Below are 224,742 nucleotides of genomic sequence, written 5' to 3' on the forward strand. Positions count from 1 at the left end.
GATGAACAGCCCGTCCAGCACCAGGCCTTCGATGAAGGACCACAGCGCCACGCTGTCGGGACGCTGCAAGCGCCGGCCGGAATGGGCCAGTGGATGAGGCCTGCCAGGCAGGCCGAAGGCCAGCAGCATGGCGAGCAGCGAGGTCAGGGCCATGAGCCCGAAGATCACCCGCGGGCCGTATTCGACGCTGACCAGTGCACCGATGGGCAAGGCCAGCATCGGCCCGGTGGCGATCAGCGCGCGGGAGCGGCCGGTGCGGCGGGCGGCGCCCGTGGGCTCGGCAGTGGCCATGACCTGGGTCGAGAGGTTGAGGGCGGCGTAACTCAGGCCCCAACCCAGGCGCAGCAGCAACAACCACCAGAAGCCCGATAGCGTGGCGTAGCCCAGGGCGCACAACGCGGCGGTCGCAGCGGCCAGCACGCACACCGGGCGGTCGCCGTGCCGGGCATAGAAGCGCATCACCTGGCCGTAGCCGAAGATCCGCACCAGGCGGTTGGCGGCCAGCAGCAAGCCGGCCTCGGCCAGGGTCACGCCGAAGGCTTCGTGCTGCATGGGCAGCAACAGGTACAGCAGGACATCACCAGGTAAGCACAGGCCGAGGATGCTGGCGCAACGGGCAGAGTCTTGATCGGTACGGCGAAGCGAAGTATCGGGCATGTCAGGCAAACCGGCAGATCGTGAACCCGATGCAGCGTGCCGCCCGTGGCCCGCGCTGACAAACGCTTTATTTGCGCCGTATAGGTAACTAAATTAGACACATGATCAGCGACCTGCCCCCTCTGAACGCGGTCCGCGCCTTTGCCGCGGCCGCCCGCCACGAAAGCTTCAGCCGCGCGGCGGATGAGTTGCACGTGAGCCACAGCGCCATCAGCCGGCATATCAAATTGCTGGAGGAACACCTGGGCGTGCTGCTGTTCGAGCGTCGCATCCGCCAGTCGGTCCTCACCCCGGCCGGACAGGCTTTCTATGAGCAGGTCAGCGTGGCCCTGACCCAGATCGCCCAGGCCGCCACCGCCCTGCGCCAGGGTGCGGCGCTGCGCAAGGTGACCATCAATGTGCGACCGTCCTTCGCCGTGCGTTGGCTGATTCCGCGCCTGCCGCAGTTCATGGCGCAGTACCCGCAGATCCATCCGGAAGTGGTGACCAGCACCCTGCCCCCCGACCCGGCCCGGGAAACCTTCGACCTGGTAATCCGCCGTGGGCGCTCGGGGTGGGCGGCAGCGCTGCAACCGCAACGCCTGCTGGACGACGAAATCCTGGTGGTGGCCGCCCCCGCGCTCTTGCACGACACCCCCTTGCACAGCCCCAAGGACCTGGCACGCCATACCCTGCTGGTCAGCCGCACCCGGCTCAGCGATTGGTCGAAATGGCTCGAGCACTGCCGGCTCAAGCCGCTGCGCAACCCGCCAACCCTGCATTTTGACCATATGCACTTCGTGCTCCAGGCCTGCGTCGACGGCCTCGGCTTGAGCCTGTGCCCCGCCTCGCTGCTGGCCAAGGACCTGGCCAGCGGCCGGCTGGTCTGCCCGCTGCCACAATTACGCCAGCCCCTGACCCACTATTACTACGCCTTGGCCTGCGACGCCGCACCCGAGGCCCAGGTGTTCATCAACTGGATGCAGGCCCAGATCCAGCAGGACGCCGCGCTCAACCTGTCACAGCTGCCGGCGCGCCAGGACGACCACGGAAGCGGCCAGGCCAATCACCCATGTGCCTGATCCCGGCTCAGCGGCGCTATTTCATCGTCCAAGCCCGGAGTGCCCCATGGCGAGTTACGGAATGTTCCTGCTGCTGGCGACCCTGTCCATCCTCAGCTTCGGGCCCGGGGTCGTGCTGGCCCTGTCCAACTCCCTGGGTCATGACTGGGCCGGCACTAGGCACGGATCGCCGCCAGGCTGTCGGGGATCACCTTCTTGGGCTGCGGGGTGATGATGGCCACGGCCATTAAATAACTGGATACAAATGCCTGGGGACGGCGGCGCCAGGCAACGTTTCTGTGACATTGGCTACGCTACCATGGCGCCCCTTTTCTGGCCCCGAGCACCCGCGCGCATGCCCTTGCCCCACACCCTCGACACCCTGCCTCCCGTACTCGCCGGCCCGCTGTTGCGCCGCCTGGAACCGGGCCGGCTGGTGTTGTGGCTGGTGGGCTCGCAGCCTTTGTCCCTGACCCTGCAACTGCAGGCCGAAGGTGCGGCCATGCAGGAACTGGCCCTGGATGAATACCAGTGCCAGGTCATCGCCGTGGGCCAAGAAGCCTATATCCACCTGATCGACGTGAGCCTGGACGCGACCCTGCCCGAGGATCTGCCGATCGCCTATGACCTGCTGATCAGCGATGTACAGCACGGCCTCCAGGGCATGGCCGATTGGGCGCCCCACTTGCTCTATGGTAATGCGCAGCGGGCCGAGTTCGTGCTCCACAGCCGCATCGACAACCTGCTCCACGGCTCCTGCCGCAAACCCCATCACCCGGCCCCCGACGGCCTGCTATGCGCCGACCGCCTGTTGGCGCAAAAACCGGCGACCCAAGACCGCCCCGCATTGCTGCTGATGACCGGCGACCAGATCTACGCCGACGATGTGGCCGGCCCCATGCTGCGGGCCATCCATGCCCTGATCGAACGCCTGGGCCTGTTCGACGAACAGCTCGAAGGCGCCGTGGTGGAAGACAGCCAGGCGCTCTACTGCCACCACGCCAGCTACTACCAGCGAGCCGAGTTGCTCCCCGCGCTCAAGAGCAACGAGACCCTGCGCGAGCGGTTCTTCGGCGGAGTGAAGAAGCCGATCTTCACCAGCAGCAGCGCCGACAATCACCTGGTGACCTTCGCCGAGGTGCTGGCCATGTACTTGCTGGCCTGGTCGCCGGTGCCCTGGAGCCTGATCGCGCCCCAGATGCCGCAACTGAGCCCGCAGCACCAGGCGCGCTATGCCAGGGAGCAGCGGCATATCGAGACCTTCGTCGCCGGCCTGGACGGCGCGGCGCGAGTCTTCGCCCACCTGTCGTGCCTGATGATCTTCGACGACCACGACATCACCGACGACTGGAACCTCAGCGCCCAATGGGAAGAAACCGCCTACGGCCATCCCTTCTCCAAACGCATCATCGGCAATGCCCTGCTGGCCTACATGCTGTGCCAGGGCTGGGGCAATAACCCCGACGCCTTCCCGGCATTGCTGGAGCAGACCCAGGCCCTGAGCGCCAGCGCGCAAGGTAATCGGCAACTGGACCGGCGACTGCACGACCCGTTGCTCGAGCAACTGCTGCGCTTTGCCCAGTGGCAGTACGTACTGCCCAGCACCCCGGCCCTGGTGGTGCTGGACACCCGTACCCGGCGCTGGCGCAGCGAGTTCAGCCTGGGCCAGCCTTCCGGCCTACTGGACTGGGAAGCCTTGAGCGAACTGCAACACGAACTGCTGGACCACCCTTCGGCGATCATCGTTTCGCCGGCGCCGATCTTCGGCGTCAAGCTGATCGAAACCGTGCAGAAGGTCTTCAGCTGGTGTGGCTACCCGCTGCTGGTGGACGCGGAAAACTGGATGGCCCATCGCGGTTCGGCCCAAGTGATCCTCAATATCTTCCGCCACTCACGCACCCCGGGCAGCTACGTGATCCTCTCCGGCGACGTGCACTACTCCTTCGTCTACGAAGTGCTGATCCGCCATCGCCAGGGCGGCCCGCGGATCTGGCAGGTCACCAGCAGCGGCATCAAGAATGAATTCCCCGCAACCCTGCTGGACTGGTTCGACCGCCTCAACCGCTGGCTCTACTCGCCACGCTCGCCGTTGAACTGGTTCACCAGGCGCCGGCGCATGAAGGTCATCCCCCATGTGCCCGAGCATGCCAAGGCCGGTGAACGGTTGTGGAACTCTTCCGGGCTGGGCCAGGTGTTCTTCGACGACCAGGGCCAGCCCACGGCCATCTACCAGCACAATGCCAACGGCCGCGAGCCGACACGGATGATCGCACCAAGATAGAATCGCCATTCGCCGGCAACCAGGAAGGACCCGCCCGATGGAAAAACAACCGCTGTATCGCAAGGTCAACACGCGGACCCACGGCGTGCACCACAAGATCCATCCGGCCTATGCCCAGCAGCGCCACAGCAAGGCCCTGGCCGCCAAGGAGCAGCAGCGCGGCAGCATGCATTCCGGGCTGCGCCTGGGGCTGGACTACACGCCGCTGTTCCGCTTCTTGCTCAGCCGAGTGGGCGACCCCTGGGATGCGGTGTTCAGTGAGGCCAAGAGCCGCCTGGACCGCGAAGACCCGGTGTTCTGGCTGGTGGCCCGGCATGAACACGAACGCGAGGACTACGTGCGCATCGGCCACTTCAGTTTCTTCAGCGGCTTGTACGTCGACGCCCAGGGGTTGCTGCAAATGGTCGATCCGCAACTGCGCGCAGCGCACATGAGCCCCGACTGCCCCTGCTGTACCCACACCCTGAACGGGGTCCCCTTCGGCTTGCCCTACCAGCGCTCCTGAGTCCATTCGACCATGCCTAGCAACCCCATCACCCAGGAACAGTTGGACGAGATCCGCTATGTGCTGTCGGATGCCTTCGTCGACAACCAGGTGGACTATGCCTACATCGCCCGGCAGACCCAGGCCTACGAGCGGGCCGAGATCGAGCGCATCCTCTACTGCGAGGTGGCGCCAGTGTGCTACGTCAACCTGATGGCGGTGATCCCGGAAATCTGGATGGGCTTCGAGCGCACCTCGCTCCTGGCGGATATCGAAGAAAGCCTGCAGCGACGCCGCAACAGCCGCTGGCAAGCCTTTGTCGATCATCTGTATATCCGCTGGATCCGCTACAGCGGTGGCTATATCTGGAATGAAATCTGCCAGCACTACCCAGGCTGAAACCCCTATCAGCGATCTCTTATCCGAGCATCGGGGCTGCAGTAGTCGCTGGAGTGCAGCCCTACAGGCTCGGCCTGCATCCGCCCCTGCTCATCGATCTTGCGCAGCAGCGCGGTGCATTGCTGGTCCTGCAGGAACACCAGCTGGTAGGTCGCGCCAGCCTCAGGCACGAAGCTCACGCTCTGCTCACAGACGGCGCGGAAATTCTCCAGCTGCCCGGGTTCGCTGTTGTAGAACATCAGGGCGAAGGGACGATTGGCCGGGAGCTTGAGTTCATTGGCGCCAAACCCTTCCTGGCGCCGCATACGGTCGGTCTCGGCGCTCATGGGAATGCCCAGGCTGCGGAACTTGGGATTGGCAATGCCGCGATGCGGCTTGACCATCACGCCCGAGCCCGGTTTGCGCCAGTCGATGCAATCGCTGTATGGCACGCCACGGACCGAGCCCTGAGACACGATGCGGATCAATGCAGTGTCACCGGCATCCGCCGGAACGCGATAACTGACGGTAGTGGCCTTGAGGGTCGAGACGAAGGTGCAACCGCCCAGGCCCAGGGTCAGGCCGAGCAACACCACAGAGGGAAACCGCATGATTCATCCTTGGGGGGAGCGACCATCGGTGGCCGCAAAAGGATGGCGATCTTAACTCGGCGTGATCGGCCTGCCACAGGTTTTTCGCCGCTCGAAAACCGCGGCTACGGGCTGCTCAAACCAGTCATGGCGGCTACCGAAGTAGCCGCCATGGCTAGGGTCAGTAGCGAGCGTCCGCCGGCCGGCCACCGTTCGGCCAATCCTTGACCTTGTCCGGGAAGTCCGGACGCGGTTGATGGGAGAAGTACTCGGCCACATCCAGGGCTTCCTGGTCCGAGAGGCCACCCTGGCCCAGGGGGAACTTCTCGTGGAAGCCGATCGGCATGTTGCGCTTGACGAAGGCCGCGGCGGTGTAGGTACGGGCCATGCCGGCGCCGATGTTGAACGACTCGTCGCCCCACAGCGGCGGGAAGATCAGGCTGCCGTCGGCACGCTTCAGGCCTTCGCCATCAACGCCATGGCATACCGCGCACTGCTTGGCGTACACCTGCTTGCCATTCTCGGCGTTGGGCTTGAGGGCGGGATCGATCTTGCCCACGCCACGCCCGGCCACCTTGTCCTCGGGACGGGTGTTCATCTTCATCCACTCGAAGTAGGCCACCATGGCTTGCATGTCCGGGCCAGCCACCGGCAGCGGCTTGCCGTGCATGGAGCGGCGGAAGCAACCGTTGATGCGCTCTTCCAGGGTGATGGTCTTGCCCGCCCGTGGCGCGTAGCCGGGGAAGAATGCCGAGACACCGACAAAAGGCGAACCATCGGCCACGGTGCCAGCGTTGAGGTGGCAGCTGGTGCAGTTCAGCGAGTTGCCGACGTTGTCCGGCAGCAGGGCCTTGGTCTCCAGGTGCAGGCGCATGCCGCGCACCAGTTGCTCGGCGTTCGGCGCCGCCAGCAGGTTGGCCAGGCGTGGGGTTTCAAACGGCGTGCTCTCCACTTGCGGGCTCAGTTGGGCACGCATTTTCTTGACCTGGTTGGCGTCGATGGCAGAACCCTGGTTGCCCCAGCTGCTGCGGACGAAAGTCAGGATCTCGGCGATTTCCTCATCGGCCAGTTGGGCAAAGCCCGGCATGGTGTAGACCCGTGGATGGGCCGCGGTCTGGGCGGTCTTCCAGCCGGTCAGGGTGATGTGCAGCAAGGACGTCGGGTTGCTCGATGCCACGCTCGGGTTGCCCGCCAGGGACGGGAACATCTGCGGTACGCCGGCGCCATCCTGGCGGTGGCAGTCGGAGCAGAACTGCGCATAACCCAGGCCACCACGAGAGGTGAACAGGTTGCTCGGCGGTGCTGCCGGGGCCTGGACCTCGGACGGCATCGGCAGGTCATCCTTGCCCGCCGGCAGCGACTTGAGATAGGCCGCAATGGCGGTCAGGTCGGCATCGGTGAAGTGCTGGGTACTGTGGTGGATCACATCGGCCATGTTGCCCGAGACCGTGGCGAAGCGGTTCTGCCCGGTCTTGAGCAGTTGCACGGTGTCTTCCACGGTCCACAGGTTGCGCAGGCTCAGGGCACGCCACTCTTCTACCGTTTCCCCGGCCAGGTAATGCTGGCCACCGGATTCGGTGTCGCTCATGGCCTTCTCCTGGAAGGCGATGCCCCGTGGGGTGTGGCAGGAACCGCAATGGCCCAGGCCCTGGACCAGGTAAGCGCCACGGTTGAGCTGTTCGTCACGCTGGGGATCGGGCTTGAAGGGCTGTTTGTCGACGAAGGCGAAGTTCCAGAACCACAGGCCCCAGCGCTGGTTGAAGGGGAAGCCCATGTCGGCCTCCAGGTTGCCCTGGGCCACCGGCTCCACGCCATTCATCAGGTAGGCAAAGAGCGCTCGCATGTCCTCTTCGGTCATCTTCGCGTAGGACGGGTACGGCATGGCCGGGTACAAATGGCTGCCGTCAGGGGTCACGCCTTCGCGCATGGCGCGGTCGAACTGTTCGAAGCTGTAGGCGCCGATGCCAGTTGCCTTGTCCGGGGTGATGTTGCTGGAGTAGATGGTGCCCATGGGCGTCTTCAGCTCCAGGCCGCCGGCCATGACGGCGCCGCCACGGGCGGTATGGCAAGCGATACAGTCGCCGAGCTGGGCCACATACTGGCCACGCTGGATCGTTTCGGCATCGGGGGTGGGGGTAGCTGCCGGAGCAGGCTCGCTACCGTGGGCAGAATGTACGCAGAGCAACGCAGCGCCCAGGAGGCACAAGCGTGACAGAGAAAAAGCCATCAGGTTATTCCTTTAAAACCCGCCTGGGGTGATCCCCTCGGCCGATATCCGCAAAGGTTTTTATTGGTTATCTCGGGCCCTTGGGAGGTAGGCCCGGGGCCCGGTACCTTGTGGGTCCGAGCCTGAGTCCCTTGTAGCGGATTTCTCTGAAAACCCTGTTGATATGGATCATGCACCTGTAGGCAATGGCCTAAACGCCCCCTTGTACGACGTTTTTACTCAGTCGTTTCCACGCCCAGTCCAGCGGCCTGCCAGTCGGTGAACCCCTCGTCCAGGCGCCGCACCTTGAAGCCCCTGGCCCGCAACAACGCCGCTGCGTTGTGCGAGAGCACGCAATAAGGGCCGCGGCAGTAGGCCACCAATTCTTGTTCCGACGGTAGCTCCGCCAGGCGCAGTTCCAGCTCCTCCACCGGGATATTGATGGCCCCCGGCAGGTGCCCCTGGGCAAATTCCTCCGGCGAACGCACATCCAGCAAGGTCATGCCGCCCTCTTGCAGGCGCTGGCGCAACTCGTCCCGGGAGATCCCTTCCAAGCGCGCCGGTTGCTGGACGCTATCGCTGAGCAGCTCGCGGATCTGCCCATGGTTGTAGTCCACATACCGGCGCAAGGCATCGAGCAAGCCCGCCACCGGGCCCTGGGCCAGGCTGTAGAGCACGCGCTTGCCATCACGCCGGGTCTGCACGAAACCGCCGCGACGCAGCTGCTGCAGGTGCTGGGAAGTATTGGCTACCGAAAGGCCCGAGGCCTCCACCAGGCGCTCCACCGGCTGCTCGCCGCGAGCGATGTGCTCCAGCAGGATCAGGCGATGGTGATGCCCGAGGATGCGCGCCAGCTCGGCCATGTCGGCCAGTGGCTGCTGTGGGGAAAGCGAATCGATCATTGACAGTTCCTGCTGCTTTATTGATCATTCAATCATTAAATTGAATGAAATCTTACCACGGAATACCTGGCACTGTACTGCCAGGCTCCCGTATCTGAAGGAGTCCTTATGCATGCACTCATGGCGTTGATCTTACCGGCACTGGCGATCGGTGTCGGCGCAACCGTGGTCCTGGATCTCTGGAACCTGTTCCTGGCCCGGTTCCTGAACATGCCTGGCCCCAACTGGGCCATGGTCGGACGCTGGATCGGCCACTTCCCCAAGGGCCGGTTCGTGCACCAGAACATTGCCCAGGCCGCACCAGTCGCTGGTGAACAAGCGTTGGGCTGGTTGGCCCACTACCTGATCGGGATCGCTTTCGCGGTACTGTTGCTGCTGACCCAGGCCCCGCAATGGCCGTTGCAACCGACCCTGGCCCCGGCGCTGATCGTCGGCGTGCTGACGGTGGCCGCGCCGTTCTTCCTGATGCAGCCGTGCATGGGCGCCGGAGTCGCGGCCAGCAAGACGCCCAAGCCAAACGTGGCCCGGCTGCGCAGCCTGGTCGGCCACTCGGTGTTCGGCCTGGGCTTGTACGGTTCGGCCATGACCTGGGCCTGGGTGATGGGACAGTAAGGGATGCCGGACTTATCTAGGGTCTGTTGCCATTTCGCCGCGACCGCGCCGGAGCCAGTTTTAGCGCGGAGCTAGGCACGAGACGCGAAGTTTGGCCGTCCAAATGAGCCGTCGAGTAACGACGCGCCGCGCTAAAACCGGCCCGTCCCTTCGGGTTGCGCGACAAATGGCGCCATGCGTCGTTGCAGGACTTGACAAGGGAACGACCATTGCCTGCGTCCTACGCCTAGCCTGGCGCCATTTGACGCGGCAACGCGGTTTGCGCCGAAACGGCAACAGACCCTAGACCCAATCCTCGACGCGCAACCCGGGCACACGCTCGAACTCACGAAGATTGTTGGTGACCAGGGTCAGCCCCAATGACCTGGCATGTCCCGCTATGAGTTGATCGTAGGGACCTATCCGTCTGCCCTTCTGGGCGAGTTCGGCCTGTAGCTGGCCACTATGGATCGCGGCGTTATCGTCATAATCCAGCACTTGCAGGCGTGCCACGAAGCTTTCAACACGCCCCAGGTTTTTCTCCGGCACGGCAGATTTTTCCGCACCATAGATCAGTTCCATCAACGTGATGGAACTGATGCACAAACGTCCCTGATTACGGCTGAACGCTTCGCGAACCTGCTGGGGTTTGTTCTTGATGGTAAAGATGCAGATATTGGTATCGAGCATGTACTTGAACATCAGAACTCCTCACGTACCTGTTCGGCAGGCTGCTCCCGTTCAGTCATGAAGTCGGCGCTCACGCTGTCCTGCTCATCAAACCAACTGTCCCAGGACTCGCCCGCCGGAGTGATGATGCGGGTGCGGCCGATCGCGACGATGTCCACCCGTGTGACATCGTCCGGTAACGCCACGGCCTTGGGCATGCGAATAGCCTGGCTGCGATTGCTTTTGAATACGGAACCGGTTTCCATCGAATCACCTGCTGCATGAGCCAAAGGTGCCTCAAGTCTAGTGAAGCAAAGGGATATGTCAAAGGTATATCCCTTACGCCCAGCCATCGCCGACCGAACGCTTCAACCCGGTAGCACTCGAAGCAGGATGGCGGATCGAAGCCATGACCCACCTCGAACGTACACAAGGGATAGCCATGCTCGAACACCTGGACCTCAACGCCCTGATCGCCACCTACGGCTACTGGGTGATCTTCGTCGGTTGCCTGCTGGAGGGCGAGACGGTGTTGATCCTCGGTGGCATGGCGGCGCACCAGGGCAACCTGGAGTGGCCCCAGGTGCTCGGCGTGGCCACCCTCGGCGGCATCCTCGGCGACCAGTTGCTGTTCTGGACCGGTCGCTACTCCGGCGCCCGGGTACTGCCCAGGCTCAAGCGCCATCAGGCCGCCATCGAGCGGGTCAAGGGCCTGATCGAACGCTACCCCCTGACCTCGGTGTTCGCCGTGCGCTTTCTCTATGGCATGCGCCTGGTAGGCCCGATGGTCATCGGTGCCAGCGGCCTGGCTCCCTGGCGCTTTGCCTTGCTCAATGTGCTCGGGGCCGCGGTCTGGGCCATGTTGTTCGTCGGGGCTGGCTATTGGGCCGGCGAGGCCTTGCAGCATTTTTTCGGCGACTTGAAACCCTATCGCCTGCCGATCTTCCTCGGCGTGGTGGCCCTGCTGGGACTCGCCGCGCTGGTACGGCACCTGCGCAACCGACGCAAGACGAAAACCTCTTGAAGCGGGCGCAAACCCTGGATCGGGAATTTTCATACTGACCCGGCGACTTTATTTCGTTTGTCCCAGGCGGCCGAGGCCGGCTTAGATAACCGCTCGTTTCCGGCATGCAGAGCCCGTCCCATGAGCTACGAAAATATCAGCCGTTCGATCGCCACCGTCCACCCGATCCAGCTCAGCCACGGGCGCAACGCCGAAGTCTGGGACACCCAGGGCAAGCGCTACATCGACTTCGTCGGCGGCATTGGCGTGCTCAACCTCGGGCACTGTCATCCGCGCATCGTCGCGGCCATCCAGGCCCAGGCCAGCCGCCTCACCCACTACGCCTTCAACGCCGCGGCCCACACGCCCTACCTTGATTTCATGGAGCGCCTGGCCCGCTTCATCCCGGTGAGCTACCCGGTCAGCGGCATGCTCACCAACAGTGGTGCCGAAGCGGCGGAAAACGCCTTGAAGATCATCCGCGCCGCCACCGGGCGCAGCGCGGTGATTGCCTTCGACGGCGGCTTCCATGGCCGCACCCTGGCCACCCTCAACCTCAACGGCAAGGTCGCGCCCTACAAACAGAAGGTCGGCGTGTTACCAGGCCCGGTGTATCACCTGCCCTACCCCAGCGCCGACAACGGCGTGAGTGCCGAAGAAGCCTTGAAGGCCATGCAACGGTTGTTCAGCGTGGAGATCGATGTCGGCGAAGTGGCCTGCTTCATCCTCGAGCCAGTGCAGGGCGAAGGCGGCTTCCTCGCGCTGGACCCTGGGTTCGCCCAAGCCCTGCGCCGCTTGTGCGACGAACAGCGGATCCTCCTGGTGGCCGACGAAATCCAGTCCGGCTTCGGCCGCACCGGCCAGCGTTTCGGTTTTTCCCGGCTGGGCATCGAACCGGACCTGATCCTCCTGGGCAAGAGCATCGGCGGTGGGCTGCCCCTGGGCGCGGTAGTCGGCCGCAAGGACCTGCTGGACAGCCTGCCCCGGGGCGGTCTGGGCGGCACCTATTCGGGCAATCCGATCGCTTGTGCCGCAGCCCTGGCGACCCTGGACGAAATGACCGACGAGCATCTGCACACCTGGGGCACGCACCAGGAGCGAGCGATTGTCGAGCGTTACCAGCATTGGAAAGCCAGTGGCCTGTGCCGCTACCTGGGGCGCTTGACCGGCGTGGGCGCCATGTGCGGCATCGAGCTGCTGGATGAGCATGGCGCGCCAGCGTCGCAGCCGTTGAACAATCTGCTGGCCAGTGCCCGGGAAGCCGGCCTGCTGCTGATGCCCAGTGGCAAGTCACGGCATATCGTGCGCCTGCTGGCACCCTTGACCACGGAACCTTCGATCTTCGAAGAGGGGCTGGATATTCTCCAGCAGTGCCTGGCGCGCCTGTAAGTCCAGGCATGCCAGGCAGGCTGGGCTAGAACAGATAGCCCATGTAGACCGCAGCGCCACCGCCGGCCTGCAAGCCGGCGTTCATCCCGGCCATCACCACCGCGCCCTTGGCCGACTGCAGCAGTTGGCGGTTGATGGTGTTGGCCGCGAAAATCGAGGCGGCGGTGGAGTTCACCGCTACCGCCAACGCCAGCAGCTTGGGGTCCAGGCCGAACAGCAAGGCCGTGGCCGAGCCACCCACTCCCAACCCGGCACCGACTTCGGTGTACAGGCAAGGGCCGGTAATGTCGTCGCTGGTCAGGTCACGGCTGGCCAGGGCATCGGAAACGAACACCTTGCCGGTACTAGGGAAGGCTTCGGCCGCACCGGCGCCGCCGACGGTCTTGCCCTTGATCCGGATATTGACCTTGCCGAAACGCGGCAGGCGGGCGCCGAACCCTACCCCCACCCCAAGGCCGCCATAGTGGTAGTGCACATCCTCGCCCTGGGGCGAGCGCAGTACCAGGGACGCACCGCTGCCTGCCAGCAGGGCCACGGTCAGGCCGCCACCGCTGGCGGTCTGGTACTGCCAGCGACTTTCGTTGACCGGGATCGGGATGTTGTAGCTCATGGGTTCAAAGTCCTTTTAATGGATGCGCGGCGCGACGCCCGCGCTGACTGCTGATGCCGACAAGGCCGGCAATGACGAACACCAGGCCGATCAGGCCCAGCACGCCTGGAGTGGCCCAGAGGGCCGCCGGATCGTCGATGACCGCACTGTTGGCCGCGCGGTCGGGCTGGTAGTAGACCCGGACCGGCTGGTCTTTCTGGTAACCGAAGATGAAACCGCCCTGGGGGTAGGAAATCCTTTCTCCACTCGCGGTGGTGAAGGCGATCTCGGGGTGCGAGCCACCGGCATTCAAGTCGCTGACGATGCCGTCGGCGCTCTGGGCACTGGCGAGGAACTCGCGGCGTTCGAGGGTGAGATTGGCGGCGATGACCAGCAGGCCGACGCCGATCAGGGCAAACAGCAGGCCCTGGAAGATTTTACCGAGGCGTGACGGGGTGGAGTTAGCCATGGGCTGTCTCGATATTCGTCCGTGAATGGGGGTGGCCAAGATAGCAAGAAACCCCCAGCTAAAAAAACCGTTGCCGCAGTGCAAGCATCACACGGCATCGGCGTTCAGGCGCCCGGTTCGCGTCGGCGGGCGCCGGTTGCGCGGCACCTACAAGCGAAAAACCCGACGGGCATTGCCCTGGAGGAATTTGTCCGCGATTGGCGGCGGAAGTTCCAGGGCCTGGACCTGCTCCAGGCATTTTTTCAGCGACAGCTGGGGGAAGTTGCTGCCGAACAAGACCTTGTCCTGGCCGTAGGTGCGGATGAAATGCAGCAGTTGCGGCGGGTAGTAGGCCGGCAGGTAGGCCGAGGTATCGATGTGGATATTGTCGTGCTTCCAGGCCAGGCCGATCATCTCATCGGTCCAGGGATGGCCGATGTGCCCGCCGACGATCACCAGCTCGGGAAAGTCCAGGGCCACCTCGTCCAGGTAGGGCACCGGCCGCCCGGTCTCCGATGGCATCAGCGGTCCGGTATGGCCGACCTGGGTACAGAAGGGAATCCCCAGCTCGATGCACTTGGCGTACAGCGGGTAGTACAGGCGGTGGTTGGGCGGCAGCTTCCATAGCCAGGGCACGATGCGCAGGGCCTTGCAACCCAGCTCGCCCACCGCCCGATCGAGCTCGGCCAGGGCGGCCATGGGCCGACTCAAGTCTACCGTGGCCACGCCGACGAAACGCTCGGGAAAGGCCCGGGTATAGGCCGCCACTTCATCGTTGCTGAACACCCAGCCCTCGGGCCGGCACCAGGCGCTGAGCATGAGTTTTTCCACCCCGGCCTGATCCATCAGCGCCACGGTCTGCTCGATACTCACCGGCTGGTCAAGCAGGTGCGCCGAGCCGGACTTCTCGAACAGCCGGGCGACTTCCGGCAACAGCGCCCGCGCGCGGCCGTTGGCGGGCTGCGCCCAGGCATCGATGGCTCCCAGTTTCACGGTCATGCTTGTATCCTCCAGGCTGCTCAAGGTCGAACCGACACGCTACGCCCGGGCTCTGGCGGCAACAATGTTCACAGTGCTCGACCCGCTTGACCTAAGCGCCCAGCCTCGCTGGACGGCTGACAGGCCGATGGAACGCAACCTGCCCCCTGGAGATTTCCCCATGCTGATTCGAGACGCCTGCGCTGAAGACAGCGAAGCCCTGTGGCAATTTCTCGCGGACAACGGCTGGCGCCATCGCATTGGTACCCGCGAGTACTTCAGCCAATTGCTGGCCAACTCCCAGCGCACGGCGGTGGCCCTGCACGACAACAGCATCATCGGTTTTGCCCGCGGCCTCAGCGATGGGCTCTCCAACGGCTACCTGTCCATGGTGGTGGTTGCCCAGCACTATCGGCGGCAAGGTACAGGCCGGGCCCTGGTGCACTGGGTGATGGGCGACAACCCGCAGATCACCTGGGTCCTGCGCGCCGGTCGTCCCGGGGCAGCGGAATTTTTCAGCACACTGGGCTTCGAGCCCTCGGACATCACCATGGAGCGCAAGCGCCATAGCGCCTGATCGCCCTTCACCTGCTGCTCACCCAAGGAATCCTCATGTCAGAACAACACGACACCAATGCCGACTGGCCACCGGCCGGCTGCCCGCCCCTGGCCTGGCCGGACCTGCCCGATCAGGCCACGCGCCTGGCCTGGTACCGGGCGGCGATTGGCGCCTACGGCGCTTTATGGGAAGGACACATCAACGAACCCGAGCTGACGCCCGTCAGCGAAGACGCCTTGCAAGCCCTGGAACAGCGCCTGGGCTGCCCGCTGCCACCGGCGCTGCGTGACTATCACCGCCAGCTGGGGGTGCTGTCCCTGGCCGAGACCCTGTGCAGCGTCGAGCCCGGCGACATCTCGATCCAGCCTCTGCTGGAGGCCTACCCCGGCATCGTCGAGATCGACGAGCAATACCTGGACCTGGCACTGGCGCAAAGGCTGGTGGCCTTCGGCGACTACCTGGGCAACGGCAACCTGTTCTGCTTCGAGCGTGACACCGGCGCGGTCTACTACTTCGACCACGATAGCGGCATGGCCCTGACGCCTTTCTTCGATTCGCCGCAGGACTACCTGGATGCGCTGATGCTGCTGTGCCTGGCCGAGGTACATGACGACGATGACGGCGTCGAAGCGCTGATCAGCCAGCGCTATGGCGAGGATCTGCTACGCAAGTGGCGCTACTGACCTCCCCGCCCTCAAGGCCGGTCATCAGCCGCCAGTCTTCACCCGTATCGGCTGTTCCTGGTAACGCTCGGGAAACAGCTGCTTGAGGTGCGCCACCTTGGGCAGGTCATTGATCACGATGTAGGGATAGCCAGGGTGCTCGGCAAGAAAATCCTGGTGATAGGCCTCCGCCGGGTAAAAGGTCTGGTCCGGTTCCAGGCGGGTGGCAATGGGCTTGGCGAACGCCTGCCCTGCATCGAGCTGGGCGATGTAGGCCTGGGCCACCCGTTGTTGCTCGGGTGTCTGCGGGAACAGCGCCGAGCGGTACTGGGTGCCGCTGTCCGGCCCCTGGCGATTGAGTTCGGTAGGGTCGTGGGCCACCGAGAAGTAGATCTGCAGCAAGCTGCCGTAGCTGACCTGGGCCGGATCGAAGGTCACCTGCACCGACTCGGCATGCCCGGTGTCACCTTCGCTGACCCGCTGATAGTCCGCCGTCTGCGCCGCGCCCCCGGCATAACCGGACACCGCGCGCTGCACCCCTTTGACATGGGCGAACACGCCCTGCACACCCCAGAAGCAACCACCGGCAAATACCGCCGTCTCGCTAGGGGCCGGATTGCGTTCATCCAGCGCTGGCGGTGCGATCACCACCGCGTCACCGGTACCGCCAAGGGAAAAGGCCGAGCACTGCCCCGCCAGCCCCAGCACGGTCATTGCCAGCACTGCACACAGAATGTTCTTCATACCTGCCTCTCTTGCCATGAGTGAACCTGCAAGGCCCCGCGCGACCTTTCCACGATCCAGGCCAACCGACTGTCGTGCCCCCACCTCTCAACCAAAGGTGAAGGCATAGGCCCGCACCCCTGGTTCGAGAAACTCGATGCTGAAGGTGTGCTCCGCCACATCGCCGGCCTGACGCACCAACTGGTACAGGCGTTGGTCGGTCACCTGGCCGCTGCCGTCGGGCGCCACATCCACGCCGTGGTCCGCCCCCGGTGCCTGGCCGTCGATCAGCACCTTGAAGCGCACCGGCTTGCCATCCACCCCCGGACCCAGTACCAGGTGCAGGTCACGGGCGTGAAAGCGGTACACCAGCGCCCCGCCTGGCGCAGTGGATCGAGCACTTTCGGCCCCGACCTTCCACTGCCCGCGCAGGCCCCAGTCGTTCAGCGCCAACTGCGCTGGCACGTCATAGGCCGCGACGGTGTCCGGCGCCAGGCTGGCCTGGGGCACGAAATTCTCCGAGCGCTGGTAGCCGACGTAGGTTTCCGGCGAGCGCACCTCGTTCATGTCCGCCGCTTGCTGCACCCCCTGGGCCTCGGCCTGGATCAAGCCACCGGTGACCTGGGCATTGCCGGCCTCGCGCAGCAGTTGCTGGATCACTCGCTCCGACTCGGCGTACTCACCCTCGCCGAAGTGGTGGTAGCGAATGCGCCCCTGGGCATCGGCGAAGTAGTGCGCCGGCCAATACTGGTTGTCGAAGGCACGCCAGATCCGGTAGTCGTTATCGATGGCCACGGGGTAGTCGATGCCCAAGTCCTTCACGGCCTTGGTGACATTGCCCACGTCCCGTTCGAAGGCGAACTCCGGGGCGTGTACACCGATCACCACCAGCCCCTGGTCGCGGTACTTCTCGGCCCAGGCTTTGACATAGGGCAGGCTGCGCAGGCAGTTGATGCAGGAGTAGGTCCAGAAATCCACCAGTACCACCTTGCCCTTCAGCGCCTCGGCACTCAGGGGGGGCGAGTTGAGCCACTGCACGGCGCCACTCAGTGGCGGCAACTGGCCCTGCACCGGCAAGGCCGGCGCGGACATGGCGCCAGCGGCAGCCATCATTGCGCCGCCGGGGTGGTCCTGCGCCTGCATCGCCCCCTCCGGTGTGGCCGCCCCACCCGCCAGCCGTCCCACCAGGACCTGCTCCAGGCCGGCGGTGGAGGCCGTGGAAAGACGCGCCAGAATCCCGGTGTCCCAGCCCATGGCAATCGCCGCGACCCCGGCGAGCATCGCTGCCCCCAGGCCCTTGCGCAGCCATTCACCGGCGCCCAGGGAGCGCTTCATGGCGGCGAACACCTTGCCACCGAGCAACAGCGCCACGGCCAGCGAGGTCGCAGCACCGCCCGCGTAGGCCAGCAACAGCAGGCTGGTCGCGAGGTTGGCGCCCTGCAATGCCGCACCGGTCAGCAACAGCCCGAGAATCGGCCCGGCGCACGGCGCCCAGAGCAGGCCGGTGGCAACGCCGATCAACAATGAAGCGCCGGGCCGCGGCCGTGGGTCGTGGCCGGCAGCCTCCGACAGCCGCCCGCCCATCGCCACCAGCGGCCGGGTCAGGCGCTCGGCCAACCGCGGCAGCAGCAGCGTCAGCCCGAACAGTGCTACGCACAGCAACGCGAGCCAGCGACCGTACTGATTGGCTTGCACCACCCAGGCGCCGCCGACCGCCGCCAGGCTCGCGACCACGGCGAAGGTCAGGGCCATGCCCAGCAACAGCGGCAAGCCACTGCGCAAGAACGGCTGCCCGGTGCGAGCGAAGACAAAGGGCAATACCGGCAGAATGCAGGGGCTGACAATGGTCAGCACACCACCGAGATAAGCGAGAAGCAGTAGCCACATGAGGTCATCCTTCTATCGGTGAGAAACAGCATCAGGCCGCTTGCACGGTGAAGTTCATGGCCAGCCCGTTCATGCAGTAGCGCAGGCCGGTAGGGGCCGGGCCATCATCGAATACATGCCCCAGGTGGCCGCCACAGCGCCGGCAGTGCACTTCGGTGCGCTGCATGCCCAAAGAACGATCGCTGCGCTGCGCCACTGCCTGCTCCAGCGGGGCCCAGAAGCTTGGCCAGCCGGTATGACTGTCGAATTTGGTGGTCGAGGAAAACAGCGCCAGGGCGCAGCCGGCACAGGCGAAGGTGCCCGCGCGGTGCTCGTCGTTGAGCGCACTGCTGTAGGCCCGTTCGGTACCCTCCTGGCGCAGTACCCGGTACTGCTCGGGGCTGAGCAAGGTGCGCCACTGGTTGTCGGTGTGGCTGACCTCAAACGCCTCATCGGCTTGGGCCGCTCCCAACAGGCGGCCTTCACCGCCCTGCCAGGGCAGCACCTTCAGGGCCAGGGTGGCCACCCCAAGACCTGCACCTGCCGCCAGCAATTGTCGCCGTGTGAACATGGGTCTCTCCCGTAATCGGCCTCTGAACCTTGGGCAGAGCCTATGCTTGGGCTGATCGCCAAATCCTCACGCACAGTTAAACAATTCGTGATAACTGGCCGAGGCGAAACACCGCACAATGCGCCCATTGCCCCCGCGAGGCCCGAGTGTCGATGGAACAAGCCAAACGCGTGCTGGTGGTCGAGGATGACCAGCACATTGCCGAGCTGATTGCGCTGCATTTGCGCGACGAACACCTGCAAGTGGTGCACAGCGCCGACGGCACCGAGGGCCTGCGCCTGCTGGAACAGGGTGGCTGGGACGCGCTGATCCTGGACCTGATGCTGCCCGGGGTCGATGGCCTGGAGATCTGTCGCCGCGCCCGGGCCATGACCCGCTACACGCCGATCATCATCACCAGTGCCCGCTCCAGCGAGATGCATCGCATCCTTGGCCTGGAACTGGGCGCCGACGACTACCTGGCCAAGCCGTTCTCGGTGCTCGAGCTGGTGGCCCGGGTCAAGGCGCTGCTGCGCCGGGTCGATGCGCTGGCACGCAACCTCAAGCTGGACAGCGGCAGCCTCGCCCTCGACGGCCTGGCCATCGATCCGCTGACCCGCGACGCCAACCTGGACGGGCGGCGCCTGGACCTCACGCCGCGGGAGTTCGACCTCCTGTATTTCTTCGCCCGCCAGCCGGGCAAGGTGTTCTCGCGCATGGACCTGCTCAATGCCGTCTGGGGCTACAACCACGAAGGCTACGAGCACACCGTCAACACCCATATCAATCGCTTGCGGGCCAAGATCGAAAGCGACCCGGCACAGCCCGCGCGGATCCTCACGGTCTGGGGCCGCGGCTACAAGTTCGCCACCCAGGAGCCGACATGAGGCTGACCCTGACCCAGCGCCTGTCCGTGGTGTTCGCCCTGTTGCTGCTGGTGTGCTGCTCCACCTCGGCCTGGCTGCAGGTGCGCTCCAGCCGCATGCATGAACTGGAAGTGGTCCAGGGCCTGTCGCGGGACCTGGCCGGGCATATCGCCCAGGACACCCAGCTGATGGATGCCAACGGCCTGATGCCCAACGCCCTGCGTACGCTGTTCGGCCAGCTGATGCTGGTCAACCCCAGTGTCGAGGTGTACCTGCTGGACACCCAGGGACGCGTGATGGGCAACGCCGCCCCTGCCGGTCGCCTGCGCCGCGAACAGGTGGACCTGGCGCCAATCCGGCGCCTGCTGGCTGGCGACCCACTGCCGATCCTTGGCGACGACCCGCGCAGCCCGGACGGACGCAAGGTGTTCAGCGCAGCGCCGTTGATGGTTGCCGGCAAGCAGGCGGGTTATCTGTACGTGGTGCTGCTCAGCGAGGAACACGACCGCCTGGCCGAACGCGGCGCCACGGGTGCGGCCTTGAACATCGCCTTGTGGTCGATCGCCCTGGTGGCGCTGTTATGCCTGATCGCCGGCCTCACGGCCTTCGCCCTGATCACCCGGCCATTGCGCACCCTGACCGAACGGGTCGGCCACTTCGACATCGAGGGTGCTTCGCCGCCACTGGAGCCCACGCCACCAGCTCAACCCAAGAACGGTAGCCTGGATGAAATCGCCATACTCGATGCCACGTTCCGCCAGATGCAAACCCGGCTCAACGAACAGTGGCGCACCCTGACCCGCCAGGATCAGGAGCGTCGTGAGCTGGTGGCGAACATTTCCCACGACCTGCGCACGCCACTGTCGTCCCTGCATGGCTACCTGGAAACCCTGTCGCTCAAGGACGCCAGCCTGAGCCCCGAGGAACGTCGGCGCTACCTGGGCATCGCCCTGGATCAGAGCCGCAAGGTCGGCGGCCTGGCCCAGGCACTGCTGGAACTGGTGCGCCTGGAACACGGTTTCGTCCAGCCGGTGCTCGAGAGCTTTTCCCTGACCGACCTGCTGCAAGACATATTCCAGAAGTTCGAACTGGCCGCCGAGGCGCGCCAGGTGCAGCTCAAGGCCGACTTCGCCCCAGGCGCCTGGGGCGTCTGTGCCGACCTGGGGCTGATCGAGCGGGTGCTGACCAACCTGGTGGACAATGCCCTGCGCCACACCCCCGGCAGTGGCGAGATCGAGATCGGCCTGCGCGCCGACGGCCCAGAGGTGCAGGTACGAGTCAGCGACAGTGGTCCCGGCATTGCCGAGCACCTGCGCGAAGGCCTGTTCCTGCGTCCCTTCACCATTGGTGGCGCCCGCCGCGACGGCGGCCTGGGCTTGCGCATCGTGCATCGCATCCTGCAACTGCATGGCAGCAGCATCCGCCTGGAGGACCTGCCCGGGCGTGGCGCGACCTTCTGCTTCGCCCTGCCGGTCCAGGCAAGGACCGCCGAGGAATGGGCCAGGCAATCGCGGACAAGCCAATAGCACTGATTCCGAAACTCATCGCTTCGACCGGTTGCACAAGGCCAAGCCTCGCCCGCTGCCTGTCGCAAAGCAGCCGGGCTGCCCATCTTGTCCAGGGGCTCGCCCCCCGTTCAGGGCGAGGGCTTCAGCGCTGCTAAGGCGCGGCCCGATACAGGGTTTGCAGGTGGGAAAGGCGCAAGCCGCCGTGCTCCAGGTTGCGCCGGCTTTGCGAGTTCACCAACGCCGTGGCCGCCACACTCCGAGCGCCGAGGGCGACGGCCCTGTGCAACCTGTGGGCGATCAGGGCCCGGTGATAACCCTGGCCCCGCGCAGCCTTGGTGGTAAAGGCGGTGCCCAGGTAGGCCACGCCGTTGTCGGCGAGGAACAACGCCGCACCGGCCACCGCGACACCCTGTTCGCGTATCAGGTACAAGTGCCCGCGAGCATCGTCGAGCAAGGCGCCGAAAGCCGCTTGGGTAACCGGCCGGGCAGCCGCGGGTGTGTTGAATGCCTCGCGGTGCAGCACACAGAAGCTTTCCAGGGTGGACAGATCCACTGACTCGATATCCGAACACGCCGGCGAGGCCGGGATCGCCTCCACGGGCGCAAAGAATTGCCCATGGGTCCAGCCTTTCAGACGTTGCAGCAGTTGCCCTTGCAGCTCCAGGGTGGGTGCGATCCTGGCCGATGCGGCGATCAGTGCGATCGCCGGGTTACAGGTGTTGCAAGCCTGCAACAGGCTGGCCAGCTTCCCGGCATCTCGCTCCTGGTCACCGTGCACCCGATTCAGCATCGGGCTGGGGTTGCTGGCGACGACGAACGCCCCACACGTCGAGTCGCCCTGCAAGCTTGCCCGATAGGGGTTGCCCGGCAAGTTCGCCAGCCCCTCGACCCGGGTCCGCAGGTATTGGTTTTCTGCATATTCCAGCGCCAACGCGCGCGCGCGATCCATATCAGCGGCCGCCTGCCGGTGTTTCACTGACCCAGGGCACCCGTACTTCTTCAGCGATACGCGCAGCCTGTTCCTGCAGGCTCGCGAGGCTGGCCTTGCGCCCGAACAATCCCGTGAAGTGCAGCAGCAGGCGACCGGCGAACCCGAGGCCATCGCCGCTGCGCCGGGGGATCAGGTGCATGTGGGCATGGGGAATATGCTGGTTGGTGGCCCGGCCATCGTTGACCAACAGGTGCGTGCCCTCCACGCCGAAGCCGGCACGACGCTGCGCGGCCACCAGGCCATCGAACACCTGGTACAGGTGCTGGCGGACGAAACCGGGCAACTGGTCGAGCTTTTCCACATGGGACTGGGGAATCAGCAGCACATGGCCCTGCCCCAGGGGGTGCACGTCCATGAAGGCCAGGCAATGCTCATCGCGGTAGACCACGGCCGCGGGCAGGGTTGCAGCGACAATCTGGCAGAAAATGCAGTTCATCCATGAATCCTCAAGTGACAAGGGGCATCCCGGCGAAAGCCTGAATGTAACCCAGCTTGTCCCTGTCTGTGCATTTCTTGCGGCGCCTTGCCCTGGCGCCCAGGTTCAGTCCAGCGCCAGATAGGCCCCGGCGTCGACTTCGATCATCACCGGTTGGCGAGTGCCCGCAAGATTCGCCAACAGCTCTTGCAACTGCTCGGGGCTGTCGGCCTGGTAGTGAGCCACATGGCAACTGCGAGCCAGGGCCTGGAAATCCGGAGTGAGGATGTCCACCCCCAACGGTTGAATGTCGCGGGCATGCATGTAGTCACGGATCTCGCCATAGCACTGGTTGTTCCACACCAGCAGGATCACGCCGATCTGTGCTTCACAGGCCGCGATCAGTTCGCCGCTGGTGAATTGCAGGCCGCCATCGCCCACCAGGGCCACCACCGGTCGCTCGGGTTGAGCCAGCTTGGCGCCCATGGCCGCCGGCAGGCCATAGCCCAGGGTGCCGTAGCCGCTCCCGGCGTTGAACCAGCTGGCTGGAGCGGGGGCCTGGTAGCCGCACGCGCCCTGGTACACCGGCTGGGTCGAGTCGCCCACCAGGATGGGGGCGTCGAGGTTATCGCGCAGCAGGTCCAGCAAACCTTGCAGCCCTCGCTGCCTGGGGCTCCAGCTGGCGCGTTCGGCCTGGTTCACCCGTTGCACGCTGTCCACCGCCCAGCGCCGACGAGTGCTCTGCGGGGCGACCTGCTCCAGCAGCGCCTGCAAGCCCTGCCGGGCATCGCCCAACAGGCCGACATGGGCCCGTTGCACCCCCATGACCTGCAACGGGTCGATATCCAGGCGGATCAGCGAGCCCTTGAAGCGCAGCGGCCCCAGGCCAAAGAAGTCGTAGTCGGTCTCGCCCAGTTCGGTACCCACAGCCAACACCACGTCCGCCTCGTCGATCAGTGCCCGGCCATGGGCCGCCGACTGCACCCCATCGAGCAACAGCGGGTGGGCCTGGGGCAGCAAGCCCCGGGCGTTGGTGGTCAGTGCCACCGGGGCTTGCAGGCGCTCGGCCAGTTGCTGCAGCACCTGGGCACAACCCCGGGCCCCGCCACCGGCGAGGATCAGCGGCCGGTGGGCAGCATCGAGCAGGGCCAGCGCCGCGGCCAACGAGTCCCCGGCCGGAGCCGGCGCGCCGGGCAGGCTGCGCGGCATCAGGTTGAGGTCGGCGGCCGGCATCTCCAGCACGTCCAGGGGAATCTCGATATGCACCGGCCGTGGGCGCGCGCATTTGAACAGGGCAAAGGCCCGGGCCAGGATCTCCGGCAACTCCGCCGGCGACTGCAGGGTATGGCTGAAGGCGCAGACCCCGGCCACCATCGCCCGCTGGTCCGGCAGCTCGTGCAGGTGGCCGTGCCCCAGGCGCAGGTGCTCGCGCCGGTTGACCGTGGAGATCACCAGCATGGGCACCGAGTCGGCGTAGGCCTGGCCCATGGCGGTGAGAATGTTGGTCATGCCCGGGCCGGTGATGATGAAGCACACCCCGGGCTTGCCGCTGGCCCGGGCGTAGCCGTCGGCCATGAACCCCGCGCCCTGTTCGTGGCGCGGGCTGACATGGCGCAGGCGGCTGCCATGCAGGCCGCGATACAGCTCCACCGTGTGCACCCCGGGAATCCCGAACACCGTGTCCACGCCATAACCTTCCAGCAAACGAACCAGCGACTGCGCACAGGTGGTCATCGACTACTCCTCTTGTTCTTATGGCGGGCGACACCCTGCGCCCGGCTGATGTCGAGGGACATTAGTCGCAGCCACCGAGGAGCAACAATCGAAAAAAATCCTCACGATTGATCAATAAAATTCACGTTTTGCCAGCCCGTCGCGGTTCCGGGTGCAGGCGGGTGATGCCGTGCAACTGCGACTTGACCCACTCGCTGAAGGCCAGCACCACCGGGCGCTCGGCCTTGAGCTGGTCGGCCACCAGGTAGTAGCCGCGGTTGGATTCGATCTCGGTGTCGAACGGCTGCACCAGCAAACCCTTGGCCAGGGCCTCGCCGCTGATCAGGTTGTCACCCATGGCGATGCCCTGGCCGGCGATGCAGGCCGACTGCACGAAGTGCGCATCGGCGAACACGATGCCCCGGCGCACATCGACGTTCGGCGCCCCGGCCGCCGCCAGCCAGATCCGCCAGTCGGAGTAGTCGATCATGTGCAGCAACAGGGCGTGGTCCAGCGCATCCAGGCTCTTGAGCCCGCCCATGGCGTTCACCAGGCTCGGGCTGCACACCGGGAAATAGCGCAAAGAGACGATCTTCTGCACATGCTGGTTGGGCCAGTCGCCCATGCCGTAGGCGACGAACAGGTCGACGTTGCTGTCGCTGGTATCGCCCGGGGTACGCGGCGATACCAGGTGCAGTTCGACCTGGGGATACAGCGCCTGGAACTCGGCGATATGGGTGCACAGCCAGTAGGTGGCGAACCCCGGCGGGCTGCTGATGCACAGGCGCCCGCTGACCTGCTGGCCGTCCGAGCGCTGCCCGGCCTCCAGAATATTGGCCAGCAACAGGTGGATGTCCCGGGCGTAGCGCTCGCCCTGGTAGGTGATGCGGATGCTGCGGCCCTGGCGTTCGGTCAGGGCGAACCCCAGGGTCTGCTCCAGGCTCTTGATCTGGTGGCTGATGGCGCTGGGGGTCAGGTTCAGCTCGCTGGCGGCTTCGGCGACACTGCCCAGGCGGGCCACCGCATCCAGGGCCCGCAGCGCCGTCATGGAGGGATAACGCATACCGATCGTGCCTCGACTGCAAGAAAACGAGTGGCAGCACCATAGCGATAATCGGCGTGCGGCAATAGCCTTGTCCGTCGCCAAAAAAATCACCAATTACTGAAAAAAATTTCCGTGTCCGGCTAAAAAAGCTCGATTGACCCTATGCCGCCGATGGCTAATTCTCAGGTCCTACCCTGTGCCGGGGAATGCCCGGCCATCGCACAATAACAAGAGGGTCGACCCTTGCAATCGCAGCCCAACTCCACCCAGCCCGTGGTGGCGATCGACGATCTGCACAAGAGCTACGCCGATCACCACGTTCTCAAGGGCATCGCCCTGCGCGCCAACGAAGGCGAAGTGGTATCGCTGATCGGCTCCAGCGGTTCGGGCAAAAGCACCCTGCTGCGCTGCATCAACCTGCTGGAGATTCCCTGCAGCGGCAGCTTGCGCATCAATGGCGAACAGGTGCGCCTGAAGACCGACCGCGCCGGCAATCCCCAGGTCGCCGACCCGGCCCAGGTGGCACGCCTGCGCACCCAGCTGAGCATGGTGTTCCAGGGCTTCAACCTGTGGCCCCACCGCACCGTGCTGGAGAACGTCATCGAGGCACCGGTGTATGTCCTGGGCGAAGACCGCAAGGAGGCCATCGCCCACGCCGAGCACCTGCTGGAGAAAGTCGGCCTGGCCCACAAGCGCGACACCTTCCCGTCCTTTCTCTCCGGTGGCCAGCAACAACGGGTGGCCATCGCCCGGGCCCTGGCCATGCGCCCCAAGGTACTGCTGATGGACGAGCCGACCTCGGCCCTGGACCCGGAACTGGTGGGCGAGGTGCTCAAGGTCATCCAGGGCATCGCCGAGGAAGGCCGGACGATGATCCTGGTGACCCACGAGATGGCCTTCGCCCGCGATGTGTCGAGCAAGGTGATGTTCCTCCACCAGGGCCTGGTGGAGGAGGAAGGTGCGCCGCAGCAAATATTCTTCAACCCGGCCAGCGAGCGCTGCCGGCAATTCGTCATGGCCCAGGAAAACCGCGTCTGACGTCCCGCTGCAATCCTTGAAAACAACAACTTAGATAAAGGGTCAAGCCATGAAAAACCTGCTCAAGGTGCTCGCCACCGGTTGCCTGTTCAGTGCCCTGTCCAGCCATGCCCTGGCCGCCGACAAGATCGTCTTCGGCATCGCCCTGGAACCCTACCCGCCGTTCTCGATGAAAAGCGGCGCCGGCGACTGGAGCGGTTTCGAACCGGAGCTGATCAAGGCCCTGTGCGAACGCATGCAGGCCCAGTGCCCGCTCAAGGAAGTGGCCTGGGACGGGCTGATCCCGGCCCTGCAATCGAGCCAGATCGACGCCATCCTCAACTCCCTGAGCATCACCGAGGAACGCCAGCAAGTCATCGATTTCTCCGCGCCCTACTACCAGACTCCGGCCATGTGGGTCGCCGACCAGTCCCTGGAGCTCACCCCCACCCCCGAAGGGCTCAAGGGCAAGCTGATCGGCGTGCAGGGCTCGACCTCCAACGCCACCTTCGCCAAGGCCTACTACGGCAAGACCTCGACCCTGCGCTACTACACCACCCAGGACGACATGCTCTCCGACCTGCAGAGCGGGCGCATCGATGTGATGCTGGCCGACGCCCTGACCATCGAGCCGGTCCTGCAGTCGGCGGCTGGCGCGGGCCTGGCCAACAAGGGCCTGGCGCCCCGGGACCCGCTGTTCGGCTCCGGCATCGGCGTCGGCCTGCGCAAGGGCGACAGCGCCCTGCAGCAGCGGATCGACAAGGCCCTGGCGGCACTCAAGGCCGACGGCACCTACGACAAGATCCGCAGCCGCTACTTCAGCGTCGACATCTCTGCCAACTAAGCCGCCCGGCGGCCTGCTGCGGTAGGCCGCCGGCGTTGACTGGATACGTCATGATTTCTCTGTCCGACCTTTCCCAACTGTTCGTCGCCGACGGCTGGCTCGGCGCCCTGGCCCAGGGCGCGCTGGTGTCCCTGCAGATTTCCGCCGGGGCCTTCGTCCTCGGCCTGGGCATCGGCCTGCTGGTGGCGATGATCAAGCTGCGCGGGCCACGCTGGCTGGTGAAGCTGGCCAACCTCTACACCACCCTGTACCGGGCCATGCCCGAGCTGCTGCTGATCCTGCTGCTGTACTACGCCGGCACCGACCTGCTGAACATGGCCATGGCGGCCATGGACCGCCCAAGCGTCACGGTCAACGGCTTCATCGCCGCCGTGCTGGTGCTGGGTATCGTCCAGGGCGCTTATTCGGCGGAGATCATCCGCGGCGCGATCCTGGCCATTCCCCATGGCCAGATCGAGGCGGCGCGGGCCTACGGCATCGAACGCTGGCTGCTGGTACGGCGCATCCTGCTGCCGAGCATGCTGCCCTTCGCCATGGCCGGGTTGTCGAACCTGTGGCTGGTGCTGGTCAAGGACAGCGCGCTGATCAGCATCGTCGGCTACAGCGAACTGCTCTCGGTGGGCAAGCAGGCCGCCGGCTCCACCAAGCACTACCTGGTGTTCTACCTCGCCGTCGCGGCGTTCTACTTCGTCATCACCCTGGTGTCCGGCAGCGTGTTCCGCGTGCTCGAACGACGCACCCACCGCTGGCTGCCCCAGCACTAGGAGGCTGTGATGGATTTTTCCTGGATCAATGGTTTTTCCACCGAGCTGGTACGCGGCCTGGGCATCACCCTCAAGCTGCTGGCCCTGAGCGCAGCTTGCGGTTTCGTCCTGGCGGTGCTGGTGGGCCTGGGCCGAGTGTCACGCAACCCCCTGGTCAGCGCGCCCATGCGCTTCTACATCAGCGTGTTCCGCGGTACGCCGCTGCTGGTGCAGATCTACATCCTCTACTACGGCGTCGGCAGCCTGTTCGCCGCCTACCCGCCGATCCGCGGCAGCTTCCTCTGGCCCTACCTGCGCGAAGGCTTCTGGTACGTGGCCCTGGCGCTGACCCTGAGCGTCGGCGCCTATGTCGGCGAGGTCCTGCGCGGCGGCCTGCGGGCAGTGCCCCGGGGCGAACTGGAAGCGGCCCGGGCCTATGGCATGGGCTACTGGCTGACCTTGCGCCGGGTCTGGCTGCCCCGGGCCCTGGAGCTGGTACGCCCGACCCTGGTGGGCGAATGCGTGCTGCTGCTCAAGGCCACGGCCCTGGCCTCCACAGTAGCGGTCACCGACCTGCTGGGCGCCGCCAACCTGGTGCGGGCCCAGACCCTGAAGGTCTACGAGCCGCTGCTGGCGGTGGCGTTGATCTACATCGTGCTGGCCTTCGTCATCGAACACCTGTGCGGCCGCCTGGGCGCCACCCCCAACAAGCAGGCGCCCCAGCGCCAGGCCTGACCCCATTCATTACGCGGGCAACGCGCCCGTGAGGAGCACCACATGCGTTATTCCCCTTTCGTCCAGCGCATCAGCGGCGAATCCGTCAGTGCCTGGGACATCCACTACGCCGCCATCGAGGCCCGTGGCCGTGGCGAGGACGTGATCGTGCTCAGCGTCGGTGATCCGGACTTCGCCACCGACCCGCGCATCAGCGCCGCCGCCGGCGCCGCGCTGGAACAAGGCGATACCCACTACACCCATGTGCTTGGGCGCCCGGCCCTGCGCGAGGCGATTGCCGCCAAGCAGCGGCGCCTGCTGGGCATCGAGGTCGAGGCGGCCAACGTGGCCCTGGTGGCCGGGGCGCAGAACGGCCTGTTCGCCGCATCGCTGTGCCTGTTCGGCAGTGGCGATGAAGTGCTGGTGCCCGAACCCATGTACCTGACCTACGAGGCTTGCATCCATGCCTCGGGCGCCAGCCTGGTGGCGGTGGAGCAACCGGCGGCCAACGGTTTTCGCCTGACCGCCGCGGCCCTGGAAGCGGCCCTGACCGACAAGACCCGGGGCATCGCCCTGGCCACGCCGTGCAACCCCACCGGCAACGTCTACAGCCGCGAAGAGCTGGAAGCGGTGGCCGAGGTCGCACGCAAGCACGACCTGTGGGTGATTTCCGATGAGGTCTACGGGCAACTGACCTACGACCGCCAGCACCTGAGCATCGCGGCCCTGCCAGGCATGGCCGGACGCACGGTGATCCTCAACAGCCTGTCCAAGACCCACGCCATGACCGGCTGGCGCGTGGGCTGGGTGGTGGGCCCCGAGGAGCTGGTGGGGCACCTGGACAACCTGCTGCTGTGCATGCTCTACGGCCTGCCGGGGTTCATCCAGGAAGCTGCGCTCAAGGCCCTGGAGCTGGATGACGAGGTGGTCGACAGCGCTCGCGAGGTCTACCGCCGCCGTCGCGACCTGGTGATGGCAGGCCTGCGCCAGGTGCCCCTGCTGGACTGCCGCGAGCCAGAGGCCGGGATGTTCATGCTGGTGGACGTGCGCCGTACCGGCCTGTCGAGCATGGACTTCGCCTGGCAGCTGTTTCGCGCCACCGGGGTCTCGGTCCTCGATGCCCAGGCCTTTGGCGCCAGCGCCGAGGGTTTCGTGCGCATTTCCTTCACCGTGGCCGACGAGGTGCTCAAGGACGCATGCCAACGCATCGCCGGGTTCGTCGAGGCCCTGGGCGCACAACGCTGACCCAGGGATCGACGCTGGCGAGGCGGCTTGCTCCCTCGCCATAGCGGCGCCCATGAACCACTGCTTTGCCACTGCGCCTGTCGCCCATTTTTTTGCCCACTGTTGAAGGGCCCTGCTTGAGAGGTTGACCCGTGACCGCTTCCGACCAATTCAACTCCACCCATAGCGCCGTCGACCAGTACGCCGAACTGGTGCTGCACAACGGCCGGATCTACACCCTCGACCCGGCGCAGCCCTGGGCCGATGCCGTGGCCATTCGCCAAGGCAAGCTGATCGCAGTGGGCAGCCTCGCCTCCTTGAGCTCGCTGGTCGGCCCCAATACCCGCCAGCACGACCTGGACGGGGCGTTCTGCATGCCCGGCCTGCACGACATGCACACCCATCCGGACCTGGCCCTGGCACCCCGCTACGCCGACGACCTGGACGTGGGCATCGAGGATCCGACCCCGGAGCAACTGGCGGCGGCGATCCACGCCTATGCCGACAGCCATCCGGGCGACGGCTGGATCTACGGCCAATACTGGGTGCGCTACACCTTTCGCGAGGCCGGCCTGACGCCGGGCCGCGAGTGGCTGGACAGCATCATGCCGGACCGCCCGGTGGCCCTGCTGGACCGCATGTGGGGCACCATGATGGTCAACTCCAAGGCCCTGGAACTGGCCGGTATCGATCGCCATACCAGCGACCCGCGCAACGGCTACCTGGAGCGCGACTCGCTCACCGGCGAGCCCAACGGACTGCTGATCGACGGCGCCTACGCGCTGATCCACGCGGCCATGCCGGCGACGCCGGTCTCGGTACTGCGCCGGGCCTATCGCGATGGCGTGCACTTCCAGACCTCTCGCGGGGTCACCGCCACCAAGTACGTGCACGTCTGCGAGAACCGCTTGCAGGCACTCAAGGAGCTGGACGACGCCGGCGAGCTGACCCTGCGGGTGGAAGCCGCCATCAGCTGGCAGGACGATATCTTCCCGGTACGCCGGCGCTGGGAGCTGCTCAGCGGCGAGCGGCACTTCTATCGCAGCTCGCGGTTGAGCGCCAATGCGGTGAAGTTCCATTTCGACGGCACCGTGGAGCCGAAGTCCTCGTACCTGCTGACCCCCTGGCCCGAGGAGTCGAGCTGGCGCGGCAAGCTCAACCTGACCCCGGAACACATCACCGACATGGTGGTGGACATGGACCGCCGTGGCCTGCGGGTGATCGCCCACTGCACCGGCGACGGCGCCTCCGACGTGTTCCTCGATGCCGTGGCCGAGGCCCGGCGCCGCAACGGCCACAGCGGCGTACGCCACCAGTGTGCCCACAGCACCTTGCTGCACCCGGGCAACCTCAAGCGCTTCCAGAGCCTGGATGTGATCGCCGAGTTCTCCCCGGCGGCCTGGTACCCGACCCCGTTCGCCAGCGGCGCGCGCTCAGGCTATGGCCAGGAACGCCTCAAGCGCATCTACGATTTCAAGGGCGTGCTGGCCGCCGGTGGCATCGCGGTGTTCGGCACCGACTGGCCGGTGGCATCCATCGACCCGTGGCTGGCGCTGGAAACCATGGTCACCCGGCAGAACCCCTGGAACCAGGAGCCCGACACCTTCGGCGACCCCATCAGCCTGGAGCAGGCGCTGCAAGTGGCGACCCTCAACGGCGCCCATGCCATGGGCCTGGAACACCTCACCGGCAGCCTGCAGGTCGGCAAGTCGGCGGACCTGATCGTGCTCGACCGCGACCTGTTCGCCCAACCGGCCCGCAACTACATCCACCACACCCAGGTGCAGTTGACCTTCGTCGAGGGCCAGTTGGTCTACGACCGACTGGGCACCTTCAGCGACACGCCGCTGCAGGCAGTGTGGGAAGGCCTGCCACCGGTGATCGAGGGCCAGGAGCCATGAACAAGCTGCCGAGCATTCCGGTCACGGTGGTCTCGGGTTTTCTCGGGGCCGGCAAGACCACCCTGCTCAACCGCCTGGTGCAACGCGCCGACAGCGGCCGGCTGGCGGTGATCGTCAACGATTTCGGCGAGCTGAACATCGATGCGGCGATCATCGCCGAGGTCACCGACGCGGTGTACAGCCTGCAGAACGGCTGTATCTGCTGCACCGTACAGGAAGACCTGCTGGCGCAACTGGTGAGCCTGTCCAAGCTGCGCCCGGCCCTGGAGCGGATCGTCATCGAGTGCAGCGGCGTCTCCGACCCGCAACGCATCGTGCAGACCATCGGCTACCCGCAACTGCGCGACCGCCTGCACCTGGATGCGGTGGTGACCCTGGTGGATGCCAGCGGTTTCCAGGCCCTTGAGGGCGACATGGCGCGCCTGTCCCGGGCCCAGGTGGCCTGCGCCGACTGGGTGCTGCTGAACAAGGTCGACCTGGTCACGCCCGAGCAGTTGCAGGCGATCCGTAGCAGCCTCACCTGCCGCGCCCCGGTGTTCGAAACCGTACAGGCCGAACTGCCGGACGAACTGTTGCTGGCACCGCCGGTACGCTCCAGCGAGGTGCTGTTCAAAGCCTTGCCCCAGGCCCACGACCAGTTGTTCGAAAGCTGGGTATGGAACAGCCCCCGGCCCTTGCAGGCCAAGGCCCTGCGTGACTGGCTGGCGCAGTTGCCGGCCGACCTGCTGCGCCTCAAGGGGCTGGTACGCCTGGACGGCAACGAGCAGCCCTACTGGTTGCAGCATGTGGGCAGCCGCAGCCAGTTCACCCTGGCCACCGGGCAAGCCGCCGAACATGCCGCGCAACTGGTGTTCATCGCCCGCCGCGGCAGTGGCCTGCGCCAGGAGCTGGAAGCCGGGATCAGCGCCACTCAGGTGGCCTGATCCCGGGAGGCTTCACGGCCTGTTCGGCAAGGCGCAATATGGCCGCACCTCCCCGCCAAGAAGCAAGGACGCTGAAAATGATCAACATTCTCCAGGGCACGCCTCTCTGGGTGTATGCGGTCTTCGCCATGATCCTCTACTACGGCCTGCGCGCTCGCTCCGGCAGCCGTGAAAGCCTGGGCTCGCTATTGATTGCGCCCTTGATCCTGCTGGTCTGGTCGTTGTGGTCGATGAGCCTGGGCGAGCATCCCCTGTTGGCCCTGGGAGCCTGGACCGCTGGTGCGGTGCTGGGCGGCCTGATGGCCATGCTGCTGTTCTCCACGTTCGGCGCGGTACTGGATTCGGGCGGCGAGGCGCTCCTGGTTCCCGGAACCTTGAAGATCCTCGGGATCTCACTGCTGTTCTTCGTCGTGAAGTACTGGCTTGGGTATCAAAAGGCCGTTCATCCCGAACAGGCCGCCAGCGTGCAGATGCTCAGTATCGGTGGCGCGGCCGTCGGCTTCACCGTAGGGCTGTTCTGGGGCCGGGCACTCAAGTTGTACCGCCACTTGCGAATCCTGCAGGCCAGGCACTGAATCCAGCGGATGACAGGGGCCGGGGAATCTTCCCTGGCTAGACCGGTCTGTAGGGACGGCCAGCGCCTCCGGACGCTTGGTCCGTGACAACGGCCGTGCGCTCCAATAGATTAGGCGCCCCCGAAAATCCCCCCGGGGTTTTCGCGCCTCAAACCTGTCAAACCAAGTAGTGGATGTTCAATGCCTGATTCCAACACCGAAGAATCCGTGATCGCCTTGTCGAACAAGACCGAGTACGAAAACGCCATGCATCTTTCCCAGCATGTGTCCCAGGCCAAGACCATCAGCGAGATGGTGCTCGACGCCTTCCACACCTCGAAAGAAAGTGACCAGATTCGCGAGCTGCGCGCAGCCATCCGCCAGGCCCACGACCGTTTTGACGACGATACCGCCTATGAACTCATGGGCCAGCTCAAGCAACTCAAGGACGCCGAAGCGGCGGACCTCGCCGCCCTGGAGGACCTGAGCAAGAAATTCCCCATCAGCCGGATTCTCTCCAGCTACAAGGACGACCCGGACTTCCAGGAACTGGTCTATGGCCTGGCGCTCAAGGTGCTGAACCAGACCCACCAGGCCATCAGCAACCCAAGCGGCAAGAGCAAGGCATCGCGGCCCAAGAAGGAAATGGAAGTGTTCGTCATCAGCAAGGATGGCCTCAGCGTCACCCTGGCGATGCGCCCGCGCTCCAAGGCCAATGCCGACCGCGAAGCCTTCGAGTTCCTGGGCTTCAGCTTTGTCGGTGAAGGCGAAGAAGCCGAGCTGCAAAGCGAGGTATTCGTCGACAACAACGGTGCCGAGCAACCGGCGACCCGCAAGAACATCGTCACCGCGATCCAGCAGCAGACCGCGTTCCCCGGCTACAGCGCGCAACAGCAGCTCTGATCCCGCCAGGTCGATAGATAAAAAGACGCCCTGAATTCCGAGGAAGACAGGGCGTTCAAGGAGCACCAACTCACAACAGTGGACGAATTCGTTCCAGCGCCAGCTCTACCTGCGCCACGCTCACCCGACGCCCGACCGAAGCCCGGACGAAGTGGCTGGCGGGCAGGTCCGCCAGCAGCAATGGTGTGTGGGCAGCGGTTCCGGCCCACAGGTTGACCCCCGCCTCCCGGGCCCTGGCAACGAACTCCTGGGCCGTGCCACGCTCCGGCACGAACGAAACGATGCCGCTTTGCCGATACTCGGCACACAGCAGCCGCAATCCCGGTAACCGGGCCAATTCACTACTGAGCAAGGTGTAGGCCTCATTGGCCAGACGCTCGCGATCAGCCAGGTATTCGCCCAGCGCCTGGTGAAGCCCGACCAGGGCACTGAAACTCTTTTCTGCGATCTCCAGCACTCGTGCATCCAGCACATCGATACGGTTGACCTGCCCGTTGGTGCGGGCGGTATGCAAGTCGGCGAAGTTCAGCGTCAAGTCACCCAGCAGCCGGTTCGAGACATAGGCGATGCCACTGCCCCGCGGCCCACAGAGGAACTTACGGCCTGCCCCGGTCAACAGGTCGCAGTGCATGTCCCGGACATCCAGTGCCAGTTGGCCCATGGATTGGCAGGCATCGACCACGTAATAGGCCGGATGCTCGCGCAGGATCGCCCCCAGGGCCTCGACCGGATTGACCACGCCGCAGCACGAAGGAATGTGCGAGACACTGACCAGGAACACATCGCCACCCAGGTGGCGTCGTACCCAATCCAAATCCAGCGGGCTTTGTGCTGTACGCGGTATGACCTCGACCCGCACGCCCCGACTCTGCTTGAGGAAGTTGAAGAAGATCAGGTTGGCGGCGTATTCGGAACTCGACACCCAGACCCGGCACCCCAGGGGAAACTCCAGCTTGGAGAGGATGCCGGCCCAGGCCTCGGTGGCACTGCTGAACAGCCCGATGTTCGCGCGCGGGGCATTGAGCATCTGCGCCGCTCGCTCATACAGGCCGTGCCCGAGCAGGTCGGCGTATTGCAGCTCGGTTTCGTAGCTGCCCTGGCCGGCCTCGCCATCGATGAAGCCACGCATCGCCTCTACGGTGGCGGCAGACATCAGGCCTGCCCCGGCGGTATTCAAATGCACGAGACTCATGGCTCAGGCTTCCTTGTTCCAGAGAGTGGCCGAACGTTTCATCAATGACACACCGATGCCGAACAACAGCAACACGATCCCCGCGACCAGCCAGGGCGAAAGCAACGCCGGCTGGGTCACCAGCATGAAGGCCAGGGAGGGCGTGATCATCACCCCGATGTTCACGCCAGCCGAGTAGTAGCCCAGGTTGCGATCCACCGTGTGCTGGCTGGAGATGCTGCTGACGTAGTGCGTGATGCTGGGAAAGACGATCATCTCCCCCAGGCTCCACAGCACGGTCGCCAGCAACAGCAGCCAGCCGATCTCGCTGAAGCCCATGAGGAAGAAACCGATCCCGGCCAACACAAAGCCCGCAACCAGCGAGTAGCTGCTGGAGAGATGGGACATGCGCTGGTTGATCGGCACTTCGAACAGGATCACCAGCAGTGCATTGATGAAGAAGATGATCCCGACGAAGTAGGTCGGAAGATCGGTGTAGTTGATGATGTAGGCCGAGAGAAACGTCGGCGGCAGGGCATAGGCAATGTGCACCGGCAATGAGGTCAACAGGATCACCAGCAAGCGCGAGCGCTCGAACGGCACGCTGTCGGGCAAGCCGTTGCCACGCCCCTGGTTCGCCGCCATGCCCGCGGCCTGCGTGAAGGCATGGCCGGCAAAGCGCAGGCAGACGACGAACGACAACAGCGATAGCCCGGCATTGATGTAGAACACCGCGCTGGCCGAACTGAGGAACACCAGGCTGCCCAGCAGTGGACCGATGGCCATGCCGATATTGATCGCCAGGCGATTGCAGGAAAACGCCACCTTGCGGGTTTGCAGGTCGCTGTGCTTGACCGTCTCCGAGAAGGTCGCCGGAGTGAAGGCCTCGTAGCAGCCCCCCCAGAGGAACGACAGCACGAACAACGCCGCGATGCTGTCGATCGAGGGGATGATCAGCAACAGCAGGGCGTTGGTCAGCAGCGAACCCAGGATCACCCTCCCCGAGGAGAAGCGCTTGATCAGCGCCCCGACGATCAGGTCGACGAACAGCGCACCCACGCCATAAGTGCCCACCAGCAGCCCGGCGATACTCGCCGAGACTGCATGCTGGTGGATCAGGTAGGCGGCGTAGAACGGGAACGCCATGGTGCCCATGCGAAACACCAGGGTCACCACGAACAGTGCCTGCAAGCGCCGGTTGAGCCCGCGCAGGGCGTGATAGGTGCCCATCATCGTACGCAGTACACGCGATCTTTGTAGGCGCGGATCTGCTCGTAGTCCTGGTCGATCCGCTGCTGCTCGTCGGCGTACAGGAACACTCGCAACGGGCTGCTGAGCAGGTCCACGGTGGGTTTCATCTGCTTGCCCACCTTGTACTTGACGCTGAGCTTATGCACCGTCGCCAGGTTCTCGATGCTCTGGATGGCCTGTGGATCGAAACCGGTGACCTCGCCACTCAGGGTGGTATCGGTGTTGATCACGCAAGCCTCCTTGAGCTTCTTGTAGCGCTTGCCAGCGTACTGCGCCTTGAAGCGCTCGGGCTCGCAATAGGCCAGGTAGGTCAGTTGCGCCTGGTTGCCGTCCAGGCTGATGTCGTGGAAGCGCGGCTCCATGTTGCCGTTCAGCCGCGCCCCCACCTCCACCAGCGCCGGTCCCTGCTCGGTCATGATGACTTCCGAATGCGCAGGCCCGTTGTCGATACCCAAGGCCTTGAGGACCTGGAGGATGTAGTCCACCAGCGCATTGGCAACGTCGCTGTCCGGGGCGATCAGCACGTCGCGGTCGTAGATGTTCTTGCCATGGCCGATCTCGCGCTTGACGTAGCGCCAGATACCGCAGACATAGGTCTGGCCATCGCGACTGACGGTGTCGACGATGTACTCGTTGCCCTTGAGGTAGGACTGGCAAAGGATCTCGGTGTTGGCCAGGCCGAAGATGTCCTGGTTGGCCAGCACCTCCTGGCAGGCTCGTTCGACATCCGCCAGGTCATGGCAAATCGATACGCCATCGGTCGATGCCGAACTCAGCGGCTTGATCACGCAGGGCAGCACATTGCCGGCCTCGACCCACTCCAGCAGTTGCGCGGCACTGCTGGACTTGACCTGGCGTGCAGTGAGCAGGCCGGCGGCCGCCACCTTGTTGATCATCTCGAACTTGTTGCGCCGGGCCAGCGAACCGGCACTGCCATTGCTCGGCAACTGCAGTTGCTCGCTCAGGTAGTCGGCGAACGGCACGCCTGGCTCCTGGCCGGCGATGACCGCCACCAGCGGGAATTCGCGCAAGCGTGCGACGATATCCTGGGCATTGTCGTCGAACGCCAGGTTGTGCTCGAACTCGTCCAGGTTCGGGCCGAGCATGCTCGGCATCAGCTCCTTGGTGCTCTGCACATGCAGCAGGCCGATCCCGGCGTCCTTGAAGTATTGCGGCAGGAAGTTACCGCTGGAGTAGACATCGACCAACGCGACATATTTTTTCATGAGAAGGCCCAATCAGTAGGAGGCAGCGGTTGTCGACTGGCGCTTGCTCGCCACGTCATCCAGTGCCAGGAAAATGTTCTCGGGAAACTCGGCGATGCGATGCAGCAAGTGCAGGTACCAGTTGGTGCCGTAGACCGCCGAGACCCGGGTCTTGACCCGGCCCAGGTCCTTGACCGACTTGATCAGTTGCGGGCGCACACCATGGAGCATCTCCAGTTCCCCGCCATCGGCCAGCCCGCTGGCACAGATGGTTTGCACCAGGCTTGGGTCCTGGGTGGCGAAGGCATAGGCGATACCGGCACCACGGATGCGCTCCAACAAACCCAGATATCGCTGGTCCAGGGCTTCGCCCCGAGGCAGGGCGACGGCCGCAGGCTCGCTGTAGACCCCCTTGACCAGGCGCACCTTGCAACCGGTCTTGAGTACGTCTTCCAGGTCATCGGCGGTGCGGTTCAGCTGAGCCTGCAGGGTGATGCCCAGGTGCGAATGCTGGCGGCTCAATGCCAGGAAGATATCCAGGATCGAATCGGTCCATTGCGACCGTTCCATGCTGATGATCACTCCGACCGAGCGTTCGGCGGCCCGGGCCAGGATGCGGTTGCAGTTCTCCAGTGCCAGCTCACGGGAAATCAGGCTGCCCACGTTGGACAGGTCGAAGCCCAACTGGGTCGGCTCCTGCAATCCGTCATGGCTGGACATCGCGTCGATCAACCGCAGGTATTCCTCGGTGGCCTGCTGGACTTCGGCCAGGGTATTGGCCTCCTCACCCACATATTCCAACCCGGTGCGGTAGCCCTTGAGTTGCAGGGCTGCGAGTTTGTCCAACATCTGCGCACGGTCCTCGGAAATGATGTAGCGCAAGGCCGCAGGACGCAGGAAATCACGCAGGGCAGCGCAGGCCAGGAACATTTCGCGATAGGCCGGGGTGGCTGCGAGCCTTTTCAGGGCCAGGGTTGCGATGAGGCTGGATGGCATATCGGTCATGGTTCAAACCCCGGAAGCTTGAGTAAGGATCTGCTGGGCGAAACTGCTGGTGTCGTCACGATTGCTCAGGCGATGGGCGCGGTACTTGGCGGCGTAGCTGAGCATCGTCTCCTTGTGCCGGCCCTTGCGGTCGCGAGTGAAGATGCCGGCCCAAAGGTTGTCCCAACGGGCGTACTCGGGGTGAGTCATCAGCAGCGCATGGGCTTTCTTCATGTTCCAGTGGGGAATGGCTGGATGCAGGTGGTGCACCAGGTGGTAGTTGTCGTCATGCCGGCCGAAGAAGAAGTTTTCCAGGGCCGAACCCTTGCGGTTACGGGTCAGCAGGAGTTTTTCCTTTTCGGCCGCCGGCAATGGATAGTGCTCCGCCAGCTCGATGATCCAGCCCACCGCCACCGCCATGGTGAACAGCGGTACCAGCCAGAACAGCAGCAACTGGCCGATCACCCCGAAGTAGCCGGCCACCGCGAAAATGGCCAGCCAGTAGCCCCACAGCAACCAGCGTTCGATGGTGAACTTGCGATCCTGGCCCTGGGGCTTGACCCGGTCGTTGACGATGTACTTGATGTATTGCAGGGTGCGGAACCCGGAGAGTGCCATCAGCACGTTCTTCAGGAAGAACTCACGCTCGGATTGATTGACGTCATACAGGCCGCACTTGAGGTGGAAGGCATAGTCCGGGTCTTTTTCCGGGTGCCCCAGGTGCACATGGTGGTTCTTGATGTGCGACACCACATAGGACTGGTGCAGGTGAAAAATCAGGTAGCCGGAAAGAAAGGTCCCGGCAAACCAGTTGATCGCCCGGTTCTCGGCCAGCATCTTGTGGGCCGACTCATGAAGGATGTTGGCCAAGGCGCGTTGGGTGGTGCCAATCAGGAACAGCGACAGCGGATAGAACCAGTAGCTGATTCCAAGGGACAGATAAATGGCGAAGGCAATGATGGCGTAGTCTTTGCCGAGGGCAATCATCCAGTGGTAATTATCTTTCTTGCAAAGATGTTTCAACATCCCGAAAGTTTCACGTGTAATCCCCGCGGCCAATTCACCAGTAGGCTCTTTATTCTTATCGACCTGCATAATCACTCCATAATTAAGCGGTACGCAACAACGTTCACTTCCTTAGCAGAAGGGAATCAACTTCAATCACGCTCAATTTGATCACGCGCTGCTTGATTCCCGATTCGGAACACAAGGCTGGCGAACATTGCGGCTAATTTTTTATTGCCTGGACCAGGCTTTATCGCAGGAAAAAAACTAAAGCAGCGCCACCTTGGCAACAAGCTGCCCTTTTAGACAGGGTCGCTGCCAGGGCCTGTATTTCCTGGACCTGGCCCAGGAAAAGTTCATCCAAACAGGCTCAAGACGCGCACGGGAGAGCGCTGGGCGAGCCTGGTGAGGCACGGCGTCGGGGACATGGTCGGGAGTCATTTGAAGAACCGGCACAAGACTGCGCACGATCAGGCTCGTGCGCAGTCCAGTAAGGTGTAAGAGGTTTTTTAACCGGCGAACTCGAGGAGACGTTACTCAGGCTCTTTTATATATCCAAGTTGCAGCGCTTTGCGAATAGCCGACTTACCGTTATTCACCTCGAGTTTATTGAAGATATTCTTCATATGAAACTTCACGGTGCGCGGACTCATATTGGCCAACAACGAAATTTCGTTATACGTCTTGCCAATACTGGTCCATGACAGCACTTCGGTTTCCCGGGGAGTCAGGATACTTGTCGGCAGTTCGGGAATAGGGGCACTGCTCTCCAGGGACTCGTCGTAGACCGAGACCAAGAGCATCTGGATATCGCTCTTGTGCGCTTGCACCGTTTCCCGGAAGCGATGGCTCTCACCCAGGCTGCACAAGTTGAGGATCGAATAGAACCCCTGGTTACCATGGACGATAAAACTCGCACCTTCGGCTACCGGCGGTGCATGGCCTTCTTCGTCGGCGTTGACCAGCAGGTTTTCGTCGCTCCAGAAAAACGGCTTGATGCGCCGCTTGGACAGCGACAGCAGTTGCTCGCGCTGGTAGCCCTCGTCAACCTTGGGCGGTTGCAGGACTTCGGGGTGGTTGGTGATGGTTTCCGCTTCGTCCAGCGTCGGCCCGCATTGATAGACCTCGAACAGGCCCAACCCGAGGTTGGCCAGTTCGCTGTCCAATTGCTCGCGCCGATCCAGCGCGGCCAAAGACGTGGGGTTATTGGATAGATTGTCGCTTCGCATGTGCCTCATCCCTGGTCAACATAAAGACAACCGGATCTTTTGAACCCGCTGCCACGACGGCCTTCGATCCGAAGCGCCTGGAGTGAATCGCCACCGCCAGAAACCGGCTCGTCCAACCTCCTACTGTTGAACGAGCGCTGAATGAATCATGCCCGGGGGCTACTTGTCCAGACAATCGCCGCACTTACCGACAAGCACAAAAAAGCCCTGCGCAAGGCAGGGCTTTTTCGAACATCGTCAGGCTCAGTGGGCGTAGGTCAGCAAGAGCTCGGCCGGGGCCTTGAAATCCACCGACATCATCACGCTCAACGCGGTGATGGTGAAGATCGAGAACACGAAGAGCTTGCGGGCCCACACGGTGTCATCCACCGCCTTGTAGCCGGTCCAGGCCATGTACAGCCAGTACATGCCCATCGCCGCCGCTACCGCCATGTAGCTCATGCCGGCATACCCGCTGAAGGTCAGCATCAGGGTCGCCACCAGGAACGCCAGGATGTAGTACAGGATGTGCTTCTTGGCCACGCGAATACCGCGCTTGACCGGCAGCACCGGGATCGATGCGGCCAGGTAGTCGTTGAAGCGGAAGATCGCGATGGCATAGGAATGCGGCATCTGCCACAGGCTGAACATCACCAGCAGGGTCAACGCGGCCATGTCGAAGCTGTTGCTCACGGCCACGTAACCAATCACCGGCGGCATGGCCCCGGACAGGCTGCCCACCAGCGTGCCGTGAACCGACTTGCGCTTGAGGTACAGGCTGTAGAAGCCAACGTAGATGACAAAGCCGATTACCGCGAACAATGCGGCCAACGGGTTGGCCACGTAGTACAGCAAGGCGACGCCGGCGACACCGAGGAGGGAGGCATAGACCAGGGCCACTTCCAGGGAGATCAGGCCCTGGACCAGCACGCGGTTCTTGGTGCGCTCCATCTTCAGGTCGATGTCACGGTCGATGCAGTTGTTGAACACGCAACCGGACGCTACCACCAGCGAGGTGCCGATCATGGCGGCCAGGAAAATGGCTAGATCGACATGCCCCTTCGAGGCCAGGAAGAACCCGCCTGCCACCGAAAGCACGTTACCGAAAATGATCCCCGGTTTGGTGATTTGGATAAAGTGCTTGAGCGACATCGGGTCTACCTCACTTCGCCATCATGACGGTGTGGATGCTGAACATGATCCACAACGACAGACCAACCAGCAGGACAATGACCAACGCGGCGAAGATGAACGCCACCACGTTGTTGCGCTGTGCCGCGGAACGGTCCAGGTGCAGGAAGTACACCAGGTGCACCAGCACCTGGATCACCGCGAACGCCAGGACGATCCACAGGGTCACGTCTTTAGGCAGCGACGGGTACATCACCAGGCCGAACGGGATCAGTGTCAGGATGACCGACAGGATGAAGCCGATGGCGTAGGACTTGACGCTGCCGTGACCGGCTTCGTCGTGGGAGTGTGCGTTGGCCATTTACATAGTCCCCATCAGGTAAACAACGGTGAATACGCAGATCCACACCACGTCCAGGAAGTGCCAGAACAGGCTCAGGCAGCTCAGACGGGTCTTGTTGGTCGCCGTCAGGCCTTTTTTCTGCACCTGGTACATCATGATTGCCATCCAGATCAGACCGCTGGTCACGTGCAGACCGTGGGTACCGACCAGGGTGAAGAACCCGGACAGGAAGCCGGAACGGCTAGGGCCGTAGCCTTCGGAGATCAGCAGGTGGAACTCGTTGATCTCCATGCCGATGAAGCCCAGGCCGAACAGGAAGGTCATGGCCAGCCAGCCCAGAACCTGCTTCTTGTTGCCCCGGAAGAACGCCAGCATGGCGAAGCCGTAGGTGATCGAACTGAACAGCAGAAGAGCGGTTTCGCCCAGTACATAAGGCAGTTCGAAGATGTCGTGGCCCGACGGGCCACCCGCTACGTTGTTAACCAGTACCGCGTATACCGCGAAGATCGACGCAAACAGAATGCAGTCGGTCATCAAGTAGAGCCAGAAACCGAATACGGTCATCTCGCCCGAGTCGTGGTGATGGTCATCGTGCCCATGGTCATGACCATGGGCGTGTCCAGCATTGGTCACTAAGTTCGACATGGATTAAGCCTGTTCCAACGAGGTTTCAACACGGGTAGCCGGGATCTTCTTCTCCGATACCAGACGCTTGTGCTGCTCGGCTTCGATGCGCTCGATCGTCTCGACCGGCACCATGTAGCCTTGATCATCACGGGCAGCGTGGATCGCGAAATAGATCACGGTGCCGGCCAGGCTCGCGATGGCCATCCACCAGATGTGCCAGATCATGGCGAAACCGAACACGGTCAGCAGAGCCCCCATGACCAAACCGGTAGCGGTGTTGTTGGGCATGTGGATCGGCTGGTAGCGGCCAGGCTGCTCGTAGGCAGTGCCGTTTTCCTTGGCTTCGGTGAACGGATCGATACCTTCGGCTTTCGGCAGTACCGCGAAGTTGTAGAACGGAGGTGGCGACGAGGTCGACCATTCCAGGGTGTGGGCATTCCACGGGTCGCCCGATACACACATGTTCTGCTTGCGATCACGCACGCTGACGTACAGCTGGATCAACTGGCAGGCGATACCCACAGCGATCAAGACTGCACCCACCATGGCGACGTACAGGTACGGCACCCACTCTGGGTTGGTGGTGGCGTTCAGACGACGGGTCATACCCATGAAGCCCAGTGCATAGAGCGGCATGAACGCGACGAAGAAGCCCGAGATCCAGAACCAGAAGGCAGCCTTGCCCCAACCTTCATGCAGCTTGAAGCCGAAGGCTTTCGGGAAGTAGAAGCCGAAGCCGGCGATGTAACCGAATACCGCACCGCCGATGATCACGTTGTGGAAGTGCGCGATCACGAACAGGCTGTTGTGCAGAACGAAGTCGGCACCCGGGATGGCCAGCAGTACGCCGGTCATGCCGCCGATGGCGAAGGTCACCATGAAGCCCAGGGTCCACAGAACCTGGCTGGTGATGCGCAAGCGGCCGTGGTAGATGGTGAACAGCCAGTTGAACAGCTTCACCCCCGTCGGGATCGAAATCAGCATCGTCGCCAGGCCGAAGAAGGCGTTGACGCTGGCACCCGACCCCATGGTGAAGAAGTGGTGCAGCCAAACCATGAAGCCCAGGATCGAGATCGCGCCGGAAGCGTAGATCATCGAATGGTGGCCGAACAGGCGCTTGCCGGAGAAGGTCGAGATGACTTCAGAGAAGATACCGAACGCCGGCAGGATCAGGATGTACACCTCGGGGTGACCCCAGGCCCAGAACAGGTTCACGTACATCATTGGATTGCCACCAAGTTCATTGGTGAAAATGTGGAAATCCATGTAGCGGTCAAGCGTCAGCAGCGCCAGGGTAGCGGTCAGGATCGGGAACGAAGCCACGATCAGCACGTTGGCCCAGGTGCAGGTCCAGGTGAAGATCGGCATGTCCATGATCTTCATGCCCGGGGTACGCATCTTCAGTACGGTGGCCAGGAAGTTGACCCCCGTCAGCGTTGTCCCTAGACCTGAAAGCTGTAGCGCCCAGATGTAGTAGTCCATACCCACGCCAGGACTGTATTGCAGGCCCGACAGCGGCGGATAGGCAACCCAGCCGGTCTTGGCGAATTCGCCAACACCCAGGGACAGGTTGATCAGCACGACGCCGGAAACCAGCAGCCAGAAGCTCAGGGAGTTGAGGAATGGATAGGCCACGTCGCGAGCGCCGATCTGCAGCGGCACGACGAGGTTCATCAGGCCGGTGAAGAATGGCATCGCCATGAAGATGATCATGATCACACCGTGGGCGGTGAAGATCTGGTCATAGTGTTCAGGTGGCAGGTAACCAGGCGAACCCTCGGTGGCCAGGGCCAGCTGGGAACGCATCATGATGGCGTCGGCAAAACCACGCAGCAGCATGACCATGGCGACGATGATGTACATCACGCCGATTTTCTTGTGATCGACCGAAGTCAGCCACTCGGACCACAGGTAGGTCCATTTCTTGAAATAGGTGATACCCGCGACGACCGCCAGACCACCCAGCGCGATCATGGCAATGGTGACCATGACAATCGGCTCGTGGAACGGTATCGCGTCCAGACTTAATTTACCAAACATCGTTTACTCCTCTGCCCCGGCAGCTGAATGCGAGCTCATGTCCATTCCCTGCGAAGTGGCCACTTCTTTCTCTTTCTTCTCGTGCTTGAGCGGCTTGCCTGGAGTCATACCTTCATACTTGTCGACGATGGTCTGGAACAGGTTTGGCGCGTACGAGGAGTAGAGCTCCACAGGGTTGTTCTGGCTTGGCTTGGAAAGGGCCGCGTATTCAGCTGTGTCCAGCTGTTTAGGTGCCTTCTTGACTTCGTTTACCCAGGCGTCGAACTCTTCCTGGCTGGTTGCGATCGCTTTGAACTTCATGCCGGTGAAACCCGCGCCGCTGTAGTTGGCGGAGATACCTTCAAGTTCGGTGTTCTGGTTGGCAATCAGGTGCAGCTTGGTGGTCATGCCCGCCATCGCGTAGATCTGGCCGCCCAGGCCCGGGATGAAGAACGAGTTCATCACGGTGTCGGAGGTCACGCGGAAGTTGACCGGGGTATGGGCCGGGAACACGATCTTGTTGACGGTGGCGATCCCTTGATCGGGATAGATGAACAGCCACTTCCAGTCCATCGCGACCACTTCGATGGTCACCGGCTTGACGTCGGACTCCAGTGGACGATACGGATCCAGGGCGTGGGTCGACTTGTAGGTCACATAGCCCAGGGCAATGATGATCATGATCGGCACGGCCCATACGGCCACTTCGATCTTGGTGGAGTGGGACCACTTCGGTGCGTAGGTCGCGTCCTTGTTGGAAGCGCGATATTTCCAGGCGAAGGCGAAGGTCATGATAATGACCGGTACCACCACCAGCAGCATCAGAATGGTTGCAGTGATGATCAGGTTTCGTTCATCCAGACCAACCTGACCCTTGGGATCAAGCAAGGTCCATTTGCAGCCTCCCAGCATCAACATGCTGAGCAGCGGCAATAAGCCTAGTAATCTGGGGTACCTGTTTTTACTCATCTCACGACCTCTAAAGCAGCTTGCGCAATGCAGTTGGGTTTTGATCGCCAACACTTCACCCTGCCAAGGGTTGGCATTTTTCTTCAATTGAATAAGGGCCTGCCCGTTGCGTGAAACGCTCAACGACACATCCCGGGCTAGCAGTGGTTCTTATTCGATCTCGTGGTCAAAGGCCTTGTTACAGACCAATTCCATTTGGTGCGGAAGTTAGGAAGGCGCCGACACCTGCAGTCGCATGGAGCGCTCAATCCACTCCTCGACCATCCTCGTGTGCTCAGGGGTGAGCAGCGTCGGAAATTCAGTGCGGGCGATTGTAGATATGTCGCGTTTTATAAACCATGTCTTATCCCGAAATAATTTTTATCGCTGACCGCAACAATCCCACATGATTGTTACGAAGCCGCCGAATCATATCGATTTTCATTCGCAACAAAAACCCCAAAAAAGCCCCTCATGCCCCCCTACCCCGGGGGTCTTAAAAACCGCTGAAAGCCGCCATCCATATGCCTCAGCCCTTATAAAACGGGGTCTGTGAAGAATTGTATAGATAGCAGGCTATGGTTTTTTGCGGTCCTGTCGACGTGCACAAACTGACAGGCACAGATTGAACCAGTCAGGTAATTTGCAGTCTCTTGAAACCATTCCCCCGCCCCTCTGCGACAGCGGCAGTGTGACAACATGTCGCACTTTTGTTGCGCCCACGCTTGTCACAAATCACCACCTTGCCGGTCACCTCGTGTCCGACAAAAAAGCCCCGGCCCCTGTGGAGGGGCCGGGGCTTTTCGAAGGGATCAGTAGCTTTGCTTGCGGTTGCGCACCACGCCCAGCGGCACCAGGATCACCGTCAGCACGAACGCCAGCAACGCCCACTGGGCCAGGGACAAGCCCAGGATCGGCGGGTACGGCGTGGAGCAGAAACCGTCGACCTGGAAGCCCAGGGGAAAGATGCTCGCCAGCGGCAGGCTATCGACGATCGGCTGCAGCACATCGATGCCGCAACTCACCGCCGGGTAGAACTGGGTATACACATGGTGCCCGGCCACTCCGGCGCCGGCGATGGCGCAGATGACCACCAGGGTCTCCATGATGGTGACCCCCCGCCGCGAGCTGAGGGCCGCGCCGATGAAGGCGAAGATCGCGATCAGCAACAAGGCATAGCGTTGCAGGATACACAGCGGGCAAGGCGCCTCGCCCAATACCACCTGAATGTACAGGGCACCGCCGATCAGTGCCAGGCAGATAACCCCCAGCAGCACCAGGAAGCGCCGTTCACGTCCCAAACGCAGTCTGTCGTCACTCATCCCTATTCCTTTTTCTGTGTGTTGCAGCGGCCCGCCCGCCTCTAATCGCGGCGGCGCGCTGTGAAATTGCCAAATGGCCGGTTCGCCGTCGCAGTGCCCGGAAGTCTACACGCTGAACATGACCTTTGAATGCACGGCTTGCCCGCTGCAAGCCAAGGCCTGCCGGGCGAGCGACGGAATCGAACGGATCGCCCTGGCCATCGCGTCCCGGACGATATCGCAGGAAATTAACGACAGGCAGGTTAAGTCGGGATTAACGCGCCAGCCACCCTTTCAAGGTTGGCCAATGGCTGGGGAAATTGCCGATGCCCCAAGGCTCCTGGAGGACAGGAGCAGGTAGGCGGGTAATGCTGTAGGAGCGAGACTTGCCCGCGATGGACTTCAGAGCGCTGGGTTTATCCAGTGAACACGCGCTAGCGTTAACCACCATCGCGAGCAAGCCTCGCTCCTACAGGGAATCACCTTCCTTGACTGATCGGCATTACGGCAGGTGGGAGGGTTATTCCAGGGCCGCGGCCGGGCCGAAGAACTCGTAGCGGCTCTGCTGCTCAGGAATGCCCAGGGCCTTCAGGTGGCGCTTGATCGCGGCCATGAAGCCCTTGGGCCCGAGGAAGTAGGCATCCAGGTCGCGCTGCTCGGGCAGCCACTGTGCCAGCTGGTCCTGGGTCAACAGGCCCAGGGTGTCGGCCGCCGGGCTGACGCCATCATCCTCGGCATAGCAATAGAAGCGCTTGAGCTGTGGATAACGCGCGGCCAGGGTATCGACCCACTGGCGGAAGGCATGCACCTGGCCATTGCGCGCGCAGTGGATAAAGTGCACCGGGCGCTCGGTGGCCAGGGCTGCCTCCAGCATCGGCAGGGTCGGGGTGATGCCGACGCCCCCACTGATCAGCACCAACGGCTTGTCGCTGGCCTGGAGGGTGAACTCCCCGGCAGGCGGGAACAGCATGATGCTACTGCCCACCGGACATTGGTCATGCAGGTAGTTGGACGCCACGCCACCGGCCTCGCGCTTGACGCTGATGCGGTACTGGCCCTGGTCGGACAATGCCGACAGCGAGTAATTGCGGCGAATTTCCTGGCCATCGATGAACAGCTGCAGGCCGATGTACTGGCCCGGCTCGGCGGCGAGGATCGCCCCCTGGTCTGCCGGCTCGAAATACAAAGAGGTGATTTCCGCACTTTCTTGCACCTTGCGCACCAGCTTGAACTCCCGGGCCCCACGCCAGCCACCCGGCGCCTGGGCTTTCTGGTCATAGATGGCACCCTCGCCGCCAATCAGGATATCCGCCAGTTGGTTGTAGGCTGCTGCCCAGGCGTCGATCACCTCCTGGGTGGCGATCTCGCTGCCCAGCACTTCCGAGATCGCCCGCAACAGGCAGGTCCCGACGATCGGGTAGTGCTCGGGCAAGATCTGCAAGGCAACGTGCTTGTTGATGATCTTGGCGACCAGGTCTCCCAGTTGGTCGAGCTGGTCGATGTGCCGGGCGTACATCAGCACGCCATTGGCCAGGGCCCGGGGCTGGTCGCCGCTGGCCTGGTGGGCTTGGTTGAACAGCGGGCGGACTTCTGGATACTCCGAGAGCATCATCCGGTAGAAATGGGTGATCAGGGCCTCACCACCGCTTTCCAACAGCGGGACGGTGGATTTGATGATGGCGCGATCTTGGACGCTTAGCATGGGACAACTCCTGGACTTATGACTGCTTGCAGGTTCCCCTTGTCCAATCAGTATTCGTGCCAAGATAAAAATTATTTAAATTCAATATCTTATGAACATAGTAGTCATAAAGACTTCAATAGATTTATAGTCGCATCGACTACAAGGAGTCATTATGACTGCAAAAGCCCTGCTCACCACCCTGCTACCCCTGGTCACCGACCTGTCACGGGAATTGCCGGAAGGCGAACGCTATCGACGCCTGCTGGAGGCCCTGCGCGTGCTCTTGCCTTGCGATGCCGCCGCGCTGTTGCGCCTGGATGGCGAGTGGCTGGTACCGCTAGCCGTCGACGGCCTGAGCACCGACACCCTGGGCCGGCGCTTCAAGGTCAGCGAGCACCCACGTTTCGCCGCGTTGCTGGCCAGCCCGGGGCCAACCCGCTTCGCCAGCGACAGCCAGCTACCCGACCCTTACGACGGCTTGGTGGAAGGGCTCGATGAGCACCTGGAAATCCACGACTGCATGGGCTGCCCACTGTTCGTCGACGAACGCCCATGGGGCCTGCTGACCCTCGATGCACTGGACCCGCAACGCTTCGAACCCATCGAACTGGATGCCCTGCAGGCCTTCGCCAGCCTGGCTGCGGCCACGGTCAGCGCCGCCGAACGCATCGAGCGCCTGGCCCTGCGCGCCGAGAACGAGCACCAGCGCGCGGAGGTCTATCGCCAGGCCAGCGGCCAACACCGGGAAATGATCGGCCAGAGCAAGGCCCACAAGCACCTGATGGAAGAAATCGCCCTGGTGGGCAGCAGCGACCTAACGGTGCTGATCACCGGTGAAACCGGGGTTGGCAAGGAGTTGGTGGCCCAGGCTATCCATGCCGCCTCGCTGCGCGCCGAGCAGCCGCTGATCAGCCTCAATTGCGCGGCACTGCCCGACACCCTGGTGGAAAGCGAGCTGTTCGGCCATGTCCGGGGGGCGTTCACCGGGGCCACCCAGGATCGCCGGGGCAAGTTCGAACTGGCCAATGGCGGCACCCTGTTCCTCGATGAAGTGGGTGAGTTGTCACTGACCGTACAGGCCAAGCTGCTGCGCGTGCTGCAAAGCGGCCAGTTGCAGCGCCTGGGCTCGGACAAGGAGCATCGGGTGGATGTGCGCCTGATCGCCGCCACCAACCGCGACTTGGCACAAGAGGTACGCAACGGTCGCTATCGTGCCGACTTCTACCACCGCCTCAGCGTGTACCCGCTACGGGTACCATCCCTGCGCGAACGAGGACGCGACGTCTTGCTGCTCAGCGGCTACTTCCTGGAACAGAACCGCTCACGCATGGGCCTGGGCAGCCTGCGCCTCAACGCCGAGGCCCAGGCAGCCTTGCTGGCCTACAACTGGCCGGGCAACGTCCGCGAACTGGAGCACCTGATCGGCCGCAGCGCCCTCAAGGCCCTGGGCAACTGCCGTGAGAGACCGCGGATTCTCAGCCTGGATGCCCAGGACCTGGACCTGCCCCTGGCCAACGAAAGAGCGGCCATTTCCCCTGACCTCGTCTGCGAAGCATTGCCTGCGCCAGCCCCCCATGGCGACCTGCGCCTGGCTACCGAGCACTACCAGCGCCAACTGATCGAAACCTGCCTTGAACGACACCAGCACAACTGGGCCGCGGCCGCCCGTGAGCTAGGCTTGGACAGGGCCAATCTCAACCGCCTGGCCAAGCGCCTGGGCCTGAAATGACTCCCGGCCCAGGTCATCGCTGGGCCGGCAGCACAGGCACGTACAGGCCGTGACACTGACTCAAGTGAGCGGGTAATCCGACTAAAGCCTGCCCTGAAAGCGTCGATAACCCGTTATCAATGGTTGTCCGTGGTTCGAACCACGCGCCAATTTTTCAAGAAGAAGGTTTTTATGTCCTCCAACAAAGCCCGCGCAGATTCGCTTTCGCTTCTGCTGTTTACCTTGCGCAGCGGCAAGCTGATGGCAATCAACCTGCTTAAAGTCAGTGAAATCATTCCCTGCCCGCCGCTGACCAAGCTGCCGGAATCCCACCCCCATGTGAAAGGCATCGCCACCTTGCGCGGCAACTCGTTGTCGGTGATCGATCTCAGCCGGGCCATCGGCGAGCGTCCCCTGGCTGATCCGGATGCCGGTTGCCTGATCGTCACCGACGTCAGCCGTTCCAAGCAGGGCCTGCATGTGCAGGCCGTGAGCAAGATCGTGCATTGCCTGACTACCGATATTCGTCCGCCGCCCTACGGCTCGGGCGGCGTCAGGTCCTACATCACCGGCGTAACCCAGGTCGACGGGACCCTGGTCCAGGTGCTGGATATCGAGAAAGTGATCCACGGCATCGCCCCGACCCAGATCGAAATGGCCCCCACCGAGCTGAGCATGGAAGACGCCGAGGTCCTGGGCAACGCGCGCATCCTGGTGGTGGACGACAGCCAGGTGGCGCTGCAGCAGTCGGTGCACACACTGCGCAATCTCGGCCTGCAATGCCACACCGCCCGCAGCGCCAAGGAAGCCATCGACTGCCTGCTGGAACTGCAAGGCACAGCCAACGAGATCAACCTGATCGTCTCGGATATCGAAATGTCCGAGATGGACGGTTACGCCCTGACCCGGACCCTGCGCGAGACCCCGGATTTCGCCCACCTGTATGTGCTGCTGCACACCTCCCTGGACAGCGCGATGAACAGTGAGAAAGCGCGCCAGGCCGGGGCCAATGCGGTGCTGACCAAGTTCTCCTCGCCGGAGCTGACCCGTTGCCTGATCGATGCAGCCAAGGCGATCGCCGCCCAGGGAGGTTGAGTCTTGGAGGAACGCTACTGCCTGTTGATGCGCCGTGACCTGACCGGCCCGCAACTCGCTCCCCAATGGCCGGCCGGGGTCAGCCTGCAGTCCTACAGCCTGGAACTGGCGCCCCAGGTGCATCACTTGATGCAATTGGGCTACCTGGATGGTGGCGGTCGCGTCCCGGACCTCGATACCTGGCGCAAGGCCTTCGAGACCGATGCCGAATACGATCCCGATCTGTGCCTGGTGCTCCTGGAGGCCGGGCACGTGATAGGCGTTGCCCAGTGCTGGACCAGCGCCTACCTCAAGGACCTGGTGGTGCATGCCGACGCCCGTGGCCGAGGCCTGGGCCGGGCCCTGCTGCAACAGGTGTTCGTGATGTTCGCCGAACGCCGGGAAGAGCGGCTCGATCTCAAGGTGCTGGAAGACAACCTGCGCGCCCGCCGCCTGTACGACAGTGCCGGCATGCAAGTGGTCCGCCGCGAGCTGGTGCCATAGGCAAACTTACGCCGACACGCACGGCCTGTAGCCACTGCTGAGCCTGCGAGGCCGCGACCAGACCCGCAAGACCTTCGCCCTCCCCTCCTGTCGCCGAGCGCAGCCTGCGGCAGCAGCTATACAAAGCACAAACCTGCGGCGGCAGCGAACCACAGGCCGTCGCCGGGGTCCACCTGGGTATCACGCCTTGAGATCTCGCCCCATGAACCACAAGACCCTGGCCCTGCTTTGCCTCGGCGCCATTTGCGGCACAGCCCATGCTTCCAGCGACCAGGCCTGGGCCGAGCTGGAGCAGGCCATGCAGCGCGCCTGCATCCAGGCCAGCGGCTTGAAAAACCCCAAGCTGCTGGGCAACAGTGCGCAGTTCGACGACCAGGTCGGCTATAGCGCCCTCTTGCTCCAGGGCCAGTATCCACAGAAGCACATGCAGGGTCGCAGCGGCATCGAGCTATGCCTGTACCACCGGTCAAGCCGCAAGGCGGTGGTCAGTGAGTGGGACGCCATCCGCCCGGCGCTCAAGGCCCGCTGACTGGCGCATAACTTGCTTCGCCAGGGGTTTCCACGGCGTCGGGCAACAGAAAAACGACGCGCCCTATCGATCCACTCTGGTTGCTCGTGCCATGAACACTCGGTTTTCCTGCGTAGGCTGTGGCAAGTGCTGCCACGACCACCATGTCCCCCTGACTCTCACCGAAGCCCGCGCCTGGGCGGCCGATGGCGGCCAGGTGATCGTGCTAGTGGAGGCCTTCCTGGGCAATGGCCTGGGTTTGCCGGAGCAACAGCGAGAACATGCCCAGCGCCGTTCCTGTCGTGTGCCCAGCGGCACCACCGATGCCTATGTAGCGATCACCTTCGCGGCCTATAACGTCGGCCCCTGCCGGAATCTTGACGAAGACCAACTGTGCCGCATCTATGAACGTCGGCCGTTGGTGTGCCGCATCTACCCCATGGAGATCAACCCACACATTCCTCTGGCCCCCACGGCCAAGGATTGCCCGCCGGAATCCTGGGAACAGGGCCCGCAGTTGATCCTCGGCGGGCAACTGGTGGATGAGGAACTGGCCGGGCTGATCCAGCGCTCGCGCCAGGCCGACCGTGATGACATCCAGCTCAAGCAGGCCATTTGCGCCCGCCTGGGCATTCGTACCACGGCGCTCAAGGGCGATGGTTTTACCGCCTACCTGCCGGACATGGGCGCCCTGGCCAATGCCATCGACCAGATCCAGGCCGAACCTTCGGCGCAGGCGGAACAAACCTGGCGCTTCCACCTGTCCGGCGAGCAAGTGGCCACACAGGTGGCGGCCAGCGGTGCCCAGGTGGTCAGCGACACGCCCCTGGACTACGCCTTCATCCCGCTGCGGGCAGCCTGAAGCCTGCGACTTCGAGCACCGGCGCGGGCTTCAACCGCGCTTGTGCCAGAACTCCAGCGCCAGCTGCCGCAAATCTCCCGCCAACCCGGCCACATCCCCGGAATTGACGTGGCTGAGCTGGCCGGCGTTGACCGTGGCTTCGCAGGCACTGCGAATGCCGATGATGTTGCGGTTGATGTCCTCGCTCACCGCGCTCTGCTCTTCCACCGCCGCGGCAATCTGCAGGCTCATCTCGGTGATCTGGTTCACCCGCTGGCTGATGCCGTCCAGGGCCACCGCCGCGCGCTGGGCCTGATCGACGCTGCTCTCCACATGCTGGCTGCTGTGCTGCATGGCCTCCACAGCATTGCGCGCGCCGTTTTGCAGGGTGCTGATCATGCGCTGGATCTCGTTGGTGGAATCCTGGGTACGCTGGGCCAGACCGCGCACTTCGTCGGCCACCACGGCAAAACCACGGCCCTGCTCCCCGGCTCGCGCGGCCTCGATCGCCGCATTCAGGGCCAGCAGGTTGGTCTGCTCGGCGATGCTGCGGATGACCTCCAGCACCCCGGAGATATCCGTACTGTGGCTTTCCAACTGATGGATGACCTCGGTGGCTCGCTCCAGCTCGCTGGCCAGGCGCAACACCGCGCTGCGGCTTTCCCCCACCAACTGGTGGCCTTCACGGGTTTCGCTCTCAGCCTGGTCGGCAGCCACCGAAGCCTGCTGGGCATGGGTCGCCACCTCCGCCACGCTGGCCGCCATCTGGTGGATGGCCGCCGCCACCTGGTCGGTTTCCGCCTGCTGCTCCAGGGTGCTGTTGTGGCTGCTGTGCAGGTGTTCCACCAGTTCCGCCGCATGCCCGGCCAGGCGCTGGGAAGCATCGCCGATCCGCCCCACCACTGCGCCCACTTGGGCCTCGAGCATCTGCAGGGCGAACTCGATACGCCCGAACTCATCGGCGCGCCCGGTATAGATGCCCTGGCTCAAGGGGTTGTCGCCAATCTGCCGGGCCCGTTCGGTGAGCCGCTGCAGCGGCCGCAACTGCCAACCAATGCCGGTAGCCCCCAGGCAGCAGCCCAGGGCCACGGCCACTCCCTGGTACATCCACGATTGCGGCAATAACCACACCGAGACCCCGAAAGTGCCGATGAAGCTGGCGCTGATCCAGGCCCACAGACGCAGGCGCAGGCTCATCACCGGCAGCAGGTTCCACCAGGACGGGCCTGGGGTGTTCAGGCGCCGATAAGCCCGCTCCGCGGCCTCCACCTGCTGCGCACTGGGCTTGGTCCGTACCGATTGATACTCCACCGCCTGGCCATCGCGGGTGACCGGCGTTACGTAGGCGCTGACCCAATAATGATCACCGTTCTTGCAACGGTTCTTCACCATGCCCATCCAGGAGCGGCCACGCTTGAGGGTCCGCCACATATGGGCAAAGGCCGCCGACGGCATGTCCGGATGACGCAACAGGTGATGGGCAGAGCCCAACAATTCTTCACGGCTGTAACCACTGATCTTGATGAAATCAGGGTTGGCGTAGGTGATCGCGCTAGTCAGATCGGTGGTCGAGAGGATGTTCGCATCAGGGGCAAAGTCCACGTTTCGCCCAGTAACCGGAAGGTTGATCTTCATGGATAGTGCGCTCGTAATTGTTGGGTGGAGTCAGCAGGGCTGCTGACTCTAAGCGCACTGAAAGCACAAATACTGATCCAGCTCAGGTTTAAAGCAATTAGCCATCATCGTGCTTGAAAAGCATAAATCGCTGCTTTATCCGCGATTGTCGGCGATCTCAGCGTTTTCCCATGGAGCGTCGAGTGCCCGGAGGCGCTACACCGGGGGTCTTGGCGTGATAGTCGCCAGCACCCCCCTGATACCCGGTCTGGCGGGCATTCTTGGCTGCCATGAACTGCGATGGCTTGAAAGGAAACTTGAACGCCGGGATCGCAGTCTTGCCGTCGCTGTCGCTGGCGACCGGCTCAGCCGCAGGCTCGGTGTGCGAAGCCTCATGGGGATCGGGCTGTACGGGGGATGTCATGGAAACTCCGGGGAGATAGGGCAGGCCGGCCCAGGAACAGGCCAGGGGAGCGGCAGTATACCTGTGCAGCGCAGCACTTTGAGCGAGCCGCCAGCCCCCATGAAGGACTTTTCTGACAGCGCTGACAGCCAGCCGTCACCGTGCTGACCCGATCACCGGGCTATAACTGTGCACAGATCATGGCCATCCTTCCGACATCATCGCTCCCGGCGCCCTACTCCCATGCCCACTACCAAGAAATCCGTCGTCTGCGCCGTCCTGCTCGTGGCCCTGGCCGCGGGTGCTGCGTGGTTCCTGAACAAGCCGGTGACCACCAGGCTAGCCACTCCCACGGCGATTCCGGTGCGGGTGGTGCAGGTGACCCGCCAGGATGTACCGCGCTACAGCAGCGGTATCGGCTCGGTGTTGTCACTGCACAGCGTGGTCATCCGGCCACAGGTGGATGGCATTCTCACCAAGTTGCTGGCCAAGGAGGGGCAGCTGGTCAAGGCCGGCGACCTGCTGGCCAGCATCGACGACCGTTCGATCCGTGCTGCCCTGGACCAGGCGCGGGCGCAACTGGCGCAGAACCAGGCACAGTTGCAGGTGGCCCAGGTCAACCTCAAGCGCTACAAGCTGCTGTCGGTGGACGACGGTGTATCCAAGCAGACGTATGACCAGCAGGTCGCCCTGGTCAACCAGCTCAACGCCACGGTCCAGGGCAACCAGGCAGCCATCGATGCTGCCCAGGTCCAACTGTCCTATACGCAGATTCGCTCCCCCGTTTCCGGCCGGGTCGGCATTCGCACCGTGGATGAAGGCAACTTCCTGCGCATGACGGACAGCCAGGGCCTGTTCTCAGTGACCCAGATCGACCCCATCGCCGTGGAGTTCTCCCTGCCCCAGCAAATGCTGCCGACCTTGCAACGCCTGCTCCGGGCCCAGGACCCTGCGGCAGTCAGGGTCTACCAGGGCGCGGACAGCGACAGCCCCGGAGCATTACTGGGCAACGGCCACCTGACCCTGATCGACAACCAGGTCGACAGCGGCACCGGCACCATCCGCGCCAAGGCCGAGTTCGACAATGCCCAGCAGGTGCTCTGGCCCGGGCAACTGGTGACGGTGAAGATCCAGACGGCCCTGGACCAGGGCGCGCTGACCGTGCCACCGACGGTGGTCCAGCGCGGCCTGGAGCAACACTTCGTGTACCGGCTCAAGGGCCAGCAGGTAGAGGCCGTCCCCGTACAAGTGCTGTACCAGGACAGCGCCCTGAACATCATTTCCGGTGTCCAGGCCAGCGACCTGCTGGTCAGTGACGGCCAGTCGCGACTCAAGCCCGGCTCCCAGGTCCAGGTACTGAGCGATCCGCCCCAAGTAGCCCAGGCCGCGGAGTCCAAGCCATGAAGGGCCAAGGCTCGATCTCCGCCTGGTGCATCGATCATCCGGTCGCCACCGTCCTGCTGACCTTTGCCCTGGTATTGCTGGGCCTGATCGCCTTCCCACGGCTGCCGGTGGCGCCACTGCCGGAGGCCGAGTTCCCCACCCTCCAGGTTTCCGCCGCCCTGCCCGGGGCCAGCCCGGACACCATGGCCTCCTCGGTGGCCACGCCGCTGGAAGTGCAATTCAGCGCCATTCCCGGCATGACCCAGATGACCTCCAGCAGCGCCCTGGGCACGTCCCTGCTGACCTTGCAGTTCACCCTGGACAAAAGCATCGATACCGCGGCGCAAGAAGTGCAGGCGGCGATCAACACCGCGGCCGGCAAACTGCCCAAGGACATGCCCACCCTGCCGACCTGGAAGAAGGTCAATCCCGCCGACAGCCCGGTGCTTATCCTCAGCATCAGCTCCACGCAAATACCCGGGACCGAACTGAGCGACTACGCCGAGACCTTGCTGGCCCGGCAACTCAGCCAGATCGACGGGGTCGGCCAGATCAACATCACCGGCCAGCAACGTCCGGCCATCCGGGTCCAGGCCTCGGCGGACAAGCTGGCAGCCATCGGCCTGACCCTGGCCGACATCCGCCTGGCGATCCAGCAGACCAGCCTCAACCTGGCCAAGGGCGCGCTGTACGGCGAGTCGAACATTTCCACCCTGTCCACCAACGATCAGTTGTTCCATCCCGAGGAATACGGCCAGCTGATCGTTTCCTACAAGAATGGCGCACCGGTACGCCTGCAGGATGTGGCCCGGGTGGTCAACGGCCCGGAAGACGCCTATGTCCAGGCCTGGTCCGGCGACCAGCCCGGGGTCAACCTGGTGATCTCGCGCCAGCCAGGCGCCAATATCGTCGAGACCGTGGACCGCATCCAGGCGGCCCTGCCTGGCCTGGAGGCGATGCTGCCGGCCTCGGTGCAGGTCAAGGTGCTGGTGGACCGCACCCAGACCATCCGCGCCTCGCTGCATGAGGTGGAGGTCACCCTGCTGATCGCCGTGCTGCTGGTAGTGGCGGTGATGGCGCTGTTCCTGCGCCAGTGGTCGGCGACCCTGATCGTCTCGGCGGTGCTGGGTGTGTCCCTGACCGCCAGTTGCGCGCTGATGTACGTGATGGGCTTCAGCCTGAACAACCTGACCCTGGTGGCCATCGTCATCGCCGTGGGTTTCGTGGTGGACGACGCCATCGTGGTGGTGGAAAACATCCACCGCCACCTGGAAGCCGGCGACGGCATGCGCGAGGCGGCGATCAAGGGCACCGGGGAGATCGGCTTTACCGTGGTGTCCATCAGTTTCTCCCTGGTGGCGGCATTCATTCCGTTGCTGTTCATGGGCGGCGTGGTGGGGCGGCTGTTCAAGGAGTTCGCCCTGACCGCCACCTCGACCATCATGATCTCGGTGGTGGTCTCGCTGACCCTGGCTCCGACCCTGGCAGCGCTGTTCATGCGCGCTCCGGTACATCCGCCCCATAGCAAGCCGGGCTTCGACGAGCGCCTGCTGGCCCTGTACGAGCGTGGCCTGCGCAAGGCCCTGGCGCACCAGAAACTGATGCTGGGCATCTTCGGCCTGACCCTGGCCATGGCGATCGCGGGCTACGTCCTGATTCCCAAGGGGTTCTTCCCGGTGCAGGACACCGGTTTCGTCCTTGGTACCACCGAGGCTGCGGCGGATATTTCCTACCCGGACATGGTGAAAAAACACCAGGCCCTGGCCGAAATCGTCGCCGCCGATCCCGCGGTGCAGGCGTTCTCCCATTCGGTGGGGGTATCGGGCAGCAACCAGACCATCGCCAACGGCCGGTTCTGGATCTCGCTGAAAAAACGCGGCGAGCGAGACGTCTCCGCCAGCGCCTTCATCGATCGCATCCGCCCGCAATTGATGAAGGTGCCGGGAATCACCCTCTATCTGCGGGCCGGCCAAGACATCAACCTCAGCTCCGGTCCGAGCCGTGCCCAGTACCAGTACGTGCTCAAGAGCAACGACGGTGCGACCCTGAGCACCTGGACCCAGCGCCTGACCGAGAAACTGCGTGGCAACCCGGCCTTTCGCGATATTTCCAACGACCTGCAACTGGGCGGCAGCATCACCCACATAGAGATCGACCGGGTCGCTGCAAGCCGCTTCGGCCTGACGGCCAGCGATGTCGACGAGGCGTTGTACGACGCCTTCGGCCAGCGCCAGATCAACGAATTCCAGACCCAGGTCAACCAGTACAACGTGATCCTCGAACTCGACACCCGGCAACGGGGCAAGGCCGAGAGCCTCAGCTACTTCTATCTGCGCTCGCCGCTGACCGGGGAAATGGTCCCGCTCTCGGCCCTGGCGCGCTTCGATCCACCCACCGTGGGGCCGTTGTCGATCGCCCACGACGGCATGTTCCCGGCGGCCAACCTGTCGTTCAACCTGGCCCCCGGCGTGGCCCTGGGCGACGCGGTGATCCTGCTGGACCAGGCCAAGAGCCAGATCGGCATGCCAGCCTCCATCAGCGGCAACTTCCAGGGGGCAGCCCAGGCGTTCCAGAGCTCCCTGGCCAGCCAGCCCTACCTGATCCTCGCCGCGCTGGTGGCGGTCTACATCATCCTCGGGGTGCTGTACGAAAGCTTCGTGCATCCTTTGACCATCATTTCCACCCTGCCCTCGGCGGGCCTGGGCGCCTTGCTGATGCTCTGGCTGTGTGGCCAGGACTTCTCGATCATGGCGCTGATCGGCCTGGTACTGCTGATCGGCATCGTCAAGAAAAACGGCATCCTGATGATCGACTTCGCCCTTGAAGCCCAGCGCCAAGGCGGCCTGGCGCCTCAGGAAGCGATCTACCAGGCCTGCCTCACTCGCTTGCGCCCCATCATCATGACCACCCTGGCCGCCCTGCTCGGCGCCTTGCCCCTGATGCTCGGCTATGGCACTGGCGCCGAACTGCGCCAGCCCCTGGGCATCGCCGTGGTCGGTGGCCTGCTGGTGAGCCAGGCGCTGACGCTGTTCACCACGCCGGTCATATACTTGTGGCTCGAGCGGCTGTTCCACCGGCCCCGGCCGGCCCTGTTGCCGGCAACCAATACCTGAGGCGGGTCATGCGCGTTCTGATTATCGAAGACGAAGAAAAAACCGCGGACTACCTGCACCGCGGATTGACCGAGCAAGGTTATACCGTGGACCTGGCCCGGGATGGCATCGAGGGCCTGCACCTGGCCCTGGAAGCCGACTATGGCGTGATCGTGCTCGATGTCATGCTGCCGGGCCTGGACGGCTTCGGCGTGCTGCGGGCCCTGCGCGCGCGCAAGCAGACCCCGGTGATCATGCTCACCGCCCGAGAACGGGTGGAAGACCGGATCAGGGGCCTGCGCGATGGCGCCGACGACTACCTGGGCAAGCCGTTTTCCTTTCTCGAACTGGTGGCTCGATTGCAGGCCCTGACCCGGCGCAGTGGCGGCCACGAACCGGTGCAAATCAGCATCGCCGACCTGTGGATCGACCTGATCAGTCGCAAGGCCAGCCGCGCCGGTACTCGCCTGGACCTGACCGCCAAGGAGTTCTCACTGCTCAGCGTGCTGGCCCGGCGCCAGGGTGAGATCCTCTCCAAGACCGCCATTGCCGAGATGGTCTGGGACATCAATTTCGACAGCGACGCCAATGTGGTGGAGGTGGCGATCAAGCGCCTGCGGGCCAAGCTCGACGGGCCTTTCGAACACAAGTTGCTGCATACCATCCGCGGCATGGGCTACGTACTGGAGAACCGCAGTGCCGAGTAACTCCATCGCCCTGCGCCTGAGCGGCTTGTTCACCCTGGTGGCGCTGCTGATCTTCCTGCTGATCGGCGGGGCGCTCTATCAACAGGTGGACAAGGGCCTGGGCCTGTTGCCGGAGGCCGAGCTGGATGCGCGCTACAGCGTGCTGGAGTCAGCCTTGACCCGCTATGGCAACCCCGAACACTGGGGCAAGATCAGCGCCAAGCTCAAGCTGCTCAGCGAGGAGGACAAGCGCATCCGCTTCTGGGCCATCAGCGGCGACCCGGACTATGAATACGGCAATCCCGATGCGCGGCTCCGCGCCTTTGCCCAGGGCCCGTTGGGCATGCGCGACTTGAGCCTGGACGAGCATCCCTATCCGTTGCGGGTGCTGGTCAGCCAGTTGCCGGCCAAGGAACAGCGCCCGCCCCTGCGCTTTTTGATTGCCATCGACACCGAGGCCTTCCACCAGACCCAGCACCAGTTACTGATCGCCTTGATCGGCCTGGCCATCGTCGGCGTTCTGCTGGCCTCGGCCCTGGGCTATTGGGTGGCGCGGATCGGCCTCAAGCCGCTGATCAAGCTGTCCCAGGAAGCCCAGCGCCTGGCCCCGCCCAGGCTCTCCGGGCGCCTGCAGCTGTCACCGCTGCCACCGGAGCTGAGCCAGTTCGTCAACTCGTTCAACTCCACCCTGGAACGGGTCGAACTGGCTTACTCGCGCCTGGAGTCGTTCAACGCCGACGTGGCCCATGAGCTGCGCTCGCCACTGACCAACCTGATCGGCCAGACCCAGGTGGCCCTGACCCGGGGGCGCTCCGCGGAGCACTACTTCGAGGTGTTGCAATCGAATCTCGAAGAACTGGAACGGTTGCGCTCGATCGTCAACGACATGCTGTTCCTGGCCAGCGCCGACCAGGGCAGCAAGGCCACCAAGCTCACCAGCGCCTCCCTGGCCACGGAGGTGGCGACCACCCTGGACTACCTGGATTTCATCCTCGAAGACGCCCAGGTCAGGGTCGAGGTCCAGGGCGACGCCCAGGTCCGCATCGAGATCGCCCACCTGCGCCGGGCGCTGATCAACCTGCTGAGCAACGCCGTGCAGCACACCGCCGCTGGCGAAGTGATCCGGGTCCGGATCGAGGTTCAGGAACAACAAGTGGCGATCGCCGTCAGCAATCCGGGACAGGGCATCGCCAGCGAGCACCTGCCGCGCTTGTTCGAGCGTTTCTACCGGGTGGACGCCTCGCGCAGCAACAGCGGCGCCAACCATGGATTGGGCCTGGCCATCGTCAAGGCCATCGCCCTGATGCACGGCGGCGACGTCTTCGTGCGCAGCGATCGAGGCATCAATACCTTCGGTCTCTACCTGCCCCGCTGAAACCGCCGCCAACACCTGACCTGGGACAAGAGGCGGCAAAATCCTGCAACCATCACGCTCTTGACTGTTGTTTTTTTGGTAACAGTCCTTATCCTGTTCGGCTCTTTTTCCAGCCTCATCGTGGTTATATTTTTGTCGCACCGAATTGAACTTGCTCAGCAAGAAGGTCTTCAGAAATGTCCAACAGCATGGGTATTGCCAGCGCGTTCGTCTTGTCTTCCCTGTTCGTGGCGCCAGCCGCCATGGCCGAAGAGTCCCAGGCTTTCATCGCACGCAATGCCGCACGCGCCGCCGCGTTCGAACAAGCACAGATCGCCCAGGCGGCCCAGCAGCAGAACAGTCAGCAAGCCCAGAAGATCACTGCCGAGCACAGCAAGGCTGATGCCCAAAAGGACAGTTGATCCAAGCCGACGACTCGTTTCCCTCGACAACTTCTCTGTTTTCAATGCCGAGTAAGTTGTCTTAAAGCCGCTGAATCCAGCGGCTTTTTTTTGTCGTGGAGAAATCCCCGGCACGTTCGTCATGTACAGAACAAGAACACACCGAATTCAAAATAAAAAACTATCTTCACCCACCAAAGGAGCAACACGTTGTTTAGGACTTCGCTGAAGGTCAGCCCACTATTCATTGCAATCGCTGCAACTATCCCAAGCCTCGCACAAGCCGCCGAGGACAGCGCGACCGAGGGTTTCGTCGCCGGTTCGAGCCTCAAGCTCAACGCTCGCAACTACTACATGCACCGCAACCGCCAGCAGCACAACGATGACAACATCGAGTGGGGCCAAGGCTTCCTGGGGGTTTTCCAGTCCGGCTATACCGAGGGCACCGTTGGTTTCGGCGTGGATGCCAATGCCATGCTCGGCCTCAAGCTCGATGGCGGTGGCGGCACCGATGGCTCGAGCATCCTGCCGATCAGCCGCAGCGGCAAGGACGGCGGCAAGGCCCCGGGCTCCTTCTCCACCGCCGGCGCGACCCTGAAGATGCGCGCCTTCGACACCGAACTGAAAGCCGGTGACCTGTTTCTCAACAACCCGGTGATCGCCGGGGGCATGAGCCGCATGCTGCCGCAGACTTTCCGTGGCGTGAGCCTGACCAACCACAGCTTCGACGGCTGGTTGATCGAAGGCGGCCAAGCCAGCTTCACCAAGCTCTACAACCAGAGCGGTCACAAGCGCATCGGCACCGCCTACGGCACCTTGCCCAGCAATGATGAAAGCCGTCACCTGAACTGGGCCGGGGTGGCCTGGAGCGGCGTGCCGGGACTGACCAGCAGCCTCTATGCCTCCGAGCTCAAGGACATCTGGAACCAGTACTACTACGACCTGGACTACACCTACGCGGTCAATGACCTGGTCAGCCTCAACCCCGGCCTGCACTACTACCACACCCAGGACACCGGCAAGGCCCTGCTGGGCAACATCGACAACAACACCTACAGCCTGCACTTCACCGTCGGCGTAGGTAGCCACAGCGTCACCGCCGCCTACCAGCGGGTCAACGGCAATACACCGTTCGACTACATCACCCAGGGTGACAGCATCTACCTGGACAACGCCCAGCAGTACTCGGACTTCAACGGCCCCAACGAACGCTCGTGGAAGCTCAAGTACGCCTATGACTTCGCTGGCATCGGCCTGCCTGGCCTGACCTCGGCGCTGTCCTATTCGCGCGGCGAGCTGGACCTGACCAAGGTCAATCCGAACAGCCCTGGTTACTCCAACTGGTACAGCGCCGATGGCAAGAACGCCAAGCATTGGGAACGCGACCTGGATATCAAGTACGTGGTTCAGGGCGGCAAGGCCAAGGACCTGGCGGTGCGCCTGCAATGGGCAACCAACCGGGGTGGCAATGGTTACCGCGTCGTGGATAACGACACCGACGAATACCGTGTGATCGTCGACTACCCGATCAATGTCTTCTAAGACGCTATAAATAGAAGGCCAGCAGGTTTTGCTGGCCTTTTATTCAGGCGGGATTTATATAGCGCGCAGACGTGACCGATTTCTTTAGCCCACGTCCACACTAGACTTAAATCCGTCGACGTAGCAGAAGTCAAAATCATGAACGTGAGCAGTGCGACACCCCGCACAGGGAAAATCGCGTCAAATCCTGAACGTCTGCTGATCCTGATCAGTTCACTGACCGTTGTGGCCATTCTCGGTATCGTCACCTCCCTTTTGATCCGTGAGCACGGTGCTGCCGAACAGGCCGCCACCCGTGCCGCCAACAATATCGTGCAACTGATCGACGCCGACGTATTGCGCAACGTCGAACTCTACGACTTGTCCCTCAAGGGGCTGATCAGTGCAGCGCAACGCAACGACCTGAAGAACGTTTCGGCGCCCATTCGTCATCTGGCGCTCTTCGACCGGGCCACCGCCGCGCCGTATAAGGGCGATATCCTGTTGCTGGACAAGCACGGCGATGTGCTTGCCGACTCGGCTTCGGTCGTGCCTCGCAGGGGCAATTTCGCCGATCGCGAATACTTTCGCCCACATATCGACAACCCGGACCCGAGGATGATGATCAGCCCTCCGTTCCGCGCCCGCACCGCCGAGCATGACTGGCGGATCAGCTTCAGTCGTCGACTGAGCAACGAGAATGGCGAGTTCATCGGTGTAGCCGAAGCGGCCATGCGCCTGAGCTACTTCAATGAACTGTTCAAGAATCTGGACATCGGCCGCAACGGCACGATCAACCTGATCAGCCGCGATGGCTTTCTGCTCGCCCAGCAACCACCCCTGGCCGACGACCTGATCGGCAAGAGTTTCAGCAATCGCCCCAACTTCGTGCGCATCCTCCACGAAGGCAATGGCAGCTTCAGCGGGGTGTCCAGCGTGGATCAGACGCACCGGCTGTATACCTTTTCCCAGGTGGGCGACCTGCCGCTGATCGTGATTGTCGCGCTGTCCATCGATGAGGTCTTCAGCTCCTGGCGCCGTACCGCGCTGCTGGTCAGCGGTGCCACGGGAGTACTGTGCATTGCCCTGCTATGGCTGACTTGCCTGCTGTGTCGCGAACTGCGGGGGCGCCACCGCGCCGAACAGGAGCTGTTGCGCCTGGCCACCATCGATCCCCTCACTGGCCTGGCCAATCGCCGCTGCCTGGACCTGGCCCTGAAAAACGAATGGGCCCGGGCTCAGCGCTCGCTCCAGCCACTGTCGCTGCTGATGATCGATGTCGATCACTTCAAGTCCTTCAACGATCGTTTCGGCCACCCGCTGGGGGATGAGGCCTTGCGCCTGGTGGCCCAGAACATCGCCGCCTGCGTGGGCCGCCCGACGGATCTGGCGGCACGTTATGGCGGCGAGGAGTTCACGGTGATCCTGCCCGGCACCGATAGTGCCGGGGCGTCGCTCATGGCCGAGAAGATCCGTTCCAGCATCGAGGCGCTGCCGGCCGTGGCCGAGCACGCCGTGCCCTTGACCGTGAGCATCGGCATCAATACCTGGTCAGGCGATGCCGACACCCATCAGGAAGACTGGATAGGTAACGCCGACAAGGCGCTGTACCAGGCCAAGTCCAGCGGACGCAACCGAGTGGTTTCCAATATGTCCCAGGGCTGTTCCAGGCGCAGCGCCTGAAACCCGGGCATAAAAAAAGGCCATCCGGGGGGATGGCCTTCAAAATAAAAGGAAAGAGAGTGTTACTTACACGGCCGCGACTGGACGCATGTAAGAGATCGGTGCAGTGCTGGCATCTTCGAAGGTCACCACTTCCCAGGCATCTTTCTGCTCAATCAACTTGCGCAGTAGCTGGTTGTTCAGTGCGTGGCCCGACTTGAAGCCTTTGAACTCACCTATCAGGCTGTTGCCCAGCAGGTAGAGGTCACCAATTGCATCCAGGATCTTGTGCTTGACGAACTCGTCTTCGTAGCGAAGACCGTCTTCGTTCAGCACGCCATCCGAATCGACCACAATGGCGTTTTCGACGCTGCCGCCGAGTGCGAGGTTGTGCTTGCGCAGGTACTCGATATCACTCATGAAACCAAAGGTACGGGCGCGGCTGACTTCTTTTACGAACGAAGTACTGGAGAAATCCACGCTTGCACTCTGGGTGCGGTCACGGAAAACCGGGTGATCGAAATCGATCTCGAAGCTCACTTTGAAACCATCGAAAGGTACGAAAGTGGCGCGCTTGTCGCCGTCTTCCACTGTCACTTCACGAAGGATGCGGATGAACTTCTTAGCTGCGTCCTGTTCTTCGAGGCCGGCAGATTGAATCAGGAATACGAAGGGTCCGGCGCTACCATCCATGATCGGGACTTCGGACGCGGAGAGCTCGACGTAGGCGTTATCGATGCCCAGGCCAGCCATGGCCGAGAGCAAGTGCTCCACCGTGTCCACCTTGACGTCACCGTTGACCAGTGTCGTCGACATAGTGGTTTCGCCAACATTTTCCGCGCGAGCAGGGATCTGCACCACAGGGTCCAGGTCGGCACGACAAAACACAATGCCGGTGTCGACAGGCGCAGGCTTGAGGGTCAGGTATACCTTCTCCCCGGAATGCAGGCCTACACCTGTGGCACGGATAATATTCTTCAGGGTGCGTTGTTTAATCATGGCTTGGGCCGCTTCAGCGCAAATTGCGAACTGGTATCAACAAAGGCTGGCGATAATAGCAGACCATGCCTTTGCTGAACACCAATCACCCTAATACCCCTGATACATTCCATCAATCGGCCTGACGACGCAGGAATGCCGGGATGTCCAGGTAGTCCAGATCATCTTGCGGATTCAACTTCGCTGCGGTCGCCGCGTTCGATTGCGCCTGATTACGCATCACGGTCGGACGATCCAGGTCGCGGTAGTTCACCGACGGCAACTCCTGGCGAGCAGGGGCTGGCGCTTGCGACTGCGCGGACGACATGGAGGTCTGAACGGTGTTGTCGATGACCTTCACAGGCTTCTCGATCTTCGCACCCAGGCCGGTTGCTACCACGGTCACGTGCAACTCGTCGCGCATGTCCGGATCGATAACGGTACCGACCTTGACCATGGCGTGCTCGGACGCGAAGGCCTCGATGATGCTACCCACGTCGGAGTACTCGCCCAGGGACAGGTCAGGACCTGCGGTGATGTTCACCAGGATGCCGCGAGCGCCTTCCAGGTTCACGTCTTCCAGCAGCGGGTTGCGGATCGCCGCCTCGGTGGCTTCGCGTGCACGGTTCGGACCGCTGGCGCAGCCGGTACCCATCATCGCCATGCCCATTTCGCTCATGACGGTACGAACGTCGGCGAAGTCGACGTTGATCATGCCTGGACGCTTGATGATGTCGGAGATACCGCGAACGGCACCGGCCAATACATCGTCCGCCTTGGCGAAAGCCGACAGCAGGCTGGCGTCTTTACCCAGGATGGTCAGCAACTTCTCGTTGGGGATGGTGATCAACGAGTCGACGCTTTCGCTCAGCGCGCGGATGCCCTCATCGGCGATCTGCATGCGCTTGCGGCCTTCGAACGGGAACGGACGAGTCACCACCGCAACGGTGAGGATGCCCATTTCCTTGGCCACTTCGGCGATGATCGGCGCCGCACCGGTACCGGTACCGCCGCCCATGCCCGTGGTGATGAACACCATGTTGGTGCCCGCCAGTACTTCAGCGATACGCTCGCGGTCCTCCAGAGCGGCTTGGCGGCCGACTTCCGGATTGGCACCCGCACCCAGGCCCTTGGTCACGCCGGTACCCAGCTGCAGGATGGTCCGCGCGCCGATGTTCTTCAGCGCTTGAGCATCGGTGTTGGCGCAGATGAACTCGACGCCTTCGATGTTGCTCTTGACCATGTGATTGACCGCGTTGCCGCCGCCACCGCCTACGCCGATAACCTTGATTACCGGACTTTGCGGGATGTTGTCTACGAGTTCGAACATTTTCCCTCTCCTTTCATTTCTCTAGTTTTTCGCCTACTGCCTACTGCTTTTACTGCGTACTGCTTGAAACGTGTCGCGTGAAACTGCTTATCAGAAGTTGCCCTGTACCCAGCTCTTGATTCGATCGATCAAGGCGGCCTTGGGCTCGTCGCTGCTGTAACTGTCGCGGTTGCCGATACCGGAGAACTGGATGCCGTCGGACTGCTTCTGCAAACCGTATTGCAACAGGCCGACACCGGTGGAATAGATCGGGTTGCGCACTACGTCGGACAGGCCCTTGACACTGTGGGGTACGCCCAGGCGGACTGGCATGTGGAAGATCTCTTCGGCCAGTTCCACCGCACCTTCCATCTTCGAGGTGCCGCCGGTGAGCACGATGCCCGCCGGGATCAGGTCTTCGTAGCCGCTGCGACGCAGTTCTGCCTGGATCAGGGTGAACAGCTCGTCGTAGCGTGGCTCGACCACTTCGGCCAGGGCCTGGCGCGACAACTCGCGTGGCGGACGATCGCCGACGCTCGGCACCTTGATGGTCTCGCCGGCACCGGCCAGCTTGGCCAGGGCACAGGCGTAGCGGATCTTGATCTCTTCGGCGTACTGGGTCGGAGTCCGCAGGGCCATGGCGATATCGTTGGTCACCTGGTCGCCGGCAATCGGGATCACCGCCGTGTGGCGGATCGCGCCCTCGGTGAAGATCGCCATATCGGTGGTACCGCCGCCGATATCCACCAGGCACACGCCCAGTTCCTTCTCATCGTCGGTGAGCACCGCGTAGGCCGAGGCCAACTGCTCGAGGATGATGTCGTCGATCTCCAGGCCGCAACGGCGCACGCACTTCTCGATGTTCTGCGCCGCGTTCACCGCACAGGTCACCACGTGGACCTTGGCTTCCAGGCGCACGCCGGACATGCCCAGGGGCTCGCGAACGCCCTCCTGGTTATCGATCACGTAGTCCTGCGGCAGGGTGTGCAGGACACGCTGGTCCGCTGGAATCGCCACGGCCTGGGCAGCGTCGAGTACCCGCTCAAGATCCGCCGAGCTGACCTCGCGATCACGGATCGCCACGATGCCGTGGGAGTTCAGGCTGCGGATGTGGTTACCCGCCACGCCGACGAACGCCGAGTGGATACGGCAGCCCGCCATCAGTTGCGCCTCTTCCACTGCGCGCTGGATCGACTGCACGGTGGACTCGATATTCACCACCACGCCCTTCTTCAGGCCGCGAGATGGATGGGTGCCGATACCGACGATTTCCAGCGAGCCATCGGCCGCGACTTCGCCTACCAGCGCCACCACCTTGGAGGTGCCGATATCCAGGCCGACGATCATTTTGCCGCTTTGCACATTTGCCATGGTCCTGCCTCTTCTTAATTCTTCGCGACAGCGGGCCGCGCCGTCGTGGGTGCCGCCGAATCGCGCCAGCCGACGGCCAGGCCGTTGGCATAGCGCAGATCGATGCGCGCGATGTTCGTGATCTGTTCTTTCAGCGTTTTTTCATAAATGGCAATGAAGCGGCGCATCTTCTCCACCAGATGATCGCGACCCAGCAGCAACTCGATACCCGGGCCGGCACTGCCGGCACCGGTGGTCAGGAACCAACTGCCACGCTCACGCAGCTCCAGACGGGCGATCGAAAAGCCCAGCGGTCGCAGCATCTGGCTCAACACCTGATACTGCTGCATCACTTGCTGCTGGGCCCGCTGCGGCCCGAACAACTGCGGCAAGTGTTCATAGTTCGCCAGCTCACGCGGGGTGAAGGCCTGGCCCTGGTTGTTCAACAGTGCCTCATCGCCCCAACGGGCCACAGGCAGTTGTTCTTCCAGGCGAATCACCACTTGGTCCGGCCACACCCGACGTACCTCGGCATGAGCGATCCAGGGCATCTGCTCCAGCTCGGTGCGCATGCTTGCCAGGTCGATGGTGAAGAAGCTCGCCGCGACGTAAGGCGCGATCCGCTGCTGCACCGCTTGTTGGCTGATGTAGCTCAAGTCCCCTTGCACCGCGATCTTGGTGATCGGGCGATCGGCATAAGGCAACAGGCGCTGGGCACCTTCATAGGTGCCGAACCCCAGGGCCACCAACAGCACCGGCCAGAACAAACCTTTCAGAAAGCCGAAATTGGCCTTCGGCAGACGCACCGACATCGGCTCTTTGGCCACCATCCGGCTGGCACCCCGCGGCACCGGCTTGCGGCCGGGTGCTGCAGGTTGCTGATGACGAAGCGATGCGCCTTGCATGGACTTAACCTCGCGCCTCAAGACTGGCTGCCAGGATGGCCAATACCAGCTGCTGGAAATCCAGACCGGCCGCGCGGGCGGCCATCGGCACCAGACTGTGATCGGTCATGCCTGGAGCGGTATTCACTTCCAGGAACCAGAACTGCCCCTGGGCATCCTGCATCACATCGGCCCGTGCCCAACCGGCGATACCGAGTGCCTCGCAGGCCTTGGCCGTGAGCTCCATCAGTTCCTGCTCTTTGTCGGCATCCAGGCCACAAGGGATCCGGTACTGGGTATCGGATGCCAGGTACTTGGCGTCGTAGTCGTAGAAAGTATGGGGAGTACCCAGGGCAATAGGGGGCAGGACCTGGCCACGCAGGGTCGCGATGGTGAACTCCGGACCCTGGATCCATTGCTCGACCAACACTTGCGAATCATAGGTACTGGCCGCCTTCCATGCCTCGATCAATTCGGAGCTGGTGGTCACCTTGGCCATACCGATACTGGAGCCTTCATGGGCCGGTTTGACGATCAAAGGCATGCCCAGTTCCGCCACTGCGCAAATACAGTCGCTTTCAGAGCTCAGCACCGCATGGCGTGGAGTCGGAATGCCCAGGCTGTGCCAGACCTGCTTGGTCCGCAGCTTGTCCATGGCCAGGGCCGAGGCGAGGATGCCACTGCCGGTGTAGGGAATCCCCAGGCACTCCAGCAGGCCCTGCATGCTGCCGTCCTCACCACCACGACCGTGGAGGATGATGAAGGCGCGATCGATCTTCTCGTTCAGCAAGCGCTGCAGCAGGTCGTCGCCGACGTCGATGCCGAACGCATCCACGCCGCCGCTTTGCAGGGCTTCGAGCACGGCCTTGCCGGACTTCAGCGAAACCTCGCGTTCGGCGCTCTTGCCGCCATACAGCACGGCCACGCGACCAAAATCGGCCGGCGCTACGGTGGAGAACAGGTTGGCGTAGGCAGCAGTCATTTCAATGCCCCCTTGCCAGCCGCCACAGCACCTTCGAACAACGGGCTGGCGAGCAGCTTGGGCGCCAGGCCGCCGATATCGCCGGCCCCTTGGCACAGCAGGATATCGCCAGCACGCAGCAGCGGCTTGACCACCGGCGCCAGGTCGACGCCACGCTCGATGTAGATCGGGTCCAGTTGGCCACGCTGGCGGATGCTATGGCACAGCTGGCGGCTGTCGGCACCGGGGATCGGCTCTTCGCCGGCCGGATAGACCTCCATCAACAGCAACACGTTGGCATCGGCCAGGACCTGCACGAAGTCGTCATACAGGTCACGGGTACGGCTGAAACGGTGCGGCTGGTAGACCATCACCAGGCGGCGCTCCGGCCAACCACCACGGACGGCCTTGATCACCGCGGCGACCTCGGTCGGGTGGTGCCCATAGTCGTCCACCAGCATCACGTTGCCACCTTCCACCGGCAGCTCGCCGTACACCTGGAAGCGTCGACCCACACCCTGGAAGCCCGACAGGCCCTGGACGATGGCTTCATCGCTGATGCCTTCATCGGTGGCAATGGCGATGGTCGCCAGGGAGTTGAGGACGTTGTGGTTGCCCGGCATGTTCACCGACACGTCCAACGGCTCGCGGTCGCGGCGCAGCACGGTAAAGAACGTCTGCATGCCTTGCTGGCGAACATTGATCGCCCGCACGTCGGCTTCTTCGTTGAAGCCGTAGGTCACGGTAGGACGCTTGACCTGCGGCAGGATCTCGCGGACCACCGGATCGTCCAGGCACATCACCGCCAGCCCGTAGAACGGCAGGTTGTGCAGGAAGTCGACGAAAGTCTTCTTCAGCTTGTTGAAGTCGCCGTCATAGGTCGCCATGTGGTCGGCGTCGATGTTGGTCACCACGGCCACCAGCGGCTGCAGGTGCAGGAAACTGGCATCGCTTTCGTCGGCTTCAGCGATCAGGTAGCGGCTGGTGCCCAGCTGCGCATTGGTACCTGCGGCATTGAGCCGGCCACCGATGACGAAGGTCGGGTCCAGGCCACCTGCGGCGAATACCGAGGCCAGCAGGCTGGTGGTGGTGGTCTTGCCATGGGTACCGGCCACGGCTACACCGTGGCGGTAACGCATCAGCTCAGCGAGCATTTCTGCCCGTGGCACCACCGGAATACGCCGCTCCAGGGCCGTGGCGACCTCAGGGTTCGAGGTATTGACCGCGCTGGACACCACCAGTACGTCGGCATTGGCGGCATTCTCGGCACGGTGGCCGATAAAGATCTGGGCACCGAAGGACTCCAGGCGCTCGGTAACGGCCGACGATTTGAGGTCGGAGCCGGAGACCTGATAGCCGAGGTTCATCAACACCTCGGCGATCCCGCACATGCCCACGCCGCCAATACCGACGAAGTGGATACGGCGGATACGGCGCATCTCCGGTTGCGGCATGGCTTTTTGATTCTCAACCATGGGCCACCTCCAGGCAGATCTTCACCACGTCCTGGGTCGCTTCGGGTTTGGCCAGGCGGCGCGCGGCCCGGGCCATGTTGTCGAGTCGTTCTGGTTGCATCAAAACCTCTGTCAGGCGAGCGGCAAGGTCCGCTGCACCAGTCGTTCTTTGCGGCATCAGGAAAGCAGCGCCTTCACGAGCCAAATATTCGGCATTGCGAGTCTGGTGATCGTCGATCGCATGGGGCAGAGGCACCAACATCGAGGGCAGACCGGCAGCAGCCAGTTCGCTGACGGTCAACGCACCTGCGCGACAGACCACCAGGTCGGCCCAGCCATAGGCTTGGGCCATGTCTTTGATAAAGGGCTGCACCTGAGCCTCGACGCCAACGGCGCGATAACGCTCTGCAGTGACTTCATCGTGGTTTTTGCCAGCCTGGTGGAACACCTCCGGGCGTAGCTCGGAGGCGACCTGTGCCAGGGCTTCCGGCAACAGCTTGTTCAACGGCTCTGCGCCCAGGCTTCCGCCCAGGATCAGCAAACGCGCCTTGCGTCCGGCCAGGGCCTCGCGCGGTGTATCGAGGAACAGCTCGGTGCGTACCGGATTGCCCGTGGTGCGGCGGCTACCGGAGGCCCCGAAGGTGTCCGGGAAAGCTTCGCAGACTCGGGCGGCCAACGGCACCAGCAGCCGATTGGCGGTACCGGCAACCGCGTTCTGCTCGTGAACGACGACGGGCACCGAGGACAATCTGGCGGCGACACCGCCAGGCCCGGTCACATAACCACCAAAACCCAGTACGCAGACCGGCTTGAGCTGGCGAATGATGCGCCGCGCCTGGAGCACCGCCTTCAACAACACGAAAGGTGCCTTGAGCAACGACAACTTGCCCTTGCCGCGCAGCCCGGTGACGTTGATCAAGTGCAACGGCAGGCCTGCTGCTGGAACCAGCTCGTTCTCGATACCCCGGGGCGTGCCCAGCCAGTGCACGGTGTAGCCGCGCGCCTGGAACTCGCGGGCACAGGCCAGCGCCGGGAACACGTGGCCACCGGTGCCGCCCGCCATGATCAGCACGTTAGCGCCCATGGTTCGGCTCCTCGGCAAAGTCACTTTCGTTGAACTCCATCTCTTCGCTGCCCAGATGGGTCCTGCTCTCCCATTCGATACGCAGTAACAAGCCAAGGCAGGCGCAGCAGATCACCAGGGAGCTGCCGCCATAACTGAGGAACGGCAAGGTCAGCCCCTTGGTCGGCAACAGGCCGACGTTCACCCCGATGTTGATCAGGAACTGGCCGATCCACAGGAACGACAGACCATAGGCGACATAGGCAGCAAAGAACTGCCGGGCCTTCTCCGCCCACAGGCCGATGTACATGCCACGGATACAGACGAAACCGAACAGGGCCACGGTGCACAGCGACCCCACGGCACCCAGCTCCTCGGCCAGCACCGAGAATACGAAGTCGGTATGTGCCTCAGGCAGGTAGAACTGTTTCTGCACGCTGTTGCCCAGGCCTACGCCCAGCCACTCGCCCCGTCCAAAGGCGATCAACGCCTGGGACAGCTGGTAGCCGGCGCCGAACTGGTCGGCCCACGGGTCGGCGAAGTTGGTCAAACGCGCCATCCGGTAGGGCTGCATCTGGATCAACAGCACCACCGCCGCCACCGCCAGCACCACCATCAAGGAGAACCGGAACAGCCCGACGCCGCCAAGGAACAGCATCGCGGCCGCGGCCCCCATCATTACCACGGTGGCGCCGAAGTCCGGTTCCATCAGCAGCAGGCCGGCCATTGGCAACAGCACGATGAATGGCTTGAAGAAGCCCATCCAGCTTTCGCGTACTTCCTTCTGCCGGCGCACCAGATAGCCGGCGAGGTAGATCACCACGAAGACCTTGGCGATCTCCGATGGCTGGACGTTGAAGAAACTGAAGCCGATCCAGCGCATCGAACCGTTCACTTCACGGCCGATGCCCGGGATGATCACCATCACCAACAGGCCGAATGCACCGATCAGCATCATCCACCCCAGGCGCTGCCAGGTGGCGATCGGGATCATCATGGTGACGATGCACGCCCCCAGGCCCAGCAGGATGTAGATCAGGTGCCGGATCATGTAGTACAGCGCGCTGCCGGACTGGGCCGCCGCCACTTCGGTGGATGCCGAAGCGATCATGATCAGCCCCAGGCCGAGCAGCGTCAGGCAACCGGCGAGCATCGGGAAATCGAGGTCGACGCCACGTCCCGTGATAATCGGCGATGGATACGGCTTGATGATGTTCCTCAGGTTCATGCCAGCGCCTCCACGATGTGGACGAACTGGTGACCACGGTCCTCATAGTTCTTGAACATGTCGAAACTGGCGCACGCGGGCGACAGCAGCACCACGTCCCCTGGTCGTGCGGTCGAACGGCACTGCTGCACGGCTTCGAGCAGCGAGCCGACGCGAATCAGCGGCACGCCCTCACCGATGGCCTCGCCTATCTGCTCCGAGTCACGCCCCATCAGGATCACTGCGCGGCAGTTGGCCGCCACAGGGTCACGCAGGTCCTTGAAGTCGGCGCCCTTGCCATCGCCACCGGCGATCAGCACGATGTTTCCATCGATATCCGCACCCAGGCCTTCGATGGCCGCCAGGGCAGCCCCCACATTGGTAGCCTTGGAGTCGTTGTAGTAGCCCACGCCATCCAGGTCCCGAACCCATTGGCAACGGTGCTCGAGGCCGGCAAAGGTGCGCAAGGCCGCCAGCATGGCATCGAACGGCAGGCCCACCGCATGCCCCAGGGCCAGTGCCGCCAGGGCGTTGGACTGGTTATGGGCGCCGCGGATCTTCAGCTCGCGCACCGGCATCAGGTTCTGGAACTCGAAAGCCAGGTACTTCTCGCCATTCTCCTCGCGCAGGCCAAAGGCCTTGAAGTCGGGCGCTCCCAGGCCAAAGCTCCAGCACGGCAGGCCCTCACCCACCAACGGCCGGGTCAGGGCGTCCTGGCGGTTGAACACCACTTGCCGGGCACCACGGAAGATCCGGTGCTTGGCCAGGTGATACGCGGGCAGGCCACTGTAGCGGTCCATGTGGTCTTCGCTGATGTTCAGCACGGTGGCTACTTCGGCACCGAGCTGGTCAGTGGTCTCCAACTGGAAGCTGGACAACTCCATGACATACAACTCGATGTCGTCGTCGAGCAGATCCAGGGCGGGTGTGCCGAGGTTACCGCCCACAGCCACACGCTTGCCTGCAGCGGCGGCCATTTCACCTACCAGGGTGGTCACCGTGCTCTTGGCATTGGAACCGCTGATGGCGACGATCGGGGCTTTCGCGTTACGCGCGAACAGTTCGATATCGCCGGAGAGCTTCACGCCACGGGCAGCGGCGGCCTGCAGGGCCGGAGTTGCCAGGGCCAGGCCGGGACTGACGTAAAGTTCGTCGGCACGGCACAGGAAATCGACATCCAGCTCGCCACAACGCACTTCCACCTGCGGGTAGTCACGGCGCAGCGTGGCGAGCTCAGGTGGATTTTCCCGCGTGTCGGCCACTGCAAAAGCAACGCCCCGGCTCGCCAGGAAGCGAACCAGGGACATGCCGCTCTTGCCGAGGCCGACGACGATGCGGAAGTGGTCAGAAGCGATCAGGGACACTCGTTTCTACCTCAGTTTCAGGGTGGCAAGGCCGATCAGCACCAGGATCACGGTGATAATCCAGAAACGGACGATCACACGTGGCTCGGGCCAGCCCTTGAGTTCAAAGTGGTGATGGATCGGCGCCATGCGGAACACGCGTTTGCCGGTCAGCTTGAACGAAGCCACCTGGATCACCACGGACAGGGTTTCCATCACGAACACGCCGCCCATGATGAACAGCACGATTTCCTGGCGCACGATCACTGCGATGGTGCCCAGGGCCGCGCCCAGGGCCAGCGCACCGACGTCGCCCATGAAGACCTGCGCCGGATAGGTGTTGAACCAGAGGAAGCCCAGGCCCGCACCGATCAGCGCGCCACAGAAGACAATCAGCTCACCCGCCCCTGGCACGTAGGGAATCAACAGGTATTCAGCGAATTTCACGTTACCCGACAGGTAGCAGAAGATACCCAGGGCGCCGCCGACCATTACCGTCGGCATGATCGCCAGGCCATCGAGACCGTCGGTCAGGTTGACCGCGTTGCTCGAGCCGACGATGACGAAATAGGTCAGGACCACGAAGCCAACACCCAGGGGAATGCTCACATCCTTGAGCATCGGGATCAGCAGCGTGGTTTCCATCGGGCTCTGCGCCGTCATATAAAGGAAGATCGCTGCCGCCAGGCCGAACACCGACTGCCAGAAATACTTCCAGCGGCTAGGCAGCCCGCGAGAGTTCTTCTCGATCACCTTGCGATAGTCATCGACCCAACCGATGGCACCGAAGGACAGGGTCACCAGCAGGACCACCCAGACATAGTGGTTACGCAGGTCGGCCCACAGCAGGGTGCTGACACCGATGGCCGAAAGAATCAGCGCGCCGCCCATGGTTGGCGTGCCGGACTTGGACAGGTGAGACTGCGGGCCGTCGTTGCGTACGGCCTGGCCAATCTGCCGGTTCTGCAGGGTACGGATCATCCACGGACCCAGGCACAGTGACAAAGACAATGCGGTCAGTACCCCGAGGATCCCGCGCAGGGTCAGGTACTGGAAGACCGCGAAGCCTTTGTAGAACTGTTGCAGGTACTCCGCTAGCAGCAGCAGCATTAATGTTTCACTCCGTCTTTTTCTTGAAGATGGGAACCACACAGGGCCGCAACGATGTTTTCCATCGCCGCGCTACGCGATCCCTTGATCAAAATGGTGGTGTTTGGATCTTGTTCGCCGCCCAGGGCTGCGATCAGGTCAGCCTGGCTGGTGAAATGGCGCGCATGTTCGCCAAAGGCGGCAACGGCATGCGCCATCATCGGGCCTACGGCATAGAGGGCCGAAACCTTGCCTGCGGCATATGCACCTACTTCGCGGTGCCCCTGCTCCGCCCACTCGCCCAACTCGCCGATATCTCCGAGCACCAGGACGGTGCGGCCGGAAAAGCCGGCGAGTATATCAACGGCAGCGCACATTGAGGTGGGGTTTGCGTTGTAAGTGTCATCGATCACCCGCATGCCGTTCCTGGCCAACTGGGCGACAGTACGACCCTTGACCGGTTGCACTGCGTTCAGGCCGGTAGCGATGCCGAACAACGACACGCCCATGGCGTGGGCAGCCGCTGCAGCGGCCAGGGCATTGGCGACGTTATGGCTCCCCAGCAGATTCAATTGGATCTGCTCGCGGCCTGCGGGCCCATGCAGGGTAAAGAACGGGCAACCACGGGCATCGCGACCTATATCCGAGGCGTAGAAATCCGCTGCCCTGTTGGTCATGGCGAAACTCAGGACTTGGCGCCCGGCAGCGCGGGCCTTCCAGATCGAAAATGCCTTGTCATCCAGGTTCAATACGGCAATGCCGGAAGCATCGAGCCCCTCGATAATCTCGCCCTTGGCCTCGACGATCTTCTCCGGACCGCCGAACTCGCCAACGTGGGCGGTGCCGGCATTGTTGAGAATCGCCACGTGAGGGCGGGTCATGGCCACGGTGTAGGCGATTTCACCTATGCGCGAGGCGCCCAGCTCAATGACTGCGGCGGTATGTTCCGCAGCCAGTTCCAGCAGGGTCAGGGGCGCCCCCAGGTCATTATTCAGGTTGCCGCGGGTTGCCAGCACCGGACCACGGGTACGCAGGATGCTCGCAAGCATTTCCTTGACCGTGGTCTTGCCACTGGAACCGGTAACGGCCGCCACGGGATTGGCGAAAGCCGCACGATTGAGCGCCCCCAACTGCCCCAGGGCCAGGCGAGTATCCTTGACCAACAACTGCGGCAGCGTGCTATCGGGAATCTCGCGCTCGACCAATGCCGCCACGGCGCCTTTGCCGGCAACTTCATTCAGATAATCGTGACCATCGAATCGTGGACCGGTCAGGGCAACGAACAATTGCCCGCCCTGGATCGCCCGGCTATCGATGCTCACCCCGCTAAAACGGGCATCGCCCGCAATCAGGCGGGCGTCCAATGGCGCAGAAATTTCGCTGAGCGACAGGGCCTTAAGCATCCGCCACCTCCCATGCACTCAGGGCTTTACCCGCCTCGACGAGATCGGAAAAAGCGTGGCGCTGGCCATTGATTTCCTGATAGTCCTCGTGCCCCTTGCCTGCCAGGACCACGACGTCATCAGCAGATGCGGAGGCGATCAGGTGAGCAATCGCCGGCCCGCGACCGGCAAGGAACTCCACCTGCTCGGCAGCAGCGAAGCCGGCGCGAATATCTTTGAAGATCTGCATGGGGTCTTCGCTACGCGGGTTGTCATCGGTGACCAGCACGCCATCGGCCAGGCGCTCGACCACTTCGGCCATCAATGGACGCTTGCCACGGTCGCGATCGCCACCACAACCAAACAGGCACAGCAGGCGACCCTTGGCATGTGGACGCAGGGCCAGCAATACCTTTTCCAGGGCATCCGGGGTGTGGGCGTAGTCGACTACCACCAACGGCTGGCTACCACCGCCCAAGCGCTGCATGCGCCCGGCAGGTCCTTCCAGCTTGGGCAGCACCGCAAGGATTTCATCCAGGGCATATTCAAGGCCAAGCAGCGCACCCACCGCAGCCAGCACATTGCTCAGGTTGAAACGACCCAGCAGGCTGCTGCGCAGATGATGCTCACCTTGTGGCGTCACCAACGTGGCACGCACCCCGTCGTCATCAAAGCGGGCTTCGCGGCAATACAGGTGGGCGGCAGGATCCTCGAGGCTGTAAGTGATCAGCCTCGACTCATGTGGCTCGAGGGCCAATTGCCGGCCGAAGTCGTCATCGAGGTTAAGCACCCGGCAACGCAGGTCGGTCCAATTGAACAACTTGGCCTTGGCGGCACCATAAGCCTCCATGGTGCCGTGATAGTCCAGGTGATCGCGGGACAGGTTGGTGAGCACCGCCACATCGAAGGCCAGGGCTGCCACGCGTCCCTGATCCAGGCCATGGGAAGAGACTTCCATGGCCACGGCTTTGGCCCCGGCATTCTTCAAGTCAGCCAGGGTTGCCTGGACGGCGATAGGATTGGGCGTGGTATGCAGGCCACTTTCCAACGCGCCATAGAAACCTGTACCCAGGGTGCCAACCAGGCCACAACGCTGACCGAGCAGGTCCAAGGCCTGGGCAACCAACTGGGTGACACTGGTCTTGCCATTGGTACCGGTCACGCCCACCAGGTTCAACTGCCGGCTGGGTTCACCATAAAAACGTCCGGCGATGTCCGACAACTGTGCCGCCAGGCCCTTGACCGGAATCAACGGCACATCGGTCAGGGGCAGGACAGTGGCACCGTCCACTTCATAAGCCACGGCGGCCGCACCACGCTGCAAGGCGTCTGCGATATGCGCGCGACCATCGAACTTGGCGCCAGGCACAGCCAGGAACAGGTCACCGGCACGGACATTGCGACTGTCCAGGGTCAGCTCGCGAATCAGCAGATCGCGACCGGCGTGGGCAAAAATCTTGTTCAGGCTAAGGGACATCAGCCGCGCCCTCCATTGGCTCGCACCGGGGTACCGGTGGCGTTGGCTTGCTGCGTGGTCGGCAGGTTATCCGGAGTGATGTTCATCAGGCGCAGGGTGCCGGACATTACTTTGCTGAACACCGGAGCCGATACCAGGCCACCGAAGTAACCGGCCTTGCTCGGCTCGTCGATGACCACGACGATGGCGTAGCGCGGATCGCTCATGGGGCCGAAGCCTGCAAACAGCGAGCGGTAGGAGTTCTCGGCGTAGCCCTTGGTACCCACCGAAGTCTTGCGCGCCGTACCACTCTTGCCTGCTACGTGATAGGCCGGAACCTGGGCGCGGAACACCCCGCGAGGGGCCTCGATCACTTGCTGGAGCATGCCCTGCATAGTCTTGGCGACTTTCTCCGGGATCACCTGGGCGGTTTGTGGCGCCTTGTCGGACTTGATCAATGTCAGCGGAGCGATACGCCCGTTGTTGGCCAGCGCGGAAAACGCGTGCACCAGCTGGATCGCTGTCACCGAGATGCCATAGCCATAAGACAGCGTGGCGGTCTCGGCCTTGCGCCACTCGCGATAGTTGGGGAGATTGCCAACGCGCTCGCCCGGAAAGCCCAGGCCGGTGTCCTGGCCCAGGCCAATCTTCTGCGCCAGGCGGAAAATGGTTTCGCCACCGATATCGAAGGCGATCTTGCTCATGCCCACGTTACTGGAGTTGATCAGGATGCCGGTCAGGTCGAGGATCGGGCCTTCGGTCTTGGATACGTCGCGGATGGTGTACTTGCCCAGTTGCAGGGTGCCCGGGTAGACCTCGACGGTATCGCTGGGTTTCCAGCGCCCGGTTTCCAGCGCGGCGCTCATGGAGATGGCCTTCATGGTCGAGCCGGGCTCGAACACATCGATCATCGCCCGGTTGCGCATCATCGCCGGCTGCAGGTTACGGCGATTGTTCGGGTTGTAGGTCGGCTGGTTGACCATGGCCAGGATCTCGCCGGTCTTGACGTCCATGATCACCAGGCTACCGGCCTTGGCGCCGTTCTCGACGATGGCATTGCGCAGCTCGCGGTTGGCCAGGTATTGCAAGCGCAGGTCGATCGACAACGCCAAGGGCTTGCCGGCCTTGGCGTTCTTGGTCACCTGCACGTCCTTGATCAGCCGGCCACGCCGGTCCTTGATCACCTGGCGCTTGCCAGGCACTCCGGCCAGCCATTCGTCATAGGCCAGCTCGACGCCTTCGCGGCCACGATCGTCGATGTCGGTGAAGCCCACCATATGTGCAGTCACTTCACCGGCCGGGTAGAAACGCCGGAACTCCTCTATGCCATAGACCCCCGGGACCTTGAGGTCGAGCACGGCCTGGCCCTGCTCCGGAGTCAAGCCCCGGACCAGGTAGATGAATTCCTTGTTGGCCTGGGCTTCAAGACGCTCGGTCAACGCCTTCGGGTCCTGGCCCAGGGCCATGGCCAGGGCAGGCCAGCGGTCCTTGGCCAATTGCATTTCCTTGGCATTGGCCCACAGGGTGGTCACCGGCGTACTTACCGCCAGGGGTTCGCCATTACGATCGGTGATCAGGCCACGGTGCGCAGGGATGGGAATATGCCGCACGCTACGGGCATCGCCCTGGCCTTTGAGGAAATCGCGATCGATCACCTGCAGGTCGATGATGCGCCAGGCGATCGCCGACACCATGACCGCGAGCAAGCCCAGCACCACGCGAAAACGCCAGGGATAGAGCGCACCTTCGAGCTTCATGGCGCCACCATTCGAACTTCGGCTGCGCCGGGGATATGCATCTTCAGTTGTTCGGTAGCCAGCACTTCGATCCGGCTATGGGCGGTCCAGGTGCTTTGCTCCAGGATCAGCCGGCCCCACTCGGCCTGCGCCTTGTCGCGCACACTCAGCTCGCCGTACAGCGTATTGAGCAACTGGCGGTTCCAGTGGGCGCTGTAGGACACCGCAATCGCGGAGACCAGAACGCCTATGAATAGCAGGAGCATGAAAAAGCTTCCGCCGGGGAGTGGCTTGGCAAAAAGCTTGCTCACCGCAGCTTCTCCGCGACACGCATGACGGCGCTACGGGCACGGGGATTGGCTTTGAGTTCGGCCTCGGACGCGAACTGCGCTTTGCCATGAATCTTGATTTTTGGCTGGAAGGCTTCGAAGCGCACCGGCAGGTTGCGTGGCAAGTTGTCAGCCTCGCCCTTGACCAGGCGACGCATGAAAAGCTTGACGATGCGATCCTCCAGGGAATGGAAACTGATCACCACCAGGCGCCCACCTACTTCCAGGGACTCCAGCGCAGCTTCCAGGCCGGTCTCGAGGTCGCCCAGTTCGTTGTTCACGTGGATACGCAGGCCCTGGAACGCACGGGTCGCCGGATTCTTGCCCTTTTCCCAAGCCGGGTTGGCCACCTTGAGCACTTCAGCCAGGTCGGCAGTGCGCTCAAAAGGCTGGACCTCGCGACGCTCGACCACGGCCCGGGCCATGCGCCCGGAAAAACGCTCCTCGCCATATTCCTTGAATACGCGGGCAATCTCTTCTACCGGGGCGGTCGCGATGAACTCGGCAGCGCTGATACCCCGGGTCGGATCCATGCGCATGTCCAGCGGACCGTCATTGAGAAAACTGAAACCGCGCTCAGGGTCGTCCAACTGCGGCGAAGACACGCCCAGGTCCAGCAGAACGCCGCTGACCTTGCCATCCAGGCCACGACTGGCAACCTCGGAACCCAGCTCGGCAAAACTGCGCTGCACAACGACAAAGCGGCCGTCTTCGGCCGCTAGCGCTTGCCCGGTGGCAATCGCTTGGGGATCTTTGTCAAATCCGAGGAGCCGCCCTCCCGGACCAAGCTTGCTGAGAATCAAGCGGCTATGTCCGCCACGACCGAACGTGCCATCCAAATAGCAGCCATCAGGACGTACCGCGAGAGCCTCGACGGCTTCGTCAAGCAGTACGGTGATGTGGTTAAAGCCGCTATCAATAGTCACAGGATCAAATCACGCAGTTCATCAGGCATCGCGCCCGGTTGTTGAATAGCCGCCAGGTCCGCTGCAGAAACAGCATTCCAGGCATCCTCGTCCCATAGTTGGAACTTGTTCAGTTGGCCCACCAACATCGCGCGCTTATCCAAATGGGCATATTCACGCAGGCGTGGTGGCACCAGAAAACGACCACTGCCATCGAGTTCGAGATCGACGGCATTACCAATCAGCAAACGCTGCAGGCGACGGTTTTCTTCGCGAAGCGAAGGCAGTGCACGCAGCTTGGTTTCAATCAGCTCCCACTCATCGAGTGGATAGACACACAAGCAAGGATCAACGGCATCAATGGTGACGATTAACTGCCCGGAACTTCGCGAAACGAGCTCGTCACGGTACCGGCTGGGCATGGCTAGCCGGCCTTTGGCATCGAGACTGATAGCGTTAGCTCCGCGAAACACGTCAGCGTTTCTCCAAATTTTAGCGTTTTTCGCTCAAAAAACCCACTTCATGCCACTTTCCGCCACTTGCGCACACTATAGGAATGCGCCCACACCACCGTCAAGGCACGCGGCGACGGAAAACCCTTATAGAACGGAGATTTAGGAGACTTAGAGGAGGGGTAACGCGAATTCGAAGGGCATTTCAAAGCATTAACTTCAGACAACTCAAGAAGCTGTCGCTCAAAGTTAAAGTAATTTATTAAGAGTAAGAATTTTTCGGTATTACAGGAACGCTTCTGCTATTGAATCAAGCAGGGAAGGAAAAGGTGGAGAGTCGATCTGTAAGCCGGGTTCTGTCGAGGACAGTCATTCCTCTACGATGGCCATCACTGGACATCTTTAGCAACCTACCCGGTTCCAGCGCGGGCCACGCCTTGGAACCCTATTTGGTCTTGCTCCGAGTGGGGTTTACCTAGCCACGAACTGTTACCAGACGTGCGGTGCGCTCTTACCGCACCTTTTCACCCTTACCGGCACCGAAGTGCTTAGGCGGTTATTTTCTGTGGCACTTTCCGTAGGCTCACGCCCCCCAGGCATTACCTGGCACTCCGCCCTATGGAGCCCGGACTTTCCTCCCCCCTCTAATTTTCATAGAGGGCAGCGACTGTCCAATCGACTCTCCGCCGCGCAGGTTAACGGCAGAGCCGCCCAAGGACAAGCAATAAAAGCCTTTGGCCACTCTGCTACGCAATTTATTGCGCCTTCTGTTTCTCCAGGGCGACCTGATAGAGCACATTCTTGCGCTCGCCGGTAATTTCAGCCGCTAGCGCAGCCGCCCGCTTGAGTGGCATTTCCTTGAGCAGCAGGTCCAGGATACGCATCGTTTCGGCATTGATCGCATCCTCACCTTGCGGGGCAGTCCACCCCGCCACCAGCACTACGCACTCCCCTCGCTGCTGATTGGCGTCGGATGCCACGAACTGGCGCAGCTCGGAAAGCGGCAAGCCCTTGAGGGTCTCGAAAGTCTTGGTCAATTCACGGGCCAGCAATGCAGGCCGCTGCGCACCAAATACCGCTTCCATATCCTCCAGGCACTCAAGAATCCGATGAGGGGCCTCGTAGAAAATCAGCGTGCGGGGCTCTTCGCGAACCTGCTCCAGGCGCGCCCGGCGCCCAGCAGCCTTGGCTGGCAGAAACCCTTCGAAGATAAAACGATCGGATGGCAGCCCTGCAGCAGACAACGCCGCAATCAATGCACAGGCTCCCGGCACCGGCACCACGGTCACCCCGGCCGCTCGAGCCTGGCGCACCAGGTGATAGCCAGGATCGGAGATCAATGGCGTCCCGGCATCGGAAATGAGTGCAACATCCTCGCCCGCCAAGAGGCGCGAGATGAAGCGACTACCTTCATCTCGCTCGTTGTGCTCATGACAAGCCGCCAACGGCGTGGTGATACCGAAGTGTTGCATCAACCGTTGAGAATGCCGGGTATCTTCGGCGGCAATCAGCGATACCTCTCGCAACAACTTCAAGGCCCGGGCACTGATATCGTCCAGGTTGCCGATGGGCGTCGCCACCACATAAAGCGAGCCAGCAACGGAATTCATAGAACCTGGAACAGTCAAAGCGCACACCTCGCGGTCGGGAAAAGAATCCATTGTAGCGCGTTGAAGCCCCATCAAGCCGCTCGGCGATTACCTTGCCCCCGAATGACCCCATGCTATACAGCAACATCTGCACGCGCTAAATCGACGGTTTATCACCAGTAACATCGCGCCCCGGCCAGCGCTTGGGTACAATTCAACGTTAATTTGATCGAGTATTCAGGAACACTTACATGATCGCTTGCCTGCGGCTGTTTACTGCCCTCTGCCTGGCTACCCTTTTGGTGGCTTGCGCCAGCTCGCCCTCCTCCAGCCTTGGCGAACTTCCACGGACACCGGATGCCAGCATCGAGCAATTGCTCGAAGAGGCAGCCTCCAGCAAGAACCCGGACAAGGCTGCCCTATTGCGCCTGAGCGCCGCCGACCTGGCTTATCGCCAAGGTAATGCCGGACGCGCCGGACAGATCCTGCAACAAGTGCAACTGGACCAGCTCAAACCTGCCCAGCAGATTTTCGCCAGCACGCTGGCAGCTGAACTGGCCATGGCCCGTAACCAGCCCAAAGCTGCCCTGACCGCCTTGGGCCACCCCAGCCTGCAACACTTGAGCGAACTGCCAGCAACCCAACAGGTGCGCACCCTCAGCATCCACGCCCGCGCCCTCGAGGCCGATGGCCAGACTCTGGCTGCCGCCAAGGAACGCGTAGCGCTTGCCCCCCTGCTTAAAGATGACGCCGCAGCGAAGAACCATGAGGCCATCTGGGCCCTGGTCGCCGCCCTGCCCACCGATCAACTGCAACCGGCCGGGAACGATGACCTCAGCGGCTGGCTGAGCCTGGCCTTGACGGTAAAGACCGCAGGCACGCTGGAACAACAACAGACCGCCATCGATAACTGGCGAGCACAGAATCCAAAGCACCCCGCAGCCATTCAGCTACCGCTCCCCCTGATCAAGCTCAAGGAGCTGGCCAGCCAGCCACTGTCGAAAATTGCCTTGCTGCTACCCCAGGATGGCCCGCTGGCCTCGTACTCCAAGGCCCTGCGCGAAGGCTTCATGGCTGCCCACTATCGCGCCCAGCAAGCTGGCCAGAAACCACCAAGCATCGAGTTCTATGACAGCTCGCGCATCAGCTCGCTGGACGAGTTCTATCGCAAGGCCCAGGCAGATGGCGTGCAATTGGTAGTAGGCCCGCTGGAAAAACCACTGGTCAAACAGCTGGCCGCGCGCCCACAACTGCCAATCACTACCCTGGCCCTGAACTACGGCGAGGGCGAGCAAGGCCCTGCGCAACTGTTCCAGTTCGGGCTGGCCGCAGAAGATGAGGCCCGCGAAGCCTCTCGTCGCGCCCGGGCCGATGGCCTGCATCGTGCTGCGGTCCTGGTGCCGAAAGGCGAGTGGGGAGATCGTGTACTCAAGGCCTTCCGCCAGGACTGGGAAGCAAATGGCGGCAGCGTGATCGGTATCGAACGCGTCGACCAACCCGTCGCACTGGCCCAGCAGATCGCCAACCTGTTCCAGCTACGCCAGAGCGAAGGTCGGGCCAAGAGCCTGCAGAGCACCGTAGGCAGCCAAGTGGCCGCCCAGCCATCGCGCCGCCAGGACATCGAGTTCATTTTCCTCGCCTCCACTCCACAGCAGGCACAACAGATCAAACCGACACTGAACTTCCAGTACGCCGGCGATGTACCTGTCTACGCCACCTCCACCGTATTCAGCGCCAGCGGTGACCAGAACCAGTACAACGACATGAACGGCATCATGTTTTGCGAAACGCCATGGTTGCTGGATGCCAACGGCCCACTGCGCCGTCAAGTCACAGCCCAGTGGCCCCAGGCAGGAGGCAGCCTCGGCCGCCTGTACGCCATGGGCGCCGACGCCTACAGCCTGGCCCCACGCCTGGGCCAGCTCAAGGCATTGCCCGACAGCCGGATCGAAGGCGAATCCGGAAGCCTGGGCATAGCCGCCGGCCAACGAATCGAACGCCAGCTGCCCTGGGCCAAGTTCATCAACGGTCAGGTCACCCGCCTGCCCGATACGTTGCGCTAATGCTCCAAAGATCACGCCAACAACGCGGACGAGATGCCGAAGGCCTTGCGCTCAGGCATCTCCAACAGCAAGGGCTGCGCCTGCTGACACAGAACTGGCTATGCAAGCGCGGCGAGCTTGATCTGGTCATGCTTGACGGCGATACAGTAGTATTCGTCGAAGTCCGCTACAGACAACACACACAATGGGGTGGCGCCCTGGGCAGCATCGATGGGCACAAGCGCCAGAAACTGATCCTAGCCGCGCAGCTTTTCCTGCAGAGCGAATCACGCTGGTCCAATCACCCCTGTCGTTTCGATGTAGTCGCCATTGACGGCACCCCGGATTCAAAAGCCCAACTGAACTGGCTACGCAATGCCTTTGACGGCTGATAGACATCACAGGGCCGCGCCTACCTCCACCCAATTTCTTTGCTCTTTGCTTTGCGGGCTGCACATTCACGTGCCACCAAGCCGCGCTACTTAAGGTCACACAGATGGACATGCAATCCCGAATTCGCCAGCTTTTCCAGGCCAGCATCGACACCAAGCAACAGGCGATGGACGTACTTGCACCGCACATCGAGCAAGCCAGCCAAGTAATGGTCAACGCCCTGCTCAATGAAGGGAAGATGCTCTCCTGTGGCAACGGCGGCTCAGCTGGCGACGCCCAGCACTTTTCTTCCGAACTGCTCAACCGCTTCGAACGTGAACGCCCCAGCTTGCCGGCCATCGCCCTGACCACCGACAGCTCGACCATCACCTCGATTGCCAACGACTACAGCTACAACGAAGTCTTCTCCAAGCAGATCCGCGCCCTGGGCCAACCCGGCGACGTACTGCTGGCCATCTCTACCAGCGGCAACTCTGCAAACATTATTCAGGCCATCCAGGCCGCACATGATCGTGAAATGATTGTCGTAGCATTGACCGGCCGTGACGGTGGCGGCATGGCATCGCTGCTGCTACCGGAAGATGTCGAGATTCGCGTACCGGCCACCGTTACCGCACGTATCCAAGAAGTCCACCTGCTGGCGATCCATTGCCTCTGCGATCTGATCGACAGCCAATTGTTCGGGAGTGAAGAATGACCCCTAATCGCCTTGGCCTCCTAGCCTTGACCCTGTGCCTGAGCATCACTGGTTGCAGCTCGGTGATTACCGCCACCCGCGACAAACCCATCGATGACGATCGCGGCACTCGCACCTTTGGCAGCAAGATCGATGATTCCCTGATCGAAACCAAAGTTGCGGTCAATGTCGCCAAAGCCAGCCCGGACCTGGAAAACAACTCGCATATCGTCGTGACCAGCTTCAACGGCATCGTGCTACTGGCAGGCCAGACACCCCGCCAGGACCTCAAGGCCACGGCCGAGCAAGCCGCCAGCGAAGTACAGCGAGTCAAGAAAGTACACAATGAACTTCAGGTACTGCCGCCCTCCGGGTTCCTTGCACGGCAGAACGACAGCTGGCTGACCACCAAGATCAAGACCCAGATGCTGACCGATGCCAGCGTTCCAGCTTCACGCATCAAGGTGGTGACCGAAAACGGCATCGTCTATATGCTTGGATTGCTGACCAAGCAGGAAGCCGCCCAGGCGACAAACCTGGTACAGGGCGTCTCTGGCGTCCAAAAGATCGTCAAGCTGTTCGAATACATCGACTGAGATTCCAGCAGGCGTAAAAAAGGCGATCCAACCGGATCGCCTTTTTTATTACTTGACCACTTTCAGGCTTGGCCTGCCACTCGGGCGCGGAGGCTCATCATCTGGCGGCAGGTCATCATCCGGCTCAAGATCGGCCCCATCATCAAGGGGAGACTCCAGATCAAAGACCATGCCCTGGCCATTTTCACGGGCATAGATCCCAAGAATCGCACCAACGGGTACATGCAGGCTATGAGGCACGCCACCAAAGCGCCCCTCGAAGGTCACCACATCGTTATCCATGTGCAAATGACGCACGGCACTGGGGGAGATATTCAGGACGATCTGCCCATCACTGGCAAAGCCCTGGGGCACCTGCACCGCCGGGTAATCAGAGTTGACCAGCATGTGCGGGGTGCAGTCGTTGTCCACAATCCACTCATAAAGCGCGCGGACCAGATAAGGTCGACTGGAGTTCATAGCGGCTCCTTAAGCCTCAGCGCATATCACGTTCGACACCAGACAGACTTGCCTGGAAAGCCTCACGCGCAAATTGGCGTTCCATGTAATCAAGCAGCGGCTTGGCCTGCCGCGGCAGTTCGATACCCAAGACTGGCAATCTCCAGAGTATGGGCAGTAGGCAGCAGTCCACCAGGCTTTGTTCCTCACTGAGGAAAAATGGCTTATCGGCAAACAGCGGGGAAACACCCGTCAGGCTTTCTCGCAACTCCTTGCGAGCCTGGACCCGCGCCGCCTCCTTGGTTCGCGGATCAAGAATCAGATCCACGTGCCCGCACCAATCTCGCTGGATACGGTGCATCAGCAGCCGGCTATTGGCTCGAGCCACAGGATAGACCGGCAACAATGGAGGATGCGGATAACGCTCATCCAGATACTCCATCACCACCGTCGACTCCCACAACGCCAAGTCACGATCAACCAGCGTAGGCAAGCTCCCGTAGGGATTCACTTCGATCAGTTTCGGCAGCTGACGCCCCGCCTCCACACTGATGATCTCGGCGCTGACACCCTTCTCCGCAAGTACGATGCGCACCCGGTGGGAATAGTGGTCGGCGGGGTCGGAGTAACAGGCCAACCGATTGGTCACGCCCATGGCGATCCTCCTCGCGTGTTGAATTTATCGAAAGCAGAAAAACGAGCGCGCCCTCAGGACGCCTCTGGTAACCCCCGGATGATACAGGGTTGTTACAGTTTCAGAGACGCCCTTGGGCGCGCAGGCTCAACAACTGATGCTTAGAACGCTATCAATGCACATCCTTCCAGTATTCGCGCTTGAGCAGGTAGGCGAATACGAAGAAGAAGGCCAGGTACAGCAGCACGTAGGTGCCGATACGCTGGTGCTGCAGCTTGACCGGGTTGGCCGAGTAGGCCAGGAAGGTCACCAGGTTCTTGACCTTCTCGTCGAACTGCGCCTCATTGAGGGTACCGGTGTTTTCCTTGACGGTCAGCTGATCACAAGCTTCGTGAGTCAGCGGAGTGCCGGTCAGCGGGTCATATTGCTTCTTGCCGTCTTCGACAATCTGCACCTGCTTGCAACCGACCACCTGGCGTCCTTGCAGGCCAACCAGGACGTTAGGCATACCTACGTTCGGGAACACCTTGTTGTTCACACCCCAAGGACGTGCCGGATCCTCGTAGAAGGACTTCAGGTAGCCATACAGCCAATCGGTACCACGAACGCGAGCCACCAGGGTCAGGTCGGGCGGAGCAGCACCGAACCAGGTCTTGGCATCCGCCGGCTGCATGCCGATGTTCATGTGGTCGCCGATCTTCGCACCGGTAAAGACCAGCTTGCTCATCATCAGGTCGTGCGGGATGCCCAGGTCGTCGGCCACTCGCTCGTAACGCTGGAACTTGGCGCTGTGGCAACCCATGCAATAGTTGGCAAAGGTACGAGCGCCATCCTGCATGGCCGCCTTGTCGCTCAGGTCGATGTCGACCTTTTCCAACTCGGGACCGCCGTGTTCGGCAGCGAAAGACAATACAGGCATAGCAACAAGAATCAGTGCAGCAAATAACTTTTTCATCAGCCAGTCACCCTTTCCGGAACCGGTTTGGTCTTCTCGAGCCTGGTGTAGAACGGCATCAGAATGAAGTAGGCGAAGTACAGGAAGGTACATACCTGCGACAGCAACGTACGGCCTGGAGTTGGCGCCAGTACGCCCAGCACGCCCAGGATCACGAACGAGATGCAGAACACCAGCAGCCAGATCTTGCTCAGCCAGCCTTTGTAGCGCATGGACTTGACTGGACTGCGGTCAAGCCAGGGCAATACGAACAGCACGGCAATCGCAGCACCCATGGCAATAACACCCATGAGCTTGTCCGGCACCGCACGCAGAATCGCGTAGAACGGAGTGAAGTACCAAACCGGGGCAATATGCTCAGGCGTCTTGAATGGGTTGGCTTGTTCGAAGTTCGGCTTCTCGAGGAAATACCCACCCATTTCCGGGAAGAAGAACACGATCGAGCAGAAGATGAACAGGAACACCACTACGCCAACGATATCTTTCACGGTGTAGTAAGGATGGAACGCAATGCCATCCAGCGGCACGCCGTTTTCGTCCTTGTGCTTCTTGATATCGACGCCATCCGGGTTGTTCGAACCCACTTCGTGCAGTGCCAGGATATGCAGCACTACCAGGCCCAGGATCACGATAGGCAGGGCCACGACGTGCAGGGCGAAGAAGCGGTTGAGGGTAATACCGGAGATCAGGTAGTCACCACGAATCCACTGGGTCAGGTCGTCACCGATAACCGGGATCGCACCGAACAGCGAGATGATCACCTGGGCGCCCCAGTAGGACATTTGCCCCCAAGGCAGCAGGTAGCCCATGAAGGCCTCGGCCATCAGCGCCAGGTAGATCAGCATGCCGAACAGCCAGACCAGCTCGCGCGGCTTCTGATAGGAACCGTAGAGCAGGCCACGGAACATATGCAGGTAGACCACGATGAAGAACGCCGAGGCGCCAGTGGAGTGCAGCAGACGCAGGATCGCGCCGTACTCGACGTCGCGCATGATGTATTCGACGGAAGCAAAGGCTTCTTCTGCCGAAGGGGTGTAGCTCATGGTCAGCCAGACACCGGTAACGATCTGGTTGACCAGAACCAGCAGTGCCAGGGAACCAAAGAAATAGAAGAAGTTGAAGTTCTTCGGAGCGTAATACTTGCTCAGATGGTCTTCCCACATCTTGGTGGCGGGGAAGCGTGCATCTACCCAATCCATGAACTTGCTCATCACGCTTTCTCCGTGTCGACGCCAATGACGATGATGTCATCCGACTCATAGGAATGCGGGGGTACTGGCAGGTTCAACGGCGCAGGCTGCGACTTGTAGACACGACCGGCCAGATCGTAGTGGGAGCCGTGGCAAGGGCAGAAATAGCCACCTACCCAGTCCTTGCCCAGATCCGCGGGCGCCACTTCAGGACGGAAGGTTGGAGAACAGCCCAAGTGGGTGCAGATACCGATCAGCAGAAGAATCTCTGGCTTGATCGAACGCACTTCCGGGTCGACGTAGGTTGGTTGTACCGAGTTCTTGGAGTTAGGGTCAGACAACTGGCCCTCGATCTTTTTAAGATTCCCCAGGATTTCCTCTGTACGGCGGACGATGAACACTGGCTGACCACGCCACTCAGCAACCATCTGCTGACCTGGATCGATCTTGCTGATATTCACCTTCACCGGTGCACCTGCGGCTTTCGCCTTGGCACTGGGAAACCATGACCCCACGAACGGGACCGCAGCCCCCACCGCTCCGGCAGCACCCACCACGGATGTGGCTGCTACCAAGAAGCGACGCCGGCCTGCATTCACGCCGTCATTGCTCATTCAGTCCTCTCCCATCAGCTTTGTGGCCTGTTAAATCAGGCATCTACTAAGTAACAATCTGAACTTATAAAAATTTTGCCGAATGGTAATGAAAAGCCCCTATTCTGACAAGGTAATTACCAAGCCGGCCCTGCGCCAGGCCTTGTAGTATAGGGCCTCCACGGATGTGGCAAGTTGTCACACGGCAAATTTCAGACAATAAAAAACGCCCAGCTCCGCGAGGAGACTGGGCGTTTTTGAACGCAGTAGCGAATTAACGCTTGGAGTATTGCGGACGCTTACGCGCTTTACGCAGACCCACTTTCTTACGCTCAACTTCACGTGCGTCACGGGTTACGAAACCAGCTTTACGCAGGGCGCTGCGCAGAGTCTCGTCGTAATCCATCAGGGCGCGAGTGATGCCGTGGCGGATTGCGCCAGCCTGGCCACTTACACCACCGCCGATAACGGTAACGTAGATATCGAACTTCTCAACGGTCTCGGTCAGTTCCAGCGGCTGACGAACTACCATGCGGGCAGTTTCGCGACCGAAGAAGCTATCCAGGGAACGGTTGTTGATGGAGATGTTGCCAGTGCCCGGACGCAGGAACACGCGTGCGGTTGCAGTCTTGCGACGGCCAGTGCCGTAATTTTGAGTCGCCGACATAATGAACTATTCCGTTAAATCTTCAGTTCTTGGGGCTGCTGAGCAGTATGAGGGTGAGCAGCGCCCGCATACACTTTCAGCTTACGGTACATGTCGCGACCCAGCGGGTTCTTAGGCAGCATGCCTTTTACCGCGGTCTCGATCACGCGCTCAGGGGCTTTAGCGATCAGCTTCTCGAAGTTGATCGACTTAATGCCGCCCGGGAAACCGGAGTGGGAGTAGTACATTTTGTCAGTGGTTTTAGCACCAGTAACACGTACCTGCTCGGCATTGATCACGACGATGTAGTCGCCAGTGTCAACGTGAGGAGTGTACTCAGGCTTGTGCTTGCCACGCAGACGGCTCGCGATTTCGGTAGCCAGACGACCCAGGGTCTGGCCAGCGGCGTCGATGACGAACCAATCGCGCTTTACTGTTTCCGGTTTAGCAGTAAAAGTTTTCATTCTTTATAGCCTCAGGGGCCGCCCAGCAAAATAGACGGCGGATCTTACTGAATAGTGCTTACTTTGACAAGGTCAAAGGCAGCCGAATACAGACGCTTTCGGGGGCTCGGGTCAGCGCGTCTGACATGCGGCAAGAATCTTCGGCAGGCGGGGCATCACTTCCACCGCAGAAAGAGCTGCAGAATTATCCAGATTGCGAAACAAAATTCAACCTGCTTTTATGATTGTTTTGCCGAGGAAGTACCCATGGACTACCGCCAACTGGGCCGGACCGACCTGAAAGTGAGCACCATCTGCCTGGGTACCATGACCTGGGGCGAGCAGAACAGCGAGGCCGAAGCCTTCGCCCAGATCGAGCGAGCCAAGCAGGCCGGGATCAACTTCATCGATACCGCCGAGATGTATCCGGTGCCACCCAAGGCCGAGACCTACGCCACCACCGAACGCTACATCGGCAACTGGTTCAAGCAACGCGGCGACCGCGCCGACTGGATCCTGGCCAGCAAGATCGCAGGCCCGGGCAACACCATCGACTACATCCGCGACAAGCACCTCAAGCACAACCGCAAGCATATCGTCGAAGCCGTGGATGCCAGCCTCAAGCGCCTGCAAACCGACTGGATCGACCTCTACCAGTTGCACTGGCCGGAACGCAGCACCAACTTCTTCGGCCAGCTCGGCTACCAGCACAAGGCCGACGAAGACTTCACCCCGCTGGAGGAAACCCTCGAGGCGCTGGACGAGCAGGTCAGGGCCGGGAAGATCCGCCACATCGGCCTATCCAACGAAACCCCATGGGGCACCATGAAGTTCCTGGCCCTGGCCGAAAGTCGTGGCTGGCCGCGAGCGGTATCGATCCAGAACCCCTACAATCTGCTCAACCGCAGCTTTGAAGTGGGCCTGGCGGAAATTGCCATCCGCGAACAATGCGGCTTGCTCGCCTACTCGCCCCTGGCCTTCGGTTTCCTGTCCGGCAAATACGAAGGCGGCGCCCGTCCCGCCAAGGCACGCCTGAGTCTCTACAGCCGTTTCAGCCGCTATTTCAATCCCCAGTCGGAAGCCGCCTGCAGCCGTTACGTGGCGTTGGCTCGCGAGCATGGCCTGAACCCGGCACAAATGGCCCTGGCCTTCGTGACCCAGCAACCTTTCGTAACCAGCAACATCATCGGCGCCACCACCCTGGAACAACTGGACAGCAACATCGCCAGCGCCGAACTGAAGTTATCGGAAGAAGTCCTGGCCGGGATCGAAGCCATCCACAAGGACCAGCCCAACCCCGCCCCGTAAGCCACGCCTTGCGCCACTGGCCGGCCAACAGGCAACCACCTGTTCGCCGGCAGCGCTCGCGCCCTCCTTATAAAGAACGAGCGATGATTTCCTTCATGATCTCGTTGGTCCCGGCATAGATTCGCTGCACCCGGGAGTCGGCCCAGGCCCGGGCGATCGGGTACTCCCACATGAAGCCGTAGCCGCCATGCAGCTGCACGCACTCATCCAGGACCTTGCACTGCAGGTCGGTTCCCCAGTACTTGGCCATGGCCGCCGTCGGTACGTCGAGCTTGCCCTTCAGGTGCAGCTCCAGGCAGCGATCGACGAACACCCGGCCAATCTGGATTTCCGTAGCCATCTCCGCCAGCTTGAACCGGCTGTTCTGGAAGTCGGCGATCGCCTTGCCGAAGGCCTTGCGCTCGCGGGTGTAGTCCAGGGTCCATTTCAACGCCGCCTCGGCACTGGCCAGGCCACCGATGGCCACGCTCAGGCGCTCCTGGGGCAGTTCCTGCATCAGGTAGACGAAACCCATCCCGGCCTGGCCCAGGAGGTTCTCCTTGGGCACTCGTACATCCTGGAAGAACAGTTCCGAGGTGTCCTGGGCCTTCATACCGACCTTTTCCAGGCGCTTGCCCTTGGTGAAGCCCGGCGAATCGGCTTCAACCAGGAACAGGCTGGTGCCCTTAGCCCCAGCCTTGGGATCGGTCTTGGCCACCACGATCACCAACTCCGCCAAGTAACCGTTGGTGATGAAGGTCTTGGAACCGTTGAGCACATACTCATCGCCGTCGAGCACTGCCGTGGTCTTCACGCCCTGCAAGTCGGACCCGGTTCCGGGCTCGGTCATGGCGATCGCCGTGACCAGCTCGCCCGAGACCATCCGCGGCAGGTATTTCTGCTTCAGCGCCTCACTGCCGTAATGCAGGAGGTAGGGCGCGACGATATCCGAGTGCAGGGAGAAGCCAATGCCGCTCAAGCCCAGGCGGCTGACCTCCTCGATCACCACCGTGCTATACAGGAAGTCCGCCCCCAGCCCGCCGTACTCCTCGGGGATGTGCGAGCACAGCATCCCCGCCTCACCGGCCTTGCTCCACAACTTGCGGTCGATGTAGCCCTGCTTTTCCCATTCGCCATGGAAAGGCACCGCTTCTTTTTCAAGGAAGGTACGCACGCTGTCACGGAAGAGTTCGTGCTCGGAACTGAACAAGGTTCTGGGGATCATGCAGCCACCTGTGGTTGTCATTTATCGGGTCTGGCTGCCAGAGCCTAAGCCCAGCCACCGGCACGGGACACTGGACACATCCGACAAAAAATAAGACGATCCAGCCGTCTGGTGACCACTTTCCCCTATAAGAACAATCGAATCATGTCTAACCAAACTTCCACGCCCTTGCGGCGCGTCAGCATCCTGGCTATCGACCGGGTTTTCGCTTCCACCCTCATGCAAGCCAAGGATTTCTTCCACCTGGCCAGCCTGCGCTACGGCAAGCAGCTAGGTCATGGCCTGACGCCGGCCTTCGAGACTCGCCTGGTCAGCCCCGACGGCCAGCCGGTCTGCAGCTTCAGCAACGTGATCATGCCAGTGGATGGCCCACTGGAAGATAGCGACGTGATCATCCTCCCCGCCTTCTGGGACGACTTCGACTCACTGTGCCAACGTTATCCACAGATCCTGCCCTGGCTACGCGCCCAACACGCCCGTGGCGCCGTGCTTTGCGGCGAAGCCACCGGGGTCTTCTGGCTGGCCGAGGCCGGCCTGCTCGATGGCAAGGAGGCCACCACCTACTGGCGCTTCTTCAGCACCTTCAGCGAGCGCTTTCCCAAGGTCCAGCTCAACCAGGACAAGCACCTGACCGATGCCGACAACCTCTATTGTGCCGGCGGCACGACCTCGGCCTGCGACCTCTATATCTACCTGATCGAGCGCTTCTGCGGTGCCAGCGTGGCCCAGGCCGTGGCCCGGGACATCCTCTATGAGGTCCAGCGCAGCTACGCCCCGGGACGCATTGGCTTCGGTGGCCAGAAGCTGCATCAGGACGTGATCATCCTGCAGATCCAGCACTGGCTCGAAGAACACTTCGCCGACAAGTTCCGCTTCGAGGACGTAGCGCGCGAGCACGGCATGAGCATTCGCAACTTCATGCGGCGCTTCCAGACCGCCACCGGCGACAAGCCCCTGCACTACCTGCAGCGCCTGCGGATCGAAACCGCCAAAGGCCTGCTGTCAGGAACACGCAAGAGCATCAAGACCATCAGCTACGAAGTCGGCTACGACGATGCCAGCTTCTTCGCCCGGCTGTTCCGCCAGCACACCGAGCTTTCACCCAACCAGTACCGCCAGCAGTTCCAGCAACTGGCGGCATGAAAAAAAAGGGGCCTGCATAGCAGGCCCCTTTTTCCATCGAGTCGCGATTACGGCTTGTGCGCCCGCGAGAGGAACTCGTGGGACTGCATCTCCAGCAAACGACTGAGGGTCCGCTGGAACTCGAACGTCAGCCGGCCACCGGTGTAGAGATCCTTGAGCTCCACTTCGGCGGAGATGATCAGCTTGACGTTACGGTCATAGAACTCGTCGACCATATTGATGAAGCGCCGGGCGATGTCATCGGTAGCAACGCCCATCTGCTCCACACCGCTGAGCAGCACCGCGTGGAAGATCTTGCCCAGCTCGATGTAGTCGTTCTGGCTACGCGGGCCGTCGCACAGCTCGCGGAAGTCGAACCAGGCCACATCGTCACAGGTGCGCAATGCGCGGATCTCGCGGTTCTCGACGATCAGTACGTCGTTTTCCACGGCCTGGGTGCACTCCGGCGTCAGCGCCCGGAAGCTCTTGCGCAAGCTTTCGTGGGCGGCCTCATTCAATGGATAGTGGAACAGCTCGGCCTGCTCCAGGTGACGCAAGCGATAGTCGACACCACTGTCGACGTTGACGATTTCGGTGTTCTGCTTGATCAGGGCAATGGCCGGCAGGAAACGGGCGCGTTGCAGACCGTCCTTGTACAGGCCGTCCGGCACGATGTTCGAGGTGGCGACCAGGGTCACGCCGTTCTTGAACAGCTCTTCCATCAGCGTGCCGAGAATCATCGCGTCGGTAATGTCGGACACGAAGAATTCATCGAAGCAGATCACCCGCGCCTCTTGCGAGAAACGCTTGGCGATAATGGTCAGCGGGTTCTTCTCGCCACCCAGGGTCTTCATTTCCTCGTGGACGCGCTTCATGAAGCGGTGGAAGTGCGTACGAACCTTTTCCTTGAATGGCAAGGCCTCGAAGAACGTATCGACCAGGTAGGTCTTGCCACGCCCCACGCCGCCCCAGAAGTACAACCCCTTGACCGGCCCCTGGTCCTTCTTGCCAAAGAGCTTGCCGAGCAGGCCCGGCTTGTTGTGCTCGGCCGCGATCAGATCGTCATACAGGCGCTGCAGATGACGCACAGCGGTTTCCTGTGCAGCGTCATGGAAGAAATCCGGGCGTTTCAGATCTGCTTGGTATCGTTCTAGGGGCGTCATAATTCGTTAGCAAGGCAACAAAAACGGGCCGTCACTTTAGCGACGGCCCCGGGGAATGGCAATCAGCCCTTGGTCGGGAAGATTCCGCTCAGTCCTGGGCTGGAGCCAGGGCAATCCTTACTTCTTCGATGGCCGCATCGCGGGCAGCAGCATCGGCAAAGGTCGGGCTGTCAGCCACACAGGCACCGTCCAGCCAGATACCGAAGCCATTGGCCTCGGTACGCAGGTCCAATTCCTGACCCGACTGCAACTGCTTGCTCGCGGCACCGGCGGCCTTGCCATCGGCAAAGTTGCGCGACAGCAGCAGTTGCTCGCCATCGGCGGACAGCAGGCGGAAACGGAAGCTGCCATCGTCCTCGCGGAAGCTGACGACACGCGCAGCCTTGGCCGCCTTCTTCTTGGTGGTGGCCGCCACCTGAACCTGGTTTTCGAAGGAGCGCAGGCCAACCGCTTCGCGCAGCTCGGCCAGGAACGGCGTCGCCACGCTACGGGCCTTGGCCGCGCCAGCCAGGAGGATGTCCTCCAGATCCGCCGGGCGCGCGATCAACTGGTGATAACGCTCGCGAGCCTCGCCCAACTCACCATCCAGCAACTGGAACAGGCGGCTCTTGGCTTCGCCCCAGCCCAGGCCCTGCAGCAGTTCGCTACGGAATTCGGCGGCCTGCTCGGCAGTGGAGAATGCCTGGAACAGGGTGAACAGGTGGGAGTTGTCCGGATCCTTGGCTTCGCCTGGCGCCTTGGAGTCGGTGACGATCCGCGAGATCGCATCCTTCATGTCCTTGGCACTGGTGAACAGCGGGATAGTATTGTCGTAGCTCTTGGACATCTTGCGACCGTCCAGGCCTGGCAAGGTGGCAACGCTTTCCTCGATCAGCGCTTCGGGCATGGCGAAGAATTCCTTGCCCTGGCCGAACAGGTGGTTGAAACGCTGGCCGATATCCCGGGCCATCTCCACGTGCTGGATCTGGTCACGCCCCACCGGCACTTTATGCGCGTTGAACATCAGGATGTCCGCGGCCATCAGCACCGGATAGCTGTACAGGCCCATGGTGACGCCGGCATCCGGGTCTTCGCCGGCCTCGACGTTCTTGTCCACCGAAGCCTTGTAGGCATGGGCACGGTTGAGCAGGCCCTTGGCGGCGACGCAGGTCAAGAGCCAGGTCAGTTGCGGGATTTCCGGGATATCGGACTGGCGATAGAAGGTCACGCGGTCCACATCCAGGCCACCAGCCAGCCAGGTAGCGGCGATCTCCAGGCGCGAGCGCTGGATACGCAGCGGATCATCACACTTGATCAGGGCGTGATAGTCGGCCAGGAAGTAGAAGGAATCGGCATTGCTGTCGCGGCTGGCCAGGATCGCCGGGCGAATCGCCCCGGCATAGTTGCCCAGGTGCGGCGTGCCGGTGGTAGTAATGCCGGTGAGGATACGCGTACGAGTAGTCATGGGTAATCGCTTATCAGACTGCTATCAATTCGTGAGTCGCGGCAGCACCAGATCCTTCAGATCGGTGAGCTTGCCGTGAAAGAAGTGTCCGCATTCTGCCACTTTCAGCAGCTCATGGGGACGAACAAGCGCACCAGACCAGTCATAGACAGCCTGTGGATCGATGACCTCATCGGTTTCCGGCTGGATCAAGGTCAGTGGACAGTCCTGCGCCAGGGTGTCGGTATCGCGCAAGCGGGTCACCGCTGCGGCCACCATGAACAGGTGCTTGAGTTGCACGCCCTGGGCTTCGAGGCGCCCACCAAGGCTCGCCGCGACGAAGCCGCCAAAGGAAAACCCCAGCAGCGTCAACGGCAACTGCGGGTGCTTGGCCCGCAGCCAATGGGCCGCCGCCTCGGCATCGTCGACTTCGCCCGTACCCATGTCGTGGCTGCCCTCGCTGGCACCGACGCCACGGTAGTTGAAGCGCAGGGTGATCAGCCCGGCATCTCGTGCAGTGCGCTGCAAAGTGGACACCACCTTGTTGAGCATGGTGCCGCCCTGTACCGGGTTCGGGTGGCAGATCAGCGCCACGCCGCGGGCGTCGGGCACCTCCAGATACAAGGCTTCCAGTTGGCCTACAGGGCCGGCAATCACTACAGGGGTTTCACGCATTAGCAAGGAAGGAACTCCGTGACCTCGAAGGGGGTCGACTCGTCTAGCAAATGGTCTGTGCCAATCTATTGCGAGTGAATCGCGGTATACAGCGCAGGTTCGAGCCGTTAACGTAAAGCAAAGCCGTTTATAGAGGAAGGACTCGTGGAACACTCGCTCTTAGTTTGGTTGTTGCCGACTCTTGCCCTGGTCGCGGGTGTCGCCATTGGATTCCTGGTCGCTCGCCTGCTGCCCAACGCCGCGCCTAACCGCACGCAGCGTCAGCTGGACGATATCCAGGAACGTTTCGACAATTACCAGAATGAAGTGGTGACTCACTTCAACAGCACCGCCACCCTGGTGAAGAAGCTCATCCAGAGCTACCAGGAAGTACAGGATCATCTGGCCGAGGGTGCCAATCGCCTGGCCCTGGACGAACTGACCCGCCAGCGCCTGCTGGCCGCCCTGCACTCCGAATCGGTACAGGCACCACGTGAACGCCTGACGCCACCACGGGATCAGGAGCCACCACGGGACTACGCGCCAAAGACCCCTAACGCCCCCGGCATGCTCGACGAGCAATATGGCCTGAAGAAATAACCAGCTTCTGCCTGCCAACAAAAAGCCCGCCCGATTTTCATCGGGCGGGCTTTTTTGTACCCCCGGCTCAAGCCGGTTCGATCAGTAACCCTGCTGGTAGGGCTGTTGATACTGCTGCTGGGGAGGCTGCTGGTACTGCTGGGTTGGCTGTTGATATTGCTGGCCGGGGATCGCCTTGAGGTTGACCTCTACCCGACGGTTCTGGGCCCGGCCATTGACGTCGGCGTTGCTGGCGATCGGATTGTCCGGGCCAGCACCGCGCGAGGACAGGTTGGCACTGCTCACGCCCTGGGAAGTCAGGTAAGTGGCCACACTTTGCGCACGACGCTGGGACAGGTCCATGTTGTGTTGGCGGCTGCCGGTGCTGTCGGTATAACCGACGATCTCGATCTGGTTCTGGTTGAACTCGCGCAGGGAGTTGGCCAGGTTGTTCAGCGGTTGATAGAAGCTTGGCGCGATATTCGCCGAGTCGGTGGCGAAGGTGATATTGCCGGGCATGATCAACTTGATCTGGTCACCCTGGCGCTGCACTTCGACCCCGGTATTGGCCATGCTCGCGCGCAGCTTCTTCTCTTGCTGGTCGGCGTAGTAGCCATAACCGGCGGCGGAGGCGCCCACCACGGCAGCACCGATCAGCGCGCCCTTGCCACGGTTGTTGTGGTCGATTGCAGCACCGGCCAGCGCACCGGCCAAGGCACCCAGGCCACCATATTTCGCAGTTTTGCTCATGCCCGACGAACCGCCGTCAGCCTGCCCCTGGTTGTCATAGGGGTTAGGCGAAGCGCAGCCGGATAACAAGGCCACAGCAGTAGCGACAACAATCAAACGACGCGAGGTGAACATGGAAAGCTCCTACATATGCATTCTGTAATGCAGAGGACGTTGGCAACGGACCTGTGCCGGCGTTGGAACACACAGAACAGCAAAAATTCCGTGGGAGGCCGAGCAAAAAATCAGGCTCTCACGAACGGATTCTGGCGCATTTCATCACCCAGCCGAGTGTCCGGACCGTGCCCGGCGACCACTGTGGCGTCTTCGTCGAGGGTATACAGACGCTGCTTGATCGAGCGCACCAGGGTGGCCTGGTCGCCGCCCCACAGATCCGTGCGCCCGACCCCGCGCTTGAACAGCGTATCGCCGGCAATAAGAAGCTTAGCCTCGGAAAACCAAAAGCTCATGGAACCTGGGGTATGTCCCGGAGTATGCAGGGCCACGCCACAACCGCAGGCCAGCTCCTCGTCATCGCCCAACCAGCGATCCGGAGCAGGAACCGGGGTATAAGGCACACCGAACATGCTGCACTGCATCTCCAGGTTGTCCCAGAGGAACTGGTCATCCTTGTGCAGATGCAAGGTCGCGCCGGTCTTTTCCTTCATCTGCCCAGAGGCCAGGAAGTGATCCAGGTGGGCATGGGTGTGGATGATGCTCACCACCTTCAGGCCCAAGGCATCAAGGCGCGCCATGATCAGGTCCGGGTTGCCACCCGGATCGACGACGATGGCTTTTCCGGTCAGAGGGTCGCCGATGATGGTGCAGTTGCACTGCAACGGGCCGACGGGGAAGGTTTCGCGAATAAGGCTGGGTTTGGCGGCGTCCATGGGAATGTTCCAGAAAAACGAAAGAACATTCTGGCACAGCTGCCGCCATGGCTCACTTAGAACGCCAGCGGCATGGTCTCCCCGCCTTCCAATGCCAGGAGGAACTGCTTGGCCTCGAGCCCTCCGGCAAACCCGGTGAGGCTGCCCGAAGCACCTATCACCCGATGACAAGGCGTGACGATCGAGATCGGATTCCGACCGTTAGCCGCCCCCACTGCGCGTACGGCCTTAGGGCTGCCGATCTGCTGCGCAATCTGGCTGTAGCTGCGGGTTTCACCGAAGGGAATGGTCAGCAGGGCCTGCCAGACCTTGCACTGGAACTCGGTGCCGACGAAGTCCAGCTCCAGGTCGAAACGCTTGCGGGTACCAGCAAAGTACTGCGCCAACTGTTTCTGGGCCTCAAGCAACGCGGGATGATCGCCGGCCTCCTCGAGCGGCCCCAGGCGCACCCGGTTTTCCCGCTCCTGTTCCCAGAGGATCGCGGCAAGCTTCGCACCCCTGGCCACCAGGGTCAGCTGTCCCACCGGGGACGGGATGATCTTGAATACACAGGACATGTCAGCTCTCCTTCATTCCGCCAAGGGTATGGGGCACAGCTCCCATGGAGCTTGCCTTGTACGCCTTCACTGTAAATCGAGATTCAAGCGCCAGAACTACGTTTCTTGCGTTCGAATTCGACGGAGAACCCTTGCCCCCGAACTAATCATCCTCTTCGATCAGGTAGCAATTGTCACTGCTGCTACGCCGCCCGTGAGGGTCGACGATAAAAGCCCCGCGTCCCTGGCCGCACTCGAGCAAATGCACTGGGGACAACTCCCGCTGCTTATCGATCTGCGCATTGAAGCGCATGATGTAGGCCCCCAGGGACAGCGATACACACAGAATCAGTACCAGGCACAACACCAACTGGTCGGTGTAGTTGCCCTCATCAGAATGCACTGGCGACATAGTCCTGCCCTGCCCGTTCAGCGCTCTGCCCAATCAGGAACCAGCTAAGGGGTCCACCCTCGCCCAAGCGCACCAACGGCGCCCTGGAAGGCAGGACACAGGCCATCAGGCCCAGGAGAATCGAAACCAGCAAGATGCCTTTGATGACTGAAGACAGGTTCATGGCTGCGCCACGCTCTATGAAAGTAGGATTCCAGACTAGCGAGGGGTGGGTTAACGGCAGGTAAACATCGGCGGACACTCATCGGACTCCGCTATCCTTCGCTCCATCGAGCGACACAGGCCCTGAGGGATATTCCCGTGCACATCAACTTGCTGCTGGTCGAGGACAACCTTGACCTGGCCAATACCGTCATTGAGTACCTGGAGATCAGCGGTATCGTCTGCGATCACGCCAGCAATGGCCAGGCAGGCCTTAACCTGGCCCTGAGCCAACACTATGACGTCATCCTCCTGGATATCATGCTGCCGCGCCTGGACGGCCAGCAGCTTTGCGCCCAATTGCGCCAGCACGGCAGCCAGACGCCGATCCTGATGCTCACCTCCCTCGATGCCCTGCCGGACAAGCTCGCCAGCTTCGCCGCCGGTGCCGACGACTACCTGGTCAAGCCCTTCGAGCTGGCCGAGCTGGTGGCCAGGATCCGTGCCCTCAGCGTACGCCGCAGCGGCCAGGCCAGCCGCCTGCAAGTAGCCGACCTGGTAATGGAGCTGTCCACTCGCAAGGTCAGCCGGGCCGGACAGGAACTGCACCTGTCACCCATCTGCTGGACCCTGCTGGAATGCCTGATGCGCGCCAGCCCCGAACCGGTCACTCGTGAACGCCTGGAGGCGACGATCTGGGGCGACGAGCCGCCGGACAGCAATACCCTCAAGGTCCATATGCACCGACTACGCAAGACCGTGGACAAGTGTTTCGACCAACCGCTGATCCATACCCTGCCCGGTATCGGCATACAGTTGAGGTCCCATGCCTAAGAGTCTGGCTTTGAAGTGGGTGATCAGCAGCAGCTTCCTGTTGCTGATCGCCATCGTGTTGCTGATCTACAGCCTGCTGCTGCCGGAATACAGCGTACGCGGCCTGCTCTACACCGCCAGTGCAATGATGGAGGAGGAAGCCCAGTACTTTTCCCGGCACTACGCGAAGAACCCGAACACACCACCACCGCACAACTATTTCTACACCAGCGTCATCGGCAAGGAGGCCTTGCCGGAGAAAATCCGCCACATGCTCGATACCCCGCCCAGCATGTCCTTCGGCGCGGTCCAGGTATTCGGCGACCTGGACTCCGAAGACGAGGATGAAGGCCGCGCCGTCCTGGCCCAGCCCCTGAGCGACGGCAAGACGCTGTACATGTACGACATCGATCATGACCAGGAAGAAGGTGGAGAGGTGGAAACCCCACGCTCCGATGCCTACCTCGACCATGAATTGCGTGGCGTCATCTTCATCAGCCTGGCCGTGTTCATTCCAGCCCTGATCATCATCGCCTTGCTGGTCTGGTGGCTGGTCAGGCCCCTGGGGCGGCTGGCCCAATGGTCCACCACCCTCAAAGACCCGGAGGCAGTATCCGGACAACGCCCGCACTTCGGTTTCAAGGAGTTCAACATGCTGGCCGACGCCCTGGCTCAAAGCGTGCAACAGGTGCAGGCCGCCAGCCTGCGCGAAGGTCGCCTGTTGCGCTACACCAGTCACGAACTGCGCACTCCGCTGGCGGTGCTCAAGGCCAACATCGAACTGCTGGCCCTGCAGTCCGGAGGTGTCCTGCCGCCGCCCCTGCAACGTATCGAGCGCTCGGTACTGAACATGCAGCGCATCGCCGAAACACTGCTGTGGATGAGCCGCGAGCTGCCCGAGCCCTTGCCGGAAGAGGCCATCGACATGAGCGGCCTGGTCAACGATCTGATCGAAGAGCACCGCTACCTGATCGGCACTCGGGATATCGAGCTGATCCTCGACATCAGCAGCGAACCCTGCCGCCTGCCGTTCACCGCATGCCGCATCGTGGTCGGCAACTTCCTGCGCAATGCCCTGCAGTACGCCGATGACGGGGTCGTGGAGATCAATTTCGCTTATCCACAGCTGCGCCTGGTCAACCGGATTCGCGAAACCCAGCAAAGCGAGGCCTCCGCCGACTTCGGTTATGGCCTGGGCCTGGAACTGATGCGCCAGCTATCCGCCCGCCTGGGCTGGCATATCGAAGTCACAGTGGAAGAACAGTGCTACACCGTGACCCTGGCGTTCGAGAACACAGACCCCCCACAAGAGCCGCAACCTGAGGCGGACAACCCAGCCGACCTGCCGTCATAGCCTGCGCCAGTAGCACCGAGCGAGGAAAAATGTACTGGCAAGCGATGAAAAAGCTGGTTCCGCCCTCCCCTGCAACCCTCTGCTTATAGGTATTGTGGGCGGACAAGAATCGCGCTCGGGGCATGCCGCTGCGTCGCGTGGTTGCGCTGATCGATGCGGTGCGCTTCGGTCCGGTGCAATCATGCCCGGATCATCACGATCCTTTCCCCGGGCCAAGGCAAAGAACGAGGTTCGCCGTGGCCACCTACAATCTGCGTCAACTCAAGTACTTCATCACCACCGTCGAGTGCGGCAGTGTCGCCGAAGCATCACGCAAGCTGTACATCGCCCAACCTTCGATCTCTACCGCCATCAAGGGCCTGGAAGACAGCTTCGGCGTCCAGTTGCTGATCCGCCATCACGCGCTCGGCGTCTCCCTCACCCCCAGCGGCGCACGCTTCTACCGCAAGGCCCAGGAACTGTTGCGCATGGCCAAGGAGTTCGAACAGAACGCCCTGGCAGACAACGACGTGGTGTCCGGGCAGATCGATATCGGCTGCTTTGAAACCGTGGCGCCCCTGTACCTGCCGCAACTGATTGCCGGCTTCAGCGCGTTGTATCCCGGGGTGGAAATCCGCATTCGCGACGGTGAGCAACAAGAGCTGGTGCAAGGCCTGACCGGTGGCGCCTACGACCTGGTGATCCTGTATGAGCACGAGCTGGACGGCACCATCGAGACCGAGCCGCTGATGCCGCCCCAGCGCCCCTATGCCCTGCTGCCTGCCGATCACCGCTACGCCCAGCAAGCCCAGGTCTCGCTGCGGGACCTGTGCCTGGAGCCCATGATCCTGCTGGATGTACAACCCAGCCGCACCTATTTCGTCAGCCTGTTCGAAGAGCTGGGCCTGACACCCCAGATTGCTTTCAGCTCACCCTCCATCGAGATGGTGCGGGGCATGGTCGGGCAGGGATTCGGCTTTTCGATCCTGGTGACTCGCCCCCATTGCCAGTGCTCCTACGACGGCAAGCCGGTGGTGTGCGTGGATATCGTCGAGGACGTGACCGGCTCCGGCCTGGTAGCGGCCTGGCTCAAGCGTGGGCAACTGACCAAACCGGCCCGTCTGTTCGCCGATTACTGCAAGCAGCACCTGGCCTCCTGAACGGCAAAGGCGCCTACCCCAGCAACCCCAATTCCTGGGCCCGGGCCACCGCCTGGGTCCGGCGCTCCACTCCCAGTTTGCTGTTGATGTGGCTGGCATGGGTTTTCACCGTGTGCAGCGAAATGAACAGGCGCTCGCTGATCTCCTGGTTGGAGCATCCCCGGGCAATCAGTTGCAGCACAGAGAGCTCCCGGGAACTCAGGCACTCACTGGGAGCCGCTGGCTCCGGCGAGTCACGGGGCGTCGAAGGCAAGCGCTCGAGCAAGGCCTGGGTCAGCCCAGTGCTGGCACACGACTCGAGCTGCTCGCGCGTCCAGGCAGGATAATCGAGCAGCAGCGCCTCGAAAGGCTGCAATACGCCCCCCACTGCCGCCTCCAGGGCCAGGGCAAAATCCCGGCGCGCCTCCGGCCCCTGCCCCGCCGCCAGCAGCCATGCGGTTTTCTGGGTCAGGGCCATGACGCACAGCAATTGCCGGCCACTGTGCCGACCATGCTCCACCAGACGTTCCAGGCGCTGAATGGCCCTGGCTCCCTGGCCCTTGATACCGTCCAGCCGGGCTTGCTGCAATTCGATATGCAGGGGTAATTGAGGATGGAACTCCGGCGGCGCCGCGGCCTGCTCGCCCGTGTAGGTCTGCCCCAAGCGAGCCAGCCAGGCCTCGGCAAGGTCAGTGCGCCCCTGGGCCAGCCACAACTCGCACTTCACCAGGGTAATCATCGCCAGGTAGTAGATCGGCGGTACATCCCAGATATGCATCAGGCGCTCGGCTTCGGCCAGTTCGGCAAAGGCCCGGGCGAACTCACCGCGCTGGCCCTCCTGCTTGGCGATCACGCAGTGCCCGATCAACACGCTGATATCACGACAAGCCCGGGCCTCTACCAGCCCGGCCTGCAGTCGGGCCTGGCCGGCTTCGGGCTGCAAGCGCAGGGTCAACAGATAACCTTCATACAACGTCAGCCGTGCCCGCACCGCGTACAGCCGTTGGGCCGACAAACCCTGCAAACGGCATAAGCCTTGATGCACTTCCTCCTGGGCCCGCAATACCTCGCCGCGGGCCTGCAACACTCGCGCGCGATCGTAATGGGCCAAGGCTTCGAACAACGGATTGCCGACCCGCTGCGCCAGCTCCAGGGACTCGCGATTGAGGCTGCGGGCACGCCACAGGTCGGCATCGGTAATGGCCAGGCTGGACAGGGTGGACAGGCACATCAACCGTTGCCCGTAGCGCTTGTGAGGCAAGCTTTCCAGGGCCTCGCCGCAATAGGCCAGGGTCTGCTCCCGCTGGCCACGACCACGGGCGATGATCCCGCTCAAGGCCAGCCATTGCGCCAGCATCGACTTCTGCGCAGTGGCCGAAGGTGCCGGCAGGAAACGACTCAGGTGAGCCGCCAGTTCCTGTGCTGCATCCAACTGGCAGGCCAGGCCCAGGGCCCAGCTATAGAGCACGATCAGGCGCGGGGTGCTGACCAGCAGGCTGTCGGGCAGGTCCATTTTCCAGCGCAGCAGCATGCCGACGTTCTGCTCGGCCAGCAGTTGCTCCTCTGAAAGGTTCTGCACCAGATTGGCAGCCACATCCAGGTGCCCGGCACGCAGCGCCTGCTCCACCGCCTCGTCCAGCAGCCCCTGGGCGTTGAACCAGCGGCACGCCCGCAGGTGCAGGCTGGCAGCCGGTATCAGGGCATTGGCCGTCGGCCGGCTGCGCAAAAGATCGGAAAACAGATGGTGATAGCGATACCAGCGCCCATGTTCGTCCAGCGGTACCAGGAACACTTGGTGGGCCTGGAGGAAGCGCAGGATCTCGGCACTGTCATGGGCTTCGCGCAGGGCATCGCAAAGCTCGGCGCAAAAGCGTTCCTGCAGGGCCGTATCGTAGAGAAATGCCTGGACTTCGCTGGGCAGGCAGTCGATGACTTCTTCCAACAGATAGTCGCGAATGAGCCCCTCGCCACCATGCAACCCCTGGGGCAAGGCGCCCACGCCCCCCGCTTCGGACACCGCCAGCAGCCAGAAGCGCAAGCCCGCGACCCAGCCTTCGCTGCGCTGGATCAGGCTTTCCAGGGCTTCACCGCGCAATGCGTTACTGTGCCGATCCAGCAGGCTCAGGGATTCTTCATGGGTCAGGCGCAGGTCCTGTTCATGCAGCTCCAGCAATTGCCGCGACAGGCGCAGCCGCGCCAAGTGCCAGTCCGGGCGCTGGCGGCTGGTCACCAGCACCAGCAGGCCATCGGGTAGATGGTTGAGGAAAAACTGCAAGCAACGATCCAGGACCGGTCCCTGGGCCAGGTGATAGTCATCCAGCACCAAGACCAGCGGCGTGGCCGTGGACAACTGCTCGGCCAGTTCATCCAGCAAACCGTCCAGCCATTCTTCAAAGGCAAATGGCTGGTGACGCTGGCGCATTTTCAACAAGCCCAGGGACTGCCGGCCCAGTTGCGGAAAATACTGCTGCAAACCGGCCAGCAGGCGCTCGAGAAAACGCCCGGGGTCGCTGTCCCGGCGGCTCAGCCCCAGCCACAGGCTCTGCCAGTGCTGCGGCAAGCCCTGGCAAAACTCCACCGCCAGCGAACTCTTGCCAAACCCGGCCGGGGCGCAAACCAATAACAACCGCCCCTTCAATCCGCTCTGCAAACGCTCGCAAAGACGCGGTCGCTTGACGTACCCATCAGGCAACGGCGGTCGATAAAAACGCCCTTCCAGCGCAGGAATCACCGCATTGTCGGACCCTTGAAGGGAGAACAGATCAGTCATGGCCAACTCTTATTGGTGTACGGTTGTCGGCGTAGCAGATGCCCGCAGACTAGCGGTAAAAGGCCACCTGTTGAAGGTTTTTGCGACCATTTGCGCGAAAAAGACTATGACCAAATTGGTCAGATAAAACTGAATGATTGGATGATATTTCCTTTGCTTATTAGGATCAGGAACCATTCAGTCCAAGAAAGATAGACACATTGGCGCTGATTTCTACATCAGGCGGCCTTGTCCGTCTGGCAGGCAAAAAAAAGGTTCTTCACGGAATCCCGGGAAACAGAAACAAGAACGCCGATTTGATAGATGATGTTAGTGCGAACAAACACATCTAAAAAACCGGCGTTCTTATGCGCGATGTTAATACGTTCCTTCCGTTTTGGGAGGGTTTTTCTGTGGTCGCCATCAAACCTGAGGGTGGCGCTTTACAGATCGATCTCGTCCCTCTGAGCACTCGCTTTCCCATCTGCAGCGGCTGCAACGAGCCCAGCACAATCACCCATGAATACTGTCAGCGCTTCATCCGAGACCTGCCCATCCTTGGACAACCGGTGCGGCTGAACGTCGAGCTCAGGCGAGTTGAATGTGCCGCCTGCGGCAAACGAATGGAGGGGGTCAGCTGGCTTGACCGCTACTCCCGGATGACACGCCGCTTGGCTGAAACCGTCATCCAGACCTGTCGACGACTGCCTACCTTGCATGTGGCTCAGCTATTCGGATTGCACTGGGATAGCGTGCGACTACTGGAGCGACGGGCTCTACAGATGGAACTGGATGCGCTGCCTGCAGCCCGCCCCAGGCGCTTGGTCATGGACGAGTTTGCCCTGTTCAAAGGGCATCGCTACGCCAGCGTCGTGCTGGATGCCGATACCCGTCGGGTGCTCTGGATTGGCGAGGGACGCAGTCGCGCCGCAATCAGGCCTTTCTTCGAGGAGTTGGGGCTTGAGGGTTGTGCACGGATTGAAGCGGTCGCGATGGACATGAATACCGCGTTTGACTTGGAGGTACGCCAGCATTGTCCCCAGGCACGGGTGGTCTACGACCTGTTTCATGTGGTGGCCAAATATGGGCGAGAAGTGATTGATCGAGTACGGGTCGATGAAGCCAACCGCCTGCGTCATGACAAGACTGCACGCAAGGTCATCAAGCAAGCGCGATGGCTGCTGTTGCGGAACCCGGAGAATCTCCAGAGTGCAGATCAACAGGTGCATTTACAGGATCTGCTGGCTGCCAACCAGTCGTTGATGACGGTTTATCTGATGAAGGCAGAGCTCAAAGCGCTGTGGTCGCCCACCACTGCTTGGGGCTGGCGATCAGCGTGGAAACAGTGGCTGTGTCTGGCCGATGAAAGCGCGATACCCGCTCTGAAGCAATTTGCCAAACGTTTGAAGGGCTACTGGCGCGGCATCGTTAGCCGGGTGTGCTGGCCGATGCATACCGGGCAACTGGAGGGGATCAATAATCGGATTAAGGTCATCAAACGGATGGCCTACGGCTACCGGGACAGCGAATTCTTTTTCATGAAGATCAAGAGTGTCTTTCCCGGTAATCCGTGAAGAACCAAAAAAAAGCCCCGAACCAGCCGGGGCAATTTTCGAGGATGCGGCCTCTACTTGCTGCTACCGATCAGCGAACCCCGTCCTGGCGCAGGGCCGCCGGAGTGAAGTCACTGGTGGTGGCGGTGAAACCGAAGTCATACGCCTGTTTCTCTTCGTTCTTCATGCCCAGCGCCAGGTAGCGCCCGGACTGCAGGTCGTAGAGGGTTTCCAGGGCATACCAGGGAACCTGCTTGTCGTAGTACTCCTCGGCATGGGCCTCGGCTACGCGCCACAGCTGGCCACGACCGTCGTAGTGATCGATCACGGCGGCCTGCCAGGTGTCTTCATCGATATAGAAGTCGCGCTTGGCGTAGATATGACGCTGGCCTTCCTTCAAGGTCGCGACCACGTGCCAGACCCGGCGCAGCTCGTAGCGAGCCAGGTCCTGGTTGATATGCCCGGCCTTGATGATGTCGGCGTACTTGAGGGCCGGCGAGTCGATCTTGTAGCTGTTGGAGGCAATGTACATCTCCTTCTTGCCTTCCAGCTTCCAGTCGTAGCGATCCGGGGCACCGTTGTACATGTCCAGGTTATCGGAGGTCCGCAGGCCGTCGGCAGCGGTCCCCGGGCCGTCATAGGAAACTTGCGGGGCACGGCGCACACGGCGCTGGCCGGCGTTGTAGACCCACGCCGAACGCGGCTCCTTAACCTGGTCGAGGGTTTCGTGGACCAGCAACACACCACCGGCCAGGCGCGCCGGCGCGGTGACCTTCTGCTTGAAGTAGAACAGGATGTTGCCCGGGTTTTTCGGGTCGTAGTCCTTCATCTTGTCGCGGAACACGAACTGATCCTGGAAGTACACCAGGCTGTAGGAGCCGTTGGCCTGGGGCGTGGCCTGGGTGACCAGGCGAGTCACGCTGCCGCCGCGATAACGGGTGATGTGGTTCCAGATCACCTCGACCCCGCTTTTCGGAATCGGGAACGGAATCGCGGTCTCGAAGTTCTCCAGGCCGTTGCCGCCGGAGACCAGGTTTGTCTTGGTGGCATTGCGCTTGATGGCGGCAAAGACATCGGCTGGAACGGTGGCGCCACGGTGGGAGGGATACACGGGCATCTTGTAGGTGTCCGGGTAGCGCTTGAACATCGCATATTGCCCGGGCGCCAGCTTGTCCTTGTACTGCTCGACGTTCTGCGCAGTGATGGTGAACTGCGGTTGCTCACTGCTATAGGGGTTGGACAGGAAACCCTTGCTGTCCACGGTGCCGGCGTTAGTGGCCAGCGGCTTCCAGGCCGGAATGGTGCCGGCGGCGTTGCCGGCCATCTCTGCGCCCATCGGTGTCAGGCTGGTGCCGAGCTTGGCGGCCTCATCGGCCGAAACCGCAGCCATGACGCCAGTAGCCAGCAGCGACAGTCCCAACACACCGACGTGCAACAGACTCTTGGTGATTTTCATATTGTTGTTCTTCCTGAAAATGCAGTGTGCTTAAAAGTTCACGCCAACGCTCAAGGCGAGGAAGTCCCGGTCATCCACGGTGCTGAAGTCGCCACCAAAGAAGTTGGTATAGGCCAGGCTCGCGGTGTAGGTGTTCTGGTATTCGGCATCCAGCCCCAGGCTGATGGCCTTGCGGCCTTCCTCGAAGTTGCCGCCAGGGCCCGGCGAGTAGCCCTTGACGTCATGGGACCAGGCCACGTTGGGCTTGAGGTTCACACCGGCGAACACATCCGGGTATTCCCAGATGGCCCGGCCGCGGTAGCCCCAGGAGGTCGCCGTGGTAAAGCCATCGTTGTTGCAGTTGGTGTTCAAGCCACTGATGCTGCCGCCCAGACCGGCACCTTGTGATGCGGAACTGGCCAGAGCCTCACAAACCCCGCCCGGCAACTTGCCAGACCCCTGCACGGGATCTCGGCCATAACGGACCTTGGATTTGCTTTCCAGACCACCCACATAGGTAACACCAGCCTCACCCACCAGCGTCAGGCGGCTAGCCCCCATGACCTGATCGAAGAAGTGCGTGAAGGTTGTCTGGAACTGAGTGATTTCCTTACGGCGATAGCCATGCAGATCCTGGCCGGGTACACCGCTCAACAACGAAGCATTACCCAGTACCGGTCCACCGAGTGGGCGCACGCCGGCAAACAGGATATCGGTGGAGTTGAGTTGCACCGGAGCATTGGGGCGGTAGCTCAACTCGCCGCTCCATGCCGTCCCTGTAGGCAGCGTGGTGGAGAAACTCAGGCCATACAGGCGAATATCTTCTGGATACTCCACGAAGTAGTTGGAGTTACCCGCGACCACCAGCGGCGCCAACTGACGCAGGGCAGCCGGCAATGCAGGGTTACGGAACTGGGCATAGACCGAGGCAGGTGCCCCCTGGGCGCTGAAGATCGGGGCCCGGCTGTGATAGTTCATGAAGTAGGCACCGAATTCGGTGTCCAGCGGCTCATAGTTGTAACGGAACGCCACGCCAAACTGACCGCTATCACGAGCATCCCGGTCGGGGCCACGGCGCACCAGTACCCCCTCCTGGTTGATATCCACCTTGTTGGCATTCAGGAATGGGTTGGCCGCCGCCGGTACCGTCGAGCGCTTGTTCAGCACTCGCAGGTTGTTGTCGCAACCATCGGAAATGATGTCTGGCTGCGAGAAGAAGGTCCCGCAGTTGTCGGTCACCGTCTGGTCCCACTCCAACTGGTAGAAGGCCTCGGTCGACAGGTTCTCGGTCAGGTTCTGCGAGATGTAGAACATGTTGACCGGGATCAGGCCTTCCTTGATCTCGGCGCCTGGGCGGCGAAACGCCGATACATCGATCGGGTTGATCGAGTTGATGCCGCCGCCAATGAAGGTACTCTCGCCCCAGCTCACCACTTGCTTGCCGAAACGCACCGAACCTGGCTCATCGCCAATGGAATAGTTGTGATAGACGAAAGCATCGAGGATCTGCCCACCGGAGGACTTGGCGCCTTCCTTGCGGTTGTGATCGCTGATGTTCTTGAACTCAAGGTCTTCGTCCTTGAGCTTGAAGTCGTACCAGTACTTGCCACGAACGAACACACCGGTATCGCCATACTTCAGTTCCAGGTCATGGATACCCTTGAAGATCTTCGAGAAGGTCTGGCCCTTCTTGAAGTTCAGGTGGCCATCATCGGAGGTCTGGGACAAGCCCTTGCCGCCGTTGTTGACCCCGATCAGGTCCTTGTTGGGGTTGGCGGTCGACCAACTGGCCCCCAGGGAAAGGGACGAATCGAAGCTGCCTTCGATTTCACCGATATTGAAACTGACGCCGAATGCAGGCCCGGCGAGCGTGGAGGCGAGACCGACGGCCAGGGGCAGTTTCGCCCGGCGCCAGAACTGGTTTGCTGATGTCATCGACGCTACTCCATGTGCATTATTGTTATGGCAATAAGTACTTCCGAGACCGCCTCGAATACCTCGCCGGCACACCGGCCAGGCTTCAAGGTTGCGTGATGACGACACCGCGCAATGCCCCGTCCCTCGAAAAGACTCTGGATGGACTATAGCCAGCAAGGGGTACTGCTTGATCCCTCTAAAGTGTGATTTGCAGCCTGACACCCATGCTGGAGCCGACCTTGGCCATAACCATTGAAAAACGACCGGTAAGAATGACGGAAAAATCCACGAGTACAAGGCAAAGGCTTGCAGGATGGGGATGCCGTGCCCCCGAGGGCACGGCAGGAGAACATCAGAGTGTGGAGAGAAAAGCGCTGTTGGTGGCCTGCCATTCGCTGATGTTGACGCGAATGCGCTTCTTGTCGAGCTTGCCGACGCTGGTCTTGGGAATTTCAGTAACAAGGGCGATTTGAGAAGGAATGGCCCATTTGCTCAAGTGCCCCAGCTCGACGAAAGGCTTGAGGTGCTCCTTGAGCTCGCGGGCGCCGATCTCATAGCCTTCGCGAATCACCAGCAAGGCAAAGGGGCGCTCACCCCATTGCGGATCGGCGACCCCGACCACTGCTACTTCGCGTACCGCTGCATGACGACTGATGAGGTCCTCCAGGTCCAGGGAGGAAATCCACTCGCCACCGGTCTTGATCACATCCTTGATCCGATCGCGGATATCGATCACGCCCATGCCGTCCAGGGTCGCTACGTCGCCGGTATGCAGCCAGCCGCCCTCCCAGAGCTCGGCGCCCTTTTGCGGCTCGTTGAAATAGCCCTCGGTCAGCCAGGGTGCACGCAGCACCAGCTCGCCCTGGGATTCGCCGTCCGCCGGCAGGAAGTTGCCCTCGGCATCGACGATCGCCGCCTCGACCAGCGGCCCGGGCACCCCGGCCTTGATCCGGTAGGTAATGCGCTCGTCCTCGCTGCCAGCCATCAGCTCGTCATTGAGGTGCGCGCATGACACCAGCGGACCGGTCTCCGACATGCCATAGGCGGCAGTCAATTGCACGCCCTTGGCCTTGGCGGCCTCGTACAAGGCACGGTTCAGGGCACTGCCGCCAATGACGATCTTCCAGCCACCGAAGTCCGTACCCTGGGCCGCCTTGGCGTTGAGCACCATCTGCAGAATGGTCGGTACGCAGTGGGAGAAGGTGACCTTCTCCCGGCGCCACAGCTCCACCAGGTACTCTGGATCATAGCGCCCGGGATAGACCTGCTTGAGGCCCAGCATGGTGGCCACGTAGGGCAGGCCCCAGGCATGCACGTGGAACATCGGGGTGATGGGCATGTACACATCGTTGGTACCCAGCAGGCGCACGCTGTCGATGGCGCCCATGATGGTCGACACGCCCATGGTGTGCAGCACCAGTTGGCGGTGGGTGAAGTACACGCCCTTGGGATTGCCGGTGGTGCCGGTGGTGTAGAAGGTGGTGGCCACCGAGTTCTCGTCGAAGTCCTCGAACGTGTAGTGCGTACTGGACGCGGCCAACAGGCTCTCGTATTCGCCCACCAGGTTCGGCAGATCGGCGCTCTTCTGCTCGCCATCGGTGAGCAGCAGGGTCTTCTCCACCGTGGTCAACTGCCCGGCGATGGCCTGGTACAACCCGACGAACTCGCTGTTGACCAGCACGAAGCGGTCCTCGGCGTGGTTCATGGTGTAGAGGATCTGCTCCGGCGACAGGCGCACGTTGATGGTATGGATCACCGCGCCAATCATCGGGATGGCGAACATGCACTCCAAGTAACGATGACTGTCCCAGTCCATCACCGCCACGGTATCGCCGGCCTTGACTCCGGCGGCGGTCAATACATTGGCCAGGCGGGCCACGCGCTCGATCAGGGTGGGGTAGGTGTAGCGCAACTGGTCGCGATAGATGATCTCGCGGGTTTTCTCGTAACGGCTGCCGGACATCAGCAACCGCTTGATCAAGAGCGGATATTGGTAAGCGCCTTCGGCGGGTGGGATAACACGAGTCTGCAACATAACAATCCCTTTTCTGACGGCTCGGTCGTAGCTGGAGAATACCCACTCTAGAGTGCCCGCGCGCCAGCTAAATCAGCCAAAGGGATGATTTGCAGAGCCGTACAAATACTAGCGCCAGGCCAGTATCGCAACGGCTCCGCATCGGCTCAGGCCTGTTGCCCCAAGGCGGCCTCCGCCGGCGTCCGGGGAAAGGCCAGGGCCGCGACGAACGTCAGCGCGGCAACACCGGCCAGGATCAGGTACAACCCGCCAAGCCCCTGGCGCGGCTCCACCAGGGCGATCAACGGAATCGCCGTGGCACTGGCGCCGAACGACAAGCAATAGCGCAGGGCGAAGACCCTGGCCTGCCACTGTGGCGCAACAAAGTTGGCCACCATGGCGTCATTGACCGTGACCTGGCCGAACACCACGAACATGAACGCCGCCCCCAGCGCGATCACCGCCCAGCCATCGGCGTGAGCCAACCCAAGCAGCAACGGAGCCTGGAACAGGGTCATGACAATGAACGGCCATTTCAGGCTGAAGCGATGCAACAACCGGCCCATGGTCAATTGCGCCACCGCGCCGAAGGCATAGGCCAGGCTGACCACCACGCCCAGGGTCTGCGCAGACGTGAAGACATCTTGCAGGCGCTCCTGGAACAGTTTCGGGTACGTCATGGTGGTGGCGTTGAACACCACGCCGCCGGTGGCGGTGGCCAGGGCCAGGACAGCGAATACCAGGAACATCGAGATCTGCTGTCCACCCTGCCCTTTCATCGCCCCATGAGGACGCGCGGGAATAGGCTCCTCGCGCACCTGCAAGGCAAAGCCAATGCCCAGCACGATGGCCACGACACCCGGCAGGATAAATGCCGAACGCCAGCCGAAGTGAGCCACCAGGAAACCGGTGAGCAAGGCCGAGAAGGCCACGCCCAGGTTGCCCCACATGCCATTGATGCCAATTTCCTGCCCGCGATTGCGGGCATAGGCCACCAGCATCGCCGTTCCCACCGGATGATAAATGGCCGCGAACACCCCCATCAGGGTCAAGCCAATCACCAGCATGGTCGGGCTGTCGCTCAGCCCGGTGAGGATCGAGGCCCCTCCAATGCCAAAGAAAAACAGCAGCATCATCCGTCGTCGGCTCCAGTGGTCCCCCAGCCAACCAGCCGGCAGCGAACAGGCGCCAAAGGCGATGAAACCACCCAGGGACAAGCCGATCAGCGCGGCGTAGTCCATGGCGAAGGCCTGGGTCATGCCCAGTACCGCCGCCGGGAAGATCAGCATGAACATATGGTCGATGACATGGGCGGCATTGACGTAGCGGATGACATTTCGGGCTTGGTTCATGGCGGCACGCTGCAGGTAGTGAAGGTGACGCCTATGCTAGGTTGGCGACAAACAGCATTCTGGACAATAAAGTCATCGGAGCAGACATGTTAATCAGCCACTTCCAGCAGGGCCCGGTCAGCGCCTACTCCCGTGACTATGCCGACGCCGCGCACCAGCCATTGCACTGCCATGACGAGGCCCAGTTCCTCTACGCCGCTTGCGGCACCATGCGCCTGGTGACCGCCCATGGCGCCTGGGTCATCCCGCCGACCCGCGCGGTGTGGATTCCGCCCTTGGTGGAGCATGAGATTTTCATGGCCGGGGAGGTGCGCATGCGGACCCTGTTCATCGCCGCCGAGCGTTGTCCCGCCTCCTTGCAGCAATGTTGCGTGCTGGCGGTCACACCCTTGTTGCGAGAACTGATCCTGCGGGCGGTACAGGGCCCGCAGCAGGCGCAAAATCCGCTGATCCAGCAACTGATGCTCGAGGAAATCGCCAGCCTGGAGAACCTCCCGCTACACGTCCCGATGCCCCAGGACCGGCGCCTGCAAGCCATCTGCCTGGCCCTGCTGCGCACCCCCGACCATTCCTACACCCTGGAAGATTGGGCGCAGCAGGTGGGCGCCAGCTCACGGACCCTGGCGCGGCTGTTCCAGCAGCAGGTGCAGATGAATTTCAATGCCTGGCGCCAACAATTGCGCCTGATGGAAGCCCTGCCACGCCTGCTCGCCGGGGAAAGCGTGCACAGCGTGGCCGACTCACTGGGATATGGCAGTACCCGGGCCTTCAGCGCCATGTTCCAGCGCTTGCTCGGGGATACGCCACGGCACTACGTGGCGTCCCTGAACCAGCTCAGTGCCCTCAATGCATCTCGGTGAAGGCCAGCTTGACGCCGATGGCGATCAGCACCGCACCCATGGTGCGGTCGAACCAGTGGCCCATGCGGGCAAAACCGGCCCGGACCCGCTGCTGGCTGAACAGCATGGCCACCAGGCAGAACCACAGGGCCGTGGCAGCCGCCAGGTAGACCCCATAGCCGGCCTGGATCGCCAGTGGTGTATGAGGGTTGATCACCACGGTGAACAGCGAGAGGAAAAACAGCGTCGCCTTGGGATTCAGGCCATTGGTGACGAAGCCTGAGGTGAAGGCCCCACGGGCCGTGCGCACGCCGGCTTCCTTGTGCAGGTCATCCGCCGCCGGCTTGGCTGGCTGGGCACGCAGGGCCTTGTAGCCGATGTACAGCAGGTAGGCGGCGGCCAGCCATTTCAAGGCGTTGAACAGCACGATGGACTGGGAAACGATCAGGCCGATCCCCAGCAACGAATACCCCACATGCAGGAAGATCGCCGAACCCACTCCCAGGGCGGTCCAGGTGCCGGCGCGGCGGCCATGGGTCACGCTCTCACGCACCACCACGGCAAAGTCCGGGCCGGGGCTGGCCACCGCCAGCAGGTGGATGAGGGCAACGGTCAAGAACTCGGTGAGGTACATGCAGGCTCCTGTTATGTCTAATTATTTCATCTGATAGGCTCGCAGATTACGCCTTGGTTTCCTCGTACGAAAGGTACAGTTCATGACCGACAATCGCCGCGCCGTATTTCTCGATCACCGCTCGCTGGACCTGGGCGACCTGGACCTGGGAGCGCTGCACGACAGTTTCAGCCCCCTGCAATTGCATGCCTACACGCTCCCGGAGCAGGTAGCCGAGCGCTTGCAGGGTGCCCAGGTCGCCATCAGCAACAAGGTCGCCCTCACTGCCCAGACCCTCGCCGCCTGCCCTGACCTGCGGTTGATCCTGGTGACGGCGACAGGCACCAACAATGTCGACCTGGAGGCGGCACTGCGCCAAGGCATCACCGTCAGCAATTGCCAGGGCTATGGCACGCCATCGGTGGCCCAGCACACCCTGATGCTGCTGCTCAACCTGGCGACCCGGGTCGCCGACTATCAACAGGCCGTGGCCGCCGGGCGCTGGCAGCAAGCCAAGCAGTTCTGCCTGCTGGACTTCCCGATCATGGAACTGGCGGGCAAGACCCTGGGCCTGCTGGGCCACGGCGAATTGGGTGGCGCCGTCGCTCGCCTGGCCGAGGCCTTCGGCATGCGGGTGGTCCTGGGACAGATTCCGGGACGCCCGGCCCGCGCCGACCGCCTGCCCCTGGATGAACTGCTGCCCCAGGTGGATGCCCTGACCCTGCATTGCCCGCTGAACGAACACACCCGCCACTTCATCGGCGCCCGGGAACTGGCCCTGCTCAAGCCCGGGGCCCTGGTGGTCAACACCGCCCGAGGCGGGCTGATCGATGAACAGGCCCTGGCCGACGCACTGCGCAGCGGTCACCTGGGAGGAGCCGCTACGGACGTCCTGAGCGTCGAGCCACCGGTCAACGGCAACCCCTTGCTGGAAGCCGATATCCCGCGCCTGATCGTTACGCCCCACAATGCCTGGGGCAGCCGCGAGGCACGCCAGCGCATCGTCGGCCAAGTGCTGGAAAATGCCCGGGCCTTCTTCAACGGTGAACCGCTGCGGGTCGTGAATTGATAAACTGCGCCACTTTTTGCCCAGGTGCGGACGATGGACATACGCAGTGAAATACTCCTACGCCAGACTGAGTTGTTCCAGGGCTCACTGTTGCTGGCCGGCCTGAGTGCCGATGATCTGCTCGGCCGCCTACCCGCAGCCCGGGGCTGGTGCTGGCATGCCGGGGACCAGGCCGCGCTGCAGGCGCGCTTCCCGGGACGCAGCCACTTCGGCGTGACCGCGCCAGACGACGCGTTCGACAGCGCGGTGCTGTTCCTGCCCAAGTCCAAGGACCTGGCCCAATACCTGCTCAATGCCCTGGCTTCGCACCTGGCCGGGCGCGAGCTGTACCTGGTTGGGGAAAAACGCAGCGGTGTGGAAAGCGTCGCCAAGCAGCTTGCGGCCTTCGGCAAGCCACGCAAGCTCGACAGCGCCCGGCATTGCCAGTTGTGGCAAGTCACGGTCAGCAATGCCCCCGAACCCGTGGCGCTGGAAAGCCTGGCCCAGGAATACCAACTGCCACTGGCCGAGGGCCCGTTGACAGTCATCAGCCTGCCCGGGGTGTTCAGCCACGGGCGCCTGGATCGGGGCACTGCCCTGCTGTTGCAGCACCTGGACCATCTGCCCCCAGGGCACCTGCTGGACTTCGGCTGCGGCGCTGGCGTACTGGGAGCCACGGTCAAGCGCCGCTACCCGGACAACCAGGTGACCCTGCTGGACGTGGACGCCTTCGCCGCCGCCAGCAGTCGCCTGACCCTGGCTGCCAATGGCCTGGAGGCCGAAGTCCTGACCGGTGACGGCATCGATGCTGCCCCCGGGGAGCTGGACGGCATCCTGACCAATCCGCCGTTCCATACCGGGGTCCATACCGACTACCAGGCCACGGAAAATCTGCTGCGAAAAGCCAGGCAACATCTTAGAAAAGGTGGCGAACTTCGAGTAGTTGCCAACAGCTTCCTGCGCTACCAACCACTGATCGAGGAGCATCTGGGACCTTGCGCGATCAAGGCCGAAGGCGATGGTTTCCGCATTTACCGGGCCAAGCGCGGCTGAGCGTTTTTTTCGCACACAAGGCTTGCCGAAAGGATTTTGCCTAGGCAGAATCCGCTCCGTCCTAGGGGAGTAGTCTCCCACGAGCGCCACGCTCGTCCGGCATGCGTCAACATACTTGGTCCGAAGACCATGGCGCATGCGACCCAAGAGTCCGCACAGACGGACCGCAGGGTTTGACAAGACCTATGACACGCACACCTTACCCGGGGCGGGAAGGCTGTACGTGTCATAGCCGTGTCGACCCGCCCCTTAGGAAAGCCCTGATGCTGGATTCTCTGCTCGTTCCCACCGCAATCGTTGCCTTGGCCGAAATCGGCGACAAGACGCAACTGCTCGCCTTGATTCTCGCTGCACGCTTTCGCAAACCCTGGCCGATCATCGCCGGCATTGTCGCCGCGACCCTGGCCAACCATGCGGCTGCCGGGGCGGTAGGCGCCTGGTTCGGCAGTTTCTTCTCGGACACGACCCTGCACTGGATTCTTGCGGCCAGCTTCGCTGCCACTGCGCTGTGGACACTGGTGCCGGACAAGATGGACGACGATGAAGCCACTACGGCACGCAAGTTCGGCCCGTTCCTCACCACCCTGATCGCCTTCTTCCTGGCCGAGATCGGCGACAAGACCCAAGTCGCCACGGTCATGCTGGCTGCTCAGTATCCAGAGTTGTGGCTGGTGATCATCGGCACCACCCTGGGCATGCTGATCGCCAACGTGCCGGTGGTACTGGCGGGCAACTTCGCCGCGGACAAACTGCCCCTGACCCTGATCCGTCGCCTGGCGGCGTCGGCGTTCTTCATCCTCGCCGCAGTGGCGGTGTACAAGGCCATGCAGAGCAGCGGCTGGGTATAAATGAAAGCGCCGGCCAGGCAACCCCTGCTGCAGGAGCGGCCTTGCCGGCGCAGGCGTCATCCAGGATGACGCCGAGGGATCAGGACTTCTTGGCCTGCTGGTACAGCGGCATCACCTTGGGAATCGCCGCCTGCAACGAAGCGATACGGCTGGTGGACGCCGGGTGGGTGCTCATGAATTCCGGTGGCGCAGAACCGCCGGCGGCCTGGCCCATCTTGTTCCACAGGGTAATGGCCGCGTTCGGGTTGTAGCCGGCGCGAGCTGCCAGCTCCAGGCCGATCAGGTCGGCTTCGTTTTCATTCTCGCGACTGTTAGGTAGGGTCATCAGCAGGTTGACGCCGTTGTCGCCCAGGGCAACTGCCTGCTGGGAAACCCCGAACAGGGTAGCGATCTGCTTGCCGGCACCCAGCGCGTACTGCTTGGACATCGCCTCGCGACCATGCTCACGTAGGGCGTGGGCGATTTCATGCCCCATCACCGCGGCGATTTCATCGTCGGTCAGCTTCAGCTTCTCGATCAGGCCGGAATAGAAAATGATCTTGCCGCCAGGACCGCAGTTGGCGTTGAGTTCGTCGCTCTTGATCAGGTTGACTTCCCACTTCCACTGCGCGCAATCCGGACGGAAGTTCGGGGCCTGGGCAATCAGGCGGTTGGCGATGACCTGCAGGCGCTTGGCGTTGGCGCTGTTCTTGTCCAGCGCGCCCTGGTTGCTGGCCTCGCTCAGGGTCTCCTGGTACGACTGGGCGTACGACTGGTTGACCTCGGCGCTGGACACCATGCTGAACATGGACTGCTTGCGATCCACGCCCACCACGCCGGCGTTGGTGGTGTTGACCGTTTCACAACCACTGAGCAGCACAGCGGCGCCCAGTGCACATACAACCAATGATTTCTTCATGAAAAACGCTCCCTGAAAACATGGCGCGTATCCTAAGGGCGCGCTTGTATCAGCGCCAGATGTAAAACACGCTTTTGGTCGCAATTGAGAGACAGCCCGGCACTGCAGAAAAAAATTCATGCAGGGCCAACGACACGGCAACGTCGAGCTGGCACCTTGCCATTAACGACACGATCAGCTCCCAAACCGTCATTTGTGCAATTGCCGCTAATGGCCAGCGGGGCTGCGGCCGATACAGCACGGCAGACCTCAATTCCTGCGCCCGGAGCCTCTATGAAGTTCAAGTCGATCCAGTTTTCGGTGGCCGCACTGGCCGGAGCCATCGTCCTCAGCGTGGTTGCAGCCCTGGTGCTGTATGCCCTGTTCTCCGGCGCCAGGACTCAGCAAATGGTGCAGGAAAGGACCCAGGCCCAGTTCGAACAAGTCATCGAGCAACGCCTGAGTGGCCTGGCGCAGACCCAGGTCAGCCAGATCCAGCGGGAGCTGGAGGCGCCGCTGCTGATTGCCGGGGGCCTGGTGCGCGTCAACGCCCTGATGGGGAGCCGGGATGCCCAGGGCCAGGCGCAATTGAACCTGAGCCGCGAGCAGATGATTGCCCTGATCAAGGAAAACGTCGCCCAGAACCCGAAGATCCTCGGCGCCTATATAGGCTGGGAAGCCAACGCCATCGACCACAACGACGGGGCCTATGTCGGCACCAGCGTGGTCGGCATCGATGCCGCCACCGGTCGCTTCCTGCCCTGGTGGTTCCGCAACCAGGACTCCAGCCTGGGCCTGGACAAGCTGGCTGACGTCAACGATCGGACCGTACTGTCCACCGGGGTTCGGGCCAGCGAGTACTACCTGTGCTCCAAGGAAAGCCTGAAACCCTGCGTGATCGACCCTGCCCCCTACAAGGTCGGCGACAAGGTGGTGATGCTCGCCTCCTTCATCCAGCCCATCCTGCTCGACGGCAAGTTCCAGGGCATCGTCGGCGCCGACCTGTCAGTGAACTTCATCCAGGACATGCTGGTGGCCGCCAACCAGAAGCTCTACAACGGCGCTGGCGAAATGGCCCTGATCGGCGGCAACACCCGCCTGGTGGCCTACACCAAGGACCCAAGCAAGTTCGGCGAAAAAGTCAGCGATGTGCTCACCAGCGACACGGTTACCAAGCTCTCCGGCCTCAAGCGTGGCGAGGTGACCTACAGCGTCGACCAGGCCAACGGCCATATCGCCCTGTACCTGCCCTTCGGCATCGGCCAGACCGATGCGCACTGGACCCTGATGCTGCAACTGCCCCTGGCTGCGGTGATGGCTGACCTGGACAAGCTGCAGGCCGATCTGGCCGAACAGCGCAAGGCAGACACCTTCGGCATGGCGATGGTCGGACTGGTGATCGCCGGGCTCGGCCTGGTGGTGATCTGGTTGGTGGGCCATGGCATTGCCCGACCACTGCGGCAGATGGTGGCGATGCTCGATGACATTGCCCAGGGTGAAGGCGACCTGACTCGCCGGCTGAGCAGCGACCGCGCCGATGAACTGGGCTCCATCGCCAAGGGCTTCAACACCTTCCTGGCCAAGCTGCAAGCGATGATCAGCCAAGTGGTGACTTCGGTGCAGAGTGTCAGTGACTCCTCGGAGCACACCGCCGACATCGCCATCCGCACCAACCAGGGCGTACACAAACAGATGGTGGAAATCGACCAGGTGGCCACTGCCGTGCACGAGATGACCGCGACCGCCCAGGACGTGGCGCGCAACGCGACCCAGGCGGCACAAGCCGCCGGTCACGCCGACCAGGCCGCCAGCCAGGGCATGCAGATCGTGCGCGATACCTCCAGTGCCATCGGCGCCCTGGCCGAGGAAATCGGTCGTGCGGTCACCGTGGTACAGACCCTGGCCAAGGACAGTGAAAACATCAATGCCATCCTCATTGCCATCCGGGGTATTGCCGAGCAGACCAACCTGCTGGCGCTCAACGCCGCGATCGAGGCCGCCCGGGCCGGCGAGCAGGGACGTGGCTTTGCCGTGGTCGCCGACGAGGTGCGCAACCTGGCGCAGAAGACCCAGCAGGCCACCGAGGAAATCCAGTCGATGATCCAGCAGTTGCAGCAAGGCACCCGGGAAGTGGTGCGGGTCATGGAGGACAGCCAGCACAAGACCGACCAGAGCGTGGAACATGCGGCCAAGGCAGCCCAGGCCCTGGAGACCATCACCCAGGCCGTTTCGGTGATCAACGACATGAACACCCAGATCGCCAGTGCTGCCGAGGAACAGAGCGCAGTGGCCGAGGACATCAACCGCAACGTGATCAATATCGGCCAGGTCGCCAATGAAGTTGCCGGAGGCGCCGACGAGTCCAGCGCCGCCAGTGCCGGCCTGACCAAGCTGGCCGAGCAGCAGCGACGCCTGATCAATCAATTCAAGGTGTGAGTCACCATGGGCCCGGCTGCTGCCGGGCCCATGACGCTGGAGCGATCAAGCAGGGGTCAGGCACTCGGGGCCATTGAGCTTGGGATCGTTGATCAGGTTGGCTAGCACTCGCTCACGCAGGGCAGCGGGAGGACTGGCCAGCAAGGCGTGCAGGGCATGCAAGGGCGTCTCGGGGTCGAGCCAGGCCTCTTGGCCTGCAGCATCGAGAATCAGCGGGCGGCGCAGAGTGGAAGCGGCCTGGGTCACCACCGCAGTACTCAGCCAGACGTGCTCTTGCACCGGGTAGGCTTCCCAGATCGCGGCAAAGAAAATCGACGAGCCCTCCCCTGGCGTCAGCCAGTAAGGACGCTTGCGGCTGCCCCCCCGCCACTCGTAGAAACCATTGGCCGGCAACAGGCAACGGCGCTCGCGAAATGCCTGGCGAAACATCGGCTGCTCGGCCAGGGTCTCCGCCCGGGCATGGGCCGGAGTGCGCGACAGATCGGTCAGCCAGGGTGGCGTCAGCCCCCAGCGGGCGCGGGCCAGGGTACGCTGACCATTCTCAGCACGCTGGATCAGCACCGAGTCATGGGGCGAGATGTTCCACTGGGCCCGCTGATCTGCGGGAAACCCCGGCAAAGCGGCAAACGCGGGATTCCAGCGAAACAGGGCATAACGTCCACACATGGGGTATACGACTCTCGGTAAATCGGGACACGGCCTAACAGACCAATACCCCGGCAAAACTGTCCGGCTCTTCGCAGGGCAAAGGCAAGGCGGCATTGTACGCAGTGATCAACTCCCGTGCCCGTTGCACCTGGTGATTTTCCACCGACAGCGCCAACAAGCCGAACACCGGCAACTCTCCTACACCCCCCAACAGGTCCCCGCCGTGCAGATGGGCCTCGATACCCTCGCTGGCCAACATGCCCCGGAGCAGCTCACCTTCCATCAGATTCTCCGGCTCATAGATACGCTGCATGGAAACCGTCCCCAGGCTCAGTCGTTTTCAGTGTGCACATCGAGCATCCATTCCTGACCATCGGTCTGCAGCGTGAACACGATGGGCCGGCAGCAAACCGGGCAGTCCTCTATATAGGTCTGGTCGCCGGCTGAGAGATCCAGCACCGCCTCCGCCTGTTCGCCGCAATAAGGACATTGATAATGGTCGGTTTCCAGCATCGCGGTCTCCCGAGTGACTTATGCGTATAATCGCCGGTCTATTTGCAGGGCTTTTTATGCTTGAGCTGAGTTTTCAGACCGTGCCCGGCTTTTTTGATCCAAACCTACTTCTTACCCTAGCCGTTTCTAACAAGAGAGCATGATGGGCGAATTCGATGCCATCCGACCTTACCACGACAGCGAAGTACCAGCGGTGCTGGCTCGGCTGATCAGCGACAAGGCATTCCTAGATATCCTCACCCACTTTCGCTTCCCGCGTTTTGCCAATACGTTCGGCTGGCTGCTCAAACCCCTGATCGCCCACCGCCTGCGCCGTGAGTTCGCCGGCGTCACCTCGGTGGCCACCTTGCAGGACAAGGTCGAGTTCTACGTCGACCACACCATCGAACGCGCCACCGACGGCGTGACCTATACCGGCGTCGAGCAGTTCAAGTCCGGTACGGCCTACCTATTCCTGGCCAATCATCGCGATATAGTCATGGACCCGGCCTTCGTCAATTACGCGGTCTACCATGCCGGCCTGCCGACACCTCGTATCGCCATTGGCGACAACCTGCTGCAAAAGCCGTTCGTCAGCGACCTGATGCGCCTGAACAAGAGCTTCATCGTGCATCGCTCCCTCAGCGGCCGTAGGGAAAAGCTCGCGGCTTACCAATTGCTCTCTGCCTACATCAACCACTCGATCCGCAACGACGGCCAGTCGATCTGGATCGCCCAGGCCGAGGGCCGGGCCAAGGATGGCGACGATCGTACCGAGTCGGCGATCCTCAAGATGTTCCACATGAGCCGCAAGGACGAGCCGTTCGGCGAAGTGATCCAGTCGCTGAACCTGACGCCGGTATCCATCAGCTACGAATATGACCCTTGCGACCAGGCCAAGGCCCGGGAGCTGTACATCCGCGCCACCACCGGCAGCTATACCAAGGCCCCGGGAGAGGACGACGTCAGCATCGCCAAGGGCATCACTGGCTACAAGGGCCGGGTCCACGTGAACTTCGCCACGCCGATCCGCGCCCTGTTCGAGGACACCAAGCAGTTGGCCATGGAAATGGACCGGCAGATTCTCGGCGGCTACCGGCTGTTCCCGGTGCACTACCTGGCCTACGCCCAGTGGCAGGACGCCGACCCGGCGTTGCAAGTGCCCAACGCCGCCGAGGTGTTCCCGGCCCAGGAGCTGACCAAGGCAAAAGAAGAATGGCAACGCCGGCTCGAAGCCTGCCCGCCAGAGCATCGCCCCTACCTGGTATTGCAATACGCGACCCCGGTACGCAACCAGTACCGGGTCAAGGCAGGCCTGGCACTGCAGTAGTGCCACGGACAAGCACAACGGCGCCTTTAGGCGCCGTTGTTGTATCCGCAAAGACCATCAGAAGTGGGTGCTGACCCAGGACACCAGCAGGGCCAGCGCCAGGCAGGCAAAGCCGAAGCGATAGAAGAAGCGGTTGATGCGCAAAGTGGCCGGGTCGAGCATCAGCATGGGCTGGTCCACCGCCCGCTGTTCACTCTGGCTGGCAAGGTTGGCCAGGGCACGCAATTCACGGCGGCGAGTGGCATGCAGCAGCCAACTTCCCGGACAGGCGAACAACAGGGCGAAGAGGTTGATCAGCTTGCCAGGATGGGCGTTGAACGTGGACCAGATCAAATGCAGCGACATCATGAACCTCGGAATGGGACCTGTGTTCGGGCTATCGGGAGCACCCGCGGCGCGGATTCTACTCAATCCCCAAATGCTCCCAAGCGCCTTTCCGACCAATAACGAGGCATCCGTCATTTAATTTAAAACGTCATCTTTTCGTCATCTAAACAAGCCAGTCTGTCGCCCCTCGATGACCCACGGAGCTTGTCATGCTGCACGCAGAAAACCAGGACCGCCTCTACCTGATCGCCCCCAGCGAAGAACAGCAAGCGCTGGTCGGAGCCCTGGCCTTCAATGTCCAGGACCGTCATTGGCTGGTGTATTGCGCCCTGGGCGGACATCAGCACGCGGACCTGCCAGAGACCGACCTGCTGACGGGCGTGAGTGTGCTGGACTTCTACGTCGAAGCCGCGTGAGCACTGGCACCAATGCCCATGAAAAAGCCCGACTCCAATGGAGCCGGGCTTTTTCATCGCCTGGGCCAAGGCCGTCAGGCAAGGTCCTTCGATCACAGCGCCAGGGGGCCCATCACTCGCCGAGGATCTGACCGACGGTCGGGTCCTTGAACAGGCGGGTCAAGGCATCGCTGAGCACATCGCCCACCAGCTTGGTATTGGTGTCCTGGTTTGGCGCCATGCCAAAGCGCTGGTCCAGGGATGCGCCATAACGGCCGCTGTAGCGGCGGTTGGCGTTCTGGACGTCGGAGCGGAAAGTCGCGCCGATGGTCGCCTCGGTTACGTAAAGGCCTTCTTTGGGCGACTGGTACTTGAGCTCGGCCAGGGTCACGGTCAGTTGGGGAGCATTGCTACCACCAGTGGTAGGCGTGAAGCCCAGCAAACGCACTGCAGCTTCGGCCTGGGCCTGCAACTTCGGCAGAATCTGCGCGCTTTGTACGGTGATGGCACTGGTTTCCGGGTACAGGCCGCCACGGGTCCCCAGGGTTGGCGATGGGCGGCCGTCGACGACTCTCACCACCACCGGCTGGCCACGGCCGACAGGCGCCAGCTGAGAGGTGAGCTTCGGCTCCGGGCTGAGTTGTTGCGGGCTGTGGGCGCAGCCGACCAGCGACAGGCTGGCCACAGTGATCAAACCGAACAACAGGCGTTGCAACATGCTCATCTCTCCAGGAATCAGGCACAAACAGGCCCGCAGTATAGCGGTGCACAACAGCGGCAAACCAGCATCTGGCGGGACTTAAAGCAAGTCTCAGACAGGTTCTGTACAAGGGGGTTCCTGTAACCTAGCGTTAACCGGCATTACATGATGATGTAACTACTAAACGACATTCTTGTCGTCAACGACACACTAGGTGCTTGGCCATGAAACTCCTCCGCTCGCTGTTCGCGCCACGTCAAGCGTTTCGCAACTTCGCGCTGCTGGATTACCAGGGGCGCTGCCAGGCTTTGCGCCAGAGCCGCGTGCCCCCGGTGGGCGATGGCTGGGTGGAAATAGAAGAAATCCGCCTGAACTGGTTACACCAGCCGTTGCCAGCCAGTGCCTACCTCAGCACGCGTGCCACGACAGCCAGGGTGCAACCGATACTGGCCACCTGACCAAAAGCCGAATAAAAGTCGCAAAATAGGGTCATTTCTGCGCATTTCTTCGTTACAATCTCCCCCCGATTATAAGGACGTCTCCTGATCGGGCCTCGCAACACTGCCAACGCATTGCCTTGGCGCCCCATACTGCCCACAGAGAGCCGCCCACACAGATCGAGTGAAGCTGGCGTGCTTGCTGTCCCATCTTGCAAACCTCCACTTTTCACGAATCTGCAGAGCTGCCCTTGCAAGGACACTGAAGTTTTGCCCGTCGTGCCCGCATCCCTTGAATGCAGGCATCACCGCTCGGGCCAGGTGCCAGGCCGAGGCAGCCCTTTTTTGAGGTTCACGTCTTCAAAAGAGCGTGAAAAAACGGGTTTTCACAACTTCACAAGAGTGTGGCGAGCAAATGAATAGTTTTGCGTCTGAACTGGCACCATTGGCCTCTACAACAGCCCGATTACACAGGACCGAGCCCTCCTCAGATACTTGCGCTTGATGCCTGTCCGCTGACGGATTTGGTTGCACTAACGGATGTCTCGACCATAAGTCGAATTGCCCCGAGGCTCCCCAAGATGCGTTCATATGCACCTTGAGGCCCGGTTGGTAGCGTCCGCAGAAGTTGCAAAGAATTGCGAAGACTCGGACATGGCAATCCTGGCCATGGGTAACCTGGGGCACCACGTGAATCGCCCCATCACTCCTGGCAGCCATGCCGTCAATTTGGTGCTGCAGATTTTGGAGACGCGTTAATGGCGCATAACGAAGCAGTAGACGTCGTATTGGTCGGGGCCGGCATCATGAGTGCCACCCTCGCCGTACTGCTCAAAGAGCTCGACCCCGCAATCAAGTTGGAAGTCGTCGAGCTGATGGACTCGGGTGCCGCGGAGAGTTCCAACCCATGGAACAACGCCGGTACCGGTCACGCTGGCCTTTGTGAGCTGAACTACACGCCACAGGCCGCCGATGGCAGCATCGACATCAAGAAGGCCGTGCATATCAACACCCAGTTCGAGGTGTCGAAGCAGTTCTGGTCCTACCTGACCAAACAAGGCACGTTCGGCTCGTCCAAGTCCTTCATCAGCCCGGTGCCACACCTGAGCTTCGTCCAGGGCGACAAGGGCGTTTCCTTCCTCAAGAAGCGCTTTGAAGTGCTGAGCCAGCACCATGCCTTCGCCGACATGGAATACACCGAGGACAAGGCCAAGATGGCCGAGTGGATGCCGCTGATGATGCCGGGCCGCGCCGCGGACGAAACCATCGCCGCCACCCGCGTGACCAACGGTACGGACGTCAACTTCGGCGCCCTGACCAACCAGTTGCTCAAGCACCTGACCAGCGCTCCGGACACCCAGGTCAAGTACTGCAAGCGCGTGACCGGCCTCAAGCGCAACAAGGCCAACGGCTGGACCGTGAGCATCAAGGACGTCAACAGCGGCAACACCCGCGAAGTCGACGCCAAGTTCGTATTCCTCGGCGCCGGTGGCGCGGCACTGCCGCTGCTGCAAGCGTCGGGTATCGAGGAAAGCAAGGGCTTCGGTGGTTTCCCGGTCAGTGGCCAATGGCTGCGTTGCGATAACCCGGAAGTGGTCAAGCAGCACCAGGCCAAGGTCTATAGCCAGGCCGCCGTTGGTTCGCCACCGATGTCGGTGCCGCACCTGGACACCCGCGTGGTCGACGGCAAGAAATCCCTGTTGTTCGGGCCTTACGCCGGCTTCACCACCAAGTTCCTCAAGCACGGCTCGTTCCTGGACCTGCCGATGTCGGTACGCGCCGGCAACATCGGCCCGATGCTGGCCGTAGCCCGGGACAACATGGACCTGACCAAGTACCTGGTCAGCGAAGTCATGCAGTCCATGGAACAACGCCTGGAATCCCTGCGCCGCTTCTACCCCGAGGCCAAGGCCGAGGACTGGCGCCTGGAAGTCGCGGGACAACGGGTGCAGATCATCAAGAAAGACCCGAAAAAAGGCGGTGTGCTGCAGTTCGGCACCGAGCTGGTCGCAGCCAAGGACGGTTCCCTGGCCGCCCTGCTGGGCGCCTCCCCTGGCGCGTCGGTCACCGTTTCGATCATGCTCGACCTGATCGAGCGCTGCTTCCCGGCCAAAGCCAGTGGTGAATGGGCTGCCAAGCTCAAGGAAATTTTCCCGGCCCGGGAAAAAGCCCTGGAAAGCGACGCGGCCCTGTATCGCAAGATCAACAGCGAGAACAACCTGAGCCTGGAGCTGGTCGCGCCAAGCAAGGAAACCGAAAGCTGCGCCTGATCCAGCAGCCATGAAAAACGCCCCGTCCTGCAAGGAACGGGGCGTTTTTTATTCCCGGTCCTAAAAAACCGGCATCCTGCCAAACGCTAGGATCAGCCGCGGGCCTGGGCGATCAGCTCAATGTAGTCAGCGGCATTGCGTTGGTCCCGGATCAACTCGACGAAGGTCTTGCCCTGCTCGTCCTTGCCATCCAGATCGAGACCTGCCTCGACGAAAAAGCCCAGGAAACGCTCGAAATCGTCGATGCGCAAGCCACGATAGGCCTTGATCAGCTTATGCAGGGACGGCGAGGTCGCGTCGACCGGCTCAAAATCGAGGAACAACTTGATCTGCTCGTCACCGATCTCGTCACCAATCACTTGCTTCTTATCTTTACGCATTGCCGACTCCAGCTCGCAGACATTTCACGGGGCGGGCAGTTTACCCCCAGCCCGCATCCAGCCTCAACGCGGACGCACGCTGCCAGTGTGCAGGTCGGCCCAGATATGGCCATTGGCATAGCTGAGGAACTGGCAATACACGGTGTCGTTACGCAACAGGTCCATCACTGCCCGGTACTGTGCCATGGGGTAGTACAGGGTCAGCGTCTTGCTCTTGGCATCGTATTGCGGCTTTTTCAGGCTCTTGCTTTCGCCGTCGAAACTCACCAGCACCTGGCTGATGGTAGCGCCCTTGTTCAAGGGCTTGCCCTTGAGCCGAAGCCACACCGGCGAGGTCACGGGAATCGGTTGCTGGTTGGATTGGCGCTGGCTACCGATCACCACCGAGTATTCGGTGACTTGCAACAATTGTTGTTGCTCGGGGACAGCATCACGCAGGGTCAGGTCGTCAGGTGGCAGGAACTGCCCGTGCATGGGGGCCGGAGCGGCTGCGAGCGGCAGGCTCAAGCTCAGGAGAAGGGCCGCGCAACTGCGGATCAACAGGCTCATGACAGGCTCCAGACAAGGGCCGAGCACTCTAGCACGGGTTCTGCGCCTCTACACCCACCCCACGCCAGCTCTACGACAGGCCCACAGCACAGAGCTCAGTCGAACTGGGCGAGCATCCAGGCGTGGTACTCGGCCACGCCTTGCTCACCTTCACGAGGCGCCCAACTGGCGTGTTCGCTCTCGCTCAACGGGCGATAAGGCCCGGCCTTGCATTCGAACATCAGGCTATCGGGCGCCAGTGCCACAAGGCCATGGAACACTCCAGCAGGCAGGTCCACCCCTACGCAGTCGCCACCAGCCTCCAGGACACGCTTTTCCCGGATCTGGCCTGCCTCATCGAAGATCAGCACGCCCAGGCGCCCCTTGAGCACTAGCAGTGTCTCGGCCTTGTCAGCGCTCAAGTGCCGATGGGGCGGGATGTAGGTCGAAGGTTGCAGGCCTACCGCCAAGCGATGACAAGGCTCTTCCATGGCATGGAAGTTGTGATGCTGGCGCCCACGAGGATTGGCCGCGGCCTTCTGGGTCAGGTCGCAGAACAACGTTTGATCGAGAAAGCTCGGGCCAGACATGTCTTACATCCCCTTCACGGCGTAGATGCCCGCGGCGTTACGCCAATAGCCCTTGTAGTCCATGCCATAACCAAAGACATAACGGTCGACGCAGGTCAGGCCCATGTAGTCGGCCTTGAGGTCCGGACGGGCCTTGCGATCGTGATCCTTGTCGATCAGTACCGCGGTATGCACGGCACGGGCACCGGCGTGACGGCAGAAGTCGATGATCGCGCTCAAGGTGTGCCCTTCATCAAGAATGTCGTCGATGATCAGCACGTCGCGGTCAATAAAGGAAACTTCTGGCTTGGATTTCCAGAACAGCTCGCCACCGCTGGTTTCGTTGCGATAACGAGTTGCATGCAGGTAGGAGGCTTCCAGGGGAAAGCGCAAGTGGGTCAGCAACTTGCCTGCGAAGATCAGGCCGCCGTTCATCACGCAGAACACCACCGGATTGCGCTCAGCCAGGTCTTCAGTGATTTGTGCACCGATCCGGGCGATGGTCGCCTCGACTTCAGCTTCGGTGTACAGGCAGTCAGCCTCGCGCATGATTTGACGGATATGCTCGAGATCAGCGGACATGGCGCTCTCCAAGGGGTGGCAGTTTCGGAAAAGCGGGCAAAGGTACGCATCCGGCCCGGTCAGATCAAGCGTTTCTGGACTAACGTACTTTATGTCTATAGGACAACAACCCCGGATAGATTAATCTAGGCCGTTTTTTTTGCCCGCCGCCGGAGCCTTTCCCTATGCCTACCCATGAGATCCGCCACCCGCTGATCCGTCATAAACTTGGCCTTATGCGCCGCGCAGACATCAGCACCAAGAACTTTCGCGAGCTCGCTCAGGAAGTCGGTGCCCTACTGACATACGAAGCCACCAAAGACCTGCCCCTGGAAAGTTATGAGATTCCAGGCTGGTGCGGCCCTGTCCAGGTCGAGAAGATCGCTGGCAAGAAGATTACCGTGGTTCCCATCCTGCGCGCCGGCATCGGCATGCTCGAAGGCGTGCTGAGCCTGATCCCAGGCGCCAAGGTCAGCGCCGTCGGCGTGGCCCGCAACGAGGAAACCCTGCAAGCCCATACCTACCTGGAAAAACTGGTACCGGAGATCGATGAGCGCCTGGCGATGATCATCGACCCCATGCTGGCCACCGGCAGCTCCATGGTCGCCACCATCGACCTGCTGAAAAAAGCCGGTTGCCGGGATATCCGTGCCATGGTCCTGGTGGCAGCTCCCGAAGGTATCGCTACGGTCGAGCAGGCTCATCCGGATGTGACGATCTACACCGCCTCCATCGACCAGAAACTCAACGAGCATGGCTACATCATTCCTGGGCTGGGTGATGCCGGCGACAAGATCTTCGGCACCAAGCAGAAGGATTCCTGATCATGCAGGATGAGTTCAACGATCCGCTCTGGCGCCAGGTGCTGTCTGGCGCCCAGATGCTTTTCGTGGCCTTTGGCGCCCTGGTGTTGATGCCGCTGATTACCGGTCTTGATCCCAACGTGGCGCTGTTCACGGCGGGTCTTGGGACTCTGTTGTTCCAACTGGTCACTGGCCGCCAGGTGCCGGTGTTCCTGGCTTCGAGCTTCGCCTTCATTACCCCGATCATTCTCGCCAAGGACAAGTTCGGCCTGGCCGCGACCATGGGCGGCGTCATGGCGGCAGGTTTCGTCTACACCTTTCTCGGGCTGGCGGTGAAGATCAAGGGTACGGGTTTCATCGACCGCCTGCTGCCACCCGTGGTCATCGGCCCGGTGATCATCTCCATCGGCCTGGCCATGGCTCCCATCGCCGCCAACATGGCCATGGGCAAGGCCGGCGACGGCAGCGAGCTGATCCACTACCAGACCGCCATGATGATCTCCATGCCGGCGCTGCTCACCACCCTGGTGGTGGCGGTGTTCGGCAAGGGAATCTTCCGCCTGGTGCCGATCATTTCCGGGGTACTGGTGGGTTTTGCCCTGTCGTTCTACTTCGGCGTGGTGGACACCGCCAAGATCGCTGCTGCGCCTTGGCTGGCCCTGCCGCACTTCACTGCACCGGAGTTCAACTGGCAGGCGATCCTGTTCATTGTTCCGGTAGCCCTGGCGCCAGCCATCGAACACATCGGTGGAGTGATCGCCGTAGGTAGCGTGACCGGTCGCGACTACCTGAAGAAACCCGGCCTGCACCGCACCCTGTTCGGCGACGGCGTCGCCACCACCGCTGCCGGCCTGTTCGGCGGTCCGCCCAACACCACCTACGCCGAAGTGACCGGCGCGGTGATGCTGACCAAGAACTACAACCCGAAGATCATGACCTGGGCTGCGGTGTTCGCCATCACCCTGGCCTTCATCGGCAAGTTCGGTGCACTGCTGCAAAGCATCCCGGTGCCGGTGATGGGCGGGATCCTCTGCCTGTTGTTCGGCTCGATCGCCGCCGTGGGCATGAACACCCTGATCCGCCACAAGATCGATCTTGGCGAGGCACGCAACCTGGTGATCGTCTCCGTGACCCTGGTGTTCGGTATCGGAGGAATGCTGGTAGGTACAGGTACCGGCCAGAATGACGTCGGCCTCAAGGGCATTGCCCTGTGCGCCATCGTCGCCATTGCCTTGAACCTGGTCTTGCCAGGCAACGATAGCTGGAAAAACAACAAGTCCGACGGGCCCATCATCTGAAGCCCAGTCACCGGCTCCCGCAGTAGCTCAGGAGCCGGTGACCGACGCCAGTCTCTATAAGGCCAGCGGTGCCCGGGCGCACAAATTGGCCAACGCCTGCACCCATTGCGGGTCATCGTTCAAGCACGGGATCAGCAGCAGATCCTCTCCTCCGGCCTCACGGAACTGTTCACGTCCGCGATCCCCGATCTCCTCCAGCGTCTCGATGCAATCGGCGACAAAGGCTGGGCACATCACCAGCAGCTTCTTCACACCCTGCTGGGCCAACTCATCCAACCGGGCTTCGGTATAAGGCTCGATCCACTTGGCACGTCCCAAGCGCGACTGGAACGACACCGACCATTGCCCATCGGCCAGGCCCATTTGCTGGGCAAAGGCCTGCGCGGTACGAAAGCACTGCCCGCGATAACAATTGCCGAGCACCTGCGGCGAGGCGTCCCGGCAGCAATCCCCCAGGCCATCCAGGCGGTGTCCTGGGTTGAGCTTCTGCAAGTGTCGCTCCGGCAAGCCGTGGAAACTCAGCAGCACGTGGTCGAATGGCTGTTGCAGATGTGGCTTGACGCTGGTCACCAGGGCGTCGATGTATTCAGGCTGGTCGTAGAACGGCTGCAGCACGCTGAACTGCACATCCAGCTGATGCTCGCGCACCACGCGCCGGGCTTCCTCGACCACAGTGGTCACAGTACTGTCGGCGAATTGTGGGTACAGCGGAGCCAGGGTAATCCTGCGCTGGCCCTGGGCCGCCAGCTTGAGCAGCGCAGATTCGATCGAAGGCTCGCCGTAGCGCATCGCCAACTCCACGGGCCCCTGCTTCCATTGCTCGCTCATCGCTCGCTGCAGGCGTCGGCTGAGCACCACCAACGGCGAACCCTCTTCCCACCAGATGGATTGGTAGGCGTGGGCCGACTGGGCCGGGCGCTTGATCAGGATCAGCGACACCAGCAAGCGTCGTACCGGCCAGGGCAGGTCGATCACATAGGGGTCCATGAGGAACTGATTGAGGTAGCTGCGCACATCCGCCACGGAGGTGGAAGCCGGCGAACCGAGGTTGACCAGGAGCAACGCGTGATCGGTCATGCAATGTCCTATTTCAATGGCGGCGGGATACGTCATCCAGGGCCGCGGGTAAATCAGTGAACTGGAAAGTGAACCCTGCCTCCAGCAAGCGCGCTGGCACGGCGCGCTGGCCGCCTAGTAGCAACAGCGACAACTCGCCCAGCAGCAGGCGCAACACAAAGGCCGGTAGCGGCAACAACGCAGGCCGGTGCAGGACCCGCCCCAGGGCCTTGGCGAACTCACGGTTGCGTGCAGGCTTCGGCACGCAGGCATTATAAGGACCCCGTGCCGCATCCTGATGCATAAGAAAATCAATCAGGGCAATTTGATCATCGATATGAATCCACGGCATCCACTGCCGGCCATTGCCGATCGGGCCACCCAGGCCCAGCTTGAATGGCAGCAACAGGCGTGACAAAAAGCCGCCCTGCGCAGACAGCACCAGGCCGGTGCGCACCAGCACTACGCGCACTCCCATGGACTCGGCACGTTGCGCCGTTTCCTCCCAGGCGATACACAGTTGACTGGCAAAATCTTCGCTGACTGGCGGCGACTCTTCATCCAGCTCACGCTCGCCGCCATCGCCGTACCACCCCACCGCCGACCCTGAAAGCAGTACACGGGGCTTGTGCTCACGGCTGTCGAGCCAGGCCAGCAGGGTTTCGGTAAGGGCAATGCGGCTGGCCCACAACAGCGCCTTGCGCTTGTGAGTCCAGGGACGATCGGCTATGGGCGCGCCGGCCAGGTTGATCACCGCATCCACGGGGAGCTGGTCCAGCTCTTGCAATTCCTTGACTGCCCTTACTTGAGGACCGCACAAAGCGGCCACTTTATCGGGCTGGCGAGTCCATACACTCAACTGATGACCCTGGGCCAGCCAATGGCGACACAGCGCCTGCCCGATCAAACCAGTACCGCCGGTCAGCAATATATGCATGACATCTTCCTCGCGTGGCGTTTTACCCGAATCACTAGTCTATTTTTATAAGCAGGGATCTTTTCAATCGGGCAGGCTGCATTTTAACGATAGACAACCTGCACAACCGATCGCGCCGAAAGCTATACCAAAAAACAATATTGTACAGGTTTTGGCGGCGGCGTAGTCTGTACAGCAAGGTAAACGAGGCCCCTATGACAGTACCCATCGCAATCATTGGTACCGGCATCGCCGGACTCTCCGCCGCCCAGGCACTACGAGATGCCGGGCATATCGTCCACCTCTTCGACAAAAGCCGCGGCAGCGGCGGGCGCATGTCGAGCAAGCGCAGCGATGCCGGCAGCCTGGATCTGGGAGCCCAGTACTTCACCGCCCGCGACCGGCGTTTCGTCACCGAAGTCCAGCGCTGGCAAGCCAAGGGCTGGGTCGCCGAGTGGACACCGCAGCTCTACAACTCCCACGGCGGCCAGCTCAGTCCCTCGCCGGATGAGCAGACCCGCTGGGTCGGCACCCCGCGCATGAGCGCCATCACCCGTGCCCTGATCGGCGACCTCGAAGCCCATTTCGCCTGCCGCATCACCGAAGTCTTCCGCGGCGAACAGCATTGGCACCTGCAGGATGCGGAAGGCTTCACCCATGGCCCTTTCAGCCATGTCGTGATCGCCACCCCGGCCCCGCAGGCCACGGCCCTGCTAGCCGCCGCGCCGAAGCTCGCGGGGGTCGCCGCCGGAGTGAAAATGGACCCCACCTGGGCGGTCGCCCTGGCCTTCGACACCCCTCTGGAAACCTCGATGGAAGGCTGCTTCGTGCAGGACAGTCCGCTGGACTGGCTGGCCCGTAACCGCAGCAAGCCCGGACGCGACAGCCACCTCGATACCTGGGTCCTGCACGCCACCAGCTCCTGGAGCCGGCAGCACATCGACCTCTCGAAAGAAGCCGTGACCGAGCAATTGCACGGTGCCTTCGCCGAGCTGCTGCACAGCGTCATGCCCGCCCCCACCTTCAGCCTGGCCCACCGCTGGCTTTACGCCCGCCCGGCCACCAGCCATGAATGGGGCGCCCTGGCCGATGCCGACCTGGGCCTGTACGTGTGTGGCGACTGGTGCCTGTCCGGCCGGGTCGAAGGCGCCTGGCTGAGTGGCCAGGAGGCCGCACGCCGACTCCACGAGAGCTTGCAGTGAATCGCCTCAACCCGCGCAAACTGCTGCTGTCGAAGTGGACAGCAGCCCACCCGCAACACCGCGAGAAACACTTCCTGGTCACCGAACTGTTCTGCGATGAAGAAGGCACCGTGCTGGATATCGAGCTGCAGGCGGTGCTTACCCGACGCAGCCAGCGCCTGAGCTGGCAAACCCTGCAGGACGACCGCGACTGGCGAATGGGCTGGCAATAACCGGGCGCACTCGGCCCGGGGGCAATACCTATACAAACAATTTGACTTGTACAACTTCAATCCTATGATTGAGACAAGTTGTACAAGATTAATGGTTTTGTACAGGAATGTTCCCCCGGAGGTCGAACCATGTCCACCCAGCCGAAAATCGCCATCAGCGCCTGCCTGATGGGTGCCGAGGTCCGCTACAACGGTGGCCACAAGGAGTCCCGACTGTGCAGCCAGGTACTCAAGGACTACTTCGATTTCCTGCCCCTGTGCCCAGAAGTTGCCATTGGCCTGGGCACCCCACGGGAACCGATCCGCCTGGTGGGCGACCCCGCACAGCCACGGGCCGTGGGCACGCGGGACAGCAGCCGGGATGCCACCCAGGCCCTGGTGGAATACGCCGAACGCATGGCCGTGCAGCTGGACGATATCTGCGGCTACATCTTCATGCAGAGCTCTCCGTCCTGCGGGCTGGAGCGGGTCAAGGTGTACCAGGCCAACGGCATTCCCCATCGCCACGGCGGCCGCGGCGTCTATGCCCAGGCCTTCTGCGCCCGGCACCCGGACCTGCCGGTGGAAGAAGCCGGACGCCTCAACGATCCGGTGCTGCGGGAGAACTTCCTGACCCGGGTCTACGTCTATCGCGACTGGCAGGTACTGCTCAAGCAAGGCCTGACCCGGCGCGCCCTCACCGACTTTCACGCGCGCTGCAAATACCTGCTGATGGCCCATCACCCGGTCCAGTACAAGGCCCTGGGCAACCTGCTGGGCAACATGGGCCAGGGCGACCCGGCACTGATCGGCCCGCGTTACTTCAGCCAGCTGATGACCGCGCTGAGCCGCTGCGCCACCCGCGGAACCCACAGCAATGTGCTGCAGCACATCAGCGGTTACTTCAAGCGAGCCATCAGCGCCGAAGACAAACAGGAAATGCAGCACGTCATCGGTCAGTACCGCCTGGGCATCGTCCCGCTGGTGGTGCCCCTGACCCTGCTCAAGCACCACTTGCGCCAGAACCCCGATCCCTACATTGCCCGACAGTTGTACCTGCAGCCGCACCCCGAAGACCTCAGCCTGCGCAATGCGATCTGAGCCATGAAAGACCTCACCCTAGCGGCTGACGAAAACAGCGCCCCGTACCAGGACCCTCTGGAGGAACGCTGGCTGCCGATCCGCGAAGTAGCGCGCCAGACCGGGGTCAACGCCGTCACCCTGCGAGCCTGGGAGCGGCGCTACGGGCTGATCGTGCCCCGACGCACGCCCAAGGGCCATCGCCTGTACTCCCAGGAACAGGTGCAGCAGATCCTGAACATCCTGACTTGGCTCAATCGCGGGGTTGCGGTGAGCCAGGTCAAGCACCTGCTGACCAACACCGCCAGCTCCAGCTCGGCGGTGGAGAATGACTGGCAGCGCCTGCGCCAGACCCTGGTCCAGGCTATAAGCCAACTGGCGGAACGCAAGGTGGACGACACCTTCAACCAGGCCATGGCGCTGTATCCGCCGCGGACCCTGTGCGAGCACCTGCTGATGCCGCTGCTGGCGGAACTGGAGCAGCGCTGGCAGGGCCAGTTCGGCAGCCAGATGGAACAGGTGTTCTTCTACACCTGGCTGCGCAGCAAGCTCGGCGCACGGATCTACCACAACAACCGCCAGGTGCAGGGCGCGCCGCTGTTGCTGGTCAACCAGTCGGACCGGCCCCTGGAACCCCATCTGTGGCTCACTGCCTGGCTGGCCAGCAGCGCCGATTGCCCGGTAGAGGTCTTCGACTGGCCCCTGCCAGGTGGCGAACTGGCCCTGGCCACCGAGCGCCTGCAGGCCCGGGGCCTGCTGCTGTACTCCAGCAAGGCGCTCAACCCCGCCCAACTGCCACGGCTGCTGAATGGCATTGCCTGCAAAAAATTCATCGCCGGACCCGCGGTGTGCATCCACCCCGCCGAGTGGTCCGTATGTATCACTGAAATCGCCGATCTGCACCTGGCCCAAGACCCGATCGCGGCCTGCCAGGCACTGCTCGAGCGAGGACTTTTCTGATCCGGAAACCGACATGCAATTGATCTGGCTGCGCAGCGACCTGCGCCTACACGACAACACCGCCCTGAGCGCCGCCGCCCAGCGGGGCCCGACCGTGGCGGTGTACCTTTTGAGCCCGGAGCAGTGGCAGGCCCATGATGATGCGCCCTGCAAGATCGATTTCTGGCTGCGCAACCTGCAATCGCTGAGTACCGCCCTGGGCCAGCTGAACATCCCCCTGCTGGTTCGCAGCGCCGCCACCTGGGACCAGGCGCCCCAGGTCCTGCTGGATCTGTGCCGGCAACTGCAGATACGCATGCTGCACTTCAACCAGGAATACGGCGTCCACGAAAACCGTCGCGATGAAGCGGTGACAAGGGTTCTGGAGAAGGCCGGTATCAGCGTCCAAGGCCACTTCGATCAACTGCTGTTCAAACCCGGCAGCGTGTTGACCAAGAGCGGCGGCTACTTCCAGGTCTTCAGCCAGTTCCGCAAAGTCTGCTACCACCGCCTGCACACCGCGCTGCCCGCGCTGGTGAGCGCGCCCAGGGCGCAGATACCGCTGCCGATCAATGCCGATCCGCTGCCAGATCAGGTCGACGGCTTCCCCACCCCGGGCCCGAGCTTGCGCGAACTGTGGCCAGCCGGCGAAGACGAGGCGCAAGCGCGACTGGAGCGGTTCGCCGATGAACAGATCCACTATTACCAGGGCGAGCGCGACTTTCCGGCCAAGCCCGGCACCAGCCAGCTGTCGCCCTACCTCGCCGCCGGCGTGATCTCGCCCCGCCAATGCCTGCACGCCGCCTTGCTCAGCAACCAGGGCGAGTTCGAAAGCGGCAACCCCGGGGCCGTCACCTGGATCAACGAGCTGCTGTGGCGCGACTTCTACAAGCACATCCTGGCGGGCTACCCACGGGTGTCCCGGCACCGCGCCTTCCGACCGGAAACCGAAGCCGTGAAATGGCGCGACGCTCCCGAGGAACTGGCGGCCTGGCAAGAAGCCCGCACCGGCCTGCCGATCATCGATGCCGCCATGCGCCAGTTGCTGGAGACCGGCTGGATGCACAACCGCCTGCGCATGGTGGTGGCGATGTTCCTGACCAAGAACTTGTTGATCGATTGGCGCGAAGGCGAGCGTTTCTTCATGCGGCACCTGATCGACGGCGACCTGGCGGCCAACAACGGCGGCTGGCAGTGGAGCGCCTCCACCGGCACCGATGCCGCACCCTACTTCCGCATCTTCAACCCGGTGAGCCAATCGCAGAAATTCGACAGCGAGGGGCGCTTCATCAAGCACTGGCTGCCACAACTGGCCGGGCTGAACAAAAAAGATATCCACAACCCGGCGACCCTGGGCGGGCTGTTCGGCGTCGCCGACTACCCGGCGCCGATGGTAGATCTGTCACGGTCCCGGGAACGGGCCCTGGCGGCGTTCAAGGCACTGCCCTCGCGGCTGGATGCAGGCCATGAGTGACTTCCTCGACCACTTCGCCCGGGAATTCGCCACCCTGGACGCCCACAACCTCGATCGCCTGGGCCAGCTCTACAGCGATGACATCCAGTTCACCGACCCTCTGCACGAGGTTCATGGACTGGCCCCTTTGCGCGACTACTTCGCCCAGCTGTACGCCAACGCCCGCGAACTGCGCTTCGACTTCCACGGCAGCGACCAGTGCGCCGAAGGCCAGGGCTACCTGCGCTGGACCATGAGCTACCACCACCCGCGCCTCAATGGCGGCGGCCTGATCCAGGTGGCCGGCTGTTCACACCTGCAATGGCGTGACGCCCGGGTCTATCGCCACCGCGACTATTTCGACGCGGGAGCCCTGCTCTACGAACACCTGCCACTGATCGGGACAGTGATCGCCTGGTTGAAAAGGAGGCTCGGATGAACCCGGCCATGCCAAGGCGGATCTGGCTCACCGGCGCCAGCAGCGGCATCGGCGCAGCGCTGGCCGAAGAGCTGCTCGGAGCCGGTGCCCAGGTGGCGCTCAGCGCCCGCTCGCGCGAGCCGCTGGAGGCCCTGGCCCAGCGCTACCCGGGCCGGGTGCTGGTGGTGCCGGGCGACCTTGGCGACGCCTTGCAGGTGCGCGAAATCGGCAAGCGCATCGCCCAGGCCTGGGGTGCCCTGGACAGCGTGATCCTCAATGCCGGGACCTGCGAGTACATCGAGGTGCAGCAATTCGACTCAGCGCTGATCGAGCGGGTACTGAATACCAACCTGCTGGCCGCCGGCTACTGCATCGAAGCCGCACTGCCGTTGTTGCGCGCCGGCAATCACCCGCACCTGGTGGGTGTGGCCAGCTCGGTGACCTATCTGGCGCTGCCCCGGGCCGGTGCCTACGGCGCCTCCAAGGCGGCGCTGCGCTATCTGCTGCAGTCCCTGCGCATCGACCTGGCTGCCGAAGGCATCGACGTGACCCTGGTCAGCCCGGGCTTTGTCGACACGCCGCTGACCGCACGCAACGATTTCACCATGCCCATGCGCTGGAGCGCCCGGAAGGCCGCTCGGCATATCCACAAGCGCCTGCCCCGCCGGGATCTGGAGATTGCGTTCCCCGCCCCGTTCATCTTCGCGCTCAAGCTGCTTTCCTGGCTGCCCGGCCGCCTGCAACTGGCCCTCGCCAAACGCCTGGCCCGCGCGGGGAATGCCCCATGAAAATCGCCATCATCGGCAGCGGCATCGCCGGCCTGACCTGCGCCTACCTCCTGAACCGTCGTCATGACCTCCAGGTCTACGAGGCTGGCAGCTGGATCGGCGGTCACACCCATACCGTGCAGGTCAGCCTCAACGGCGAGACCCAAGCCGTGGACACCGGTTTCATCGTCTTCAACGACTGGACCTACCCCCATTTCATCCGGCTGCTGGGGCAGATCGGCGTCAAATTCAAAGCCACCGAAATGAGCTTCTCGGTGTGCGATCCGGCCACGGGCCTGGAGTACAACGGCAACAACCTCAACAGTCTGTTCGCCCAGCGGCGCAACCTGCTGTCGCCGGGGTTCTGGGGCATGCTGCGGGACATCCTGCGCTTCAACCAACACGCACTGCTCGACCTGCAAAACCAGCGGATCACGGCCTCGACCACCCTCGGTGACTACCTGAAGAGCCAGGGCTACGGCGAGCGCTTCATCCAGCACTACATCGTGCCCATGGGCTCGGCGATCTGGTCGATGTCACAGGGGCAGATGCTCGATTTCCCCCTGCAGTTCTTTGTTCGTTTCTTCAAGAACCACGGCTTGCTGTCGGTGAACAACCGCCCCCAGTGGTACGTGATCGAAGGCGGCTCAAGCCGCTACATCGAACCACTGACGGCCTCGTTTCACGAGCGCATCCGCCTGGGCTGCCCGGTGCAAAGGGTCGAGCGCGACGAACTCGGCGTGGTGATCCACAGTGCCGCTGGCAGCGAGCGCTTCGACAAGGTGGTGTTCGCCTGCCACAGCGACCAGGCCCTGCGGCTGCTGGCCAGCCCGAGCCGCGCCGAACAGGACATCCTCCAGGCGCTGCCCTTCGCCGACAACGACGTGGTGCTGCACACCGATACCCGACTGCTGCCGCGCCGCCGCCTGGCCTGGGCCAGTTGGAACTATCGCCTCGACGCCAGCGCCGAGAAGGCCGCCGCCGTGACCTACGACATGAACATTCTCCAGGGCCTGCAGAGCAGTACCACCTTCTGCGTCAGCCTCAACCAGAGCGCGGCCATCGATCCATCGAAAGTTCTCGCCCGCTACACCTATGCCCATCCGCAATACAGCCTGGGGGCGGTGGCCGCGCAAGCGCGCTGGAGCGAACTGCAAGGCGCCCGCCACAGCTTCTACTGCGGTGCCTACTGGGCCAACGGTTTCCATGAGGATGGCGTGGTCAGTGCCCTGCGGGTGGCCCAGGCCTTCGGGGAGCAACTGTGAACAGCGCCCTGTACAGCGGCTGGATCAGCCACCGGCGCTTCGCCCCTAAGTGCCACGCCTTCCGCTACCGGATCGGCTTGCTGTACCTGGACCTGGAGGAACAGGACGCGGTGCTGGGCCTCTCGCCCCTGGCTGGCCGGAGCCGCTTCGCGCCCTTTGCCTTTCGTCAAGGCGACTACCTACCGGCCTTCACCAGCCGGGGCATGGACCTGATAGACGCCGTACGCCAGCAGGTGGCCGCGGCCACCGGCCATGCACCGAGCGGCAAAATATGCCTGCTGACCCAGGTGCGCAGCTGGGGCCTGGCCTTCAACCCGGTGAGCTTCTTCTACTGCTACGAGGCCGATGGGCAACTGGCGGCGATTCTCTGCGAGGTCAGCAACACCCCCTGGCGCGAGCGCTATCACTATGTGCTGCCGGCCAGCCCGCCCAACGCACAGTCCCCGGAGTACCAGCATTTCGCCGTGGCCAAGGCCTTTCACGTGTCGCCATTCCTGCCCCGGGATCTGGAGTACCGCATGAGTTTCAGTCCTCCGGCCGAGCGTCTCGGCGTGCACATGGCCGACTGGCAGGGTGAGCTCAAGTTGTTCGACGCCACGCTCAACCTGCAACGCCAGGCCCTGGATCGCCGCAGCCTGCACCAATATCTGCGGCGCTTTCCGTGGATGACCGCCAAGACTTGCCTGGCGATCTACTGGCAGGCCTTGCTCCTGGCTGCCAAGGGCCTGCGCTTTTTTCCCCATCAGGCCGCCGTTGGCGCCTTTCGCACAGCCACCGTACCCCCCAAGGATCGCCGCCATGAAATCCTCTAGCGTCTCGGCCAAAACCACTCTGTTCGGCACTCACGGCCTCACCGCCAACCTGTTGCGCCGTGGCGTGCTGCGGCAACTGGCGCAACTTCGGCACGGCCAGTTGGTGGTCTACGAAGATGGCGAGCGACGGGTGTTCGGCAGCAGCGGAGGCGCCCTGCAGGGAGAAATCCACGTCCATGACAGCAGCGTCTGGGGCTTGGTGGCCAGCAGCGGCTCCATCGGTGCCGGCGAAGCCTTCATCCATGGCTACTGGAGCACCCCGGACCTGACAGCGGTCATCCGCGTGTTCGTCAGCAACCTGGAAGTGCTGGACGCCATGGAAGGCGGCCTGGCCAGGCTCGGCCGGCCGCTGGTTCGCGGCCTGCACTGGCTCAACCGCAACACCCGCAAGGGTTCGCAGAAAAACATCGCCGCCCACTACGACCTGGGCAATGAGCTGTTCGAGCAGTTCCTCGATCCCACCATGATGTATTCCGCCGCGCAGTTTCGCAGTGCCGAGGACAGCCTGGAGCAGGCCCAGTTGAACAAGCTGCAGCGCATCTGCCAGAAGCTGGCGCTCACTCCCGAGGACCACCTGCTGGAAATCGGCACCGGCTGGGGCAGCATGGCCCTGTATGCCGCGCAGCACTATGGCTGCCGGGTCACCACCACGACCCTGTCCAGGGAACAGTTCGCCTACACCCGGCAGCGGATCGACGCCGCCGGCTTGCAGGACCGGGTGACCCTGCTGCTGGAGGATTACCGCGACCTGCGCGGCCAGTACGACAAGCTGGTGTCGATCGAAATGATCGAAGCCGTGGGCCACCGCTTCCTGCCCACTTACTTCAAGCAATGCGCACGCTTGCTCAAGAGCAACGGCCTGATGCTGCTGCAGGCCATCACCATTCGCGACCAGCGCTACGAGCAGGCGAAGAACGGCGTGGACTTCATCCAGCGCTACATCTTCCCCGGCGGCGCCCTGCCCTGCGTGCAGAAAATGCTCGAGGTGGTCAGTCGCGACACCGACATGAACCTGCTGCACATGGAAGACTTCGGCCTGCACTACGCCCGGACCCTGCGCCTGTGGCACGAGAACTTCCGCCGCGCCCACGGCCGCCTGGGCGAACTGGGCTACGACCCCTATTTCCTGCGGCTCTGGGAGTTCTACCTGTGCTACTGCGAAGGCGGCTTCCTGGAACGCGCCATCGGCACCGCGCAACTGCTGCTGGCCAAACCCGCTGCGGCGCCACAACCCCTGCTAGGGCGCCTCGATGCCTAGGCAACTGCTCAATGCCCTGTTGTTCCAGCTGGGCTGGTTCACCTGCGTGCTCAGTGGCGACAGCCTGTGGCTATTGCTTGGAGTGGTGATCGTACTGGCGCACTTTCGCTGGGTCGGCCGCTGGGGCGACGAAGGCTCGATGATGCTCGGCATTGCCCTGATCGGCATCACCCTGGACAGCTTCCTGAATTGGCTGGGGGTGTTTCAGTTCCAGCAAGTCAGTCTATTGATTCCCTTCTGGCTGATGCTGCTCTGGGTCCTTCTGGCCAGCACCTTGCGCCACGGCCTGGCCTGGAGTGCCCGCCCCTGGTGGCGGGCCTGCCTGCTGGGAGCGCTGGCAGGTCCGCTGTCCTACTACTCAGGGGGGCGCCTGGCCGGCGTGAGTTTTCCCTACGGAACAGGGCCAACCCTGGTCGGGCTGGGAGTGCTCTGGGCCCTGCTGCTGCCACTGCTGCACGTGTTGGCACGAGCGACCCCCGAGGCTCCACCACTGGCCACCGAAGGCTGAGCGTTGGTCAGGGCTTTCACACAGCCAGGCCCCACTGCCTTACACTGCGCGCCTATGACCACCATCCCCGTTACCCCCATCGCCGAACCCGCCATCAGTTGCTCGACCTGCGCCGCCTGCTGCTGCCAGCTGGAAGTGATGCTGATCACCGATACCGGGGTGCCCGAGCGCTTTATCGATACCGACGACTGGGGAGGCGAGGTGATGCGCCGCCTGGATGATGGCTGGTGCGCGGCGCTGGATCGCGACAGCATGCGTTGCACGATCTATGAGCTGCGCCCGCTGATCTGCCGCGAATTCGAATTGGGCGAGGCCGATTGCCTGAGCGAACGCCGGGGTATCGCCACGGCGTATCGCTGAGCCTTGGTCAGAGCGGCATGGTGTAGTGCAGGGCGTAGCTCTCGACCCCGTCGTTGGGGGAGCGCAAGCCAGCGTTGGAGTAATGCGTGGCGCGAATGCCGACCTCATGGCCCCCGGCAAAGCGCAGGCCAAAGCCGATGCGATCCTCGAACTGGAAGGCCGAGCCCAGCTTGTTGTCTTCCACTTGGGTATGAGCGAAGGCCGCTATGCCAATTCCCGCCTCGACGTAGGGTTTGACGCTGCCTGCTGCGAACTCGTAGACCAGCACCGGGGAGAACGACAGGCTATGGTTGCTCGACTTCTTGTCACCATTCCAATAGGTGTAGGCGCCGCTCCAGTAGCCGGTCAGGCGACCGACATCGCTTTGCAGCCAGCTCTTGTCCCAATCCAATTGCATGCCTAGCCGATAGGTTTGCGTCGAGTCCCCGGTCTGTCCTACGGAGAATTCGACCCCCGCCGCCTGTGCGGAAACACTTTGCCCCAACAACGCAGCCGCAAGCGCGGCCAGACAAAACACTCGCTTCATCAGGAACATCCTTTTTGAATGATTTTGAACGTTTTTATACAACCTGTGTAGACAGGCTATAGAAGTCCGCGCCGAGCCAGAAGTTCAGCGCAAACGATAGGGTTTCACGTTTTTTTCACAAATCGAAAGGATGCACACTAACGGATTTTTGCCACAGGATGGGCAGCACTTGGGCAAAGTGCGGCACATTGCCGCTCGTCCAGAACCGGGTTTCGCCGGCTGGCCCTTGCGCGCGCAGGCCCGCTTCGTCCAGCAGGCGCTGGAGCTGACGCGCTACCGCGGCCCCGGTATCGATCAGGCTGATGTGTTGCCCCAGCATCCGCACCAGCACCGGCTTGAGAAAGGGATAGTGGGTGCACCCCAGGATGATGGTGTCGCAACCGGCCGCTAGCAGCGGCTCGACATACCCCTGCAACAACTGGCACAGGGCATCGCTGTGCAGGTCCCCATTCTCGATCATCTCCACCAACCCTGGGCAAGGTTGAGTGACGACTTTTACATCGGCGGCAAAACGATCGAGCAAGGCGGCGAACTTGGCACTTTGCAAAGTCCCGGTAGTTGCCAGGACCCCGACCACGCCACTGCGGGTTGCCGCCGCAGCGGGCTTGACTGCAGGCTCCATGCCGACGATGGGCCAGTCGGGAAAATCCCGGCGCAACTCGGCTACCGCCGCCACGGTGGCGGTATTGCAGGCCAGCACCAGGGCCTTGGCACCCTGCTCGCGGAAGAAGCGCGCCATCAGCGTGCAACGCTGGCGGATGAACTCGGGGGTTTTCTCGCCGTAGGGGATGTACCCACAGTCGCCTAAATACAGCAGAGATTCATTGGGCAGCAGGCGCTGGATCTCCGCCAGGACGGAGAGGCCACCCACGCCGGAATCGAAGACCGCAACCGGCGCCTCACTCATGCAGGCCACCGCACACCTTGCAGCCTGGATCGCGCTTGACCCGCAGCTCGCGAAAGCGTGTGCCCAGTGCGTCGATCAGCAGCAGCCGCCCCACCAGTGGCTCGCCAAAACCAGCCAGCAACTTCAAGGCTTCCAGCGCTTGCAGGCTGCCCACCAGCCCCACCAGCGGCCCCAGGACCCCGGCCTCGCTACAGGTCAGCTCGGCCTCACTGCCGTGCCCATACAGGCAGTGGTAGCAAGGACTCTCCGGACGCCGCGGGTCGAACACCGACAATTGCCCTTCCAGGCGAATCGCCGCGCCACTGACCAGGGGCTTGCCGGCCGCCACGCAAGCGGCATTCACGGCTTCACGGGTGCTGAAGTTGTCACAGCAGTCCAGTACCAGGTCAACATCGGCCACTGCCGCAGCCAGGGTGTCCTCATCCAGCGCCAACGGGTGACGTACCAGGCGAATGTCCGGGTTGAGGGCCGTGAGACGGCTGATGGCCGAATCCACCTTGAGCGCTCCGACAGTGGTGCTGTCGTGAATGATCTGGCGCTGCAAGTTGGTCATGTCCACGGTATCGAAATCCGCCAGATGCAACTCGCCAACGCCCGCCGCTGCCAGGTAGAGCGCCACTGGAGCCCCCAGGCCACCGAGACCGACGATCAATACGCGGCTTTGCTTGAGACGCAACTGACCGTCGATATCCACCTGCTGCAACAGGATCTGGCGGCTATAGCGCAACAGCTCCTGGTCGGTCAGCACGGCAGGCATCCCAGGCTGATGCGCTCATGGCCACCCAGGTCGACCCGGCTGTGAACGTCGATGAACCCTCGGGCGCCGAGCAACTCACGCACCGCCGGCGCCTGGTCGTAGCCATGCTCGAGCACCAGCCGGCCGCCGGCCACCAGGTGCTCGGGAGCCTGGGCCACGATCAGGCGCAGATCGTCCAGGCCATCCTTGCCCGCCACCAGGGCACTCTCCGGCTCGAAACGCACATCGCCAGCGATCAGGTGCGGGTCTGCCTCGGCAATATACGGAGGGTTGCTGACAATCAGCTCGAAACGCTGCCCATCGATGGAGTCGAACCAGTGGCTGCTGAGCACCGTCACATTGTTCAGGTGCAGGCGCTGGCGATTGCGTTCGGCCAGGGCTACGGCCTCCAGCACTCGATCCACGGCCGTGACCTTCCAGGCCGGGCGCTCGCTGGCCAGGGCCAGGGCAATGGCACCGCTGCCGGTCCCCAGGTCCAGGACCCGGGCCGGGCTTGCCGGCAGCAGTTGCAATGCGGTTTCCACCAACAGTTCGGTATCAGGACGTGGGATCAGGGTATGGGGCGCGACTTCCAGGTCGAGGTTCCAGAAACCCTGCTGGCCAAGAATATAGGCCACGGGCTCACCGGAGCGGCGCCGCTGCAGGTACTCGGCGAACAGCAGGGCGGCTTCGCTGGGCACGATGCGTTCGGGCCAGGTGTGAAGAAAGCTGCGGGACTTGCCCAGGGCCGCGGCCAGGAGCAGTTCGGCATCCAGTCGCGACGTGGGTGAATCCGGCAATTGCGCGGCGCGCAGCAAGCTGGCGATGATGGTCATTTACTCACCCAACGCCGCGAGTTGATCGGCCTGGTACTCGGCCAGCAACGGCTCGATCACCGCCTCCACCCCCCCGGCGATGATTTCATCCAGGGAGTACAGGGTCAGGTTGACCCGGTGGTCGGTAACACGGCCCTGTGGGAAGTTGTAGGTACGGATACGCTCGGAGCGGTCGCCCGAACCCACCAGCAGCTTGCGCTCGCTGGCAATGGCACTGGCCGCAGCACTGGCCTGCTGGTCGTTGAGCTTGGCCGACAGCCAGGCCAGGGCGCGCGCGCGGTTCTTGTGCTGGGAGCGCTCTTCCTGGCACTCCACCACGATCCCCGATGGAATGTGGGTAATACGGATGGCCGAGTCGGTCTTGTTCACGTGCTGGCCACCCGCGCCGGAGGAGCGATAGGTATCGATGCGCAGGTCGGCCGGATTGATTTCGATGGCTTCCTGTTCATCCGGCTCCGGCAGCACGGCCACGGTGCAGGCGGAGGTATGGATGCGGCCCTGGGATTCGGTGGCGGGCACTCGCTGCACGCGATGCGCTCCAGACTCGAATTTCAACTTGCCGTAGACATTCTCACCCTCGACCCGAGCGATGATTTCCTTGTAGCCGCCATGCTCGCCTTCGTTTTCCGAGAGAATCTCCAGGCGCCAGCCACGCCGCTCGGCATAACGCGAATACATGCGGAACAAGTCGCCGGAAAAGATCGCGGCTTCGTCGCCACCGGTACCGGCGCGAATTTCCAGGAACACGTTGCGCCCATCGTTGGGGTCCTTGGGCAGCAACATGCGTTGCAGGTTGCTCTCCAGTTCGACCAGTTGGTCCTTGGCCTCGCGGACTTCCTCGACGGCCATCTCCCGCAGGTCCGGATCGTTGTCCTTGAGCAGCGCCTGGGCGCCCTCCAGGTCGGCCTGGACCTTGAGCACCTGTTTGTAGGCGGCCACGATCGGCTCGACCTCCGCATACTCCTTGGAGTAGGCACGGAACTTGGCCTGATCGGAAATGACCTCGGCATCGCCAAGCAGGGCGGTCAGTTCCTCGAAACGGTCCTGGAGAATATCCAGCTTACTGAGCAGTGACGCTTTCATTACGGGGTTTTATCCGAAGAGCCCTCACCGAGGGCAAACAGTTCTTGGGCCATGGCCAGCGCATCGAGGCGGCCTTCGGCAGATAGCTTTTTCAACTGCACGCTCGGCGCGTGCAGCAGTTTATTGGTCAGGCCGCGGGCTAGCTGGGCCAACACGTCCTCGGCGCTGCTGCCATTGTTCAGCATGCGCAGGGCCTTTTGCAGTTCTTCGTCGCGCAGGCGCTCGCTCTGTTGACGATAGGCCTTGAGCACGTCCACCGCCGCCAGCTCGCGCAGGCGCACCATGAAATCCTCGGCGCCGATGTTCACCAGCTCTTCGGCAGCCAGTGCCGCACCCTGGCGGCTCTTGAGGTTTTCGGCGACGACTTCGTGGAGATCATCGACGGTATAGAGGTAAACGTCGTCCAACTCGCCGACTTCTGGCTCGATGTCACGAGGAACGGCGATGTCCACCATGAAGATGGGCTTGTGCTTGCGCAGCTTCAAGGCGCTTTCCACCGCGCCCTTGCCAAGAATCGGCAATTGGCTGGCGGTGGAACTGATGACGATATCGCTGTGCACCAGTTCCTGGGGAATGTCCGAGAGCAGCACCGCGTGGGCGCCGAACTGTTCCGCCAATTGGCTGGCGCGTTCAAGGGTCCGGTTGGCTACCACGATTCGCTTGACGCCCAGCTCGTGCAAGTGACGAGCCACCAGCGTGATGGTCTCGCCGGCACCGATCAGCAGGGCCTGGCTGCGCTGCAGGTCGCTGAAGATCTGCTTGGCCAGGCTGACGGCGGCAAAGGCCACGGACACCGGGTTCTCGCCGATGGCCGTGTCGGTACGCACCTGCTTGGCGGCGCTGAAGGTCGCCTGGAACAAGCGGCCCAACAACGGTCCGACAGTCCCGGCCTCGCGGGCCACGGCATAGGCCGACTTCATCTGGCCGAGAATCTGCGGCTCGCCCAGCACCAGTGAGTCCAGGCCCGAAGCCACGCGCATCATGTGACGAACTGCCGCATCATCCTCATGCACATAAGCACTGGCGCGTAGTTCGTCTAGGCTCAGCTGGTGATATTCCGCCAGCCAGCGCAACACGACATCCGCCGAAAGATGATCCTGTTCTATATACAACTCGCTGCGGTTGCAGGTGGAGAGGATCGCAGCTTCGCGGCTGTCGGTGAGTCGGCAGAGCTGCTGCAAGGCCTCAACCAACTGCTCAGGAGTAAAGGCCACGCGCTCGCGGACGTCTACGGAAGCAGTCTTGTGGTTAATACCAAGTGCAAGGAAGGCCATTCAAGGTCGCTGATGATGTCGAGAAGCCGGCAATTGTCCTACTTCGACAGACTCAGAACAACTACCGCCGGCTATTGTCCTAATAGACTGCCTCTGTTCTGGCATCCCGTTGAGTCTCGGTTATGTTTGGCCGAAGGCTTGTGTCATGATGATCCGACCGCAGGTTAGTCGCCCTCTTCCTATATGAATAGATCTTCCGCGTTGCTCCTCGCCCTTGTCTTCCTCAGTGGGTGCCATGCCCTGGGCCCCGTCTCATCGGATGCTACATCGCCGGTGGAAGACAGCACTCCAGCCCCTGAAAAGCCCAAGGTTTACTCCTCGTTCAGTGAAGACACCATCTTCAGCCTGTTGAGCGCTGAACTGGCAGGCCAGCGCAATCGCTTCGACATTGCCCTGGACAACTACGTGACCCAGGCCATCAACACCCAGGACCCGGGCATCTCTGAACGGGCATTTCGCATTGCCGAATACCTGGGAGCCGACCAGGCAGCCCTGGATACCTCGCTGATCTGGGCCAAGAACGCCCCCGACGACCTCGAGGCACAACGCGCGGCCGCTATCCAGCTGGCCCGCGCCGGGCGTTACGACGACTCCATGCTCTATATGGAGAAAGTCCTGCAAGGCAAAGGCGACACCCACTTCGACTTCCTGGCCCTGTCGGCCGCCGATACCGATCAGGAAACCCGCGACGGCCTGATGAAGGGGTTCGACCGCCTGCTACAGAAACACCCGCACAACAGCCAGCTGATTTTCGGCAAGGCCTTGCTGATGCAACAGAATGGCGACGACAAGGAGGCCCTGGCCCTCCTGGAGCAGAATCCGCCAGAAGACGGCGAGATCGCGCCGTTGCTGCTGCGCGCGCGCCTTCTGCAAGGCTTGAACCGCAGCAAGGAAGCCCTGCCCCTGCTGGAAAAGAGCATTCGCAAGTACCCGGATGACAAGCGCCTGCGCCTGACCTACGCCCGCATGCTGGTGGAACAGGACCGCATGGAGGATGCCAAGACCCAGTTCTCGAGCCTGGTCCAGCAGTACCCGGAAGATGACGAACTGCGCTACTCCCTGGCCCTGGTATGCCTGGAAGCCAAGGCCTGGGATGAGGCCAAGGGTTACCTTGAAGACCTGATCGCCCGGGAAAGCCACGAGGATTCTGCACACCTGAACCTGGGGCGCATCGCCGAAGAGCGCAATGACCCGCAAGGAGCGTTGATCGAGTACGGACAGGTCGGCCCGGGTAACGACTACCTGCCAGCACAACTGCGCCAAGCCGACATCCTGATGAACAATGGCCGCACCGACGAAGCGCAGAAGCGCCTGGCAGCCGCCCGGGACACGCAACCTGACTACGCCATCCAGCTGTACCTGATCGAAGTCGAGACGCTGTCGACCAACAACCGCGGGGACAGCGCCTGGAAGATGATCCAACAGGCCCTGCAGCAGTATCCCGATGACGTCAACCTGCTCTATACCCGAGCCATGCAAGCGGAAAAACGCAATGACCTGGCCCAGTTGGAAAAGGACCTGCGCCTGATCATCCAGCGTGAACCAGACAACGCCATGGCATTGAACGCCTTGGGCTACACCTTGTCCGACCGGACAACCCGCTATGCCGAGGCCAAGGCCCTGATCGAACAAGCCCACCAGCTGACGCCGGATGATCCGGCGGTACTCGATAGCCTGGGCTGGGTGAACTTTCGCATGGGCAACCTGGACGAAGCCGAGCGCCTGTTGCGCCAGGCGCTGGAGCGCTTCCCCGACCCGGAAGTCGCCGCGCACCTGGGTGAAGTGCTGTGGCACAACGGCAAGCAGCGCGAGGCCCGGCAGACCTGGGGCAAGTTCATCAAGGAACAGCCCGACAGCCCCGTGCTGCGCGAAACCATCAAACGCCTGACCGGATCAGAGACTCTTTAAGACCATGCTTTTGCGCCATTTCATCGTTTTCAGCTTCATCGCCCTACTGGCCGGTTGTGCCGGCTTCGGTGCCCGCGAGGCAGTCCAGGGCCAGGGCAACCCGGCGCAATGGCGCCAGCACAAGGACCAACTGAGCAGCCTCGACGGCTGGCAGATCAACGGCAAGATCGGCATTCGCGCACCCAAGGACTCCGGCAGCGGTACGCTGTTCTGGCTACAACGCCAGGACTACTACGACATCCGCCTGTCCGGCCCACTGGGCCGCGGCGCCGCCCGCCTTACTGGCCGCCCGGGCCAGGTCAGCCTGGAAGTGGCCAACCAGGGCCGCTATGAAGCCAGCAGCCCAGAGTCGTTGCTGGAAGAACAGTTGGGCTGGAAACTGCCGGTATCCCACTTGGGCTGGTGGGTTCGTGGGCTACCCGCCCCGAACAGCAAGAGCCGCCTGACCCTGGATGGCGACAGCCACATGGCAAGCCTGGAGCAGGATGGCTGGCAAGTGGAGTACAGCAGCTATTCACAGCAGAACGGCTACTGGCTGCCCGAGCGCATCAAGCTGCATGGCAACGACCTTGATGTCACCCTGGTGATCAAGGAATGGCAACCACGCAAGCTGGGGCAATGACATGACCGCGCAAACGCTGACCCTGCCCTCCCCGGCCAAGCTCAACTTGATGCTGCATATCCTGGGACGTCGCGATGACGGCTATCACGAGCTGCAGACCCTGTTCCAATTCCTCGACTACGGCGACGAGATCACCTTCGCCGTGCGCGATGATGGCCTGATCCGCCTGCATACCGAGTTCGAAGGCGTGCCCCACGACAGCAACCTGATCGTCAAGGCCGCAAAAAAACTTCAGGAACAGTCCGGCTGCTCCCTGGGAATCGATATCTGGATCGACAAGATCCTGCCCATGGGCGGCGGCATCGGTGGCGGCAGCTCCAATGCTGCCACCACCCTGCTGGGCCTCAACCATCTCTGGCAACTGGGCTGGGACGAAGATCGCCTGGCAGCACTGGGCTTGACCCTGGGCGCCGACGTACCGGTTTTCGTTCGTGGGCACGCGGCATTTGCCGAAGGCGTAGGGGAAAGACTCAGCCCCGAATACCCAGAAGAACCCTGGTATCTGGTACTGGTCCCGCAAGTCTCTGTAAGTACAGCAGAAATTTTTTCCGATCCGCAGTTGACACGTGACACCGCGCCCATTAAAGTGCGCCCCGTTCCCAAGGGAAACAGCAGAAACGACTGCCTTCCGGTAGTCGCAAGGCGTTATCCAGAAGTACGTAACGCATTGAATTTGCTAGGTAAATTTACCGAAGCAAAACTGACTGGAACTGGAAGTTGTGTGTTTGGGGGCTTCCCAAGCAAAGCTGAAGCTGATAAAGTCTCGGCCCTTCTTACAGAGACCCTTACAGGGTTTGTAGCAAAAGGAAGCAACGTTTCGATGTTGCATCGCAAGCTTCAAACGCTGCTCTAACGGAAACGAGTGCCAGGCACTCGAAGCAACAGATACAGGGGCGTCGCCAAGCGGTAAGGCAGCAGGTTTTGATCCTGCCATGCGTTGGTTCGAATCCAGCCGCCCCTGCCATTTTCCTTATACTCATCCAGGTATACCCTCAGCCTTCAGGTACTGCGCGTGTCCAAGATGATGGTCTTTACGGGGAACGCCAACCCCGATCTGGCTCGGCGTGTCGTACGTCAGCTGCATATCCCTCTCGGTGACATCTCTGTTGGAAAATTTTCCGACGGCGAAATTACTGCCGAGATCAATGAAAATGTCCGCGGTAAAGACGTCTTCATTATCCAGCCGACTTGCGCTCCGACCAACGATAACCTGATGGAACTCGTCGTGATGGCTGATGCCTTCCGTCGTTCCTCGGCTACTCGTATCACTGCTGTTATTCCTTATTTTGGTTATGCCCGTCAGGATCGCCGTCCGCGTTCCGCACGTGTGGCTATCAGCGCGAAAGTCGTGGCTGACATGCTCACCGTAGTCGGCATCGACCGTGTTCTCACGGTTGACCTGCATGCTGACCAGATTCAGGGTTTCTTCGATATTCCGGTAGATAACATCTACGGCTCCCCTGTCCTGGTGGATGACATCGAAGACCAGCGTTTCGAAAACCTGATGATCGTCTCCCCGGACATCGGCGGCGTCGTGCGTGCACGTGCCGTGGCCAAGTCCCTGGGTGTGGATCTCGGGATCATCGACAAGCGTCGTGAGAAAGCCAATCACTCCGAAGTGATGCATATCATCGGCGACGTCGAAGGACGCACCTGCATTCTGGTCGACGACATGGTCGATACCGCCGGCACCCTGTGCCACGCGGCCAAGGCCTTGAAAGAGCATGGCGCAGCCAAGGTCTTCGCCTACTGCACACACCCTGTGCTGTCGGGCCGGGCCATCGAGAACATCGAAAATTCCGTGCTGGACGAGCTGGTGGTGACCAACACCATTCCGCTGTCCGCAGCAGCACAAGCCTGTGCACGTATCCGCCAACTGGATATCGCACCGGTAGTTGCCGAGGCGGTTCGCCGCATCAGCAATGAAGAATCGATCAGCGCGATGTTCCGCTAAGGGTTAATCCCAGGCAGAACATCTCGATGACGAAAAGCGCCCCGTCCCAACCTTGGTTGGGACGGGGCTTTTTTGCCCGTATCGCCCTTGGCGCTGGTCGCAAACGCCAAGGCGAACGAGGTTATTTTGGAGATACAAAATGAACGATTTTACCCTGAATGCTGAAGTGCGTTCCGACCTGGGGAAAGGTGCGAGCCGCCGCCTGCGTCGTCTCGCCAGCCTGGTTCCAGCTGTTGTTTACGGTGGCGACAAAGCCCCTGAATCCATCAGCATGCTGGCCAAGGAAATTGCCAAACTGCTGGAAAACGAAGCTGCCTACAGCCACATCATCGAACTGAACGTCGGTGGCACCAAGCAGAACGTCGTGATCAAGGCCCTGCAACGTCACCCAGCCAAAGGCCACGTAATGCACGCCGACTTCGTTCGCGTAGTTGCTGGCCAGAAACTGACCGCCATCGTTCCAGTGCACTTCATCAACGAAGCTGCACCTGTTAAGAAAGGCGGCGAGATCTCCCACGTAGTGTCGGAAATCGAAGTTTCCTGCCTGCCGAAAGATCTGCCTGAGTTCATCGAAGTCGACCTGGCTGACGCTGAAATCGGCACCATCGTTCACCTGTCCAACATCAAGGCCCCTAAAGGCGTTGAGTTCGTGGCCCTGGCACACGGTAACGACCTGGCAGTAGCCAACGTCCACGCTCCACGTGTTGCTCCAGAAGCTGCTGAAGGCGCTGCAGAGTAATTTCACTCTGACGCCGGAGTAGCGGAAACATCGCGGACAGTGACGTAGCGAGAAAGCGGGCGAGAACGCGAAGTTTACGCATCATGGTAAATGAGCTGTTGTCGTCCACTTTCGCCGCTGCCAAGCTGCGCGGCGATGTTATCCACCACTCCAGAGAAGGGCCCCTATCGTGACTGCCATCAAACTGATCGTTGGCCTGGGTAATCCAGGCGCCGAATACGAACAGACCCGGCATAACGCAGGGGCCCTTTTTGTTGAGCGCATCGCCGACAAACAAGGTGTGAGCCTTGTGGCCGATCGCAAATATTTCGGCCTGACCGGACGCTTCAGTCATCAGGGTCAGGACATTCGTCTGTTGATTCCCACCACCTACATGAACCGTAGCGGCCAGGCCGTGGCGGCGCTTGCAGGTTTCTTCCGCATCAAGCCCGAAGAAATCCTGGTGGCCCACGACGAGCTAGACTTGCCTCCCGGCGTCGCCAAACTCAAGACCGGCGGCGGACACGGCGGGCACAACGGACTGCGAGACATCATCGCGCAGCTCGGCAACCAGAATACCTTTCACCGCCTGCGGCTCGGCATCGGCCACCCGGGCGTCGCCAGCATGGTTTCGAACTTTGTCCTGGGTCGTGCGCCACGTGCCGAACAGGAAAAGCTCGACGCCAGCATCGATTTTGCCCTCGGCGTGCTGCCGGATATCTTCGCCGGTGAATGGAACCGTGCGATGAAAAACCTGCACAGCCAGAAGGCCTGACTCTTATCCGAGGGGAAACACCATGGGATTCAATTGCGGCATCGTCGGCCTGCCCAACGTCGGCAAGTCCACCCTGTTCAACGCCCTGACCAAGTCCGGTATCGCGGCAGAGAACTTCCCCTTCTGCACCATCGAGCCCAACAGTGGCATCGTGCCGATGCCCGACCAGCGCCTCGACGCCCTGGCCGAGATCGTCAAGCCGAACCGCGTACTGCCGACCACCATGGAGTTCGTCGACATCGCCGGCCTGGTAGCCGGTGCATCCAAGGGTGAAGGCCTGGGCAACAAATTCCTCGCCAACATCCGCGAGACCGATGCCATCGCCCACGTGGTGCGCTGCTTCGAAGACGAGAACGTGATCCACGTTTCCAACAGCGTCGACCCCAAGCGCGACATCGAGATCATCGACCTGGAACTGATCTTCGCTGACCTCGACAGCTGCGAGAAGCAACTGCAGAAAGTTGCACGCAACGCCAAGGGTGGCGACAAGGACGCCCTGGCGCAGAAAGCCATCCTCGAAAAGCTGATCCCGCACTTCACCGAAGGCAAGCCGGCTCGCAGCCTGATGAAAAACATGGCTGACGACGAAAAAGCCGTGATTCGTGGCTTCCACCTGCTCACTAGCAAGCCGGTGATGTACATCGCCAACGTGGCCGAGGATGGCTTCGAGAACAACCCGCACCTGGACGTGGTCAAGGCCATCGCCGAGGAAGAAGGCGCGGTCGTAGTGCCGGTCTGCAACAAGATCGAAGCCGAGATCGCCGAACTGGAAGAAGGCGAAGAAAAGGACATGTTCCTCGAGGCCCTGGGCCTGGAAGAGCCTGGCCTGAATCGCGTAATCCGCGCAGGCTACGAACTGCTGAACCTGCAGACCTACTTCACGGCCGGCGTGCAGGAAGTGCGGGCCTGGACCGTTCGCGTCGGCGCCACTGCACCGCAAGCGGCGGGCGTGATCCACACCGACTTCGAAAAGGGCTTTATCCGCGCCGAAGTGGTGGCCTATGACGACTTCATCCAGTTCAAGGGTGAAGGCGGTGCCAAGGAAGCCGGTAAATGGCGCCTGGAAGGCAAGGAGTACATCGTCAAGGACGGTGACGTGATGCACTTCCGCTTCAACGTTTAAGCATGAAGATGGATCCTCAAGGATCCTGATAGATGCCAAACAAACCCCTTGAGGAGATATGCCCCAAGGGGTTTTTTCATTCTGTGGGCCCCATCCAGTTAATATTTATCGGCCCTTTTGTGCATCGGGTATTTTTCAAGGTAAAGATACAGCGCTTGAGCATTTTTACTACCCACCTCCTGCGACTATAAAATACCTCCACGCCTCCTTTAAAAATAATATCGATCAAAAAAGCCCTAGGGCACGACTGCATCATTCGTGCCTTAGGGCCTCAAGAGAACAGATACTTTTTACCAAATATCAGCTTGCCCCAGTCCTATTCTCAAATCGACCGTAAAGGATGTAGTGCTGATAGCCGCTAGAGAAAACTCCTTTGGCGATTGCGGCATTCACATCATGGTTACATTGCAGGTACTGGAGCTCATTGAAATTCTCTGCACTAACCTCGTTTTCCTGTCGCCCAAGCTCCTCACTATCAATCGGAAGACCTAGAACATTAAGGCGCTGGAAGTTGATGATTCGATTGATGGCATGCCGCTCCATCGGTCCTTGGTTGGCCCCGGTAGCGTAAGAGTGCAGACCATTTTTTGTGCAACGGTTGCACATGTCTGCACAGTTGGCTTGAGTGGACTTAAGACCGCTCAACTGCTCCAGAGGAAGCTCCAGGTACTTACCAACGGAGTACTCGGACTGGTTAAATACTGAGCAGCATAGGACGGTATTTCCATTGCAGTCCAGCACCAGCATGTTGTCTTTTAGAGAGCACGCATGCTTGGGATAGTGTTTAACCAGGTTAACTAGATCATCGTATGGCGGTAATGCCAGTCTTTTAAGGGTTTCACGATCTGCATCGGTGACAGATGAGTCGCGTTCAATGATCGCGAGGGTTTTCTCCAGTGGCATCATCACCGAATAACCCGTACTGAATGTGAAACCCAGGCGCTCACTGAACTCACGCATCAACGCTTCTTCTTCCAGGTTGTCTAGATAGCGATGATAGTAGACTTCGATTAGCGTATTAAGATTGTACTGCTTTTTGATTTCATGCAGCTTCAGCATGTTTTCCTTGACAACTTCAATATTGCCACCAACATGCCCAAGCTCGTAAGTTTCTTGGTAAAAACCAGATAATGAAATGCGAAAGAATGAAGGTTCGGCTTTTAATGCCTGCTCCATATTCTTTGAAATATTTAAATTGGTGCTAATCCCACTGCTTATCCCTGCTGAGTTTATTATTTCAATGAACTCACCAATGCGCGGGTGAACCAAGGGCTCGGTCCAGTTGTAGAGGTGAATTGAACTGACACCCTCTGACTTAGCCTTTTTAACTATTTCATTAAACATCTCCATGGGCATGGACTTTTTGAAGTTATTGTTCTCGGAGTTTCCCATGGGGCATGAAGGGCAACTTAAATTACAGGCCCCAACAATATCTATGAACATGTGCATTGTGATAGTCCTTCACTATGCTAATACGGTTTGTATTTTTCTTATGGTGGTTTGGTTTGTATTAGATACAAACCACTCTCTAAGGTCATGTTATTTATTTGCGACGAAAACAGGTCCGAACAGCCTTGATATCTGCGCTTGCCAATTATGCCAGGTGGCATCGATCCAGCTCCATGAACCCCCTCGGCTTCCAGGCGCTTTGCAGGCTTGTCCGCATTGTTCTTCGCAGCTTAATGATGAAGGTCAATGATGCCGGGCAAACATGCTAATGCCCCGTCATGAATGGTCAGTCAGGAAAACACTGCTCCGACACTTTCCTACAACCGTACAGCCCCTCCCGGCACGACATGACAGATAAGTAATTTTCCCGCGATGCTGCTGAAAGGCAGCGTTACGTATCCTCGTACGAACACCTGCGAGGAGCCGGCCATGAAGCCGCCGATAAGCACGACCTACCACCAGTACCAAGACGGCTAGGGTCTGTGCATGCCAGCTGAAATACCCCAAGTCGACATGCAGTCGATCGATGCTCTCTCGGCTCAATGCTTTCTCATCAGTGCACGCTGCGCATCGTTCAAGCAAGCAGCACGTAGCCTGAACATCAGTGCGGCGGCGCTGCGCAAGAAGCTTTTGGTACTCGAACAACTCATTGGCACGCCGTTGTTCCTTTACCAGGACAACAAATTGAGCCTGACCCTGATAGGTAAACGCCTGCAAAGAAACCTCTCCAAGCGCCAGGAGCATTCGTTGCCGGCCAAGGTCGACTCTACCCGCCAGGCCGGTGTAGTCATTGCCGTGGCGGATATATTGCTGCGAGATATTCTTGCAAGGGACCTGATCGCCTTCCTGCGTCGTAATGCCACCTCTCGGATAGAGTTGATCCCATTGCACGGAACACCTTCGGCCAAGGCCGACATCCTGCTATGGCTGGCCGATCCGGGAAGCCCGCGACCTGACCCCGGCTTCGCCACTACCCTGCCCATCTGCCTGGCGCCAATCCAGTATTCGGCCCACGTTGCCAAGCGTTATGTGCCCAAGTCGGCCCTGCCCAGGCGCCCGGAGCAGTTGGATGACTACATGCTGGTCCAGCTCAGTAGCCACTACTGCGTGCCTGCCCTGGAACCCTGGAACCGCCTGATACGCCGTCGCGCCAGCGGCATCGCGCAGACCGGCGACCCACACCTGGCCCTGGAGCTGATCAGGAACAGCGCCTGCGTTGGCCTGCTGCCCGACTACATCGCTCAAGTGGACAAGGCCCTCATTGCTTTGCCGCAGTTGTTCGACTCCCCCCTCCAGCAATACGCCTGGCTCTGCACCCACGCCCACGCCGCAGCACGCCCTGAGGTGAGGGTCCTGGTGGAGCTGATTCAACAGGCCTTCACCAAGCGCCGCGAGTGGTTTACCCCCGCAGACGCTTGAACCCGTCGCTCCCCGATAACAAAAACACCCTATCCCGAGGCTCTTATCCGCCTCCCGATGGCGCTCTTTTTTTGCCGTGAACTGGCGCTGCAGCCACCCTCCTCGCACCCTCGATCCGGCCCATGACTTTTACCCGTCATGTTCCTGACATATTCCAAGACCTTGGTTCACCCTGCCCCACCACGCCGCGGCCCTTGAAACTCCTGGACCGTGGGATGGTCCCGCCTGATCGAAACAAAAACGTCACGAAAACCAACAAAAAGCTTCATTCACGCTGACAACTATCCGCCCAGCCAGCCCTACAGGCATGGCTACTCAAGGCAAAAGAGCAATGGACGGGAGAGCAGTATGTCGGTCAGAACCACCGGAACCCCAACAGGCTGTGCAGCAGTCATCGGCCTGTTGGGCATGGCAATCACCCTCACCACTCATGCGGGCACGGTCACCACCGACGGCGCCGATATCGTGGTGAAAACCAAAGGCGGCCTGGAAGTGGCTACCACCGACAAGGAGTTCAGCTTCAAGTTGGGCGGACGCTTGCAGGCGGATTATGGCCGCTTCGACGGCTACTACACCCGCAATGGCAATACCGCGGATGCGGCCTACTTCCGCCGCGCCTACCTGGAAATCGGCGGCACCGCCTACCGCGACTGGAAATACCAGATCAACTATGACCTGTCGCGCAACGTCGGCAACGACAGTACCGGTTACTTCGATGAGGCTACCGTGACCTACATAGGCTTCGACCCACTGAACCTGAAGATCGGGCGCTTCTACACCGATTTCGGCCTGGAGAAAGCCACCAGCTCCAAGTGGGTCACGGCCCTGGAGCGCAACCTTTCCTACGACGCCGCCGAATGGGTGAACGACAACAGCGGCACAGGTATCCAGGCCAACAGCGTGGTGGGCAAGGTCGCCTACCTGTCCGGCAGCCTGTTCAGCGAGAACAACAACGACACCGATGGTGACAGCGTCAAGCGCTACAACTTGCGCGGGGTCTTCGCGCCTTGGCATGAACCGGGCAACGTCCTGCACCTGGGCCTGCAATACGCCTACCGGGATCTCAAGGACAGCGCCGTCGATACCCGCATTCGTTCGCGCATGGGCGTGCGTGGCGTCGATACCAACGGTGGCAACAGCGCCGGCAGCAACGGCAATCGCGCGGTGTTCGGCGGGACCACCGCCCAATCAGGATTATGGAAAGGCGATTCGGTCTGGGGGCTCGAAGGAGCCTGGGCGCTGCAAGCCTTTTCGATCCAGGCAGAGTACCTGCGACGTACGCTCAAGGCCGACACGGCCGCCAGCGACATCAAGGCCTCGGGTTACTACACGCAACTGGCCTATACCCTCACTGGCGAGCCGCGGATCTACAAGCTCGATGGCGCCAGGTTCGACACCATCAAGCCGCAGAACAAAGCGCTCGGTGCCTGGGAGCTGTTCTATCGCTATGACGCCATGAAGGTCGAGGATGACAACGTGGTCGCCAGCACCGCCATACGACAGGTGGGCGATGCCCAGGGCAAGAGCCACACCCTGGGGGTCAACTGGTACGCCAACGAGGCCCTGAAGCTCAGCGCCAACTACATCAGGGCCAATACCGACAACATCAGCAATGCCGTCGGTGACGACTCCGGCCAGGGCCTGGTGATGCGCATGCAGTACGTGTTCTAGACAGGCCCACAACACCAGGACCGCCCCATTGCCAGGCAACGGGGCGGTCGAGCTGCAGCCTCAGAAGTAGGTGGTCGCCCCCGCGAAGAACGCCCGACCGGGCACATAGAAGTTGGTCGAGCCATCCCGCAGGTCCTTGTCCAGCAGGTTTTGCACCCCGCCATTCAAGGTCAGCCACTTGGTCAGGGCCAGGTTGGCCGTCAGGTCGTAGGTGGTGTAGGACTGCACGAAGTCATTGCCCAGGCCCCGCTGCTTGCCCACATGCTGCGCCGACAGTTCGGTACTCAAGCGATCGTTGACCTGCCAGTCCAGTGCACTGAACAGCGAGAGCTTGGGTGTACTGATCAGGTCTTCGCCGGTGGACAGGTTGCGGCTTTCCAGCATGTAGGTGGCATTGGTGCGCCAGTTCACCGAGTCGCCCAACGGAATCCGGGTGGTGCCTTCCCAGCCGCGGGTCCGGGCCTTGTCGACGTTCTCCAGCATGGTCCACCAACGGCCCTGGAACTGCCCCAGGGGGCCATACTCGATCTTGTCGGTGAAATCGGTATGGAAGTAGGTCAGGCCCAGTTCCCAATCATCATGGTTGAAGGACACGCCGATCTCTTTGTTGGTGCTGGTCTCTGGCGCAAGGTCCGGGTTGCCGGCCATCCAGCAGCTGCCCTGGACATACCCCAGGGGCTTGAGCGAGCCACAGCCACGGCCACCGGATTCGGTCGCCGCCCCGGCGCTACCCTCCTTCAGGCTCGGCGCACGAAAGCCCTTGGACACCCCGCCCCGCACCGTCCAATCCGCATGCGGATGGTAGACCACATAGGCCCGCGGGCTGTTGTGGTTGCCATATTTGTCGCTGTGGTCGAAGCGGTTGCCCAGGGTCAGGGACAGGTTGTCCAGGAGGAACAGTTCATCCTCGATGAATGCCGCCGAATAATCGCCCTTCAGGGTCGAGCCACTGACTGGCGCCCCCTTGTAGTCCACCGGCACCGTGCCCAGGGTGTCGGTGTTGGTCAGCTCTTCACGCTTCCATTGCCCACCGACGGTCAGGCGCTGGTCCACCAGCAACTCGAACGGCATGTTCAGGCTGCCCTCGACGATCTTCTCCTCGGAGCTGGCCTTGCCCCAGTCGATATCGTTGCGGTACTTGTTCAGGTAGGCATCGAGTTTAGAGGTACCGAAGCTCCACTCCCCGACATGGGACAGGATGTAGCTGTCGCGGATCAGGCGGCTGGGACCAAAGCCTCCTCCAATAGTGTCCCCCCAATCACCGAAGGTCTTCTTCGAGGACCAGGCACGCTCTACCCCATGCACAGCCTCGAAAGACAAGCTCTGCTCATCGTTGATCTGCCAGTCCAGCAAGGCGTTCAGGCTCTGGTCCTTGGAGCCTCCAGCCCCGTCGCCATACATGAATTCGCCCATCGAATCACGACGGGCCTCGACCTCGTCCGCCGCCCGCCGAGTCACGTTGGCTCCCAGGCGCAGCCCCAGGGATTCGGTCAACGGGCCGGCCAGGTTGGCACTGTACTGGGTGGTCTGGCCACGGTCGGAATCCTTGGGCACGGTGATATGGGTGCTGGCCGAACCGCTCCAGGTCCGCGACACCTTGCGGGTGATGATGTTGATCACCCCACCCATGGCATCCGAGCCATAAAGCGAGGACATCGGCCCACGGACGATCTCGATGCGCTCGATCATGTTCGGCGAGATCCAGTTCAGGTCCTGGCGCGCCAGGTCGCGGCGGTAGCTGATATCCCCGGAGCTACCGACCCGCTTGCCGTCCACCAGGATCAGCGTGTACTTGTCGTCCAGCCCCCGCAGCTTGATCTTCGACTGCTCGCCCACCGGGCCGAAACCGCCCGTTACACCCGGTACCCGGCGCAACAGGGTGTTGAGGTCATAGACCGGCTGGCGTTCGATTTCCTCACGGGTGATGACGCTGACACTGGCCGGCGCATCCTTGAGGTCCGTGGCGCCACCACTGGCCGTGACGAAGGCGGTATCCAATTCCAGCGAAGTCGGCTTGGAGTCTTCACCGGTCTCGGCGGCCTGTGCCAGCGGGCCAAGCAGGCCAACGCCAGCACTCAATAGAAGGGAGTTGAACAAGCAGGAGCTGAGTTTCATTACACGCAATCCTTGTCGAACCAATGCACCTTAACGGTGCGCTAAGGGATGGGGGGATCGGAGTGTAATACTAATGATTATCATTTAGATACGAGAAAGTTACAGAACTGACATATTCGGGCGTGTCTCAAACGTGGTCGCCCAAGTGGCCATCCCTGCAAGCAAAACGTGATGGCTGCGGTGCCGATGATTCAGCCCACTTCCTCATAAGGCAGGCCCACATAGTTCTCGGCAATGCTCACCAGACCCGCGTGGGAGTTGAGGAAATACTCGCGGTCGGCCTGTTGCATCTTGTGTGCCCAGGCATCCTGATGCTCGCCGAAATCATGCATGAGATTGGTCATGAACCAGCTGAACCGTTCGCCTTTCCAAACCCGGCGCAGGGCCAGTTCGGAATACCTGGACAGCAGATCGATCCGTCCCTGCCGGTAGACCTTGACCAGGATGCGGTACAGGTAGTGCACATCGGACGCCGCCAGATTCAGCCCCTTGGCCCCGGTGGGTGGGACGATGTGAGCCGCGTCCCCTACCAGGAACAGCTTGCCGTGCTGCATCGGCTCCACCACATAACTGCGCAGGGGTGCGATGCTCTTTTCCAGCGATGGGCCGGTCACCAGGCGCTGAGCCAGCTCCTGCGGCAGGCGCACCTTGAGCTCCTGCCAGAAACGCTGGTCGGACCAGTCCTCGACCTGCTCTTGCAGCGGCACTTGCAGGTAGTAGCGGCTGCGAGTCAGCGAGCGCTGGCTGCACAGGACAAAACCGTGGTCGTGCTGGGCATAGATCAACTCATGACTCACTGGCGGGGTATCGGCCAGCAGGCCCAGCCAGCCGAAGGGATATTCGCGTTCATAGTGCTTGAGCACGTCCTGGGGAATGCTTTGGCGCGCCACGCCATGAAAGCCGTCGCAGCCGGCGATGTAGTCGCAGTCGATGCGCTGCTGCCGGCCGTCCTGTTCATAGGTGACATAGGGGGATGCACCCTGCAGGTCATGGAGCTGCACATCATTGACCGAATAGAAAATTGGCGCGCCGCAGGCTGCGCGGGCCTGCATCAGGTCGCGGGTGACTTCGGTCTGGCCGTAGACCATCACGGTCTTGCCACCGGTAAGGGCCTTGAGATCGATACGTACCCGCCGCCCGCCCAGCAGCAGTTCCACCCCTTCATGGACCAGGCCCTCGGCGTCCATGCGCCGGGCCACACCCGCCTCGCGCAGCAACTCCACCGTGCCTTGCTCCAACACCCCGGCACGGATGCGACCCAGGACGTAGTCCGGGGCCTGGCGCTCGAGGATCACCGTGTCGATACCAGCCTGGTGCAGCAATTGGCCCAACAGCAGTCCGGATGGGCCGGCACCGATAATCGCAACCTGAGTCTTCATTGTCGTCTCACAGGGTGTTCCGATGCGGGCCACAGGCCTCGACCGGAATTTATGGTTATTGTTCTACCCTGCATTTTTGCTGACAAAAAACGCAAAAAATGATGATAAACCGCTACAAAAATGTACTTTTGCAAACAGCGTTCGATTATCGAGCAGCCCATCCCTCTCCTCGTAAAGGTCCAGAGCCCATGAAAGCCAGCCTTTCCAGCATCCCGGTCTTCAAGCTCTATGGCGAGAATCAGGCCTGGCCGACCCCGGACCTGCTGCACTGCGAATCCATCCCCGAACGCAGCAGCCTGCACCACTGGGAGATCAAGCCCCATCGCCACGCAGACCTCTACCAGTTGCTGTACGTGCAGCGTGGCCAGGCCGTGGTAGAAGTCGAAGGCCAGCGCCGAGAAGTACAGGAGACGGCGGTCCAGGTCATACCGCCGCTGATGGTCCATGGCTTCCAGTTCAGCGCCGATATCCAGGGCTACGTGCTGACCCTGGCGGCCCCCCTGGTCGCCCAGCTGGAAACGCAGTTGGGCGCTCCACTGGCAGTGCTGGCATCTTCTGGCTGTTACTCGGTGGGGCCCGACCGGCGCAGTCTCGACACCCTGTTCAAGACGCTGCTGCATGAGTACGAAGGTAGCGCCTCGGCCCGGGATCTGCTGCTGCAATCACTGGTCAACGTGCTGATGATCTGGATCGCCCGCCGCGGCCAGCGCAACGCCATGCCCGGCAACCGCAACGAGCGTCACCAGCAGATGCTGGGACATTTCATCAGGCTGGTGGAACAGCACTACCGAGAACACCCTACAGTGGAATCCCTGGCCCACCGCATCGGCCTGTCCAGCGTGTACCTCAATACCCTGTGCCGGGAACTGGCCGGGCAGACCGCCCTGCAGATCATCCACCAGCGCCTGATGCTGGAGGCCAAGCGCAGCCTGGTGTACAGCAACATCGGTATCAGCCAGCTAGCGGATCAGCTAGGTTTCAGCGATCCCACCTACTTCTCGCGGTTCTTCAAGCGCCTTTGCGGCCAGTCGCCCAATGCCTTCCGACAAGATTGTGCACGCCAACGCCAAAACCATGGCTAGGCCCAAAAACAAAACGCCCGGGCATGGCCCGGGCGTGTTCGACAGCGTTTGGCCTCAGGCCTTGCGGGTCCGGGGCAGGAAGATCGCCAATACGCCGAACAGCGGCAGGAACGAGCACAGGAAATACACATGCTCGATACCGTGCAGGTCCGCCAGGTGCCCCAGCAGCGCGGCACCGATCCCGCCAAAACCGAACATCAGGCCGAAAAACACCCCGGCGATCATGCCCACGTTGCCCGGCACCAGCTCCTGGGCATAAACCACGATGGCCGAGAACGCCGAGGCCAGGATGAAGCCGATCACCACGCTCAGGACGCTGCTCCAGAACAGGTCCACATGAGGGAGCAGCAGGGTGAACGGCGCCACCCCGAGGATCGAGAACCAGATCACCGCCTTGCGCCCGATCTTGTCGCCAATGGGGCCACCGAAGAAGGTCCCCGCCGCCACCGCCCCCAAGAACAGGAACAGGTGCAACTGCGAACTGGCCACCGACAAGTCGAACTTCTCGATCAGGTAGAAGGTGAAGTAGCTGGTGAAGCTGGCCATGTAGAAATACTTGGAGAACACCAACAGCCCCAGCACCACCAGGGCACTGATCACCCGCCCCCTGGACAACCCGTGGGTGGCCGCCTGGCCCTGCTTGAGCTGATGCAGGCGCAGATGATTGGCGTACCAGCGACTGATGGCATACAGCACCACCAGGGCCAACAATGCGAACAGGCCGAACCAGGCCACGTTGCCCTGCCCATAAGGAATGATGATCGCCGCTGCCAGCAGTGGGCCGAACGCGGTGCCAGCGTTGCCGCCCACCTGGAAGCTCGACTGCGCCAGGCCATAGCGACCGCCGGATGCCAGGCGCGCCACCCGCGAAGCCTCCGGGTGAAAGGTCGAGGAACCGATGCCGATCAATCCGGAAGCCAGCAGGATCAAGCCGAAGCTGCTCACCTGGGACATCATCAGGATACCGACCAGGGTACAGACCATGCCCGCCGGCAACAGGAACGGCTGGGGACGTCGGTCGGTGTAGTAGCCCACCCAGGGCTGCAGCAGCGACGCCGTGAGCTGGAAGGTCAGGGTAATCAGGCCCACCTGTGTGAAGGTCAGGCCATAGTTGGCCTTGAGCATCGGGTAGATCGCCGGCATCACCGCCTGGATCAGGTCGTTGATCAGGTGCGCGAGCGCCACCGCGCCAATGATGCGCAGGACCAGCGGGCTGCCTTGGGAGGCAGGAGAAGCCGTCGTTGCGACAGGCTGGGCATTGCTGATAGCCATAGAATTGTTTCCGTACAACGGGTGGGTGCACAGGGGCAAGGTGCGTCAATGTGCCACTTTTGCCGGCCCTCACGCCATCCCCTTAGCTTGCTAACGACCCGTTCCCTTCGCAATACATCGCTGCCTCTGGAGGCACAAGTGGCGACTCGGCAATGCCAGCAAAGGGGGGATTTTGATAAGCGGTTGATAGCGTAGATATTTTTTTGAAAAAAATGCTTGACGCATGATCGTTCCGAGCGAATAATGCGCGCCACTTGGCTACATAGCTCAGTTGGTTAGAGCATAGCATTCATAATGCTGGGGTCCGGGGTTCAAGTCCCTGTGTAGCCACCAAGTACCGAAAAACGGCTTACCGCAAGGTAGGCCGTTTTTTTATGCCTGCGAAAAAGTACCCGGGATTACGCCTCATTGATCCACAATCGCGACACCCGCATTGAGCGCCGGCGCAGCCTGGGATAGAACACCCGGGCAGTGTTCGTGAGAGCTGCGCAATCCTCACTTCTAGGGCTCGACCATGACAATAAAAACCACCGGGACTTCCCTCGCCCCCTGGCTGTTCTCGCTTCTGGCCATGACCTGTGCCCCGGCCTTCGCCGACCAGGCCAGCGCGCCATCTTCCAACCTGCTGACCGCCGCCGTGGCCTGGCGACAGACCGCCGCCGAGTTCCAGGCGCTGTACTACCAGGGCTTCAACGTCGCCAGGATGCAACTGGACCAGGCCCTGCAACAACGCAAGGCCGGCGACCGCCCGCTGGCGATCATCAGCGATATCGACGACACCGTGCTCAGCAGCAACAGCTACTGGGGCTACCTGATCAACTCGGACAAGGAGTTCTTCGACGACGCCGCCTGGGACCAGTGGGTCGCCGACAACGGCCCGGTCGCCACCCCGGGGGCGGTGGAGTTCCTCAAGTACGCCCAGTCCAAGGGCGTCGAAGTGTTCTACGTCACCAGCCGCGACCAGGGCGAGAAGACCTATGAATACGCCCTGGCCAACCTGCGCCACAACCAGCTGCCGTTCGCCGACGAGCAGCACCTGACGGTGTACCGCGACAGCTCCAACAAGGAACCGCGCCAGCAGGAAATCGCCAAGGACCATAACGTGGTGGTGATGCTCGGCGACAACCTCAACGATTTCAAACGCAAGTACTACGTGGCCGACGTCCAGCAGCGCAGCCAGCTGATGAGCGAAGACCGCGAACAGTTCGGGCGCAAGTTCATCCTCTTCCCCAACCCCACCGACGGCCATTGGCTGAAGGCGATCTTCGGCGACTCCGAACCGCCGGCCACCCCGGAGAACCGCGCGAAGTTCAAGGCGGCCGCCGGAGCGAATGCCTGGCAGGAAAAGGCCGCCAAGCCTTAGGCTCCCAGCCCATCCACCATGGCTCGCCCGGGCCATGGCGCTTCCCTCGCTCCAACCAACGACCTTTCAATCGGCCATGAGCAAAGAGCGCTCTACCAACGCAACCCACAAGGCAACCCCCGGCTGTATGACCTGGTCGTTGAAATCGTAATAAGGGTTATGCAGCACCTGCGAAGGCGCTTCGCCGTCCACTCCCAACCACAAGTAGGCGCCGGGGCAGGCATCGAGCAGGTAGGCAAAATCCTCGGAAGCCATTGATGGCCGGCAGCCCCAGACAACTTGCTGCTCCCCCAGCACTTCAATAGCTGCCTGACGTACCAGGTCCGCATGCTTCGGATGGTTTTCGGTCACGGGATAACCGGGCTCGTAGCAGAGCTCTCCACGTACACCGAACACACTCGGCAGTTGTTCTACGAACTCGCGGATCAGGGTCTGGACGCGTTCACGCACCAACGGCTGCAAACAGCGCACCGTCCCCTTGAGTTGGGCGGTGTTGGCAATGACATTGACCGCCTCGCCAGCGTTGAACTGAGTGACGCTGATCACTGCCGAGTCCAATGGCGACAGCCGTCGAGCCGGGATGCTCTGCAAAGCCACCACCAGTTCAGCCCCCGCCAGGATGGGATCGGCACCGCGTTCGGGCATCGCCGCATGGCAACCCTGGCCAACCAGTCGGATCTGGAAGGTATCCATGGAGGCCATCATCGGTCCTGGGTTGATCGCCACAGTGCCGGCAGGCAGTCCTGGCCAGTTGTGCAGACCGTAGATCGCCTCCATGGGGAAGAGCTGGAACAGACCATCGTCGATCATTCGCCTGGCTCCCCCCAATCCCTCCTCCGCGGGTTGGAAGACAAAGTGCACAGTACCGTTGAATCGTCGGGTCCGGGCCAGCTGGCAGGCGGTCGCCAATAGGATGGCGGTATGGCCATCATGACCACAGGCATGCATGCAACCGGAATGCGCCGATTGGTGGGCGGGTGTACCAAGCTCCTGGATCGGCAACGCATCCATGTCCGCGCGAATGCCGATGCTCGGGCCCTGGCCATGGCGCAACGTGCCTACTACCCCAGTGCCGCCCAGGCCCCGATGGACATCGATACCGAATTCCTGCAACAGCCCGGCGACCTTGTCCGCTGTACGTACTTCCTGGAAGCCAAGTTCGGGAGCGGCATGCAGGGCCCGGCGCCACAGTTTGGCCCGCTCGATCAAGGATGGCGCAATCGTCATGGGCATCACTCCAGGCTAGCGCCATAGCCAAAACTGGCGGCGGGCTTGGCAGCGGTTTCCACCCAGACGCTTTTCACTTCGCTGTACTCGCGCAATGCCTCGAGCCCCGAGGAGCGACCGTAACCGCTATCGCCATACCCCCCGAAAGGCGAGCTGACGTGGATCGTCTTGTAGCCGTTGATCCAGAAAGTACCGGCCCGCACCTGCCGGGCCACTCGGTGGGCCCGACCGACATCCCGGGTCCAGATCGCCCCCGCCAGTCCGAAACGACTATCGTTGGCGATGCGAATCGCCTCATCCTCATCTTCAAAAGCAATGGCCACCACCACTGGGCCGAAGATTTCCTCCTGAGCGCAATGCAAGTGGTTGGCACCTGCCAGCACCGTGGGATTGACATAGTAGCCGCCCTTGCCGGGGACCGGCTCAGTATCGCCTCCCAGCACCCTGGCCCCCTCCTTGAGCGCGCCTTCGAGCATGTTTTGTACATGGACGAACTGCCTGGCGTTGTTGATCGGGCCGACCTGAGTTTGTGGATCAGCCGGATCACCGACCTTGAACTGCTTCGCTGCCTCGGCCAGGGCCGCGGTGAACTTGTCGTAGATAGAGGCCTGCACCAAAAGACGCGAACCAGATACGCAACTCTGTCCAGCCCCTGAGAAGATCGCCGCCTGGGCACCACGCAAGGCCACTTCCAGATCGGCATCGGCAAAAACAATATTGGCCGACTTGCCACCCAGTTCCAGCACCGCCGGGATGCAGCGCTGGGCCGCTGCCACGGCCACATGCCTGCCCGTGGCAGGCGAGCCGACGAATATCACCTTGCGGATATCCGCTCTGGCGATGATCTCCTGGCCGATGCTGTGCCCATATCCAGCCACCACATTGACCAGGCCCTTGGGAGCCCCGGCCCGCTCGATCAATACAGCCAGCGCCAACGAGCTGGGCACCGTGAGCTCCGATGGTTTGAGAATGACCGCGTTACCGGCGGTGATGGCTGGGGCGATCTGCCAACCGGCAGTGAAGATCGGAGCGTTCCATGGGGTAATCTGCAGCACCGTGCCCAAAGGCTCATGGGTTACATAGTTCAGATGCGAGGTGGGCACCGGGATCACTTCGCCATGTAGCTTGTCCGCCCAACCGGCGTAGTACTCGAACATCTCGGCGACCTTCGCCACTTCCACCCGGGCATCGCGAATCGGCTTGCTGGCGCTGATCGACTCAATCTGTGCCAGTTGTTCGGCCTGCTCACGCACCAATGCACCCACCCGGTAGACAATCTGCCCACGAGCCTGAGCAGTCAGGGCCCACCATTGAGCCCGGGCTCGCCTGGTGGCCTGGTCCAGCAGGCCCACCAGGCTCGCGTCGGCGTCGGGGAAGCTCAGCAAGAGGCTGGCGTCATGGGCATTGCGTACTTCCACCGGTACACCCTGTCCCTCGACGAACTCGCCACCCACATAACTGGCCACCACACTGCGATCGCCCCAATACGGGCGCATCAGTTCCACTAGCTGCTGGACACTCATCAATCATTCCCCACGGCCATAGAATTGGGCATCGGTGCGCTGCACGATGGCGCAAAAATCCTCCTGGTCAGCCAGGGTCTCGCTGCTGGCCTGCCATAACTGCGCCACGCTGCGCGACAGCGGTAAATCGAGATCCAGCCTGTCCATCAGGGCAGTGGCCAGACCGACATCCTTACGCATCAAGCCGATGCTGAAACCCGAGTCGTAGGCCTTGCTCAGCACCCAGTTGGGAAACATCGCCTGTGAGGCAGCGCTACGTCCGGAACCGGCATTGATGCCTTCCAGAAGTTTCCCAGCCGCGACCCCGGCCCTGACGGCCATGGCTACGGCTTCGGCAGTAGTGATCAGGTGGGCGGCGCACAATAGATTGTTGGCGATCTTGGCTATGTTGCCGGCCCCCGACTTGCCCACGTGCACTCGTACTTCACTGATGCCTTCGAGTACCGGCATGGCCCGGACCAAGTCATCGTCCTCGGCACCGATCACCATGACCAGGGTGCCAGTCGCGGCTCCCTTGGGACCTCCCGAGACTGGCGCGTCGATAAAGGCAATACCCAGGGTGCCGAGAATCCGGGCAGCGTTGCGGCTGGCCTCAGGTGTCGATGTGGTGGTGTCGATAACTACCAGCCCTTCGCCACCGCACTCCAAGATACCGCCCGGCCCCAGGCACACCGCCTCAACGTGCTCAGCCTTGGGTAGAGACAAGATCAGCACATCGGACTGCTTGATCAGTTGATCGAGCCCGGCCACCGGCTTGACGCCTCGGCCAGCCGCCTGCTCAAGCGCGACCGGGGAAAGGTCGAAACCGCTGACATCAAAACCTTTGCCGGCCAGGGTCGCGGCCATGCCGCTCCCCATATGGCCCAGGCCGATCACTCCCACTTTCAAGGACATGTGTTCTACCTCGCTTAAAGGGTTTGGACGAATTCGATAATGACGTTGCCCGCCGCCTGTGGCTGGACCACCACCCGCTCCGGCAGATCGACATGGGCAACCCCATTGCGCCCCAGGATCGAGCGCACATCGTCGAGGCTGCGGGTGCCCACTTGCAGGGCGATGGCATGAGGGCGCTCCTGGACCACCTTGGGTAGAGCGATGCCGGGATATGCCTGGATGGCTGTAGCGCTATCCATCGCCCGCAAGATCCCGCAGCGGGTATCGGCCTCCAACACCGCGCCGTTGTAGCGCACTGCATCGCCATACAAGGCTTTCCAGCGCGCCAGCAGCACCTCCGGCTCGGCTAGGTAGGTGACGGCCAGGATGCCCTCGACCCCGTTAGGATGCCGCTGCCAGTCCTTGACCCAGATCAGCTCGGGACGATGCTGGTGGCAAATGAAATTCGAAGCGTCGGGTAACTGTGGGTCGATGAACAGCGCCAGGGACACTACAGCCTCATCGTCGCGACCATCGGGCAAGGTCATGCTGCGCCGAAAATCGATGCGTCCCTGGCTAGGCAGGCCGGCCGCCACCAATCGAGCATGGTCGTCATCGGCGTTCTTGCTGTGCAAGGCCACCAGCGATATACCCTCCTCGCCACGATCCAGGAACTGCCCCAACTGCCGGCCAAAGCAAAAGCCATTGACCGAATGGGTGCCGAACTTGGCAGGATCATCGATCCCGATCAGCTCGATGAAATTGCCGGGAAACATCACCAGCGAGGTGACGCTACCCCAGGGGTGGTAGCTGACCGGCGAAGGCACGAAGCCCATCTTGCGATACTGCTCCAATGCCCCTGCATGATCGCGGACCGTAACCAGCGGATGATCGATGCCTAGGGGATATTGATCGACAGCTGCCATGTTGGGCTCTCCTCTGCTAGCGGTTAGTCGTTGTTTTTTGTGGCCAGGGTCGCTAGGGCCGAGGGCGCCAACCCCACTTGGCGGGCAGGCGAGCCCGCAACCACGGTGCCCGGAGCCACGGCCTGCAACACCACGGAATTGGCGGCGACGATGGCCCCGGCGCCCACCTCGATATTGCCCAGCACACTGGCCCCGGCGCAGATCAATGCGCCACGGCGGATCTTCGGATGGCGCTCACCCTGTTCGTTGAGGGTGCTGCCCAGGGTCACTCCGTGCCACAAACCGGCATGGTCCTCGACCACTGCGGTCTGGCCAATGACCAGGCCGATACCGTGGTCCACGAACAATGACTGCCCCAGCCGCGCAGCCGGGTGGATATCGATACTCCAGGCATTGGCCGCCCAGTTCTGTAGCAGCACTGCGCTTTGCTCATCACCTGCGCTCCATAGGGCATGGGCAATACGGTAGGCCTGGACGGCCTGGATACCCCGAAAGCTCAGGAACGCCGTGAGCTGATCCGGGCATGCGGGATTGACCCGCACCGTGTGTTCAATATCGGCAGCGGCACCCTCGGCAATGGCCGGTACTGCACGGATCAACGACGCGAACCATTGTTCCAGCCCGGGACCGCCTTGATGCAACAGGCCGTGGGCGAGGTTGGAAGCCAAGGCCTCTTCGAATGATGAGTGCGAGTGCACACGCTGCTCGATGTATCCACGGATGGTCGGGTTGCGCTCGCCTAACTGACGAGCCTGCTCACATAACCGCTGCCAAAGAGAATTCATTGCCTGCTCCTGTTCCGGTTGGGCCGAGTATGGACACCTCGCAAAACTGGCAGCAATATTCAAAAAATCTTAATTTCGTTGCGATAAATGCAACACAGGAAATCTATGAGCCTGATACAAGACCGCCGCATTCTCTATTTCTTCGAAGCCGTGCGTCTGGGCAGCGTACGAGCTGCCGCCGATGCCCTGGACGTCGCGCCTTCAGCGGTGAGCCGGCACATTGCCCAGTTGGAACAGGAACTCAGTGCTCCATTGATGGAACGCCATCGGCGCGGTGTGAAGCCCACGGAAGCCGGTGAACGGGTACTGGATTACTACCGCCAGCGCCTGGCCCAGCAGGAAGTTCTGCTCGACTCTCTCCAGGCCCTGCGCGGCTTGCAGAGCGGTTCGGTGGTGCTATCGGTGGGCGAAGGATTCATCGACGGACTCAGCGCTTCGCTGACGCGCTTTTCCACGCTCTATCCCAAGATCGACCTGCAAGTGAATGTGTGCGGCGGCAACGAAGTGATTCGCCAGGTGGTGGAGGACGAATCCCATATTGGCTTGGTCTTCAACCCGGCAGCCGACCCGAAGATTCGCACCCATGTACGCCGTCGGCAGCCGCTGCGGGTAGTAGTGGCCCAGGACCATCCGCTGGCCGGCGAGAAGGGCCCGATAACCTTGCGCGGCCTGGACCGTCATCGCTTGGCCTTGCCCGGCGTCTCGTTCGGTATCCGGCAGATCCTGAGCCTGGCCGAGCACCAACTTGGGATCAGCCTGGTGCCCACCCTGACCTGTAACAACATCGCCATGCTCAAGCGCTTCGCCATGCAAGGTGGCGTCACTTTACTGCCGTCCTTCGTCGTGGAGGATGAATTGCGCAAGGCCGAGTTGGTGGCCCTGCCCTTGCACGGGGAAGTATTCAGCAATCCGGAAGCGCAATTGATCACCCGGCTCGGACGTCAGCTCAGCGTCGGTGCCAATCGTCTGTTGAGCATGCTGTTGCAGGACATGAGCGCCTTCAAGGAATGACTCATAGGTAGGCAGCGAAATGTTGCGAAAAAAGCAACGAAAAATGAAATTACCGATATTGATCCACTTTTTCGTCCCCTCTCATACTGCGCCCGAACGTCTCCGGAACCAGCAACGATTCGCCGGGCATGAGGTTCGACAGGCCCACACCAGACCATAACAACCTGTCGAATGCCCCGCGGTGGATTCCCGGACAACCTGAAAACAAGTCCAATAACAGGGGTTGCACATGACTGATTCAGCGAAAACAGGTCTGCATCGAGACCTCAAGGAACGACATATCCGCTTGATCGGGCTAGGCACCTGCATCGGTGTCGGCTTGTTCCTGGGTTCCTCGGCGGCGATCAAGTTGGCGGGGCCGGCAGTCATGCTGGCGTACCTGATCGCCGGCCTGTTCATCTACGTCGTGATGCGCGCATTGGGTGAAATGTGCGTCCATAACCCGGTAGCCGGCTCGTTCAGCCGCTACGCCCACGACTACCTGGGGCCGATGGCCGGTTTCATCAGCGGCTGGAACTATTGGTTCCTGTGGATCGTGACCTGCCTGGCGGAAGTCACCGCCGTCGCCATCTACATGGGGCTATGGTTTCCCGAAGTCGCACCCTGGATCTGGGCCATGTCCTCGCTGCTGATGATGGTCGCGATCAACCTACTGTCGGTGAAGACCTTCGGCGAATTCGAATTCTGGTTCTCACTGATAAAGGTGATCACCATCGTAGGACTGATCATCGCCGGGCTGGGAATGATCCTGTTCGGCCTAGGCAATGGCGGCCAGCCGATCGGTATCTCCAACCTGTGGGCCCATGGCGGCTTCATGCCCAACGGCGTACTGGGGGTGTTGATGGCCTTCCAGATGGTCACCTTCGCCTACGGTGGCATCGAGATCATCGGCCTCACTGCCGGCGAGGCGAAAAACCCGCGAGTTACCATTCCCCAAGCTATCCGTTCGGTACCTTGGCGGATCCTGTTGTTCTACGTGGGTGCGATCTTCGTGATCCTGTCCATCTACCCCTGGAACGCCGATGGCCAGGGAAGCCCCTTCGTCAGCACCTTCGAGGCCCTGGGCATCAAATCCGCAGCGGGGCTAATCAATTTCGTGGTGATCACCGCAGCGTTATCATCCTGCAACGGCGGTATCTACAGCACCGGGCGCATGCTGCTAAACCTTACCGACCAGCACCAGGCGCCGCGCTTCTTCGGCAAAACCACGCCCCAGGGCGTACCCCGCCGTGCACTCATGCTCAGCCTGCTGATCATGTTCATCGGCGTACTGCTCAATTACTTGGCACCGGCCAAGGTATTCATCTGGCTCACCGCGGTGGCCGCCACTGGCAACATCACCACCTGGATCCTGATCCTGCTGGCGCAGATCCGCTTTCGCCGTACAGTCAGTCAGGAACAGCTCGCTGCCGGCGGCTTCCCCATGCCCGGCTGGCCACTGACCAGCTATGCCGCGCTGACCTTCATGCTGCTGGTACTGGGGATCATGGCTTACGTGGAAGACACTCGCCTTGGGGTGATCGCAGGTGCGTTGTGGCTACTGTACCTGGCGGCGGTGTACTGGACGGTCTACCGTAAAAAAGCCGTTATGTTGAGTCAGTCGGTGCAATGACCGCCATCCAATGCCCAGATTGTTGACCAACCAGCTCAAAGCAGCAGATAACGGCTTGCCTAGCGGCAAGCCGCTTCTGTCGCCGAATAAAAATATCCCGTCATGTCACGCCCGTCTCTTCTTGCATATTGAATAGCCCCACACGCTGGGATAAAAACGTCGGCTCTCAGCCCTCCCCAAAACCAGTACTGACGATGCATAGAAAGCAGATACCGACGCCCCTGCATACCGAACGCCTGGTCCTGCGCAGTGCCGATCAAGCCCAAGCCCCGGCCCTGCAGCGTTACCTCCTGGATAACCGCGAGCACCTCGCGCCCTGGGAGCCGCTGCGCGACGAGGAGTACTTCCAGCTTGCGGCGGTGGCCCAGCGACTACGGGACATGGCAGGCAAAGTCGCCGCACAAGAGGCACGACACTGGTTGCTGTTCGATCGCGACGAGCAGCGCGTATTGGGCGCCTGCAACTTCACCAACATCGTGCGAGGTGCGTTCCAGGCCTGCCACCTGGGTTTCGCCCTGGCCCGACACGCCCAGGGCCGGGGCCTGATGCACGAAGCCCTGCAAGCGGCCATCGGCCATGCCTTCGATGAACTGCAACTGCATCGGATCATGGCCAACCACCGCCCCGAGAACCTGCGCAGTGCCCAACTGCTTGCGCGCCTGGGCTTCGAACAAGAGGGCCGGGCCCGCGCCTACCTGAAGATCAACGGTGAATGGGCCGACCATGTGCTGACCGCGTTGATCAACCCTCGGCCGATGTAGGTCGGCCATCCATCAACAGGAGCGCAACGCAAAAAAAAACCGCAGCCAGCTGCGGTTTTTTCATGGTCAGTTGAACGGCTGTGGCCGCAAAGTCTGCGCCGAGGAAGGTGGCAGCATCGGCAACTTGAAGTCCGGCTGGTCGCCGGTCAGGGTTTCCAGGAATGCGACGATCTGGCCGACCTGCGAGGTGTCCAGCTTGCGTCCCAGTTGCAGGCGGGCCATGACGTCCACCGCCTCGTCCAGGGTCCAGTAGGCACCGTCGTGGAAGTAGGGATAGGTCAGCGCCACGTTGCGCAAGGTCGGGACCTTGAAACGCATCCGGTCGGCGTCCTTGCCGGTCAGCCCGGCAACACCCTGGGCCGGGTTCTTGGTCACGTAGGGCTCGATCATGCCCATCTTCTGGAACGAAGTGCCGCCCACTGCCTCGCCGTTGTGACAGGCCACGCAGCCGATGGACTTGAACAACTGGTAGCCCTTGAGCGCGGTGGGGCTGATGGCCGCCTGGTCGCCTTGCAGCCAGCGGTCGAAGGGCGCGTTGGGAGTCACCAGGGTGTCTTCGAAGGCCGCGATGGCGTTGGTCACGTCATCGAACTTGATGCCATCGTCACCGTAGACCCGCTTGAAGGAAGCACGGTACTGCGGGATGGAGCGCAGCACGTCCACCGCCAGGTCATGGGTGAAACCCATCTCCCCCGGGTTGGCGATGGGGCCACCTGCTTGCTCCTGGAGCGTGGCGGCGCGGCCGTCCCAATACTGCGCAAAACTCAGGCCCGAGTTGAGCACCGTGGGCGAGTTGATCGGCCCCTGGTGCCAGTTGTGGCCGATGGAGGTGGGCAGGTTGTCGCTGCCACCCATGCTCAGGTTGTGACAGGAGTTGCAGGAGATGAAACCGGACTTGGACAAGCGCGGGTCGAAGAACAATTGCTTGCCCAGCTCCACCTTGTCGACATCCGTGATCTTCGCCGGCTGCACCGGCTGGATCGGTTCGCTGGGCGTCGCTCCCCACGCCTGGCTCCCCCACAGCAATCCGAAAACAAGCAACCACTTACTCGTGTACATGGCGTCCTCTCATCAGGCTTTATGGTTTGCCACCAACCATGTGCCCAACGGCTGGCAGGTGCCCTGATACAGGTCAATCGGTGCAGGTTGAGGCGCCCGGGCGGTCGCGCAAGACCAGGGGTTGCCGGCCGGTGAAGCCCAACGATGCTTTCTAGTGCTGTACATTGCCCCCACGGAAGACACTTCAATTCCCTTGCGAACGGAGCTCAACGCGTGTTCTCGACCCTCCCCTCCCGTTATCGCCAATTGGCCGGCATCGGCCTGATCGCCGCCGCCCTGGGCCTTGCCGCCTGCCACAATCCACCGGCCTCCACCGCCCTGCCACCCGCTCCGGAAGTCGCCTCGGGCTACCGCACCGACATGCAGACCGGGCACGCCGCCAAGCACATGGCCGCTGCCGCCAACCCGCTGGCCGCCGAGGCCGGGCGCGAAATGCTGCGCAAAGGCGGCTCGGCCATCGATGCGGCGATCGCCATGCAGGCCGTGCTGACCCTGGTGGAACCACAATCCTCGGGGATCGGCGGCGGGGCGATGATCGTGCTTTGGGATGGCAAGGCCGTGCGTACCTATGACGGCCGCGAAACCGCCCCGGCGGGCGCCACCGAGAAGCTGTTCCTGCAGGCCGACGGCAAGCCCATGCCCTTCCCCCAGGCGCAGATCGGCGGACGCTCGGTGGGCACTCCCGGGGTCTTGCGTGCCCTGGAGATGGCCCACAAGCAACACGGTCGCCTGCCCTGGGCGCAACTGTTCGAACCGGCGATCCGCCTGGCCGAACAAGGCTTCGCCATCTCGCCACGGCTGCACACCATGATCAGCAGCGACAGCGCCCTGCCGCGCTCGCCGGACATGGCCGCCTACTTCCTCAACGCCGATGGCACGCCCAAGGCCGTCGGCACCCTGCTGAAGAACCCGCCACTGGCCGCGGTGCTCAAGCGCATCGCCCAGGAAGGCCCGGACGCGCTGTACAAGGGGCCGATCGCCGCCGAGATCGTGGCCAAGGTCCAGGGCCACGCCAACCCCGGCAGCCTGTCGCTCGCCGACCTGCAGAACTACCGCGCCAAGGAACGCGCGCCACTGTGCAGCGACTACAAGCGCTGGCAGGTCTGCGGCATGCCGCCGCCCTCCTCCGGTGGCGTGGCCGTGGCGCAGATCCTCGGCACCCTGCAAGCCCTGGAGCAGCGTGATCCACGCTACGCCCTGGCCAACCTCAAGCCGCAGAAAACCCAACAGCCGGCCGGCCTGGAACCGGCGCCACAAGCGGTACACCTGATCGCCGAAGCCGAGCGCCTGGCCTATGCCGACCGCGGCCTGTACGTGGCCGACAGCGACTTCGTGCCAGTGCCGGTGGCCGGCCTGATCGCCCCAGACTACCTGGCCAGTCGTGCCGCCCTGATCGGCGAGCGCAGCATGGGCCAGGCCGAGCCGGGCAAACCGCGGGGCATCCAGGTGGCCTATGCGCCGGACCGTTCGCCGATGCGCATCTCCACTTCCCAGGTCGTGGCGGTGGATGACCAGGGCGGCGCGGTGTCCATGACCACCACGGTGGAAGCGGCGTTCGGCTCGCACCTGATGGTCCAGGGCTTCATGCTCAACAACCAGATGACCGATTTCTCCTTCATTCCCGAAGAGAACGGCCAGCCCGTGGCCAACCGCGTGCAGCCGGGCAAGCGCCCGCGCTCGTCCATGGCGCCGACCCTGGTCTTCGATCGTGCCAGCGGCGAGCTGCTGGCCAGCGTCGGCTCCCCCGGCGGCTCGCAGATCATCGAGTACGTGGCCAAGTCGGTGATCGGCATGCTCGACTGGAACCTCGACCCGCAAGCCGCCGTCGGCCTGCCCAACTTCGGCAGCCGCAATGGCCCCACCGAGCTGGAGCAGGGCCAGTTCAGCCCGGCGCTGAAACAGGCGTTGCAGGCCCAGGGGCACCAGGTGAATGAAATCGACATGACCAGCGGCACCCAGGCCATCGTTCGCGTGCGTGATGCGAAGGGCAAAGCGTCCTGGGCCGGTGGCGCCGATCCACGGCGTGAAGGCGAAGCACTGGGGGACTGAAGGTTCTGCGCTGCGCCCGAGGGCTGGCCGTGAGGCCGGCCCTTTTTTGTGGGCCTGTATGCTGTTTTTTGCAGCGCTCTGTATCTGATCGGGCAGGCTGTTCTGCCCTAGCATCAGCGCTTGCCAACGAGGAACAGACGATGCAGCCGATCCCCGCCGATATCACCGTCCCAGGCCTGAATGTGCGTCGCCTGGGCCTCCAGGACCTGGAACTGGTGTGCACCCACCGCCAGGCGATGTTCCTCGACGCCGGCCATCCACCGGCCACCTTGCAGGTCATGACCGAACACTTTCGTCCCTGGCTGCATCAACGCCTGGTGGACGGTCGTTACTACGGCTTCGTGCTGCTCGAAGCCGAGCAGCCCGTGGCCAGCATCGGCCTGATGAACATCGACTGGCCGCCCCACCCGGCTCACCCGACCCAGGATCAACGCGGCTACGTGCTCAACGTCTACGTCGAGCCCAGCCACCGCCGCCGGGGCCTGGCCACGGCGCTGATGCAACTGGCGGACGCCGAGTTCCAGCAACGCGGCCTGGGTTTCGCCATCCTGCATGCCACTCGCTCCGGCCAACCCCTCTACCAGGGCCTGGGCTGGGCCGCCACCAGCGAAATGGCCAAGCCCCTGCAACCTTTCGCGTAACCACGCCCTGACCACTCCCGGTGCAATCCGCTTTCCCTGTGCGGCGAACACCTGCATCCGCTGTTTCGCGTGAAGGCCGATGTGCCGATCAGCGATGCCCTGGAGCACGCCTCGACCCTGTTGCATCTGGCAAAGCAATTCACCCTGGAGACAGCCATGGAGCCCCGGTGCGACCGCTATGCTGGAGCGGCACACTTTCCTGGCAAAGATGGGCAAGGCACCGATGGACGACGTGCACGCCACGCTCTGCGCATGACCTTATCGTCACTGAGCCCAGGTAGCGTCTGCGGGCCGATCCATTGATCTGCCCGTACGTCGCTCGACTCACTCAGCGACTTGTTCAAGTCCCAGGGCGGGACTAGGATCGCGCCATGAGAATTACAGCAGTCAGCCGGTTGAAGGCCTTCTGGGAGCGCTACCCGGACGCAGAACAGCCCCTGCTGGCCTGGATCGATGAAGCAAGGAATGCACAGTGGTCCAACCCTGCGCAGATCAAGGACCAGTACCGCAACGCCAGCATTCTCAAAAGCCGCAGGGTGGTCTTCAGCATCAAGGGCAACGAGTACCGACTGATCGTTGCCGTGGCCTATCGTTTCGACGCGCTCTACATCAGATTCGTAGGTACGCACCAACAATGCGATGCCATCGACGCTGACAGCGTAGACAGGGAGTAACCCGCATGAACATCCGCCCCATCCACACCGACCGGGACTATCGCGCAGCGCTGAAAAGCGTCTCGCCGATGTTCGACAACGAACCACAACCGGGAACCCCTGAAGGCGATTACTTCGATGTGATGATCACCCTGATCGAAGCGTACGAAGCCAGGCAGTTCCCCATCGACCTGCCCAACCCGATCGAGGCGATCAAGTTCCGCATGGAACAATCCGGGCTGTCAGCCGCCGACCTGGTCCCCGCCATCGGCCGTACCAACCGCGTCTATGAAGTGCTCAACGGCAAGCGCGCGCTCACCTTGCCCATGATCTGGAAACTGCACCAATTGTTCGGCATTCCCGCCCAGAGCCTGATCAAGCCCATAAAGTCATCCTGAGCACCACGGCCGGGCTTGAGCTTGCCCTTAGGTAAAGGCCCAAGATGCCGGCAAGCCCAACAACACCCAGGACGCTCCATGCTCACCATCGGACAAATGGCCCGCTGCCACGGCCTCACCACCAAGACCCTGCGCCACTACGACAGCATCGGCCTGTTCGCCCCCACACTCACCGGGCGCGACAACGGCTACCGCTACTACAGCCCGCAGCAGATCGCCACCCTCGGCCGGATCGTCTGGCTGCGCCAGTTGGGCATGTCCCTGGAGGACATCCGCACCCTGGCCGACCAGGGTGGCCTGGACAGCCCACTGGCCATGGAGCAGGCGCTGCAAGGGCAGGCGCGGCAACTGGAAAGCGACATCGCTCGCGGCCAGAAGGTGCTGGGCCACCTGCAACGCTACCTGGCCCAACCTCCACGTCAGCTCCCCAAGGCCCAACTGCCGGAACGGGTATTTCTCAGCGCGCAGCGGATCATCGGCATGGCTTGGCAGCAGGGTGATGCGGGCTCCATTCCCGAGTTGTGGCAACGCTTCGAACCCCGCGAACAGGAAATCCAGCGCCTGGCCGAGCCGATGGGCACCTACGGCGTCTGCCAGCCCCTGGACGACAGCCAATGGCGCTACATAGCCGGCCTGCCGGTGGCCGCCGACGCGCCCCTGGTGCCGGGCATGGTGGAGCTGGAGATCCCCGCCCGCCATTACGCCCGGGTGGAGCACCACGGCACCGTGCAAACCCTGCCGGAAACCTTCCGCGCCGCCTACAGCGAATGGCTGCCCGCCGCCGGGCTGGTGCCCGTGGATGCGGTGGAGTTCGAGTACAGCGGTGAACGCTTCCTCGGCCCGATGCACCCCGACAGCGTGGTGGAGTTGTATATCCCGCTCGGTGCCTGAGGCTCTGGAATCGGGGCGACCGCTGGTCACCCCCTTCGCCCCACGGCTTGCCGGTCAGCAAAAATGCATCGGATACCGCTATGCTCTGCCCCCATCCCCGAGGTAACCGAGCGCAGGCCCGATGAGTTTCCAGGCAAATGTGTTGAAGCAGATCGCAGGTATCCGCCATGAGTTCTCCACCATCGGCGCGACGCTACCGGCCAGCCTGTTCTTCTGCTCCCAGGTACACAGCGGCGATGTCATCGAGGCCAGCACGACCCTGCCCAGCGGGATCATCCGTGGCGATGCAGTACTGACCCGCTCCACCCGACCGATCGCGGTGGTCACCGCCGACTGCCTGCCGATCCTGATCAGCAGCGACGACGGCGCCTGGGTCGCGGCGGTGCATGGCGGCTGGAAGGGCCTGCACGGCGGAATCATCGCCAATGTGCTGCAACACCTGGCGACCAAGGGTGTGGAACCGCACCAAGTGCGGGTCGCCATCGGCCCCTCGATCAAGCCTTGCTGCTATGAGGTCAGCGCCGACTTCATTACCCCCCTCTCGGCAGATCCGCAGCGCCCCTGGCCGGCCACCCAGGCCCCCTGGAGCCACGAGCAACCCACGCCGCTGCTGCCATCGCAAATCCCCCCGCCCGCAGCCAGCCAGCAAGGCTCCCTGTGGTTCGACCTGAGCCGCTACGCCGTGCATTTGCTACATGCCGCCGGTGTCACCGATCAGCAGGTCGAAATCAGCCCGCTCTGCACCTACTGCTCCACCCCAAGCCTGGCCAGCTACCGGCGCCGAGGCCATCGGGGCGAGGAAAAGACCTTCCAGTACTCCTGGATCGGCCGCACGCTCGCCGGCTGACCGCAGCATCAAGATAGGTTTGCCAGGCCAGCTGGGGTAACGTGGCCGCCTTTTTCAGGCCCAACCCAAGGAGCGCTCGTGTCTGACAATCTCTATGCCCCGCCCCAGGCGGACCTGGCCACCTCCCTGCCGGAGGCGAAGCAGCCGCCGTTCTACGTGGTATCCCGGGGCAAGTTCCTCACCCTGTTCATCCTCACTTTCGGTCTTTACCGGCTGTACTGGGCCTACAAGAACTGGAAGCAGTTCAAGCAGGATAGCGGTGAGGAAATGTGGCCGGTGGCCCGGGCGATCTTTGCCATCTTCTTCACCCACGCGCTGTACCGCGAGGCCGATGCCCGGCTCAAGCACAATGGCCTGGCTTTCAAGTGGGAACCGGGTGAACTGGCAACGTTGTTCGTGGTGGCATCGATTGTCCGCAACGTCCTGGACAGCTTGGCGCGCAACAACGTCGGTTTTCCGCAGGTGGATATCGCCAACCTGCTGATGCTGCCTGTGCTGGCCTGGATCACCTGGCTGGGCCAGCGCGGCTTGAACGCTGCGGCTGGCGACCTGCATGGCCAGAGCAACGCCCGCTTCACACCGATCAACTACCTGTTCATGGTGCTCGGGACGGCGCTGCTGGTCGTGGTGTGCCTGGGGATGATGGTCATGGCACGCTGAATTCAGGCGCTGACGTAGACCCAGGCCTGGAGGCCGGAAGACAAGGTCACGCTGACTCGCTTGTAGTCCGAGACTTCATAGCGGTCGGCCGCCGCCAGTTCCTCGGCAGTGATGCGAAACACCATGCCGGGGATCGGTGCGCTGTCCGCCGACCCCGGACGCAGGATCGGGTGATGGGTCTTGCCGCTACTGGCCAGCACTTGCGGGTCGGTGATTTCCACCCAGTGCTGTTCGTAGCCGAGCATGGCGTCATGGCTACCCTCCAGTTCGCGGCCGAAGTTGGCCAGTTGCACCGCCTTGTCCTGCAGGGTCCCGTAGGAAAAAAGATAAACCGATGCTGGAGTTGCCGCACTCATCCGTAGTGTCCCAATCAAGGTTGTGATCCGCTTCAGCGGGTGATTTTCAATGCCTGCCGCTCGCCGTGCCGCTCCAGCGCCAGCTCGATCAGCCGGCTGACCAGCTCGCTGTAGGTCATGCCCGCGGCCTGCCACAACTTGGGGTACATGCTGATGCGCGTGAACCCCGGCAAGGTGTTGACCTCGTTGATCAATACCTGGCCACTGTCAGTGAGAAACACATCGACCCGCGCCAGCCCGGAACAACCCAGCACCTGGAAGGCCTCGATGGCCAGGGCACGAATCCGCTCGCTGGCTTCATGGCCGATGGCCGCCGGCACGACCACCTGGGCCGCCTGCTCGTCGATGTACTTGCTGTCATAGGAATAGAAACCGCTGCCGACCACGATCTCGCCACAGCCACTGGCGATGGGCTGGTCGTTGCCCAGTACCGCGCACTCGATCTCCCGGCCATGCACCGCCGACTCCACCAGCACCTTGTGGTCGAACCCCAGGGCCAGCTCTACCGCGGCCTGGTACTGGGCCTCATCTTCGACCTTGCTCACCCCCACCGACGAGCCCTGGTTGGCCGGTTTGACGAACAGCGGCAGGCCAAGCGCCGCCTGGACCTGGGCAAAGTCATGGCGCGCCCGGTTGGCGCGGGTCAGGGTGACGAAGGGCGTTACCGCAAGGCCGGCATCGCGCAGCAGGCGCTTGCTGATGTCCTTGTCCATGCACACCGCCGAGCCCAGCACGTCGGAGCCGACGAAGGGCAAGTCGGCCATGCGCAGCAGGCCCTGCAGGCAACCGTCTTCGCCCAGGGTGCCGTGGACGATGGGGAAGATCACATCGACGTGCCCCAACATCTCCTGGCTGGAGGTCTCCACCAGTTGCCCGCTGGCCTTGCCCGGCACCACCGCCAGTTCACGGTTGGACTGGTTGAGGGCGATCAGCGCCGGGTTCTCCTGGTTGATCAGGAAGTTCGAGGTGTCGTTGAGGTGCCAGTGGCCCTGCTTGTCGATACCGATCAACACCGGTTCGAAACGTGTGCGATCCAGGGCGTCGACGACGTTACGTGCCGATTGCAGCGACACTTCATGCTCGGCCGAACGGCCACCAAAGATAATCCCGACCCGCAGCTTGCTCATGAATGGTTTCCGTCTTGAAAAAAGTTCCCGGCCTCAGCTCGGGTTGTAGCGCAGGTGGATCAGCGCCACCCGCTCCTGTTGCTTGTCCTTGCGTTCCTCGATGGCGAAGGGCACGAACCCCAGCTTCGGGTAGAACAACAGCCCCGCCACATTGCTGTTGAAGCAGGACAGGGTCACATCGCGAGCCTGGTGCCGGCTGCGGGCGAGATAGATCATCTGCCCGATCAACTGCGCACCCAACCCGACGCTGCGCACCTGCGGATCGACGATCACGTTGCCGATGGTGCAGGTGCCGCCCTGCTCCCAGCGATAGAAATTGGCGAACCCTACCACCTGCCCGTCCCGCTCGAGCACCGTGGAATCGCTGCGCTGGGCGATGGAGTCGCGTAACTGCTCAGGGGTCAAGGGCCAGGTGGCGGCGGGAAAAAAGAAGAACAGCTCCTGGGCGTTGCGTACAAAGCTGCAGATGCGCGGGATATCGGCATCTGCCGCCGGGCGGAAGGTCACTGTCATATTCGGTCTCCTGCGCGGAAGTAGCGTCCTGGTCGGGGTTCGCATCACGGGCCCCAAAACTTGCCGCATGAGCCTGTCGCGAGGGGATGGACGCTACTCCAGTCGCTCCGGGCAGGCAACAGCCGAACGCCCCGCGAACTATGCTCAAGGAAGCAGCCACCACGCTGTCGGAGGGCGATCATGAAAGGCTACCTGGTCATTTTCTTCACCCAGCAGAACCGTCGCCACCAGGGCCGGATGCTGGGTGACTGGATCGTCGATCTGGCCCGCGGCATGGGCCTGCACGGTGCCACCCTGTCCAGCGCCATCGAAGGCCTCGGTCAATCCCGGCACCTGCATTCGGTGCACTTCTTCGACCAGGCCGACCAGCCCCTGGAGATCCGCCTGGCAATGACGATGGCCGAGGCCGAACGCCTGTTCGAGCGCCTGGCGACCTAGGATTTCTCGCTGTTCTACATCAAGACGCCCATCGAGTTCGGGTACCTGGGCAAGCAGGCGCAGCCGATGGCACCTGATGCGCCCAGCAAGACAGCCAGCGCCCCCTTAAGTTAACGTGCCCGCCTTGGTTTCCCCATCAGGACTGTTCCATGGCCAGACCTGCCACCCCCACCGACTGGGTTCACCGCGCACCACCCGCCCAGGGCCTGGAGCGCATCGAAGCGTACTTCGCCGGGCACGGCTACGACATGCATCGCCACGACACCTACGCCATCGGCCGCACCCTGCGCGGGGTACAGAGCTTCCAGTACCGCGGCGGCTGGCGCCATAGCCTGCCGGGCGGAACCATGGTCCTGCACCCCGACGAAGCCCACGATGGAGAAGCCGGCACCCAGGATGGCTTTCACTACCGCATGCTGTATGTCGAACCCGCGCTGATCCAGCAGATCCTCGGTGACCAACCCCTGCCCTTCATCGCTGGTGGGCTGTCCGCCGACCCACGCCTGTTCGCCGCCACCGACGCGCTATTGCGCAGTGTCGAACACACGATGGACCCGCTGGAGCAGCAAGATGCCCTGTTCGACCTGGCCCACGCGCTCAACCGGGTATCCGGGGTCGCGGCGCCGCGCCAGCGCTTCGACTACCAGGCCGCCGAACGTGCCCGGGAATACATCCACAGTGCCCTGGACCGCACCCTGACCCTCGATGAGCTGGCCGCCCACAGCCAGCGCGATCGCTGGAGCCTGTCCCGGGATTTTCGCCTGCTGTTCGGCACCAGCCCCTACCGCTACCTGAGCATGCGCCGCCTGGACCTGGTCCGGGCGCTGCTGGTGCAGGGCCAGCCCCTGGCCCACGCCGCGCTGGCTGCCGGCTTCGCCGACCAGAGCCACATGACCCGCCAGTTCCGCCAGGCCTATGGACTGCCACCGGCACGCTGGCTGAAGATGCTCGGCCGCTGAGCCACGCACAATCGTTCAAGAATCCACCGCCGGTCATGACCTACCCTGGGCGCTCATTCACCAGCGATATGGAGCCCCCATGAACAATCCCGCCAGCACCGCGCAACGCCCATACCAGAGCATCAACTTCGCCCAGAAGCTCGGCCTGTTCAGCGAACAGTGGACGCCCAAGGTGATCGCCGAGATGAACGACTACCAGTTCAAGATCTCCAGGCTGCAAGGCGAGTTCGTCTGGCATGCCCATGCCGAGACCGACGAAACCTTCATCGTCCTCGACGGCCTGCTGCACATCGACTTCCGCGACGGCCGGGTGTCCATCGCCAGCGGCGAGATGTTCGTCGTGCCCCGGGGGGTGGAGCACAAGCCCTGGTCCGAAGAGGAGGTCAAGCTGCTGCTGATCGAACCCCGTGGCGTGCTCAATACCGGAGACCAGGGCGGCGAACGTACCGCCTTGAACGACGTCTGGATCTGACCCCGCCCGACAGCCGGCCAGGGGAATTAATGCCGTGCTGTCGGAGTCAGAGCTGCGGTAGGCCGTCGATCGACTACCCATGACCGTTTGCCGGAGCGATGAAAAATCTGCGCCGCTCCGGCAAACCACAGGTAAAGTGACGTTCCTGTTCTTTTCCGTGCGATGGCTCCATTGCAGGGACCACTGCCTGGTCCCGGTGCTCGATGACGCCCATGGCGCATCCACCTACCGCAGCGACTCCCGGATCCCTGAATGCCCCAACCGCATCAAGACACTGCCGCTTCCTTCCTGCTCCAGGACCTGCGCGCCGGCACCGCGACCCTGCATGTGGCCCTGGAACAACGCCTGCCATTTTTCTCCGAGCAGCTCGACGCTGCCTGGTACCAGCGCCTGGTCCAGGCCTACTACGGGTTCTACCAGCCCCTGGAGGCGGCCCTGGATCAAAGCGGGCTGATTCCGGCCGGGTACGAGCCGCAACTGCGGCGCAAGACTCCAGCGCTGCACGGCGACTTGCTGGCCCTGGGCCTGAACCAGACCGAAATCGACCACCTGCCACGCTGCCCGCAGCTGCCCCGGCTGGACACTCCGGGCGCCTGCCTGGGCACCCTCTACGTGCTGGAAGGCGCGACCCTGGGCGGGCAGATCCTGCGCCGCGAAATGGCCCGGCGCCTGGCGCTGGATGCCGGCAACGGCGGAGCCTTCCTCGACGTCTACGGCGCCCTTACCGGCCGGCGCTGGAAGGATTTCCTCGACTACCTGGGCCGCATGCCCAGCCACACCAGCGCACGCCAGCAAGTAGTGGACGCCGCACAATCCACATTTGCCTGTTTCGAGCGCTGGCTCGACAGCCGCGAGGTGCTGCTATGACCCCCCAGGATTCCCAGGCCTTCGAGCAGTTGCTGGCCAACTGCGCCAACGAACCCATCCGCTCCCCGGGCGCAATCCAGCCCCACGGCGTCCTGCTGACCCTGGACGAGCCAGGGTTGCGCATCCGACAGGTCAGCGCCAACGTCGAGACCCTGCTGGGCCAATGCGCCGAGCAAGTCGTCGAGCAGCCCCTGGACAGCCTCCTGGGCACCGAACACACCCAGAGCATTCGCCAACGGCTGCAACTGCAACACTTGCTCGATGCCCCGCCGCTGTACCTGGAGCTCCATGGCAGGCGCTTCGAAGCCTTGCTGCACCGGCACCAAGACGTACTGATCCTGGAACTGGAGCACCAGCTCGAACAGCACCAGGCCCCGGAGCTCAAGCAGCGCACCGACAACCTCGGGCGCCTGCTGCGTCGCCTGCAGACCGCCAAGACCCTGCAAGAGCTGTACGCCATCAGCGTCAGCGAGATCCAGGCCATGACCGGCTACGACCGGGTGCTGATCTATCGCTTCGAAGACGAAGGCCACGGCCAGGTGATCGCCGAGGCCACGCGGCCGACCATGGAAGTGTTCAACGGCCTATTCTTCCCCGCCTCGGACATTCCCCAGCAGGCCCGCGAGCTGTACCGCAGCAACTGGCTGCGGATCATTCCCGATGCCGACTACCAGCCGGTGCCGCTGGTGCCGACCTTGCGCCCGGACACCGGACAGGCCCTGGACCTGAGCTTCGCCACCTTGCGCAGCGTGTCGCCGATCCACTGCCAGTACATGAAGAACATGGGTGTGCTGTCGTCCATGAGCATCTCCTTGCTCAAGGACGACCAGCTCTGGGGCCTGATCAGCTGCGGCAACCGCCAGCCACTGCTGGTGCCCCACGAGTTGCGCATCGCCTGCCAGACCATCGGCCAGGTGCTGTCGCTGCAGATCAGCGCCATGGAAGCCCTGGAAGTCAGCCGCCAGCGCGAGGAAAAGCTCGCCACCCTGGCCAGCCTCAACCAGGCCATGGCGCAGGCCAGCGGCAGCGTGTTCGCCAGCCTGGCCCAGGAGCCCGGGCAGTTGCTGGAGCTGACCCGGGCCGGCGGCGTGGCGATCATCGAGGATCGCCAGCTGCACTGCTTCGGCAACTGCCCGCCGGAGGCTGAAATCCGTGCCTTGCACCGCTGGTTGCAAGCGTCCGGGCAACCGGTGTTCGCCACTCACCACCTGGCCAGCGTCTACCCGCCGGCGGCCAGTTATCAACAGGTGGCCAGCGGTGTCCTGGCCATGAGCCTGCCCAAGCCTGTGGATAACGGCGTGCTGTGGTTCCGGCCCGAGGTGAAGGAAAACATCAACTGGAGTGGCAACCCGCAAAAGCCCCTGGACCTGGAGAACTCCGACGCCGGCCTGCGCCTGCGACCGCGTACCTCGTTCGAGATCTGGAAAGTGGAAATGGCCGGGATCTCCAACAAGTGGAGCCACGGCGACCGCTTCGCCGCCAACGACCTGCGCCGCTCGGCCCTGGAGCACGACCTGGCGCGCCAGGTGCTGCGCGAACAACAGGCAGTGCGCGCCCGGGACGAGCTGGTGGCGGTGGTGTCCCACGACCTGCGCAACCCCATGACCGTGATCTCCATGCTCTGCGGCATGATGCAGAAAGCCTTCAGCTCCGACGGCCCCCACACCTCGCGGCGCATCTCCTCGGCCATCGACACCATGCAGCAGGCCGCCAGCCGCATGAACATCCTGCTGGAGGATCTGCTGGACACCTCGAAGATCGAGGCCGGGCGCTACCGCATCGCCCCCCAGCCGCTGGATGTCGCGCAGATCTTCGAGGAAGCCTATTCGCTGCTGGCGCCCCTGGCCCTGGACAAGTCCATCGATATCAGTTTCCACGCCGAGCCGGACCTGACCATCCACGCCGACCCCGAGCGGCTGTTCCAGGTGCTGTCGAACCTGGTGGGCAACGCCATCAAGTTCACCCCCAAGCAAGGCAAGGTCGGGGTGGTGGCGATGTCCGACGGCGAGCAGATCGTGTTCAGCGTCCGCGATTCCGGGGAAGGCATCCCCGCCGACCAGCTGCCGTTCATCTTCGACCGCTACTGGACCATGAAGGAAGGCAACCCCAACGGCACCGGCCTGGGGCTGTACATCACCCAGGGCATCGTCCAGGCCCACGGTGGCACGATCCAGGCCTACAGCGAGGTGGGCAAGGGCAGCGAATTCCGCTTCAGCGTGCCCCGGGCCTGACCCTCATTCGGCGCCGTGGGCCACCAGCCAGTCATGGAACAACTGGCCGCTGGCCGACAGGCGCCGGTTGCGCAGGTGCACCAGGAAATCCGCCTGGCCGGTGTGGAACGCCCAGTCGCCAACCCGTAGCAACTCGCCCTGGGCCACCCCGTCGCGGGCCATGAAATCCCAGCCCAGGCCCACCCCCAGCCCCTGCTGCACGGCGCTGAACATCAAGGTCAGCTGATTGAAGCCCAGGGCTCCCGGCGGCGCGCTGTAGTCCAGGCCGAAGTGACGGAACCAGTCCCGCCAGTCGATGCAGTTCCAGGCCGAGGCGTCCAGCTGGATCAGCGGCAAGGCCGCCAACTGCCCAAGCTCGCTGACCACCGGCAACTCCAGGCGCCGGCTGGCGATGGGGTAGACGATCTCGGCAAACAGCGGCGTGGCCGCCAGGGACGACCAGTGCCCCGGCCCGTAGAGAATGCCGAAATCATGCTCGGCCACGCTGGACTCGTCCATGTCGTTGTTGGCGTGGATGCTCACGGTGATCTCCGGGTGCTGCTTGTTGAATGCCAACAAGCGCGGGAACAGCCAGAACTGCGCCACCGCATGGGTGCATTGCACGGTGATGGTGTTGGCATCGCGCCCGGCCCGTAACCGCGTGACGCTGCGCAGCAAGGCTTCGAGTTGGGTGCTGACCTGGGCGAACAGCGCCGCGCCGCTGGCAGTGAGCTTCACCCCCCGGGCCTGGCGCTCGAACAGCTCGGTCTTGAGCGACAGCTCCAGGGTGCGGATCTGCTTGCTCACCGCGCTCTGGGTCAGGCACAGCTCGGTGGCGGCCCGGGTGAAGCTGGCGTTGCGGCCCACCGCTTCGAAGGTCACCAGGGTTTCCAGTGGCGGCAAGTGCCGGGCGAAGCGACTCATTAGGCATTCCCCAGGAGAATAGGTAGGTGCCTATATATCCTTTGTCCATCCGGTCAGCAATGACTAGCCTGCGCACCTTGAAGAATCGCTGCGAGTGTGTGCATGAAACGCGGAGTTGCTTATGCGGTCCTGGCCGGTGCGGTCTGGGGCCTGGCCATTGTGGTGCCCAGCCTGTTGCCGGAGTTCAGCCCGCTGATGCTCAGCTGCGCCCGCTTCACCCTGTATGGCGCATTCTCCCTGCTCCTGGCTGCGTCCCAGGCTCGCGAGCTGCTGCAACGCCTGACCTGGAACGACGCGCTGCTGCTGGTGAAGCTGGCACTGACCGGCAACCTGATCTATTTCATGCTGCTGGCCAGCGCCATTCAGTGGGCCGGCGTGGCCAGTACCGCGCTGATCGTCGGCCTCTTGCCCCTGACCATCACCCTGGCCGGGCGCGGGGATGCCGACGCGGTGCCGTTGCGGCGCCTGCGCTGGCCGCTGCTGCTGGTGTTCGGTGGGATCTGCTGCATCAACCTCGACACCCTGCTCACCGCCCAGGGCGATTCGCCGGAGCTGGGCCAGCGGGCCCTGGGCCTGCTGTGTGCCTTCGGCGCGCTGCTGTGCTGGACCTGGTTCGCCAAGGACAACGCCCGCTACCTCAAGAGCAGCCGCTTCGACAGCGGCCAGTGGTCGAGCCTGTGGGGCATCACCACCGGCCTGATGAGCGCCGTGGTCTGGCTGCTGGCCCAGGGCCTGGAGTGGCCGGGCACGCGGAGCGAGGCCAGCGACCAGCGCTGGATGCTGTTCTGGGGCCTGAGCCTGTGCAGCGCGGTGCTCGGCTCGTGGTTCGGCAATCGTATGTGGAATGCCTCGACCCGGCGCCTGCCACTGACCCTGAGCGGCCAGTTGATCGTGTTCGAGACCCTGTTCGCCCTGCTCTACGGCTTCATCTGCCTGCAGCACCTGCCGAGCTTGCTGCAAGCCAGCGCGGCGTTGTTGTTGCTGGCCGGCGTGCTCTGGGCGGTGCGTCGGCACCTGCCCCAGGCTCACTAAGGGCCTCAACCCGAGGCCGCAGAACAACCCGGAAGCGCCACCGGGGAGCGGGGCAGGCGCAGGGCCAGCAAGGCGCCCAATAACGCCAACAGGGCACTGGCGGCGGTGGCCAGTTCGATGCCATAGGCCTGGTTGCCCACCGGGCCCAGGGTGTTGGCCAAGGACACCAGCAAGGCCAGGCCCAGGGCGCCGCCGATCTGCTGGCTGGTGGAGGCCACGCCCGCCGCCACGCCCTGCTCGGTCGCGGCAATGCCCTGCCCCGCCGAGATCCACATGGTGTTCCAGGTCATGCCCTGGCCGATGCTCATGATCACGATCCCGGGTAACAGGCCGACAAAACCCCGGCTGCCCGGTAGCGCCAGGTAGATCATGCCGATGCCCAGGGCCCCGGCCAGCAAGCCGCAGACCAGGACTGCCCGCAGGCTGGCGCGCCGCAGCGCCCGCTCGCCCAGCCAGATGCCCAGGGTGCAGAGCACCGTCGAGGGCAGGAAGGCCAGGCCACTGTGCAACACACTGAACTGGTAGACCTGCTGGAAGTACAGGCTGAGGAAGTAGTACTGCACGCCGAAGCTGCTCATGAACAACGCGGTGATCAGCATCGCCATGCGCAGCTGTGGATAACCCAGCAGGCGCAGGGGCATCAACGGGTCGCGCCCCAGGCGCTCGATACGCAGGAACAACCCGAGCAAGGCCAGCGCCAGCAGCAGGCAGGCCAGGGTCGCCGGGGCGGCCCAGCCCCATTCCGGCCCCTGGACGATGGCGAACACCAGCAAGGTGCCGCCCAGGGTCACGCTCAAGGCGCCCGGCAGGTCGAACTGGCGCCCGCGCTGGCGCGGCGGATCGGAGGGAATCCAGCGCCGGGCCAGCCATGCACACGCACCGGCCAGGGGCACGTTGACCAGGAACACCGCCGCCCAGCCCCAGTACTGGGTCAGCACGCCCCCCAGCAGCGCCCCCAGGGCCAGCCCGGCCGCCGACGCTGCGCTCCACACCGCGAAGGCACGGTTACGCGCCGGGCCTTCGGCGTAGTAGGTATTGATCAGGGCCAGGGTCGCAGGGAACAGCATCGCCCCTCCCACGCCCTGCACCGCTCGCGCCAGCACCAGCCACAAGGCGCTGCCCCCCAGGCCGCCTGCCAGCGACGCCAGGGCATAGAGCCCCTGGCCGACGATGTAGAAACGCCGCTTGCCCAACAGGTCCGCCGCCCGGCCGCCCAGCAGCAGGAAGCCGCCGAAGGTCACGCTGTAGGCACTGACCACCCATTGCAGCTGCTGGGCGGAAAAACCCAGGTGCTGGCCGATCTCCGGCAGGGCAACGAAGACGATGGTGGCGTCCAGGGCAATGATCAGCTGGGCCGTGGCCAGCAACAGCAGCATCCAGCCCGACGGCTTGGCTAGTGGGTTCGCGGACATCGCGGGACTCCTCGGATGAAATGACGGCGGCCAGTTTCATCGATGCGCTTTAAATGATAAACAAGCCCTCCCTTCTTTCAGTAATGACTTTAATCATGGATCTGAACGCCCTGCGCCTGCTGGTCCGAGTGGCCGAAACCCGCAGCTTCACCCGCGCCGCCGGGGACCTGGGGCTGACCCAGTCCGGCCTGTCCCGGGCCATCTCGCGCCTGGAACAGCAGTTGGGCGTGCGCCTGCTGCAACGCAACACCCGCAGCGTCAGCCTGACCCCGGACGGCCAGATGCTGGTGGAGCGTGCCGGGCCGCTGCTGGCGGAACTGGTCCAGACCGAGAGCCTGCTGTTGGAACGCCGCGACTCGCCCACCGGCGTGCTGAAGATCAGCACACCCTCACTGTTCGGACGCAAGGTGGTGATGCCGGTGATCGGCGGCCTGACCGAGCGTTATCCGGCCTTGAGCATCGAGGCGGTGATGACCGACCGGATCGTGGATATCGTCGACGAAGGTTTCGATGCCGTGCTGCGTACCGGAACCATCCAGGACCAGCGCCTGATCGCCCGCCCCCTGGCGCCGCTGCGCTGGGTCACGGTGGCGGCGCCGGCCTACCTGGAACGCCACGGCACGCCTCGGGACCTGGCCGAGCTGCAACGCCACAACTGCCTGGCCGTGCGCAACCTACGCAGCGGCCGGCTGGTGGAATGGCAATTCATGGACCAGGGCAAGCCCCTGGACCTGGCGGTCACGGGGCGTTTGATCTTCGATATCGGCGACGCCCTGGTGGACGCCGTGCTGGGTGGTTTCGGCATCGCCCAACTGATGGAGTTCGCCGTGCGCGAGGCCCTGGACGACGGGCGCCTGCGGCCCATTCTCCAGGCATACGACGGGCGCAGCCGCGAGCTGTCGCTGGTCTACCCGCCCTCGCGCCAGTGCTCGGCAAAACTCACCACATTCGCCGCGGCCCTGGGCCAGGTGAGCTGGTAAGGCACGTCAGCCCTCTTGCGGCGCATCCTGGGTCACACTGAGCAGGCGCGGCTGGGCGATCCGCAGGTAGTCCTCGGTGGACAGCACCATGGATGCATCCAGGCGCCCGGCATTGAAGGCGATTTGTTCATAGCGCGAAGTCAGCTGCGGATCGACGATCAGCAAGATCCGTGGATCGAAGCTCAGCGGTGGGATGGCTCCGATCACGCAGCCCGTCAGCTCCCGGGCCAGCTCCGGCGCTACGAGCTGGGCTTTCTTGCCTCCCAGGGCCGCGCCGACTTTCTTCATGTCCAGCTTCTGGTCCCCGGACAGGATCACCAGGGCGTAGGCATCGCCACCGCCCTTGAGGCCGCACAGCATGGCCTTGGCCCCCTGGCCCGGCTCGGTGCCGCGAATCTCGGCGACCCGCGCCGACTGCCCTTCGGCCGGATGTTCGATCACCCGGTAACGGGCCTGGTGACTGTCCAACAGTTGCACCAGGCGCTGAAAAACATCGTGCATAAAAATCCCTTGTTAGAAATGCCCGGCGCCGATTCAAACACCCGCCAGGGGCGCTGGCCAGCACCGCGCAGCTACAAGCGCACCGGCATGGACGATCCTAGACGGCAACGCCTGCGCGGCTACGCCCAGTCCCTGGTTCACACATCGCCAGCCAACGGTAGCTGGCGCCCGTCAAGGCTGTCGCCAATAGCCAGGAAATGCCCGCCGGCCACATGGTGCAGGGTGCGCAGCCGATCATGGCCGTCGAAGTGCCAACGCCCCTCGCTGAACACTCGCGAGTCGGCCTGGGCGGCAATCACTTCGCCGAGGAACAAATCGTATTGCTGGTGGTTGTGGGGCTCGGGTAGCAATCGACACTCCAGCCAGGCCACGCAACCTTCCAGCAACGGCGCGGCACAGGCTTGGCCGGCGAAGGTGGCCAGGCCGTAGGCGCTGAATTTGTCGCGACCGGCCCGGCTCATCTCCAACCCTGAGCTGTTGCCCAGGCTCTGGGTGATATCGACCTGTTCCACACAAGGCACGTTGAGCACGAAGCTGCCGGACGCCTCCAGCAGTTGCCGGGTCCAGGTGCTCTTGTCGAGCACCACCGCGACCTTCGGCGGTTGGAAATCCAGGGGCATGGCCCAGGCGGCGGCCATGATGTTGCGCTGCCCTTCATGGGCGGCGCTGACCAGGACGGTGGGACCGTGGTTGAGCAGACGATAGGCCTTGTCCAGAGGGACCGAACGACGAAATGCGGGCATGGCAGGCTCCTGAAAAAAAGCGATTGTAGCGCCACTCCCTGGCGGTGCAGATGGGTCGATTGGATGGATTTCCTGGATTATCCGTCCAGCGCCCGGCGGCTTATCCACAGCGCCCCAGACACTAGACTCAACCTTCATTTCAACAGTTGAAGGATGCGCACCATGGCCGACCATTCCCTGAACGACAAAGTGGTGCTGATCGCCGGAGGGGTGAAAAACCTCGGCGGCCTGATTGCCCGCGACCTCGCCCGCCACGGCGCCCGGGCCGTGGCCGTGCACTACAACAGCGATGCCAGCCAGAACGATGCCCAAGCCACCCTGGCCGCCCTCCAGGAGCTGGGAGTCCAGGCCCATGCCTGGCAGGCCGACCTGACCAGTGCCAGTGCTGTGGAGCGCCTGTTCAGCGAAGCCAAGGCGCGCTTCGGCAAGATCGATATCGCCATCAACACCGTGGGCAAGGTCCTGAAGAAACCCATCGTCGAGATCAGCGAAGACGAGTACGACCAGATGTTCGCGGTCAACGCCAAGAGCGCTTTCTTCTTCATCAAGGAGGCCGGCAAGCACCTGGAAGACAACGGCAAGCTGGTGACCCTGGTGACTTCGTTGCTGGGCGCCTTCACCCCTTTCTATGCCGCCTACGGGGGTTCCAAGGCTCCGGTGGAGCATTTCACCCGGGCAGCGGCCAAGGAGTTCGGTGCCCGTGGTATCTCGGTGACCGCGGTGGGACCGGGGCCGATGGACACGCCATTCTTCTACCCGGCCGAAGGTGCCGATGCCGTGGCCTACCACAAGAGCGCTGCGGCGCTGTCACCCTCGAGCAAGACCGGCCTTACCGATATCGAGGACGTGGTGCCTTTCATCCGCCATCTGGTGACTGAAGGCTGGTGGATCACCGGGCAGACCTTACTGATCAACGGCGGCTACACCACCAAGTAATCCTGGCGCTCAAGGGGTAAATTGGCCTGCCGGGCTGCACGTAGCCCCAGGCTGAAGTCAACCGGCATTCCCCGAACCAGGACAGTTGTGACGATGGATAAACTTGAGCAGTACCGGGTATTCATCCAGGTGGCCGACATGGGCAGCTTCATCAAGGCCGCCCATGTCCTGGAATTGCCCAGGGCCACGGTGTCATCGGCAGTACAGCAGTTGGAGACCGGCCTGGGTACCCGCCTGTTGCACCGCACCACTCGCCACGTACAACTGACCGCCGACGGTGCCATTCTCCTGGAACGGGCCCGCCGCCTGCTGGCCGACGCGGCAGAACTCAACCTGCTGTTCCAGCATCGCCAAGTGGATGTCAGCGGTCGCTTGAACATCGACGTCCCCAGCCGTATCGCCCGGCGCCTGGTGGTTCCAGCGCTGCCCCAGTGGCTGGCGCAGTACCCCGGCCTGCAACTGGCCCTGGGGGCGTGCGATCGCAGTATCGACCTGGTCCAGGAAGGCGTGGACTGCGCGATCCGTGTCGGTAGCCTGGCCGACAGCAGCCTGGTGGCCCGCCCCCTGGGGCAACTGGCCTTGATCAATTGCGCCAGCCCTGGCTACCTCGCCGCCCATGGCGAACCCCACACTCCCCAGGACCTGCAGAACGGCCAGTGGATGATCGGCTACGCCTCTCCCGACACCGGCCGCGAGCAACCCTGGGAATACCAGCTCGAAGGGCGCGAGCACCTGCTCAGCCTGCCCAGCCGGGTGATCGTCAACAACGTGGAAAACTACATCGCCTGCTGCCGCCAGGGACTGGGGCTGATCCAGGTGCCGCGCTTCGATGTGCAGCACCTGCTGGACCGTGGCGAGCTGGTGCAAGTTCTGCACGGGCTGCCAGTGGCACCGATGGACATCTGCGCGCTGTACCCCGACCGGCGCCATCGCTCGCGGCGGCTCAATGTATTCATCGAATGGTTTGCCGAACTGGTCCGGCCACACCTGGAACCATGAGCGACGGGCTTGCCCAAGGGCAGCGAGTCATGAGATGAAGGCGCCCCCAACGGACTGAGGCACACGGACCATGGCGCACCTGCTGATCGTCGCCCCACAGCTTGACGACCTGAATGACCTGTTGGCGTTCGAAGAAGAGAATCGCGCCTTCTTCGAAGCCTCGATCAACGCTCGGCCCCCCAGCTACTACTCCAGCGAAGGCGTCGCCCAGGCCATTGTCCAGGCGCAACAGGACGCCGAGGCTGACCGGGGCTATCAATTCCTGATCCGGGAAAGTGGCTTGCTGGTGGGACGAATCAATCTGCATCGGGTCCAGCGCCCGTATTTCAACTGCGCCGAACTGGGCTACCGGGTCGGTGCCCGCTTCACCGGTCGCGGGATCGCCAAGAACGCGGTGACCCAGGTGCTGCAACGGGCATTCGGGGAGTTGCGCCTGAGCCGTATCGAGGCCAATGCCCGGCCTGAGAACATCGGTTCGGTACGCGTACTCGAAGCTTCCGGCTTTTCCCGCTATGGCCATTCACGCCGCAGCTTCCAGTTGCACGGGCAGTGGTTCGATCGCTTGCACTACGAATGTCACTCACCGTTGCTGAGCTGACCTGGCGAGCGCCCGCCACGCAGACGAGCGCCCCTGGCGACAGGCGACTCAGGTCGACAACTGGTTGGCGAACTGCCCTACCGCACTGACCACTTTCTGCGCCCCGTCCTGGATCTCGACGATCACCGTACCGGCTTCCGCCGCCAGGGCCAGGCCCTGCTCGGCGCGTTGCTTGCCTTCGGCCATCAGCTCCACCGCCGTACGCGCCATGTCCTGGTTCTGGCGCACCACGCCGACGATCTCGTCGGTCGCGCTGCTGGTACGCGAGGCCAGTTGCCGCACCTCGTCGGCCACCACCGCGAAACCACGCCCTTGCTCGCCGGCCCGGGCTGCCTCGATGGCAGCATTGAGCGCCAGCAGGTTGGTCTGTTCGGCGATCCCGCTGATGGTCTTGACGATACTGGCGATCACCAGAGATTGCGCGCTCAAGGCTTCGATACCGTCGCCCGCATCCTGCATGTGCCTGGCCAAGTCCTGCATCACGGTCACCGCTTCGGTCACCACAGTAGTGCCGCGCTGGGCGCAGGTGTCGGTCTGCAGCGAGGTGTTGTAGGCGATGCTGGCGGCTTCGGCCACCGCCAGCTCCTGGTTCACCTGGTCGGTGATCACCGTGGCGAACTTCACCACCTTGTAGAGCTTGTTGTTGGCGTCCAGCACCGGGTTGTACGAGGCCTCCAGCCAGACCACCCGGCCATGGGCATCGACGCGCTTGAAGCGCTCGGCGATGAACTCGCCGGCGTTCAGGCGCCGCCAGAACTCTTGGTAAGCCGGGCTGTTGTACTCCTCCGGCTCGCAGAAGATGCGGTGATGCTTGCCTTGGATCTGCGCCAGGCTGTAGCCCATGCTCGACAGGAAACGCTCGTTGGCGCTGAGGACGTTGCCGTTGAGGTCGAACTCGATCACTGCGGTGGAACGCACCAGGGCGCCGATCAGGTTCTCGTGCTCGCGGGATGCCTCGATGGTACGGGTCAGGTCGCTGGAGAAAATCGCGAAGTACTTGATCCGTCCCTCGGAATCGCGCACTGGCTGGGAGATCGAACGCAACCAGGCTTCCTGGCCATTACCGCGCAACAGGCGCACCGCCCCGGCAAAGTGTTCGCCGCGGGTCAGGGTGTTCTTGAAGCGCAGATGGAATTCATCGTGCTTGACGTGCGCCGGGACGATGTCCTCCAGAGGACGTCCCACCAGGTCGCCGCTCTTGTAGAGCATCTCCTGGGCGAAGTTGTGGTTGACCGATTGAATCCTTCCATCGGCGCTCAAATTGATCACGAGCATCTCGCTTTCAAGGCTTTCCTTCACTTGCTGAAGGCTCGAAAGTTCTTCACGAAGAGTCGACAGCTCTTGCTTCAAGCGTTTATTGAACATGGGGATGTACCGGGGGACTGAAAAAATAAGCTGCTTTGGGCCTAACATCGGCCCTGAAATACATTTCTTAATAGCCGTTGGAAGCTGTCCGACGAAAATAATTCAACGCCCCGCAACCCCCGTTGAAACAGGGCTTTGGCCAATGGTTCGAGCTCTCGAAGAGCGCGTATAGTCCAAACTTTGGAAAATCAATGACGATTGACGGAGTTGGACCATGGACGCATCACGCAAGGCACTTTTCCAGCAGGCCGCGGCACGAGTCGGACACTGTTTCGAAGGGGAAATGCGCATTGGCGGCAACTATGTACCGGCCGTACGCAATGACGATGAGGTCTACGTCAGCGGCCAGATTCCCCGCATCGACAACACCGTGATGGTCGTGGGCCGGGTGGGCGCCGAGACCTCCCTGGAACAGGCGCGGCATGGCGCGCAGATCTGCACCTTGCGGGCCCTGGCGATCCTCGAGCAGATGCTCGGCGATCTGCAGCGGATCAAGCGCATCCTGCGGATCAACGTCTACGTCCAGAGCGCGGCGGACTTCACCCAGCAGAGCGAAGTGGCCGACGGTGCATCGGAAATCCTGTACTCGGTATTTGCCGAGGCCGGCGTACATACAAGGACCTCGATAGGGGTCTACCAGTTGCCGAAAAACGCCTCGGTGGAGGTCGACATGATCGTCGCCCTGCATCCCGGATCGCACCAGGACTGAAGGGCAGCACGCTGGCCGGGCAACCACTTCGGACCCGGCCAGCGCAGCGGCAGGCGGGCAGTGGCCATCCATGGATCAACTGCCATTGTTACGGCACAGGCCCATGATCTGGTACTCGATGGTCATGAGCTGGCCCGTGGAGTCCTCATAGGTCATGCGCGAAGGCACCACCTCGCAGGACTTGATCGGCGGGGTGATGCTGACCACCTTGGCGATGTCCAGCTTCATGCCATAGCGATAGCTCTGTACCACTGGCGCGGCCTTGCCCTGCTTCGCCGCATAGCGCTCCATGGCCTTCTCGTTTTGCTCCATGGCCCGGGCAAAAGTGCGATCGCCGCCACCTTCGGCCAACGCCAGGGAAGAGATGGCAAACAGCATCGCGGCGATGCTCAAGTTAAGTGGTTTCATGACAATCTCCTCGTTCGGTTGACAGCTACGAGGATAAAAAACCGACCCTGTCAGAATGATCGCGTGCGCATTACTTATCTGTAAGGCGCCTCTCCGGCCTCCGGCCAGTCTCAGGCAACGCCCGGCCCACAAGGGCTACAGCTCATCCGGGCGATCCCTCGCCCCCTCCTTTCTTGCGCAATTGTAATGGTCGGGTCACCCCGTCGTTATCTGCGGTTTGCAACTATCGACAGCGGTTCCGGGCGCGGCGATGCCCCGGCGGCCAAACCAATAAGAACGCCTGCAGCGATATAAAAACCGATAGCTGCACACTCAGGAGCGCCCTCCCATGCGTATCAACCCTCTACTGTCCCTGTCCGCACTCACTGCGGCACTGGGGCTCGGTCCTATGGCGGCGGTAACTGCCGAGGAACGTCCCGAAGGCTTTATCGAAGGCAGCCAGCTCAACCTGCTGCTGCGCAACTTCTATTTCAATCGCGACGATCGCAAGGGCCAGTCCAGCCCCACCGGCAACGGCTACTCCGAAGCCTGGACCCAGAGCCTGATCGGCAAGTTCGAGTCAGGCTTCACCCAGGGCACCGTGGGTTTCGGCCTCGATGCTTTTGTCATGCACGCCTTCAAGCTCGACTCGGGCACAGGGCGTAGCGGCGGCAAGGGATCGTTCGGCATGCTGCCGGTGAACGGCAGGAACGAGCCGGCCGACAGCTATGGCAAGGCGGGGGGTGCCGTGAAACTGCGGGCCCTGGATACCGTGGTCAAGGTCGGCGACGTCTTCCCTACAACCCCTGTACTGCAGTACGGCGATTCGCGGGCACTGCCCCAGAGCTTTCGCGGTTTTACCCTGGAGAACACCAGCCTCAACGACCTGAAACTGCAAGCCGGACGCATGCATGGTGTGGGCTCGATGAACCAGAGCAGCCTGCGCGATAGTTTCGTCACTTTCTACAAGGGCCCGGTGGACTCGCCCTGGGTCAGCTACTTCGGTGGCGACTACCAGATCAATCCCAACCTCGGTTTCAGTCTCTACGGCAGCCGCCTCAAGGAGGTGTGGGACCAGCGCTACTTCGGCGCCTCGGCCAAGTATCCGGTGTCCAACCAGCTCACGCTGTTCAGTGGCTTCAACTACTACAACGTGGTGGACGAAGGCCGTAAGGAACTGGGCGAGTTGAACAACAACATCTGGAGCGCCAAGGTCGGTGCCACGCTCGGTGCCCACACCCTGGCCTTGTCCCATCAACGCAACAACGGCAACAACCCCTTCGACTACCTGCGCCAGTCGGATTCGATATTCCTCGACAACTCGATCCAGTACAGCGACTTCAACGCGCCCAAGGAGCGCTCGTGGATGGTGCGCTACGACCTCGACATGCAAACCCTGGGCATCCCCGGGCTGACGTTCATGGCCCGTTACGGACGAGGCAGGGGGGCCGACTACAGCCACGCCAATGCCCAGTACATGCAACGCGATTCGGCAGGCGCTCCGTTGACCGGCCAACGTCGCTGGGAACGAGACATCGAGGCCAAGTACGTATTCCAGAGCGGGCAGCTCAAGGACCTGTCGCTGCGTATCCGCCAGGCCACCGTCCGCTCCAGCCGGTTCGAGTCGGACCTGGAGGAATTCCGCCTGATCGTCGAATACCCCCTGGCACTGCTCTAAAGGCTCTGGCCGGGCAGGTTGCTGCCTGCCCGGTGTTAAAACTTCTTCACAGACGCTTGGCTTTCAGAACTGTAATATCGGCCTCACCTTCTCGTTAGGTTGGTCTCCATATACTCCCGGACATACTTGGATCCGCTGTGTTCCTACCAGCGACCGGCCTGCCAGGAGAGAGAACATGCGCCCAACCCAGCTATTACTGACCGGCCTTCTGGCTGTCACCTGCTCCACCGTGTGGGCCGCCGATGGCAGCGAACGTTCGCAACAAGCCCGCACAGCTTTCCTGGCCAGCCAGGAACAGATACACGGCGAATCCGGCCGGGAAACGGAGACCGCCACCACCGACGCCCCTTCTACGCCCAGCGAGGCTGGCGAAGATATTTGACGGCGCTGGTCCACAGAGCACATTCATCTCTTGAAGCGTTTTCATGATGCTCCTTTGGAAAGAGATGAATTTTCAGCGCCCCTCGGGGCGCTTTTTTTTGCCTTCCTCTCGCCCGCCCTCATGACAACACCACCGATCGCAACCCCCGCAAACCTGTAGCCACTGCCGCTATGCGCCCGGGCGCATAGCGGCCGCAACATGAGGTCGATCGGTCGATCGCCGAAGGCCCTACGGGCCTTGTCGCAGCCTCGCGTTGCTCGGCAGCGCCTACAAGGAAAACCGGATACATCTGCCAAAGCCGGGTCAGGGCTAGGTTGAGACCAATCGTTCAACCTGATGGAGCGCAAGGGAATGAGGGACCGGCCTGATGGTTACCGTCTGTTCAAGGGACGGCGTTCGGAGATTGGCAGGATCTATTCCGTGACGGTTGTCACCGAGCACCGGCGCAGAATATTCGACGACTTCCAGCTCGGCCGTCTGGTGGTCGAGCAACTCAAGGGTCAGCACGAGGCAAGCCTGACTCGGACCCTTGCCTAGGTAGTGACGCCCGACCACTTGCATTGGCTGTTTCAGCTGCAGAAATGCTCTCTGGAGGAGGCGTTGTGCCGTCTCAAGTCCAGGAGCGGACGCATTATCAACCTGCGCCTGAACAACCTTGGCCGACTTTGGCAGAAGGGGTATTACCAACGGGCCGTGCGCCGGGAGGAAAACCTCAAGACAATTGCCCGTTACATCATCTGTAACCCGGTCCGCGCCGGCTTGGTCCAGCGTGTAGGCGACTACTCCCTTTGGGATGCGGCTTGGCTCTGACCTTTAGCCGCAGCCCGCTGGGCCTTCAACAATCGACCGGGCATTCTCATGTCGCGGCCGCTGCGCGTCCGTGCGCAATCTGCGGCAGCGGCTTCACGCAGCCGGTCCCGGGGGCGATTACACAGGCATCACTCCTCCCGGCGGTGGGCCCATTGGTACAGCGCGGGCAATACCAGCAGGGTAAGGATGGTGGAGGACAGGATGCCGCCGATCACCACCGTAGCCAGGGGCCGTTGCACCTCGGCTCCAGTACCGGTGGCCAGGGCCATGGGCACGAAGCCCAGGGACGCCACCAGCGCCGTCATCAGTACCGGGCGCAAGCGAGTCAGGGCACCCTCGCAGATGGCCATGGGCAACGACCGCCCCTCCTCCCGCAGGTTGCGGATGAAAGCAATCATCACCAGCCCATTGAGCACCGCCACCCCCGACAAGGCGATGAAACCGACCCCCGCCGAGATCGACAGCGGAATGTCCCGCAGCCACAAGGCCATGATCCCGCCCGTCAGGGCGAAGGGAATGCCGGTGAACACCAGCAGCCCATCCTTGAGGTTGTTGAACATCATGAACAGCAGGCCGAACACCAGCAGCAGGGCCACCGGCACCACCACCCGCAGGCGCTGGGACGCCTCCTGCAACTGTTCGAACTGGCCGCCCCAGGTGGTCCAGTAACCCGCCGGGACTTTCACCTTGTCGGCTATCAGGGTCGTGGCCTCCTCGACGAAGGAGCCAATGTCGCGACCCCGCACGTTGGCGCTGACGATCACCAGGCGCTTGCCGTTTTCCCGGCTGACCTGGTTGGGGCCCAGGACCAGGTCCAGGCTGGCCACTTCCGACAGCGCGATGAAACCGATCTGCCCATTGACGCTGCCTGCCGTCGCGGGGATTGGGACCAACAACCGCGACAACCCATCGATGTCAGTACGCAGCTGATCGGACAGGCGCACCACCATGTCGAAGCGCCGATCGCCCTCATACAGGATTCCGGCCTGGCGCCCGCCCACGGCCACCGCGATGGTGTCTTGCACATCACCGACGTTGAGGCCATAGCGCGCGGCTTTGTCACGGTCGATATTGATGGTCAGCACCGGCAGCCCGGTGGTCTGTTCCACCTTGACCTCCGAGGCGCCCGCCAGGCCCTGCAAGGCGCTGGCGATCTCATTGGCGGTCTTGTTCAGCACCGTCATGTCGTCGCCGAAGACCTTGACTGCTACATCGCTGCGCACCCCGGAAATCAGTTCGTTGAAACGCAACTGGATCGGCTGCGACAACTCATAGGCATTGCCCGGCACCATGGCGCTGGCGCGCTGGATATCGGCGATCAGCGCTTCCCGGGACTTGCCCGGGTCTGGCCACTGGGCCTTGGGCTTGAGCATCACGTAGCTGTCGGAAATGTTCGGCGGCATCGGGTCCGAAGCGATCTCCGCGGTGCCGGTGCGGGCGAACACCCGCTCCACCTCTGGCACCTGGGCCAGCAGGGTCTTTTCCAGGCGCTGCTGCATGTCCACCGATTGCGAGAGGCTGGTACCCGGCACCCGCAGGGCCTGCAGGGCCAGGTCGCCCTCGCTGAGGCTGGGGATGAACTCGCTGCCCATGCGGCTGGCCAGCAGGCCGCTGCCCACCAGGACCGCGCCGGCCAGGGCGAAGGTCAGCCCGCGCCGTTGCATCACCCAGTCCAGCACCGGTGCATAACCACGCTTGGCGTTGCGCATCACCAGGTTCTCCTTCTCCTGGACCTTGCCGGTGACGAACAGCGCAATGGCCGCCGGGACGAAGGTCACCGAGAGGATCATCGCCCCCAGGAGGGCCATGACCACGGTAAACGCCATGGGGTGGAACATCTTCCCGGACACGCCGGTGAGGGCGAAGATCGGCAGGTAGACCACCATGATGATCAGCTGGCCGTAGATCAGTGGGCGCCGGGCTTCCTTGGCTGCGGCAAAGACTTCATGCAGGCGCTCCGAGCGGGTCAGCATGCGCCCGTGGCTCTGCTGGGCATGGGCCAACCGGCGGATGGCGTTCTCGACGATCACCACCGCCCCGTCGACGATGATCCCGAAGTCCAGGGCGCCAAGGCTCATCAGGTTGGCACTGACCTTGTTGCTGAACATGCCGGTGAAGGTGAACAACATCGACAGCGGGATCACCAGGGCGGTGATCAACGCCGCGCGGATGTTCCCCAGGAACAGGAACAGGATGACGATCACCAGCAGTGCGCCCTCGAAGAGGTTCTTCTTCACCGTGGCGATGGCTTTCTCCACCAGGTTGGTGCGGTCGTACACAGTGACCGCCACCACGCCCTCGGGCAGTGTGCGGTTGATCTCTTCAAGCCGCTTGGCCACCGCCTGGGACACCGCGCGGCTGTTTTCGCCGATCAGCATGAACACCGTGCCCAGCACCACTTCACGGCCATTTTCGGTGGCCGCGCCAGTGCGCAGCTCACGGCCGATTTCCACCTGGGCCACGTTGCGCACGCGGATCGGCGTGCCATCGCTGCTGCTGATGACGATGTTGGCGATGTCGTCGATGGAGGCCAGTTGCCCCGGGGCACGGATCAGCAACTGTTCGCCGCTGCGCTCGATATAGCCGGCACCGACGTTGGCATTGTTGCGCTCCAGGGCCGTCACCAGGTCAGTGAGGGTCAGGCGGTGGGCCGCCAGGCGCTTGGGGTCCGGAGCGATCTGGTACTCCTTGGCGAAGCCACCGATGGTGTTGATCTCGGCCACCCCGGGAACGTTGCGCAACTGCGGCTTGATGATCCAGTCCTGGATCACCCGCAGGTCGGTGGGGGTATAGGGCGTGCCATCTTCCTTGCGTGCCCCCTCCTCGGTCTCCACGGTCCACAGGAAGATTTCTCCCAGCCCGGTGGAAATCGGCCCCATCTGCGCCTCCACCCCTTCGGGCAGTTGCTCGCGAGCCACCTGCAAACGCTCGTTGACCAGTTGCCGGGCGAAGAAGATATCGGTGCCGTCCTTGAAGATCACCGTTACCTGGGACAGGCCCGAACGCGACAGCGAGCGGGTTTGCTGCAAGCCGGGCAAGCCGGCCATGGCAGTCTCGATGGGAAAGGTGATGCGCTGCTCGGTCTCCAGTGGCGAGAAGCCCGGCGCCGCGGAGTTGATCTGCACCTGGACGTTGGTGATGTCGGGGACGGCGTCGATCGGCAGCTTCTGGTAGCTGGCGATGCCGATACCGGCCATCAGCAGTACCCCCAGCAGGACGATAATGCGCTGCTCGATGGCGAATTGAATGATGCGTTCAAACATGGATAGTCACTCTCCGCTGGGGCCTGTTCAGTGGCTGTGCTCGGCCGAACCCTTGCCCAGTTCGGACTTGAGGGTGAAGCTGCCGCGCGTGGCGACCTGGGCGCCGGCGGACAGGCCTTCGCGGACTTCCACGAAGCCATCCTGGCTGCCCCCAAGCACCACAGGCGTAGCCTGGAAACCCTCGGCCACACGCACGAACACCGAAGGCCGGTCTTCTACGGTCTGGATCGCCTCCCGGGGCACGCTGACCGGCACCTCGACGGCCGCGGTGGCCACCTCGACCGCCACGAACAGCCCCGGACGCCAGCTCTCCTTGGGGTTGGCCAGGGTCACCCGAACCGTGGCGGTACGGGTCTGCTCTCCCAGCAAATTGCCGACATAAGCCACCTGCCCGCGGACCTGGGTGCCCAGCTCGCTCGAGCTGACATTCACCGACTGGCCGACCCGGACCTTGTCCAGGTCCTTGGGAAATACACCGAAGGTCGCCCAGACCCGGGACAGGTCGGACAGGGTGAAGGCCGCCGTGGTCTCGCCCACCACTTCGCCGACACTGAGGTGCTTCTCCACCACCACGCCATCGAACGGCGCGCGCATTTCATAACGGTTGCCCCCCGCCAGCTGGGCACTGCCGCTGAGCGCCGCCATCTTCTGCCGGGCGTTGCCCAGGGCGATCTCGGCCTCTTGCAGCACCTGCCGCGCCAGCAGGTAGTCCTGCTCGGCGGAGATCTGGTCGACCCACAACTGGCGCTCACGCTCGAAAGTAGTGCGGGCCAGTTCCACCCGCCGGCCGGCCGCCGCCAGCTCGCTGCGCTGGTCGGAAACCTGCTGGCTGGCAATCACCGCCAGCAGGTCGCCACGCTTGACCGACTGGCCGAGGTTGGCCTGCACCGACTCCACCACCCCGGCGGCACGCGGCACGATATGCGAGGTGCGGTCCTCGTCGAAGCGGATTTCCCCCGGCAGGCTGAGCAGGCGATCCAGACGCCGCGGGCCGGCCTCGGCCAGCTCGATCCCGGCCGCCGCGATCTGCTGGGCATTGAGCTCCACCAGGCCCTCATTCCCCTCTTTTCCATGGCCCTCTTCGCCCTGCCCTTGCTCGGTATGCCCTGGCTCGCCATGCCCGGCGGGCGCCGTGGACGCTGAAGGCTGGTCCGTGGCCGGAGGCTCTCGATTGACCAGGCCAGGCAGCAACGAGGCCGCCAGCCCCAGGCCGGCCACCGCCACTATGGCCACAACAAGGCTGCGTTTTTTGTCCATGGATGCTCCTGAAAATGTCGAGGGTCGGCGGCGCAGGCGCGGCCTTACGAAGTGGACGGAAAGAAAAACTTCCCCAGGGCCCGGTGCAGTTCGTGCACGCACCAGTGCCGGGGGGGCTCGTCGCTGCTGGCCGGAGGCACCCGGCCGCAGTCGCTGAGCAGCAACAGGGCGAAGTACGCAAGGCCCCGCAGCCAGGGTTTCACCAGCGGCTGAGGTCGCCGTAGATACGTTCGATCCGCACCCAGGCATCCGTGCTTTGCGCTACCGCCACCAGGTACTGGTTACGGGCGCCGATCAATGTGCGCTGGGCGTCGAGCACCTCGAGGAAGCTGAACTTGCCCATCTCGAAGCCACGGGTGGCGCTGTCTACCGCGCTCTGGGCAGCGGGCAGGATGGTCTGGTTGAACGACTGCACTTCGCGTCGGGCCGTCTCCCATTGCTCCAGGGCCTGGCGAGTCTCGGTACGCAAGCGCAATTCAGTGGCGTTGCGCAGGTCCCGGGCCTGGTCGGCGCGGCGCGCGGCGGACAGCACGTTGCCCTGGTTGCGGTTGAACAACGGCAGCGGCATCGACAGCCCCACCAGGTTGATCCGGTCCTTCTTGCTGCCGTCTTCGTTCCGGCTGGCGTCGTACTGGCTGCCGATGCTGATGTCCAGGTCGGGAATGCGCTGGGCCTTTTCCAGGTCCAGGAAGGCTTCGCGCTGGACGATCTCCTGCTCCGCCAGGCGCAGTTCCGCGGTCTGGGCCAAGCGGTTCAGCAGCTGCGCCGACGCAGGCGGCACGGTGACGATCCCGGCTTGTTCCTGTACGGCAGAAAAATCCGCGCTACCGCTCCCGGTGACCCTGGCCAACTGCCGATAGGCGTTGTCCTGCTCCAACTGGCCACGGTTGAGTTCCAGGCGGATCTCCGCCAGTTGCACCTGGGCCCGGGTAGCCTCCACCGGCGATGCCTTGCCGGCACCGACCCGCCCTTGGGCCACGGTAAGGCCGCGCTCGGCCAGGGCCAGGGAGCGTCCGGCCAGTTGCGTACGCTCCTGGGCTCGCAGCGCTGCGTAATAGGCTTCCAGCACATCGGCCCGCAGTTGGTTGCGCCGCCGATCCAGTTCCAGTTCCGCCAGCCTCTGCCCCTGGCTGGCCACCTCCACCCGCGCACCGCGCTTGCCGCCCAGTTCCAGGGTCTGGCTGAGCTTGACCGACGTGGTGCCTTGCCCGCGCTTGGTGTTCTCGATATCCGTAGACAGCACCGGGTTGGGGATCAGCCCGGCCTGCTGGCGGGCGCCCTGGGCAATATCGATTTCCCAACCAGCGGCGGCCAGCTCTGGGTTGTTGGCGAACGCCCTGGCCATGGCGCTGTCGAGGCTCAACGCCGATTGCCCGGCGGCATTCGCGGCTTGCCCCGCCAGGACCATTAATAAAACCGTGCAGCAGCTCCTTGCGGCCCGGGCGCAGATTCTCGGGAAATTCGGCATATCAGGTTCCGACCCTTGCTGAAACGAAGTCTTGGCGCAGGCACGGCGGCATATACCGGTACATATAAAAGGGTTATTCGACCGATATGAATTACACCGCTGTACTTGTCGACAGGGAAATATTCAAGATCGGCAAACTTTAACTTTCGGTCCTTATCAGCAGGGTGGCGCAAAAATTACAAATCTGTAATCAAGGTTTACGGCCCGGGCTTCTGTATTAATATCCCAACAACAAAGCCAAGGCCCACGGCGCTTTCACGCTCAAAAAGAGATGCTTCAAAAACAATTTAACAACTTACCAACGACAACTTACCCATAACTTAAACAATAACTTTCCAGTGTTTGTCGACTACCAATTTCAATTGCAGAGAACTTCCTCAACATGCGTATCCTGGTTATCGAAGACGAACTCAAGACTGCCGACTATCTGCAACAGGGATTGACGGAAAGTGGTTATGTGGTGGATTGCGCCAACAGTGGCGCCGATGGGCTGTACCTGAGTCGCCAACATGCCTACGACCTGGTGATCCTCGACGTCAACCTGCCGCAGATCGATGGCTGGGGCGTGCTCGGCCAGATCCGCCAATACAGCAATACCCGAGTCATGATGCTCACGGCCCAAGGCCGGCTGGCAGACAAGATCAGGGGGCTGGACCTGGGGGCCGACGACTACCTGGTCAAACCGTTCGCTTTTCCCGAGTTGCTGGCCAGGGTCCGGACCCTGATGCGCCGCAGCGAGCAGTCGCCAGTGCCAGATGTGCTGCGGGTCGCCGACCTGGAGCTGGACCAGGGCCGGCACCGGGCCTTTCGCGGCAAGCAGCGCATCGACCTGACCACCAAGGAATTCGCCCTGCTGCACCTGCTGATGCGCCAGAGCGGCGTGGTGCTGTCACGGACCCAGATCATTTCCTTTGTCTGGGACATGAACTTCGACTGCGACACCAATGTGGTGGAAGTGTCGATCCGCCGCTTGCGGGCCAAGATCGACGATCCCTTCGAGCGCAAGCTGATCCATACCTTGCGCGGGGTCGGCTACGTGCTCGAGGAGCGTGACTGAACAACAGCCCACCGGTGCTCAGTGATCGTGTTCCTGTTCATGGAATCCGGCCTGTTCCACCTGCAAGGTAACGTGGGCAATTGCGAAGCGCTCCTGTACCAGCTCGGTGACCTGGGCCAGGATCACCTGCTCATCGCAGCTGTCCAGCTGCGCTACGAGATGGGCACTGAGTACATTCTTGCCACTGGTCAGGGCCCAGATGTGCAGGTCATGCACCTCGCTGACCCCTGGCACGCCACGGATGCCCTGCTCCACCTGGTCGATATCGACTCCGTCCGGCACGCCCTGCAGCAGTACGTTGGTACTCTCCTTGAGCAGGGTCCAGGTCCGTGGCAGCACCCACAGGCCAATGGCCGCCGCCACCAGTGAATCGACCCAACCCCAGCCGGTGAACATGATCACCAACGCCGCGAGGATCACCCCGAGCGAGCCGAGCATGTCGCTCCACACCTCCAGGTAGGCCCCCTTGACGTTGAGGCTCTCGCTGCTGCCGGAAGCCAGGAGGCCCATGGAGATCAGGTTGACGATCAAGCCCAGCACCGCGATCACCAGCATTCCCGTGGACTGGATCTCCGGGGGCGCCTGCAGGCGTTGCCAGGCCTCGAACAGGATGTAGAAGGCCACCACGAACAGCAGCAGGGCATTGAATGCCGCGGCAAGGATCTCGAAACGGGCATAGCCGAAGGTGCGCTTGCGATCCGCCGGACGCTTGGCGACCTGGATCGCCACCAGGGAAATCGCCAGGGCCAGGGTATCGGTGAGCATGTGCGCAGCATCCGACAACAGCGCCAGGCTGCCGGTGACGAAGGCACCGATGACCTCGGCGATCATGAAACTGCCGGTCAGCCCCAGGGCCATCCACAATTTGCGTTCGTGTCCGGCCCGTACCTGCCCGTGACTGTGTCCTGCGCCCATGGAGCCTCCTGCGCTGTAGTGGAAAACCTCGGCCTGATGATAGTCCGGTTGAGCGCCGGGCAGGCTCACCCGGGCGAATTGTCATCGGGCTGTTATCTGCCGGTTATCCAGCGTGCCCTGGAGCCACTTGCGGCCCGCGCGCTCATGTCGCTTTTGTGCCGGCCGCGGCCCTGTAGAATGCCCGCTTCATTCTTCGTCCAAGGGATCGCCATGCTTCGCCAGCCCCGGATCTTCGCTCTGGCCACCGCCCTGCTGCTCGGTGCCGGCAGCGCTTGGCTGCCAGCGCAAGCCGCCGCGTTGGACTGCGCGCACATCGAATACAGCCAGCAGGTCGATCGCTGTGCCCAGCAAGACAAGGAGCGGGCCGACAGCGCCCTCAACCAGAGCTACCAGGCGCTGCTGGAGCGGGCGCACCAGAGCTATCCCGGCAACCTGCTCCAGGAGCAGGAGTACCTGGGCAAGCTGAAGAACGCCCAGCGCGCCTGGATCAAGTACCGCGACAGCACCTGCGTGCTGGAGGCGGTCGACGTGGAGCCGGGCAAACCGGCCCACGCCACCTTGATCAACCGCTGCGTGACCCGCCTGAGCAACGAGCGCAGCCACTACCTGGACCAGTTGCTGGTCGACTGAGGCCAGGCCGCCACCTCAACAGCAGCCGGCTTCCTGGACCTGGGACCGACGGGCCTCCCCGACCCGGGTACCGAAATACCCGGCACTGGCGGCCCCGATCACCCCCATCGCCGCACAGAACATCACGCAGATCCAGGGGCTCCAGGGCATCAGGGCGATCAGCAGCAACGGCGTGGTGCTGGCCCAGAGGGCATAGGCGATGTTGTAGGTGAAGGAAATCCCCGATACCCGGATCCGCGCCGGAAACAACCCGACCATCACCGACGGCACCGCACCGACCACCCCGCAGCCCAGCCCGGCGACGGCATAGGCCAGGCCGACCCAGTCGCCGCCACTGATCAGGCAGCCATAGAGCACGGCAATGCCCATGGGCAGCAGCAGGCTGTAGAGCATCACCGTACGCCAGGCGCCCAGGCGGTCGACCAGTAGCCCGGCCAGGACACAGCCCAGGTTGAGGAAAACAATACCCAGGCTGCTCAGGGCGAAGGTATGGCCGGCACTCATGCCAAAGCTCTTTTGCATCATGGTTGGGGTAATGACCACGAACACCACCACCGCCGAGGTCAGCACGCAGGTGAGGATCAGCGCCGGCAGGATCGCCAGCCGATGGTCGCGCAACACGGTGCGCAGCGGCAGCTCGCCGGCGCTTTCACGTTGCTGCTGCAGGGCCATGAACACCGGGGTCTCGCTCAGCCAGCGACGCAACCAGACACCGATCACGCCGAAGACCCCACCCAGCAGGAACGGATAGCGCCAGGCGTGATCGAGGATTTCCTCGGGGCTGAAGACCTGCGCCAGCAAGGTGGCAGTCAAGGCACCCAGCAGGTAGCCGAAGGTCAGCCCGGCCTGGAGAAAGCCCAGGGCATAACCGCGATGAGCGCGGGGGGCGTGCTCGGCCACGAACACCCAGGCGCTGGGCACCTCGCCCCCCACGGCTGCGCCCTGCAACACCCGCAGGGCCAAGAGCAGCAAGGGCGCGAAGTAACCGATCTGGGCATAGGTGGGCATGCTGCCAATCAGCAGGCAGGGCAGCGCCATCATCAGGATGCTCAGGCTGAACACCCTCTTGCGCCCCAGCCGGTCGGCGAAATGGGCCATGAGGATGCCGCCCAGGGGGCGGGCCAGGTAACCGGTGACAAAGATGCCGAAGCTCTGCAACAGGCGCAGCCACTCGGGCATTTCCGGAGGAAAGAACAGTTGGCTCAGGGTCAGGGCGAAAAATACGAAGATGATGAAGTCGTAGATTTCCAGGGCACCGCCCAGGGCGGCCAGGCCCAGGGTCTTGTAGTCCGCGCGGGAGAAACGGGCCGGCGACGATTCGGTGGCAAGGGTCATAGGGGCAACTCAGCTGGCAGGGCAAGACAAAGGCGCCCATGGTCTACGCAAAAGATCCGCGGAACAACCCGTTCCCCTCCCGGGCCCTTTGGCCGGCTCAACCGCCCTTCGCCATGGCGATGGCGGCCTGGATGGCCGCACGGGCCTGGGGGCTGTTCTTCCAGCAGCTCGACCCCACCAGGGCCGAGGCCTGGGTGACAATGTCCAGGGCATCGGCAGCAGCCAGTTGCGCCAGGGAAACGATGCCCAACTGCTCCAGCCGACCGACGACGGTAGGCCCGACACCCTTGACCTTGAGCAGTGCAGCGCGTTCTTCAGGGGAAAATGACATAGCGGTTCAGTCCTTTGCAGTCCGTGGCAATTGCCGCATTCTTGCACAGTTCTCGACCGCTCCTGTCCGGGGCGGCCGACCTCCTTATAAACATAAGAAATCCGAGGTACTTTCGTGGCCGCCGATATTCAAGATAGCCGCTCTGCCCGCTTCGCCCTGGGCTGCTCCAACTGGGCCGAACGCTGGTTTCCCGATTCCTGGGTGTTCGCCGCGCTGGCGGTGATCATCGTCGCCCTGGCCACCCTGGCCATGGGCGCCAAGCCCACCGATACCGCCATGGCCTTCGGCGATGGCTTCTGGAGCCTGATTCCCTTCACCATGCAAATGGCCTTCGTGGTCATTGGCGGTTATGTGGTAGCCAGCTCGCCACCGGCGGTGAAGCTGATCGACAAGCTGGCGCATGTTCCAGGCAACGGGCGCTCCGCAGTGGCCTGGGTAGCGCTGATCTCGATGCTGGCGTCGCTGCTCAACTGGGGCCTGTCGCTGGTGTTCGGCGGCCTGCTGGTCCGGGCCCTGGCAAGGCGCACCGAACTGCGCATGGACTACCGCGCCGCCGGAGCGGCCGCCTACCTGGGCCTGGGTGCGGTCTGGGCTCTGGGCCTGTCGTCCTCGGCGGCGCAATTGCAAGCCAACCCTGGCAGCCTGCCCCCCTCGATCCTGGCCATCACGGGCGTGATTCCCTTCACCCAGACCATCTTTCTCTGGCAGTCGGGAGTCTTGCTGCTGGCCCTGATCGTGGTCTCGCTGGTGGTTGCCTACGCCACTGCCCCGGGCCCCAACAGTGCCCGGGATGCCCAGGCCTGTGGCGTCGATCCGGGCTTCAGCATGCCCAAGCCACAGCCCCGCAGCCGACCAGGCGAGTGGCTGGAGTACAGCCCGTTGCTGACCATTGTCCTGGCGCTGCTGGCTGCCGGCTGGCTGTATCACGAGTTCGCCACCAAACCTGCGATCACGGCCATTTCCGGGCTCAACACCTACAATTTCCTGTTCCTGATGGCCGGGGCCCTGTTGCACTGGCGCCCGCGCAGCTTCCTGGACGCCGTGGCCCGGGCCGTGCCGACCACCACCGGAGTGCTGATCCAGTTCCCGCTGTACGGTTCCATCGCAGCCCTGATGACCGTGGTCAAGGGCGTGGACGGCCAGACCCTGGCCCACCATATCTCGACCTTCTTCGTGCAGATCGCCTCCCACGATACCTATGCCCTGCTGATGGGCCTGTACTCGGCGGTACTGGGCTTCTTCATCCCCTCCGGCGGCGGCAAGTGGATCATCGAGGCGCCCTACGTGATGCAAGTGGCCAATGACCTGCAATACCACCTGGGCTGGGCGGTGCAGATCTACAACGCCGCCGAGGCCCTGCCGAACCTGATCAACCCCTTCTACATGCTGCCGCTGCTGGGAGTCCTGGGCTTGAAGGCACGGGACCTGATCGGTTTTTCCTTCGTCCAGTTGCTGGTGCATGCCCCCCTGGTGCTGGTACTGCTCTGGGCCCTGGGCAGCACCCTGGCCTATCTGCCACCGATGACGCCCTGAGGCACAGGCCCAGTTGTCCACGGGGCGCCGCTTGCAGTGGCGGCCTGTGGATAACCTGCGCTAAGGCCCGGGCTTGAGACTTTTCTCGGCTGGCCATGCTGTTCCAGGAAAGTATTCCTGTAGTCTTTGCGTCACATTCGGTTGTTACCGTGCGACCGAAATACTTTGTAACTATTTCTAAGAGAGACGAGCAAGGAGCCTCCATGAGCGACGATACCGACCTGCGTGACACGCCAGAGCCTGCCACCGACCAACCCACAGACACCAGCCGCCGCCGCTTCCTAGGCGGCGTCGCGGTTCTGGGGGTCGGTGCCACCCTGAGTGCCTGCGGCAAGGCCGGCGAGCCCGGGAACAAACCGGACGAGCGCCCACTGTCTCCCGTTGAGCTGGACAAGGCCCTGCGCGAGCAAGTGAAGAACGTGGTAGTGGTCTTCGCCGAGAACCGCAGCTTCAATAACCTGTTCGCCAACTTCCCGGGTGTGGAACAACCGCTGTCGGCGCTCAAGCCCGAGGCCTACCAGCAACGTGACCGTGATGGCAGCCTGCTGAGTAAATTGCCGCCGATCTGGGGCGGTATCTTGCAGGTGGGTCCGCAAACAGTGGATGGCGTTACCTACCCGGTGGAAACCCAGTTCCAGGAAAACCTGCCCAACGCGCCGTTCGCCCTCAAGGGCCCCAATGGCGAAGACCTGCCCCTGGGCCTGGTGACTCGCGACCTGTGGCACGTGTTCTACCAGAACCAGATGCAGATCAACGGTGGCAAGAACGATGGTTTCGTGGCCTGGGCCGATTCCGGGGCCCTGACCATGGGCCACTATGCCCAGACTCGCTACTCCCTGCGCCTGTGGGACGTGGCCCGGGAATTCGTGCTCTGCGACAACTTCTTCCAGGGCGCCTTTGGCGGCTCGTTCCTCAACCACCAGTACCTGATCAGCGCCAAGGTGCCGTTCTACCCGGACGCTGCCAATTCGGTGGCCAAGTCGCAGATTGCCTCCGTACAAGGCGATGACCCCAAGGGCACTCGCCTCAAGCCCCTGGAGAAATCCCCGGCCAGTGCCATGGACGGTGCGCCGCAATTCGGACCCAGCGCACTCACTCCGGATGGCTACGCGGTCAATACCATGGCCCCACCCTACTGGCCGACCTGGATCCGCGACCCTGAACGCCCGGACTACGCCAAGCCCGACCTGCCCAGCGTGCTGGTACCCCAGACCCACGAGCATATCGGCGACAAGCTGTCGAAGAAGAATGTCGACTGGGCCTGGTACGGCGGCGCCTGGCAGGCCACCATCGACCAGTTCAAGGACTCCAGCGGGATTCCCAAGATCCCCAACTTCCAGTACCACCACCAGCCGTTCAACTACTTCCTGCGCCAGGGGCCGGAGAACCCCGGCGAACGGGCCAAGCGCCTGCGTGACGGTGGCCTGGGCGATGAGGCGAGCACCAACAAGTTCTTCGCCGACGCCGAGGCCGGCAAGCTGCCGGCAGTGACCTTCTACAAACCCCAGGGCAACCTCAACCTGCACGCCGGTTATGCCGATGTCGCCGCCGGCGACCGACATATCGACCGGGCGCTGAAAGTGCTGCGCGGGAGCCCGCAGTGGAAAAACATGGTGGTGATCGTCACCGTCGACGAGAACGGCGGCTGGTGGGACCACGTGGCACCGCCCCAGGGCGACCGCTGGGGCCCGGGTACCCGGATTCCGGCGCTGGTGGTATCGCCGTTCGCCCGCAAGGGCACAGTGGACCACACGGTCTACGACACCGCCTCGATCCTGCGCCTGATCACCCGGGTCTTCCAGCTGGAAACCCTGGATGGCATCAAGGAACGTGACGACGCCATGATCGCCCGTGGCCAGAAGCCCATGGGCGACCTGACCAACGCCCTGCACTTCAAGGCCTGACCAGGCCAGGCTGGCGCTCCGCTCGGAAGCGCCAGCCTGGAGCCCCCAGGTTGTGCGCCCTGCACAACCTGGCGGACTCGACAGTCTTTAGCGCCGACCTTTAGCGCCAATAATAGCCATGTGACATCATTCGCTTTACCCCTTCCCCTGCCGGGTAATATCCTGCGCGCCACTTATCTGTTTCACACGTTTTGCGCCAACAAGGGAGTGCGTCGTCATGATCGTAGGCATCGACCTGGGAACCACCAACAGCCTGGTCGCGGTCTGGCGCGAAACATCCAGCGAGCTGGTGCCCAACGCCCTGGGCCAGTTACTGACACCCAGCGTGGTCGGCCTGGACGACGAAGGCCGGGTCCTGGTGGGACAAGCCGCCAGGGAACGCCTGCATACCCACCCGCACCTGACCACGGCCCTGTTCAAGCGCTACATGGGTAGCGCCACCGAAGTGCGCCTGGGCGAGCGCTCATGGCGGCCGGAAGAACTGTCTGCGCTGGTCCTCAAGAGCCTCAAGGAGGATGTCGAACGCGCCTATGGCGAGCCAGTGGTCGAAGCCGTGATCAGCGTTCCGGCCTACTTCAGCGATGCCCAGCGCAAGGCCACGCGAATCGCTGGCGAACTGGCAGGGCTAAAGGTGGAGAAACTGATCAACGAACCCACCGCCGCCGCCCTGGCCTACGGCCTGCACCAGCGTGACAAGGAAACCTCGTTCCTGGTCTTCGACCTGGGCGGCGGCACGTTCGACGTTTCGATCCTGGAGCTGTTCGATGGCGTCATGGAAGTGCGCGCCAGCGCCGGGGACAACTTCCTTGGCGGCGAAGATTTCGACAGCCTGCTGCTGGAGCATTTTCTCGAACAGCACGCCCAGGCCCCGGGCTTTCCCGAACGCCACGAGGTACTCCAGCCCTTGCGTCGCGAGGCTGAGCGAGTCCGCCGCGCCCTGGGCCAGGACAGCAGCGCCGAATTCACCTTGCGCCTGGATGGTCGAGAGTGGAGCCAGGTCATCACCCAGGCGCAGTTGGCGCAACTCTATGCACCGCTGCTGGAACGCCTGCGAGCGCCTATCGAGCGGGCCCTGCGCGATGCCCGGATCCGCGTCAGCGACCTGGATGAGATCCTGCTGGTGGGCGGCGCGACCCGCATGCCGCTGGTGCGCAAGCTGGCCGCCGGGCTATTCGGCCGCTTTCCCTCGATCACCCTCGACCCGGACCAGGTCGTCGCCCAGGGCGCCGCGGTGCAGGCTGCGCTCAAGGCGCGTGCAGCGGCGCTCGAAGAAGTGGTGCTGACCGACGTCTGCTCCTACACCCTGGGCATCGAGACCTCCCAGCAATACGGCAAGCAGATCGAGACCGGGCACTACTTGCCGATCATCGAGCGCAACAGCGTGGTGCCGGTCAGCCGGGTCAAGACCGTGCATACCCTGCACGACAACCAGGAACAGGTGCTGCTGAAGATCTTCCAGGGCGAAAGCCGCCTGGTCCGCGACAACGTCGCCCTGGGCCAGCTGGAAATGAATGTGCCCAAGCGCCCGGCGGGGGAAGTGTCGCTGGACGTACGCTTCACCTATGACATCAACGGCTTGCTGGAGGCCCAGGTCACCATTCCCCTGACCGGGGAAAGTCATTGCCTGGTGATCGAGAACAACCCCGGGGTGCTGAGCCCGGAAGAAATCCAGGAGCGCTTGCAGGCCCTGGCGCAATTGAAAATCCATCCCCGGGATCAACAGGTCAACACCC

General features: G+C 62.4%; 217 protein-coding genes, 2 tRNA genes, 1 other RNA gene, 4 pseudogenes and 1 riboswitch (2 of these 225 running past the window's edge). Of the genes and pseudogenes, 111 read left to right on the plus strand and 113 right to left on the minus strand.

The annotated features are described in order from the left end of the window. Positions 1–657 carry the 5' portion of an MFS transporter gene (locus I9018_RS26310; protein ID WP_124347485.1) on the minus strand. The gene continues 477 nt to the left of window position 1, outside the view, so 657 of the gene's 1,134 nt are visible here — the first part of the coding sequence; the start codon lies at positions 655–657; its stop codon lies beyond the left edge, outside the window. Positions 658–758: 101 nt separating this feature from the next. Here I9018_RS26310 and gcvA point away from each other — a divergent pair, with 101 nt between their 5' ends. The 5 genes and pseudogenes from gcvA (at position 759) to I9018_RS26335 (ending at position 4,861) form a co-directional block, all read left to right on the plus strand. Continuing rightward, complete coding sequence (gene gcvA, locus I9018_RS26315; protein WP_241107905.1) at positions 759–1,718, plus strand: transcriptional regulator GcvA; 960 nt, start codon at positions 759–761, stop codon at positions 1,716–1,718. A 46-nt stretch (positions 1,719–1,764) separates the two neighbouring features. After that, positions 1,765–1,866 (plus strand): annotated as a pseudogene (locus I9018_RS26320) (LysE family translocator); the annotation flags it as partial. Between the two features lie 186 nt (positions 1,867–2,052). After that, positions 2,053–3,978 carry an alkaline phosphatase D family protein gene (locus I9018_RS26325; RefSeq protein WP_241107906.1) on the plus strand — a complete coding sequence of 642 codons (1,926 nt, stop codon included), beginning with the start codon at positions 2,053–2,055 and terminating at the stop codon, positions 3,976–3,978. A gap of 37 nt (positions 3,979–4,015) precedes the next feature. Further along, positions 4,016–4,483 carry a hypothetical protein gene (locus tag I9018_RS26330; RefSeq protein ID WP_068588873.1) on the plus strand — a complete coding sequence of 156 codons (468 nt, stop codon included), beginning with the start codon at positions 4,016–4,018 and terminating at the stop codon, positions 4,481–4,483. Positions 4,484–4,495: 12 nt separating this feature from the next. Then, a complete protein-coding gene (locus tag I9018_RS26335; protein WP_241107907.1) occupies positions 4,496–4,861 on the plus strand; it encodes a hypothetical protein in 366 nt (121 codons plus the stop codon). Between the two features lie 8 nt (positions 4,862–4,869). Here the strand turns inward: I9018_RS26335 and I9018_RS26340 are convergent, their stop codons facing one another. The 3 genes from I9018_RS26340 to I9018_RS26350 form a co-directional block, all read right to left on the minus strand. Then, entirely contained in the window at positions 4,870–5,451 is a 582-nt protein-coding gene (locus I9018_RS26340; RefSeq protein ID WP_068588876.1) for a hypothetical protein, read from the minus strand. Between the two features lie 160 nt (positions 5,452–5,611). Next, positions 5,612–7,657 (minus strand): c-type cytochrome, encoded by a 2,046-nt coding sequence (locus I9018_RS26345; RefSeq protein WP_241107908.1) that lies wholly within the window; start codon positions 7,655–7,657, stop codon positions 5,612–5,614. Positions 7,658–7,872: 215 nt separating this feature from the next. Further along, positions 7,873–8,538, minus strand: coding sequence for a metalloregulator ArsR/SmtB family transcription factor (locus tag I9018_RS26350; protein WP_068588881.1), 666 nt, complete (start codon positions 8,536–8,538; stop codon positions 7,873–7,875). A 108-nt stretch (positions 8,539–8,646) separates the two neighbouring features. Between I9018_RS26350 and I9018_RS26355 the strand changes: the two genes are divergently transcribed. Beyond that, complete coding sequence (locus I9018_RS26355) at positions 8,647–9,150, plus strand: DUF2938 domain-containing protein (RefSeq protein ID WP_241107909.1); 504 nt, start codon at positions 8,647–8,649, stop codon at positions 9,148–9,150. Positions 9,151–9,432: 282 nt separating this feature from the next. On the opposite strand, the gene vapC is transcribed toward I9018_RS26355, so the two are convergent. Together vapC and vapB are read right to left on the minus strand one after the other, a co-directional pair. After that, positions 9,433–9,831, minus strand: a complete 399-nt coding sequence (vapC, locus tag I9018_RS26360) for a tRNA(fMet)-specific endonuclease VapC (protein WP_241107910.1) — start codon at positions 9,829–9,831, stop codon at positions 9,433–9,435. Continuing rightward, the gene (vapB, locus tag I9018_RS26365; protein WP_068588739.1) at positions 9,831–10,064 is read right to left on the minus strand and encodes a type II toxin-antitoxin system VapB family antitoxin; all 234 of its coding nucleotides are present in this window, start codon (positions 10,062–10,064) and stop codon (positions 9,831–9,833) included. The genes vapC and vapB overlap by 1 nt, the downstream gene beginning before the upstream one ends. A 176-nt stretch (positions 10,065–10,240) precedes the next feature. Here vapB and I9018_RS26370 point away from each other — a divergent pair, with 176 nt between their 5' ends. Together I9018_RS26370 and I9018_RS26375 are read left to right on the plus strand one after the other, a co-directional pair. Then, a complete protein-coding gene (locus I9018_RS26370; protein WP_241110201.1) occupies positions 10,241–10,822 on the plus strand; it encodes a DedA family protein in 582 nt (193 codons plus the stop codon). Between the two features lie 120 nt (positions 10,823–10,942). After that, on the plus strand, positions 10,943–12,190 hold the full coding sequence (locus I9018_RS26375) for an aspartate aminotransferase family protein (RefSeq protein WP_241107911.1): 1,248 nt from the start codon (positions 10,943–10,945) through the stop codon (positions 12,188–12,190). Positions 12,191–12,215: 25 nt separating this feature from the next. On the opposite strand, the gene I9018_RS26380 is transcribed toward I9018_RS26375, so the two are convergent. The 3 genes from I9018_RS26380 to I9018_RS26390 form a co-directional block, all read right to left on the minus strand. Beyond that, the gene (locus I9018_RS26380) at positions 12,216–12,800 is read right to left on the minus strand and encodes a hypothetical protein (RefSeq protein WP_068588731.1); all 585 of its coding nucleotides are present in this window, start codon (positions 12,798–12,800) and stop codon (positions 12,216–12,218) included. A gap of 4 nt (positions 12,801–12,804) precedes the next feature. Further along, entirely contained in the window at positions 12,805–13,248 is a 444-nt protein-coding gene (locus I9018_RS26385; RefSeq protein ID WP_068588728.1) for a DUF3592 domain-containing protein, read from the minus strand. A 147-nt stretch (positions 13,249–13,395) separates the two neighbouring features. After that, complete coding sequence (locus I9018_RS26390; RefSeq protein ID WP_241107912.1) at positions 13,396–14,226, minus strand: amidohydrolase family protein; 831 nt, start codon at positions 14,224–14,226, stop codon at positions 13,396–13,398. Positions 14,227–14,386: 160 nt separating this feature from the next. Between I9018_RS26390 and I9018_RS26395 the strand changes: the two genes are divergently transcribed. Together I9018_RS26395 and I9018_RS26400 are read left to right on the plus strand one after the other, a co-directional pair. Beyond that, positions 14,387–14,782, plus strand: a complete 396-nt coding sequence (locus I9018_RS26395) for a GNAT family N-acetyltransferase (protein ID WP_241107913.1) — start codon at positions 14,387–14,389, stop codon at positions 14,780–14,782. A 35-nt stretch (positions 14,783–14,817) separates the two neighbouring features. Continuing rightward, positions 14,818–15,447 carry an SMI1/KNR4 family protein gene (locus I9018_RS26400; RefSeq protein WP_053131851.1) on the plus strand — a complete coding sequence of 210 codons (630 nt, stop codon included), beginning with the start codon at positions 14,818–14,820 and terminating at the stop codon, positions 15,445–15,447. 24 nt (positions 15,448–15,471) lie between these two features. Here I9018_RS26400 and msrA read toward each other — a convergent pair whose 3' ends face one another. The 3 genes from msrA to msrB form a co-directional block, all read right to left on the minus strand. Next, the gene (gene msrA, locus I9018_RS26405; protein ID WP_241107914.1) at positions 15,472–16,170 is read right to left on the minus strand and encodes a peptide-methionine (S)-S-oxide reductase MsrA; all 699 of its coding nucleotides are present in this window, start codon (positions 16,168–16,170) and stop codon (positions 15,472–15,474) included. An 87-nt stretch (positions 16,171–16,257) separates the two neighbouring features. Beyond that, positions 16,258–18,036 (minus strand): cytochrome c biogenesis protein DipZ, encoded by a 1,779-nt coding sequence (locus I9018_RS26410; protein WP_241107915.1) that lies wholly within the window; start codon positions 18,034–18,036, stop codon positions 16,258–16,260. Between the two features lie 31 nt (positions 18,037–18,067). Beyond that, a complete protein-coding gene (msrB, locus tag I9018_RS26415) occupies positions 18,068–18,586 on the minus strand; it encodes a peptide-methionine (R)-S-oxide reductase MsrB (protein ID WP_241107916.1) in 519 nt (172 codons plus the stop codon). A gap of 152 nt (positions 18,587–18,738) precedes the next feature. Here msrB and I9018_RS26420 point away from each other — a divergent pair, with 152 nt between their 5' ends. Then, positions 18,739–19,452, plus strand: a complete 714-nt coding sequence (locus I9018_RS26420) for a response regulator transcription factor (RefSeq protein WP_068588710.1) — start codon at positions 18,739–18,741, stop codon at positions 19,450–19,452. After that, positions 19,449–20,957: a HAMP domain-containing sensor histidine kinase gene (locus tag I9018_RS26425; protein ID WP_241107917.1), complete on the plus strand. Its 1,509-nt coding sequence runs from the start codon at positions 19,449–19,451 to the stop codon at positions 20,955–20,957. The genes I9018_RS26420 and I9018_RS26425 overlap by 4 nt, the downstream gene beginning before the upstream one ends. A gap of 133 nt (positions 20,958–21,090) precedes the next feature. Here I9018_RS26425 and I9018_RS26430 read toward each other — a convergent pair whose 3' ends face one another. From I9018_RS26430 to I9018_RS26445, 4 genes are all read right to left on the minus strand, one after another. Beyond that, positions 21,091–21,888: a GNAT family N-acetyltransferase gene (locus I9018_RS26430; protein WP_241107918.1), complete on the minus strand. Its 798-nt coding sequence runs from the start codon at positions 21,886–21,888 to the stop codon at positions 21,091–21,093. Position 21,889: 1 nt separating this feature from the next. Then, positions 21,890–22,366, minus strand: a complete 477-nt coding sequence (locus tag I9018_RS26435) for an HIT family protein (RefSeq protein ID WP_068588701.1) — start codon at positions 22,364–22,366, stop codon at positions 21,890–21,892. A 105-nt stretch (positions 22,367–22,471) separates the two neighbouring features. After that, positions 22,472–24,079: a 5-guanidino-2-oxopentanoate decarboxylase gene (locus tag I9018_RS26440; protein WP_241107919.1), complete on the minus strand. Its 1,608-nt coding sequence runs from the start codon at positions 24,077–24,079 to the stop codon at positions 22,472–22,474. A 121-nt stretch (positions 24,080–24,200) separates the two neighbouring features. Further along, positions 24,201–25,121, minus strand: a complete 921-nt coding sequence (locus tag I9018_RS26445) for a LysR substrate-binding domain-containing protein (protein WP_068588695.1) — start codon at positions 25,119–25,121, stop codon at positions 24,201–24,203. Between the two features lie 225 nt (positions 25,122–25,346). Between I9018_RS26445 and I9018_RS26450 the strand changes: the two genes are divergently transcribed. The 9 genes from I9018_RS26450 (at position 25,347) to I9018_RS26490 (ending at position 33,926) form a co-directional block, all read left to right on the plus strand. Continuing rightward, positions 25,347–26,141: an ATP-binding cassette domain-containing protein gene (locus I9018_RS26450; protein ID WP_068588693.1), complete on the plus strand. Its 795-nt coding sequence runs from the start codon at positions 25,347–25,349 to the stop codon at positions 26,139–26,141. Positions 26,142–26,190: 49 nt separating this feature from the next. Further along, positions 26,191–26,964 (plus strand): transporter substrate-binding domain-containing protein, encoded by a 774-nt coding sequence (locus tag I9018_RS26455; protein WP_053131879.1) that lies wholly within the window; start codon positions 26,191–26,193, stop codon positions 26,962–26,964. A 50-nt stretch (positions 26,965–27,014) separates the two neighbouring features. Further along, positions 27,015–27,728 carry an ABC transporter permease subunit gene (locus I9018_RS26460; protein ID WP_022640758.1) on the plus strand — a complete coding sequence of 238 codons (714 nt, stop codon included), beginning with the start codon at positions 27,015–27,017 and terminating at the stop codon, positions 27,726–27,728. Between the two features lie 9 nt (positions 27,729–27,737). Continuing rightward, on the plus strand, positions 27,738–28,442 hold the full coding sequence (locus I9018_RS26465) for an ABC transporter permease subunit (protein ID WP_085594915.1): 705 nt from the start codon (positions 27,738–27,740) through the stop codon (positions 28,440–28,442). Between the two features lie 42 nt (positions 28,443–28,484). Next, positions 28,485–29,666 carry an aminotransferase class I/II-fold pyridoxal phosphate-dependent enzyme gene (locus I9018_RS26470; RefSeq protein ID WP_068588690.1) on the plus strand — a complete coding sequence of 394 codons (1,182 nt, stop codon included), beginning with the start codon at positions 28,485–28,487 and terminating at the stop codon, positions 29,664–29,666. 131 nt (positions 29,667–29,797) lie between these two features. Next, entirely contained in the window at positions 29,798–31,546 is a 1,749-nt protein-coding gene (locus tag I9018_RS26475) for an amidohydrolase (protein ID WP_068588687.1), read from the plus strand. After that, positions 31,543–32,469 (plus strand): GTP-binding protein, encoded by a 927-nt coding sequence (locus I9018_RS26480; protein WP_241107920.1) that lies wholly within the window; start codon positions 31,543–31,545, stop codon positions 32,467–32,469. The genes I9018_RS26475 and I9018_RS26480 overlap by 4 nt, the downstream gene beginning before the upstream one ends. A 77-nt stretch (positions 32,470–32,546) precedes the next feature. Continuing rightward, the gene (locus I9018_RS26485) at positions 32,547–33,044 is read left to right on the plus strand and encodes a hypothetical protein (protein ID WP_241107921.1); all 498 of its coding nucleotides are present in this window, start codon (positions 32,547–32,549) and stop codon (positions 33,042–33,044) included. A 180-nt stretch (positions 33,045–33,224) separates the two neighbouring features. Beyond that, positions 33,225–33,926: a hypothetical protein gene (locus tag I9018_RS26490; RefSeq protein ID WP_241107922.1), complete on the plus strand. Its 702-nt coding sequence runs from the start codon at positions 33,225–33,227 to the stop codon at positions 33,924–33,926. Positions 33,927–33,996: 70 nt separating this feature from the next. Here the strand turns inward: I9018_RS26490 and I9018_RS26495 are convergent, their stop codons facing one another. From I9018_RS26495 to cyoA, 11 genes are all read right to left on the minus strand, one after another. Beyond that, positions 33,997–35,118: an aminotransferase class V-fold PLP-dependent enzyme gene (locus I9018_RS26495; RefSeq protein ID WP_241107923.1), complete on the minus strand. Its 1,122-nt coding sequence runs from the start codon at positions 35,116–35,118 to the stop codon at positions 33,997–33,999. A gap of 3 nt (positions 35,119–35,121) precedes the next feature. Beyond that, positions 35,122–36,330, minus strand: coding sequence for an MFS transporter (locus I9018_RS26500; protein WP_241107924.1), 1,209 nt, complete (start codon positions 36,328–36,330; stop codon positions 35,122–35,124). Next, positions 36,327–37,574, minus strand: a complete 1,248-nt coding sequence (locus I9018_RS26505; protein ID WP_124347463.1) for an ATP-grasp domain-containing protein — start codon at positions 37,572–37,574, stop codon at positions 36,327–36,329. The genes I9018_RS26500 and I9018_RS26505 overlap by 4 nt, the downstream gene beginning before the upstream one ends. A gap of 12 nt (positions 37,575–37,586) precedes the next feature. Further along, positions 37,587–38,558 (minus strand): proline dehydrogenase family protein, encoded by a 972-nt coding sequence (locus I9018_RS26510; RefSeq protein WP_241107925.1) that lies wholly within the window; start codon positions 38,556–38,558, stop codon positions 37,587–37,589. A 3-nt stretch (positions 38,559–38,561) separates the two neighbouring features. Continuing rightward, positions 38,562–39,563, minus strand: a complete 1,002-nt coding sequence (locus I9018_RS26515; protein WP_225926540.1) for a fatty acid desaturase family protein — start codon at positions 39,561–39,563, stop codon at positions 38,562–38,564. Between the two features lie 512 nt (positions 39,564–40,075). Continuing rightward, a complete protein-coding gene (locus I9018_RS26520; RefSeq protein ID WP_124347460.1) occupies positions 40,076–40,771 on the minus strand; it encodes a LuxR C-terminal-related transcriptional regulator in 696 nt (231 codons plus the stop codon). A 243-nt stretch (positions 40,772–41,014) separates the two neighbouring features. Continuing rightward, positions 41,015–41,902, minus strand: a complete 888-nt coding sequence (cyoE, locus tag I9018_RS26525; protein WP_068588660.1) for a heme o synthase — start codon at positions 41,900–41,902, stop codon at positions 41,015–41,017. 10 nt (positions 41,903–41,912) lie between these two features. Continuing rightward, positions 41,913–42,242 carry a cytochrome o ubiquinol oxidase subunit IV gene (cyoD, locus tag I9018_RS26530; protein WP_060840942.1) on the minus strand — a complete coding sequence of 110 codons (330 nt, stop codon included), beginning with the start codon at positions 42,240–42,242 and terminating at the stop codon, positions 41,913–41,915. Further along, positions 42,243–42,869, minus strand: coding sequence for a cytochrome o ubiquinol oxidase subunit III (locus I9018_RS26535; RefSeq protein WP_031320461.1), 627 nt, complete (start codon positions 42,867–42,869; stop codon positions 42,243–42,245). Positions 42,870–42,872: 3 nt separating this feature from the next. Then, positions 42,873–44,891: a cytochrome o ubiquinol oxidase subunit I gene (cyoB, locus tag I9018_RS26540; RefSeq protein WP_068588657.1), complete on the minus strand. Its 2,019-nt coding sequence runs from the start codon at positions 44,889–44,891 to the stop codon at positions 42,873–42,875. A gap of 3 nt (positions 44,892–44,894) precedes the next feature. Further along, the gene (gene cyoA / locus I9018_RS26545) at positions 44,895–45,839 is read right to left on the minus strand and encodes a ubiquinol oxidase subunit II (RefSeq protein WP_068588654.1); all 945 of its coding nucleotides are present in this window, start codon (positions 45,837–45,839) and stop codon (positions 44,895–44,897) included. 27 nt (positions 45,840–45,866) lie between these two features. Here cyoA and I9018_RS32805 point away from each other — a divergent pair. Continuing rightward, a pseudogene (locus I9018_RS32805) lies at positions 45,867–46,061 on the plus strand (hypothetical protein); the annotation flags it as partial. A gap of 569 nt (positions 46,062–46,630) precedes the next feature. Here I9018_RS32805 and I9018_RS26550 read toward each other — a convergent pair. Together I9018_RS26550 and hmpA are read right to left on the minus strand one after the other, a co-directional pair. Then, the gene (locus I9018_RS26550) at positions 46,631–47,140 is read right to left on the minus strand and encodes a disulfide bond formation protein B (RefSeq protein WP_241107926.1); all 510 of its coding nucleotides are present in this window, start codon (positions 47,138–47,140) and stop codon (positions 46,631–46,633) included. Between the two features lie 499 nt (positions 47,141–47,639). Then, entirely contained in the window at positions 47,640–48,821 is a 1,182-nt protein-coding gene (gene hmpA, locus I9018_RS26555) for an NO-inducible flavohemoprotein (RefSeq protein WP_241107927.1), read from the minus strand. 154 nt (positions 48,822–48,975) lie between these two features. Between hmpA and norR the strand changes: the two genes are divergently transcribed. The 5 genes from norR (at position 48,976) to I9018_RS26580 (ending at position 53,459) form a co-directional block, all read left to right on the plus strand. Continuing rightward, entirely contained in the window at positions 48,976–50,532 is a 1,557-nt protein-coding gene (gene norR / locus I9018_RS26560) for a nitric oxide reductase transcriptional regulator NorR (RefSeq protein ID WP_241107928.1), read from the plus strand. A gap of 171 nt (positions 50,533–50,703) precedes the next feature. Continuing rightward, complete coding sequence (locus I9018_RS26565) at positions 50,704–51,606, plus strand: chemotaxis protein (RefSeq protein WP_068588639.1); 903 nt, start codon at positions 50,704–50,706, stop codon at positions 51,604–51,606. 3 nt (positions 51,607–51,609) lie between these two features. Beyond that, entirely contained in the window at positions 51,610–52,089 is a 480-nt protein-coding gene (locus I9018_RS26570; RefSeq protein WP_241107929.1) for a GNAT family N-acetyltransferase, read from the plus strand. A gap of 202 nt (positions 52,090–52,291) precedes the next feature. Then, positions 52,292–52,618 carry a hypothetical protein gene (locus I9018_RS26575; RefSeq protein WP_241107930.1) on the plus strand — a complete coding sequence of 109 codons (327 nt, stop codon included), beginning with the start codon at positions 52,292–52,294 and terminating at the stop codon, positions 52,616–52,618. A gap of 91 nt (positions 52,619–52,709) precedes the next feature. Beyond that, positions 52,710–53,459, plus strand: a complete 750-nt coding sequence (locus tag I9018_RS26580; protein ID WP_241107931.1) for a YkgJ family cysteine cluster protein — start codon at positions 52,710–52,712, stop codon at positions 53,457–53,459. A 30-nt stretch (positions 53,460–53,489) separates the two neighbouring features. On the opposite strand, the gene I9018_RS26585 is transcribed toward I9018_RS26580, so the two are convergent. Continuing rightward, positions 53,490–55,073 (minus strand): PAS domain-containing methyl-accepting chemotaxis protein, encoded by a 1,584-nt coding sequence (locus tag I9018_RS26585; RefSeq protein ID WP_241107932.1) that lies wholly within the window; start codon positions 55,071–55,073, stop codon positions 53,490–53,492. A gap of 157 nt (positions 55,074–55,230) precedes the next feature. After that, complete coding sequence (locus I9018_RS26590) at positions 55,231–55,476, minus strand: hypothetical protein (protein ID WP_241107933.1); 246 nt, start codon at positions 55,474–55,476, stop codon at positions 55,231–55,233. Between the two features lie 222 nt (positions 55,477–55,698). On the opposite strand from I9018_RS26590, the gene I9018_RS26595 reads away from it, so the two are divergent. The 7 genes from I9018_RS26595 to I9018_RS26625 all read left to right on the plus strand — a co-directional run bounded on the left by I9018_RS26595 (position 55,699) and on the right by I9018_RS26625 (position 65,575). Further along, positions 55,699–56,859, plus strand: coding sequence for an efflux RND transporter periplasmic adaptor subunit (locus tag I9018_RS26595; protein ID WP_241107934.1), 1,161 nt, complete (start codon positions 55,699–55,701; stop codon positions 56,857–56,859). Beyond that, complete coding sequence (locus I9018_RS26600; protein ID WP_241107935.1) at positions 56,856–59,951, plus strand: multidrug efflux RND transporter permease subunit; 3,096 nt, start codon at positions 56,856–56,858, stop codon at positions 59,949–59,951. The genes I9018_RS26595 and I9018_RS26600 overlap by 4 nt, the downstream gene beginning before the upstream one ends. A gap of 8 nt (positions 59,952–59,959) precedes the next feature. After that, complete coding sequence (locus I9018_RS26605) at positions 59,960–60,637, plus strand: heavy metal response regulator transcription factor (protein WP_068578867.1); 678 nt, start codon at positions 59,960–59,962, stop codon at positions 60,635–60,637. Beyond that, a complete protein-coding gene (locus I9018_RS26610) occupies positions 60,627–61,991 on the plus strand; it encodes a heavy metal sensor histidine kinase (RefSeq protein WP_241107936.1) in 1,365 nt (454 codons plus the stop codon). The genes I9018_RS26605 and I9018_RS26610 overlap by 11 nt, the downstream gene beginning before the upstream one ends. Before the next feature lie 176 nt (positions 61,992–62,167). Further along, complete coding sequence (locus tag I9018_RS26615; RefSeq protein WP_068578862.1) at positions 62,168–62,392, plus strand: hypothetical protein; 225 nt, start codon at positions 62,168–62,170, stop codon at positions 62,390–62,392. Positions 62,393–62,581: 189 nt separating this feature from the next. After that, positions 62,582–63,913 carry an OprD family porin gene (locus I9018_RS26620; protein ID WP_241107937.1) on the plus strand — a complete coding sequence of 444 codons (1,332 nt, stop codon included), beginning with the start codon at positions 62,582–62,584 and terminating at the stop codon, positions 63,911–63,913. 138 nt (positions 63,914–64,051) lie between these two features. Then, positions 64,052–65,575, plus strand: coding sequence for a sensor domain-containing diguanylate cyclase (locus I9018_RS26625; protein WP_241107938.1), 1,524 nt, complete (start codon positions 64,052–64,054; stop codon positions 65,573–65,575). A gap of 66 nt (positions 65,576–65,641) precedes the next feature. Here the strand turns inward: I9018_RS26625 and lpxC are convergent, their stop codons facing one another. The 18 genes from lpxC to rsmI form a co-directional block, all read right to left on the minus strand. Beyond that, positions 65,642–66,553, minus strand: a complete 912-nt coding sequence (lpxC, locus tag I9018_RS26630; protein ID WP_011063304.1) for a UDP-3-O-acyl-N-acetylglucosamine deacetylase — start codon at positions 66,551–66,553, stop codon at positions 65,642–65,644. Positions 66,554–66,665: 112 nt separating this feature from the next. Then, complete coding sequence (gene ftsZ, locus I9018_RS26635) at positions 66,666–67,862, minus strand: cell division protein FtsZ (RefSeq protein ID WP_022640798.1); 1,197 nt, start codon at positions 67,860–67,862, stop codon at positions 66,666–66,668. Positions 67,863–67,952: 90 nt separating this feature from the next. Further along, entirely contained in the window at positions 67,953–69,212 is a 1,260-nt protein-coding gene (gene ftsA, locus I9018_RS26640; RefSeq protein ID WP_068595669.1) for a cell division protein FtsA, read from the minus strand. Between the two features lie 14 nt (positions 69,213–69,226). Beyond that, positions 69,227–70,096, minus strand: coding sequence for a cell division protein FtsQ/DivIB (locus I9018_RS26645; RefSeq protein ID WP_068578850.1), 870 nt, complete (start codon positions 70,094–70,096; stop codon positions 69,227–69,229). 4 nt (positions 70,097–70,100) lie between these two features. Then, a complete protein-coding gene (locus I9018_RS26650) occupies positions 70,101–71,057 on the minus strand; it encodes a D-alanine--D-alanine ligase (RefSeq protein ID WP_068578849.1) in 957 nt (318 codons plus the stop codon). Further along, positions 71,054–72,511, minus strand: coding sequence for a UDP-N-acetylmuramate--L-alanine ligase (gene murC / locus I9018_RS26655; RefSeq protein WP_068578847.1), 1,458 nt, complete (start codon positions 72,509–72,511; stop codon positions 71,054–71,056). The genes I9018_RS26650 and murC overlap by 4 nt, the downstream gene beginning before the upstream one ends. Beyond that, complete coding sequence (gene murG / locus I9018_RS26660) at positions 72,504–73,574, minus strand: undecaprenyldiphospho-muramoylpentapeptide beta-N-acetylglucosaminyltransferase (RefSeq protein WP_241107939.1); 1,071 nt, start codon at positions 73,572–73,574, stop codon at positions 72,504–72,506. Before murG ends, murC begins: the two co-directional genes overlap by 8 nt. After that, complete coding sequence (gene ftsW, locus I9018_RS26665) at positions 73,564–74,775, minus strand: putative lipid II flippase FtsW (protein WP_176719844.1); 1,212 nt, start codon at positions 74,773–74,775, stop codon at positions 73,564–73,566. The genes murG and ftsW overlap by 11 nt, the downstream gene beginning before the upstream one ends. 2 nt (positions 74,776–74,777) lie before the next feature. After that, entirely contained in the window at positions 74,778–76,124 is a 1,347-nt protein-coding gene (gene murD / locus I9018_RS26670; RefSeq protein WP_068578843.1) for a UDP-N-acetylmuramoyl-L-alanine--D-glutamate ligase, read from the minus strand. Positions 76,125–76,130: 6 nt separating this feature from the next. Next, complete coding sequence (gene mraY / locus I9018_RS26675; RefSeq protein WP_241107940.1) at positions 76,131–77,213, minus strand: phospho-N-acetylmuramoyl-pentapeptide-transferase; 1,083 nt, start codon at positions 77,211–77,213, stop codon at positions 76,131–76,133. Next, a complete protein-coding gene (gene murF, locus I9018_RS26680; RefSeq protein ID WP_241107941.1) occupies positions 77,213–78,595 on the minus strand; it encodes a UDP-N-acetylmuramoyl-tripeptide--D-alanyl-D-alanine ligase in 1,383 nt (460 codons plus the stop codon). Before murF ends, mraY begins: the two co-directional genes overlap by 1 nt. Further along, positions 78,588–80,051: a UDP-N-acetylmuramoyl-L-alanyl-D-glutamate--2,6-diaminopimelate ligase gene (locus I9018_RS26685; RefSeq protein WP_241107942.1), complete on the minus strand. Its 1,464-nt coding sequence runs from the start codon at positions 80,049–80,051 to the stop codon at positions 78,588–78,590. Before I9018_RS26685 ends, murF begins: the two co-directional genes overlap by 8 nt. Then, positions 80,051–81,787: a penicillin-binding protein 2 gene (locus I9018_RS26690; RefSeq protein ID WP_068578834.1), complete on the minus strand. Its 1,737-nt coding sequence runs from the start codon at positions 81,785–81,787 to the stop codon at positions 80,051–80,053. Before I9018_RS26690 ends, I9018_RS26685 begins: the two co-directional genes overlap by 1 nt. Further along, positions 81,784–82,077 (minus strand): cell division protein FtsL, encoded by a 294-nt coding sequence (gene ftsL, locus I9018_RS26695; RefSeq protein ID WP_003171871.1) that lies wholly within the window; start codon positions 82,075–82,077, stop codon positions 81,784–81,786. The genes I9018_RS26690 and ftsL overlap by 4 nt, the downstream gene beginning before the upstream one ends. After that, positions 82,074–83,015, minus strand: a complete 942-nt coding sequence (gene rsmH, locus I9018_RS26700) for a 16S rRNA (cytosine(1402)-N(4))-methyltransferase RsmH (protein ID WP_124348382.1) — start codon at positions 83,013–83,015, stop codon at positions 82,074–82,076. The genes ftsL and rsmH overlap by 4 nt, the downstream gene beginning before the upstream one ends. 2 nt (positions 83,016–83,017) lie before the next feature. Then, positions 83,018–83,473, minus strand: coding sequence for a division/cell wall cluster transcriptional repressor MraZ (mraZ, locus tag I9018_RS26705; RefSeq protein ID WP_068578830.1), 456 nt, complete (start codon positions 83,471–83,473; stop codon positions 83,018–83,020). A 308-nt stretch (positions 83,474–83,781) separates the two neighbouring features. Further along, an RNA gene (gene rnpB / locus I9018_RS26710) (RNase P RNA component class A) lies at positions 83,782–84,135 on the minus strand. A 72-nt stretch (positions 84,136–84,207) separates the two neighbouring features. Next, the gene (gene rsmI, locus I9018_RS26715) at positions 84,208–85,062 is read right to left on the minus strand and encodes a 16S rRNA (cytidine(1402)-2'-O)-methyltransferase (protein WP_164487312.1); all 855 of its coding nucleotides are present in this window, start codon (positions 85,060–85,062) and stop codon (positions 84,208–84,210) included. Between the two features lie 230 nt (positions 85,063–85,292). On the opposite strand from rsmI, the gene I9018_RS26720 reads away from it, so the two are divergent. The 4 genes from I9018_RS26720 (at position 85,293) to I9018_RS26735 (ending at position 88,748) form a co-directional block, all read left to right on the plus strand. Next, the gene (locus I9018_RS26720) at positions 85,293–87,104 is read left to right on the plus strand and encodes a penicillin-binding protein activator (RefSeq protein ID WP_068578828.1); all 1,812 of its coding nucleotides are present in this window, start codon (positions 85,293–85,295) and stop codon (positions 87,102–87,104) included. Continuing rightward, on the plus strand, positions 87,104–87,475 hold the full coding sequence (locus tag I9018_RS26725; protein ID WP_241107943.1) for a YraN family protein: 372 nt from the start codon (positions 87,104–87,106) through the stop codon (positions 87,473–87,475). The genes I9018_RS26720 and I9018_RS26725 overlap by 1 nt, the downstream gene beginning before the upstream one ends. A gap of 104 nt (positions 87,476–87,579) precedes the next feature. Then, on the plus strand, positions 87,580–88,173 hold the full coding sequence (locus I9018_RS26730) for a phosphoheptose isomerase (protein WP_015636934.1): 594 nt from the start codon (positions 87,580–87,582) through the stop codon (positions 88,171–88,173). After that, a complete protein-coding gene (locus I9018_RS26735) occupies positions 88,170–88,748 on the plus strand; it encodes a BON domain-containing protein (protein ID WP_068578825.1) in 579 nt (192 codons plus the stop codon). The genes I9018_RS26730 and I9018_RS26735 overlap by 4 nt, the downstream gene beginning before the upstream one ends. Positions 88,749–88,796: 48 nt before the next feature. Here the strand turns inward: I9018_RS26735 and I9018_RS26740 are convergent, their stop codons facing one another. From I9018_RS26740 to rplM, 7 genes are all read right to left on the minus strand, one after another. Next, on the minus strand, positions 88,797–89,207 hold the full coding sequence (locus I9018_RS26740; RefSeq protein WP_068578822.1) for a ClpXP protease specificity-enhancing factor: 411 nt from the start codon (positions 89,205–89,207) through the stop codon (positions 88,797–88,799). Positions 89,208–89,223: 16 nt separating this feature from the next. Continuing rightward, complete coding sequence (locus I9018_RS26745) at positions 89,224–89,841, minus strand: glutathione S-transferase N-terminal domain-containing protein (protein ID WP_068578820.1); 618 nt, start codon at positions 89,839–89,841, stop codon at positions 89,224–89,226. A 151-nt stretch (positions 89,842–89,992) separates the two neighbouring features. Beyond that, positions 89,993–90,775 carry a cytochrome c1 gene (locus I9018_RS26750; protein WP_068578818.1) on the minus strand — a complete coding sequence of 261 codons (783 nt, stop codon included), beginning with the start codon at positions 90,773–90,775 and terminating at the stop codon, positions 89,993–89,995. Beyond that, a complete protein-coding gene (locus I9018_RS26755) occupies positions 90,775–91,986 on the minus strand; it encodes a cytochrome bc complex cytochrome b subunit (RefSeq protein ID WP_053131929.1) in 1,212 nt (403 codons plus the stop codon). Before I9018_RS26755 ends, I9018_RS26750 begins: the two co-directional genes overlap by 1 nt. Then, positions 91,986–92,579 (minus strand): ubiquinol-cytochrome c reductase iron-sulfur subunit, encoded by a 594-nt coding sequence (petA, locus tag I9018_RS26760; protein ID WP_241107944.1) that lies wholly within the window; start codon positions 92,577–92,579, stop codon positions 91,986–91,988. Before petA ends, I9018_RS26755 begins: the two co-directional genes overlap by 1 nt. A gap of 253 nt (positions 92,580–92,832) precedes the next feature. Further along, a complete protein-coding gene (gene rpsI, locus I9018_RS26765) occupies positions 92,833–93,225 on the minus strand; it encodes a 30S ribosomal protein S9 (RefSeq protein ID WP_007961615.1) in 393 nt (130 codons plus the stop codon). A gap of 14 nt (positions 93,226–93,239) precedes the next feature. Beyond that, positions 93,240–93,668, minus strand: a complete 429-nt coding sequence (gene rplM, locus I9018_RS26770; RefSeq protein ID WP_022640822.1) for a 50S ribosomal protein L13 — start codon at positions 93,666–93,668, stop codon at positions 93,240–93,242. A gap of 246 nt (positions 93,669–93,914) precedes the next feature. On the opposite strand from rplM, the gene I9018_RS26775 reads away from it, so the two are divergent. Beyond that, positions 93,915–94,955, plus strand: a complete 1,041-nt coding sequence (locus I9018_RS26775) for an NADP(H)-dependent aldo-keto reductase (RefSeq protein ID WP_241107945.1) — start codon at positions 93,915–93,917, stop codon at positions 94,953–94,955. 67 nt (positions 94,956–95,022) lie between these two features. On the opposite strand, the gene I9018_RS26780 is transcribed toward I9018_RS26775, so the two are convergent. Next, a complete protein-coding gene (locus I9018_RS26780) occupies positions 95,023–96,180 on the minus strand; it encodes an acyl-CoA dehydrogenase family protein (protein ID WP_172681633.1) in 1,158 nt (385 codons plus the stop codon). Positions 96,181–96,402: 222 nt separating this feature from the next. On the opposite strand from I9018_RS26780, the gene I9018_RS26785 reads away from it, so the two are divergent. Continuing rightward, positions 96,403–97,302, plus strand: a complete 900-nt coding sequence (locus I9018_RS26785; RefSeq protein ID WP_176719845.1) for a GlxA family transcriptional regulator — start codon at positions 96,403–96,405, stop codon at positions 97,300–97,302. Positions 97,303–97,349: 47 nt separating this feature from the next. On the opposite strand, the gene zapE is transcribed toward I9018_RS26785, so the two are convergent. The 3 genes from zapE to I9018_RS26800 form a co-directional block, all read right to left on the minus strand. Further along, positions 97,350–98,444 carry a cell division protein ZapE gene (zapE, locus tag I9018_RS26790; protein WP_241107946.1) on the minus strand — a complete coding sequence of 365 codons (1,095 nt, stop codon included), beginning with the start codon at positions 98,442–98,444 and terminating at the stop codon, positions 97,350–97,352. Between the two features lie 88 nt (positions 98,445–98,532). Then, positions 98,533–99,888 (minus strand): tryptophan--tRNA ligase, encoded by a 1,356-nt coding sequence (locus I9018_RS26795; protein ID WP_241107947.1) that lies wholly within the window; start codon positions 99,886–99,888, stop codon positions 98,533–98,535. 24 nt (positions 99,889–99,912) lie between these two features. Further along, a complete protein-coding gene (locus I9018_RS26800; protein WP_068578807.1) occupies positions 99,913–100,542 on the minus strand; it encodes an alpha/beta fold hydrolase in 630 nt (209 codons plus the stop codon). Positions 100,543–100,686: 144 nt separating this feature from the next. Here I9018_RS26800 and I9018_RS26805 point away from each other — a divergent pair, with 144 nt between their 5' ends. Beyond that, complete coding sequence (locus tag I9018_RS26805) at positions 100,687–101,121, plus strand: DUF1043 family protein (RefSeq protein WP_241107948.1); 435 nt, start codon at positions 100,687–100,689, stop codon at positions 101,119–101,121. Positions 101,122–101,202: 81 nt separating this feature from the next. Here I9018_RS26805 and I9018_RS26810 read toward each other — a convergent pair whose 3' ends face one another. The 4 genes from I9018_RS26810 to I9018_RS26825 form a co-directional block, all read right to left on the minus strand. Next, a complete protein-coding gene (locus tag I9018_RS26810) occupies positions 101,203–101,964 on the minus strand; it encodes an OmpA family protein (RefSeq protein WP_068578805.1) in 762 nt (253 codons plus the stop codon). 110 nt (positions 101,965–102,074) lie between these two features. After that, the gene (locus I9018_RS26815) at positions 102,075–102,719 is read right to left on the minus strand and encodes an MBL fold metallo-hydrolase (protein WP_068578803.1); all 645 of its coding nucleotides are present in this window, start codon (positions 102,717–102,719) and stop codon (positions 102,075–102,077) included. Between the two features lie 56 nt (positions 102,720–102,775). Beyond that, a complete protein-coding gene (locus tag I9018_RS26820; protein WP_068578802.1) occupies positions 102,776–103,276 on the minus strand; it encodes a methylated-DNA--[protein]-cysteine S-methyltransferase in 501 nt (166 codons plus the stop codon). A gap of 142 nt (positions 103,277–103,418) precedes the next feature. Continuing rightward, positions 103,419–103,667, minus strand: a complete 249-nt coding sequence (locus I9018_RS26825; RefSeq protein ID WP_068578800.1) for a hypothetical protein — start codon at positions 103,665–103,667, stop codon at positions 103,419–103,421. Positions 103,668–103,967: 300 nt separating this feature from the next. Between I9018_RS26825 and I9018_RS26830 the strand changes: the two genes are divergently transcribed. From I9018_RS26830 to I9018_RS26840, 3 genes are all read left to right on the plus strand, one after another. Further along, positions 103,968–104,642, plus strand: coding sequence for a response regulator transcription factor (locus I9018_RS26830; protein WP_068578796.1), 675 nt, complete (start codon positions 103,968–103,970; stop codon positions 104,640–104,642). Next, positions 104,635–105,975, plus strand: coding sequence for a HAMP domain-containing sensor histidine kinase (locus I9018_RS26835; RefSeq protein WP_241107950.1), 1,341 nt, complete (start codon positions 104,635–104,637; stop codon positions 105,973–105,975). Before I9018_RS26830 ends, I9018_RS26835 begins: the two co-directional genes overlap by 8 nt. Positions 105,976–106,211: 236 nt before the next feature. Beyond that, positions 106,212–107,114 (plus strand): LysR family transcriptional regulator, encoded by a 903-nt coding sequence (locus I9018_RS26840; RefSeq protein WP_068578792.1) that lies wholly within the window; start codon positions 106,212–106,214, stop codon positions 107,112–107,114. Positions 107,115–107,127: 13 nt separating this feature from the next. Here I9018_RS26840 and I9018_RS26845 read toward each other — a convergent pair whose 3' ends face one another. Then, positions 107,128–109,863, minus strand: a complete 2,736-nt coding sequence (locus tag I9018_RS26845) for a LuxR C-terminal-related transcriptional regulator (protein ID WP_241107951.1) — start codon at positions 109,861–109,863, stop codon at positions 107,128–107,130. Between the two features lie 347 nt (positions 109,864–110,210). Between I9018_RS26845 and I9018_RS26850 the strand changes: the two genes are divergently transcribed. Then, on the plus strand, positions 110,211–111,416 hold the full coding sequence (locus tag I9018_RS26850) for an ISL3 family transposase (RefSeq protein WP_241107952.1): 1,206 nt from the start codon (positions 110,211–110,213) through the stop codon (positions 111,414–111,416). Between the two features lie 70 nt (positions 111,417–111,486). Here the strand turns inward: I9018_RS26850 and I9018_RS26855 are convergent, their stop codons facing one another. The 4 genes from I9018_RS26855 to I9018_RS26870 all read right to left on the minus strand — a co-directional run bounded on the left by I9018_RS26855 (position 111,487) and on the right by I9018_RS26870 (position 118,113). Then, positions 111,487–112,851, minus strand: coding sequence for a DUF1329 domain-containing protein (locus tag I9018_RS26855; protein ID WP_068578788.1), 1,365 nt, complete (start codon positions 112,849–112,851; stop codon positions 111,487–111,489). Between the two features lie 30 nt (positions 112,852–112,881). Continuing rightward, a complete protein-coding gene (locus tag I9018_RS26860; RefSeq protein ID WP_241107953.1) occupies positions 112,882–114,765 on the minus strand; it encodes a DUF1302 domain-containing protein in 1,884 nt (627 codons plus the stop codon). Between the two features lie 334 nt (positions 114,766–115,099). After that, positions 115,100–116,782, minus strand: a complete 1,683-nt coding sequence (locus I9018_RS26865) for a fatty acid--CoA ligase (protein WP_241107954.1) — start codon at positions 116,780–116,782, stop codon at positions 115,100–115,102. A gap of 146 nt (positions 116,783–116,928) precedes the next feature. Continuing rightward, positions 116,929–118,113, minus strand: a complete 1,185-nt coding sequence (locus tag I9018_RS26870; RefSeq protein ID WP_068578782.1) for an MFS transporter — start codon at positions 118,111–118,113, stop codon at positions 116,929–116,931. 86 nt (positions 118,114–118,199) lie between these two features. Here I9018_RS26870 and I9018_RS26875 point away from each other — a divergent pair, with 86 nt between their 5' ends. After that, a complete protein-coding gene (locus tag I9018_RS26875; protein WP_068578780.1) occupies positions 118,200–118,973 on the plus strand; it encodes a helix-turn-helix transcriptional regulator in 774 nt (257 codons plus the stop codon). Here I9018_RS26875 and I9018_RS26880 read toward each other — a convergent pair. Further along, positions 118,957–119,586 (minus strand): LysE family transporter, encoded by a 630-nt coding sequence (locus I9018_RS26880; RefSeq protein WP_068578778.1) that lies wholly within the window; start codon positions 119,584–119,586, stop codon positions 118,957–118,959. The two genes, I9018_RS26875 and I9018_RS26880, sit on opposite strands and share 17 nt — an antisense overlap. Before the next feature lie 82 nt (positions 119,587–119,668). Between I9018_RS26880 and I9018_RS26885 the strand changes: the two genes are divergently transcribed. From I9018_RS26885 to I9018_RS26895, 3 genes are all read left to right on the plus strand, one after another. After that, entirely contained in the window at positions 119,669–120,634 is a 966-nt protein-coding gene (locus I9018_RS26885; protein ID WP_241107955.1) for a 2-hydroxyacid dehydrogenase, read from the plus strand. Positions 120,635–120,667: 33 nt separating this feature from the next. After that, positions 120,668–121,666 carry a class I SAM-dependent methyltransferase gene (locus tag I9018_RS26890; RefSeq protein ID WP_241107956.1) on the plus strand — a complete coding sequence of 333 codons (999 nt, stop codon included), beginning with the start codon at positions 120,668–120,670 and terminating at the stop codon, positions 121,664–121,666. Between the two features lie 52 nt (positions 121,667–121,718). Next, positions 121,719–121,840, plus strand: a riboswitch (yybP-ykoY riboswitch). 89 nt (positions 121,841–121,929) lie between these two features. After that, positions 121,930–122,514, plus strand: a complete 585-nt coding sequence (locus I9018_RS26895; protein WP_068578773.1) for a TMEM165/GDT1 family protein — start codon at positions 121,930–121,932, stop codon at positions 122,512–122,514. 79 nt (positions 122,515–122,593) lie between these two features. On the opposite strand, the gene I9018_RS26900 is transcribed toward I9018_RS26895, so the two are convergent. Continuing rightward, positions 122,594–123,412 (minus strand): M48 family metallopeptidase, encoded by an 819-nt coding sequence (locus tag I9018_RS26900; protein WP_124347442.1) that lies wholly within the window; start codon positions 123,410–123,412, stop codon positions 122,594–122,596. 273 nt (positions 123,413–123,685) lie between these two features. Between I9018_RS26900 and I9018_RS26905 the strand changes: the two genes are divergently transcribed. Beyond that, a complete protein-coding gene (locus tag I9018_RS26905) occupies positions 123,686–125,827 on the plus strand; it encodes a methyl-accepting chemotaxis protein (RefSeq protein WP_241107957.1) in 2,142 nt (713 codons plus the stop codon). 45 nt (positions 125,828–125,872) lie between these two features. On the opposite strand, the gene I9018_RS26910 is transcribed toward I9018_RS26905, so the two are convergent. Genes I9018_RS26910 through I9018_RS26920 form a run of 3 tightly spaced genes read right to left on the minus strand, consistent with a single transcriptional unit; the run spans position 125,873 to position 126,988 of the window. Beyond that, a complete protein-coding gene (locus I9018_RS26910) occupies positions 125,873–126,493 on the minus strand; it encodes an SOS response-associated peptidase (protein ID WP_241107958.1) in 621 nt (206 codons plus the stop codon). A 34-nt stretch (positions 126,494–126,527) separates the two neighbouring features. Then, complete coding sequence (locus I9018_RS26915) at positions 126,528–126,788, minus strand: DUF2007 domain-containing protein (protein ID WP_068578764.1); 261 nt, start codon at positions 126,786–126,788, stop codon at positions 126,528–126,530. Between the two features lie 17 nt (positions 126,789–126,805). Beyond that, positions 126,806–126,988 (minus strand): CPXCG motif-containing cysteine-rich protein, encoded by a 183-nt coding sequence (locus I9018_RS26920; protein WP_068578762.1) that lies wholly within the window; start codon positions 126,986–126,988, stop codon positions 126,806–126,808. A 139-nt stretch (positions 126,989–127,127) separates the two neighbouring features. Here I9018_RS26920 and I9018_RS26925 point away from each other — a divergent pair, with 139 nt between their 5' ends. Further along, complete coding sequence (locus tag I9018_RS26925; protein ID WP_241107959.1) at positions 127,128–128,297, plus strand: 1-acyl-sn-glycerol-3-phosphate acyltransferase; 1,170 nt, start codon at positions 127,128–127,130, stop codon at positions 128,295–128,297. 57 nt (positions 128,298–128,354) lie between these two features. On the opposite strand, the gene I9018_RS26930 is transcribed toward I9018_RS26925, so the two are convergent. Beyond that, positions 128,355–128,642, minus strand: coding sequence for a hypothetical protein (locus tag I9018_RS26930; protein ID WP_176719841.1), 288 nt, complete (start codon positions 128,640–128,642; stop codon positions 128,355–128,357). Positions 128,643–128,833: 191 nt separating this feature from the next. Between I9018_RS26930 and I9018_RS26935 the strand changes: the two genes are divergently transcribed. Next, positions 128,834–129,040 carry a hypothetical protein gene (locus I9018_RS26935; RefSeq protein WP_022640865.1) on the plus strand — a complete coding sequence of 69 codons (207 nt, stop codon included), beginning with the start codon at positions 128,834–128,836 and terminating at the stop codon, positions 129,038–129,040. Positions 129,041–129,152: 112 nt separating this feature from the next. On the opposite strand, the gene I9018_RS26940 is transcribed toward I9018_RS26935, so the two are convergent. Further along, positions 129,153–129,737 (minus strand): YajG family lipoprotein, encoded by a 585-nt coding sequence (locus I9018_RS26940; RefSeq protein ID WP_068578756.1) that lies wholly within the window; start codon positions 129,735–129,737, stop codon positions 129,153–129,155. Between the two features lie 206 nt (positions 129,738–129,943). Here I9018_RS26940 and I9018_RS26945 point away from each other — a divergent pair, with 206 nt between their 5' ends. Next, entirely contained in the window at positions 129,944–130,177 is a 234-nt protein-coding gene (locus I9018_RS26945; protein ID WP_124347439.1) for a hypothetical protein, read from the plus strand. Positions 130,178–130,914: 737 nt separating this feature from the next. Beyond that, entirely contained in the window at positions 130,915–132,426 is a 1,512-nt protein-coding gene (gene mqo, locus I9018_RS26950; protein ID WP_124347438.1) for a malate dehydrogenase (quinone), read from the plus strand. A gap of 92 nt (positions 132,427–132,518) precedes the next feature. On the opposite strand, the gene I9018_RS26955 is transcribed toward mqo, so the two are convergent. From I9018_RS26955 to I9018_RS26970, 4 genes are all read right to left on the minus strand, one after another. Next, complete coding sequence (locus I9018_RS26955) at positions 132,519–132,806, minus strand: PA4642 family protein (RefSeq protein WP_124347437.1); 288 nt, start codon at positions 132,804–132,806, stop codon at positions 132,519–132,521. A 63-nt stretch (positions 132,807–132,869) separates the two neighbouring features. Continuing rightward, positions 132,870–133,355, minus strand: coding sequence for a hypothetical protein (locus I9018_RS26960; RefSeq protein WP_124347436.1), 486 nt, complete (start codon positions 133,353–133,355; stop codon positions 132,870–132,872). A 95-nt stretch (positions 133,356–133,450) separates the two neighbouring features. Next, the gene (locus tag I9018_RS26965) at positions 133,451–133,924 is read right to left on the minus strand and encodes a WbuC family cupin fold metalloprotein (protein WP_068578744.1); all 474 of its coding nucleotides are present in this window, start codon (positions 133,922–133,924) and stop codon (positions 133,451–133,453) included. Positions 133,925–133,927: 3 nt separating this feature from the next. After that, the gene (locus I9018_RS26970; RefSeq protein ID WP_068578810.1) at positions 133,928–134,485 is read right to left on the minus strand and encodes a hypoxanthine-guanine phosphoribosyltransferase; all 558 of its coding nucleotides are present in this window, start codon (positions 134,483–134,485) and stop codon (positions 133,928–133,930) included. A 164-nt stretch (positions 134,486–134,649) separates the two neighbouring features. Between I9018_RS26970 and upp the strand changes: the two genes are divergently transcribed. Together upp and I9018_RS26980 are read left to right on the plus strand one after the other, a co-directional pair. Then, positions 134,650–135,288 (plus strand): uracil phosphoribosyltransferase, encoded by a 639-nt coding sequence (gene upp, locus I9018_RS26975; RefSeq protein ID WP_068578742.1) that lies wholly within the window; start codon positions 134,650–134,652, stop codon positions 135,286–135,288. Between the two features lie 2 nt (positions 135,289–135,290). Next, on the plus strand, positions 135,291–136,565 hold the full coding sequence (locus I9018_RS26980) for a uracil-xanthine permease family protein (RefSeq protein WP_241107960.1): 1,275 nt from the start codon (positions 135,291–135,293) through the stop codon (positions 136,563–136,565). A 54-nt stretch (positions 136,566–136,619) separates the two neighbouring features. On the opposite strand, the gene hemH is transcribed toward I9018_RS26980, so the two are convergent. Next, positions 136,620–137,642 carry a ferrochelatase gene (hemH, locus tag I9018_RS26985; RefSeq protein WP_241107961.1) on the minus strand — a complete coding sequence of 341 codons (1,023 nt, stop codon included), beginning with the start codon at positions 137,640–137,642 and terminating at the stop codon, positions 136,620–136,622. Between the two features lie 13 nt (positions 137,643–137,655). Next, the gene (locus tag I9018_RS26990) at positions 137,656–138,558 is read right to left on the minus strand and encodes a TIGR01777 family oxidoreductase (RefSeq protein ID WP_241107962.1); all 903 of its coding nucleotides are present in this window, start codon (positions 138,556–138,558) and stop codon (positions 137,656–137,658) included. A gap of 194 nt (positions 138,559–138,752) precedes the next feature. Here I9018_RS26990 and I9018_RS26995 point away from each other — a divergent pair, with 194 nt between their 5' ends. From I9018_RS26995 to I9018_RS27050, 12 genes are all read left to right on the plus strand, one after another. Further along, positions 138,753–139,739: an FAD-dependent oxidoreductase gene (locus I9018_RS26995; protein ID WP_068578733.1), complete on the plus strand. Its 987-nt coding sequence runs from the start codon at positions 138,753–138,755 to the stop codon at positions 139,737–139,739. Continuing rightward, complete coding sequence (locus I9018_RS27000; protein WP_068578731.1) at positions 139,736–139,951, plus strand: TIGR02450 family Trp-rich protein; 216 nt, start codon at positions 139,736–139,738, stop codon at positions 139,949–139,951. Before I9018_RS26995 ends, I9018_RS27000 begins: the two co-directional genes overlap by 4 nt. A 129-nt stretch (positions 139,952–140,080) precedes the next feature. Beyond that, positions 140,081–141,031, plus strand: a complete 951-nt coding sequence (locus tag I9018_RS27005) for a DUF523 and DUF1722 domain-containing protein (RefSeq protein WP_241107963.1) — start codon at positions 140,081–140,083, stop codon at positions 141,029–141,031. A 3-nt stretch (positions 141,032–141,034) separates the two neighbouring features. Next, positions 141,035–141,970: a MerR family transcriptional regulator gene (locus I9018_RS27010; protein ID WP_124347430.1), complete on the plus strand. Its 936-nt coding sequence runs from the start codon at positions 141,035–141,037 to the stop codon at positions 141,968–141,970. 13 nt (positions 141,971–141,983) lie between these two features. After that, a complete protein-coding gene (phrB, locus tag I9018_RS27015) occupies positions 141,984–143,423 on the plus strand; it encodes a deoxyribodipyrimidine photo-lyase (protein ID WP_241107964.1) in 1,440 nt (479 codons plus the stop codon). Further along, positions 143,416–143,841 (plus strand): nuclear transport factor 2 family protein, encoded by a 426-nt coding sequence (locus I9018_RS27020; RefSeq protein WP_241107965.1) that lies wholly within the window; start codon positions 143,416–143,418, stop codon positions 143,839–143,841. The genes phrB and I9018_RS27020 overlap by 8 nt, the downstream gene beginning before the upstream one ends. After that, the gene (locus I9018_RS27025) at positions 143,838–144,608 is read left to right on the plus strand and encodes an SDR family NAD(P)-dependent oxidoreductase (protein ID WP_241107966.1); all 771 of its coding nucleotides are present in this window, start codon (positions 143,838–143,840) and stop codon (positions 144,606–144,608) included. The genes I9018_RS27020 and I9018_RS27025 overlap by 4 nt, the downstream gene beginning before the upstream one ends. Further along, positions 144,605–145,852, plus strand: coding sequence for an FAD-dependent oxidoreductase (locus I9018_RS27030; RefSeq protein ID WP_241107967.1), 1,248 nt, complete (start codon positions 144,605–144,607; stop codon positions 145,850–145,852). The genes I9018_RS27025 and I9018_RS27030 overlap by 4 nt, the downstream gene beginning before the upstream one ends. Further along, on the plus strand, positions 145,849–146,664 hold the full coding sequence (locus I9018_RS27035) for a DUF1365 domain-containing protein (RefSeq protein ID WP_241107968.1): 816 nt from the start codon (positions 145,849–145,851) through the stop codon (positions 146,662–146,664). Before I9018_RS27030 ends, I9018_RS27035 begins: the two co-directional genes overlap by 4 nt. Further along, entirely contained in the window at positions 146,651–147,922 is a 1,272-nt protein-coding gene (locus I9018_RS27040) for a cyclopropane-fatty-acyl-phospholipid synthase family protein (RefSeq protein ID WP_241107969.1), read from the plus strand. The genes I9018_RS27035 and I9018_RS27040 overlap by 14 nt, the downstream gene beginning before the upstream one ends. Beyond that, positions 147,915–148,430, plus strand: a complete 516-nt coding sequence (locus I9018_RS27045; protein WP_241107970.1) for a DUF2878 domain-containing protein — start codon at positions 147,915–147,917, stop codon at positions 148,428–148,430. The genes I9018_RS27040 and I9018_RS27045 overlap by 8 nt, the downstream gene beginning before the upstream one ends. Before the next feature lie 54 nt (positions 148,431–148,484). Beyond that, complete coding sequence (locus tag I9018_RS27050) at positions 148,485–148,790, plus strand: YkgJ family cysteine cluster protein (RefSeq protein WP_124347423.1); 306 nt, start codon at positions 148,485–148,487, stop codon at positions 148,788–148,790. Positions 148,791–148,797: 7 nt separating this feature from the next. On the opposite strand, the gene I9018_RS27055 is transcribed toward I9018_RS27050, so the two are convergent. From I9018_RS27055 to hemA, 6 genes are all read right to left on the minus strand, one after another. Continuing rightward, entirely contained in the window at positions 148,798–149,316 is a 519-nt protein-coding gene (locus tag I9018_RS27055; RefSeq protein ID WP_068578709.1) for an acyloxyacyl hydrolase, read from the minus strand. A 115-nt stretch (positions 149,317–149,431) separates the two neighbouring features. Beyond that, the gene (gene murI / locus I9018_RS27060; protein ID WP_068578707.1) at positions 149,432–150,223 is read right to left on the minus strand and encodes a glutamate racemase; all 792 of its coding nucleotides are present in this window, start codon (positions 150,221–150,223) and stop codon (positions 149,432–149,434) included. Beyond that, on the minus strand, positions 150,216–150,971 hold the full coding sequence (locus I9018_RS27065) for a molybdopterin-synthase adenylyltransferase MoeB (RefSeq protein ID WP_068578713.1): 756 nt from the start codon (positions 150,969–150,971) through the stop codon (positions 150,216–150,218). The genes murI and I9018_RS27065 overlap by 8 nt, the downstream gene beginning before the upstream one ends. After that, positions 150,965–151,795, minus strand: a complete 831-nt coding sequence (gene prmC / locus I9018_RS27070; protein ID WP_241107971.1) for a peptide chain release factor N(5)-glutamine methyltransferase — start codon at positions 151,793–151,795, stop codon at positions 150,965–150,967. The genes I9018_RS27065 and prmC overlap by 7 nt, the downstream gene beginning before the upstream one ends. Then, positions 151,796–152,878: a peptide chain release factor 1 gene (gene prfA / locus I9018_RS27075; protein WP_068578703.1), complete on the minus strand. Its 1,083-nt coding sequence runs from the start codon at positions 152,876–152,878 to the stop codon at positions 151,796–151,798. Beyond that, positions 152,878–154,152, minus strand: coding sequence for a glutamyl-tRNA reductase (gene hemA / locus I9018_RS27080; protein WP_068578702.1), 1,275 nt, complete (start codon positions 154,150–154,152; stop codon positions 152,878–152,880). The genes prfA and hemA overlap by 1 nt, the downstream gene beginning before the upstream one ends. Before the next feature lie 183 nt (positions 154,153–154,335). Between hemA and I9018_RS27085 the strand changes: the two genes are divergently transcribed. The 8 genes from I9018_RS27085 (at position 154,336) to ychF (ending at position 161,252) form a co-directional block, all read left to right on the plus strand. Continuing rightward, a complete protein-coding gene (locus I9018_RS27085; RefSeq protein WP_241107972.1) occupies positions 154,336–156,060 on the plus strand; it encodes a tetratricopeptide repeat protein in 1,725 nt (574 codons plus the stop codon). A 4-nt stretch (positions 156,061–156,064) separates the two neighbouring features. Beyond that, complete coding sequence (lolB, locus tag I9018_RS27090; protein WP_241107973.1) at positions 156,065–156,682, plus strand: lipoprotein insertase outer membrane protein LolB; 618 nt, start codon at positions 156,065–156,067, stop codon at positions 156,680–156,682. A gap of 1 nt (position 156,683) precedes the next feature. Then, positions 156,684–157,535: a 4-(cytidine 5'-diphospho)-2-C-methyl-D-erythritol kinase gene (ispE, locus tag I9018_RS27095; protein ID WP_068578696.1), complete on the plus strand. Its 852-nt coding sequence runs from the start codon at positions 156,684–156,686 to the stop codon at positions 157,533–157,535. 36 nt (positions 157,536–157,571) lie between these two features. Next, positions 157,572–157,646, plus strand: a tRNA-Gln gene (locus I9018_RS27100). 48 nt (positions 157,647–157,694) lie between these two features. Next, positions 157,695–158,636, plus strand: a complete 942-nt coding sequence (locus tag I9018_RS27105; RefSeq protein WP_003171603.1) for a ribose-phosphate pyrophosphokinase — start codon at positions 157,695–157,697, stop codon at positions 158,634–158,636. A 139-nt stretch (positions 158,637–158,775) separates the two neighbouring features. Beyond that, positions 158,776–159,375, plus strand: coding sequence for a 50S ribosomal protein L25/general stress protein Ctc (locus tag I9018_RS27110; RefSeq protein ID WP_068578694.1), 600 nt, complete (start codon positions 158,776–158,778; stop codon positions 159,373–159,375). Between the two features lie 169 nt (positions 159,376–159,544). Next, entirely contained in the window at positions 159,545–160,129 is a 585-nt protein-coding gene (pth, locus tag I9018_RS27115; RefSeq protein ID WP_068578691.1) for an aminoacyl-tRNA hydrolase, read from the plus strand. Between the two features lie 22 nt (positions 160,130–160,151). Continuing rightward, the gene (gene ychF, locus I9018_RS27120; protein WP_124347422.1) at positions 160,152–161,252 is read left to right on the plus strand and encodes a redox-regulated ATPase YchF; all 1,101 of its coding nucleotides are present in this window, start codon (positions 160,152–160,154) and stop codon (positions 161,250–161,252) included. Between the two features lie 300 nt (positions 161,253–161,552). Here the strand turns inward: ychF and I9018_RS27125 are convergent, their stop codons facing one another. Next, positions 161,553–162,701 (minus strand): radical SAM protein, encoded by a 1,149-nt coding sequence (locus I9018_RS27125; RefSeq protein WP_068578884.1) that lies wholly within the window; start codon positions 162,699–162,701, stop codon positions 161,553–161,555. 486 nt (positions 162,702–163,187) lie between these two features. On the opposite strand from I9018_RS27125, the gene I9018_RS27130 reads away from it, so the two are divergent. Further along, the gene (locus I9018_RS27130; protein ID WP_241107974.1) at positions 163,188–164,120 is read left to right on the plus strand and encodes a LysR family transcriptional regulator; all 933 of its coding nucleotides are present in this window, start codon (positions 163,188–163,190) and stop codon (positions 164,118–164,120) included. 348 nt (positions 164,121–164,468) lie between these two features. Beyond that, positions 164,469–165,791 carry an OprO/OprP family phosphate-selective porin gene (locus I9018_RS27135; protein ID WP_241107975.1) on the plus strand — a complete coding sequence of 441 codons (1,323 nt, stop codon included), beginning with the start codon at positions 164,469–164,471 and terminating at the stop codon, positions 165,789–165,791. A 60-nt stretch (positions 165,792–165,851) separates the two neighbouring features. On the opposite strand, the gene I9018_RS27140 is transcribed toward I9018_RS27135, so the two are convergent. Both I9018_RS27140 and pobA read right to left on the minus strand, forming a co-directional pair. After that, complete coding sequence (locus tag I9018_RS27140; protein WP_241107976.1) at positions 165,852–167,906, minus strand: TonB-dependent receptor; 2,055 nt, start codon at positions 167,904–167,906, stop codon at positions 165,852–165,854. A 191-nt stretch (positions 167,907–168,097) separates the two neighbouring features. Then, positions 168,098–169,285, minus strand: coding sequence for a 4-hydroxybenzoate 3-monooxygenase (pobA, locus tag I9018_RS27145; RefSeq protein ID WP_241107977.1), 1,188 nt, complete (start codon positions 169,283–169,285; stop codon positions 168,098–168,100). Between the two features lie 188 nt (positions 169,286–169,473). On the opposite strand from pobA, the gene I9018_RS27150 reads away from it, so the two are divergent. After that, on the plus strand, positions 169,474–170,367 hold the full coding sequence (locus tag I9018_RS27150) for a helix-turn-helix domain-containing protein (protein ID WP_241107978.1): 894 nt from the start codon (positions 169,474–169,476) through the stop codon (positions 170,365–170,367). A gap of 54 nt (positions 170,368–170,421) precedes the next feature. Here I9018_RS27150 and I9018_RS27155 read toward each other — a convergent pair whose 3' ends face one another. Further along, positions 170,422–171,639 (minus strand): MFS transporter, encoded by a 1,218-nt coding sequence (locus I9018_RS27155; RefSeq protein ID WP_241107979.1) that lies wholly within the window; start codon positions 171,637–171,639, stop codon positions 170,422–170,424. 256 nt (positions 171,640–171,895) lie between these two features. Between I9018_RS27155 and I9018_RS27160 the strand changes: the two genes are divergently transcribed. Further along, positions 171,896–171,972: transfer RNA gene (locus I9018_RS27160), tRNA-Met, on the plus strand. Between the two features lie 181 nt (positions 171,973–172,153). Continuing rightward, on the plus strand, positions 172,154–173,002 hold the full coding sequence (locus tag I9018_RS27165) for a 5'-nucleotidase, lipoprotein e(P4) family (protein WP_241107980.1): 849 nt from the start codon (positions 172,154–172,156) through the stop codon (positions 173,000–173,002). Positions 173,003–173,068: 66 nt separating this feature from the next. On the opposite strand, the gene I9018_RS27170 is transcribed toward I9018_RS27165, so the two are convergent. The 5 genes from I9018_RS27170 to epsC are packed head-to-tail and all read right to left on the minus strand — an operon-like array spanning position 173,069 to position 178,336. Continuing rightward, the gene (locus I9018_RS27170; RefSeq protein ID WP_241107981.1) at positions 173,069–174,229 is read right to left on the minus strand and encodes a M20 aminoacylase family protein; all 1,161 of its coding nucleotides are present in this window, start codon (positions 174,227–174,229) and stop codon (positions 173,069–173,071) included. Positions 174,230–174,234: 5 nt separating this feature from the next. After that, positions 174,235–175,752, minus strand: coding sequence for an aldehyde dehydrogenase family protein (locus tag I9018_RS27175; protein WP_241107982.1), 1,518 nt, complete (start codon positions 175,750–175,752; stop codon positions 174,235–174,237). 3 nt (positions 175,753–175,755) lie between these two features. Continuing rightward, positions 175,756–176,646 (minus strand): NAD(P)-dependent oxidoreductase, encoded by an 891-nt coding sequence (locus I9018_RS27180; protein ID WP_241107983.1) that lies wholly within the window; start codon positions 176,644–176,646, stop codon positions 175,756–175,758. A gap of 14 nt (positions 176,647–176,660) precedes the next feature. After that, positions 176,661–177,551, minus strand: coding sequence for a VOC family protein (locus I9018_RS27185; protein WP_241107984.1), 891 nt, complete (start codon positions 177,549–177,551; stop codon positions 176,661–176,663). A gap of 23 nt (positions 177,552–177,574) precedes the next feature. Beyond that, entirely contained in the window at positions 177,575–178,336 is a 762-nt protein-coding gene (gene epsC, locus I9018_RS27190) for a serine O-acetyltransferase EpsC (RefSeq protein ID WP_241107985.1), read from the minus strand. Positions 178,337–178,441: 105 nt separating this feature from the next. On the opposite strand from epsC, the gene I9018_RS27195 reads away from it, so the two are divergent. The 3 genes from I9018_RS27195 (at position 178,442) to rimJ (ending at position 181,720) form a co-directional block, all read left to right on the plus strand. Continuing rightward, entirely contained in the window at positions 178,442–179,347 is a 906-nt protein-coding gene (locus I9018_RS27195; protein WP_241107986.1) for a LysR family transcriptional regulator, read from the plus strand. A 229-nt stretch (positions 179,348–179,576) separates the two neighbouring features. Next, a complete protein-coding gene (locus tag I9018_RS27200) occupies positions 179,577–180,959 on the plus strand; it encodes an amino acid permease (protein WP_241107987.1) in 1,383 nt (460 codons plus the stop codon). Positions 180,960–181,153: 194 nt separating this feature from the next. After that, positions 181,154–181,720 (plus strand): ribosomal protein S5-alanine N-acetyltransferase, encoded by a 567-nt coding sequence (gene rimJ, locus I9018_RS27205; protein ID WP_241107988.1) that lies wholly within the window; start codon positions 181,154–181,156, stop codon positions 181,718–181,720. Positions 181,721–181,786: 66 nt separating this feature from the next. Here the strand turns inward: rimJ and I9018_RS27210 are convergent, their stop codons facing one another. Next, on the minus strand, positions 181,787–182,779 hold the full coding sequence (locus I9018_RS27210; RefSeq protein WP_241107989.1) for a cytochrome-c peroxidase: 993 nt from the start codon (positions 182,777–182,779) through the stop codon (positions 181,787–181,789). Between the two features lie 213 nt (positions 182,780–182,992). Here I9018_RS27210 and ggt point away from each other — a divergent pair, with 213 nt between their 5' ends. The 8 genes and pseudogenes from ggt to I9018_RS27250 all read left to right on the plus strand — a co-directional run bounded on the left by ggt (position 182,993) and on the right by I9018_RS27250 (position 188,918). Beyond that, entirely contained in the window at positions 182,993–184,828 is a 1,836-nt protein-coding gene (ggt, locus tag I9018_RS27215; RefSeq protein WP_241107990.1) for a gamma-glutamyltransferase, read from the plus strand. A gap of 140 nt (positions 184,829–184,968) precedes the next feature. Continuing rightward, positions 184,969–185,469: a GNAT family N-acetyltransferase gene (locus I9018_RS27220; protein ID WP_241107991.1), complete on the plus strand. Its 501-nt coding sequence runs from the start codon at positions 184,969–184,971 to the stop codon at positions 185,467–185,469. A gap of 36 nt (positions 185,470–185,505) precedes the next feature. After that, positions 185,506–185,725 (plus strand): annotated as a pseudogene (locus I9018_RS27225) (DUF3077 domain-containing protein). 115 nt (positions 185,726–185,840) lie between these two features. Continuing rightward, on the plus strand, positions 185,841–186,143 hold the full coding sequence (locus I9018_RS27230) for a type II toxin-antitoxin system HigB family toxin (protein ID WP_241107992.1): 303 nt from the start codon (positions 185,841–185,843) through the stop codon (positions 186,141–186,143). Between the two features lie 5 nt (positions 186,144–186,148). After that, positions 186,149–186,520, plus strand: a complete 372-nt coding sequence (locus tag I9018_RS27235; RefSeq protein WP_241107993.1) for a transcriptional regulator — start codon at positions 186,149–186,151, stop codon at positions 186,518–186,520. 78 nt (positions 186,521–186,598) lie between these two features. Beyond that, positions 186,599–187,411: a MerR family transcriptional regulator gene (locus tag I9018_RS27240; RefSeq protein WP_241107994.1), complete on the plus strand. Its 813-nt coding sequence runs from the start codon at positions 186,599–186,601 to the stop codon at positions 187,409–187,411. Positions 187,412–187,532: 121 nt separating this feature from the next. Then, positions 187,533–188,258, plus strand: a complete 726-nt coding sequence (locus I9018_RS27245) for a polyphenol oxidase family protein (protein WP_241107995.1) — start codon at positions 187,533–187,535, stop codon at positions 188,256–188,258. 78 nt (positions 188,259–188,336) lie between these two features. Beyond that, positions 188,337–188,918 (plus strand): hypothetical protein, encoded by a 582-nt coding sequence (locus tag I9018_RS27250; protein ID WP_241107996.1) that lies wholly within the window; start codon positions 188,337–188,339, stop codon positions 188,916–188,918. 2 nt (positions 188,919–188,920) lie between these two features. On the opposite strand, the gene I9018_RS27255 is transcribed toward I9018_RS27250, so the two are convergent. From I9018_RS27255 to I9018_RS27265, 3 genes are read right to left on the minus strand one after another with little or no spacing between them, the layout of a single operon-like run. Further along, positions 188,921–189,274 (minus strand): gamma-glutamylcyclotransferase family protein, encoded by a 354-nt coding sequence (locus I9018_RS27255; RefSeq protein ID WP_068575842.1) that lies wholly within the window; start codon positions 189,272–189,274, stop codon positions 188,921–188,923. A gap of 32 nt (positions 189,275–189,306) precedes the next feature. Further along, complete coding sequence (ddlA, locus tag I9018_RS27260; protein ID WP_068575841.1) at positions 189,307–190,401, minus strand: D-alanine--D-alanine ligase; 1,095 nt, start codon at positions 190,399–190,401, stop codon at positions 189,307–189,309. 33 nt (positions 190,402–190,434) lie between these two features. After that, complete coding sequence (locus I9018_RS27265) at positions 190,435–190,914, minus strand: GNAT family N-acetyltransferase (RefSeq protein WP_241107997.1); 480 nt, start codon at positions 190,912–190,914, stop codon at positions 190,435–190,437. 180 nt (positions 190,915–191,094) lie between these two features. Here I9018_RS27265 and I9018_RS27270 point away from each other — a divergent pair. The 5 genes and pseudogenes from I9018_RS27270 to I9018_RS27290 all read left to right on the plus strand — a co-directional run. Beyond that, positions 191,095–191,349: pseudogene (locus I9018_RS27270) on the plus strand (DUF190 domain-containing protein); the annotation flags it as partial. A gap of 152 nt (positions 191,350–191,501) precedes the next feature. Beyond that, positions 191,502–192,311: an AraC family transcriptional regulator gene (locus I9018_RS27275; protein ID WP_241107998.1), complete on the plus strand. Its 810-nt coding sequence runs from the start codon at positions 191,502–191,504 to the stop codon at positions 192,309–192,311. A 79-nt stretch (positions 192,312–192,390) separates the two neighbouring features. Next, positions 192,391–192,783, plus strand: coding sequence for a cupin domain-containing protein (locus tag I9018_RS27280; protein ID WP_241107999.1), 393 nt, complete (start codon positions 192,391–192,393; stop codon positions 192,781–192,783). A 252-nt stretch (positions 192,784–193,035) separates the two neighbouring features. Next, positions 193,036–193,650, plus strand: a complete 615-nt coding sequence (locus tag I9018_RS27285) for a biliverdin-producing heme oxygenase (protein ID WP_241108000.1) — start codon at positions 193,036–193,038, stop codon at positions 193,648–193,650. Further along, on the plus strand, positions 193,647–195,881 hold the full coding sequence (locus I9018_RS27290; protein WP_241108001.1) for an ATP-binding protein: 2,235 nt from the start codon (positions 193,647–193,649) through the stop codon (positions 195,879–195,881). The genes I9018_RS27285 and I9018_RS27290 overlap by 4 nt, the downstream gene beginning before the upstream one ends. Before the next feature lie 3 nt (positions 195,882–195,884). Here the strand turns inward: I9018_RS27290 and I9018_RS27295 are convergent, their stop codons facing one another. Next, positions 195,885–196,784 (minus strand): LysR substrate-binding domain-containing protein, encoded by a 900-nt coding sequence (locus I9018_RS27295; RefSeq protein ID WP_068575827.1) that lies wholly within the window; start codon positions 196,782–196,784, stop codon positions 195,885–195,887. Positions 196,785–196,886: 102 nt separating this feature from the next. Here I9018_RS27295 and I9018_RS27300 point away from each other — a divergent pair, with 102 nt between their 5' ends. After that, positions 196,887–197,816 (plus strand): DMT family transporter, encoded by a 930-nt coding sequence (locus I9018_RS27300; protein WP_241108002.1) that lies wholly within the window; start codon positions 196,887–196,889, stop codon positions 197,814–197,816. 5 nt (positions 197,817–197,821) lie between these two features. Here I9018_RS27300 and I9018_RS27305 read toward each other — a convergent pair whose 3' ends face one another. Further along, positions 197,822–199,228 carry an MFS transporter gene (locus tag I9018_RS27305; protein WP_241108003.1) on the minus strand — a complete coding sequence of 469 codons (1,407 nt, stop codon included), beginning with the start codon at positions 199,226–199,228 and terminating at the stop codon, positions 197,822–197,824. Between the two features lie 95 nt (positions 199,229–199,323). Between I9018_RS27305 and I9018_RS27310 the strand changes: the two genes are divergently transcribed. After that, the gene (locus I9018_RS27310) at positions 199,324–200,208 is read left to right on the plus strand and encodes a LysR family transcriptional regulator (RefSeq protein ID WP_068575819.1); all 885 of its coding nucleotides are present in this window, start codon (positions 199,324–199,326) and stop codon (positions 200,206–200,208) included. 6 nt (positions 200,209–200,214) lie between these two features. Here the strand turns inward: I9018_RS27310 and I9018_RS27315 are convergent, their stop codons facing one another. Both I9018_RS27315 and I9018_RS27320 read right to left on the minus strand, forming a co-directional pair. Next, positions 200,215–200,709, minus strand: a complete 495-nt coding sequence (locus I9018_RS27315) for a YbaK/prolyl-tRNA synthetase associated domain-containing protein (protein ID WP_241108004.1) — start codon at positions 200,707–200,709, stop codon at positions 200,215–200,217. 137 nt (positions 200,710–200,846) lie between these two features. Continuing rightward, positions 200,847–201,452, minus strand: a complete 606-nt coding sequence (locus I9018_RS27320; protein WP_241108005.1) for a flavin reductase family protein — start codon at positions 201,450–201,452, stop codon at positions 200,847–200,849. A 162-nt stretch (positions 201,453–201,614) separates the two neighbouring features. Here I9018_RS27320 and I9018_RS27325 point away from each other — a divergent pair, with 162 nt between their 5' ends. The 3 genes from I9018_RS27325 (at position 201,615) to I9018_RS27335 (ending at position 203,985) form a co-directional block, all read left to right on the plus strand. Continuing rightward, positions 201,615–202,388, plus strand: coding sequence for an SDR family oxidoreductase (locus I9018_RS27325; protein ID WP_068575812.1), 774 nt, complete (start codon positions 201,615–201,617; stop codon positions 202,386–202,388). Between the two features lie 93 nt (positions 202,389–202,481). Next, the gene (locus tag I9018_RS27330) at positions 202,482–203,387 is read left to right on the plus strand and encodes a LysR family transcriptional regulator (protein ID WP_241108006.1); all 906 of its coding nucleotides are present in this window, start codon (positions 202,482–202,484) and stop codon (positions 203,385–203,387) included. Between the two features lie 70 nt (positions 203,388–203,457). Then, positions 203,458–203,985, plus strand: a complete 528-nt coding sequence (locus tag I9018_RS27335; RefSeq protein WP_241108007.1) for a GNAT family N-acetyltransferase — start codon at positions 203,458–203,460, stop codon at positions 203,983–203,985. 48 nt (positions 203,986–204,033) lie between these two features. Here the strand turns inward: I9018_RS27335 and I9018_RS32760 are convergent, their stop codons facing one another. Next, on the minus strand, positions 204,034–205,350 hold the full coding sequence (locus I9018_RS32760; RefSeq protein ID WP_277398079.1) for a PAS domain-containing methyl-accepting chemotaxis protein: 1,317 nt from the start codon (positions 205,348–205,350) through the stop codon (positions 204,034–204,036). A 214-nt stretch (positions 205,351–205,564) separates the two neighbouring features. Here I9018_RS32760 and I9018_RS27350 point away from each other — a divergent pair, with 214 nt between their 5' ends. Next, complete coding sequence (locus tag I9018_RS27350) at positions 205,565–206,059, plus strand: RidA family protein (protein WP_068575804.1); 495 nt, start codon at positions 205,565–205,567, stop codon at positions 206,057–206,059. A gap of 75 nt (positions 206,060–206,134) precedes the next feature. On the opposite strand, the gene I9018_RS27355 is transcribed toward I9018_RS27350, so the two are convergent. Further along, positions 206,135–206,467, minus strand: a complete 333-nt coding sequence (locus I9018_RS27355; RefSeq protein WP_241108008.1) for a DUF2790 domain-containing protein — start codon at positions 206,465–206,467, stop codon at positions 206,135–206,137. 328 nt (positions 206,468–206,795) lie between these two features. On the opposite strand from I9018_RS27355, the gene I9018_RS27360 reads away from it, so the two are divergent. The 3 genes from I9018_RS27360 to I9018_RS32810 all read left to right on the plus strand — a co-directional run bounded on the left by I9018_RS27360 (position 206,796) and on the right by I9018_RS32810 (position 209,316). Next, complete coding sequence (locus tag I9018_RS27360; protein ID WP_241108009.1) at positions 206,796–208,124, plus strand: OprD family porin; 1,329 nt, start codon at positions 206,796–206,798, stop codon at positions 208,122–208,124. A 175-nt stretch (positions 208,125–208,299) separates the two neighbouring features. After that, complete coding sequence (locus I9018_RS27365) at positions 208,300–208,506, plus strand: hypothetical protein (RefSeq protein WP_241108010.1); 207 nt, start codon at positions 208,300–208,302, stop codon at positions 208,504–208,506. Between the two features lie 540 nt (positions 208,507–209,046). Further along, positions 209,047–209,316: a transposase gene (locus I9018_RS32810; protein ID WP_346780095.1), complete on the plus strand. Its 270-nt coding sequence runs from the start codon at positions 209,047–209,049 to the stop codon at positions 209,314–209,316. 128 nt (positions 209,317–209,444) lie between these two features. Here I9018_RS32810 and I9018_RS27375 read toward each other — a convergent pair whose 3' ends face one another. The 3 genes from I9018_RS27375 to I9018_RS27385 all read right to left on the minus strand — a co-directional run bounded on the left by I9018_RS27375 (position 209,445) and on the right by I9018_RS27385 (position 215,244). Next, positions 209,445–212,579, minus strand: coding sequence for a CusA/CzcA family heavy metal efflux RND transporter (locus I9018_RS27375; protein ID WP_241108011.1), 3,135 nt, complete (start codon positions 212,577–212,579; stop codon positions 209,445–209,447). Positions 212,580–212,606: 27 nt separating this feature from the next. Beyond that, a complete protein-coding gene (locus tag I9018_RS27380; protein ID WP_241108012.1) occupies positions 212,607–213,836 on the minus strand; it encodes an efflux RND transporter periplasmic adaptor subunit in 1,230 nt (409 codons plus the stop codon). 199 nt (positions 213,837–214,035) lie between these two features. Next, the gene (locus tag I9018_RS27385; RefSeq protein WP_241108013.1) at positions 214,036–215,244 is read right to left on the minus strand and encodes a TolC family protein; all 1,209 of its coding nucleotides are present in this window, start codon (positions 215,242–215,244) and stop codon (positions 214,036–214,038) included. Positions 215,245–215,686: 442 nt separating this feature from the next. On the opposite strand from I9018_RS27385, the gene I9018_RS27390 reads away from it, so the two are divergent. After that, positions 215,687–216,361 (plus strand): heavy metal response regulator transcription factor, encoded by a 675-nt coding sequence (locus tag I9018_RS27390; RefSeq protein WP_068580328.1) that lies wholly within the window; start codon positions 215,687–215,689, stop codon positions 216,359–216,361. A gap of 18 nt (positions 216,362–216,379) precedes the next feature. On the opposite strand, the gene I9018_RS27395 is transcribed toward I9018_RS27390, so the two are convergent. After that, a complete protein-coding gene (locus I9018_RS27395; protein ID WP_124347391.1) occupies positions 216,380–217,276 on the minus strand; it encodes a cation diffusion facilitator family transporter in 897 nt (298 codons plus the stop codon). A gap of 210 nt (positions 217,277–217,486) precedes the next feature. On the opposite strand from I9018_RS27395, the gene I9018_RS27400 reads away from it, so the two are divergent. Continuing rightward, positions 217,487–217,906 (plus strand): lysozyme inhibitor LprI family protein, encoded by a 420-nt coding sequence (locus I9018_RS27400; protein WP_068580323.1) that lies wholly within the window; start codon positions 217,487–217,489, stop codon positions 217,904–217,906. 15 nt (positions 217,907–217,921) lie between these two features. Here I9018_RS27400 and I9018_RS27405 read toward each other — a convergent pair whose 3' ends face one another. Together I9018_RS27405 and I9018_RS27410 are read right to left on the minus strand one after the other, a co-directional pair. Further along, complete coding sequence (locus tag I9018_RS27405; protein ID WP_124347390.1) at positions 217,922–219,241, minus strand: MFS transporter; 1,320 nt, start codon at positions 219,239–219,241, stop codon at positions 217,922–217,924. 97 nt (positions 219,242–219,338) lie between these two features. Further along, a complete protein-coding gene (locus I9018_RS27410) occupies positions 219,339–219,572 on the minus strand; it encodes a helix-hairpin-helix domain-containing protein (RefSeq protein WP_241108014.1) in 234 nt (77 codons plus the stop codon). Between the two features lie 114 nt (positions 219,573–219,686). On the opposite strand from I9018_RS27410, the gene I9018_RS27415 reads away from it, so the two are divergent. The 3 genes from I9018_RS27415 to I9018_RS27425 all read left to right on the plus strand — a co-directional run. Further along, positions 219,687–221,105 (plus strand): TIGR00366 family protein, encoded by a 1,419-nt coding sequence (locus I9018_RS27415; protein ID WP_068580317.1) that lies wholly within the window; start codon positions 219,687–219,689, stop codon positions 221,103–221,105. A 203-nt stretch (positions 221,106–221,308) separates the two neighbouring features. Next, entirely contained in the window at positions 221,309–223,009 is a 1,701-nt protein-coding gene (locus I9018_RS27420; protein WP_241108015.1) for an acid phosphatase, read from the plus strand. Positions 223,010–223,226: 217 nt separating this feature from the next. Then, positions 223,227–224,742: the 5' portion of a molecular chaperone HscC gene (locus I9018_RS27425; RefSeq protein ID WP_124347389.1), read on the plus strand. It continues 182 nt past the right edge of the window; 1,516 of the gene's 1,698 nt are visible here — the first part of the coding sequence; it begins with the start codon at positions 223,227–223,229; its stop codon lies beyond the right edge, outside the window.

The sequence above is a fragment of the Pseudomonas sp. MPFS genome, from assembly GCF_022537035.1.
In the GTDB taxonomy this organism is placed as follows: Bacteria; Pseudomonadota; Gammaproteobacteria; order Pseudomonadales; family Pseudomonadaceae; genus Aquipseudomonas; species Aquipseudomonas sessilinigenes.

What these genes read in the sequence shown, in the direction of transcription:
- I9018_RS26325 (WP_241107906.1), top strand. Translation starts at nt 2,053, where the DNA reads ATGCCCTTGCCCCACACCCTCGACACCCTGCCTCCCGTACTCGCCGGC.
- I9018_RS26980 (WP_241107960.1), top strand. Translation starts at nt 135,291, where the DNA reads ATGCAGGATGAGTTCAACGATCCGCTCTGGCGCCAGGTGCTGTCTGGC.
- I9018_RS27375 (WP_241108011.1), bottom strand. Translation starts at nt 212,579, where the DNA reads ATGTTTGAACGCATCATTCAATTCGCCATCGAGCAGCGCATTATCGTC.
- I9018_RS26495 (WP_241107923.1), bottom strand. Translation starts at nt 35,118, where the DNA reads ATGAGTCTCGTGCATTTGAATACCGCCGGGGCAGGCCTGATGTCTGCC.
- I9018_RS26915 (WP_068578764.1), bottom strand. Translation starts at nt 126,788, where the DNA reads ATGCAGCGTATCTATGAGCCGGAGAATCTGATGGAAGGTGAGCTGCTC.
- I9018_RS27255 (WP_068575842.1), bottom strand. Translation starts at nt 189,274, where the DNA reads ATGAGTGCGGCAACTCCAGCATCGGTTTATCTTTTTTCCTACGGGACC.
- upp (WP_068578742.1), top strand. Translation starts at nt 134,650, where the DNA reads ATGCCTACCCATGAGATCCGCCACCCGCTGATCCGTCATAAACTTGGC.
- I9018_RS26335 (WP_241107907.1), top strand. Translation starts at nt 4,496, where the DNA reads ATGCCTAGCAACCCCATCACCCAGGAACAGTTGGACGAGATCCGCTAT.
- ispE (WP_068578696.1), top strand. Translation starts at nt 156,684, where the DNA reads ATGACCGCGCAAACGCTGACCCTGCCCTCCCCGGCCAAGCTCAACTTG.
- I9018_RS26870 (WP_068578782.1), bottom strand. Translation starts at nt 118,113, where the DNA reads ATGAACCAAGCCCGAAATGTCATCCGCTACGTCAATGCCGCCCATGTC.
- I9018_RS26800 (WP_068578807.1), bottom strand. Translation starts at nt 100,542, where the DNA reads ATGCGTGAAACCCCTGTAGTGATTGCCGGCCCTGTAGGCCAACTGGAA.
- I9018_RS27130 (WP_241107974.1), top strand. Translation starts at nt 163,188, where the DNA reads ATGCCAGCTGAAATACCCCAAGTCGACATGCAGTCGATCGATGCTCTC.
- I9018_RS26515 (WP_225926540.1), bottom strand. Translation starts at nt 39,563, where the DNA reads ATGTTGAAACATCTTTGCAAGAAAGATAATTACCACTGGATGATTGCC.
- pobA (WP_241107977.1), bottom strand. Translation starts at nt 169,285, where the DNA reads ATGAAGACTCAGGTTGCGATTATCGGTGCCGGCCCATCCGGACTGCTG.
- I9018_RS26615 (WP_068578862.1), top strand. Translation starts at nt 62,168, where the DNA reads ATGTCCAACAGCATGGGTATTGCCAGCGCGTTCGTCTTGTCTTCCCTG.
- I9018_RS26875 (WP_068578780.1), top strand. Translation starts at nt 118,200, where the DNA reads ATGTTAATCAGCCACTTCCAGCAGGGCCCGGTCAGCGCCTACTCCCGT.
- I9018_RS26420 (WP_068588710.1), top strand. Translation starts at nt 18,739, where the DNA reads ATGGAACAAGCCAAACGCGTGCTGGTGGTCGAGGATGACCAGCACATT.
- I9018_RS26955 (WP_124347437.1), bottom strand. Translation starts at nt 132,806, where the DNA reads ATGCGTAAAGATAAGAAGCAAGTGATTGGTGACGAGATCGGTGACGAG.
- I9018_RS26580 (WP_241107931.1), top strand. Translation starts at nt 52,710, where the DNA reads ATGAACACTCGGTTTTCCTGCGTAGGCTGTGGCAAGTGCTGCCACGAC.
- rpsI (WP_007961615.1), bottom strand. Translation starts at nt 93,225, where the DNA reads ATGTCGGCGACTCAAAATTACGGCACTGGCCGTCGCAAGACTGCAACC.
- I9018_RS26455 (WP_053131879.1), top strand. Translation starts at nt 26,191, where the DNA reads ATGAAAAACCTGCTCAAGGTGCTCGCCACCGGTTGCCTGTTCAGTGCC.
- I9018_RS26855 (WP_068578788.1), bottom strand. Translation starts at nt 112,851, where the DNA reads ATGAAAATCACCAAGAGTCTGTTGCACGTCGGTGTGTTGGGACTGTCG.
- I9018_RS27010 (WP_124347430.1), top strand. Translation starts at nt 141,035, where the DNA reads ATGAAAGACCTCACCCTAGCGGCTGACGAAAACAGCGCCCCGTACCAG.
- cyoE (WP_068588660.1), bottom strand. Translation starts at nt 41,902, where the DNA reads ATGTCGCTCAAGCACTTTATCCAAATCACCAAACCGGGGATCATTTTC.
- I9018_RS26970 (WP_068578810.1), bottom strand. Translation starts at nt 134,485, where the DNA reads ATGTCCGCTGATCTCGAGCATATCCGTCAAATCATGCGCGAGGCTGAC.
- I9018_RS27285 (WP_241108000.1), top strand. Translation starts at nt 193,036, where the DNA reads ATGCCCCAACCGCATCAAGACACTGCCGCTTCCTTCCTGCTCCAGGAC.
- I9018_RS26490 (WP_241107922.1), top strand. Translation starts at nt 33,225, where the DNA reads ATGCCTGATTCCAACACCGAAGAATCCGTGATCGCCTTGTCGAACAAG.
- I9018_RS32760 (WP_277398079.1), bottom strand. Translation starts at nt 205,350, where the DNA reads ATGTTCAATAAACGCTTGAAGCAAGAGCTGTCGACTCTTCGTGAAGAA.
- I9018_RS26815 (WP_068578803.1), bottom strand. Translation starts at nt 102,719, where the DNA reads ATGGACGCCGCCAAACCCAGCCTTATTCGCGAAACCTTCCCCGTCGGC.
- I9018_RS27140 (WP_241107976.1), bottom strand. Translation starts at nt 167,906, where the DNA reads ATGAAACTCAGCTCCTGCTTGTTCAACTCCCTTCTATTGAGTGCTGGC.
- I9018_RS26605 (WP_068578867.1), top strand. Translation starts at nt 59,960, where the DNA reads ATGCGCGTTCTGATTATCGAAGACGAAGAAAAAACCGCGGACTACCTG.
- I9018_RS26395 (WP_241107913.1), top strand. Translation starts at nt 14,387, where the DNA reads ATGCTGATTCGAGACGCCTGCGCTGAAGACAGCGAAGCCCTGTGGCAA.
- I9018_RS27055 (WP_068578709.1), bottom strand. Translation starts at nt 149,316, where the DNA reads ATGAAGCGAGTGTTTTGTCTGGCCGCGCTTGCGGCTGCGTTGTTGGGG.
- I9018_RS26755 (WP_053131929.1), bottom strand. Translation starts at nt 91,986, where the DNA reads ATGAGCAAGTTCATGGATTGGGTAGATGCACGCTTCCCCGCCACCAAG.
- I9018_RS27360 (WP_241108009.1), top strand. Translation starts at nt 206,796, where the DNA reads ATGCGTATCAACCCTCTACTGTCCCTGTCCGCACTCACTGCGGCACTG.
- I9018_RS26465 (WP_085594915.1), top strand. Translation starts at nt 27,738, where the DNA reads ATGGATTTTTCCTGGATCAATGGTTTTTCCACCGAGCTGGTACGCGGC.
- I9018_RS26740 (WP_068578822.1), bottom strand. Translation starts at nt 89,207, where the DNA reads ATGAACTCCAGTCGACCTTATCTGGTCCGCGCGCTTTATGAGTGGATT.
- I9018_RS26370 (WP_241110201.1), top strand. Translation starts at nt 10,241, where the DNA reads ATGCTCGAACACCTGGACCTCAACGCCCTGATCGCCACCTACGGCTAC.
- I9018_RS26410 (WP_241107915.1), bottom strand. Translation starts at nt 18,036, where the DNA reads ATGTGGCTACTGCTTCTCGCTTATCTCGGTGGTGTGCTGACCATTGTC.
- rsmI (WP_164487312.1), bottom strand. Translation starts at nt 85,062, where the DNA reads ATGAATTCCGTTGCTGGCTCGCTTTATGTGGTGGCGACGCCCATCGGC.
- I9018_RS26480 (WP_241107920.1), top strand. Translation starts at nt 31,543, where the DNA reads ATGAACAAGCTGCCGAGCATTCCGGTCACGGTGGTCTCGGGTTTTCTC.
- I9018_RS27240 (WP_241107994.1), top strand. Translation starts at nt 186,599, where the DNA reads ATGCTCACCATCGGACAAATGGCCCGCTGCCACGGCCTCACCACCAAG.
- I9018_RS26350 (WP_068588881.1), bottom strand. Translation starts at nt 8,538, where the DNA reads ATGATCGATTCGCTTTCCCCACAGCAGCCACTGGCCGACATGGCCGAG.
- I9018_RS27420 (WP_241108015.1), top strand. Translation starts at nt 221,309, where the DNA reads ATGAGCGACGATACCGACCTGCGTGACACGCCAGAGCCTGCCACCGAC.
- I9018_RS26625 (WP_241107938.1), top strand. Translation starts at nt 64,052, where the DNA reads ATGAACGTGAGCAGTGCGACACCCCGCACAGGGAAAATCGCGTCAAAT.
- I9018_RS26775 (WP_241107945.1), top strand. Translation starts at nt 93,915, where the DNA reads ATGGACTACCGCCAACTGGGCCGGACCGACCTGAAAGTGAGCACCATC.
- I9018_RS27320 (WP_241108005.1), bottom strand. Translation starts at nt 201,452, where the DNA reads ATGCCCGCATTTCGTCGTTCGGTCCCTCTGGACAAGGCCTATCGTCTG.
- I9018_RS26925 (WP_241107959.1), top strand. Translation starts at nt 127,128, where the DNA reads ATGATGGGCGAATTCGATGCCATCCGACCTTACCACGACAGCGAAGTA.
- I9018_RS26935 (WP_022640865.1), top strand. Translation starts at nt 128,834, where the DNA reads ATGCTGCACGCAGAAAACCAGGACCGCCTCTACCTGATCGCCCCCAGC.
- I9018_RS27330 (WP_241108006.1), top strand. Translation starts at nt 202,482, where the DNA reads ATGGATAAACTTGAGCAGTACCGGGTATTCATCCAGGTGGCCGACATG.
- I9018_RS26880 (WP_068578778.1), bottom strand. Translation starts at nt 119,586, where the DNA reads ATGTACCTCACCGAGTTCTTGACCGTTGCCCTCATCCACCTGCTGGCG.
- I9018_RS27110 (WP_068578694.1), top strand. Translation starts at nt 158,776, where the DNA reads ATGAACGATTTTACCCTGAATGCTGAAGTGCGTTCCGACCTGGGGAAA.
- prfA (WP_068578703.1), bottom strand. Translation starts at nt 152,878, where the DNA reads ATGAAAGCGTCACTGCTCAGTAAGCTGGATATTCTCCAGGACCGTTTC.
- I9018_RS26735 (WP_068578825.1), top strand. Translation starts at nt 88,170, where the DNA reads ATGACCCCTAATCGCCTTGGCCTCCTAGCCTTGACCCTGTGCCTGAGC.
- I9018_RS27400 (WP_068580323.1), top strand. Translation starts at nt 217,487, where the DNA reads ATGCTTCGCCAGCCCCGGATCTTCGCTCTGGCCACCGCCCTGCTGCTC.
- I9018_RS26550 (WP_241107926.1), bottom strand. Translation starts at nt 47,140, where the DNA reads ATGAGTGACGACAGACTGCGTTTGGGACGTGAACGGCGCTTCCTGGTG.
- I9018_RS26920 (WP_068578762.1), bottom strand. Translation starts at nt 126,988, where the DNA reads ATGCTGGAAACCGACCATTATCAATGTCCTTATTGCGGCGAACAGGCG.
- murC (WP_068578847.1), bottom strand. Translation starts at nt 72,511, where the DNA reads ATGGTTGAGAATCAAAAAGCCATGCCGCAACCGGAGATGCGCCGTATC.
- I9018_RS26945 (WP_124347439.1), top strand. Translation starts at nt 129,944, where the DNA reads ATGAAACTCCTCCGCTCGCTGTTCGCGCCACGTCAAGCGTTTCGCAAC.
- I9018_RS26400 (WP_053131851.1), top strand. Translation starts at nt 14,818, where the DNA reads ATGTCAGAACAACACGACACCAATGCCGACTGGCCACCGGCCGGCTGC.
- ftsA (WP_068595669.1), bottom strand. Translation starts at nt 69,212, where the DNA reads ATGGCAAATGTGCAAAGCGGCAAAATGATCGTCGGCCTGGATATCGGC.
- I9018_RS27125 (WP_068578884.1), bottom strand. Translation starts at nt 162,701, where the DNA reads ATGCACATGTTCATAGATATTGTTGGGGCCTGTAATTTAAGTTGCCCT.
- I9018_RS27230 (WP_241107992.1), top strand. Translation starts at nt 185,841, where the DNA reads ATGAGAATTACAGCAGTCAGCCGGTTGAAGGCCTTCTGGGAGCGCTAC.
- hmpA (WP_241107927.1), bottom strand. Translation starts at nt 48,821, where the DNA reads ATGCTAAGCGTCCAAGATCGCGCCATCATCAAATCCACCGTCCCGCTG.
- mraY (WP_241107940.1), bottom strand. Translation starts at nt 77,213, where the DNA reads ATGCTGCTGCTGCTAGCGGAGTACCTGCAACAGTTCTACAAAGGCTTC.
- I9018_RS26850 (WP_241107952.1), top strand. Translation starts at nt 110,211, where the DNA reads ATGCGCGATGTTAATACGTTCCTTCCGTTTTGGGAGGGTTTTTCTGTG.
- I9018_RS26990 (WP_241107962.1), bottom strand. Translation starts at nt 138,558, where the DNA reads ATGCATATATTGCTGACCGGCGGTACTGGTTTGATCGGGCAGGCGCTG.
- I9018_RS26820 (WP_068578802.1), bottom strand. Translation starts at nt 103,276, where the DNA reads ATGTCCTGTGTATTCAAGATCATCCCGTCCCCGGTGGGACAGCTGACC.
- I9018_RS26900 (WP_124347442.1), bottom strand. Translation starts at nt 123,412, where the DNA reads ATGAAGAAATCATTGGTTGTATGTGCACTGGGCGCCGCTGTGCTGCTC.
- ddlA (WP_068575841.1), bottom strand. Translation starts at nt 190,401, where the DNA reads ATGAGCAAGCTGCGGGTCGGGATTATCTTTGGTGGCCGTTCGGCCGAG.
- I9018_RS26425 (WP_241107917.1), top strand. Translation starts at nt 19,449, where the DNA reads ATGAGGCTGACCCTGACCCAGCGCCTGTCCGTGGTGTTCGCCCTGTTG.
- I9018_RS26565 (WP_068588639.1), top strand. Translation starts at nt 50,704, where the DNA reads ATGTCCTCCAACAAAGCCCGCGCAGATTCGCTTTCGCTTCTGCTGTTT.
- I9018_RS27170 (WP_241107981.1), bottom strand. Translation starts at nt 174,229, where the DNA reads ATGACGATTGCGCCATCCTTGATCGAGCGGGCCAAACTGTGGCGCCGG.
- I9018_RS27045 (WP_241107970.1), top strand. Translation starts at nt 147,915, where the DNA reads ATGCCTAGGCAACTGCTCAATGCCCTGTTGTTCCAGCTGGGCTGGTTC.
- I9018_RS26575 (WP_241107930.1), top strand. Translation starts at nt 52,292, where the DNA reads ATGAACCACAAGACCCTGGCCCTGCTTTGCCTCGGCGCCATTTGCGGC.
- I9018_RS26960 (WP_124347436.1), bottom strand. Translation starts at nt 133,355, where the DNA reads ATGAGCCTGTTGATCCGCAGTTGCGCGGCCCTTCTCCTGAGCTTGAGC.
- I9018_RS26895 (WP_068578773.1), top strand. Translation starts at nt 121,930, where the DNA reads ATGCTGGATTCTCTGCTCGTTCCCACCGCAATCGTTGCCTTGGCCGAA.
- I9018_RS26885 (WP_241107955.1), top strand. Translation starts at nt 119,669, where the DNA reads ATGACCGACAATCGCCGCGCCGTATTTCTCGATCACCGCTCGCTGGAC.
- I9018_RS26510 (WP_241107925.1), bottom strand. Translation starts at nt 38,558, where the DNA reads ATGACCGATATGCCATCCAGCCTCATCGCAACCCTGGCCCTGAAAAGG.
- I9018_RS27030 (WP_241107967.1), top strand. Translation starts at nt 144,605, where the DNA reads ATGAAAATCGCCATCATCGGCAGCGGCATCGCCGGCCTGACCTGCGCC.
- epsC (WP_241107985.1), bottom strand. Translation starts at nt 178,336, where the DNA reads ATGAATTCTCTTTGGCAGCGGTTATGTGAGCAGGCTCGTCAGTTAGGC.
- I9018_RS26720 (WP_068578828.1), top strand. Translation starts at nt 85,293, where the DNA reads ATGATCGCTTGCCTGCGGCTGTTTACTGCCCTCTGCCTGGCTACCCTT.
- I9018_RS27305 (WP_241108003.1), bottom strand. Translation starts at nt 199,228, where the DNA reads ATGTCCGCGAACCCACTAGCCAAGCCGTCGGGCTGGATGCTGCTGTTG.
- I9018_RS27025 (WP_241107966.1), top strand. Translation starts at nt 143,838, where the DNA reads ATGAACCCGGCCATGCCAAGGCGGATCTGGCTCACCGGCGCCAGCAGC.
- msrB (WP_241107916.1), bottom strand. Translation starts at nt 18,586, where the DNA reads ATGTTCACACGGCGACAATTGCTGGCGGCAGGTGCAGGTCTTGGGGTG.
- I9018_RS26505 (WP_124347463.1), bottom strand. Translation starts at nt 37,574, where the DNA reads ATGAAAAAATATGTCGCGTTGGTCGATGTCTACTCCAGCGGTAACTTC.
- I9018_RS27005 (WP_241107963.1), top strand. Translation starts at nt 140,081, where the DNA reads ATGTCCACCCAGCCGAAAATCGCCATCAGCGCCTGCCTGATGGGTGCC.
- I9018_RS26650 (WP_068578849.1), bottom strand. Translation starts at nt 71,057, where the DNA reads ATGACTGCTGCCTACGCCAACCTGTTCTCCACCGTAGCGCCGGCCGAT.
- I9018_RS27235 (WP_241107993.1), top strand. Translation starts at nt 186,149, where the DNA reads ATGAACATCCGCCCCATCCACACCGACCGGGACTATCGCGCAGCGCTG.
- I9018_RS26375 (WP_241107911.1), top strand. Translation starts at nt 10,943, where the DNA reads ATGAGCTACGAAAATATCAGCCGTTCGATCGCCACCGTCCACCCGATC.
- I9018_RS27185 (WP_241107984.1), bottom strand. Translation starts at nt 177,551, where the DNA reads ATGGCAGCTGTCGATCAATATCCCCTAGGCATCGATCATCCGCTGGTT.
- I9018_RS27085 (WP_241107972.1), top strand. Translation starts at nt 154,336, where the DNA reads ATGAATAGATCTTCCGCGTTGCTCCTCGCCCTTGTCTTCCTCAGTGGG.
- I9018_RS26520 (WP_124347460.1), bottom strand. Translation starts at nt 40,771, where the DNA reads ATGCGAAGCGACAATCTATCCAATAACCCCACGTCTTTGGCCGCGCTG.
- I9018_RS27395 (WP_124347391.1), bottom strand. Translation starts at nt 217,276, where the DNA reads ATGGGCGCAGGACACAGTCACGGGCAGGTACGGGCCGGACACGAACGC.
- I9018_RS27265 (WP_241107997.1), bottom strand. Translation starts at nt 190,914, where the DNA reads ATGACAGTGACCTTCCGCCCGGCGGCAGATGCCGATATCCCGCGCATC.
- I9018_RS26585 (WP_241107932.1), bottom strand. Translation starts at nt 55,073, where the DNA reads ATGAAGATCAACCTTCCGGTTACTGGGCGAAACGTGGACTTTGCCCCT.
- I9018_RS27245 (WP_241107995.1), top strand. Translation starts at nt 187,533, where the DNA reads ATGAGTTTCCAGGCAAATGTGTTGAAGCAGATCGCAGGTATCCGCCAT.
- I9018_RS26835 (WP_241107950.1), top strand. Translation starts at nt 104,635, where the DNA reads ATGCCTAAGAGTCTGGCTTTGAAGTGGGTGATCAGCAGCAGCTTCCTG.
- I9018_RS27040 (WP_241107969.1), top strand. Translation starts at nt 146,651, where the DNA reads ATGAAATCCTCTAGCGTCTCGGCCAAAACCACTCTGTTCGGCACTCAC.
- ftsZ (WP_022640798.1), bottom strand. Translation starts at nt 67,862, where the DNA reads ATGTTCGAACTCGTAGACAACATCCCGCAAAGTCCGGTAATCAAGGTT.
- I9018_RS27300 (WP_241108002.1), top strand. Translation starts at nt 196,887, where the DNA reads ATGAAACGCGGAGTTGCTTATGCGGTCCTGGCCGGTGCGGTCTGGGGC.
- I9018_RS26750 (WP_068578818.1), bottom strand. Translation starts at nt 90,775, where the DNA reads ATGAAAAAGTTATTTGCTGCACTGATTCTTGTTGCTATGCCTGTATTG.
- I9018_RS26600 (WP_241107935.1), top strand. Translation starts at nt 56,856, where the DNA reads ATGAAGGGCCAAGGCTCGATCTCCGCCTGGTGCATCGATCATCCGGTC.
- I9018_RS27175 (WP_241107982.1), bottom strand. Translation starts at nt 175,752, where the DNA reads ATGAGTGTCCAGCAGCTAGTGGAACTGATGCGCCCGTATTGGGGCGAT.
- I9018_RS26865 (WP_241107954.1), bottom strand. Translation starts at nt 116,782, where the DNA reads ATGTTGCAGACTCGTGTTATCCCACCCGCCGAAGGCGCTTACCAATAT.
- I9018_RS27165 (WP_241107980.1), top strand. Translation starts at nt 172,154, where the DNA reads ATGACAATAAAAACCACCGGGACTTCCCTCGCCCCCTGGCTGTTCTCG.
- zapE (WP_241107946.1), bottom strand. Translation starts at nt 98,444, where the DNA reads ATGACGCCCCTAGAACGATACCAAGCAGATCTGAAACGCCCGGATTTC.
- I9018_RS27275 (WP_241107998.1), top strand. Translation starts at nt 191,502, where the DNA reads ATGGCCAGACCTGCCACCCCCACCGACTGGGTTCACCGCGCACCACCC.
- I9018_RS26860 (WP_241107953.1), bottom strand. Translation starts at nt 114,765, where the DNA reads ATGACATCAGCAAACCAGTTCTGGCGCCGGGCGAAACTGCCCCTGGCC.
- I9018_RS26825 (WP_068578800.1), bottom strand. Translation starts at nt 103,667, where the DNA reads ATGTCGCCAGTGCATTCTGATGAGGGCAACTACACCGACCAGTTGGTG.
- I9018_RS26470 (WP_068588690.1), top strand. Translation starts at nt 28,485, where the DNA reads ATGCGTTATTCCCCTTTCGTCCAGCGCATCAGCGGCGAATCCGTCAGT.
- I9018_RS27310 (WP_068575819.1), top strand. Translation starts at nt 199,324, where the DNA reads ATGGATCTGAACGCCCTGCGCCTGCTGGTCCGAGTGGCCGAAACCCGC.
- I9018_RS26340 (WP_068588876.1), bottom strand. Translation starts at nt 5,451, where the DNA reads ATGCGGTTTCCCTCTGTGGTGTTGCTCGGCCTGACCCTGGGCCTGGGC.
- I9018_RS26940 (WP_068578756.1), bottom strand. Translation starts at nt 129,737, where the DNA reads ATGTTGCAACGCCTGTTGTTCGGTTTGATCACTGTGGCCAGCCTGTCG.
- I9018_RS26385 (WP_068588728.1), bottom strand. Translation starts at nt 13,248, where the DNA reads ATGGCTAACTCCACCCCGTCACGCCTCGGTAAAATCTTCCAGGGCCTG.
- I9018_RS27335 (WP_241108007.1), top strand. Translation starts at nt 203,458, where the DNA reads ATGGCGCACCTGCTGATCGTCGCCCCACAGCTTGACGACCTGAATGAC.
- I9018_RS26430 (WP_241107918.1), bottom strand. Translation starts at nt 21,888, where the DNA reads ATGGATCGCGCGCGCGCGTTGGCGCTGGAATATGCAGAAAACCAATAC.
- cyoB (WP_068588657.1), bottom strand. Translation starts at nt 44,891, where the DNA reads ATGTTTGGTAAATTAAGTCTGGACGCGATACCGTTCCACGAGCCGATT.
- petA (WP_241107944.1), bottom strand. Translation starts at nt 92,579, where the DNA reads ATGAGCAATGACGGCGTGAATGCAGGCCGGCGTCGCTTCTTGGTAGCA.
- I9018_RS26690 (WP_068578834.1), bottom strand. Translation starts at nt 81,787, where the DNA reads ATGAAGCTCGAAGGTGCGCTCTATCCCTGGCGTTTTCGCGTGGTGCTG.
- I9018_RS26745 (WP_068578820.1), bottom strand. Translation starts at nt 89,841, where the DNA reads ATGGGCGTGACCAATCGGTTGGCCTGTTACTCCGACCCCGCCGACCAC.
- ychF (WP_124347422.1), top strand. Translation starts at nt 160,152, where the DNA reads ATGGGATTCAATTGCGGCATCGTCGGCCTGCCCAACGTCGGCAAGTCC.
- I9018_RS26535 (WP_031320461.1), bottom strand. Translation starts at nt 42,869, where the DNA reads ATGTCGAACTTAGTGACCAATGCTGGACACGCCCATGGTCATGACCAT.
- norR (WP_241107928.1), top strand. Translation starts at nt 48,976, where the DNA reads ATGACTGCAAAAGCCCTGCTCACCACCCTGCTACCCCTGGTCACCGAC.
- I9018_RS26795 (WP_241107947.1), bottom strand. Translation starts at nt 99,888, where the DNA reads ATGACTACTCGTACGCGTATCCTCACCGGCATTACTACCACCGGCACG.
- I9018_RS26730 (WP_015636934.1), top strand. Translation starts at nt 87,580, where the DNA reads ATGGACATGCAATCCCGAATTCGCCAGCTTTTCCAGGCCAGCATCGAC.
- murI (WP_068578707.1), bottom strand. Translation starts at nt 150,223, where the DNA reads ATGAGTGAGGCGCCGGTTGCGGTCTTCGATTCCGGCGTGGGTGGCCTC.
- I9018_RS26500 (WP_241107924.1), bottom strand. Translation starts at nt 36,330, where the DNA reads ATGATGGGCACCTATCACGCCCTGCGCGGGCTCAACCGGCGCTTGCAG.
- I9018_RS26440 (WP_241107919.1), bottom strand. Translation starts at nt 24,079, where the DNA reads ATGACCACCTGTGCGCAGTCGCTGGTTCGTTTGCTGGAAGGTTATGGC.
- I9018_RS27180 (WP_241107983.1), bottom strand. Translation starts at nt 176,646, where the DNA reads ATGTCCTTGAAAGTGGGAGTGATCGGCCTGGGCCATATGGGGAGCGGC.
- I9018_RS27355 (WP_241108008.1), bottom strand. Translation starts at nt 206,467, where the DNA reads ATGAAACCACTTAACTTGAGCATCGCCGCGATGCTGTTTGCCATCTCT.
- I9018_RS27155 (WP_241107979.1), bottom strand. Translation starts at nt 171,639, where the DNA reads ATGGCTATCAGCAATGCCCAGCCTGTCGCAACGACGGCTTCTCCTGCC.
- vapC (WP_241107910.1), bottom strand. Translation starts at nt 9,831, where the DNA reads ATGTTCAAGTACATGCTCGATACCAATATCTGCATCTTTACCATCAAG.
- I9018_RS26930 (WP_176719841.1), bottom strand. Translation starts at nt 128,642, where the DNA reads ATGTCGCTGCATTTGATCTGGTCCACGTTCAACGCCCATCCTGGCAAG.
- prmC (WP_241107971.1), bottom strand. Translation starts at nt 151,795, where the DNA reads ATGACCATCATCGCCAGCTTGCTGCGCGCCGCGCAATTGCCGGATTCA.
- I9018_RS26485 (WP_241107921.1), top strand. Translation starts at nt 32,547, where the DNA reads ATGATCAACATTCTCCAGGGCACGCCTCTCTGGGTGTATGCGGTCTTC.
- I9018_RS26995 (WP_068578733.1), top strand. Translation starts at nt 138,753, where the DNA reads ATGACAGTACCCATCGCAATCATTGGTACCGGCATCGCCGGACTCTCC.
- I9018_RS26445 (WP_068588695.1), bottom strand. Translation starts at nt 25,121, where the DNA reads ATGCGTTATCCCTCCATGACGGCGCTGCGGGCCCTGGATGCGGTGGCC.
- rplM (WP_022640822.1), bottom strand. Translation starts at nt 93,668, where the DNA reads ATGAAAACTTTTACTGCTAAACCGGAAACAGTAAAGCGCGATTGGTTC.
- hemH (WP_241107961.1), bottom strand. Translation starts at nt 137,642, where the DNA reads ATGACCGATCACGCGTTGCTCCTGGTCAACCTCGGTTCGCCGGCTTCC.
- I9018_RS27410 (WP_241108014.1), bottom strand. Translation starts at nt 219,572, where the DNA reads ATGTCATTTTCCCCTGAAGAACGCGCTGCACTGCTCAAGGTCAAGGGT.
- I9018_RS27405 (WP_124347390.1), bottom strand. Translation starts at nt 219,241, where the DNA reads ATGACCCTTGCCACCGAATCGTCGCCGGCCCGTTTCTCCCGCGCGGAC.
- I9018_RS27210 (WP_241107989.1), bottom strand. Translation starts at nt 182,779, where the DNA reads ATGTACACGAGTAAGTGGTTGCTTGTTTTCGGATTGCTGTGGGGGAGC.
- I9018_RS26435 (WP_068588701.1), bottom strand. Translation starts at nt 22,366, where the DNA reads ATGAACTGCATTTTCTGCCAGATTGTCGCTGCAACCCTGCCCGCGGCC.
- I9018_RS27385 (WP_241108013.1), bottom strand. Translation starts at nt 215,244, where the DNA reads ATGGTCCTGGCGGGGCAAGCCGCGAATGCCGCCGGGCAATCGGCGTTG.
- I9018_RS27020 (WP_241107965.1), top strand. Translation starts at nt 143,416, where the DNA reads ATGAGTGACTTCCTCGACCACTTCGCCCGGGAATTCGCCACCCTGGAC.
- I9018_RS27295 (WP_068575827.1), bottom strand. Translation starts at nt 196,784, where the DNA reads ATGAGTCGCTTCGCCCGGCACTTGCCGCCACTGGAAACCCTGGTGACC.
- I9018_RS26645 (WP_068578850.1), bottom strand. Translation starts at nt 70,096, where the DNA reads ATGCAAGGCGCATCGCTTCGTCATCAGCAACCTGCAGCACCCGGCCGC.
- I9018_RS27365 (WP_241108010.1), top strand. Translation starts at nt 208,300, where the DNA reads ATGCGCCCAACCCAGCTATTACTGACCGGCCTTCTGGCTGTCACCTGC.
- I9018_RS27290 (WP_241108001.1), top strand. Translation starts at nt 193,647, where the DNA reads ATGACCCCCCAGGATTCCCAGGCCTTCGAGCAGTTGCTGGCCAACTGC.
- I9018_RS27220 (WP_241107991.1), top strand. Translation starts at nt 184,969, where the DNA reads ATGCAGCCGATCCCCGCCGATATCACCGTCCCAGGCCTGAATGTGCGT.
- murF (WP_241107941.1), bottom strand. Translation starts at nt 78,595, where the DNA reads ATGCTTAAGGCCCTGTCGCTCAGCGAAATTTCTGCGCCATTGGACGCC.
- I9018_RS26590 (WP_241107933.1), bottom strand. Translation starts at nt 55,476, where the DNA reads ATGACATCCCCCGTACAGCCCGATCCCCATGAGGCTTCGCACACCGAG.
- I9018_RS26380 (WP_068588731.1), bottom strand. Translation starts at nt 12,800, where the DNA reads ATGAGCTACAACATCCCGATCCCGGTCAACGAAAGTCGCTGGCAGTAC.
- I9018_RS27150 (WP_241107978.1), top strand. Translation starts at nt 169,474, where the DNA reads ATGAAAGCCAGCCTTTCCAGCATCCCGGTCTTCAAGCTCTATGGCGAG.
- murG (WP_241107939.1), bottom strand. Translation starts at nt 73,574, where the DNA reads ATGGGCGCTAACGTGCTGATCATGGCGGGCGGCACCGGTGGCCACGTG.
- vapB (WP_068588739.1), bottom strand. Translation starts at nt 10,064, where the DNA reads ATGGAAACCGGTTCCGTATTCAAAAGCAATCGCAGCCAGGCTATTCGC.
- I9018_RS26345 (WP_241107908.1), bottom strand. Translation starts at nt 7,657, where the DNA reads ATGGCTTTTTCTCTGTCACGCTTGTGCCTCCTGGGCGCTGCGTTGCTC.
- I9018_RS27315 (WP_241108004.1), bottom strand. Translation starts at nt 200,709, where the DNA reads ATGCACGATGTTTTTCAGCGCCTGGTGCAACTGTTGGACAGTCACCAG.
- I9018_RS26910 (WP_241107958.1), bottom strand. Translation starts at nt 126,493, where the DNA reads ATGTGTGGACGTTATGCCCTGTTTCGCTGGAATCCCGCGTTTGCCGCT.
- I9018_RS26355 (WP_241107909.1), top strand. Translation starts at nt 8,647, where the DNA reads ATGCATGCACTCATGGCGTTGATCTTACCGGCACTGGCGATCGGTGTC.
- I9018_RS27380 (WP_241108012.1), bottom strand. Translation starts at nt 213,836, where the DNA reads ATGGACAAAAAACGCAGCCTTGTTGTGGCCATAGTGGCGGTGGCCGGC.
- I9018_RS26780 (WP_172681633.1), bottom strand. Translation starts at nt 96,180, where the DNA reads ATGACAACCACAGGTGGCTGCATGATCCCCAGAACCTTGTTCAGTTCC.
- gcvA (WP_241107905.1), top strand. Translation starts at nt 759, where the DNA reads ATGATCAGCGACCTGCCCCCTCTGAACGCGGTCCGCGCCTTTGCCGCG.
- I9018_RS27135 (WP_241107975.1), top strand. Translation starts at nt 164,469, where the DNA reads ATGTCGGTCAGAACCACCGGAACCCCAACAGGCTGTGCAGCAGTCATC.
- I9018_RS26390 (WP_241107912.1), bottom strand. Translation starts at nt 14,226, where the DNA reads ATGACCGTGAAACTGGGAGCCATCGATGCCTGGGCGCAGCCCGCCAAC.
- I9018_RS26965 (WP_068578744.1), bottom strand. Translation starts at nt 133,924, where the DNA reads ATGTCTGGCCCGAGCTTTCTCGATCAAACGTTGTTCTGCGACCTGACC.
- I9018_RS27200 (WP_241107987.1), top strand. Translation starts at nt 179,577, where the DNA reads ATGACTGATTCAGCGAAAACAGGTCTGCATCGAGACCTCAAGGAACGA.
- lpxC (WP_011063304.1), bottom strand. Translation starts at nt 66,553, where the DNA reads ATGATTAAACAACGCACCCTGAAGAATATTATCCGTGCCACAGGTGTA.
- I9018_RS27195 (WP_241107986.1), top strand. Translation starts at nt 178,442, where the DNA reads ATGAGCCTGATACAAGACCGCCGCATTCTCTATTTCTTCGAAGCCGTG.
- I9018_RS26330 (WP_068588873.1), top strand. Translation starts at nt 4,016, where the DNA reads ATGGAAAAACAACCGCTGTATCGCAAGGTCAACACGCGGACCCACGGC.
- msrA (WP_241107914.1), bottom strand. Translation starts at nt 16,170, where the DNA reads ATGAAGAACATTCTGTGTGCAGTGCTGGCAATGACCGTGCTGGGGCTG.
- phrB (WP_241107964.1), top strand. Translation starts at nt 141,984, where the DNA reads ATGCAATTGATCTGGCTGCGCAGCGACCTGCGCCTACACGACAACACC.
- I9018_RS26595 (WP_241107934.1), top strand. Translation starts at nt 55,699, where the DNA reads ATGCCCACTACCAAGAAATCCGTCGTCTGCGCCGTCCTGCTCGTGGCC.
- lolB (WP_241107973.1), top strand. Translation starts at nt 156,065, where the DNA reads ATGCTTTTGCGCCATTTCATCGTTTTCAGCTTCATCGCCCTACTGGCC.
- I9018_RS27350 (WP_068575804.1), top strand. Translation starts at nt 205,565, where the DNA reads ATGGACGCATCACGCAAGGCACTTTTCCAGCAGGCCGCGGCACGAGTC.
- cyoA (WP_068588654.1), bottom strand. Translation starts at nt 45,839, where the DNA reads ATGAGTAAAAACAGGTACCCCAGATTACTAGGCTTATTGCCGCTGCTC.
- I9018_RS26905 (WP_241107957.1), top strand. Translation starts at nt 123,686, where the DNA reads ATGAAGTTCAAGTCGATCCAGTTTTCGGTGGCCGCACTGGCCGGAGCC.
- I9018_RS27390 (WP_068580328.1), top strand. Translation starts at nt 215,687, where the DNA reads ATGCGTATCCTGGTTATCGAAGACGAACTCAAGACTGCCGACTATCTG.
- I9018_RS26845 (WP_241107951.1), bottom strand. Translation starts at nt 109,863, where the DNA reads ATGACTGATCTGTTCTCCCTTCAAGGGTCCGACAATGCGGTGATTCCT.
- I9018_RS26890 (WP_241107956.1), top strand. Translation starts at nt 120,668, where the DNA reads ATGGACATACGCAGTGAAATACTCCTACGCCAGACTGAGTTGTTCCAG.
- rimJ (WP_241107988.1), top strand. Translation starts at nt 181,154, where the DNA reads ATGCATAGAAAGCAGATACCGACGCCCCTGCATACCGAACGCCTGGTC.
- I9018_RS27050 (WP_124347423.1), top strand. Translation starts at nt 148,485, where the DNA reads ATGACCACCATCCCCGTTACCCCCATCGCCGAACCCGCCATCAGTTGC.
- I9018_RS26685 (WP_241107942.1), bottom strand. Translation starts at nt 80,051, where the DNA reads ATGTCCCTTAGCCTGAACAAGATTTTTGCCCACGCCGGTCGCGATCTG.
- I9018_RS26810 (WP_068578805.1), bottom strand. Translation starts at nt 101,964, where the DNA reads ATGTTCACCTCGCGTCGTTTGATTGTTGTCGCTACTGCTGTGGCCTTG.
- I9018_RS26725 (WP_241107943.1), top strand. Translation starts at nt 87,104, where the DNA reads ATGCTCCAAAGATCACGCCAACAACGCGGACGAGATGCCGAAGGCCTT.
- I9018_RS27280 (WP_241107999.1), top strand. Translation starts at nt 192,391, where the DNA reads ATGAACAATCCCGCCAGCACCGCGCAACGCCCATACCAGAGCATCAAC.
- mqo (WP_124347438.1), top strand. Translation starts at nt 130,915, where the DNA reads ATGGCGCATAACGAAGCAGTAGACGTCGTATTGGTCGGGGCCGGCATC.
- I9018_RS27325 (WP_068575812.1), top strand. Translation starts at nt 201,615, where the DNA reads ATGGCCGACCATTCCCTGAACGACAAAGTGGTGCTGATCGCCGGAGGG.
- cyoD (WP_060840942.1), bottom strand. Translation starts at nt 42,242, where the DNA reads ATGGCCAACGCACACTCCCACGACGAAGCCGGTCACGGCAGCGTCAAG.
- I9018_RS26460 (WP_022640758.1), top strand. Translation starts at nt 27,015, where the DNA reads ATGATTTCTCTGTCCGACCTTTCCCAACTGTTCGTCGCCGACGGCTGG.
- hemA (WP_068578702.1), bottom strand. Translation starts at nt 154,152, where the DNA reads ATGGCCTTCCTTGCACTTGGTATTAACCACAAGACTGCTTCCGTAGAC.